The organism is Caballeronia sp. dw_276, assembly GCF_018449635.1.
In the GTDB taxonomy this organism is placed as follows: domain Bacteria; phylum Pseudomonadota; class Gammaproteobacteria; order Burkholderiales; family Burkholderiaceae; genus Caballeronia.
The window spans coordinates 403135-629864 of record NZ_JAAVUV010000001.1; the positions used below are offsets into that span (position 1 = coordinate 403135).

226 protein-coding genes and 3 pseudogenes (2 of these 229 only partly in view) are annotated in these 226730 nt (G+C 59.7%); 139 read left to right on the top strand and 90 right to left on the bottom strand.

What is annotated here, in order from left to right:
• Positions 1-198, bottom strand: the 5' end (the start) of a protein-coding gene (locus tag HB633_RS01745) for a hypothetical protein (RefSeq protein ID WP_213776334.1). It extends 816 nt beyond the left edge of the window; 198 of the gene's 1014 nt are visible here — the first part of the coding sequence; the start codon lies at positions 196-198; its stop codon lies off the left edge, out of view.
• A 55-nt stretch (positions 199-253) separates the two neighbouring features.
• A complete protein-coding gene (locus HB633_RS01750; protein WP_346730244.1) occupies positions 254-1618 on the bottom strand; it encodes an MFS transporter in 1365 nt (454 codons plus the stop codon).
• A gap of 125 nt (positions 1619-1743) precedes the next feature.
• Here HB633_RS01750 and HB633_RS01755 point away from each other — a divergent pair, with 125 nt between their 5' ends.
• Positions 1744-2454 carry a winged helix-turn-helix domain-containing protein gene (locus tag HB633_RS01755; RefSeq protein ID WP_213776336.1) on the top strand — a complete coding sequence of 237 codons (711 nt, stop codon included), beginning with the start codon at positions 1744-1746 and terminating at the stop codon, positions 2452-2454.
• A gap of 14 nt (positions 2455-2468) precedes the next feature.
• Here HB633_RS01755 and HB633_RS01760 read toward each other — a convergent pair whose 3' ends face one another.
• Entirely contained in the window at positions 2469-2732 is a 264-nt protein-coding gene (locus tag HB633_RS01760; protein ID WP_213776337.1) for a PepSY domain-containing protein, read from the bottom strand.
• A gap of 158 nt (positions 2733-2890) precedes the next feature.
• On the opposite strand from HB633_RS01760, the gene HB633_RS01765 reads away from it, so the two are divergent.
• A complete protein-coding gene (locus HB633_RS01765) occupies positions 2891-3388 on the top strand; it encodes a DUF6496 domain-containing protein (RefSeq protein WP_213776338.1) in 498 nt (165 codons plus the stop codon).
• A gap of 75 nt (positions 3389-3463) precedes the next feature.
• Here the strand turns inward: HB633_RS01765 and HB633_RS01770 are convergent, their stop codons facing one another.
• Positions 3464-4792 carry an aspartate aminotransferase family protein gene (locus tag HB633_RS01770; protein WP_213776339.1) on the bottom strand — a complete coding sequence of 443 codons (1329 nt, stop codon included), beginning with the start codon at positions 4790-4792 and terminating at the stop codon, positions 3464-3466.
• A 182-nt stretch (positions 4793-4974) separates the two neighbouring features.
• Here HB633_RS01770 and HB633_RS01775 point away from each other — a divergent pair, with 182 nt between their 5' ends.
• A complete protein-coding gene (locus tag HB633_RS01775; RefSeq protein ID WP_213776340.1) occupies positions 4975-6390 on the top strand; it encodes a PLP-dependent aminotransferase family protein in 1416 nt (471 codons plus the stop codon).
• Between the two features lie 90 nt (positions 6391-6480).
• On the opposite strand, the gene HB633_RS01780 is transcribed toward HB633_RS01775, so the two are convergent.
• The 3 genes from HB633_RS01780 to HB633_RS01790 form a co-directional block, all read right to left on the bottom strand.
• Positions 6481-6642: a DUF1328 family protein gene (locus tag HB633_RS01780; protein ID WP_031363615.1), complete on the bottom strand. Its 162-nt coding sequence runs from the start codon at positions 6640-6642 to the stop codon at positions 6481-6483.
• A gap of 245 nt (positions 6643-6887) precedes the next feature.
• A complete protein-coding gene (locus tag HB633_RS01785; protein ID WP_213776341.1) occupies positions 6888-7052 on the bottom strand; it encodes a hypothetical protein in 165 nt (54 codons plus the stop codon).
• A gap of 286 nt (positions 7053-7338) precedes the next feature.
• Complete coding sequence (locus tag HB633_RS01790; protein WP_213776342.1) at positions 7339-7959, bottom strand: LysE family translocator; 621 nt, start codon at positions 7957-7959, stop codon at positions 7339-7341.
• 168 nt (positions 7960-8127) lie between these two features.
• On the opposite strand from HB633_RS01790, the gene HB633_RS01795 reads away from it, so the two are divergent.
• The 6 genes from HB633_RS01795 to HB633_RS01820 all read left to right on the top strand — a co-directional run bounded on the left by HB633_RS01795 (position 8128) and on the right by HB633_RS01820 (position 16036).
• Positions 8128-10389 carry a VTT domain-containing protein gene (locus tag HB633_RS01795; protein WP_213776343.1) on the top strand — a complete coding sequence of 754 codons (2262 nt, stop codon included), beginning with the start codon at positions 8128-8130 and terminating at the stop codon, positions 10387-10389.
• Entirely contained in the window at positions 10386-11129 is a 744-nt protein-coding gene (locus HB633_RS01800; protein ID WP_213776344.1) for an endonuclease/exonuclease/phosphatase family protein, read from the top strand. Before HB633_RS01795 ends, HB633_RS01800 begins: the two co-directional genes overlap by 4 nt.
• Positions 11130-11349: 220 nt before the next feature.
• Positions 11350-12537 carry an HlyD family secretion protein gene (locus HB633_RS01805; protein ID WP_213776345.1) on the top strand — a complete coding sequence of 396 codons (1188 nt, stop codon included), beginning with the start codon at positions 11350-11352 and terminating at the stop codon, positions 12535-12537.
• Positions 12534-14102, top strand: coding sequence for a DHA2 family efflux MFS transporter permease subunit (locus HB633_RS01810; RefSeq protein WP_213776346.1), 1569 nt, complete (start codon positions 12534-12536; stop codon positions 14100-14102). The genes HB633_RS01805 and HB633_RS01810 overlap by 4 nt, the downstream gene beginning before the upstream one ends.
• Position 14103: 1 nt before the next feature.
• The gene (locus HB633_RS01815; protein WP_213776347.1) at positions 14104-15639 is read left to right on the top strand and encodes an efflux transporter outer membrane subunit; all 1536 of its coding nucleotides are present in this window, start codon (positions 14104-14106) and stop codon (positions 15637-15639) included.
• Between the two features lie 76 nt (positions 15640-15715).
• The gene (locus HB633_RS01820) at positions 15716-16036 is read left to right on the top strand and encodes a YnfA family protein (protein WP_213776348.1); all 321 of its coding nucleotides are present in this window, start codon (positions 15716-15718) and stop codon (positions 16034-16036) included.
• A gap of 4 nt (positions 16037-16040) precedes the next feature.
• Here the strand turns inward: HB633_RS01820 and HB633_RS01825 are convergent, their stop codons facing one another.
• Entirely contained in the window at positions 16041-17066 is a 1026-nt protein-coding gene (locus HB633_RS01825; RefSeq protein WP_213776349.1) for a DUF2891 domain-containing protein, read from the bottom strand.
• 440 nt (positions 17067-17506) lie between these two features.
• Here HB633_RS01825 and HB633_RS01830 point away from each other — a divergent pair, with 440 nt between their 5' ends.
• Positions 17507-18802, top strand: coding sequence for an MFS family transporter (locus HB633_RS01830; RefSeq protein WP_213776350.1), 1296 nt, complete (start codon positions 17507-17509; stop codon positions 18800-18802).
• A 38-nt stretch (positions 18803-18840) separates the two neighbouring features.
• Here the strand turns inward: HB633_RS01830 and HB633_RS01835 are convergent, their stop codons facing one another.
• On the bottom strand, positions 18841-20184 hold the full coding sequence (locus HB633_RS01835; protein ID WP_213776351.1) for a type II toxin-antitoxin system HipA family toxin: 1344 nt from the start codon (positions 20182-20184) through the stop codon (positions 18841-18843).
• Entirely contained in the window at positions 20184-20441 is a 258-nt protein-coding gene (locus HB633_RS01840) for a helix-turn-helix domain-containing protein (RefSeq protein WP_213776352.1), read from the bottom strand. Before HB633_RS01840 ends, HB633_RS01835 begins: the two co-directional genes overlap by 1 nt.
• Positions 20442-20836: 395 nt before the next feature.
• On the opposite strand from HB633_RS01840, the gene HB633_RS01845 reads away from it, so the two are divergent.
• Positions 20837-21493: a hypothetical protein gene (locus tag HB633_RS01845; RefSeq protein WP_213776353.1), complete on the top strand. Its 657-nt coding sequence runs from the start codon at positions 20837-20839 to the stop codon at positions 21491-21493.
• Here HB633_RS01845 and HB633_RS01850 read toward each other — a convergent pair.
• A complete protein-coding gene (locus HB633_RS01850; protein WP_213776354.1) occupies positions 21490-21660 on the bottom strand; it encodes a hypothetical protein in 171 nt (56 codons plus the stop codon). The genes HB633_RS01845 and HB633_RS01850 overlap by 4 nt on opposite strands.
• A 32-nt stretch (positions 21661-21692) precedes the next feature.
• Complete coding sequence (locus tag HB633_RS01855; RefSeq protein ID WP_346730245.1) at positions 21693-22775, bottom strand: AraC family transcriptional regulator; 1083 nt, start codon at positions 22773-22775, stop codon at positions 21693-21695.
• 148 nt (positions 22776-22923) lie between these two features.
• On the opposite strand from HB633_RS01855, the gene HB633_RS01860 reads away from it, so the two are divergent.
• Positions 22924-24057 (top strand): acyl-CoA dehydrogenase family protein, encoded by a 1134-nt coding sequence (locus tag HB633_RS01860; protein ID WP_213776572.1) that lies wholly within the window; start codon positions 22924-22926, stop codon positions 24055-24057.
• Positions 24058-24165: 108 nt separating this feature from the next.
• Here HB633_RS01860 and HB633_RS01865 read toward each other — a convergent pair whose 3' ends face one another.
• Positions 24166-24474, bottom strand: a complete 309-nt coding sequence (locus tag HB633_RS01865) for a DUF4148 domain-containing protein (RefSeq protein WP_213776573.1) — start codon at positions 24472-24474, stop codon at positions 24166-24168.
• A 316-nt stretch (positions 24475-24790) separates the two neighbouring features.
• Between HB633_RS01865 and HB633_RS01870 the strand changes: the two genes are divergently transcribed.
• The gene (locus HB633_RS01870) at positions 24791-25897 is read left to right on the top strand and encodes an alkene reductase (RefSeq protein ID WP_213776356.1); all 1107 of its coding nucleotides are present in this window, start codon (positions 24791-24793) and stop codon (positions 25895-25897) included.
• A gap of 8 nt (positions 25898-25905) precedes the next feature.
• Here the strand turns inward: HB633_RS01870 and HB633_RS01875 are convergent, their stop codons facing one another.
• Entirely contained in the window at positions 25906-26826 is a 921-nt protein-coding gene (locus HB633_RS01875) for a LysR family transcriptional regulator (RefSeq protein WP_255580698.1), read from the bottom strand.
• 168 nt (positions 26827-26994) lie between these two features.
• Here HB633_RS01875 and HB633_RS01880 point away from each other — a divergent pair, with 168 nt between their 5' ends.
• The 5 genes and pseudogenes from HB633_RS01880 to hfq form a co-directional block, all read left to right on the top strand.
• Entirely contained in the window at positions 26995-27372 is a 378-nt protein-coding gene (locus tag HB633_RS01880) for a DUF427 domain-containing protein (protein WP_213776357.1), read from the top strand.
• Positions 27373-27523: 151 nt separating this feature from the next.
• Positions 27524-28858: an LLM class flavin-dependent oxidoreductase gene (locus tag HB633_RS01885; RefSeq protein WP_213776358.1), complete on the top strand. Its 1335-nt coding sequence runs from the start codon at positions 27524-27526 to the stop codon at positions 28856-28858.
• A gap of 88 nt (positions 28859-28946) precedes the next feature.
• Entirely contained in the window at positions 28947-29516 is a 570-nt protein-coding gene (locus tag HB633_RS01890) for a TetR/AcrR family transcriptional regulator (protein ID WP_213776359.1), read from the top strand.
• Positions 29517-29671: 155 nt separating this feature from the next.
• Positions 29672-29911, top strand: coding sequence for a hypothetical protein (locus tag HB633_RS01895; RefSeq protein ID WP_213776360.1), 240 nt, complete (start codon positions 29672-29674; stop codon positions 29909-29911).
• 377 nt (positions 29912-30288) lie between these two features.
• Positions 30289-30498: pseudogene (gene hfq / locus HB633_RS30735) on the top strand (RNA chaperone Hfq); the annotation flags it as partial.
• 258 nt (positions 30499-30756) lie between these two features.
• Here hfq and HB633_RS01905 read toward each other — a convergent pair.
• Entirely contained in the window at positions 30757-31296 is a 540-nt protein-coding gene (locus tag HB633_RS01905) for a DUF6572 domain-containing protein (RefSeq protein ID WP_213776362.1), read from the bottom strand.
• Between the two features lie 323 nt (positions 31297-31619).
• On the opposite strand from HB633_RS01905, the gene HB633_RS01910 reads away from it, so the two are divergent.
• The 4 genes from HB633_RS01910 to HB633_RS01925 all read left to right on the top strand — a co-directional run bounded on the left by HB633_RS01910 (position 31620) and on the right by HB633_RS01925 (position 35318).
• Positions 31620-32135: a hypothetical protein gene (locus HB633_RS01910; RefSeq protein ID WP_213776363.1), complete on the top strand. Its 516-nt coding sequence runs from the start codon at positions 31620-31622 to the stop codon at positions 32133-32135.
• A gap of 637 nt (positions 32136-32772) precedes the next feature.
• A complete protein-coding gene (locus HB633_RS01915) occupies positions 32773-33057 on the top strand; it encodes a DUF4148 domain-containing protein (RefSeq protein ID WP_255580699.1) in 285 nt (94 codons plus the stop codon).
• Between the two features lie 226 nt (positions 33058-33283).
• Positions 33284-34450, top strand: a complete 1167-nt coding sequence (locus tag HB633_RS01920; protein ID WP_213776365.1) for a metallophosphoesterase — start codon at positions 33284-33286, stop codon at positions 34448-34450.
• Positions 34451-34730: 280 nt separating this feature from the next.
• Entirely contained in the window at positions 34731-35318 is a 588-nt protein-coding gene (locus tag HB633_RS01925; protein ID WP_213776366.1) for a hypothetical protein, read from the top strand.
• A 21-nt stretch (positions 35319-35339) separates the two neighbouring features.
• Here HB633_RS01925 and HB633_RS01930 read toward each other — a convergent pair whose 3' ends face one another.
• Positions 35340-36176, bottom strand: coding sequence for a DMT family transporter (locus tag HB633_RS01930; RefSeq protein WP_213776367.1), 837 nt, complete (start codon positions 36174-36176; stop codon positions 35340-35342).
• A 275-nt stretch (positions 36177-36451) separates the two neighbouring features.
• Between HB633_RS01930 and HB633_RS01935 the strand changes: the two genes are divergently transcribed.
• The 10 genes from HB633_RS01935 (at position 36452) to HB633_RS01980 (ending at position 47675) form a co-directional block, all read left to right on the top strand.
• The gene (locus HB633_RS01935) at positions 36452-37666 is read left to right on the top strand and encodes an ABC transporter substrate-binding protein (RefSeq protein ID WP_213776368.1); all 1215 of its coding nucleotides are present in this window, start codon (positions 36452-36454) and stop codon (positions 37664-37666) included.
• Positions 37667-37781: 115 nt separating this feature from the next.
• Positions 37782-38657, top strand: coding sequence for a branched-chain amino acid ABC transporter permease (locus tag HB633_RS01940; RefSeq protein WP_213776369.1), 876 nt, complete (start codon positions 37782-37784; stop codon positions 38655-38657).
• 8 nt (positions 38658-38665) lie between these two features.
• Positions 38666-40612 (top strand): branched-chain amino acid ABC transporter ATP-binding protein/permease, encoded by a 1947-nt coding sequence (locus tag HB633_RS01945; RefSeq protein ID WP_213776370.1) that lies wholly within the window; start codon positions 38666-38668, stop codon positions 40610-40612.
• Positions 40613-40622: 10 nt separating this feature from the next.
• On the top strand, positions 40623-41354 hold the full coding sequence (locus tag HB633_RS01950) for an ABC transporter ATP-binding protein (protein WP_213776575.1): 732 nt from the start codon (positions 40623-40625) through the stop codon (positions 41352-41354).
• Positions 41355-41703: 349 nt separating this feature from the next.
• Positions 41704-42798, top strand: a complete 1095-nt coding sequence (locus HB633_RS01955) for an ABC transporter ATP-binding protein (protein WP_213776371.1) — start codon at positions 41704-41706, stop codon at positions 42796-42798.
• Complete coding sequence (locus tag HB633_RS01960) at positions 42785-43873, top strand: ABC transporter ATP-binding protein (protein WP_213776372.1); 1089 nt, start codon at positions 42785-42787, stop codon at positions 43871-43873. The genes HB633_RS01955 and HB633_RS01960 overlap by 14 nt, the downstream gene beginning before the upstream one ends.
• Positions 43870-44763: a sugar ABC transporter permease gene (locus HB633_RS01965; protein WP_213776373.1), complete on the top strand. Its 894-nt coding sequence runs from the start codon at positions 43870-43872 to the stop codon at positions 44761-44763. Before HB633_RS01960 ends, HB633_RS01965 begins: the two co-directional genes overlap by 4 nt.
• On the top strand, positions 44756-45568 hold the full coding sequence (locus HB633_RS01970) for a carbohydrate ABC transporter permease (protein ID WP_213776374.1): 813 nt from the start codon (positions 44756-44758) through the stop codon (positions 45566-45568). The genes HB633_RS01965 and HB633_RS01970 overlap by 8 nt, the downstream gene beginning before the upstream one ends.
• Positions 45568-45849, top strand: coding sequence for a DUF2160 domain-containing protein (locus tag HB633_RS01975; RefSeq protein ID WP_213776375.1), 282 nt, complete (start codon positions 45568-45570; stop codon positions 45847-45849). The genes HB633_RS01970 and HB633_RS01975 overlap by 1 nt, the downstream gene beginning before the upstream one ends.
• Positions 45850-45944: 95 nt before the next feature.
• Entirely contained in the window at positions 45945-47675 is a 1731-nt protein-coding gene (locus HB633_RS01980) for an ABC transporter substrate-binding protein (RefSeq protein ID WP_213776376.1), read from the top strand.
• Positions 47676-47729: 54 nt separating this feature from the next.
• Here HB633_RS01980 and HB633_RS01985 read toward each other — a convergent pair whose 3' ends face one another.
• The 3 genes from HB633_RS01985 to HB633_RS01995 form a co-directional block, all read right to left on the bottom strand.
• Complete coding sequence (locus HB633_RS01985; RefSeq protein WP_213776377.1) at positions 47730-47915, bottom strand: hypothetical protein; 186 nt, start codon at positions 47913-47915, stop codon at positions 47730-47732.
• A gap of 119 nt (positions 47916-48034) precedes the next feature.
• Positions 48035-48502 carry a CBS domain-containing protein gene (locus tag HB633_RS01990; protein ID WP_213776378.1) on the bottom strand — a complete coding sequence of 156 codons (468 nt, stop codon included), beginning with the start codon at positions 48500-48502 and terminating at the stop codon, positions 48035-48037.
• A gap of 75 nt (positions 48503-48577) precedes the next feature.
• Positions 48578-48898 (bottom strand): zf-TFIIB domain-containing protein, encoded by a 321-nt coding sequence (locus tag HB633_RS01995; protein WP_213776379.1) that lies wholly within the window; start codon positions 48896-48898, stop codon positions 48578-48580.
• 131 nt (positions 48899-49029) lie between these two features.
• On the opposite strand from HB633_RS01995, the gene nhaR reads away from it, so the two are divergent.
• Positions 49030-49923 carry a transcriptional activator NhaR gene (gene nhaR, locus HB633_RS02000; protein ID WP_213776380.1) on the top strand — a complete coding sequence of 298 codons (894 nt, stop codon included), beginning with the start codon at positions 49030-49032 and terminating at the stop codon, positions 49921-49923.
• A gap of 382 nt (positions 49924-50305) precedes the next feature.
• A complete protein-coding gene (oxlT, locus tag HB633_RS02005) occupies positions 50306-51610 on the top strand; it encodes an oxalate/formate MFS antiporter (RefSeq protein WP_213776381.1) in 1305 nt (434 codons plus the stop codon).
• Between the two features lie 75 nt (positions 51611-51685).
• Here oxlT and HB633_RS02010 read toward each other — a convergent pair whose 3' ends face one another.
• A complete protein-coding gene (locus tag HB633_RS02010; RefSeq protein WP_213776382.1) occupies positions 51686-51952 on the bottom strand; it encodes a cupin domain-containing protein in 267 nt (88 codons plus the stop codon).
• 151 nt (positions 51953-52103) lie between these two features.
• Here HB633_RS02010 and HB633_RS02015 point away from each other — a divergent pair, with 151 nt between their 5' ends.
• Positions 52104-52685 (top strand): hydrolase, encoded by a 582-nt coding sequence (locus tag HB633_RS02015; protein ID WP_213776383.1) that lies wholly within the window; start codon positions 52104-52106, stop codon positions 52683-52685.
• A 51-nt stretch (positions 52686-52736) separates the two neighbouring features.
• On the opposite strand, the gene HB633_RS02020 is transcribed toward HB633_RS02015, so the two are convergent.
• Together HB633_RS02020 and HB633_RS02025 are read right to left on the bottom strand one after the other, a co-directional pair.
• On the bottom strand, positions 52737-53696 hold the full coding sequence (locus tag HB633_RS02020; protein WP_213776384.1) for a bile acid:sodium symporter family protein: 960 nt from the start codon (positions 53694-53696) through the stop codon (positions 52737-52739).
• Positions 53697-53882: 186 nt separating this feature from the next.
• Positions 53883-54314 (bottom strand): DUF1810 domain-containing protein, encoded by a 432-nt coding sequence (locus tag HB633_RS02025; protein ID WP_213776385.1) that lies wholly within the window; start codon positions 54312-54314, stop codon positions 53883-53885.
• Between the two features lie 126 nt (positions 54315-54440).
• On the opposite strand from HB633_RS02025, the gene HB633_RS02030 reads away from it, so the two are divergent.
• Genes HB633_RS02030 through HB633_RS02040 form a run of 3 tightly spaced genes read left to right on the top strand, consistent with a single transcriptional unit; the run spans position 54441 to position 56638 of the window.
• Positions 54441-55367: an ABC transporter ATP-binding protein gene (locus HB633_RS02030; RefSeq protein WP_213776386.1), complete on the top strand. Its 927-nt coding sequence runs from the start codon at positions 54441-54443 to the stop codon at positions 55365-55367.
• Positions 55364-56125, top strand: a complete 762-nt coding sequence (locus HB633_RS02035) for an ABC transporter permease (RefSeq protein WP_213776387.1) — start codon at positions 55364-55366, stop codon at positions 56123-56125. The genes HB633_RS02030 and HB633_RS02035 overlap by 4 nt, the downstream gene beginning before the upstream one ends.
• Before the next feature lie 3 nt (positions 56126-56128).
• Positions 56129-56638: a cupin domain-containing protein gene (locus tag HB633_RS02040; protein WP_213776388.1), complete on the top strand. Its 510-nt coding sequence runs from the start codon at positions 56129-56131 to the stop codon at positions 56636-56638.
• 66 nt (positions 56639-56704) lie between these two features.
• Here HB633_RS02040 and HB633_RS02045 read toward each other — a convergent pair whose 3' ends face one another.
• Positions 56705-56908, bottom strand: coding sequence for a hypothetical protein (locus HB633_RS02045; RefSeq protein ID WP_062002613.1), 204 nt, complete (start codon positions 56906-56908; stop codon positions 56705-56707).
• Here HB633_RS02045 and HB633_RS02050 point away from each other — a divergent pair.
• Positions 56894-57193 (top strand): hypothetical protein, encoded by a 300-nt coding sequence (locus tag HB633_RS02050; RefSeq protein ID WP_213776389.1) that lies wholly within the window; start codon positions 56894-56896, stop codon positions 57191-57193. The two genes, HB633_RS02045 and HB633_RS02050, sit on opposite strands and share 15 nt — an antisense overlap.
• A gap of 210 nt (positions 57194-57403) precedes the next feature.
• On the opposite strand, the gene HB633_RS02055 is transcribed toward HB633_RS02050, so the two are convergent.
• Complete coding sequence (locus HB633_RS02055; protein WP_213776390.1) at positions 57404-57880, bottom strand: DUF3331 domain-containing protein; 477 nt, start codon at positions 57878-57880, stop codon at positions 57404-57406.
• Positions 57881-58227: 347 nt separating this feature from the next.
• On the opposite strand from HB633_RS02055, the gene HB633_RS02060 reads away from it, so the two are divergent.
• Positions 58228-58719, top strand: a complete 492-nt coding sequence (locus tag HB633_RS02060) for an RcnB family protein (protein WP_346730246.1) — start codon at positions 58228-58230, stop codon at positions 58717-58719.
• A gap of 89 nt (positions 58720-58808) precedes the next feature.
• Here the strand turns inward: HB633_RS02060 and HB633_RS02065 are convergent, their stop codons facing one another.
• Positions 58809-59393: a TetR/AcrR family transcriptional regulator gene (locus HB633_RS02065; RefSeq protein WP_213776391.1), complete on the bottom strand. Its 585-nt coding sequence runs from the start codon at positions 59391-59393 to the stop codon at positions 58809-58811.
• Positions 59394-59498: 105 nt separating this feature from the next.
• Between HB633_RS02065 and HB633_RS02070 the strand changes: the two genes are divergently transcribed.
• Positions 59499-59966 carry a nuclear transport factor 2 family protein gene (locus HB633_RS02070; RefSeq protein ID WP_213776392.1) on the top strand — a complete coding sequence of 156 codons (468 nt, stop codon included), beginning with the start codon at positions 59499-59501 and terminating at the stop codon, positions 59964-59966.
• Positions 59967-59973: 7 nt separating this feature from the next.
• On the opposite strand, the gene HB633_RS02075 is transcribed toward HB633_RS02070, so the two are convergent.
• From HB633_RS02075 to HB633_RS02085, 3 genes are all read right to left on the bottom strand, one after another.
• Complete coding sequence (locus HB633_RS02075; RefSeq protein ID WP_213776577.1) at positions 59974-61416, bottom strand: UdgX family uracil-DNA binding protein; 1443 nt, start codon at positions 61414-61416, stop codon at positions 59974-59976.
• A gap of 18 nt (positions 61417-61434) precedes the next feature.
• Positions 61435-62646 (bottom strand): putative DNA modification/repair radical SAM protein, encoded by a 1212-nt coding sequence (locus tag HB633_RS02080; RefSeq protein WP_213776393.1) that lies wholly within the window; start codon positions 62644-62646, stop codon positions 61435-61437.
• 81 nt (positions 62647-62727) lie between these two features.
• The gene (locus HB633_RS02085; protein WP_213776394.1) at positions 62728-63747 is read right to left on the bottom strand and encodes a transporter; all 1020 of its coding nucleotides are present in this window, start codon (positions 63745-63747) and stop codon (positions 62728-62730) included.
• Positions 63748-63969: 222 nt separating this feature from the next.
• On the opposite strand from HB633_RS02085, the gene HB633_RS02090 reads away from it, so the two are divergent.
• From HB633_RS02090 to HB633_RS02100, 3 genes are all read left to right on the top strand, one after another.
• Entirely contained in the window at positions 63970-64302 is a 333-nt protein-coding gene (locus tag HB633_RS02090; RefSeq protein ID WP_213776395.1) for a hypothetical protein, read from the top strand.
• A gap of 179 nt (positions 64303-64481) precedes the next feature.
• The gene (locus HB633_RS02095; RefSeq protein ID WP_213776396.1) at positions 64482-64919 is read left to right on the top strand and encodes a response regulator; all 438 of its coding nucleotides are present in this window, start codon (positions 64482-64484) and stop codon (positions 64917-64919) included.
• A 270-nt stretch (positions 64920-65189) separates the two neighbouring features.
• On the top strand, positions 65190-65459 hold the full coding sequence (locus HB633_RS02100; protein WP_213776578.1) for a hypothetical protein: 270 nt from the start codon (positions 65190-65192) through the stop codon (positions 65457-65459).
• A gap of 157 nt (positions 65460-65616) precedes the next feature.
• Here the strand turns inward: HB633_RS02100 and HB633_RS02105 are convergent, their stop codons facing one another.
• The gene (locus HB633_RS02105) at positions 65617-66576 is read right to left on the bottom strand and encodes a chemotaxis protein (RefSeq protein WP_213776397.1); all 960 of its coding nucleotides are present in this window, start codon (positions 66574-66576) and stop codon (positions 65617-65619) included.
• Positions 66577-66884: 308 nt separating this feature from the next.
• Here HB633_RS02105 and HB633_RS02110 point away from each other — a divergent pair, with 308 nt between their 5' ends.
• The 4 genes from HB633_RS02110 (at position 66885) to HB633_RS02125 (ending at position 70196) form a co-directional block, all read left to right on the top strand.
• Positions 66885-67325 carry a CBS domain-containing protein gene (locus tag HB633_RS02110; RefSeq protein WP_213776398.1) on the top strand — a complete coding sequence of 147 codons (441 nt, stop codon included), beginning with the start codon at positions 66885-66887 and terminating at the stop codon, positions 67323-67325.
• A gap of 191 nt (positions 67326-67516) precedes the next feature.
• Complete coding sequence (locus HB633_RS02115) at positions 67517-68527, top strand: diacylglycerol kinase family protein (RefSeq protein WP_213776399.1); 1011 nt, start codon at positions 67517-67519, stop codon at positions 68525-68527.
• On the top strand, positions 68524-69372 hold the full coding sequence (locus HB633_RS02120) for a metallophosphoesterase (RefSeq protein WP_213776400.1): 849 nt from the start codon (positions 68524-68526) through the stop codon (positions 69370-69372). Before HB633_RS02115 ends, HB633_RS02120 begins: the two co-directional genes overlap by 4 nt.
• The gene (locus tag HB633_RS02125; protein ID WP_213776401.1) at positions 69369-70196 is read left to right on the top strand and encodes a phosphatase PAP2 family protein; all 828 of its coding nucleotides are present in this window, start codon (positions 69369-69371) and stop codon (positions 70194-70196) included. The genes HB633_RS02120 and HB633_RS02125 overlap by 4 nt, the downstream gene beginning before the upstream one ends.
• Here the strand turns inward: HB633_RS02125 and HB633_RS02130 are convergent.
• Positions 70187-70585 carry a PPC domain-containing DNA-binding protein gene (locus tag HB633_RS02130; protein WP_213776402.1) on the bottom strand — a complete coding sequence of 133 codons (399 nt, stop codon included), beginning with the start codon at positions 70583-70585 and terminating at the stop codon, positions 70187-70189. The genes HB633_RS02125 and HB633_RS02130 overlap by 10 nt on opposite strands.
• Before the next feature lie 83 nt (positions 70586-70668).
• On the opposite strand from HB633_RS02130, the gene HB633_RS02135 reads away from it, so the two are divergent.
• Entirely contained in the window at positions 70669-71058 is a 390-nt protein-coding gene (locus HB633_RS02135; protein WP_213776403.1) for an MAPEG family protein, read from the top strand.
• Between the two features lie 25 nt (positions 71059-71083).
• Entirely contained in the window at positions 71084-71758 is a 675-nt protein-coding gene (locus HB633_RS02140) for an alpha/beta hydrolase (RefSeq protein ID WP_213776404.1), read from the top strand.
• On the opposite strand, the gene HB633_RS02145 is transcribed toward HB633_RS02140, so the two are convergent.
• The 4 genes from HB633_RS02145 to HB633_RS02160 form a co-directional block, all read right to left on the bottom strand.
• Positions 71755-72717: a nucleoside hydrolase gene (locus HB633_RS02145; protein ID WP_213776405.1), complete on the bottom strand. Its 963-nt coding sequence runs from the start codon at positions 72715-72717 to the stop codon at positions 71755-71757. The two genes, HB633_RS02140 and HB633_RS02145, sit on opposite strands and share 4 nt — an antisense overlap.
• Positions 72714-73103 (bottom strand): cytidine deaminase, encoded by a 390-nt coding sequence (locus HB633_RS02150; RefSeq protein WP_213776406.1) that lies wholly within the window; start codon positions 73101-73103, stop codon positions 72714-72716. The genes HB633_RS02145 and HB633_RS02150 overlap by 4 nt, the downstream gene beginning before the upstream one ends.
• 10 nt (positions 73104-73113) lie before the next feature.
• Positions 73114-74391, bottom strand: a complete 1278-nt coding sequence (locus HB633_RS02155) for a NupC/NupG family nucleoside CNT transporter (protein ID WP_213776407.1) — start codon at positions 74389-74391, stop codon at positions 73114-73116.
• A gap of 67 nt (positions 74392-74458) precedes the next feature.
• Positions 74459-75142 carry an HAD family hydrolase gene (locus HB633_RS02160; protein WP_213776408.1) on the bottom strand — a complete coding sequence of 228 codons (684 nt, stop codon included), beginning with the start codon at positions 75140-75142 and terminating at the stop codon, positions 74459-74461.
• Positions 75143-75350: 208 nt separating this feature from the next.
• On the opposite strand from HB633_RS02160, the gene HB633_RS02165 reads away from it, so the two are divergent.
• Positions 75351-77024, top strand: a complete 1674-nt coding sequence (locus tag HB633_RS02165; RefSeq protein ID WP_213776409.1) for a Na/Pi cotransporter family protein — start codon at positions 75351-75353, stop codon at positions 77022-77024.
• Here HB633_RS02165 and HB633_RS02170 read toward each other — a convergent pair.
• A complete protein-coding gene (locus tag HB633_RS02170) occupies positions 77021-77791 on the bottom strand; it encodes a DeoR/GlpR family DNA-binding transcription regulator (protein WP_213776410.1) in 771 nt (256 codons plus the stop codon). The genes HB633_RS02165 and HB633_RS02170 overlap by 4 nt on opposite strands.
• Before the next feature lie 432 nt (positions 77792-78223).
• On the opposite strand from HB633_RS02170, the gene HB633_RS02175 reads away from it, so the two are divergent.
• The 7 genes from HB633_RS02175 (at position 78224) to HB633_RS02205 (ending at position 83798) form a co-directional block, all read left to right on the top strand.
• On the top strand, positions 78224-79378 hold the full coding sequence (locus HB633_RS02175) for an ABC transporter substrate-binding protein (protein WP_213776411.1): 1155 nt from the start codon (positions 78224-78226) through the stop codon (positions 79376-79378).
• Between the two features lie 177 nt (positions 79379-79555).
• A complete protein-coding gene (locus HB633_RS02180; RefSeq protein ID WP_119024685.1) occupies positions 79556-80419 on the top strand; it encodes an ABC transporter permease subunit in 864 nt (287 codons plus the stop codon).
• Positions 80416-81249 carry an ABC transporter permease gene (locus tag HB633_RS02185; RefSeq protein ID WP_213776412.1) on the top strand — a complete coding sequence of 278 codons (834 nt, stop codon included), beginning with the start codon at positions 80416-80418 and terminating at the stop codon, positions 81247-81249. Before HB633_RS02180 ends, HB633_RS02185 begins: the two co-directional genes overlap by 4 nt.
• A gap of 14 nt (positions 81250-81263) precedes the next feature.
• Positions 81264-82331, top strand: a complete 1068-nt coding sequence (locus HB633_RS02190) for an ABC transporter ATP-binding protein (protein ID WP_213776413.1) — start codon at positions 81264-81266, stop codon at positions 82329-82331.
• A gap of 141 nt (positions 82332-82472) precedes the next feature.
• Complete coding sequence (locus HB633_RS02195) at positions 82473-82745, top strand: BrnT family toxin (RefSeq protein WP_213776414.1); 273 nt, start codon at positions 82473-82475, stop codon at positions 82743-82745.
• On the top strand, positions 82732-83037 hold the full coding sequence (locus HB633_RS02200; protein WP_213776415.1) for a BrnA antitoxin family protein: 306 nt from the start codon (positions 82732-82734) through the stop codon (positions 83035-83037). The genes HB633_RS02195 and HB633_RS02200 overlap by 14 nt, the downstream gene beginning before the upstream one ends.
• Positions 83038-83231: 194 nt before the next feature.
• Positions 83232-83798, top strand: coding sequence for a hypothetical protein (locus HB633_RS02205; RefSeq protein ID WP_213776416.1), 567 nt, complete (start codon positions 83232-83234; stop codon positions 83796-83798).
• A gap of 13 nt (positions 83799-83811) precedes the next feature.
• Here HB633_RS02205 and HB633_RS02210 read toward each other — a convergent pair whose 3' ends face one another.
• Positions 83812-84180 (bottom strand): hypothetical protein, encoded by a 369-nt coding sequence (locus tag HB633_RS02210; RefSeq protein ID WP_213776417.1) that lies wholly within the window; start codon positions 84178-84180, stop codon positions 83812-83814.
• Between the two features lie 358 nt (positions 84181-84538).
• On the opposite strand from HB633_RS02210, the gene mprF reads away from it, so the two are divergent.
• Together mprF and HB633_RS02220 are read left to right on the top strand one after the other, a co-directional pair.
• Positions 84539-87133 carry a bifunctional lysylphosphatidylglycerol flippase/synthetase MprF gene (gene mprF, locus HB633_RS02215; protein WP_213776418.1) on the top strand — a complete coding sequence of 865 codons (2595 nt, stop codon included), beginning with the start codon at positions 84539-84541 and terminating at the stop codon, positions 87131-87133.
• Positions 87130-88383, top strand: coding sequence for an AcvB/VirJ family lysyl-phosphatidylglycerol hydrolase (locus HB633_RS02220; protein WP_213776419.1), 1254 nt, complete (start codon positions 87130-87132; stop codon positions 88381-88383). The genes mprF and HB633_RS02220 overlap by 4 nt, the downstream gene beginning before the upstream one ends.
• A 14-nt stretch (positions 88384-88397) precedes the next feature.
• Here the strand turns inward: HB633_RS02220 and HB633_RS02225 are convergent, their stop codons facing one another.
• Entirely contained in the window at positions 88398-88913 is a 516-nt protein-coding gene (locus HB633_RS02225) for a DUF1993 domain-containing protein (RefSeq protein ID WP_213776420.1), read from the bottom strand.
• 248 nt (positions 88914-89161) lie between these two features.
• Between HB633_RS02225 and HB633_RS02230 the strand changes: the two genes are divergently transcribed.
• Positions 89162-90625 carry a M20 family metallopeptidase gene (locus tag HB633_RS02230; protein ID WP_213776421.1) on the top strand — a complete coding sequence of 488 codons (1464 nt, stop codon included), beginning with the start codon at positions 89162-89164 and terminating at the stop codon, positions 90623-90625.
• Positions 90626-90742: 117 nt separating this feature from the next.
• Positions 90743-91837, top strand: a complete 1095-nt coding sequence (locus HB633_RS02235; RefSeq protein ID WP_213776422.1) for a malate/lactate/ureidoglycolate dehydrogenase — start codon at positions 90743-90745, stop codon at positions 91835-91837.
• 61 nt (positions 91838-91898) lie between these two features.
• On the opposite strand, the gene HB633_RS02240 is transcribed toward HB633_RS02235, so the two are convergent.
• A complete protein-coding gene (locus tag HB633_RS02240; protein WP_213776423.1) occupies positions 91899-92795 on the bottom strand; it encodes an NAD-dependent epimerase/dehydratase family protein in 897 nt (298 codons plus the stop codon).
• A gap of 115 nt (positions 92796-92910) precedes the next feature.
• Between HB633_RS02240 and HB633_RS02245 the strand changes: the two genes are divergently transcribed.
• The 3 genes from HB633_RS02245 (at position 92911) to HB633_RS02255 (ending at position 95767) form a co-directional block, all read left to right on the top strand.
• Positions 92911-93795, top strand: a complete 885-nt coding sequence (locus HB633_RS02245; RefSeq protein WP_213776424.1) for a LysR family transcriptional regulator — start codon at positions 92911-92913, stop codon at positions 93793-93795.
• A gap of 51 nt (positions 93796-93846) precedes the next feature.
• Entirely contained in the window at positions 93847-94233 is a 387-nt protein-coding gene (locus HB633_RS02250) for a RidA family protein (RefSeq protein ID WP_213776425.1), read from the top strand.
• Between the two features lie 79 nt (positions 94234-94312).
• A complete protein-coding gene (locus tag HB633_RS02255) occupies positions 94313-95767 on the top strand; it encodes a DUF308 domain-containing protein (protein WP_213776426.1) in 1455 nt (484 codons plus the stop codon).
• 23 nt (positions 95768-95790) lie between these two features.
• Here HB633_RS02255 and HB633_RS02260 read toward each other — a convergent pair whose 3' ends face one another.
• Positions 95791-97479 carry an acid phosphatase gene (locus tag HB633_RS02260; RefSeq protein ID WP_213776427.1) on the bottom strand — a complete coding sequence of 563 codons (1689 nt, stop codon included), beginning with the start codon at positions 97477-97479 and terminating at the stop codon, positions 95791-95793.
• A gap of 294 nt (positions 97480-97773) precedes the next feature.
• Positions 97774-98592, bottom strand: coding sequence for a sulfite exporter TauE/SafE family protein (locus HB633_RS02265; protein WP_213776428.1), 819 nt, complete (start codon positions 98590-98592; stop codon positions 97774-97776).
• A gap of 183 nt (positions 98593-98775) precedes the next feature.
• Here HB633_RS02265 and HB633_RS02270 point away from each other — a divergent pair, with 183 nt between their 5' ends.
• Positions 98776-101112 carry an amylo-alpha-1,6-glucosidase gene (locus HB633_RS02270; RefSeq protein ID WP_213776429.1) on the top strand — a complete coding sequence of 779 codons (2337 nt, stop codon included), beginning with the start codon at positions 98776-98778 and terminating at the stop codon, positions 101110-101112.
• A gap of 19 nt (positions 101113-101131) precedes the next feature.
• On the opposite strand, the gene HB633_RS02275 is transcribed toward HB633_RS02270, so the two are convergent.
• The gene (locus HB633_RS02275) at positions 101132-102313 is read right to left on the bottom strand and encodes a 4-hydroxybenzoate 3-monooxygenase (RefSeq protein ID WP_213776430.1); all 1182 of its coding nucleotides are present in this window, start codon (positions 102311-102313) and stop codon (positions 101132-101134) included.
• Between the two features lie 175 nt (positions 102314-102488).
• On the opposite strand from HB633_RS02275, the gene HB633_RS02280 reads away from it, so the two are divergent.
• Both HB633_RS02280 and HB633_RS02285 read left to right on the top strand, forming a co-directional pair.
• Positions 102489-103355: a glucose 1-dehydrogenase gene (locus HB633_RS02280; RefSeq protein WP_213776431.1), complete on the top strand. Its 867-nt coding sequence runs from the start codon at positions 102489-102491 to the stop codon at positions 103353-103355.
• A gap of 48 nt (positions 103356-103403) precedes the next feature.
• Positions 103404-103925, top strand: a complete 522-nt coding sequence (locus tag HB633_RS02285; protein ID WP_213776432.1) for a GNAT family protein — start codon at positions 103404-103406, stop codon at positions 103923-103925.
• A gap of 1 nt (position 103926) precedes the next feature.
• Here HB633_RS02285 and HB633_RS02290 read toward each other — a convergent pair whose 3' ends face one another.
• On the bottom strand, positions 103927-104970 hold the full coding sequence (locus tag HB633_RS02290) for an aldo/keto reductase (protein WP_213776433.1): 1044 nt from the start codon (positions 104968-104970) through the stop codon (positions 103927-103929).
• Between the two features lie 499 nt (positions 104971-105469).
• Between HB633_RS02290 and HB633_RS02295 the strand changes: the two genes are divergently transcribed.
• Complete coding sequence (locus tag HB633_RS02295) at positions 105470-106429, top strand: AraC family transcriptional regulator (RefSeq protein ID WP_213776579.1); 960 nt, start codon at positions 105470-105472, stop codon at positions 106427-106429.
• 59 nt (positions 106430-106488) lie between these two features.
• Here the strand turns inward: HB633_RS02295 and HB633_RS02300 are convergent, their stop codons facing one another.
• The 4 genes from HB633_RS02300 to HB633_RS02310 form a co-directional block, all read right to left on the bottom strand.
• Positions 106489-106725, bottom strand: coding sequence for a hypothetical protein (locus HB633_RS02300; RefSeq protein WP_213776434.1), 237 nt, complete (start codon positions 106723-106725; stop codon positions 106489-106491).
• 60 nt (positions 106726-106785) lie between these two features.
• Positions 106786-106911, bottom strand: a complete 126-nt coding sequence (locus HB633_RS30740; protein WP_156393308.1) for a hypothetical protein — start codon at positions 106909-106911, stop codon at positions 106786-106788.
• A 131-nt stretch (positions 106912-107042) separates the two neighbouring features.
• Entirely contained in the window at positions 107043-107474 is a 432-nt protein-coding gene (locus tag HB633_RS02305) for a hypothetical protein (RefSeq protein WP_213776435.1), read from the bottom strand.
• 147 nt (positions 107475-107621) lie between these two features.
• Positions 107622-109139: an NAD(P)/FAD-dependent oxidoreductase gene (locus tag HB633_RS02310; protein WP_346730247.1), complete on the bottom strand. Its 1518-nt coding sequence runs from the start codon at positions 109137-109139 to the stop codon at positions 107622-107624.
• A gap of 172 nt (positions 109140-109311) precedes the next feature.
• Here HB633_RS02310 and HB633_RS02315 point away from each other — a divergent pair, with 172 nt between their 5' ends.
• Positions 109312-110727, top strand: coding sequence for an MFS transporter (locus tag HB633_RS02315; RefSeq protein ID WP_213776436.1), 1416 nt, complete (start codon positions 109312-109314; stop codon positions 110725-110727).
• 136 nt (positions 110728-110863) lie between these two features.
• Positions 110864-111757 (top strand): ferritin-like domain-containing protein, encoded by an 894-nt coding sequence (locus tag HB633_RS02320; RefSeq protein ID WP_213776437.1) that lies wholly within the window; start codon positions 110864-110866, stop codon positions 111755-111757.
• Between the two features lie 59 nt (positions 111758-111816).
• On the opposite strand, the gene HB633_RS02325 is transcribed toward HB633_RS02320, so the two are convergent.
• A complete protein-coding gene (locus HB633_RS02325) occupies positions 111817-112539 on the bottom strand; it encodes a TetR/AcrR family transcriptional regulator (RefSeq protein WP_213776438.1) in 723 nt (240 codons plus the stop codon).
• Between the two features lie 161 nt (positions 112540-112700).
• Here HB633_RS02325 and HB633_RS02330 point away from each other — a divergent pair, with 161 nt between their 5' ends.
• Genes HB633_RS02330 through HB633_RS02340 form a run of 3 tightly spaced genes read left to right on the top strand, consistent with a single transcriptional unit; the run spans position 112701 to position 117578 of the window.
• Entirely contained in the window at positions 112701-113882 is a 1182-nt protein-coding gene (locus tag HB633_RS02330; RefSeq protein ID WP_213776439.1) for an isovaleryl-CoA dehydrogenase, read from the top strand.
• A 14-nt stretch (positions 113883-113896) separates the two neighbouring features.
• The gene (locus tag HB633_RS02335) at positions 113897-115504 is read left to right on the top strand and encodes a carboxyl transferase domain-containing protein (RefSeq protein ID WP_213776440.1); all 1608 of its coding nucleotides are present in this window, start codon (positions 113897-113899) and stop codon (positions 115502-115504) included.
• A 55-nt stretch (positions 115505-115559) separates the two neighbouring features.
• Positions 115560-117578: an acetyl/propionyl/methylcrotonyl-CoA carboxylase subunit alpha gene (locus HB633_RS02340; protein ID WP_213776441.1), complete on the top strand. Its 2019-nt coding sequence runs from the start codon at positions 115560-115562 to the stop codon at positions 117576-117578.
• A gap of 12 nt (positions 117579-117590) precedes the next feature.
• On the opposite strand, the gene HB633_RS02345 is transcribed toward HB633_RS02340, so the two are convergent.
• The gene (locus HB633_RS02345; RefSeq protein WP_346730248.1) at positions 117591-118106 is read right to left on the bottom strand and encodes an OmpA family protein; all 516 of its coding nucleotides are present in this window, start codon (positions 118104-118106) and stop codon (positions 117591-117593) included.
• A 247-nt stretch (positions 118107-118353) separates the two neighbouring features.
• Here HB633_RS02345 and HB633_RS02350 point away from each other — a divergent pair, with 247 nt between their 5' ends.
• Positions 118354-119427 carry an AI-2E family transporter gene (locus tag HB633_RS02350; RefSeq protein WP_213776442.1) on the top strand — a complete coding sequence of 358 codons (1074 nt, stop codon included), beginning with the start codon at positions 118354-118356 and terminating at the stop codon, positions 119425-119427.
• Between the two features lie 75 nt (positions 119428-119502).
• On the opposite strand, the gene HB633_RS02355 is transcribed toward HB633_RS02350, so the two are convergent.
• Genes HB633_RS02355 through prpB form a run of 3 tightly spaced genes read right to left on the bottom strand, consistent with a single transcriptional unit; the run spans position 119503 to position 123080 of the window.
• Entirely contained in the window at positions 119503-120951 is a 1449-nt protein-coding gene (locus tag HB633_RS02355) for a bifunctional 2-methylcitrate dehydratase/aconitate hydratase (RefSeq protein ID WP_213776443.1), read from the bottom strand.
• A gap of 21 nt (positions 120952-120972) precedes the next feature.
• Positions 120973-122145, bottom strand: a complete 1173-nt coding sequence (gene prpC / locus HB633_RS02360; RefSeq protein WP_213776444.1) for a 2-methylcitrate synthase — start codon at positions 122143-122145, stop codon at positions 120973-120975.
• Positions 122146-122186: 41 nt separating this feature from the next.
• On the bottom strand, positions 122187-123080 hold the full coding sequence (gene prpB / locus HB633_RS02365) for a methylisocitrate lyase (protein WP_213776445.1): 894 nt from the start codon (positions 123078-123080) through the stop codon (positions 122187-122189).
• A gap of 166 nt (positions 123081-123246) precedes the next feature.
• Between prpB and prpR the strand changes: the two genes are divergently transcribed.
• Positions 123247-125136 (top strand): propionate catabolism operon regulatory protein PrpR, encoded by a 1890-nt coding sequence (gene prpR, locus HB633_RS02370; protein WP_213776446.1) that lies wholly within the window; start codon positions 123247-123249, stop codon positions 125134-125136.
• Positions 125137-125146: 10 nt separating this feature from the next.
• On the opposite strand, the gene HB633_RS02375 is transcribed toward prpR, so the two are convergent.
• The 3 genes from HB633_RS02375 to pcaH form a co-directional block, all read right to left on the bottom strand.
• Entirely contained in the window at positions 125147-125452 is a 306-nt protein-coding gene (locus tag HB633_RS02375) for a DUF2288 domain-containing protein (protein ID WP_056366185.1), read from the bottom strand.
• Positions 125453-125520: 68 nt separating this feature from the next.
• Positions 125521-126111, bottom strand: coding sequence for a protocatechuate 3,4-dioxygenase subunit alpha (gene pcaG, locus HB633_RS02380; protein ID WP_213776447.1), 591 nt, complete (start codon positions 126109-126111; stop codon positions 125521-125523).
• Between the two features lie 2 nt (positions 126112-126113).
• On the bottom strand, positions 126114-126824 hold the full coding sequence (gene pcaH / locus HB633_RS02385; protein ID WP_213776448.1) for a protocatechuate 3,4-dioxygenase subunit beta: 711 nt from the start codon (positions 126822-126824) through the stop codon (positions 126114-126116).
• A 98-nt stretch (positions 126825-126922) separates the two neighbouring features.
• On the opposite strand from pcaH, the gene pcaQ reads away from it, so the two are divergent.
• Both pcaQ and HB633_RS02395 read left to right on the top strand, forming a co-directional pair.
• Positions 126923-127924 (top strand): pca operon transcription factor PcaQ, encoded by a 1002-nt coding sequence (gene pcaQ, locus HB633_RS02390; protein ID WP_213776449.1) that lies wholly within the window; start codon positions 126923-126925, stop codon positions 127922-127924.
• A 254-nt stretch (positions 127925-128178) separates the two neighbouring features.
• Positions 128179-128547 (top strand): response regulator, encoded by a 369-nt coding sequence (locus tag HB633_RS02395; protein ID WP_255580701.1) that lies wholly within the window; start codon positions 128179-128181, stop codon positions 128545-128547.
• Between the two features lie 12 nt (positions 128548-128559).
• On the opposite strand, the gene HB633_RS02400 is transcribed toward HB633_RS02395, so the two are convergent.
• Positions 128560-129273: a lysophospholipid acyltransferase family protein gene (locus HB633_RS02400; RefSeq protein ID WP_056365948.1), complete on the bottom strand. Its 714-nt coding sequence runs from the start codon at positions 129271-129273 to the stop codon at positions 128560-128562.
• 223 nt (positions 129274-129496) lie between these two features.
• Between HB633_RS02400 and HB633_RS02405 the strand changes: the two genes are divergently transcribed.
• The 4 genes from HB633_RS02405 (at position 129497) to HB633_RS02420 (ending at position 135502) form a co-directional block, all read left to right on the top strand.
• Positions 129497-130561 (top strand): alpha/beta fold hydrolase, encoded by a 1065-nt coding sequence (locus tag HB633_RS02405; RefSeq protein ID WP_213776451.1) that lies wholly within the window; start codon positions 129497-129499, stop codon positions 130559-130561.
• Between the two features lie 142 nt (positions 130562-130703).
• Positions 130704-131126, top strand: a complete 423-nt coding sequence (locus HB633_RS02410) for a hypothetical protein (protein ID WP_056365941.1) — start codon at positions 130704-130706, stop codon at positions 131124-131126.
• Positions 131127-131607: 481 nt separating this feature from the next.
• Positions 131608-132396, top strand: a complete 789-nt coding sequence (locus tag HB633_RS02415) for a hypothetical protein (RefSeq protein WP_255580702.1) — start codon at positions 131608-131610, stop codon at positions 132394-132396.
• 139 nt (positions 132397-132535) lie between these two features.
• Positions 132536-135502: an EAL domain-containing protein gene (locus tag HB633_RS02420; RefSeq protein WP_213776452.1), complete on the top strand. Its 2967-nt coding sequence runs from the start codon at positions 132536-132538 to the stop codon at positions 135500-135502.
• Positions 135503-135521: 19 nt separating this feature from the next.
• Here HB633_RS02420 and HB633_RS02425 read toward each other — a convergent pair whose 3' ends face one another.
• On the bottom strand, positions 135522-135731 hold the full coding sequence (locus tag HB633_RS02425; RefSeq protein WP_213776453.1) for a hypothetical protein: 210 nt from the start codon (positions 135729-135731) through the stop codon (positions 135522-135524).
• 328 nt (positions 135732-136059) lie between these two features.
• On the opposite strand from HB633_RS02425, the gene HB633_RS02430 reads away from it, so the two are divergent.
• The 4 genes from HB633_RS02430 to HB633_RS02445 all read left to right on the top strand — a co-directional run bounded on the left by HB633_RS02430 (position 136060) and on the right by HB633_RS02445 (position 140120).
• Positions 136060-137055 (top strand): sugar ABC transporter substrate-binding protein, encoded by a 996-nt coding sequence (locus HB633_RS02430; protein ID WP_213776454.1) that lies wholly within the window; start codon positions 136060-136062, stop codon positions 137053-137055.
• Between the two features lie 81 nt (positions 137056-137136).
• On the top strand, positions 137137-138123 hold the full coding sequence (locus HB633_RS02435; RefSeq protein ID WP_213776455.1) for an ABC transporter permease: 987 nt from the start codon (positions 137137-137139) through the stop codon (positions 138121-138123).
• Between the two features lie 11 nt (positions 138124-138134).
• On the top strand, positions 138135-138917 hold the full coding sequence (locus HB633_RS02440) for an ATP-binding cassette domain-containing protein (protein ID WP_172812020.1): 783 nt from the start codon (positions 138135-138137) through the stop codon (positions 138915-138917).
• A 3-nt stretch (positions 138918-138920) separates the two neighbouring features.
• The gene (locus tag HB633_RS02445) at positions 138921-140120 is read left to right on the top strand and encodes an ROK family transcriptional regulator (RefSeq protein WP_213776456.1); all 1200 of its coding nucleotides are present in this window, start codon (positions 138921-138923) and stop codon (positions 140118-140120) included.
• 60 nt (positions 140121-140180) lie between these two features.
• Here the strand turns inward: HB633_RS02445 and HB633_RS02450 are convergent, their stop codons facing one another.
• Positions 140181-140435: a GlsB/YeaQ/YmgE family stress response membrane protein gene (locus HB633_RS02450; RefSeq protein ID WP_213776457.1), complete on the bottom strand. Its 255-nt coding sequence runs from the start codon at positions 140433-140435 to the stop codon at positions 140181-140183.
• A gap of 203 nt (positions 140436-140638) precedes the next feature.
• On the opposite strand from HB633_RS02450, the gene HB633_RS02455 reads away from it, so the two are divergent.
• Positions 140639-141148 (top strand): hypothetical protein, encoded by a 510-nt coding sequence (locus HB633_RS02455; RefSeq protein ID WP_213776458.1) that lies wholly within the window; start codon positions 140639-140641, stop codon positions 141146-141148.
• Positions 141149-141158: 10 nt separating this feature from the next.
• Here HB633_RS02455 and HB633_RS02460 read toward each other — a convergent pair whose 3' ends face one another.
• Positions 141159-142034 (bottom strand): lipid A biosynthesis lauroyl acyltransferase, encoded by an 876-nt coding sequence (locus tag HB633_RS02460; protein WP_255580703.1) that lies wholly within the window; start codon positions 142032-142034, stop codon positions 141159-141161.
• Between the two features lie 317 nt (positions 142035-142351).
• On the opposite strand from HB633_RS02460, the gene HB633_RS02465 reads away from it, so the two are divergent.
• Positions 142352-142654, top strand: coding sequence for a YciI-like protein (locus HB633_RS02465; protein ID WP_213776460.1), 303 nt, complete (start codon positions 142352-142354; stop codon positions 142652-142654).
• Between the two features lie 14 nt (positions 142655-142668).
• On the opposite strand, the gene HB633_RS02470 is transcribed toward HB633_RS02465, so the two are convergent.
• Both HB633_RS02470 and HB633_RS02475 read right to left on the bottom strand, forming a co-directional pair.
• Positions 142669-143721 carry a LysR substrate-binding domain-containing protein gene (locus tag HB633_RS02470; RefSeq protein WP_213776461.1) on the bottom strand — a complete coding sequence of 351 codons (1053 nt, stop codon included), beginning with the start codon at positions 143719-143721 and terminating at the stop codon, positions 142669-142671.
• Positions 143722-143887: 166 nt separating this feature from the next.
• Entirely contained in the window at positions 143888-145234 is a 1347-nt protein-coding gene (locus tag HB633_RS02475; RefSeq protein WP_213776462.1) for a mechanosensitive ion channel family protein, read from the bottom strand.
• A gap of 114 nt (positions 145235-145348) precedes the next feature.
• On the opposite strand from HB633_RS02475, the gene crcB reads away from it, so the two are divergent.
• From crcB to HB633_RS02490, 3 genes are all read left to right on the top strand, one after another.
• Positions 145349-145729 carry a fluoride efflux transporter CrcB gene (gene crcB, locus HB633_RS02480; protein WP_213776463.1) on the top strand — a complete coding sequence of 127 codons (381 nt, stop codon included), beginning with the start codon at positions 145349-145351 and terminating at the stop codon, positions 145727-145729.
• A gap of 250 nt (positions 145730-145979) precedes the next feature.
• On the top strand, positions 145980-146675 hold the full coding sequence (hutC, locus tag HB633_RS02485) for a histidine utilization repressor (protein WP_213776464.1): 696 nt from the start codon (positions 145980-145982) through the stop codon (positions 146673-146675).
• A 321-nt stretch (positions 146676-146996) separates the two neighbouring features.
• Entirely contained in the window at positions 146997-147323 is a 327-nt protein-coding gene (locus HB633_RS02490) for a DUF4148 domain-containing protein (protein ID WP_213776465.1), read from the top strand.
• Between the two features lie 141 nt (positions 147324-147464).
• On the opposite strand, the gene HB633_RS02495 is transcribed toward HB633_RS02490, so the two are convergent.
• Complete coding sequence (locus HB633_RS02495) at positions 147465-148148, bottom strand: TetR/AcrR family transcriptional regulator (RefSeq protein ID WP_213776466.1); 684 nt, start codon at positions 148146-148148, stop codon at positions 147465-147467.
• 354 nt (positions 148149-148502) lie between these two features.
• Between HB633_RS02495 and HB633_RS02500 the strand changes: the two genes are divergently transcribed.
• The 6 genes from HB633_RS02500 (at position 148503) to HB633_RS02525 (ending at position 157297) form a co-directional block, all read left to right on the top strand.
• The gene (locus tag HB633_RS02500; RefSeq protein ID WP_213776467.1) at positions 148503-149762 is read left to right on the top strand and encodes a Zn-dependent hydrolase; all 1260 of its coding nucleotides are present in this window, start codon (positions 148503-148505) and stop codon (positions 149760-149762) included.
• A gap of 43 nt (positions 149763-149805) precedes the next feature.
• Positions 149806-151143 (top strand): NAD(P)-dependent oxidoreductase, encoded by a 1338-nt coding sequence (locus HB633_RS02505; protein ID WP_213776468.1) that lies wholly within the window; start codon positions 149806-149808, stop codon positions 151141-151143.
• Between the two features lie 30 nt (positions 151144-151173).
• Positions 151174-152466 (top strand): NAD-dependent dihydropyrimidine dehydrogenase subunit PreA, encoded by a 1293-nt coding sequence (gene preA, locus HB633_RS02510; RefSeq protein WP_213776469.1) that lies wholly within the window; start codon positions 151174-151176, stop codon positions 152464-152466.
• A 122-nt stretch (positions 152467-152588) separates the two neighbouring features.
• Positions 152589-154097 carry an NCS1 family nucleobase:cation symporter-1 gene (locus HB633_RS02515; protein ID WP_213776470.1) on the top strand — a complete coding sequence of 503 codons (1509 nt, stop codon included), beginning with the start codon at positions 152589-152591 and terminating at the stop codon, positions 154095-154097.
• 31 nt (positions 154098-154128) lie between these two features.
• Positions 154129-155607 (top strand): dihydropyrimidinase, encoded by a 1479-nt coding sequence (gene hydA / locus HB633_RS02520; protein WP_213776471.1) that lies wholly within the window; start codon positions 154129-154131, stop codon positions 155605-155607.
• 223 nt (positions 155608-155830) lie between these two features.
• Positions 155831-157297, top strand: a complete 1467-nt coding sequence (locus HB633_RS02525) for a catalase (RefSeq protein ID WP_213776472.1) — start codon at positions 155831-155833, stop codon at positions 157295-157297.
• Positions 157298-157356: 59 nt separating this feature from the next.
• Here the strand turns inward: HB633_RS02525 and HB633_RS02530 are convergent, their stop codons facing one another.
• The 8 genes and pseudogenes from HB633_RS02530 to HB633_RS02565 form a co-directional block, all read right to left on the bottom strand.
• A complete protein-coding gene (locus HB633_RS02530) occupies positions 157357-158631 on the bottom strand; it encodes an MSMEG_0569 family flavin-dependent oxidoreductase (RefSeq protein WP_213776473.1) in 1275 nt (424 codons plus the stop codon).
• Between the two features lie 29 nt (positions 158632-158660).
• Complete coding sequence (locus HB633_RS02535) at positions 158661-158945, bottom strand: MSMEG_0570 family nitrogen starvation response protein (protein ID WP_213776582.1); 285 nt, start codon at positions 158943-158945, stop codon at positions 158661-158663.
• Positions 158946-158987: 42 nt separating this feature from the next.
• Positions 158988-160094 (bottom strand): annotated as a pseudogene (locus tag HB633_RS02540) (MSMEG_0565 family glycosyltransferase); the annotation flags it as partial.
• On the bottom strand, positions 160094-161062 hold the full coding sequence (locus tag HB633_RS02545) for a sll0787 family AIR synthase-like protein (RefSeq protein WP_213776474.1): 969 nt from the start codon (positions 161060-161062) through the stop codon (positions 160094-160096). The pseudogene HB633_RS02540 and the gene HB633_RS02545, both read right to left, overlap by 1 nt.
• Entirely contained in the window at positions 161059-161619 is a 561-nt protein-coding gene (locus tag HB633_RS02550) for an MSMEG_0567/Sll0786 family nitrogen starvation N-acetyltransferase (RefSeq protein WP_213776475.1), read from the bottom strand. The genes HB633_RS02545 and HB633_RS02550 overlap by 4 nt, the downstream gene beginning before the upstream one ends.
• Before the next feature lie 3 nt (positions 161620-161622).
• The gene (locus HB633_RS02555) at positions 161623-162699 is read right to left on the bottom strand and encodes an MSMEG_0568 family radical SAM protein (RefSeq protein ID WP_213776476.1); all 1077 of its coding nucleotides are present in this window, start codon (positions 162697-162699) and stop codon (positions 161623-161625) included.
• Complete coding sequence (locus HB633_RS02560; RefSeq protein WP_213776477.1) at positions 162692-163711, bottom strand: Nit6803 family nitrilase; 1020 nt, start codon at positions 163709-163711, stop codon at positions 162692-162694. Before HB633_RS02560 ends, HB633_RS02555 begins: the two co-directional genes overlap by 8 nt.
• Before the next feature lie 31 nt (positions 163712-163742).
• Positions 163743-164225, bottom strand: coding sequence for an MSMEG_0572/Sll0783 family nitrogen starvation response protein (locus tag HB633_RS02565; RefSeq protein ID WP_056365868.1), 483 nt, complete (start codon positions 164223-164225; stop codon positions 163743-163745).
• 423 nt (positions 164226-164648) lie between these two features.
• Between HB633_RS02565 and HB633_RS02570 the strand changes: the two genes are divergently transcribed.
• The 3 genes from HB633_RS02570 (at position 164649) to HB633_RS02580 (ending at position 167646) form a co-directional block, all read left to right on the top strand.
• A complete protein-coding gene (locus HB633_RS02570) occupies positions 164649-166040 on the top strand; it encodes a PLP-dependent aminotransferase family protein (RefSeq protein WP_213776478.1) in 1392 nt (463 codons plus the stop codon).
• Between the two features lie 45 nt (positions 166041-166085).
• Positions 166086-166877, top strand: a complete 792-nt coding sequence (locus HB633_RS02575; RefSeq protein WP_255580704.1) for a CDP-diacylglycerol diphosphatase — start codon at positions 166086-166088, stop codon at positions 166875-166877.
• A 61-nt stretch (positions 166878-166938) separates the two neighbouring features.
• Positions 166939-167646, top strand: coding sequence for an aspartate/glutamate racemase family protein (locus tag HB633_RS02580; protein ID WP_346730249.1), 708 nt, complete (start codon positions 166939-166941; stop codon positions 167644-167646).
• A 2-nt stretch (positions 167647-167648) separates the two neighbouring features.
• Here the strand turns inward: HB633_RS02580 and HB633_RS02585 are convergent, their stop codons facing one another.
• The 5 genes from HB633_RS02585 to HB633_RS02605 form a co-directional block, all read right to left on the bottom strand.
• A complete protein-coding gene (locus HB633_RS02585) occupies positions 167649-167987 on the bottom strand; it encodes a hypothetical protein (protein ID WP_213776479.1) in 339 nt (112 codons plus the stop codon).
• Positions 167988-168094: 107 nt separating this feature from the next.
• On the bottom strand, positions 168095-169375 hold the full coding sequence (locus HB633_RS02590) for an aspartate carbamoyltransferase (RefSeq protein WP_213776480.1): 1281 nt from the start codon (positions 169373-169375) through the stop codon (positions 168095-168097).
• A 42-nt stretch (positions 169376-169417) separates the two neighbouring features.
• The gene (locus HB633_RS02595; RefSeq protein ID WP_213776481.1) at positions 169418-169837 is read right to left on the bottom strand and encodes a secondary thiamine-phosphate synthase enzyme YjbQ; all 420 of its coding nucleotides are present in this window, start codon (positions 169835-169837) and stop codon (positions 169418-169420) included.
• 102 nt (positions 169838-169939) lie between these two features.
• Positions 169940-170260 carry a DUF4148 domain-containing protein gene (locus HB633_RS02600; protein ID WP_213776482.1) on the bottom strand — a complete coding sequence of 107 codons (321 nt, stop codon included), beginning with the start codon at positions 170258-170260 and terminating at the stop codon, positions 169940-169942.
• 97 nt (positions 170261-170357) lie between these two features.
• On the bottom strand, positions 170358-170627 hold the full coding sequence (locus HB633_RS02605) for a DUF4148 domain-containing protein (RefSeq protein ID WP_213776483.1): 270 nt from the start codon (positions 170625-170627) through the stop codon (positions 170358-170360).
• 276 nt (positions 170628-170903) lie between these two features.
• Between HB633_RS02605 and HB633_RS02610 the strand changes: the two genes are divergently transcribed.
• The 5 genes from HB633_RS02610 (at position 170904) to HB633_RS02630 (ending at position 174844) form a co-directional block, all read left to right on the top strand.
• Entirely contained in the window at positions 170904-171620 is a 717-nt protein-coding gene (locus HB633_RS02610; protein WP_213776484.1) for a transcriptional regulator, read from the top strand.
• 127 nt (positions 171621-171747) lie between these two features.
• A complete protein-coding gene (locus tag HB633_RS02615) occupies positions 171748-172266 on the top strand; it encodes an RNA polymerase sigma factor (protein WP_213776485.1) in 519 nt (172 codons plus the stop codon).
• A complete protein-coding gene (locus HB633_RS02620) occupies positions 172263-173117 on the top strand; it encodes an anti-sigma factor (protein WP_213776486.1) in 855 nt (284 codons plus the stop codon). The genes HB633_RS02615 and HB633_RS02620 overlap by 4 nt, the downstream gene beginning before the upstream one ends.
• 93 nt (positions 173118-173210) lie before the next feature.
• On the top strand, positions 173211-174308 hold the full coding sequence (locus tag HB633_RS02625; RefSeq protein WP_213776487.1) for a catalase family peroxidase: 1098 nt from the start codon (positions 173211-173213) through the stop codon (positions 174306-174308).
• Positions 174305-174844 carry a cytochrome b gene (locus tag HB633_RS02630; RefSeq protein ID WP_213776488.1) on the top strand — a complete coding sequence of 180 codons (540 nt, stop codon included), beginning with the start codon at positions 174305-174307 and terminating at the stop codon, positions 174842-174844. The genes HB633_RS02625 and HB633_RS02630 overlap by 4 nt, the downstream gene beginning before the upstream one ends.
• Before the next feature lie 20 nt (positions 174845-174864).
• Here the strand turns inward: HB633_RS02630 and HB633_RS02635 are convergent, their stop codons facing one another.
• Positions 174865-175920, bottom strand: a complete 1056-nt coding sequence (locus HB633_RS02635; protein WP_213776489.1) for a trypsin-like peptidase domain-containing protein — start codon at positions 175918-175920, stop codon at positions 174865-174867.
• Between the two features lie 193 nt (positions 175921-176113).
• Here HB633_RS02635 and HB633_RS02640 point away from each other — a divergent pair, with 193 nt between their 5' ends.
• The 6 genes from HB633_RS02640 to HB633_RS02665 all read left to right on the top strand — a co-directional run bounded on the left by HB633_RS02640 (position 176114) and on the right by HB633_RS02665 (position 181463).
• Entirely contained in the window at positions 176114-177154 is a 1041-nt protein-coding gene (locus HB633_RS02640) for an aliphatic sulfonate ABC transporter substrate-binding protein (RefSeq protein ID WP_213776490.1), read from the top strand.
• Positions 177155-177261: 107 nt separating this feature from the next.
• Positions 177262-178266, top strand: a complete 1005-nt coding sequence (locus HB633_RS02645) for a sulfonate ABC transporter substrate-binding protein (RefSeq protein WP_213776491.1) — start codon at positions 177262-177264, stop codon at positions 178264-178266.
• Positions 178267-178395: 129 nt separating this feature from the next.
• A complete protein-coding gene (gene ssuD / locus HB633_RS02650; protein WP_213776492.1) occupies positions 178396-179544 on the top strand; it encodes an FMNH2-dependent alkanesulfonate monooxygenase in 1149 nt (382 codons plus the stop codon).
• A 14-nt stretch (positions 179545-179558) separates the two neighbouring features.
• Positions 179559-180350 carry an aliphatic sulfonate ABC transporter permease SsuC gene (ssuC, locus tag HB633_RS02655; protein WP_213776493.1) on the top strand — a complete coding sequence of 264 codons (792 nt, stop codon included), beginning with the start codon at positions 179559-179561 and terminating at the stop codon, positions 180348-180350.
• Positions 180351-180403: 53 nt separating this feature from the next.
• Positions 180404-181177 carry an ATP-binding cassette domain-containing protein gene (locus tag HB633_RS02660; RefSeq protein ID WP_346730254.1) on the top strand — a complete coding sequence of 258 codons (774 nt, stop codon included), beginning with the start codon at positions 180404-180406 and terminating at the stop codon, positions 181175-181177.
• 70 nt (positions 181178-181247) lie between these two features.
• A complete protein-coding gene (locus HB633_RS02665) occupies positions 181248-181463 on the top strand; it encodes a molybdopterin-binding protein (protein ID WP_056365821.1) in 216 nt (71 codons plus the stop codon).
• 69 nt (positions 181464-181532) lie between these two features.
• Here the strand turns inward: HB633_RS02665 and HB633_RS02670 are convergent, their stop codons facing one another.
• Together HB633_RS02670 and HB633_RS02675 are read right to left on the bottom strand one after the other, a co-directional pair.
• Positions 181533-182336 (bottom strand): MetQ/NlpA family ABC transporter substrate-binding protein, encoded by an 804-nt coding sequence (locus HB633_RS02670; RefSeq protein ID WP_213776494.1) that lies wholly within the window; start codon positions 182334-182336, stop codon positions 181533-181535.
• Positions 182337-182482: 146 nt separating this feature from the next.
• A complete protein-coding gene (locus HB633_RS02675) occupies positions 182483-182698 on the bottom strand; it encodes a hypothetical protein (protein ID WP_213776495.1) in 216 nt (71 codons plus the stop codon).
• A 287-nt stretch (positions 182699-182985) separates the two neighbouring features.
• On the opposite strand from HB633_RS02675, the gene HB633_RS02680 reads away from it, so the two are divergent.
• Positions 182986-183201 (top strand): hypothetical protein, encoded by a 216-nt coding sequence (locus HB633_RS02680; RefSeq protein WP_213776496.1) that lies wholly within the window; start codon positions 182986-182988, stop codon positions 183199-183201.
• Positions 183202-183265: 64 nt separating this feature from the next.
• Positions 183266-184186 (top strand): LysR family transcriptional regulator, encoded by a 921-nt coding sequence (locus tag HB633_RS02685; RefSeq protein ID WP_213776497.1) that lies wholly within the window; start codon positions 183266-183268, stop codon positions 184184-184186.
• A gap of 71 nt (positions 184187-184257) precedes the next feature.
• On the opposite strand, the gene HB633_RS02690 is transcribed toward HB633_RS02685, so the two are convergent.
• Positions 184258-184872 carry an NAD(P)H-dependent oxidoreductase gene (locus HB633_RS02690; protein ID WP_213776498.1) on the bottom strand — a complete coding sequence of 205 codons (615 nt, stop codon included), beginning with the start codon at positions 184870-184872 and terminating at the stop codon, positions 184258-184260.
• A gap of 329 nt (positions 184873-185201) precedes the next feature.
• Between HB633_RS02690 and HB633_RS02695 the strand changes: the two genes are divergently transcribed.
• The 5 genes and pseudogenes from HB633_RS02695 to HB633_RS02715 form a co-directional block, all read left to right on the top strand.
• The gene (locus tag HB633_RS02695) at positions 185202-186233 is read left to right on the top strand and encodes a methionine ABC transporter ATP-binding protein (RefSeq protein WP_213776499.1); all 1032 of its coding nucleotides are present in this window, start codon (positions 185202-185204) and stop codon (positions 186231-186233) included.
• Positions 186223-186876, top strand: a complete 654-nt coding sequence (locus tag HB633_RS02700; RefSeq protein WP_213776500.1) for a methionine ABC transporter permease — start codon at positions 186223-186225, stop codon at positions 186874-186876. The genes HB633_RS02695 and HB633_RS02700 overlap by 11 nt, the downstream gene beginning before the upstream one ends.
• A gap of 27 nt (positions 186877-186903) precedes the next feature.
• Positions 186904-187698 carry a MetQ/NlpA family ABC transporter substrate-binding protein gene (locus HB633_RS02705; RefSeq protein WP_213776501.1) on the top strand — a complete coding sequence of 265 codons (795 nt, stop codon included), beginning with the start codon at positions 186904-186906 and terminating at the stop codon, positions 187696-187698.
• A gap of 209 nt (positions 187699-187907) precedes the next feature.
• The gene (locus HB633_RS02710) at positions 187908-188183 is read left to right on the top strand and encodes an ABC transporter substrate-binding protein (RefSeq protein ID WP_213776502.1); all 276 of its coding nucleotides are present in this window, start codon (positions 187908-187910) and stop codon (positions 188181-188183) included.
• Positions 188184-188214: 31 nt separating this feature from the next.
• Positions 188215-188690, top strand: a pseudogene (locus tag HB633_RS02715) (alcohol dehydrogenase catalytic domain-containing protein); the annotation flags it as partial.
• A 159-nt stretch (positions 188691-188849) separates the two neighbouring features.
• Here the strand turns inward: HB633_RS02715 and zwf are convergent.
• The 4 genes from zwf to HB633_RS02735 form a co-directional block, all read right to left on the bottom strand.
• The gene (gene zwf / locus HB633_RS02720; protein WP_213776503.1) at positions 188850-190325 is read right to left on the bottom strand and encodes a glucose-6-phosphate dehydrogenase; all 1476 of its coding nucleotides are present in this window, start codon (positions 190323-190325) and stop codon (positions 188850-188852) included.
• A gap of 350 nt (positions 190326-190675) precedes the next feature.
• Positions 190676-191383, bottom strand: a complete 708-nt coding sequence (locus tag HB633_RS02725; RefSeq protein ID WP_213776504.1) for a haloacid dehalogenase type II — start codon at positions 191381-191383, stop codon at positions 190676-190678.
• Between the two features lie 15 nt (positions 191384-191398).
• Complete coding sequence (locus HB633_RS02730; RefSeq protein ID WP_255580706.1) at positions 191399-192754, bottom strand: aspartate aminotransferase family protein; 1356 nt, start codon at positions 192752-192754, stop codon at positions 191399-191401.
• A gap of 16 nt (positions 192755-192770) precedes the next feature.
• Positions 192771-193850 carry a phosphotransferase gene (locus HB633_RS02735; RefSeq protein ID WP_213776505.1) on the bottom strand — a complete coding sequence of 360 codons (1080 nt, stop codon included), beginning with the start codon at positions 193848-193850 and terminating at the stop codon, positions 192771-192773.
• A 136-nt stretch (positions 193851-193986) separates the two neighbouring features.
• Between HB633_RS02735 and HB633_RS02740 the strand changes: the two genes are divergently transcribed.
• On the top strand, positions 193987-195417 hold the full coding sequence (locus HB633_RS02740) for a PLP-dependent aminotransferase family protein (RefSeq protein WP_255580707.1): 1431 nt from the start codon (positions 193987-193989) through the stop codon (positions 195415-195417).
• Between the two features lie 58 nt (positions 195418-195475).
• Here the strand turns inward: HB633_RS02740 and HB633_RS02745 are convergent, their stop codons facing one another.
• Positions 195476-196513, bottom strand: coding sequence for an alpha/beta hydrolase (locus HB633_RS02745; RefSeq protein ID WP_213776506.1), 1038 nt, complete (start codon positions 196511-196513; stop codon positions 195476-195478).
• A gap of 79 nt (positions 196514-196592) precedes the next feature.
• The gene (locus HB633_RS02750; protein WP_213776507.1) at positions 196593-196880 is read right to left on the bottom strand and encodes a DUF4148 domain-containing protein; all 288 of its coding nucleotides are present in this window, start codon (positions 196878-196880) and stop codon (positions 196593-196595) included.
• A gap of 261 nt (positions 196881-197141) precedes the next feature.
• Between HB633_RS02750 and HB633_RS02755 the strand changes: the two genes are divergently transcribed.
• Together HB633_RS02755 and HB633_RS02760 are read left to right on the top strand one after the other, a co-directional pair.
• Complete coding sequence (locus HB633_RS02755; RefSeq protein WP_213776508.1) at positions 197142-197843, top strand: response regulator transcription factor; 702 nt, start codon at positions 197142-197144, stop codon at positions 197841-197843.
• Position 197844: 1 nt separating this feature from the next.
• A complete protein-coding gene (locus tag HB633_RS02760; protein ID WP_213776509.1) occupies positions 197845-199206 on the top strand; it encodes a HAMP domain-containing sensor histidine kinase in 1362 nt (453 codons plus the stop codon).
• Position 199207: 1 nt separating this feature from the next.
• On the opposite strand, the gene HB633_RS02765 is transcribed toward HB633_RS02760, so the two are convergent.
• Positions 199208-199993, bottom strand: coding sequence for a glycine betaine ABC transporter substrate-binding protein (locus HB633_RS02765; protein ID WP_213776510.1), 786 nt, complete (start codon positions 199991-199993; stop codon positions 199208-199210).
• Between the two features lie 167 nt (positions 199994-200160).
• On the opposite strand from HB633_RS02765, the gene HB633_RS02770 reads away from it, so the two are divergent.
• The gene (locus tag HB633_RS02770) at positions 200161-201108 is read left to right on the top strand and encodes a LysR family transcriptional regulator (RefSeq protein WP_213776511.1); all 948 of its coding nucleotides are present in this window, start codon (positions 200161-200163) and stop codon (positions 201106-201108) included.
• Here HB633_RS02770 and HB633_RS02775 read toward each other — a convergent pair.
• From HB633_RS02775 to HB633_RS02785, 3 genes are all read right to left on the bottom strand, one after another.
• Entirely contained in the window at positions 201080-202450 is a 1371-nt protein-coding gene (locus HB633_RS02775; RefSeq protein ID WP_213776512.1) for a gluconate:H+ symporter, read from the bottom strand. The two genes, HB633_RS02770 and HB633_RS02775, sit on opposite strands and share 29 nt — an antisense overlap.
• A gap of 66 nt (positions 202451-202516) precedes the next feature.
• A complete protein-coding gene (locus HB633_RS02780) occupies positions 202517-203632 on the bottom strand; it encodes a porin (RefSeq protein WP_213776513.1) in 1116 nt (371 codons plus the stop codon).
• Positions 203633-203800: 168 nt separating this feature from the next.
• Positions 203801-205000, bottom strand: a complete 1200-nt coding sequence (locus HB633_RS02785) for an aminotransferase class V-fold PLP-dependent enzyme (protein ID WP_213776514.1) — start codon at positions 204998-205000, stop codon at positions 203801-203803.
• 113 nt (positions 205001-205113) lie between these two features.
• On the opposite strand from HB633_RS02785, the gene HB633_RS02790 reads away from it, so the two are divergent.
• Positions 205114-205938, top strand: coding sequence for an IclR family transcriptional regulator (locus tag HB633_RS02790; protein WP_213776515.1), 825 nt, complete (start codon positions 205114-205116; stop codon positions 205936-205938).
• Between the two features lie 60 nt (positions 205939-205998).
• Positions 205999-206478 carry a RidA family protein gene (locus HB633_RS02795; protein ID WP_213776516.1) on the top strand — a complete coding sequence of 160 codons (480 nt, stop codon included), beginning with the start codon at positions 205999-206001 and terminating at the stop codon, positions 206476-206478.
• 57 nt (positions 206479-206535) lie between these two features.
• On the opposite strand, the gene HB633_RS02800 is transcribed toward HB633_RS02795, so the two are convergent.
• The gene (locus tag HB633_RS02800; RefSeq protein WP_213776517.1) at positions 206536-206736 is read right to left on the bottom strand and encodes a hypothetical protein; all 201 of its coding nucleotides are present in this window, start codon (positions 206734-206736) and stop codon (positions 206536-206538) included.
• Here HB633_RS02800 and HB633_RS02805 point away from each other — a divergent pair.
• The 10 genes from HB633_RS02805 to uvrA all read left to right on the top strand — a co-directional run bounded on the left by HB633_RS02805 (position 206707) and on the right by uvrA (position 221578).
• A complete protein-coding gene (locus HB633_RS02805; protein WP_213776518.1) occupies positions 206707-207882 on the top strand; it encodes an amidase family protein in 1176 nt (391 codons plus the stop codon). The two genes, HB633_RS02800 and HB633_RS02805, sit on opposite strands and share 30 nt — an antisense overlap.
• A 36-nt stretch (positions 207883-207918) precedes the next feature.
• Positions 207919-209016 (top strand): BMP family ABC transporter substrate-binding protein, encoded by a 1098-nt coding sequence (locus tag HB633_RS02810; protein ID WP_213776519.1) that lies wholly within the window; start codon positions 207919-207921, stop codon positions 209014-209016.
• Positions 209017-209043: 27 nt separating this feature from the next.
• Entirely contained in the window at positions 209044-210159 is a 1116-nt protein-coding gene (locus HB633_RS02815; RefSeq protein ID WP_213776520.1) for an ABC transporter permease, read from the top strand.
• Positions 210152-211078 (top strand): ABC transporter permease, encoded by a 927-nt coding sequence (locus HB633_RS02820; protein WP_213776521.1) that lies wholly within the window; start codon positions 210152-210154, stop codon positions 211076-211078. The genes HB633_RS02815 and HB633_RS02820 overlap by 8 nt, the downstream gene beginning before the upstream one ends.
• A gap of 25 nt (positions 211079-211103) precedes the next feature.
• Positions 211104-211796 (top strand): isochorismatase family cysteine hydrolase, encoded by a 693-nt coding sequence (locus HB633_RS02825; protein ID WP_213776522.1) that lies wholly within the window; start codon positions 211104-211106, stop codon positions 211794-211796.
• 2 nt (positions 211797-211798) lie between these two features.
• Positions 211799-213409, top strand: coding sequence for an ABC transporter ATP-binding protein (locus tag HB633_RS02830; RefSeq protein WP_213776523.1), 1611 nt, complete (start codon positions 211799-211801; stop codon positions 213407-213409).
• Positions 213406-214410, top strand: coding sequence for a formamidase (locus HB633_RS02835; protein ID WP_213776524.1), 1005 nt, complete (start codon positions 213406-213408; stop codon positions 214408-214410). Before HB633_RS02830 ends, HB633_RS02835 begins: the two co-directional genes overlap by 4 nt.
• The gene (hpxZ, locus tag HB633_RS02840; protein ID WP_213776525.1) at positions 214407-214799 is read left to right on the top strand and encodes an oxalurate catabolism protein HpxZ; all 393 of its coding nucleotides are present in this window, start codon (positions 214407-214409) and stop codon (positions 214797-214799) included. Before HB633_RS02835 ends, hpxZ begins: the two co-directional genes overlap by 4 nt.
• 33 nt (positions 214800-214832) lie before the next feature.
• Positions 214833-215564, top strand: coding sequence for a GntR family transcriptional regulator (locus tag HB633_RS02845; protein ID WP_213776526.1), 732 nt, complete (start codon positions 214833-214835; stop codon positions 215562-215564).
• Between the two features lie 173 nt (positions 215565-215737).
• A complete protein-coding gene (gene uvrA, locus HB633_RS02850) occupies positions 215738-221578 on the top strand; it encodes an excinuclease ABC subunit UvrA (RefSeq protein ID WP_213776527.1) in 5841 nt (1946 codons plus the stop codon).
• Here the strand turns inward: uvrA and cynS are convergent.
• Positions 221572-222021 (bottom strand): cyanase, encoded by a 450-nt coding sequence (cynS, locus tag HB633_RS02855; protein WP_213776528.1) that lies wholly within the window; start codon positions 222019-222021, stop codon positions 221572-221574. The genes uvrA and cynS overlap by 7 nt on opposite strands.
• Positions 222022-222112: 91 nt before the next feature.
• On the opposite strand from cynS, the gene HB633_RS02860 reads away from it, so the two are divergent.
• From HB633_RS02860 to HB633_RS02880, 5 genes are all read left to right on the top strand, one after another.
• Positions 222113-222526, top strand: a complete 414-nt coding sequence (locus HB633_RS02860) for an ACT domain-containing protein (protein WP_213776529.1) — start codon at positions 222113-222115, stop codon at positions 222524-222526.
• A gap of 58 nt (positions 222527-222584) precedes the next feature.
• A complete protein-coding gene (locus HB633_RS02865; protein ID WP_213776530.1) occupies positions 222585-223865 on the top strand; it encodes a DUF445 domain-containing protein in 1281 nt (426 codons plus the stop codon).
• 46 nt (positions 223866-223911) lie between these two features.
• Positions 223912-224388 carry a nuclear transport factor 2 family protein gene (locus HB633_RS02870; RefSeq protein WP_213776531.1) on the top strand — a complete coding sequence of 159 codons (477 nt, stop codon included), beginning with the start codon at positions 223912-223914 and terminating at the stop codon, positions 224386-224388.
• Positions 224385-226301, top strand: coding sequence for an amylo-alpha-1,6-glucosidase (locus HB633_RS02875; protein WP_213776532.1), 1917 nt, complete (start codon positions 224385-224387; stop codon positions 226299-226301). The genes HB633_RS02870 and HB633_RS02875 overlap by 4 nt, the downstream gene beginning before the upstream one ends.
• Positions 226302-226372: 71 nt before the next feature.
• Positions 226373-226730, top strand: partial view of a glucosidase gene (locus HB633_RS02880; protein WP_213776533.1) — the start only. The gene runs 2378 nt beyond the window's last position; only the first 358 of its 2736 coding nucleotides appear in the window; the start codon lies at positions 226373-226375; its stop codon lies off the right edge, out of view.

A 226730-nucleotide genomic window follows, 5' to 3' on the forward strand; every position in this document is an offset into this window, starting at 1 on the left:
CTGAAAAGCTTTGGCCGCCTGGGTGATCTGCGCACGCGTAGTGATGTCGATGGAACCGTTCCGGCTTTGTTGAAGCGTTTGAACAAGCTGGCGGTACGCGCTTTCAATGTCGCCTAAGGCCGCCTGCGCGATGCCCGCAGTACAAAAGCTCAGCGCAGAAGCCAGGATCGAGACTCGTAACAGTGCGGCTCGGGTCATTGTTTCCTCTCAAGGACATGGGTTCTTGAGGAGGACAACAGCCCGCGCCCGGTCTTTATTCCTTCTCACCGGAAGTCCTCGACGCATGCCACCACACCAGCGCGGCGAATGCGGATGCAAGCGCTGCCACGTATAAGCCCATGCGCATACCATTTTCAAACTGATGACATGCAGCAAGCATGGCGCCGAACAGCGCAACGCCGAGCGCCGCACCTGTTTGCCTTGCCGAATTCAGGACGCCGGCCGCGATGCCTGCGCGGGTTTTATCGACGGTATTCATCAGCGCGGTCGTGGCCAGCGGCGTGATCAGGCCGGCGCAGAATCCGATTGCTGGCATGGGAAGCGCAATGATCCAATACGCCGAATTACCCATCGATCCCAACATGCACAAAAACCCCAATGCATAAATTCCGAGCGCGATGCAGACCGGCCAGCGCACACCGAATCTGCGGACAACGCGCGCGGCCGACATGCTTCCAATGGTCACGAGGGCGGTCAGCGGAAGGAAGGCGAGGCCGGTAAAAAGCGGCGAATATGCGCGAATATGCTGGAAATGAAGGCTCAACGTGAAGAGAAGGCCGTAGAAGGTCATGGCTGAAACCATCGAAATGAAGGCCGTACCGGAAAATGTCGGATTACTGAATAATGATAAAGGAAGCATTGGCTGGGCGCGGCTTGCTTCTATCGCGATGAAGCTTCCGGCCGCCAGCAGGCCGGCCACGATGCCACCGATGATCCACGGCGAGCGCCATCCAAAAGACGCACTTTCTATCAGCACCGCGATCAGCAAACCCAGCGCAACAATGGCGCTTGCCTGACCCGCAAGATCGAGATGGCGGGTGACCGGTTTGTGTTCATCGCGCGCGATCCGCGACGTCAGCCACAACCCGACCAGACCGACAGGAATATTCGCAAGGAAGATGCTTCGCCAGCCGAACGCATGGATAAGAATGCCGCCGACAAGCGGCCCACTCGCCATTGCCGCGCCGCCGAAGCCTGCCCATAAACCGATTGCCCGCCCGCGTTCAGCGGCATCGGGATAAGCGCGATTGATCAGCATCAGCGAGCAGGGCACGAGCATGGACGCGCCAACGCCTTGCGCGACCCGGGCAAGCGTCAACGCAGCGAGGCTGGGCGCGGCGCCGCAAAATGCGGATGACAGCGTGAACAACGCCAGCCCCACGAAATAGACGTTGCGCGCGCCAAGACGATCGCCTAGCGCGCCGCCCGTGAGAAGCAGGCTCGCGAACGTGAGCGTGTACGCGTTGACGACCCACTGAAGGCCCTCCGTATCAGTGGAAAGCGCGCTCGCGATGCTTTCCAGCGCGACGTTGACAATCGACGTATCCAAAATCACGACGATATAGCTGATGCTCGTCGCGGCAAGCACGCGGCGCTGAAGCGCCTGAAGATCGGACACGGCGACATTCCAGAGAAGACGGGAACACCAGTGTAGGTTCGCGATCACCATGAATGCTTCGATGCGTATCGAAGTATCCGGACGCGTGGCGGGACTATCATGGCGAGGTCATTTGGAGGGTTTTCATGTCTCGTTTTCCTGCGGTGTCATCGGCGGCGTTTCTCATTTCGGACCCGACTCGCGCCACCATGCTGATGTCTCTCGCCGATGGCCGTGCGCTCCCCGCCGGCGAACTTGCGCATGCGGCTGGCGTGACCGCGCAAACAGCCAGCTCGCATCTTGCGAAGCTGCTGGAGGGCGGTTTGTTGATGGTGGAAACGCAGGGGCGACATCGCTATTACCGGCTCGCCGGGTCACACGTTGCGCTGGCGCTCGAGAGTCTTGCTTCGATTTCGCCCGCGGGTGCGATACGCCGGATGTCACGAGACGACCATGCCAAACAAATGCAATTCGCCCGCTGCTGTTATGACCACCTTGCCGGCAGCCTCGGTGTGGCCGTGACACGCGCATTGCAGGAGCGCGCGCTGATCGTCGCGGCTGAAGACAAACAGTTTGAAGTGACGCCGGATGGCATCGAATGGTTCAGCGCCGTTGGGCTGGACGTGCTCGCGCTCAAGGCGACGCGGCGCGGTCTCGCGCGGCAATGTCTTGACTGGACGGAGCGCCGGCATCATCTCGCGGGGCCGCTTGGTGTTGCCTTGATGAGCCGGTTTTGTTCGATGGGATGGATGCGGCGCGTGAAGGCATCGCGCACCGTTCAGGTCACGCCCAAGGGCTGGGAAGGTCTCAAGGAGCGCTTGGGCGTGGACGAGCGATCAGTGCACACGGCCCTGTAATTACTACAACAGACTTAGTGCTTGAGTTGGTTCTTCGTCAGTGCGCCGGAATGCGGATCGACGTGGATGTCGTAGAACTGGCCTTGCTTGGTGGCTTCGCCTTCCCAGTGGCCATCGTCGGCTTCGAGGCGAACCGCGTCATAACCTAGCGCCTTGACCTTCGCGATGGCAGCATCTTTTGATATCCAGTCCGCGCCCGGCTGGTCGCGCGCAAGGGCTGCGCTGCTTGCTGCAAGCGCGAGGACGGTTGCGATCGCAATACCTGTTTTCTTCAACATTGGCTCTCCTTAACGAATCAAAGTGGTGACTTGTTAATCTAACATATCGCTTACGTGCAGACGTGTGGCCATTCTCGCGGCGTTCAGTCAACGCGTTGGCATAGGCATTGCAAGACTCGGTCTGTCGGACCAACGAGGTGCTTTCAAAGGAGTTCATCATGCCGGAGAAGAAAACCATCGAACGGGCGCACGCGGCGAAACGCGCTGGCAAGTCGTCGAGCACACAGGCTGGAGCGTTCGTGAAGGAGCAGATCGATCACGTGCGCGAGGGCAAGCATGGCGCGAAGTCAGCGAAGCAGGCCGTTGCGATTGGTTTGTCGGAGGCTCGCAGATCGGGCGTGAAGGCGAAAGCGCCAAAGAAGGGTACGGCGTCGGAAGCCACGCGCAAAAAAGCCGCGAAGGATACGCAAGCGGGTCAGCACAAGACCGAGCGAAACACGAGCACGAAGTCGAAGGCGAAACGCTCGGCCACGTCCACGCGCGTGCTCAAGCGCGAAGGTACGAAGGCCGCTTCCCACACTGCGCTGTCCCGGCAGACGCATGCAAGCGCGAGCCGGCGCTCGGCGGCTGATCGGTCGGCATCGGCGAAAAAGGGCTGGGCTACGCGGCGCAAAGCAGCTTCATCGAAGGCGGGCGCGACAAGGCACGCGCGTTGAGGAGCATGCTTTAGATGCGGAAAAGGCCGTTCTGGCCAACACCGGAACGGCCTTCGTGCTGTTGCGCCAGCCGCGTTACTTCACCGTTTCGAGCACCTTGCGAACCGTGCTGAAGATCTGGTCGATCTGATTGTCCTCAATAATCAGCGGCGGCGAGAACGCGAGAATATCGCCGGTGTAACGCACCAGGACCCCCGCTTCGAAGCACTTCACGAATGCTTCATACGCACGCGCGCCCGGTGCGCCATCGCGTGGTTCCAACTCGATACCGGCGACCAGGCCGAGATTGCGGACGTCCTTCACATGCGGTGCATCGCGTAACCCATGGGCCGCGGCTTCGAACTTCCCGGCCTTCGATGCCGCGCGCTCGAACAACTGATCGCGTGCATACAGGTCGAGCGTGGCGATGGCAGCGGCGGCCGCCATCGGGTGCGCGGAATATGTGTAACCGTGGAACAACTCGATGCCGTTCACTGCGCCCGCATTGACGACGGTGTCGTGGACATTGCGATGTGCAGCGACCGCGCCCATCGGGATGCTGGCGTTATTGATGGCTTTGGCGAGCGTCATCAAGTCTGGCGTCACGCCGAAAAATTCAGCGGCCGTTGCCTTGCCAAGACGGCCGAAGCCCGTGATGACTTCATCGAATATCAGCAGGATGCCGTGCTTCGTGCAGATCTCGCGCAGCTTCTGCAGGTAGCCTTGCGGCGGCACGAGCACGCCGGTCGATCCCGCGAGCGGTTCCACGATTACTGCTGCGATCGTCGATGCATCGTGCAGTGCAACGATACGTTCGAGTTCATCGGCGAGATGCGCGCCCCACGCCGGCTGGCCCTTCGAAAACGCGTTGTGATCGGGTGCGTGCGTGTGCGGCAGATGATCGACGCCCGGCAGCAACGCGCCAGAAAACGTCTTGCGATTCGGCCCGATCCCGCCTACGGAAATTCCGCCGAAACCCACGCCGTGATAACCGCGCTCGCGGCCAATCAGCTTCGTACGCTGGCCTTCACCGCGCGCACGATGATAGGCGAGGGCGATTTTCAGCGCGGTATCGACGGATTCGGAACCCGAGTTCGTGAAGAAAATGCGGTCGAGGCCTTCGGGCATGATCGCCGCGACTTTCGTAGCCGCTTCGAACGCGAGCGGATGGCCCATCTGGAACGTCGGCGCGAAGTCGAGCGTGGCAGCCTGATGCTGGATCGCGGCGACGATTTCGTCGCGGCAATGGCCCGCGTTCACGCACCAGAGGCCGGCGCACCCGTCGAGGATTTCGCGACCATCGGTTGCTTTGTAGTACATGCCCTTCGCGCCTTCGATCAGGCGCGGCGCGGCTTTGAATTGCCGGTTGGCGGTAAAAGGCATCCAGAACGACGAAAGGTCGTCGATGACGGGGCGCGAAGTCATGTGAAATCTCCTGTTAGAACACGCAATGTATTCCTCGATAAAAACCCGCGGCATAGACAGTTGTCCTGTCGCGTGAAGAACTGTGCTGGCAGAATGACAAAAACTGTATCGGTCGAGCGTCGGCGCATGCGGCAGACTGCTCTGGACGCGCACTTATCTGATCATCCTCTTTTCCGCGACTCATGATCGAACTTCAACTGGACCGTGGCCGGACGCAGGCGACGCTCGTCGAGCAGCTTGTGACTGCGTTTTCAGGCGCGATCGAGCAGCAGACGCTGCGCGCCGGCGCGCTGCTGCCATCGGTGCGGCAACTTGCACAGACCGAACGCCTCAGCACGTTCACGGTAACCGAGGCATATGGACGGCTTGTGTCGATGGGGCTCGTGGTCGCGCGGCGCGGCTCGGGTTATAGGGTGGCGGCGCGCACGGCGGCCGCGCCCCGGCGCAGCGTGGCGTGGCAACCGCCGAGTCTCACCGCGACGTGGTTGTTATCGGACGTATTCGCGGACCATTCCGTGCCGATCAAGGCCGGCTGCGGCTGGCTTCCGAACGAGTGGGTCAACGAAAGCGGCCTGCATCACGCGCTGCGATCGGTGAGCCGCGTGCCCGCCGCGCGCATGGCGGACTACGGGCATCCGTATGGTTTTGCGCCGTTGCGCGAACGCATCGCCGAGCAGCTTGATCGGCATGGCTTGCCCGCGGACCCCGCCGCGAATGTGCTGCTGACCGCGGGCGCCACGCAGGCGCTCGATCTGATCGTACGCACGCTTTTGCGCCCCGGAGATAAGGTCGTGGTGGAGGATCCGGGGTACTGCAATCTGTTGCAGATCCTGCGGCTCTCCGGACTGACTGTGCTGGGCGTGCCGCGCACGCCGGCGGGGATCGATACCGACGTGCTCGAGCAGCTCGTGCTCGAACACAAGCCCAAGGCGATTTTCGTCAACACGACGCTGCAGAATCCGACCGGCGCAACCTTCGGCATGGCGGCGGCTTTTCGTCTGCTGCAGATTGCCGAGCGTCACGGCCTGTGGGTCGTGGAAGACGATGTTAGCCGCGAACTCGCGCCCGCAGGCGCACCGCTTCTGGCCGCGATGGAAGGGCTGAACCGCGTGCTTTATGTTGGCGGCTTTTCGAAGACGATCACACCGGGCTTGCGCTGCGGTTACGTGGTCGCCGAGCGTGATGTGCTGCGCGAACTGGCACGCACGAAGATGGCGGTCGGGCTGACTTCGTCGGCGGCGACGGAGCGGATCGTCGAAAAGGTGCTGACGGAAGGGCGTTACACGCGGCACGTGGAAGCGGTGACCGAGAAGTTGAAGGACGCGCATTTATGCGTGGAGGAGCGCATGGATGCGCTCGGGCTGGAGGTGTTTTGCAAGCCACGCGCTGGGCTTTTCCTGTGGGCGCGCCTGCCGGTCGAACCGGCGCTGGCGAACGATCTGGCGACGAAGGCGCTGGAAGACGGCATCTGGCTGGCTCCTGGCTCTTACTTCCGTCCCGGCGATGCCGCGAGCAACTGGTTTCGATTCAATGTGCCATATTCGACGGACGACTTATTGTGGGGGTTCATAGAAAAGTGGCTGGAGAAGTCGCTTTGACGTCCCTGCTTCGCCAGACGTAAAAAAGCGCGGGCATGCCCGCGCTTTTTTGTTCCCGAAGGTGCCGCTGCATTCAGCAGCACCGGGGTTTCATCGCCTGAAGACGCCGAGCAGCAACGTTGCCAGGAAGATCACGATAAAGATGAAGAACAGGATCTTCGCGATCTCGGTTGCGCCACTCGCGATACCGCCGAAGCCGAAAAACGCCGCGATGATCGCGATGATGAAAAAGATGACAGCGTATCGAAGCATGAAGCCCTCCAAAGGGTCGATTTATCGGATTGATTTGCGTGCTGGCTTGACGCCCGGCCGCTTTGATTGCTTGAAATGCCGCTGTGTCCTGCAGCGCCGATGGTAGAGCAACCCTCGTGCCCAAAAAGAGCTCCAAACCAGAAAAAGGGCGCGATAGATTAAAAACTACAAAAAAGCCGCACTGCATTGCGCAAGTGCGGCGGATGCTGTGCGCCGGTCAAGGCGCGAAAAGTGGGAGAGAGAAGTTATCGGCGGGGCGTGCCGGTGTCGGGTTCGTCGTCGAGATCGTCTTCGTCGGCGTTGTTTAGCGCGTCCGGCAGGTTGTTCTCGAGTTCATCGCGTTCAATCTGATCGGCGAGGTCGAGGGACTTGCGTGTTGCGGGACCGGACGGGCGGTTAGCTCCAGACATGGCGACTCCTTGGGAGATTTCAAAGCCGCGCCAACAGGGCGCGAGTTGATCGGGAAGCAAGCTTCGTACATGCCTGTCGATCCCCCAGTACGGCGGAATGTGCGCAGTTCTTGCCGCTCTGAACGGCTAAAGTTGCAATGAGGCTGCATATTTTGCGCGGCGGCAGGCAGGTTCAGTATGCGCCGCCTGAGACAAAATAGGCTGGATTCGAATGATCGAAAGCTTAAATACGAACCCGCAGTTGCAACGTATGGATCACTGATTACACGTCCCACGCGAACGTGCGCTACGCAAACGCGCGTTCAACAATGGGATAAAGCGACAGCACGAGCAGGGCGGCCATTGTCCAATTGAAGACGCGCAACCAGCGTGGGTTCGTGAGCAGAGTGCGCATTGACGTGCCGAAGGCCGCCCACAAGATGATGCAAGGCATCCCGACCACAATAAACACAATCGCCATGAGCACGGCGTTCATCGAAATGCTGGAATGCAGATGGATGGTGGTGGCGGCAGTCAGGACCATCATCCACGCCTTGGGATTGATCCACTGGAACGCGGCGGCTTCGATAAAGCGCATTGGGCGGCGCTCGCCGTCGCGCACCTGCACGGCGGATGACGTCGCGATCTTCCACGCCAGATACAACAAATACGCCACGCTGAGCGCTTCCAGCAACGTGTAAGCCCATGTGAAATGCGCAAATGCCTGCGCCACACCGAGTCCCGCCAGAATCATCAGGATGGCTACGCCCACGCTGATGCCGAGCACGTGGGGCATGGTCCGGCGCAGCCCGAAGTTGACGCCTGACGCAAGCAGCATGGTGTTGTTCGGCCCAGGCGTGATGGACGTCACGAGCGCAAACAGCAGGGCGGCGGGCAGCGCGGTCATCAAAGCGGCGTCGAGTTGCATGGTCTTTCCTGGTCGGGCAAATTCGAGATCGATCGAACCAGTTTATGAGAAAGGATCGGTACAGTACCGGTACACATTCGCGGATCGTTTCCTATACGGTGTTTCAATGCGCCGCGCATGTTTTTGCCGCACTGCAGTGCCGGGCACGCTGCTTGCAAAAATCTTTCGATGAGCCTCGACCCTGTTTCCAGCGTTTCACCCGCGTTTTTTCAGCCCGGCCGCAATTGCGACAGCGTCCGCCACGCCGATCGATTCAGCTTGCTGGTCGATGGCTCGGACTATTTCCGCGTGCTGCGCGAGGCGATTACGCGCGCGCAGCGGACCGTTTTTATCCTGGGCTGGGATATCGACAGCCGCATGAAACTGACGCCCGAAGGCAACGACGACGGTTACGCCGATGCCCTCGGTGATTTCCTGCACGACGTCGCGGCGACGCACAAACGGCTGCGCATTTACATCCTCGCGTGGGATTTCGCCATGCTCTACGCGTTCGAGCGCGAGTGGCTGCCGGTCTACAAAATGGGCTGGCGCTCGCATCGGCGAGTCGCGTTTCAGATGGACGGCAAGCATCCGATGGGCGGATCGCATCATCAGAAAGTCGTGGTGATCGACGACAAACTGGCGTTTGTTGGCGGCCTGGATCTCACGCGTTCGCGATGGGACACGCCCCGTCATGACGCCGATGATCCGTTGCGCCGCGACGCGAACGGCGAGCCGTATCAACCGTTTCACGACGTTCACACGATGTTCGACGGGGACGCCGCGCGCGCGATGGGACTTCTCGCGCGCGAGCGCTGGCAGCGCGCCTGCGGCCGGCGTTTTGCAATCCGCTCGCATCGGGCGGTATCGGATAACGATCCGTGGCCGCCGTCGCGCGCGGTGGATCTGGAGAACGTCGATCTCGCGATTTCGCTGACCGAGCCCGCGTTCGCCGGCCGGCCCGCCGTGCAGCAGATCCGCCAGCAATATCTCGATGCCATCGGCCGCGCGCATCGCAGCATCTATATAGAAAACCAGTATTTCACGGCGGGTTCCATCGGCGGAGCGCTCAAGGAAATGCTCGAAAAGCCCGACGGTCCCGATATCACCATCGTCGCGCCGCGCATGCAGAGCGGCTGGCTGCAGGAAATGACGATGGGCGTGTTGCGCGCGCGGCTGCACCGGATGCTGAAGGATGCGGATGCACACGACCGGTATCGCTTGATGTCGCCGAGCGTGCCGGGGCTGGATACGGGCTGCGTAAACGTGCACAGCAAGCTGATGATCGTCGACGACGACTTGCTGCTGGTTGGATCGGCGAATCTCAACAACCGCTCGATGGTGCTCGACACCGAATGCAACATCGCTATCGACGCCAAAGGGGACCCGCGCATACAGGCTGCGCTCGCCCGCATGCGCGATTCGCTGCTTGCCGAACATCTCGGTTGCGAAACCGATGAATTCGCAGGCGAACTCGACGCGCGCCACAGCATGAACGACGCAATCGCGGCGTTGATGAGAGACGCCGCCGAAAACAGAACATTGGAGCGTTTGAATCCGACGGTCACGCCGGATGTCGACCGGCTGGTGCCGCCCGAAGCGTTGATCGATCCGGAAAAACCAGTTGAGGCCGAGCAGCTCGTCGGACAATTCGTGCCCGTGGAAAAGCCGCATCGGCTGATTGGAAGGTTTGCGTTGCTCGGTGTTCTGGCGTTGCTGATCGTGGGGTTCGCTGCGGCCTGGCACTGGACGCCGCTCGGCGACTATCTCAACCTCGCGGCGCTCGCGCGTCAGACACGCCGTATCGATACGTTGCCGCTTGCGCCGTTGTGGATTCTGCTTGCGTATGTGCTTGCCGCGGTTGTGTCGATACCGGTCACGCTTTTGATCGCAACCACGGGCCTCGTTTTTGGCGCGGCGTGGGGCAGCTTTTATGCGCTGGTGGGCACGCTTGCCGCGGCCGCCGTCACGTATCTGCTCGGCGAATGGCTTGGCCGCGACGTGGTGCGTCGGGTGGCCGGCGCGCGCGTGAACAAGCTCAGCGAACGTGTCGCGAAGCGCGGGCTGGTCGCGGTCGTCATCCTGCGCATCTTGCCCGTTGCGCCTTTTACCATCGTGAATCTGGTTGCAGGCGCATCCATGATCGGCTTGCGCGACTTCATGCTGGGCACCTTGATTGGCATGGGGCCGGGCATCTTGTTGACGGTCGCCTTCGCGCATCAGTTGGTGGCGTCGCTGCGGCATCCGACGGCGGCGTCCTTTGGCGTGCTGATCGGTATTGGCGTCACCTTGGTGGCGATATCGGTGGTACTGCAGCGGTTTCTCGGCCGCAAGGAACGCGCGGAGGAAGGCGAGCGGCAGCGCAAACGCGAGGTGCAACCGCCGCATGAACGTATTGTCGATGTTGAAGTTAAAGCGCCAAAAGAAGCGCAACGCGAGGTCAGTCAATGACGTCGATGCATGAGGTTCGGATCGAGCCGCCTTCGCTGACATCGCTCTCTTCGCGCGGTCTGCGCATCGCCACTTATAACGTACATGGCGCGGTCGGCGTGGACGGCAAGCTCGCGCCGGAACGGATCGCGGCCGTCCTCGCCGAAATCGATGCCGATATCTTCGCGCTCCAGGAGGTGCCCTTGGGCGGCAGCGGCGCACCCGATGTGCTCGCGCTTCTGCAGCGTCTGACCGGCCTTTACGCAGTAGAAGGTCCCACACTCGATACCCCCGCGCGGCGCTACGGCAACGCCGTGCTAACACGCTTTCCGGTACGCGCCGTGCGCACGCTCGACCTTTCGTTCAAGAGCCGCGAACCACGCGGCGCGCTGGATGCAGATATTGATTGCGGCGGGGAGACGTGGCGCGTCGTGGCGACGCATCTCGGGCTGGCATCGAGTGAAAGACGCGCGCAAGTGGAGCAGGTTCTACAACGTTTCGATACGCCCGAGTTGCCCGTCATTCTTCTAGGCGATCTCAACGAGTGGTTTATTTATGGGCGCACGCTGCGTCGTCTGGTTTCACATTTTTATCGCGCGAGTTCGCCGAAGACTTTCCCCACACGGTATCCGCTGTTCGCGCTGGATCGAATCTGGGTTCATCCGGGCGAGCGTCTCGTGAAGGTCGAAGTCCATAAAAGCGCGCTGGCTCGCATCGCGTCGGATCACTATCCGCTGATCGCGCATTTGTCGGCACTTTGATGCATCGGGCAGGTCTGCTTACTATCTGTAATGTCAACGCATGCGGCATCGAGTGCCGTAGGTGCACTGTCGAGGCATGCGGTTTGCTGAAGCACTCCGCTTGCGCTGAATCGCCTGACTGAGGACTCGTTCAGCGCCCAGAACCCATTCCGTCGACCTCTTGCCTGGCGTCAGGAACTCCTCCTGCGCGTTCCGGGTTTGAACGAGTGAGAGAAGCCTGATGCCTGATCAAGACGAAAAACCCGATCACGACGCCGAACAGTCCGGCGATAAAAAAGAAGATTCGAAGAACGACGCCGGCGACGACAAAGACAAATCCGGCGGCGACGAAAAGCAGGGCGACGACAAAGACAAAAAAGACGGGAAGAAAAAGGGCCCCGGAAAAAAGCCCCTCATCATTCTCGCGGTCATTGTTATTCTCATCATCATCGCGGGCCTGATCTGGTGGTTCGCGACCCGCAACCAAGTCAGCACGGACGACGCTTATACAGACGGCGATGCGGTCACCATTGCGCCGAAGGTATCGGGTTATGTCGTGGTCATGAACTTGGGTGACAACAAGTTCGTCCATAAGAACGACCTTCTGATCAAGATCGATCCTCGCGACTATCAGGCGCAACTCGATCAGGCCAATGCGCAGCTCGGCCTCGCGAAGGCTCAGCTCAACGCGGCGCAAGTGCAACTGGCAATAGCGCGAGTGCAGTATCCGGCGCAATTGACACAGGCCAAAGCGCAGGAGCAGTCAGCGCAGGCCAACTTGACGCAAAGCCGCGCGGCATACGAGCGCCAGCGTTCAGTGGATGTGCGCGCAACCTCGCAGCAAAACATCGATACCGCCACCGCGCAGCAACAAAGTGCAGCCGCCAACGTGGCGCAAGCCCGCGCGCAGGTCAAGACCGCGAGCCTCGTGCCGCAGCAGATCAGCCAGGCGCAGGCGGCGGTCGATGAACGCCGCGAACAGGTCCATCAAGCGGAAGCGCAGGTTGAAGCTGCCGCGCTCAATCTCTCGTACACGGAGTTGCGCGCGCCGGCCGATGGCTGGGTCACAAAGCGCAATGTGCAATACGGGACCTTCCTGCAGGCGGGCACGTCGATCTTTTCGCTCGTGACCACGACTGTCTGGATCACCGCGAACTTCAAGGAATCGCAACTCGAGCGTATGCGTCCCGGCGACGCCGTTGACGTTGCCGTCGATGCCTATCCCGACCTGAAACTGCACGGTCATGTGGACAGCATCCAGCTTGGCAGCGGCTCGCGTTTCTCGGCATTTCCCGCCGAAAATGCGACGGGTAATTTCGTGAAGATCGTGCAGCGCGTGCCAGTGAAAATCGTGATCGATAACGGCATGCAACCCGACTTGCCGCTGCCGCTCGGTCTTTCCGTCGTGCCGAAGGTGATGCTGAAATGAGCGAGCGCTCCGACTGGAAGCCGAAGTCCAACCCGTGGCTGATTGCGGTTGTCGTCACGCTCGCGGCGTTCATGGAAGTGCTTGATACCACCATTGTCAACGTCGCGCTGCCGCACATTTCAGGCGCCATGTCCGCTAGCTACGACGAAGCAACGTGGACGCTGACCGCGTATCTGGTGGCAAACGGGATCGTGTTGCCGATCTCCGCGTTCTTCTCGAAACTGCTGGGACGCAAGCGCTATTTCCTGATTTGCATAGGAGCGTTCACGGTGTGCTCGCTGCTGTGTGGCCTCGCCACCGACCTGTGGCAACTGATCGTTTTCCGGATACTCCAGGGTTTCTTCGGCGGCGGATTGCAGCCTAACCAGCAGTCCATCATCCTGGACACGTTTCCACCGGAACAACGCGGCCGCGCGTTTTCCATATCCGCCGTGGCGATCGTCGTCGCGCCTGTGGTCGGGCCGACGCTCGGCGGCTGGATCACCGACAACCTCACGTGGCGCTGGGTATTTCTGATCAACGTGCCCATCGGCGTGATCACGACCATTGCAGTGATGCAGTTCGTGGAAGACCCGCCGTGGGAGAAGAAAAAAGACCGCAAGGAACTCGGGCTGGATTACATCGGCATTGGCCTGATTGCGCTGGGCCTGGGGTGCCTGCAAGTGTTCCTCGATCGCGGCGAAGACGACGACTGGTTCAAGTCCGGCTTCATCACCACGTTTGCGATTCTTTCGTTGATCGGCATTGTGGGCGCGATCTTCTGGCTGCTATACGCGAAGAAACCGGTCGTCGATTTGCGCGTGCTGAAAGACAAGAATTTCGCGTTGAGTTCCATTTGCATGGTCGGCTTCGCCAGCATTCTCTATGGCAGCGCAGTGCTCGTTCCACAGCTCGCGCAGCAGCAACTCGGGTACACCGCGACGCTCGCGGGTCTCGTGTTGTCGCCTGGAGCGATGATGATCGTCGCCATCATTCCGATCGTGAGCAAGCTGATGCCGATCATTCAAACGCGCTTCCTGGTTGCGTTCGGCTTCTTCCTGATGGCGTGCGCGTTGTTCTTCACGCATCACCTCGTGCCGAACATCGACTTCAAGACGCTGACCATCATGCGAAGTTCGCAGTCCATCGCCATTGCGTTCCTGTTCGTGCCAATAACCACGCTCGCTTACCTGACGCTCAAGCCATCGGAGAATGCGGACGCGTCCGCGCTCTTCACGATGTTCCGCAACGTCGCGGGGTCCATCGGCATTTCGCTTTCCACCGCGATGATCGTCGAGCGCACGCAGGCGAACATGGCCCACATGTCCGTGCATATGACGACGCTCAATCCCAACTACAACGATTCGATCCAACGCCTGACGCGCACATTGATGGACACGGGGCAGACCATGCAGCAGGCCATGACGACAGCGACGGGACTCATGTACAAGCAGTTCATATCGCAGTCCACGATTCTGGCTTACCTCGATGTATTCGGCGCCGTCGCCATCTTCGCGTTGTGCTTCGTCCCGGTGACATTTCTTTTTTCACCAGTTAAAGCGTCGGGCGGCGGAGGAGGACACTGAGATGAGCAAACGCCGGACTTCCTTGTCGCTTGCAGTTCTTGCGTTGCTCGCGAGCGCATGCTCGGTCGGCCCGAACTTTACGCAGCCCGACGCGAAAGCCCCTGAAACCTGGCGCGATCTACAGCGCGTGCAGAACCCGCCCGACGACATGCGCATCCCTCATGCGGGCGTGCCGACGATCATCGATACAAACGCGAATCCCGATCCGCGCTGGTGGCGCGCGTTCAACGACGCCACGCTCGACTCGCTGATCGATCGCGCGGCGGCGGGGAACCTTGATTTGCAGAGTGCGGTGCTGCGGATCGCGGGGGCGCGTGAGCAAGCGGTGGCGGCCGGCGCGCAGGGCCTGCCGCAGGTCAGTGCAAACGCAAGCTACATGCGCGAGCAACTTGGGCTCAAGGGAATACTCGAATCGCAGGGGGCGCTCGACCAGGTCAACGCGCTCGGGGCGAATGCGCCGCGCGTGCGCAGCGCGATAGATTCGGCGACCGGGCCGGTCAATCTCTTCCAGGATGGCTTCGATGCATCGTGGGAACTCGATCTGTTCGGCCGCGTGCGCCGCTCTGTGGAATCGGCGAACGCGCAGACGCAATCGGCTATTGAAAATCGTAACGATGCCCTTGTCTCGCTCGAAGCCGAAGTCGCGCAGACGTATTCGCAATTGCGCGGGGCGCAGTTGCTCAAGCAGATCACGCTTGCCGAAATCGATTCGGAGCAACAGATTCTCGATCTGACGCGGGAGCAGGCACGTGTCGGCCTGACGAGTCAAAGCGACGTGCAGAGCGCGACGGCGCAGGTCGGATCGCTCCAGGCGCAGCTTCCTCAATTCGATGCACAGATTGCGCAGGCCATGAACGGCCTTGCCGTGCTGACGGGCAACGCGCCGGGCACGCTCGACGCCGAACTCGAAACGCCCGGCGCCGTACCGCCGGCGCCGCCGAGCGTGCCGATCGGTTTGCCGTCCACTTTGGCGCGGCGGCGTCCGGACATTCGCCGCGCGGAAAGCGACCTGCACTTGGCCACGGCCGAAGTTGGCGTGGCGGTCGCGCAGATGTACCCGGATATATCGTTGACGGGAAGCGTCGGGACGCGTGCCACGCGGGCCCGGTATCTCGCGCATTGGTCGAGCCTTTTCTATTCGGTAGGCCCAAGCATTTCATTGCCGATCTTCGAAGGCGGCGCATTGCGGGCCAATGTGCGAATTGCGAAATCGCAGGCGGCGGAGTCGGCGTTGCAGTACCGCTCGACGGTGCTGAAGGCGCTGCAGGACGTGGACAACGCGCTGGTGTCGTACCGGACGGATCAGGACCGGCGCGAGGCCCTGACGCGAACCGTGGAGGCAAACCGCATCAACCTGCAGCTCGCCACCGATAGCTACAGGAAAGGGCTCGTGACGTTCATCACGGTTCTCGATGCCGAACGGCAACTCGCTTCCACGCGTCAACAGCTCGCGCAATCGACGGTCAGCGTGACGACCGATCTGATCGCGGTGTATAAGGCGCTCGGCGGGGGATGGGAGCAGGACGGAACGAGTTGACGCAAAATTTACTTGCGTCAGGCGGCGCGCTGGGTTCTGCTCTTGATCCTCTGCGTGCCCGCCCAAGTTTCCATCCATGAAGACCTTTCTGCTTTATATAGTCACCGCCATCGCCGAGATCGTGGGCTGTTATCTTCCATATCGATGGTTGAAGGAGGACGGCTCGCCGTGGCTTCTCGTGCCGGGCGCGTTGTCGCTGGCGCTGTTCGCATGGCTGCTTACGCTGCATGCAAGCGCCGCCGGACGCGTCTATGCGGCGTATGGCGGCGTGTATATCGCGGTTGCGATCATGTGGTTGTGGGCCGTCGAGCGGATTCGCCCGTCGAGCTGGGATTGGGCTGGAATGGCGATCGCGCTGGTCGGCATGAGCGTGATCGCGTTCCAGCCGCGTGGTTGAAGTCTTATGCTTCCAGTGCCAGCAGCGCGAACGTGGCAAGCCAGTGTTCGCCCATGTAGTCCCCCGCCACGTGTGCCAGTCCGGCCGCGAGGTGATCGTGAGCCGTGGCTTCGAGCACGCTGATGCGGGCATCGCCGGGTTTCAGTGAACGTGCGAGCGAACGCTGGCACCATGCGCGGCTCAGGTTCAAGCCGTCGAGGTGCGCGAGCTTGCCATCGGTCCTGTCCGTGACTGTTGCGGGGGTGAAGAGCGTCGCCGGTTCGCGCGTTGCAAGCTGCGGCAGGAATCGGTCGAACCATCCTTCAAACTCGGCTGCGGGTAGCACGCGCCGCATCAACTCGGCTTCCATCAATGATGAAGACAGAAACTCGTCGCCAGCCGGTTCCCATGCCTGACATGCGGCATCGTTGAGATACCAGCGGCGGGCGGTATCGATGATCAATGTTTCAAACGCCGCATTGCCAACTTCGCGCGCGTAACCCGCCGACAGCGTCAGCGCGAACGCTGTGTTGAAGTGCGTGCCGACGCGCAGCGGATACGTGGACTTCGGCAGGAACTCCGTGAAGCGATCCACGAAGGCCGAAGCGAGCGGCCTGAGCGTGCCGGCCCAGCGCTGGCCGTCCGGAGTTTTCATCGATTCAAGCTGACCGGCGAGCGCAAGCAGCCAAGCCCAGCCATAGGGCCGCTCAAATCCCCGCGCTTCTGGACGCTCCAGATATGCAACTTCGGCTGCGACGTTGGCCGCCGTGAAATGTTCATCGATCAATGCGCGGATTTGCGGTGCTTCCGGCAAATCAGGAAACCGGGCAAGCAGCCGCGCGATCAGCCAGTATCCGTGAACGCAGGAGTGCCAGTCGAAGCTGCCATAAAAGATGGGATGAAGCGCACGCGGACCTTTTACATCGGCGGCGCTGCCCATCACATGTTCGAGCTTGTTCGGATATTCGCGCGTCAGGTGGCCAAGGGCCAGCGTAGCGAATTTCGATGCCAGGGCGGCGTCGAGCGTCAGGTTCGATGACTGCGGGTTCATTGCGGTTTCTCCAGGAAAATCGGGCGTCCGCAATTATGGCAATAGTTGGGCTTGCCGTTGGTCCCGTTTCCGTCCCGCCTGTTTCACTCGATCAGGGTAATCACCAAGCGCTTGCATGGCGCTCGTTTGTAAGGATTATTCGGTCGCAGCGCGTGCTCGGTCAAGTAGCCGCGAACCGTTGATACGCGTGAAATGCCTGCTGGCAAAGGACGGTGGCTTAACCTCTCCTGACGCCAATCTTTCTTCCGGAATCGCATCGTAAGCATATATGCGGGTGACTGTCATCATGCGCCAAGCCATGCCGCGTCGTATAAACTTGCGCCCGAACGCTTCTTTGTTACGCAAAGCGTCATTTTCTGCGCCGGCATCCGACCGGTTCTAGAGCGGCCACGAGCCGCCGTTTTCCGCTGTTTTCATTACGCGACAGGAGTCCAACCAGCATGGCCGAACTAGCCCTCTCCAAATCAGCAGATACCCGGCGTCGCGTTCTTGCGATCGTGGGTGCGTCGTCGGGGAACCTTGTCGAGTGGTTCGACTTTTATATCTACTCGTTCCTCGCGCTGTATTTTGCGCCGGCGTTCTTCCCGAGCGGCAATCCGACCACGCAGTTGCTCAACACCGCGGGCGTCTTTGCGGCGGGCTTTTTGATGCGGCCTATCGGCGGCTGGATGTTCGGCCGTATCGCCGATAAACACGGCCGCCGCACCTCCATGATGATCTCCGTGCTGATGATGTGCGCGGGATCGCTTGTCATCTGTTTCCTGCCGACGTATTCGAGCATTGGTGCATGGGCGCCGTTTTTCCTGCTGATTGCGCGGCTGTTCCAGGGTTTGTCGGTGGGTGGCGAATACGGCACGAGCGCCACATATATGAGCGAAGTGGCGCTGCAAGGGCGGCGCGGGTTTTTTGCATCGTTCCAGTACGTGACGCTGATCGGCGGCCAGCTTGCCGCGCTGCTGGTGCTGGTCGTGCTGCAACAAGTGTTGAGCACGGAAGAGCTCAAGGCGTGGGGATGGCGCATTCCGTTTGGCATCGGCGCGATGGCGGCGCTGGTTTCGCTTTATCTGCGCAAATCACTCGATGAAACCACGACCGCCGAAACCCGCAAGCTGAAGGAAGCCGGCACACTGCGCGGCCTCATGCAGCACAAGACCGCGTTCCTGACGGTGCTGGGTTTCACGGCCGGCGGCTCGCTGATTTTCTACACGTTCACGACCTACATGCAGAAGTATCTGGTGAACACGGCCGGCATGCACGCGAAAACGGCGAGCAACATCATGACCGCGGCGCTCTTCGTGTACATGATCATGCAACCGGCGTTCGGCGCATTGTCAGACCGGATCGGACGGCGTACGTCGATGATCTGGTTCGGCGCGCTCGCGACCATCTGCACGGTGCCTATCCTCCATGCGCTGAAGGACGTCACGAGCCCCATCGTGGCCTTTGTGCTGGTCGTGATCGCGCTGGCTATCGTGAGTCTATATACGTCGATCAGCGGGTTGATCAAGGCCGAAATGTTCCCCGCCGAAGTGCGCGCGCTGGGCGTGGGTTTGTCGTATGCGGTGGCGAACGCCGTGTTTGGCGGCTCGGCCGAGTACGTGGCGCTGTTCCTCAAATCGATTGGCAGCGAGTCGACGTTCTATTGGTACGTGACGGCGCTCTGCGCGATTGCGGGCATTGTCTCGTACCGGATGCGCGATTCGTCGAAGGAAGGTTATTTGCGCGACGTACCGTGATGAACGTGTAAAGCAAACAGGACCTTCGGGTCCTGTTTTTATTTGCCCGGCATTGCTTCGAGCGCCGCGACGGTCGTGCGAAGTCCATCGAATATGCGGTCCGAGACTTTCGCCGGAAAGCCGTCGGGCAACTGCGCCGCGACTTGCTCGATCACCCCGGGTGTCTCTTCAATTAAACGCTGGATGATCGGTTCGGCAGTGTTGCCGTACGAGCACCTCGGCGCCATGGCGTTGAAGTGGCGGCGCTGGATATCGCGAAACGCATAATGACGATGCTTGCCGCTAATGGCCATCGCCAGCTTTGCCTTGAACCACGACCACTGGCTCGCGCCTTTGCCTTCCACGGGCCATATCGACATGACGTCGTAGAGCGGCGTCATCTTGAACGCCCCGCGCGGCAGGATGCGGATGCTGAAATTTTTCGCGTGACCGTCGGGCGCGGCAAGCAGCCAGAAAAGAATCTGCGCGGTCAGCAAGGTTTCGACGTCGTCGCGTGCCTCATTGGATTGCTGCAGCACGCGGGCCAGATCGATCACGCCGGGTCCGCCTTCGTTTTCGTATTTCTTGTGCGATGGCAGCCCCATCACCTGGCAGAAATCTTCTTGAGGCAAACGCAGCAGCCACTTGCCGCTCGAGTGCAACTGGCGATCAAAGCGCTTCACACTCAGCACGCGTTGCTTGCCAAACGTCTCGATACTCGTCTCGGCAACCGGCAAACCGTAGGCCCGCAACAGATGCATGCACAGCCATTCGTTCTCCACCGATGCAGTCAGGTCAGCCCGCCGGTTGCCGACGAGGCCGAGCGGAAGCTTCAGGATGTGCGTGGTCGGCGTCGCGCCGTGAGGTTTCATCCACTGGCCGTCGTGCCAGAGCAGCGCGGTTTTTTCCTGCGCGCCGGCGAGCGAGATCCGGAAATCGTCTTCGTCGTCCTGAGCGCCGAAGGCAAAACTCCCGGCCGTCTGGGTCAGCAGCGCTTCGATGTCCCGCTCGCTCAGCGGCGTACCATCGATTTGATGCACACCCGCCGGCTCTTCGTCGATACCCAGAAGCTGGACCGCACCCACGCAGTCGCGCCCGATTGCCTGCAGCAGGTCGAAGGTGTCGAGTGTCTCCGTCCTGAACCGCCGGCCTATGCGCTGGCGAATCGCTTCGCTGTCCGGCAGGAGGTTGTCGAAATAGTTCAGCACGCGCTCGCCTTTGAGCGGGGCGTTATCGAGCGGAATGGGCAGTGAAAGCGACAACGGCCGCCCGATGTCGGAGGCTGCCCACGCCGCGTCATACTCGAATTCCATTGGCCCGCGGTTGGGAATTCGCCAGACGCCCATGCGCACGCCGTTGGCCCATACGGACAACGCACGGGAATGTGACTTGCGCCCGGTCATTACCATTCCGGTGCGGATGCAGGAGGGGTTTCAGTAGAGGCGTCCCGGTTCCCGGCTTGCAGTTGCAGACCGTACGCGCCGAAAAGCGCCAGCAACTGGTTGAGCGTCAGGGTGCCGGAGTCGGCTTCGAGCGTCGAGATGCGGCTCTGGCTTACACCAATACGGATGGCGGCTTCGGCCTGCGTGAGGCCTGCACGCCGCCGCCCGGCTGCGAGGATTTCGCCCATCTGATGGGGTGTGGCGATAGTCTGCTGCATGGCGATTTATCTGTGATGCGAATAAATGTACATTATTCGTGTAGCAGATATTTGTCAAATATGCGTGTGGCGAATAAATGAATTTATCTGCCACACAGATAATTGCCATTTATGCGTGTGGCAGATATCGGCTGAACAGGCGTGTACCGAGCGGGTTGTTGAAAGCAAAACTCGTCAGACTGACCGAATTAGGCCAAACCTGCGGGTTTTCACGCTTCTTCAGACAAAACGCACATTATCGAGATGACGGTAAGATGCGGTCAGATGCCCACAGGCGACGCCATTGATCATGTTTCGGCGCGTCGCCGCAACGACGGGCTCGCCAGGACCCGAGCGTCGAGCGCATGTGCCCCGCTGCGCAACGCTTGCGAGTCCGTCTGCTTGGAGACTAGCCCATGGAAGATTTCGATGAAACGTTGTACGTCGTGTGGCGAGCCAACTTGAATGTGCTCGCGGGATCGCCGGCGGGTGGCGCGAGGATCGCGCGCATGATGAGTTTTTCGCCGTCGCACATGAAACTGATCCTGGCGGGTCGGCGCGATTTCAGCGAGGAATTCATCCGCGGTGTGGAGACAGTGACTGGCCTGCCCCCGCGCTGGATGGACGATCGCCACGACGGGCGCGACATTCCGCCTGAAACGCAGCGCGCGCTGGATGAGGAAACGCCGGCCGCGGTCTTTCGCGGCAATGCGCATCCCACGCCCAAGCGACCCGTATTACGCGGTCCTGAACCGTTGTTGTCGCAAACCGAAGCGACGCGGCGCATTGCCGATCAGGCGCTGCAACAGGGCGAAACACTGCGTCGCGACCAAATGTTCCGGCGCAACCGCGATTTGCTGCTGACCGATCTGCGTCGCGTCGAGCGGCAGTTGTCGATGGTGCAACTCGACAGCATCAATGCGCGCGCCGAAGACCTCGCCGCGTCGGGCAAGCTGGACGCGCCCGTGCGCGCCGATCTGGCCGGTCGCATCGAACAGATCGACAAACACCGTGCCGTGCTGATGCAGCACGTCGAAAAACTGGCGATCTTGCTGACCGGCCTGGAGGATTAGCCTGGCGGCTTTTTGTGCGACCCGGATTCGGGATCGAATGAAATGGCAATCGGGTCGCTCGCCGGGAAGCTTTCGTCCAGCGCTTCGTCCAGGGCCGACTCGACGTGTTCAGCCTCTCCGGACGCGTGCTCCGGCTCCCGATGCGGTGTTGCTTTCGATTGCGGCATGGCGGCTCCTTGAGTGAACCAGCAGGTTTTCACTATAGCGGTTCTGCCGCGCCGCGCGCGCGGCGCACCACACGATAAGCCGCTGGCCGCACGCCCGTCCATTTCCTGAATGCACGATGAAACGCGCTCGGCTCCGCGAACCCCAGCGCGTGCGCGATTTCCGCGATGGTCTCGGAGGTATCGGCGAGACGGGCGATGGCGAGGTCGCGCCGCAGTGCATCGCGGATTGACTGATAGGTCGCGCCTTCCTGCCTGAGGCGCCGGCGCAGCGTGGCTTCGGCCATATTTAGCGCGGCGGCGAGCCGCTCGCTGTCAGGCCATTCGCCGGGCGGCGCCTGCCGCAGCTTGCGGCGAATCCGTGCCGCCAGCGAATCCGGATTGCGATACTTCACGATGAAATTCGCCGGCGCCTCGCGCAGGAAAACCTTGAGCGAGGCGCTCGTCTGGACCACGGGCAAACCCACGCAATCCGGCGCGAGATCCACATACGACGCAGGCTGTCCAAAGCGCATGTCGTCGCAGAACATCAGCCGGTATTCGCTGGCGGCGCGTGGTTCGGGACAGCGCAAATGTGCCGTCATTACCGGTATGCGCCTGCCCACGAGCCAGCACAGCAATCCGTAGATCATGATGAACGCGGTCGCGTAGGCGAACATTGGACGTGGGGCACCGGCATGGGTATCGACAAGGCGAATCCTCAACTGCGTGGCGCTGACTTCGAATTCGCATCGCAGGTCGTCCAGCACGAGCCGCAAGAAGCCGGATATGCGTGCCAGGGCCTGAGCGCCATCACGGGAACCGAGCGCGGCATGGCAGAGCAACGCGAAGCTGCCCCGGCGCATCGGGTGACTGTCCTGGGCGAAAAATTCGTCGTCGAGCGCGTCGGCAATCGCGCTCCACAAGCGCCCGTATTGCGCCGCCGACACCCGCGCGAGCGGCGCCGCAAGCGATGCGGCCTGAATGCCCGCCTGCTCGAGCAACACATTGCGCCCGATGCCTCGACGCTCGGCGCAGCGCAGCGCTTCTTCGACGAAATCAACGGCGATGGTCCCGCGTTCGCCGCTTTTATCGTGGGCTGTTTTAAGCCGTGGTTTGTCCGCAGTTCGGGTAGTCACTAGGTGGCGAAATCGCTCAGGAAGCTTGATCGTTCGAGGCATCGCCGAAGCGGATTGCAGCGCCTACACTCCGGTTCGACGGCGCAGGCATTTTAAACCTGCGTCGATCGCGCCTCTTCAAGTATTCCACACGAGCCAGACCGCCATGATCGACAGTTTCCTGACCGATGACCAACGCATGATCCGCGACGCCGCGCGCGACTTCGCTACCGAAGTGCTCGCGCCCCACGCAGGTGAATGGGACCGCGCCGCCCAGCTGCCCGATGAAGTCGTGCGGCAACTCGGCGAGCTCGGCCTGCTCGGCATGATCGTGCCGGCGGAGTGGGGTGGCACGTTCAGCGACTACGTGGCGTATGCGCTGGCAATCGAGGAAATCGCGGCCGGATGTGCTTCATGTTCGACGCTGATGGCCGTTCACAACTCGGTGGGCTGCGGTCCGATACTCGCGTTTGGCACCGAGGCGCAAAAGGCCGCATATCTGCCGAAACTCGCGACCGGCGAGATCATCGGCGCGTTTTGCCTGACCGAGCCGCAAGCCGGTTCCGAGGCGAACAACCTTAAGACGCGCGCTGTGGAACGCGACGGGCAATGGGTATTGTCGGGCGCGAAGCAATTCACGACCAACGGCGCGCGCGCCGGCATGGCGATCGTCTTCGCGGTAACGGATCCGGAACTTGGCAAGAAGGGCATATCAGCGTTTATCGTGCCGGCCAATACGCCCGGTTTCAATGTCGGCCGGCCCGAACACAAGATGGGAATCCGCGCTTCCGATACCTGCCCGATAACTCTCGACGACTGCACGATTCCCGCAGCCAATCTGCTGGGCGCACGCGGCGAGGGGCTGAAGATCGCATTGGCCAATCTGGAGGGCGGACGCATTGGCATTGCTGCGCAAGCGGTGGGCATTGCGCGCGCCGCGTTCGACGCCGCGTGCGCCTACTCGCGCGACCGTGTGCAATTCGGCAAGCCGATCAGGGAACATCAATCGGTCGCCAATCTTCTCGCCGATATGCAGACCAATCTCAACGCCGCGCGTTTGCTGGTGTTGCACGCGGCGCGCATGCGTACCGAGGGTTTGCCGTGTCTGAGCGAGGCGTCGCAGGCGAAGCTGTTTGCGTCCGAGATGGCGGAGCGCGTCTGCTCGCAAGCCATCCAGATTCATGGCGGTTATGGGTATCTGGAGGACTATCCGGTGGAACGTCATTATCGCGATGCACGTATCACACAGATCTACGAAGGCACGAGCGAAGTGCAGCGCATGGTGATTGCGCGCCAGCTATAGCCAGCCAAGTCTTTCAGGATTGCGCCTCCCGCAAGCCCTCACCTTTCGACCAAAAGAAAACCCCGCGCCGAGATCCGGCGCGGAGTTCCAATGCTTGACTACTAACGCTTACGGACGGTTGTAATCGGCTGAACCGCCAACCGATGCAACCGGTGCGCCCGAGGCCGACGTACCGCTCACCGACGATCCATAGCTGCGCTGCGCGACGCCATCCTGTGCGGAAACACGTTGCTCCGCTGCCTGGATATTTGCCGGATATTGCGTGCGATCCGATGCCGGGTTATAGCCGGCTTTCTCGAGCTGCACCAGCTCGGCGCGAACCTGCGCGCGGGTCACGGGGCTGTTGCTCTGCGCGAACGCGAAGCTCGGCGCGGCCAATGCTGAAGCGATCACAACTGCGGGAATGATTGTCTTGATCATGATGAACCTCCAATGGTTATCGATTACGAAGCTTGCGGTGTCGGCGTTCGAGAAGGGCTGAGCGCTGATCGGCATCGCTTGTTTCGATCCGTGAAAAGATCTTATTCCTCGGCGATCTAGGTAAAAACCCTTAAATAGTAAAAACACTGTTGTGATCCGACGAATAAAGCAATCGGGCCTTCGGGTTTTGGCAAACGACGTGCGGGCGCGGCGCGCTTAAGGGGAACCCCATTCCCCTCAAGCCGCTATACGCTTCATTCCGTCGCGGGAAGCCTGGCTTCCTGCATCCAGTGTTCAAGATCCGGAGGTCGCCATGTCCAAGCTTTTTTCGCCGTTCAAACTCGGCCGCTATGAACTCAAGCATCGCGTGGTGCTTGCCCCTATGACGCGTTTGCGTTCAGACCCGGACGACAGTCCGAGCGAGATGATGGTCGAGTACTACAGTCAGCGTGCGTCGGAAGGGGCGCTGATGATTACTGAGTCGTCGCATGTGATGAAGAGTGGGCGCGGCTACGCAGGCGGTCCGGGAATCTACGATGACGACCACATTCAAGGCTGGAAAAGAATCGCCGATGCCGTACACGCAAAAGGCGCCCGCATCTTCATGCAGCTCGTCCACGACGGCCGCCAGTCGCACGTCGACCTGACCGGCGGCACGCCGCCGATCGCGCCGTCCGAAGTGCCTTTCGAAGGACTTGCCATGACGAAGGACGGTTGGGTGCCGGTATCGATGCACCGGGCAGTGGGTATCGATGAAATTCCCGGACTCGTCGAAGCTTTTCGCCAGGGCGCGCAACGTGCGCTTGCAGCCGGATTCGACGGTGTGGAGATTCACAGCGCGAACGGTTATCTCGTCGATACGTTCCTGCAGGACGGCACCAACAAACGTACCGATGCCTACGGCGGTTCAGTCGAAAATCGCGCGCGTTTCCTGCTTGAGCTGACCGAAGCAGTGAGTTCGGTATGGGGCGCGGATCGCGTGGGCGTGCGTGTTTCGCCGAGCGGCCAGTGGGGCGAAATCTCCGATAGCAATCCGGAGGCAACCTTCGGCTACGTCGCCGCGCAATTGAACCGGTTCGGCCTGGCGTATCTGCATATCATCGAACCGCGCGTGAAGGGCGTCGAGACGCTGCATGAAGGTCAGGCGCCGGTGGCGTCCGTGTTCCTGCGCACGATTTTCAAAGGGCCGATCATCGCGGCGGGCGGGTTTGATCGTGCTGGCGCAGAAGCCATTCTGCAAAAGGGCGATGCCGATCTTGTCGCGTTCGGGCGCTGGTTTGCATCGAATCCTGATTTGCCGAAACGCCTCAAGGACAATTTGCCGCTGAATGATTACGACCGCTCGGCGTTCTGGGGCGGCACGGAAAAAGGCTACATCGACTATCCGTTCTATAGCGAAGAAACCATGGCTTGTGCGTGATCATCGGATCACGAGGCGAGATCGCGATCCCACGGCGCGATTTCGCCCCACGTTTGCGTCAGCAAATCGATAAAGATCCGCACCTTCGGCGAAAGATGCCGGCGTGTTGGATACATCGCGCGGATGGGTTTCGTCGCCGGCTGGAATTCGCTCAGCATGGGCACGAGCTTGCCCGCGCGCACGTTGTCTTCAAGCAGGTAAGTAGGCATGTTGATGATGCCGAAACCGTGCACGGCAGCGGCGACCAGGGCCTCGGCGCTGTCCATTTGCAGACGCGTTGCGTGACTTACCTCGCTTGTGACGGGATCGCTGAAAGTCCATGGTTGCGGTCGTCCCGCGCTCATGAAGAACAGGCACTCGTGGCTACGAAGATCGCCGGGCACTTGCGGCGTGCCGTGCGCTTCCAGATAACCGGGCGATGCACACGTCAGCAAGCGCTGCTGCGCGACGGGGCGCGCGATCAGGCGTGAGTCGGGACGCGGATCGCCAATGCGCAAGGCAATGTCGATCCCTTCATCGATCAGATCCACGAACCGGTCCGTGAAGCTCACTTCAGCGCGTACGTCAGGCCATGTCTGCAGGAACGATTCGATAACCGGCATCACGTGCCGATGCCCCAGGCCCGACGGCACACTGAGCTTCAGCACGCCGGTAGGCTTGGCGCTGCGCACGGCCATTGCGAGTTCGGTTTCCTCGAGGTCATCGAGTATTTGTGTGCATCGGGAAAAGAACACGTCGCCGTCATCGGTGAGGCTCAGGCTGCGCGGCGTCCGGTTGAGAAGACGCACGCCCAGGCGCTGCTCGAGACGCACGATGCTTTTGCCCACCGCGGATCGAGTAAGCCCGAGCTGCTTTGCGGCGATCGTGAAGCTTCCCGCCTTCACGACGGCGACGAACATGGCGATATCGTTGATATTTCCAAGTGCCATGGGGCGAAGTTCCTGAAGGTGATTGGCGCGAAGCTGGATGGCGTGAAAGACGCGCCATTGTATTTCCATTACCGCAGGAAGCCGCACGCCGTGCGCGGCAGGAAAATCAACTTTCCGATACGCTGAAAGACGCGGCATCACCTAACCCGCAGTCCAGGAGCAGAAGCCATGACGAAGACAGTGAAGATTCCAGGGCCCGACCATCCAATCACAATCGAGCCGAACCCCTCGCGCATCACGGTGTCCATTGGCGGCCGCGTACTCGCCGATACACGCGAAGCGCTGACCGTGCGCGAAGCATCGTATCTGCCGGTCCATTACATTCCGCGCAAGGACGTCGACATGTCGCTGCTCGAACGCACGGATCACGCGACGTATTGCCCGTACAAGGGCGAGTGTTCGTACTACAGCATTCCGCTAGGCGGCGAGCGTTCGGCGAATGCCGTCTGGACTTACGAGGACACGTATCCGGCGGTCGCTGAAATCAAGGGTCATCTCGCGTTTTATCAGGATCGTGTCGATGCATTCGAAGTGCACGCTGCCTGATCAATAAGCACGGCTTTCGCGTTGAACGCCGTTTGTGCACGTTTTCGCCAGCCGACGTATTTTACGGATGGCGATCGTCCAATAACGGCGCACACGACTCTTTGCGAAGACGGACGCAAAGGCATTCTTATCAACGCTTGAGCGGAGTTTTATGACCACGCAACGTCGCTTGCGGTTGGGCGCTTTCATGCGGCCGGCCACCATTCACACTGGGGCGTGGCGTTACCCCGGCGCATTCCCCGATGCCAACTTCAACTTCGCCCATCTCAAGCGGTTCGCGCAGACGCTCGAACGCGGCCGTTTTGATGCGTTTTTCATGGCCGATCATCTCGCCGTGCTCAACATGCCGACGCAAGCGCTGAGGCGAAGCCACACGGCGACCTCGTTCGAGCCGCTCACCTTGCTCTCGGCGCTTGCTGCGGTGACGGAGCACATCGGACTGATTGCGACGGCGTCCACCACGTTCGAAGAGCCTTATCACGTGGCGCGCCGGTTTGCGTCGCTCGATCATTTGAGCGGCGGCCGCGCGGGCTGGAACCTGGTGACCACAGCCAACCCCGATGCCGCGCTCAACTTCGGCCTGGATGAACACGTGGAACACAGCGAGCGCTACAAGCGCGGCCGCGAGTTCTTCGATGTCGTGACGGGCCTCTGGGACAGCTGGGCCGACGATGCTTTCGTTCGCGACGTGGAAACCGGCACGTTCTTCGATCCCGCGAAAATGCACGTGCTCAACCACAAGGGCGAGAGCTTGTCGGTGCGCGGCCCGTTGAATATCGCGCGGCCGGTGCAGGGCTGGCCGGTCGTCGTGCAGGCGGGATCGTCGGAGGCGGGGCGGCAGATCGCGGCCGAAACGGCCGAGGCCGTCTTCGCCGCGCCGAAAACGCTTGCTGAAGCTCAGCGCTTTTACGCCGATGTAAAAGGCCGCATGGCGAAGCTCGGGCGAAATCCTGACCACCTGAAGATCTTGCCGGCGGCGTTCGTCGTAATCGGCGATTCGCTCGATGAAGCGCAGGAAAAGCGCGCGCTCCTCGATACCCTCGTGCACTACGACAGCGGCATCGCGTCGCTTTCCATCTTGCTCGGTCATGACGTTTCCCGCTTCGATCCCTACGGTCCCCTGCCCGAAATCCCGGAGACGAACGCGAGCAAGAGCAGTCGTGAGCGCGTGATCGAGTGGGCGGCCCGCGACAAGTTGACGATCCGCCAACTCGCGCAACGTGTGGGCGGCTATTCGGGGCTTGAAATGATCGGCACCCCTTCGACGATCGCCGACCAGATGGAACAGTGGCTCGTCGAAGCGGGCTCGGATGGCTTCAACGTAATGTTTCCGTACCTGCCAGGCGGCCTGGACGATTTCGTCGATAAAGTCGTGCCCGAACTGCAGGCCCGCGGCATTTTCCGGCGCGAATATGAGGGCCGTACGTTGCGGGAAAATCTCGGCCTGCCGCGGCCGGAGAATCGCTTCTTCCAGACCGGCGGGTGACGCGGCGCGAAACTCCAGACAAGACAGCATATAAAATCATCGCCTTAGGGCGTGTTTTCAGGCGCCCGCCAAAGGACAAACGCAACTCATGGGACATTCACAGGCAGAGAAGGCGGCAACGCATCAACGCATTGTCGAGGTGGCGGCGCGTCGTTTTCGCGAACTCGGACTCGACGGTATCGGCGTCGCCGATGTAATGAAAGAAGCCGGCATGACGGTCGGCGGTTTTTACAAGCACTTTGCATCGCGCGACGAACTGGTGACCGAAGCGCTCGACGTCGCGTTCGAAAGCCTCGACGCATGGGAGGCACGCGTCAAGACCCTGGAGGCGGGCGTGCGCGACTACCTGAGCGAGGCGCACCGGGATTCACCGGGCAGAGGTTGCGCACTCGGCGCGCTTCTGGGTGATGTCGCGCGCAGCAGTGAAGCCACGCGCGACGTGTACACCGAACGGGTCAGACACAACATCGGTTTCTCGGAGAGTCTGCTCGATATCGCCGATCCCGCCGAACGCCGTGCTCGCGCCATCCTGCAGTTCACCGCGTGTCTTGGCGCGATCGGGCTGGCGCGGGCGGTATCGGACCCGGTTTTATCGAAGGAAATACTCGACAGTGTCGCCGGACAGTTGATTCCGCTGCTTCCCGGACCGCCGTCGTGATTCCTTCGAGCGAAAGAAGGGTTGTTGGTAGAAACTAGTGTTGAAGCGGTGCGGGCAATCCATTACATTCGACGCGTTGTCCAGATGTCGATCATCCGGCACTAAATCGGGTGATCCGCAAACCACTACAAAATGACGTTCCTTGGAGAATTACAATGAAAGCGATCGCACTGGTTTCCCTCTCCGCGCTCTTGCTCGCGGCTTCCGGTCTGGCCATGGCCCAGAGCGGCGGCGGTAATGGCAACGGCGGCGGCGGCGGTGGTAACGCGCACGGCGCGGCAACGGCTGCACCTACAACCGGTGGCGATAATTCTTCGACCCCGGGCAGCTCGCGCGGCAAGCCGCATCTGTTCAAGCACAAGCAAAAGAAGGCGGCTCCGGCGCCTGCCCAGTAATTCCGGGCTGGCAGCGCGGCAAGTTTGCCGCGCGCCATTCTCTGTAAGCGTCAACAAAAAAGCTGTCATGGCCGACACAACCGGTCATGACAGCTTTGTTTTTCTGAATGCACGCTGCTTCGACGATTTCTCCGAAAGGCGCTGAACAGAGAGACTTTGTCCGTTTTTATATTGCCAATGTCGAGCGGATCTGCGCGCCGCGAATTCCAGCGGGGTAGTATGGAATGGTGATTCAAGCGTAATTTGAACTCCGCGCAGCAATAACGCTCGAATGTGGGCAAACGGTGCGACGGGCAATGATCTGGCATCATTGACCCAATGTTCCGGCGGACGTCTGCCGGAATCAGCCCGAAATACTAACGTCAGGTCGAATAAGAATGGCTACAGAATCCCAGCAGCAAAGTCAGAGTGATGTCTTGAACGCTGCCCGCAAAGAGCGCAAGCGCGTCGCAATCTTCCTCGTGAACGGGGTGCGGCTGGTTGGTCACATCGAATCCTTCGATCAGTATCTGGTCATGCTGAGCTCGGCCGCCGGCATCCAGGCGGTCTACAAGCATTCCATCTCGACCATCCAGGAAGACACCGGCAAGGCGTTCAGTGCAGGCGCGCCGCGCACCAGTTCTGGCGCCTCGCGCGACGGAGATTCCAAGCGTCCGGTCGCGATCTCGCACAAACGCCGTTTGCCGACGAACGTCGGCGGCGAGTAACGAGAAAGGGCATCGCATTTGCATCGTGCAAGTGCGTGCTGAGCCAGAATACGAAAAAAGGCGAAGCCTGTCAGGGCTTCGCCTTTTTTCGCTTCTATTCACGATTTCGTCACAATCCGAAAACGTAGATCAGGAAGCTCATCGTCCAGATGACGTTTTCTTGCGCATCACCAGAACCGGATGATGATCGACTCGCACAATCTCGTTCGAGTGCTTTGTTTCAGCAACCGCTGGCGGAGCAAGGTCGAGTACATCGGCAACGGACTCCAGCCGGGTATCAGCGAGAACGCCGCTTGTATTAGCCGTTGCGCCTGTAACGTCCGCGACCGATTCATCAGATGCCGTTGCATGGCGCACATCCACGGTGCGACAGCGGACGTCGAATCCCACTGAGCGGATGATCGTCTCGCGCGTCTTCCAGAACACCTCGGCGGCGCGGGTCATGGGCCGCATGGCGACATACTCGATGATCACCGGATAACCGCGCACGCCCGGGTAAGCCGCCAGCAACTGGCCGGAGCGAACGTACTGCGTGTAACGATCTATCTTTTTTGTCAGCAGCGAAAAATGCGTGGCTTCGTCGTCCCAGTCGAGGTCGTCGAAGATGCCGACGTACACGCGCTTGAACAGGATATTGACGCCGACGTAATCGATAGTGTCCACGTCGAGAAGAGACATGGTATTTCCCCAGCGCCCGATGCCGGGCAAAGATTGCAGGCGCGTATTGTAATGGACTGCGTCATCCTAAATAAGTACGCGGGGCGTGATTGCAACAGTGTACGACGCTCAAGCTTGATGTCATCCATCGCGCTGTGAAATTGACTGTTTTAAAGCACATCCTATTCGATAACCGTGAATAGGAGGATACCTAAAAATACCTCGATTCAATTGACATCGTTCATCTCGAAAAACAAACTGGGTTCACGTTATTTGAACAGTTTGTGCGATTGAACACCGGACGGCGCACGAGCAAACCCTCAATGTCCGGCAGGAGCAGCAAAATGAAATTGAAGTCCAGCAAAACCATCAAGGCCGCCATGATCGCGGCGGCGTCCTCGATCCTGATGACCAGCGCATTCGCGGCGTCTATCGACGGTACAACAATGGTACGCATTGGCGGCAAGGTCCAATCGGTGGATTTGTCCACGCATAGTGTTACTGTAACGAATGCACAGGGCGCAACGGAATCGTTCCAGGTCGGCGCCAATGTCCCCAACCTCGACAAGCTCAAGGCAGGCACTAACGTGGTCGGCACGACAGCTCGACCGGTTCGTCTGACTGTGCTCGAGTCGAACAGACTGGCTGCGCTGCCAACGCAAGACGGCAACGAGACGATCGCCCAGGTAACGAGCGTGGACAGCCAGCGCGGCTCCATGACGCTCAAGGACACGCAAGGCGCCGAGTTGACGGTGCAGGCGAACTCACCGGGAGCCGTTGCCGCGGTTGTGCCGGGCACGCGCGTTCTCGTGAATGCAATGAATCCCGCACCGTTGGCTCGCGGCCAGGTCCTGCGCTGATCAGTCGGATTCGTCCGATAGCTCGCCGCTCGTCAATTCTTCATCATGCATGCATCGTTAGTGATCTAGATCCCCGCTGGATGACGAACGGTGAATCGCCCGGTTTTCCGGCCGATTTCAGCTTCCCCCGGAAGCGCGGCGGCGCAGCAGTCAAGGTACCTCTGAGATTCAAGCGTAGTCGCAAAAAAATCCACCCGGCGCAAACCGGGTGGATTTTTTTTTGTCTCCAGAGATTGAAGGGAATTTGATCAGGATAACAAAATAAAAGACGGTTGCGAGTATCTTGATCTGGGTGTGGAACGGCAAGCGCGTCGGGACAAAGAATTCGCGGATTTGCCGTTCAGGTGTTCAGGTGGAATCGATGCAAAGACGTATTCCGTTCGTTTGTAAGATCACGATTGCTGATTTGCATCTTACGTTTGTGCTACACGGTTTTACAAAGAGTTGGTTAATATACGTTCGCGTATCAGTTGACCTGCGTACAAGGCTTACGAGGCTTACGAAGTCAGACCCGCGGAATTGACTGGCACGCATCGAAGCATGCAGTTCGAGCACGACAAACGCGGTGGACGCCGCCGGTGCCGCCGCACCAAAAAAACCGCTTTCCGTGGAGAATCTCGATATGTACCGAATCCGCATGGCTGCATTGGCTCTCGTCGTATCAGTGGCAACCGCTGGACTGACCGCTCCGGTCGCCATGGCGCAAACCGCCGATACCGCCGCTTCCACCCCGAAGCAGGAGCAGAAGGCGCAACGCAAGGCCGATCGCAAAGCAGCCCGCGCCAAGAAGAATGCGGAACTGAAGGATCTGGAGAAGAACGGTTATAACCCGAGCGGCGACCAGACCAACTATCCGCAGAACATTCAGAACGCGGAGAAAAAGTCGGCTGCGGCGAAGGCCAAGGCGGCATCGGCTCCTTGAGCGGCGCTTGGAACTTCGTTTGAATGAAATAACCCGCTCACGGCGGGTTATTTTTTGGGCCGTGTGAGATGGTTCGCGGCCCACCGGCAGGCTTTTTGGTGAACCGGTAGAATCGGATGCCGTTTTGCATTGGATTATTCTCAGGCGATACGCACCCTGGACATCGCGGCACTTGCAACGCGTCCCGCGCCGGCTAAAGCCGGCCTCACCTTCTACCAGGCGGTCTATGCGACGTTCCGCATTTTTCATCCGCGTAATCGGCATCGGTATTTTGTTTCACGTGTATATCGGCGTGCGCCTGATTCCTGTGGCGCCCGTAAGCCCCGCGCTCAAGATACTCGCGGTGCTCGCGCTGGTGGCTTCCATCGTGCTGATTCCACTTGGCATGATCGCACGCAATATCGGGCAACAGCCGCTGTCTGATCGTCTCGCGTGGATCGGACTGCTGGTAATGGGCTTTTTTTCCTCGTTGCTCGTGCTGACGTTTCTTCGCGACATCGTGTTGCTTGTGTTGCATCTGGCGAGCAGCGGCGAGAACGCCGTCAATCCGTGGCCCGGATTCAGGGCGTGGAGCGCTCTCGGCGTGCCCTTGCTCGCCGTGCTGGTGACGCTGTTCGGCATCTATAGCGCGCGTCGCCGTGCGGCGGTCAAGAACGTGGATGTCCCCATCGATAACCTGCCGGCCGCGCTGCACGGTTTCACGATCGTGCAAATCAGCGATATTCACGTTGGGCCGACCATCAAGCGCCAATACGTGGAAAAGATCGTGGCGGCGGTCAATGCGTTGAAGCCGGACCTGATTGCCGTGACTGGCGATGTAGTCGACGGCTCCGTGCCTCAACTCGCCGCGCACACGCGCCCGCTATCAGATTTGAAAGCACGCCATGGCGCGTTCCTGGTGACCGGCAATCACGAGTATTACGCGGGTGCCGACAAATGGGTCGCGGAATTTCGCCGCCTTGGACTGACCGTTCTCTTGAACGAACATGTGGTGGTCGATCACGATGGCGCGCGCGCGGTCATTGCGGGCGTGACCGACTACGGCGCGGGGAGTTTCGATCCCGCGCACAAAAGCGACCCGGCCAAGGCGATCCTTGGTGCGCCCGCCGACATCGCGTTCCGGTTGCTCCTAGCCCATCAGCCGCGCAGTGCGCCGGCGGCATCGAAGGCGGGCTTTACGCTGCAATTGTCCGGCCATACGCACGGCGGGCAGTTCCTGCCGTGGAATTTCTTCGTGCGACTGCAACAGCCGTTCGTGGCCGGCCTCGAAAAGCTCAACGATTTGTGGGTCTATACAAGTCGTGGAACAGGTTACTGGGGGCCGCCGATCCGGATCGCTGCGCCGTCCGAAATCACGCGCCTGCGCCTTTTGGGCGGCAATCGTCCGGCCTGAATTCACTCCAGAGTATCAACTCGACCGGGAAAGGATTATCGACTTCACGTCTATATCCTTTCTTATAATTCCGTTAATCGAATCAATTCGATTATTTAAATATAATATCCGATCGGATGATAATCGGTAATTAAGCAAAATCGATTCAGGGCCTGCATGGACAACGCTCCAGTGCGCACGGTATAAATATCGTCAGCGCTTGAATGCGTTTGCGTATCTGATTCAAATAGCTGAATTGATTCAGAGCGCGATTTTTGATTTCCATCGCCCGGAGAATTACATGAACGCAAAATGGATTTTGGCTGCATCGCTGGCGTGTTTGCTGGCTAGCGCACAGGTGAACGCGCAAACTGATGATCAGCTTACCAGTGACGCCATCAAAACCGCGCTGGCGTCGGAACCACGCCATCTTCAAGCTCAAATTGTCGGGATTGATTCCGGCTCCCGGACTCTTTCGCTCAAAGGCGCCAAGGGCCATGTCATTCCCGTGGCAGTCGGACCCCAGGTTACGAATTTCGATACGCTTAAAATCGGTGACCGCGTTGATGTATTGATCAAGGAAGCGTTATTGCTCAGGGCGGTAAAATCAACTGCGAAGGATGCGGGACTAAGAAAGCGTGTCGATACCTCAGCATTTGCGCCTGCTTCCGGCACAGCGGGATTTGGCGCGGCGAAGGAGGTCGAGATAATTGCAACCGTGCAAAGTATTGATCAGAAAAAGAAAACGATCACCCTGCGAGGACCATGGCATACCGATACATTTGGTTTGCCGCCTGAATTGGCCACCAAAAAGCTCAAAGCCGGTGACACCGTTCACGTAGTGTTCATTTCGGCGACGGCAGTCGAAGTGACGCCGGTCGCCAAATAAGCCGAGAGAAAGCCCAGAGCACTAAATTCTGATCAGGACCGCGCCGGCCGTGACGAGCGCGCACGCCACAACGCGCCGCGCGGTCAGCTTCTCGTTCAGGAACATCCAGCCGATCAGCACCGCAAATATGGAACTGAGCTCGCGCAACGCCGAGACCATTGCAATAGGCAGATAGCGAAACGCGAAGACCACAATGCCATAAGCGACCATCGCGATCGCGCCACCCGCCATGCCTTGAATCGAACGGCGCGTATCACTCAAGAATAGTTCGCGTGGGCCGCCGTACCGATACAGCGCAAACACCGCGAACGGCACGTTGAACAGCAAATACACCCACGCAATATAGGCAAAGCCGCTTCCGGCGGCACGCACGCCGATGCCATCCACGATCGTGTAAGCCGAGATGAACGCGCCTGTCACAAGCGCGGCCGGCACGCTCGCGGTCGCGAACCGGCGCTTGCGGAATGCGAGCGAAACAATGCCGGCCGACACCAGCGTCACGCCAGCCAGCGCCAATGGCCGAAGGTGTTCACCTGCGAAAACGAATGCGCCCGCGAACACAAGCAGCGGAGAAAGCCCGCGTGCAATCGGGTAGATCTGTCCAAAGTCGCCGGCCTTGTAGGCTTTCGCGAGCGCCACGCAATAACCAAACTGCAATACCGCCGACCCGGCTATGTACGGCCAGCTCTCGCGCGCCGGTGCGGGCACGAGCAGCAGCGTAATCGCGGAACACACGATGTACGGAAACGACATCATCCCGAACTGCCAGACACGGTCTTCGCTGGTATGGAGGAACGCGTTCCAGGTTGCATGCAGCAGCGCGGAAAACAGTACAAGCGAAACGATAAAAGGCTGCATCAGGGGGGTGCGGGAAATTGAAGATGCGGATTCGCACAGTGGCGACGTAAGGCGTTGATTGGCAAAAAGTGGCAATCGTAAGCGGCTCATTATGACAGAGAACGAACCGTGTCGACACCGTGCTGCGCGGGCTGAATCCGGACGCGGCAAGCCCGGGAATGCGCCAAAACCCGCCCCGGGAAACTCCGCATATTGAATAAATCTTACATTTCCTACACTCGGAAAGCTTCCATACAAAAGCACAACGAAAGACCGAGACCACTGTGGAGACCACCATGTTCGCCCGATTGACCTGCATCGCTTTTGCAACGTTCGCGTTTGCATCGATTTCTTATGCCGCGGATCCCATCAAGATCGGCGTCGACGGACCTTTTACCGGCGGGTCGTCATCCATGGGCGTCAGCATGCGCGACGGCGTGCGCCTCGCCACCGCCCAAATCAACAAGTCAGGCGGCGTGCTGGGGCGCCAGTTGGTGCTCGTCGAACGTGACGATGAAGCCAAGAACGAGCGCGGCGTCCAGATCGCGCAGGAGCTGATCAACAAGGAAAAGGTCGTGGCGGTGGTGGGGTACATCAACACGGGCGTGGCGCTCGCGTCGCAACGCTTCTTCCAGGAAGGCAAGATCCCGGTCTTCAACAACGTGGCGACGGGTTCCGTCATTACGAAGCAGTTCGCCGACCAACCGGAGAACTACGTCTTCCGCAACGCGGCGTCCGACAGGATCCAGGCGCCGATGATCGTCGAGGAAGCCGTCACCAAACGCGGCTTCAAGAAGGTCGCGATCCTCGCCGACTCGACCAACTACGGCCAGCTCGGCCGCGAGGATCTGGAGAAGGCGCTCGCGGCGAAAGGCGTGAAGCCGGTCGCGACCGAGAAGTTCAACATCAAGGACGTCGACATGACGGCCCAGTTGCTGAAGGCGAAGGAAGCCGGCGCGGAAGCGGTGCTGACGTATGGCATCGGGCCTGAACTTGCGCAGATCGCCAATGGCATGGCCAAGCTCGGCTGGAAGGTGCCGCTGATCGGAAGCTGGACTCTTTCGATGGCCAATTACATCGACAACGCGGGCGCGAACGGCGAAGGCGCGCGCATGCCGCAGACCTTTATCCAGGAAGCGAACACGGCGAAGCGCAAGGCGTTCATCGATGCATATCTGGCCGAGTTCAAGCCGAAGAACAACCGGATCGACTCGCCGGTCTCCGCGGCTCAGGGCTATGACTCCATCTATCTGCTCGCGGCCGCGATCACGCAGGCTGGATCGACCGATGGTCCGAAGGTAAAGGCCGCGCTCGAAGGGCTGAACAAGAAGGTCGAGGGCGTCGTGATGGTCTACGACAAACCCTTCACGAAAGACGATCACGAAGCGATCAGCGCCAACGTGCCGGTGGTGGGCGAGGTGAAGGGCGGACGCGTGGTGTTCGCTTACGACGCCGACAAGAAAGGCGGCGGCGAGTTGCGCACCAAGCAGACCACGACCGCCGCAAACTGAGGTCACGGTGCAATCGCGAGCCGCGCCCGCCTGACGGCGGGCGCGGCTTTGCTTGTGCGCAACGTTTGAGCAACAGCCACTTTCGTCAGCCACCTTCGATATCAAGGCGCAACACATGGCCATCCTTTTGCAGCTCATCTATAGCGGCATCGCGCTCGGCATGATCTACGCGGTGATCGCGTTCGGTTACCAGCTGACTTTCGCTACATCGGGCACGCTCAATTTTGGGCAAGGCGATGCGCTGATGCTCGGCGCGCTCGTGGGCCTGACGCTGGTTTCTGTCGGCGTGAATTACTGGCTGATGATTCCTATTGTGTGCATCTTCGGCTTGGCGCAAGGCGCGCTGGTCGAACGCATCGGCGTGCGGCCGGCAATCAAGATCAAGTCTGAATTCGGCTGGATCATGTCGACCATCGCGCTCGGGATCATCTTCAAGAATGTCGCGGAAAACGTCTGGGGACGAGATGACCTGCGCTTCCCGTCGCCGTTGCCCGAAGCGCCGATGAAAGTATTTGGCGCCAACATCCTGCCGATGGAACTCCTGGTTGTCGGCGGCGCGCTTTTGATGATGCTCGCGGTCGAGTTTTTCAACCGCAAGACGATCTTCGGCAAGGCCGTGGTCGCAACGGCGAATGACCGCGATGCCGCCGCGCTGATGGGCATCAACACGGGGCTTGTGATCACGTTCTCCTACGCGTTGTCGTCCCTGACAGCTGCGTTCGCCGGCGTGCTGATCGCGCCGCTCACGCTGACGGGCGCGACCATGGGCGCCGTGCTCGGGCTGAAGGCGTTCGCGGTGGCGATCATCGGCGGATTGTCGAGCGGCATGGGGATCATCGTGGGCGGGATGATTCTTGGCATTGCCGAAACCATGACGGGTTTCTATCTTTCCACCGGCTACAAGGACGTGCCGGGCCTCGTGCTGCTGCTGATCGTGCTGGCGCTGAAGCCGGCCGGCCTGTTCGGCAAAACCGCGATCAAGAAGGTGTGAGGACCGTGATGAAATCCGCCAAGCCAGTCAAACTCGCGGCCGCCGTGCTCGGCCTCGCCGCACTCGCGATCTTCCCCATAGCGTCAGGCAATCCTTACTATATTCACCTCGTCGAAACCATCATGATCTACGCGATCCTGTTGTTCGGGCTCGATATCGTGGTGGGCTACACGGGTCAGGTATCTCTCGGCCACGCGGGATTGTTCGGCGTGGGCGCGTACACGGCGGGGGTATTGTTCATCAAGCTCGGGATGCCGTTCTATGTGACCGCGCCGCTTTCGATTCTGGTAACTGCGGGGTTCGGCGCGATCCTCGCGTTGCCTGCGCTGCGTGTCTCGGGGCCTTACCTCGCGATGGTCACGCTCGCGTTCGGTACGATCATCCAGATCCTGATCAACGAAATGGATTTCCTCACCAACGGCCCGATGGGACTCAAGATTCCGAAGCCCATCTTCGCCGGCCATAGCATGAGCGAAGACGGTTTCTACTGGCTCGTCGCGGTGTTGCTGGTGATATCGATGATCGTGGTGCATCGCATCCTCAAGTCGCATCTCGGCCGTGCGTTCGAAGCGCTTCGGGATTCTCCGATTGCATCGGATTGCATGGGTGTATCGGTGTACCGGTATAAGGTTTATGCGTTCGTGATCAGCGCCGGTTTTGCGGGACTCGCGGGTTGTCTTTATTCGTATTCCGAACAATATATTTCACCAAATACATACAACTTCGAACTCACCATCCTGTTCCTGCTTGCCATCATCATGGGCGGCCGGAAAACACGCACGGGCGCGATACTCGGTTCCACGATCATCGTGTTGCTGCCCAAGCTGCTCGATGACATCGCGATGTTTCGCAGCGTCGCGACTGTGCTGGCCGTGGTGGTTGCCGTGGGCGCGGTCGTTGCGCTGGTGCGCAAGGTGACTACCTTGCAGAAGGTGTTGATTCCGGTCGCAGGCACGGCGGGTCTCGCGATCTTTTCGTTCTGGATCAATGCGCTCACCGACTGGCGGCTGACCATCTTCGGGCTGATGATCCTGCTGGTGGTGTACTACCTGCAGGACGGCGTGGTCGGCTTCGTGCGCAAGATTGTGCTGCACGGCAGGCACCGTCCTGTCACGATCAAGACCGACGAACTTTCAGGCGAAGGTCATGACGCGGTGATCGCGATCCATTCGCAGGGCACGGAAAACATCATCGATTTACGCGGCATCCTGATGCAATTCAGCGGCCTGAAAGCGCTGAACAACGTGAACCTGAGCGTGCGTCGCGGCTCGATTCACGGCTTGATCGGACCGAACGGTTCGGGCAAGAGCACGATGATGAATGTGCTGACCGGCATCTATGTTCCTACGGCCGGGTCTATCGACTATGACGGTGAATCCATTGCGGGAAAGACGTCGTCGAAGATCGCGTTGTCGGGTATCGCTCGCACCTTCCAGAACGTGCAACTATTCGGCGAAATGACCGCGCTGGAAAACGTGCTGGTCGGATTGCACCACACGTTCAAGGCGAATCTCGCCGATGTCGGGCTGATGACGCCGCGGTATCGGCGCGAAGAACATGCCGCGCGCGAGCGTGCGTTCAGCATGTTGCGTTTCGTCGGATTGGAGGCGGTTGCTTCCGAGGAAGCGCGCAATCTCCCTTACGGCAAGCAGCGGCTGCTTGAAATTGCCCGGGCTTTGGCGCTCGATCCCCAGCTTCTATTACTCGATGAACCCGCCGCCGGCCTGACCGCGCCCGACATCAAAGAGCTCGTCGCGATCATCCGCAAGGTGCGCGCGCATGGCATCACGCTGATCCTGATCGAGCATCACATGGATGTGGTCATGAGCGTATGCGACACGGTTTCGGTGCTGGATTTCGGGCAGAAGATCGCTGAGGGCCGGCCGGCCGACATACAGGCCGACGAGCGCGTGATCGAAGCGTATCTCGGTGGTCAAGCCGCCACGCACGCATAGGGAAGACATGATGTTATCGATAAAAAACCTGCATGCGGGCTATGGCAAGGTCAAGGTTCTGCACGGCATTTCCATGGATGTGCCCAAGGCGTCGGTGGTCACGCTGATCGGTTCAAACGGCGCCGGCAAAACCACGACCATGCGCGCTATTTCCGGGATGATCCGCCCCACGTCGGGCGAAATCACGATGGGCGAGGGTGCGCAATCGAAGCGTATCGACGCAATGGATTCGCACAAGATCGCGCGCCTTGGTCTCGCGCATTCGCCTGAAGGCCGCCGGGTGTTCGCGACCATGTCGGTGACCGACAACCTGATCCTCGGCGCGTTTCCGCGACTGACGTGGGCGCGTCCTCGAGGCGACGTCAACGCGGACCTGGAGCGTGCGATCGATTTGTTTCCGCGCTTGAAGGAGCGGCGTCATCAACTTGCCGGAACGCTTTCGGGCGGCGAACAGCAGATGCTCGCCATGGCGCGCGCCATCATGCTGAACCCGGATCTTGTCTTGCTCGACGAACCGTCGATGGGCCTCGCGCCGATCCTCGTGGAAGAAGTTTTTCGCATCATTGCAAGGCTGAAGGACGAAGGCGTGACCATGTTGCTGGTCGAGCAGTTTGCCGCCGCCGCGCTGAACGTGGCCGATTACGGTTATGTGCTCGAAAACGGACACGTTGCGGCGCACGGACCGGCCGGGCAGCTCAAGAACGATCCTTCTGTTAAAGCGGCATATCTGGGCGCGAGCTAAAGAGATCGCGCCGGCTCATCTCCAGACGGCGATTCCGCGTGTTTCGCCGTCCATCCATCTCGCGTCAAGCCCCGCCTTCGGAAGCCTTCAGTTGCCGAAATTTCCTTCAGAACTGAGCGTTCGCCTTCAATAATCCTCTCTATCCTTTCCATATTGATGTTTTGGTTATGTCGTAGTCGGCAAGATGGTAATAATTTGTATGGTTAACCCCGATTTCAACGTAAACGAACAAAAAGGAACATGCGTGTTGTTGCTTTAGTTTCCTTTTTGAAAAAACCAGCGACGCAAAACATTCGGCGTTCCTGACAAGCATCCGACAAGAAAAAGCATCGACGAAGAGGAGAGCAACTTGGTTTTGGAACTGGAGAAGGTCACCGTGTTATCGGGTGGCCAGACACATCTGTACGGCGTGGATCTGCACCTCGTGCCCGGCGCCATCAACGTGCTGCTGGGTCCCACGCAGGCGGGCAAAACCACGCTCATGCGCGTGATGGCGGGACTGGATCGACCGGCGACCGGACGCGTGCTCGTCGACGGGCGTGACGTGACCGGCATCGGCGTACGTCAGCGCAATCTTGCGATGGTCTATCAGCAATTCATCAACTATCCCGCGATGACCGTCTACGACAACATCGCGTCGCCGCTCAAGCTGCAGAAAATCGATACCGCGCAAATCACGCAGCGGGTGAACGAAGTCGCGGCGAAGCTGCATATCGAGCATTTGTTGCAGCGCCGGCCCGGCGAATTGTCGGGCGGCCAGCAGCAGCGTTGTGCGCTGGCACGTGCGTTAGTGAAGCGGTCATCACTTGTGTTGCTCGACGAACCCCTCGTGAATCTCGACTACAAGCTACGCGAAGAACTGCGAGCCGAACTCACCACGCTTTTCGCCGATGGCAAGACCACCGTGGTGTATGCAACCACCGATCCGCTGGAAGCGCTGCTGCTGGGCGGCTATACCACGGTCGTAGATAAAGGCCGCGTGCTTCAGACCGGCCGCACGCTCGACGTGTACAACGCGCCCGCCACGGTCGACGTCGCCGCCGTCTTCAACGACCCGCCCATGAACATGCTCGCGAGCGACGTGAGCGCGGACGGGATTGCGCGTTTGCCGATTGGTATCGATGTAAAACTGCGGCGCGCGGACAACCAGACGGGCCAGTGCCGCATCGGCATTCGTCCGGGACATTTGCGGCTCGCGCCGCGCACGCCTGAGTCGATCGCCGTGCCATGCCGCCTCGAACTTGCTGAACTCAGCGGCTCCGAGACCTACCTCCACGTGCGTACGCAGCAAGGCGGCGTCGATCTCGTCGCACAGTTGCAGGGTGTGCATCAGATTGGCCTGGGTACGTCGCTGGATGTGTTCGTCGACCCGGACGAGCTGTTCGTATTCGGCGCCGACGCCAAACGCCTATCGGGCCCGGAGGCGAGTCATGGCTCGTATTGAGTTCCAGAATCTCGCGCATGCGTACCGGCCGAACCCGGCGAGCCTGGACGACTACGCGCTGCAACCCATGTCGATGGTCTGGGAAGACGGCGGCGCGTATGCGCTGCTTGGGCCGTCGGGTTGTGGCAAGTCCACCCTGCTCAATATTGTCTCAGGGCTCGTGACACCGTCGGAGGGGAAGGTCTTGTTCGACGGCCGTGATGTCACCGCGCTCGGCGCACGCGAGCGCAACATCGCGCAGGTGTTCCAGTTCCCGGTCATCTACGACACCATGACCGTCTTCGACAATCTCGCGTTCCCATTGCGCAACCGCAAGATCGCGGCGCCCGAAGTGAAGGCGCGTGTGCACGAGGTCGCGGAGATACTGGACATGACGCGCGAACTCGGGCGCAAGGCGAGCAATCTCTCGGCGGACGCGAAGCAGAAGATATCGCTGGGACGCGGCCTGGTGCGCAAGGACGTCGCGGCGATTCTCTTCGATGAACCGCTCACCGTCATCGACCCGCACATGAAGTGGATGCTGCGGCGGCAGTTGAAGAAGATTCATCAGCAATTGAAGCTCACGCTGATTTACGTCACGCACGACCAGGTTGAAGCGCTCACCTTCGCGGATGAAGTGGTCGTGATGACCAACGGCCGTGTGGTGCAAAAGGGTGGTCCGGAAGCGCTGTTCCTGCATCCGGATCATGCGTTCGTGGGGTATTTCATCGGCAGTCCGGGGATGAACCTGTGCCCGATATCGCTCGATCCCGAGGGCGTGAAGATCGGCAAACAGCACCTTCAAGTCGATGCAAATACGCTCGCCACGCTGAAGGCCGCCAACGGCACGCTTACGCTCGGCATCCGTCCGGAATTCGTGCGGCTTTCCGAAAATCAGGAATCTGGCGCCGTCAGGGCGCAGTTGTTGCGCGCCCAGAGCCTCGGCAATTACCAGCTCGTCACGGCGGACTGCGACGGCCAGGTCATCAAGGCAAAGGCCGACCCGCATATATCGCTCAACGAAGGACCTGTCTGGCTGAAACTTGCCGCGCCGGAAACGGTGTTCTTCAGCAACGACGAGAGGATTGGACGATGAACAAGCCCGTCAACCAGAAGGCCTGGCTGCTGGTCGTGCCTGTCTTTATCTGCGTCGCGTTCTCGGCGATATTGCCGCTGATGACCGTGGTTAACTATTCAGTACAGGACATCATCAGTCCAACGCAGCATGTGTTCGTAGGCACGGAATGGTTCCGCAGCATCATGAACGACGAAGACCTGCGCGGCGCCCTCGGCCGGCAAATGATCTTCTCGCTCTGTGTGCTGCTGTTCGAGATTCCGCTTGGTGTGGGCTTGGCTCTCGCCATGCCTGCATCGGGCTGGCGTGCGTCAGCGGCGCTGGTGGTGCTCGCCATGCCGCTGCTCATTCCATGGAACGTCGTCGGGACGATCTGGCAGATTTTTGCGCGGCCGGATATCGGTTTGCTCGGGTACTGGCTCAACTATTTCGGCATCGACTACAACTACACGGCGAGTCCGTCGGCGGCTTGGGTGACAGTTCTCGTGATGGACATCTGGCACTGGACGCCCCTCGTTGCGTTGCTTTGCTACGCGGGTTTGCGCGCGATTCCGGACGCCTTTTACCAGGCGGCTGAAATTGACGGCGCCAGCCGCTTCGCGGTATTTCGCTACATTGAATTGCCGAAGATGCGCGGCGTGCTGATGATCGCGGTGCTGCTGCGTTTCATGGACAGCTTCATGATCTACACCGAACCGTTCGTGCTCACCGGAGGCGGTCCCGGCGATTCGACGACTTTCCTCAGTCAGTACCTCACGCAAAAGGCGGTCGGTCAGTTCGACCTTGGACCGGCGGCGGCGTTCTCGCTGATCTACTTCCTGATCATCCTGCTTCTTTGTTTCATCCTCTACAACTGGATGGAGCGGGTAGGCAAGGGCGGTCCCGCCACGACGGGAGACGACAATGCGTAAAGACCGTCGCTGGATGCGCAACGTCACGCTGGTCGTCTACATCCTGTTCGCGTTGATCCCGCTCTATTGGATGTTGTCGATATCGCTGCGCACGAACGAGGAAACGCTCGCGTCGTTCTCCACGTTCCCACAGCACCTGACGCTGGAAAACTACAAGGTGATCTTCACGGATCCGTCGTGGTATTGGGGGTATATCAACTCGATCGTTTATGTATTGATGAACACGGTGATGTCCGTGCTCGTCGCGCTGCCGGCCGCATACGCCTTCTCGCGGTACCGCTTCCTCGGCGACAAGCACATGTTCTTCTGGTTGCTCACCAACCGCATGACGCCGCCCGCCGTGTTCCTGCTGCCGTTCTTCCAGCTCTACTCCAGCGTGGGATTGATGGACACGTACATAGCCGTCGCGCTCGCGCACATGCTCTTCAACGTGCCGCTCGCGGTCTGGATACTTGAAGGTTTCATGTCGGGCGTATCGCGTGAAATCGATGAAACCGCGTATATCGACGGCTATACGTTTCCATCGTTCTTCGTGAAGATTTTTCTGCCACTGATCAAGTCGGGTGTGGGCGTCACGGCGTTTTTCTGCTTCATGTTCAGCTGGGTCGAGTTGTTGCTCGCACGCACGCTGACCTCGGTGAACGCCAAGCCGATCGCGGCCGTGATGACACGTACCGTGTCCGCCGCTGGCATGGATTGGGGCGTGCTTTCGGCTGCCGGCGTGCTGACCATCGTGCCGGGCGCGCTCGTCATCTACTTCGTGCGCAACTACATCGCGAAGGGCTTTGCGATGGGGAGAGTCTGATGATCACGTGGATGTACTGGACGCCCGAAGTGGCGATCTTCTTCGGCTGCATCGTGCTGATGCTGGCGGGCATGACCGTGTGGGAAATCCGTTCGCCCACGTCTGAACACAAAGGATTTCTGCCCATTTCGACTACGCGCGGGGACCGCTTGTTCATCGGCTTGCTGACGGCTGCTTATATCAATCTGGCATGGATCGGAATCAGCGCCGAGAACGCGAATGCATGGCCGGGCTTTGCGGCATCCATGCTCGTGCTCGTGCTGATCATGTGGAAGGGATAACAAGGAATCCATAAGAATATGGAAGCACCGGTTCCGCGATTACCCCGAGCGAGGACCGGTAGATGATCCAGGGGGCGGAGACAGAGGAGAACATCATGCATCACAGGAGACGGATCGTCGCGCTCGCGCTTGGCGGCATCTTCGCCAGCCAGTTGGCATTGGCGGGGGCGCCCGAAGCGCAAAAATGGATCGACAGTGAGTTCCAGCCGAGCACGCTTTCGAAGCAGCAGCAGGCGGACGAGATGAAGTGGTTCATCGACACAGCCGCGAAGCTCAAGTCGCAAGGCGTGAAGGAAGTGCACGTGGTGTCCGAGACGCTCGACACGCACATGTACGAATCCAAGACGCTCGCGAAAGCGTTCACCGAGATCACGGGTATATCGGTGAAACACGACATCATTCAGGAAGGCGATGTCGTTGAAAAGTTGCAGACGTCGATGCAATCCGGCCAGAGCATCTATGACGGCTGGATCTCGGACTCCGATTTGATCGGCACGCATTATCGCTATGGTGTGATCGTGCCGCTGTCCGACTACATGGAAGGCGAAGGCAAGGCATACACGAATCCCGGGCTGGATTTGAAAGACTTTATTGGTACGAGTTTCACGACTGCGCCAGACAAAAAGCTGTATCAATTGCCCGACCAGCAGTTCGCGAATCTTTATTGGTTCCGTGCCGACTGGTTTGCGCGCAAGGACCTGCAGGACAAGTTCAAGGCCAAGTACGGTTATGACCTTGGCGTGCCGGTGAACTGGACCGCGTATGAGGACATCGCAGAGTTCTTCACGAACGACGTGAAGACAATCGACGGCGCGAAAGTCTACGGCCACATGGATTACGGCAAGAAGGACCCGTCGCTTGGTTGGCGCTTCACTGACGCGTGGTTATCGATGGCAGGCGAAGCCGACAAGGGCATTCCAAATGGCCTTCCTGTCGATGAGTGGGGCATTCGCGTGACGCCCGACGGTTGCCATGCGGTGGGCGCGTCGGTATCCCGCGGCGGCGGCACGAATAGTCCGGCCGCCGTTTATGCGACCACGAAGTACATTGAATGGCTGAAGAAATATGCGCCGCCGGAAGCATCGGGCATGACGTTCAACGAAGCGGGACCGGTGCCCGCGCAAGGCAAGATCGCGCAGCAGGTCTTCTGGTACAGCGCATTCACGGCATCCATGCTCAAGCCAGGCAACGTGACGAATGCGGACGGCACGCCCAAGTGGCGCATGGCGCCGTCGCCGCACGGCCCGTACTGGAAGGACGGCATGCAGAACGGTTATCAGGACGTGGGATCGTGGACGTTCTTCAAGTCGACGCCGCCGAACCAGCGTGCCGCCGCCTGGTTGTACGCGCAATTCGTGACATCGAAAACGGTGTCGCTCAAGAAGTCGATCACGGGGCTCACGTTCATTCGCGATTCGGACATCCACAGCGACTACTTCACGAAAAACGCGGACAAGTACGGTGGTTTGATCGAGTTCTATCGCAGCCCGGCGCGCGTCGCGTGGACGCCGACAGGCAACAACGTGCCGGATTATCCGAAGATGGCGCAACTGTGGTGGAAGAACGTCGCGACGGCCGTGGCCGGAGAAAAGACGCCGCAGGCTGCAATGGACAACCTCGCGAAAGAGATGGATCAGGTGCTCGGGCGACTCCAGCGTGCCGGCATGAAGGTCTGCGCGCCGCAGCTGAATCCTGAAAGCGATCCGGCGAAATGGCTGTCCGATCAGCACGCGCCATGGAAGAAGCTGGCAAACGAGCGGCCGAAGGGCGAGACCGTGAAGTACGACCAACTGCTTTCCGCATGGAAGGAGGGCAAGGTCCGCTAAGCCTTGATTGAGTGTCAAAACAGAAAGGGGCGATACGGTGTATCGCCCCTTTCTTCATGCAATGGCTCCAGGCGTGCCGCACAACCACGCCACATCCACCCTTAAGAGCCTGGAAAGACGCCGGCATTGTCCACTGCCCGGCAGCGTGATCCCAGCCCGCCAGAAGTTGACCTCATGCTCCTTCACGCCCATATACGATGCAACCAGCCGGGTCGTGATCCGTGCCCGCTTGATCGTCATGTCCAGTTTCGTTGAAAATAGTTTCCGGAAGCGGTCCGAATGCGTGTTCCTTTCCAGATGGACTTCCAGCTCGTTCGCGCGCCTCATGTTGCTTGACCTCGCTAAAAGGTTCGACGTGGCTATCGTATTTCGACTTCTGGCACATTCGCATGGCTATTGCCGCGAATGTAGTGCTCCAGTTGATGAATCGTGAACTGCTGTTCGGCGATCAGGTTCTTGACCAGATCGCCAATGGACACCATCCCGATCAGCAATCCACCATCGATCACCGGAAGATGGCGTATGCGGTTATCGGTCATGAGCGTCATGCAGTGCTCGGTTGTCTGGTTCAGGCGCACGTAACGCACTGCGCGGGACATCACGTCGCCGACCGGCGTATCCCGCGACGACCGGTCGAGCAAGACGATCTTGCGTGCGTAGTCGCGCTCGGTGAAGATGCCCGTGATCCGGTCGCCCGACGTCACGACCAAGGCGCCAATCTGTTTATGCGCCATCAGTTTGATGGCTTCGAACACGCTGGCCGTGGCCTCGATGGTATGGAACGATTGGTCCGGCTTGGAACTCAATAACTGCGCAACGGTTGTCATTCGAGACCTCGTTGATGTTCGGCCGTTCACTGAACGGCCAATGTTGATTGATCGAAAAATTCGAAGCTTTAACGCTCAACCGAAGTCGAAAAGCTCGCCGAGCATCGACTTCTTTCTCTTGTATGGATGACGACGTTCGCGATACTCGTCGTCGCGACGGTCGTGGTCGTCATAGCGCGTGCGCTCGTCCCGCCGACGCTCGACGCCCGCATTGCTCAGTATCGCGGCTGGCTGCGAGACAGCGCTTTGCGCGCTTTCCTCAGTGGCCCGGTCAATCAGTTTGTCGAGTTCGCCACGGTCGAGCCACACGCCACGACATGTCGGGCAATAGTCGATTTCAATGCCTTGCCGGTCCGTCATCAACAGTTCCGGGGTCTTGCACATGGGACATTTCATTCTCTTGGCTCCTTCGTCTTGAACGGTAACGAAGCCTTAATGTATAGCAAGTAAGCTTAATGTAAAATTCGTATTTTCGACTTCAATAGTTCGAAAAAAACGATGCATCAACCATCGCTTCCGGGGCTAGGATGAACTTCAAGCACTTGTATTATTTTTGGGTGGCCGCACGCGCAGGTGGCATCGCACGCGCGGGCGCGCAGTTGCATATCACGCCGCAAACGCTCAGCGGCCAGATCAAATTGCTCGAAGAGACGCTCGACAAAAAACTCTTCAAGAAGAGCGGTCGCAATCTCGAACTTACCGATGCCGGCCGCCTTGCACTCGATTACGCCGATGAGATCTTTTCCCTCGGCGCCGAGCTTGAGAGCGCGGTCAGGCAGGAGAGGGAAGCGGCACGCACGCAACTGCGCGTGGGTGTGGCGGACTCGGTGCCGAAGACGGTCGCGTACCGGTTGCTCGAACCGGCGTTGAATCTCTCTGACTCTTTGAAGCTGATCTGCCACGAGGGCAAGCTTCACGCGCTGCTGTCGCAACTCGCCGTTCATAAACTCGATCTGATCATTGCCGATGCGCCGATCCCTCCGGACGTGAACGTAAAGGCGTTCAACCATTCGCTTGGCCGTTCCACATTGAGCTGCTTTGCGCCCAAGGCGCTCGCGGCGCGCGGCGCGAAGTCTTACCCTGCATCGCTCGGCGACATGCCAATGCTTCTGCCCGGTAACGACTCGGCCGTGCGCAGGAAGCTGGATCATTGGCTCAAGTCCCACGGAATAGCGCCGCGCATTGTCGGGGAATTCGATGACAGCGCGCTCACCCTCGCTTTTGGCCGCGAAGGCCGTGGCGTTCTGTTCGCGCCAACGGTTCTGGCGGCGCAACTCAAACGCGAACACGGGCTGCGGGCGATTGGTCATATCGAGACAATCGTTGAGGAGTTCTTCGCGATTTCGATTGAAAAGCGCATTAGTCATCCCGCCATCTCATCAATCATGAATGCTGCGCGAAGCACCCTGTTCAATGTCTGAACTTTCGTTTGCCAGCTCCGTATTTGTCCGCGACCTGTCCTTACAAAATAATAACAGAAATAACTTACATTACGTTTCGCTTTCGTCTATAACGATCTTACGTGTTGCGGACTGCCATGTCGCGTACCACGCCTCAGCCCGCCAGGCATGCCTGCGGGCTTTTTTTTGCCCTTCGCACAAAGGTCGCAATAATCTGCAGTTCTCTTTCATATTTCTTTCGGTAGTAACCCGATGTGGTGAAAACCCTGAACTTTCTTTCACTTGACTTACTTGATATATCACATATTGTGTATCCCATTGCCACCCCTAATTTGGGATGGCGATGAGGCAGACGTCAATTCGGCGTCCCGAATACAAGGCAGCAAATGCCAAGGAGACAGTGATGGAAACGAATCGCCCGGTAGGAGAGTCGCGCCTGGCATCGCCGTGGGTGCAGCTGGTGTTCGGCGTGATCTGCATGGCCATGATCGCGAACATGCAATACGGCTGGACGCTGTTTGTCAATCCGATCGATGAAAAGCATCACTGGGGCCGCGCGGCCATCCAGGTGGCGTTCACGATTTTCGTTGTGACTGAAACGTGGCTTGTCCCAATCGAAGGTTATCTCGTCGATAAATACGGCCCACGTCCCGTGGTCGTAGTCGGCGGCTTGCTGTGCGCGGCTGCGTGGGTGCTCAATTCGATCTCGGCCTCCCTGCCAATGCTGTACTTCGCGGCGGCGGTCGGTGGCGTCGGCGCGGGCGCGGTGTATGGCACGTGCGTGGGCAATGCGCTCAAGTGGTTCCCGGATCGGCGAGGGTTGGCGGCGGGCATCACCGCTGCGGGTTTCGGTGCGGGTTCGGCGGCGACGGTCGTGCCTATTGCGCACATGATCAAGAACAGCGGCTACGAAGCGACTTTCCTTTGGTTCGGCCTCGGCCAGGGCCTGATCGTTTTCTTCCTTGGCATGGCGCTGTTCGCACCGCCGGCCAGCTTGCTCGCAAACGCGAAGAGCGCATTGAAGGCCGCGGTCTATAACGCTACGCCCAAGCAAGTGATGAGCTCGCCGATCTTCTGGGTCATGTACCTGATGTTCGTGATGATGGCAGCCGGCGGTTTGATGGCGACCGCGCAACTGGGTCCGATCGCCAAGGACTTCGGCCTGCATGATTCGCCGGTTTCCATCCTGGGGTTGACGTTGCCGGCGCTCACGTTCGCGCTGACCATCGACCGGGTGCTCAATGGTTTGACGCGGCCGTTCTTCGGATGGATATCGGACAGGATCGGGCGAGAGAACACCATGTTCATGGCGTTCGCGATCGAAGCAGTCGGTATTCTGTTGCTCTCGAAGTACGGGCAAAGTCCGGTTGCGTTCGTGGTGCTGACCGGGATCGTGTTCTTCGCCTGGGGCGAGATCTATAGTCTCTTTCCGGCGACATGCGGCGACACCTTTGGTCCGAAGTTCGCTGCAACCAACGCCGGCCTGCTTTATACAGCGAAGGGAACGGCTGCGTTGCTGGTGCCGTTCAGCAGCGTGATCACGGCCGCCACGGGTAGCTGGCACGCGGTGTTCATGCTGGCATCGGGAATGGCTGCGGCGTCCGCGCTCCTTGCGCTGTTCGTGCTCAAGCCGATGCGGCAAGCCCACAAGCAGAAGCACGCATCCTCGCCGGTGGACATGCCGTTTGCGTCGGTGGTGAAGGATTGACGTGACGCGGAGAAGTTGATTTGTCATGACCGATGGCCGGCCACACAGCCGGCCATCGGTCGTTTCGGAGAAAGCTTATTTTCGCCCGACGAGATAACAAACGCCTTCGGGTCCGTAGCGTTCGCTATGTGCTTCATTCGTCTTGAGGTGAAACACGTCGCCGGCTTGATAGCGCGTTTCCTTGCCAACGACCTCGAGCGTCAGCTCGCCCTCCAGGATCAACGCCTTCGCTTCGAACGGGTGGACATGATCGTCCATGGAAGCACCGGCTTCGCGCTCGACCAGCACGGTCGTCTGAAAACCTTCGCGCGCAAGCATTTCGATGAAGTCGTCGCGTTCCATGTTCGTTCCCCTTTGTACTCGAACCTTCGCCAATCGCTAATATAAGGTGAAACCACGCGTTCTGCGGCCGATCCGAAAAACGCGTAAAATGTGAGACTATCCTCATATTTCAAAGCGCGTTGTTTTGCGCACGTTTCCAATTGGAGCCGTCATGTCTAGTCTCGATCTGAATTCTGAACACACCGCGTTGGTGGCCATCGACTTGCAGCATGGCATTCTGGCGCGGCCACTTGGTCCGCACTCCGCCGCCGATGTCCTCGCAAACAGCGTACAACTCGCCAACGCAGTGCGAGCGAAAGGGGGTTTGGTAGTTTGGGTTCGCGTCGATCTCGCTGGGATCTTGCACCTTCCCGCCGATGCATCCACCGCGCCGCCCAAGGGTTCTCCGCCCCCGCCGGCCAACGCGTCCGAGTTATCGACGGAGCTTGGTGTGCAGGATGGGGACGTGGTCGTGACGAAGCGTCAGTGGGGTGCTTTTTACGGCACGGATCTGGAGCAGCACCTGCGCCGCAAGGGCATCCGGACCGTCATCATGAGCGGCATCGCGACGAATTTCGGTGTGGAATCCACCGCGCGCGGCGCGTTCGATCGCGGTTATGAAATCGTGTTCGCGGAAGACGCAATGACGTCGCTGAGCGCCGAAGCTCATGCGTTCGTGATTGCTAACATTTTCCCGCGAATGGGGCGCGTAAGGTCGACGGAGGAGGTGGTGAAGGCGTTGCGGGAAAGTTGAGCAAGACCCAACGGACCGATACAACAATTCGTTGTATCGGTGGTTCCGGATTCAAACCTCCAACCTCGACCCCTTCGCCGCTTCCAACTCCTGCGTCGATCCCTTCGCCGGGCGCCCAGCCCAATACCCCGCGAGCAACGAACCCGACAAGTTGTGCCACACCGAAAACAGTGCACCCGGCAGCGCTGCTATCGGCGTGAAATAAAGCTTGCCGAGCGTCGCCGCAAGCCCCGAGTTCTGCATGCCAACTTCAATTGCCAATGTCCGGCAGACGGCTTCGTCGAAGCCAAGCAAACGGCCGCCCCAATATCCGCCAAGCAGGCCAATGCCGTTATGCAGCACCACGCCGAACATCACCAGCAGGCCGACCGACGCGATGCTCTTCTGCGTCCCCGCGACTACGGCGGAAATGATGAGCAGGATCGCGATCATCGAAATGATCGGCAGTGCCGGTTCGACCGCGCGCACGAGCTTGTTGAAAAACTGGTTGATGAACAAGCCGGCGACAATCGGCAACGCCACGATCTGGACGATGCTCATCAGCATGCCGTGGACATCGACGGCAATCGATGCATCCACGTAAAGCCGCGTGAGCAGGGGCGTCGCCAACACGCCGACGAGCGTCGATAACGCGCTGATGGTGACGGACAGCGCAACGTCGCCTCGGGCCAAGTAGATCATTACGTTCGACGCCGTGCCGCTTGCGACGCTGCCGACCAGCACCATGCCGGCCGTCAGGTCGGGTGGCATGCGCAACGCCCGGGCGATCACCCATGCGGCGAGCGGCATCACGAGATAATGCAGCCCAATACCCGCGATCACCGGCGCCGGCCGCGTGAACACGCGCCGGAAGTCGGCGAAGGAAAGCGTGACGCCCATCGCGAACATGATGATGGTGAGCAGCGTAGTGACGTGTGGCGCAATGCCGGTGAACGAGGCTGGCGAGAAGTAGGCGGCGACCGAGATGAGCACGGCCCAAAGGGGAAAGAGGCGGGTGACGCGCGAAAGCATGCTGATACGATCCTGGCAGATTTAGAAGAGGCGGGAAAACCGGAAAGTGCTGACCATGCCATCGATAGATGCGGCCAGAGGCGTGCCGGCCCGTGAATCCTTTTGAGATCCGCCGGTTACGGATTAAAACGCCGAGGCGAATTGCCAAGCAGAATTGTAACGTTTTGGCTTACAACCTTTAAGAATCTACTTCAGCCGCGCAACCGTTCCCGCGTCCGGCTCACCGCCAAAATACGTGTTCAGTGCGAGTTCGAACGGCGTCTTGTCGGTGGCGGCGTGGGCGAACAGGGTCATCGATGAATGGAATTTCAGGTCGTCCGGGTAACCGAAAATCTGCTCCACCGAACGCCCTTCGAGCGCATTGACGATCTGCGTCAACACGCGCAGTCGCTCTCCGAGCACAGGATGATCGAGATACGCACGGGCCTCGTCCACTGAAGATATGGCGTAGCGGCGCGCCATTTCACTGTGTCCAAGTCCCTGGATCTGCGGAAACACGAACCACATCCAGTGCGTGCGTTTCTTGCCGGTTTCGAGCTCCGAGGTCACCGTTTCGAACAGCGGATTCTGGGCATCGACAAAACGTTGCAGATCGAATCGGTTGAGTGGGTCGGTCATGGCCGCCTCCAGATCGTTGCCGGGAAATGCTGCAAGCGACGTTCCCGCCGAATTGGCGTGGATCGAACCAATCAGTAATCCCGCCCGCTTGCGAACGATATGCCGCTTTCTGCTATCTTGGCGGCCATGCAAAACATCATCGAAATTTCGAATCTGTCGAAGAGCTATGCGTCCGGCTTCACGGCGCTGAAAAATGTCTCGCTCGACATCCGCCGCGGCGAGATTTTCGCGCTCCTCGGACCAAACGGCGCAGGCAAAACCACGCTGATCAGCATTGTGTGCGGGATCGTGAATCCCACGGAAGGCACCGTGCGCGTCAACGGTCACGGCATTATCTCCGACTACCGCGCCGCCCGCGCGATGATCGGCCTCGTGCCGCAGGAACTGACCACCGACGCCTTCGAATCCGTCTGGGCGACCGTTTCATTCAGCCGCGGCCTGTTCGGCAAGCCGCCGAATCCGGCGCATATCGAAAAGGTGCTGCGCTCGTTGTCCCTGTGGGACAAGAAGGACAACAAGCTCGTCACGCTTTCCGGCGGCATGAAACGGCGTGTGCTGATAGCGAAGGCCTTGTCGCACGAACCGGAAATCCTGTTCCTCGATGAACCCACTGCCGGCGTCGACGTCGAGTTGCGGCGCGACATGTGGAATCTGGTTCGCGGCCTGAAGGCGAACGGCGTGACGATCATCCTGACGACGCATTACATCGATGAAGCCGAGGAAATGGCGGATCGTATCGGCGTGATCAATCGAGGCGAGATCATCCTGATCGAGGAAAAAGCCGAACTGATGCGCAAGCTTGGCCAGAAAAAACTCGCGCTGCAACTGGAAGATGCAATCACGCAGATTCCTGCCGGATTAAGCGGGTATCGGCTGGATCTGTCGGCGGACGGTTGCGAGCTGACCTATACCTACGACGCACAGGACGAACCTGGCCGCATCATCACATTACTGAAGGATCTCGCCGATAACGGCATCCAGTTCAAGGACCTGCAAACGACGCAGAGCTCGCTGGAAGACATTTTCGTGAGCCTGGTCGGAGAGAAGAAATGAATATTCATGCAGTCCGGGCTATCTACAAGTTCGAAATGGCGCGCACGTGGCGCACGATCATGGGCAGCATCATCTCGCCCGTGATTTCCACGTCGCTGTATTTCGTGGTGTTCGGCGCGGCCATCGGGTCGCGCATTCCCGAGGTGAACGGCGTGAGTTATGGCGCGTTTATCGTGCCGGGTCTCGTGATGCTGTCGCTATTGACGCAAAGCGTTTCCAACGCGTCGTTCGGCATCTATTTTCCGAAGTTCACCGGGACGATCTACGAGCTATTGTCCGCGCCGGTGTCGTATCTGGAGATCGTGCTGAGTTACGTCGGCGCGGCCGCGACCAAGTCGATCATCCTCGGCCTGATCATTCTTGCGACCGCGCGCTTGTTCGTGCCGCTGCACGTGGATCACCCGTTCATGATGATCGTGTTCCTGCTGCTGACGGCCGTTACGTTCAGCTTGCTGGGTTTTATCATCGGCATCTGGGCGGATGGGTTCGAGAAGTTGCAGGTGATTCCGCTCCTGATCATCACGCCGCTCACGTTCCTGGGCGGAAGTTTTTATTCCATCGATATCCTGCCGCCGTTCTGGAAAGCTGTCGCGCTGTTCAATCCGGTGGTGTACCTGATCAGCGGCTTTCGCTGGAGCTTCTACGGTATCGCCGATGTCAGCGTCGAAATCAGCCTGATCATGACGCTCGTGTTTCTTGCGGTGTTTATCGGCGTGGTCGCGTGGATTTTCAAGACCGGCTACAAGTTGAAATCGTAAAGGATGCGGGATATGCGCGATGTGTTGATCGAAAAATTCGGGCTTCAGCCACATCCTGAAGGCGGCTTTTTCCGCGAGACGTTTCGTGGTGCCGACAAGGTTTCGCGTGAGGTATCGCCGGAAGAGCAACGCTCGGCGTCGACCGCGATCTATTACATGCTTTGCGACGGCGCGCATTCGGCCTGGCACCGGATTCGATCGGACGAGGTCTGGCATTTCTATGCGGGCGAACCGATCAACATTCACGTGATCGATACCGCAGGCCACCTGCACACGCATCGGCTCGGCAACGCACTGACGCACGCCGATGCCGTGTTCCAGGCGGTTGTCCCTGCAGGGCATTGGTTCGCGGCGGAATTGTCCGATCCGTCCACCTTTGCGCTGGTCGGCTGTACGGTCGCACCGGGTTTTGAATTCAGCGAATTTGAAATCGCGGATATTGCGGCGTTGGTCAAAGCGCATCCGCAGCACACGGATGTGATTCGCCGCTTAGGACCTGCACTGAAGCCTTGAACGCCTTGAAGGCGAAAAAAAGCGGCGCTCTCCTAACAGAGGCGCCGCCTTTTCGTTGCTATTACCTTATAGATTCGCTCGTACCGCGTCGCGAACGGCATCCATCATGCCGCCGTGGTTGAGCGGGATGTCGAGTGAATCGGCGTAGACGTCCTGATCCGTTTGGGCACGTGCCTCTTTCGGCTCCCGAAGCACTTGCGATTCATACGCTGTGTCGGCTGACCGGATGGTGTCACGAGCTACGGCGCGCTGCGCTTGAAAACTCTTCACGATGAACTCCTTGCAGTGATGGAGCGGCGGGAGACTGCGATCCTACTTAATTCCGATGACAAATTTACGACGCCATGTCCCGCCGATGCGCGCCTGTCAGCCTGTCACGCCGCTCGCCTGATCCGCGTTGCGCATTCGGCAATCATGGTGCGGCTCTACAGTTTAATAGCTGTCACATGGCCGCAATCGTACTTCTGGCTTATGAAACGAAGAGGTGAATATCAGCGGATAGCGCAGAATTTGGCGTGGAAATTGCCGCAGGAAATGGAGAAATCGGACAAATGAATGGCAACGTCGGGAAGGCCCGCTCGCCAATCCGCGCAATGCCGGGATTACGCACGAGCTGACGCCCAAGCGAGTAATTGCTAACCCGCGAGAAGTTAAAGCGGCGTCTCATCAAGGAAACGATGAGACGCCGGGTTTCATATCGCGGAAAGCACCTTCGCATCGTGCGGCAGCATTAGATACCGCAGTATTGGTGGCTTTCCAGGTTGCTCAGGCGTGCTGATCCTGCAAATCGGCATCGCAGGTCTCGTTTTGCGGCATGGAAGCCGCAAGGATCATCGCCGAAGCATTTTGCGGTTTCGGATCCCGTTGCGAGGGCCGATACACCGCATCGCCCCGGTGAATGACTTCGCCGGTCAGCGCGCACGCGCCATCGGTTGTCGCGGTGGTCACGCGCCAACCCTGGTAACCGTAATGGCAAGTTGCCGCGTCCGACCAATAAACAATGGCCGTAGCACTGCTCGGCCGCTCGATCACACGCACGACGGCTTCGGGAAACGGCCTGCGCGATTGCGCAGGCGGTGGCGCGACATACGGATGATCACGTTCCCACGCTCGGGTGAGCCGCTCTAAAAACGGATGGACGGCCCTTTGCCGCGGGGCAGTTTCTGCCGCGCTTGCGTGGGTCGCTGTCAACGAGCGGACCGTCTGTTGCCACGGGTCCGCGCTTCTGGCTAACGCTGTCATGGTTCGTTCCTGGCATGGTTCACGCTCGAACTTACGCAATCGGCGTGTTCTGATAAATACCGTTCAGGTGAATACACTGTCTTGTTAGCGCGAATAATCGCAACGGAGCTTTACGCAATAAGGCTTTGCCCGATGTTGCGCTGCCGCGCCACAGGTGATTGAAGACGATTGAAACTTTTAATTATTGCGATAGGGCGAAGATTTCGTGCTTTGCATCGGGCTCGACGACTATTACTCCGATCGATTCGTGGGGCATTCGTAAGGTGTCAAACTTTGGGAGAAAGCTGTGGAATAGCTCTTGCGGGCAGCATACTGGCTATCTATTTACAACACTGAACGAGGTACTCGTGAAGAGAAGTCATATCGCTGCAGCAGTTCTGTTTTCAAGTCTGGGTCTGGCATCGGCGGCATTTGCGCAGGGCAACCCCGGTGGTCACGACGATCATGGCGGCCCGCAGCAACGTCCTGGCGGCCAGCCGCAACAAGGCATGCAAGGTCACGGCAACGGTTATCAGAATCAGAATCAAGCGCAGAACCGTGGTCCGCAGGGCAACCCCGGAGGCCAGCATCACGACAACAACCGTCCGCCTCCGCGCGCCGATAACGGCCCGGGTCGTGGCGGTCCAGGCATGCACGGCGACAGCCCGCGCGAATGGCGTCGTGGTGACAGGCTGCCCAACGATTATCGCGATCGCCAATATGTGGTGGATGACTATCGTGGCTACGGATTGCAACAGCCACCGCGCGGATACCACTGGGTTGGCGTAGGTGGCGACTACGTTCTCGCAGCAGTTGCAACGGGTGTAATCGCTCAGATCGTGCTCAGCGGCGGACACTAAGACCAGGCGTCGCGCGAGCGACGATGCGCTGCAAAGAGGCTGTTCCAGTGAGCTGGAACAGCCTCTTTCTTTTGGTGATCAATTTGCGCTTACGCTTTAGGAGTATCCGTAATTGCCTTCACCACGCGAGCCAGCGACTTCAACGCGACTTCGGGCGAATCCTCAAACTGCGCACCAATGATCGCCCCGTCCACGGCCATTGCCAACGCGCGCGCATCGGCCTTTGCGGTTCTCGACCCGGCAGGCAACAGCGTCCTGATAACCACCGCCATATCCAGCTTGTGACGGCGCGAGATATCGACGGCTTCGGGCAACGTGCCGCCCACTTCCACCACGGCATTGATGAATGCGCAACCGCGATAGATTTCACTCCCAAACCATTCCGCGAGCGCCGGCACGAGCGCGTCTGCATTGCCGCCGTGACGTTTGACGGCATTCTCGAACCAGTCCATCCAGTTGCGATGCCGGTACTCCAGAAACGCCACGATCAGATCGTTTTTTGCCGGATAGTATCGATAAAACGTCTTCTTCGCGACGCCCGATTCGGCAATCACGCGATCGATTCCCGTTGCGCGAATTCCATCGCGATAAAAGAGATCGTGCGCGGTGACGAGGATCCGTTCGGCGGGAGAAAGATCGGCCGCAAGGTCCGTGGCGGAAGCGAGTAGGTTCATGATTCGATCATTGTAGACAGGTCTGTCTCCCTGCGCTAGAGTACGCCGGTAGACAGATCTGTCTACACATACAAAAACGCTCGATAAACTCGCAAAGGACTTGTCATGGAAAGCAAACCGCCGTTTCCCCCGTTCGATGCCGAAACCGCCCGGCAGAAAGTCCGCCTTGCCGAGGACGGCTGGAATTCGCGTGATCCGAAGCGCGTTGCGTTGGCGTATAGCGAGGACACCCGCTGGCGAAACCGCGCGGAATTCGTGTCTGGACGCGCTGAAGCCGAGGCGTTTCTTGCGCGCAAATGGGCGCGTGAGCTCGACTATCGGTTGATCAAGGAATTGTGGGCGTTCACAGGTTCGCGTATTGCGGTGCGTTTCGCTTACGAATGGCACGATGATTCGAAGAACTGGTTCCGCAGCTTTGGCAACGAGAACTGGGAATTCAACGAAGCAGGGCTGATGACGCATCGGCATGCGAGCATCAACGACCTGCCGATCAAGGAATCGGAACGTAAATATCACTGGCCGCTGGGTCGTCGCCCGGACGATCATCCCGGCCTGAGCGAACTGGGATTTTGAAGCAGGGTCAGGCCGGCCCGTCGCCTGAAGCCAGCTTTAGCGCGCGTTCAAGCGCCGAGACGATTACGTCGATGGCGTGATCACGCGCGGCGTCGTCCTGTTGGCGAAGTGCGTATGACGGGTGATAAGTCGTGACCAGCCAGCCGCCGTTGAAAGGCAATGTCTTATCAAGATGACTTCCGAGCGTGGCCTGTTTCCCGATCAGGCTGTGCAGCGCCGTGGCGCCCAGCGCGACGATCACCCGCGGCCTGACCGTTGCGAGTTCCTGCTCAAGCCAGACAGAACACGCATCGACTTCACGCTGAGCCGGCGTTTTGTGCAGCCTCCGTTTGCCGCGGGGTTCCCACTTGAAATGCTTGACCGCGTTGGTCATGTACACACCTGAACGATCCAGCCCCGCGCGTTGCATGGCCGAATCGAGAAGTTGCCCGGCCGGCCCGACGAACGGCCGCCCCTTCAAGTCCTCCTGATCGCCCGGTTGCTCGCCGACAAGCATGATCGCGGCATCTGCCGGACCCTCGCCTTGCACGGCCTGGGTTGCGTCGCGCCATAGCTCGCAGCGGCGGCATGCGTCGAGCGAGGTGGTGGCATCGCGGGCGGGTTGCGCCTTTTCGGCTTCCATGACGATTGCCTTGCCACTCGTCAGGCTCAATGCACCGACTGCGCTCGCTTGCGCCACTTTTCTCGCGCCGCTGCGCGCTTCGCTGATCATTTGCGGGATCAGCGACCCCTCGGGCAGGCCCTTCCAGAATCGCACGGGCATGTGCTGCTGCAGCGCGGTCTCGTTGAGGCGCGCCGGGTTGAATGTGCTTTTGTAATACGTCAGCCAGAGATTCTCGGCATCGTCTTCGTTTTCCGGAAGATGATCGGCCGCGAGCGCTGGGCGCCGCTCAATGCGCAGTTCCGTCCCGCTCCACATGGCCGCACCGTGCGGCGTTGTAATCATCCACGACGAACGGCCCATGCGCTGTGCAAAGTGATCGGCGCTCCAGGGCAGGACATTGTGATCGGGCTCGTACCATGCGACGTATTCCGGCGCGCCGAGCGCGGGGTCACGTTTGCGGAAACGCACGTACGCGATCATGTCGTGCTTCGCGCGCCGAACTGCCTTGGCCATTTTGTGCAGACGGACGCCATCTTCGTCGGCGGCGGATTCCACCGCGCGGTCGCCTTGCGCCCAGCGCCAGATGAGTTTGTAGAGAAAGGCCCAGCGTTCCGGATCGCGGAACAGTGCAGCGTCCTTCAGCAAGGTCGCGAAAGTTTTCGAAATGGACAAGGGCGACGCGCCGGCGGCGGGGCCGAGTGTGTTGTCTTCATCGAAAAGAGATGAAGCTTTCTGGTCGCTGGTCTCCCGCCATTCGATGGTTTCAGGCGGCAACCTTTGCGCAAGCGCCGACAGCGCGGCCGCGCGCCACGACGCATATTCTCCATCGATAACAATCGTCCGCATCAGCATGAAAGCACCGCCTCACAAAAGCGAAAGCTGAACCGGCGCGGCCGTGAGCGCACGGCGCAGATGCTCGGAGGACACGTCGCGGATTGGCGGCTTGTAGTCTTCCGTTGTGATGAACGGCCGGACCTTGTCCATGCTGCACCGAAGGCGTACAAGGTCGTCGTAGCGAATTTTTCTCGACCGGCGCAGATCGACAATGCGCTTCGCGTTTCTCATGCCGATGCCTGGCACGCGGGCGATCAGCCGCAGCGCCGCTTTGTTCAGATCGACGGGAAAGCGTTCGCGATGCCCAAGCGCCCACGCCAGCTTCGGGTCGATATCGAGCGAAAGATTGCCGGGGCCATCGAGCAATTCGGACGCACTGAAACCGTATCCGCGCATCAAAAAATCCGCCTGATACAGCCGATGCTCACGCAACAGCGGCGGCGCCTGCAAAGGCACGGCCGACGGACTATCCGGGATCGGGCTGAAGGCTGAATAGTAGACGCGCTTCAGCTTGTAGGATCCGTAGAGCGTCTCGGCGGTGGCGAGGATGGTCTGGTCGTCGGTGGTATCGGCGCCCACGATCATTTGCGTGCTTTGTCCTGCCGGCGCGAAACGCGGCGCCTTCGGTTCGGCCTCCGATTCTTCCTGCGCGACGCGGATGGAACTCATCGCAATCTTGATGGTGCGTCCGCTTTTTTCAGGCGCGAGCCGTTGCAGGCTGCCGTCGGTCGGCAATTCAATGTTCACGCTCAGCCGGTCCGCGAACAATCCAGCCTGCGCGATCAACCCGGGATCGGCATCGGGGATGGTTTTCAGATGTATGTATCCGCGAAACTGATGATCCTCGCGCAAGGACTGCGCGACGCGAACCAGCTGCTCCATGGTGTAGTTCGACGATCGAATGATCCCCGAACTCAGAAACAACCCGTCGATGTAATTTCGCCGATAAAAATCCAGCGTCAAATCGACCACTTCCTGCGGCGTAAAGCGTGCGCGCGCCACGTTGCTCGATCGCCGGTTCACGCAGTATTGACAGTCGTACTGACAAAAGTTGGTCAATAAAATCTTGAGCAGGGATACGCAGCGCCCGTCGGGCGTGAAGCTATGACAAATTCCTGCGCCCGTGCTGGCGCCGAGCCCTTCAAGACCACGCGATGTCCGCTTCGGCGCGCCGCTGCTTGCGCAGGAGGCGTCGTACTTGGCGGCATCGGCGAGGATTTCCAGCTTCTCAGACAACTCCATGCTGTTCGCCAGTACTGTATATGTGTACAGTATCCGCGCGCGGCATAGGCGAATGCAAGTTCAAAATTGGGCGACAGATCGCTATCTTCCACGCCTTCGATAAAACGCCCACCATCCCGCCAGCACCGTGAACGTCGCGACGATCGCAACCATCAGCCAGAAGCCGTGCTTGTTCTCCGCGAGCGGAATGCCGCCCACGTTCATGCCCATGATCCCGGCCACAATGTTGATAGGCAGCGCCAGCACCGTGACCAGCGTCAGCGTAAATAGCGTCCGGTTGCTTTGCTCGTCCAGTCGTGCGGCGATCTCTTCCTGCAGGAGCTTGATGCGTTCAACAAGCCCGGCCAGATCGCCAAGGACGAGAGAAAACTCTTCGGTGGCATCGCGCAGATCCTGCAAGTCGAGCGTCTGCAACCAGCGCGGTGGACGCGCCAACAGCCGGAAGATCGATCCCGGCTCGGGCGCCAGAAGCCGCTGCAAACGCACCAGCACCCGGCGCGACGCACCCAGTTCGGAGCGCGTGGCGGGCGCGCGCATCGAGAGGAAACGGTCCTCCACCTTGTCGATGTCGATGCTCGTGCGCCGTACGATCTGAACCAGCAGTTCAGCCTGATCCCGCAACAGGTGGATCAGCAGCTCGACCGTCGAGCGGAAGACTTCGCCGCCGCGCACGGCTTCGCGGAGGGTATCGATGGAACGCAGCGGTTTCAGGCGCGCCGTGACCAGCAATTTTTCGCGGGTATAGACCCAAAGCGTGGCGATTTCGGACGGCGTTACATCGAAGTTGAACATCACGTCGTTGATCACGGCGAGAAGCGCGCCTTCCTGATGCTCGATGCGCGTGGAGTGCGAACCGTCGCGAAGTGTTTCGAAGAAGGCATCGGGCAATTCGAGTTGCGTGCGCATCCAGCGTTCGCTGGCGCCGTTCGCCAAGTCGAAATGCAGCCAGACAAAGTCGCCGGCATCCTGGCCGACGTTGCATTGCGCGAGCCAGTCGAGGGCGCCGTCCGAATCGATGGGAATGCCGGCGGCATCCCCGGCAAAGCGGAACCCGCACACGAGGCCGGAAAAATCGGAGGCATAGGGCAGGGCGGTGGTCATGGGTGGCTGAGATTAAAAACGGTTCAGCCGACGATTGTCTGCGCCAAATGCGGCATTGCGAGCATCGTTTGCAGCGGATTTGCGTTACTGTTGGGCGATTGCCGCGTGACACGTAACGGACTTACGGCTGTCACGCCACATGGTTAGACTCGCGCGGTGCAAGAAGGCCGTCGCGCGCAGCCCGACCCTTCTCGCTTCATTGCGCATCACGGGGAAATACACATGGAAGATCGCGTCGAGCAGGACGAACCCACGCAGACCACGGCCGACGGATTGACGCGGCTGGCGGCAAGCATCGTCGAATTGCTGGGCGAGCAGGCCATCGACAGCCGTCTCGGTACGAAATTGCTGAAGCGGCTGGAAAAGGAAGCGAAGCTGGTGGCGGAACACGGACCGCAACCTTTGAACAAAACGCAGAAACGCACGTTGCGCGAAGCGTTGGACAAGCTAGATGAGGCGTTGCGTCAATCCGATGCAAACCTGTTGGTTCTCGCAAATGCAAAATTGCGATCAACAGACGAATCGTCCGGCAAAAAAATCAAAGCCAAGTCCTAAAACCTGTTGCGTCCACGAATCCCGGCCCACTGTGAGCGCCGCTTTTAAGCGGCCAACGCACTGTCAGATCAGACATTTCCAGCTTCGATCAACACACCGGTGTGAATCGCTCGTGACAACGGTACGGGCTGGCGCGAAAAATGCTGTGTTTGCTGCACTTGCAAAACAAAGAGCGGTCAATGCTTTCAGTTTCCTTCTCCCCGAACTGCGCGTTGTGGACGAATCGGAACGTCGACGCGGACCACGAACGATGGCGAATCCTCGTCGTAGACGATAACGCCGCGAGCGCCGAAGGCCTCGCAGCAGCGCTCAATGCCGACGGCTGCGACGCGCGCTACGCGTTGAGCGGCGTCGATGCACTTCAGGCGATCGATAACTGGGTTCCTCATGTAGTGGTGCTCGACATCAGCATGCCAGAGCACGACGGCTTCGCGACCGCCCGGGTTCTTCGCCGCATTTCACCGACGCGTAATGCGGGAATTATTGCGTTCACTGCGCTCGGCGAAGATTACGTCCGCTCGAAGGGCGTACATGCAGGATTCGACGGTTACTGCCAGAAGGGCAATGCGCCCGGCGTGCTGGTGAAGTTGATTAGTCAGATCGTTCAAGTCCACTGATTTCTCACGCCGGACGTAGTTTTTCGGAACATCTTTGTCCCCAATTCCACGCGTCGCAAGTCTTTTACTGGCTTGCCTTTGGCGTTTCCGGACTGCTTTCCATCCGTCTCATTATTCTTCTATCTTGAATTGTGTATTGAAGTTTATGGGGATAAAAAACCGATAGTAGGGGTATACACTGCTTTCATCGACGAAGCAGCAACGACTCAAAGCAAGACCGCTGCAACGCCTTGTGAATGGTCGTACGTCCACCCTATATCGGAGTTCATCATGAAAAAGAATCTTCTCGCGTCGTTGCTTATCGCCGCCACTGCTTCCATCGCTGTTCCGGCATTTGCCAGCGGCTACGGCCCGGCACCGTCGTATCGTCCGTCGGTTGGCGCTCCGGCTTCGCAACAAGGCCAAAATACGCAAACCCTGGCTGCTGAAAGCCGCAACGCCGATGTAAATGCCTACGGCGGCGCAAAATCGCTGACGCAATCGGGTTCGACGAGCCGTGACGGCAGCAACAAGTCGCAAGCTGTTTTCTTCGGTCAGTAATTTTCGGGCGTAAGAACGCTTCTACGCGCACAACCGGCAAACGCAAATGCCGTCCTGATCGCGTAAAGCATGGCTGAATGACCGTGTGGTACGACAAAGCCCGCTGGATTCGCGTCCAGCGGGCTTTGTCGTTTTTGTCTCTTCCCAGCGACTTGTGTCAGGTTCCGGTTTTCAGCGCGTTGCGCATCACGGTCGCAAGTTCGGCCGGCGCGAATTTCGATACATACGCGTTTGCGCCTACCTTTCGCACGTGCTCCTCGTTCGCGGATCCGGACAGGGACGAGTGAATGACCACCGGAATGGCTTGCATGCCGGCGTTCGCCTTGATGCGGCGCGTGAGCGTGAAGCCGTCCATTTCAGGCATTTCCAGATCGGTCAGCACGAGCGCGATTTCATCGGAAGCGAGGCGGCCTTCCGATTCGGCCTTGCGCTGCAGGTCTTCAAGCACATTCCACGCTTCCTGGCCGCTTTTGGTCATGATGAACGACACACCCATTGCGTTCAGGCTTTGCTCGATCAGGCTGCGCGCGACGCCGGAGTCGTCGGCGGCGAGCACCTTCGTACCGGGTTTCAGGATCAGACGGCCCGTGCTGGACTCGTTGATCTCGGCTGCGGTCGACGGCAGCACGTCGCGCAGGATCTGCTCCACGTCGAGCACTTGCGCGAGCCTCGATCCGTCCACATTGCCGTCGAGCCGCGCGAAACTGGTTACCGTCCGTCCGCTCGAATGCGATTCCGCCGATAAAACCTGATTCCATTCCAGCCGCACGATATCGTCGACTTCTTCCACGGCAAAACCTTGCGTGGTGCGCGCAAATTCCGTCACGAGCAGTATCTTCGGACCGTTTTTCGGCCGGCAACCCGTGACCTGAGCGAGGTCGATCACCGGAATGATCTGGCCGCGAATATCCGCGACGCCAAGGATTTCGGCATTCGCGCCGGCGACCACGGTGATTTCAGGCATCGCGAGGATCTCACGCACCTTGAACACGTTGATGCCATAAAGCTCGCGCTGCTCCGAGCCGGGCGCTTCGCCCAGGCGAAACAAAAGCAACTCGAACATGTTGTTACCCGCGAGCCGAACCCGCTGTTCGATATCGTGTTGTGAGCTGCTCAAAATGTTCTCCTGATCGATTTATGCCGGGCTTTGACCAGCCGGTTCCTGATTAGCGGCGCGCTGCAGGGAAACTGAAGCCCATTTCGAGTGTTTATGACTCTGGCATTTCAGCGCCACATGACTTCCGGACGCCTGTATCGGGATTGACCCTCGGACGGGCCAAAACCAGTGTTTTCGAGCGTCCGCGCGGCGGGCAGGTGGCCTATACTTTTTGAATGGGCTGGGTAATATGGACGTAAGGCGAGGCATGGCCCCATGTCAAACGCCGGCCAGCCGGCAGGCGTTGCGCGGTTCAACGGAGGCGTTCGATGGCAACAGTCGCACAAGTTCTTAATTCGAAACCCGATCACACCATCTTCACGATTACCGATACGGCTTCGGTCTACGACGCCATCGTCATGATGGCGGAAAAGCACATTGGCGCGCTGGTCGTCACGCACGGCGAAGCCATTGTCGGGATCATGACCGAACGTGATTACGCGCGCAAAGTCGTGCTGATGGACCGGGTTTCGCGGCAGACGCCCGTGCACGAAATCATGACGTCGCAAGTGCGTTTCGTGCGCCCTGACCAGACCACGGATGACTGCATGGCGCTCATGACAGAGAAACGCATGCGGCATTTGCCCGTGATCGACGGTGAAAAGCTCGTGGGAATGATCTCGATCGGCGATCTGGTGAAAAACATCATCTCCGAGCAGCAGCTCACCATTCACCAGCTCGAAGGCTACATTCGCGGCGAGCATATGTAGACGGGGCATCTTCACAAAGAAGCTGCGCGGCACGATGTGTCACGCGGTTTCTTTGCTTAATCAGAATGTAAGCTAATTGTTATAATTAACGGGTACCGCTCGGCTGCCCGGTATCCGGCTGACACCTGCCGCGCGGCGCGCCCGTTCAATCATCGAGTGATGCTCGATCCGACCTGACAGGAGCGCCTTTCATGACGCCCGCCGATCTTTCCCCGTTGCTCTCGAAAGCCGCCTCCCAGGCACATGGGCCTCGCGTGATCGCCGCCGACGCGCCGTTTTTTATCGTGATGAACGCGGGTTCGGGGCGCAAGCAAAGCGATGAAACGCGCGCGGCGCTCGAACAGACCTTGGGCCGCGCGGGGCGCCAGTTCGAGGTCAGGCTGGTCGAGGATCCGTCGAAACTCGTCGAGACCGCCGCGAAAGCGGTACGCGACGCCAAGGTGCAGAAAGGCGTGGTAGTCGGCGCGGGCGGCGATGGGACACTTTGCGCCGTTGCGAGCGCCGTACTCGGCAGCGGATGTCCGTTCGCCGTCTTGCCGCGTGGCACGTTCAACTACTTCAGCCGCGACCACGGTATTCCGTCCGATCCCGAAGAATCCATTCCGCTATTGCTGAGTGCCCGGGCGCATCCTGTACAAGTTGGATTCGTCAACGACCGCATGTTCCTGGTCAACGCTAGCCTCGGCCTGTATCCGAAGTTGCTCGAAGACCGCGAACTGTATAAACAGCAATTCGGCCGCAGCCGGTTGATCGCCCTGTGGTCGGCGGCTATCACGCTGTTGCGGCCTCATCGGCATTTGCGCTTGCATATAGAGCACGATGGCACAATGCAGGAAATCCGGACTTCGACATTGTTTGTCGGCAACAATCGACTTCAGCTCGAACAGATCGGCATGGCCGAAGCGCCACAGCTGGAACAAGGGTTGCTCGCTGCCATCGCACCACGCGCAATTGGGCGACTTGCTCAGATCGCGCTTACGCTGCGCGGCGCAACCGGCAGGATGAGCGATGCAGACGATGTCATCAGCTTCGCGTTCGATCACATTACGGTGACGCACCCGTCAAAGCGGCCTCGCCCCGTCAAGATTGCGACCGATGGCGAAGTGACCTGGATGAACATGCCGCTCGAATTCCGCGTCGCCTCCGAGCCGCTGTTCCTGCTCAAACCCGAGGCCGAAGTCGCCAACGCCAACCGCTCATGACCCTGCTGCTGCAAATTTCCGACCCTCACTTTGGCACCGAACAACCGCCGGTTGTGGAAGCGTTGCTGCGCCTCGCCGACATCCATCGTCCGGATCTCGTGGTCATGTCCGGCGACATCACGCAGCGAGCGCGGCGTGCGCAATTCAGCGCGGCACGCGTTTTCGTCGATAAATTCGGCGCAACGCCGTTCGTGATCGTGCCCGGCAATCACGATATCCCGCTCTACAACGTGTTTGCGCGCGCGATGCATCCGTATGCGAATCATCGGCGGGTGTTCGGACATGACCTGGAACCGGTGTTCGAGTCCGATGCGCTGCTGGTGATCGGCGTCAACACGACCCGGCCGTATCGTCATAAGGATGGCGAAGTATCGGCGCAGCAGGCCGAGCGCGTGGCGCGGCGGCTGGAGCGTGCGGCGCCCGGGCAATTGCGCGCAATCGTCACGCACCAGCCGGTGCTGGCCGCACGCGCAAACGACGTGCACAACCTTTTGCATGGCCGCGAACACGCGGTCCGGCGCTGGGCGCAAGCGGGCGCTGATCTGATCATGGGCGGACATATCCACTTGCCTTATGTATTGCCCTTGCACGCGGCGTACAAGGATCTGCCGCGGCGCATGTGGGCGGTGCAGGCGGGCACCTCGTTGTCCTCCAGGGTACGCGGCGCGGTGCCGAATTCGGTGAACCTGATTGAATACGATGACGCATCGGTTGCGGGCGACCGGCGTGCGGTCATCGCGCGATGGGACTTCAATCACGCGCTTTTATCGTTTGAACCGGTTACGCGGCACGCGCTGGATTTCGATACCGAAACGCTCGACACACCCGTCGCCGCGCTTTCATGAGCCAGCCAGACCCAAGGTACGCCAGCGTAATTCACGCGGCGCATGTCGCGGGAGAGCATGCACTCGCGGTGTACGGGGCGACGCTCGTGATAGCGATTCTTGCGGTGCTCGGTGCTTGGCGGCTTGTGCAACGCTACGGATTGCCACGCGAAAAGGGCGGATTACCACCGCGTATCTTGCTCGTGATTCATCTGGCGGTAAGCTTTGCGATCATCGTTGGCGCGGCTGCGTTGTTCGCCGCTATCGCCGATGAAATTGGTGACGGCGAGACGCTCGGGTTTATGGATCAAGCCTTCGCCGACGGTATCGCGCGAAGCGTTCCCATCGATGTAATCAGGGTCTTTGCGCGCGTTACGCATCTCGGCGATCCATGGCTGCTCGCAACGTGGTGTGTGCTAGGCGCTGTGCTGCTGGTGCTTAGTGGCAGGCGCGCTATTGCTATTGGTTTTGTGATCGCGATCGTCGGCAACGGCGTTTTGAACACTACGCTCAAGCGTATCTTCGAGCGCGTGCGGCCGGTGCACGACCGCGAGATCGCCACCGCCGATGGCTGGAGTTTTCCGAGCGGCCATGCATCTGGTTCACTGGTGACTTACGGCATGATTGCGTATGTGCTTGTGAGCGTCATGCCATCGCGCTGGCGTCTGCCCGCGGCAATATTGGCAACGATCATCGCAGTCACGACCGCAAGCAGCCGCGTATTCCTGCGCGTGCATTTCGCAAGCGACGTGCTGGCCGGTTTCGCGTCGGGCACGGCGTGGCTGGCGGCGTGCATTGTGAGTATCGAACTCATGCGCCGATATTGGCGCACGCGTCAGGGTTGACGGTGTACCGATAGTTCCGGGAACCCCGTGGCGGAATCGACTTCGCGTGAAAAGCGGAAGCCGTCGAGGCTCGCGAGCAGGATCTCCGCCGTGGTTCTGACAATGCATCCCGGCGATACATGGCCGCCGTACACGCGGCCGGCGGAATCGGAGACGGACATGTGCAGGTGTGCGCCGTCGGGACCGAGAGAGCCGGCCAGGGTCAGGATTTCGAGGTCGCGATCAAGGAGGGTGGCTTGATCGATACCGGCATAACGCAGGTTCGCCACGCTCAGGCTGCCAATACCCTGAAGCACGAACGCTGCACCGAGGGCTTCGTTTCGCGAGAGCGCCTCAAGCGTATTGCGCAGGTCATCTCCGGGAACCAGCCGCACGGGAAGGGTTTGCATGAATGATTGTCCACGATCTGCACGATGCATCAATGATGGCATGATGAGTCCGGTTTCGCCCGCAATCAACCTAAAGAGCAACCATGACGACAGAACTTCATATTCTTGCCTGGGCGCTGGTGCTCGCGCTGATCCAGGTGCTGCTGCCATCGGTGCTGCGCAGCCGCGAGACCGGTCTTGGTTACAACGCCAGCGCTCGCGACAAACCGGCAACGCCGCCCGGCAAGCTGACGGGCAGACTTATGCGCGCGCAAGCGAACCTTTTTGAAACGCTGCCTGTTTTCGCCATCGCCATTTTGATCACACACATAGTGGGCCGCGAAGGCCCGTTGACGCTCACGGGCGCGTGGCTTTACATCATCGCGCGGGTCGCTTATGTGCCGGTGTACGCAGCGGGAATTCCTTTCCTGCGCTCGCTCATCTGGGTCGTTTCCCTGTTCGGCATCATCCTTATTCTCGTCCCTATCATTTGAAACTTGTCAAACCGGAGTCCAGTTCATGACCGCCTTGTTGTCCACCATCGACGTGGAAACCGCGCCGAATCCCGAGTTCGCCGTGATCCTGATGCACGGCCTGGGCGCCGATGCCAACGACTTTATTCCGCTCGTGCCGGAATTGCGTCTGGGCGATCTGCCGGCGGTGCGTTTCGTGTTTCCGAACGCCTTGGAAATGCCCGTGACCGGCAACAACGGCTATGTAATGCGCGCGTGGTACGACATCCTGTCGTTCGAGGGCGTGAACCGGCGTGTCGATGAAGCCGGCCTCGCGGCCTCGTGTGACCGCATTCGCGATCTGATCGCACGTGAAAACGAACGCGGGATTCCGACATCGAAGATCTTTCTTGCCGGCTTCTCGCAAGGCGGCGCGATGACCTATACGGCGGGCCTGACGCATCCGGAGAAGCTGGCTGGCCTGATTGTGTTGTCGGGGTATGTGCCGTCGCCGGGTTTGATCGATGCAGCGTTCAGCGAAGCAAATCGCGACACGCCGATCTTCGCCGCGCACGGCACGCAGGACCCGGTTCTTCCGCTGGAACTGGCCGAGCAGGGGCGCGACTTCGCGCTGTCCCATGGATGCAAGATCGAGTGGCATCAATATCCTATGCCACACTCGGTTTGCGCTGAAGAAGTCGAAGCGCTGCGCGCGTGGCTCGGCGCGCAACTGAGCAGTTAAAGTGCTTTAAAAAAGGTGTTTTTGTACAGGTCGAGCATACCGGCGGCATCCACGCCGACGCACACCGCCTGCGCCGGACGATCATCCCAGTCCGGCGCAGGCGCCTTCATGGTCACCGGTTTCTGAATCGTCTCGCCCGTCGCAATGCCGCTCGTCACCACTCGCACCGGACCCTTGCGCACGGTGTAAAGATGCGGCGCAAGCACATACGCCACCGCCGATGAATCGTGGACATAGATCCCTTCAAGTCCCGCGCTGTCCTTGTGGAACCGCGCGTAATGACGTGATACGTCCCACACGAAACGGCCGGCGTCGCCATGGCCGCCGAAGTCCTTGAGCCATTCGTTCGGCATGATCGTTTCTTGCGTGACGTCCAGGCCGACCATGGTCACGGGCCACGCCGCGCCAAGCACAATATCGGCGGCATCGGGATCGCACATGATGTTGGCTTCGGCTGCCGGCGATACATTGCCGAGCACGCCCGCAGTCCCAAACGCGCCGCCCATGATCACGACCTGCTTCACGAGTGTTGCGATCTCCGGATCGGCTTCGAGCGCGAGGGCAAGATTCGTCAGCGGACCGACCGCGATCAGCGTTACTTCGCCGGGTTGGGCGCGGATGGTATCGACAATGAATTGATGTGCTGGGCGCGCGTCCAATGACGTGTCGCCCGGTTCGCCCAGCTCGATATTCCCCAGCCCGTTGTCGCCATGAATCCAGCCGAGCGGTGCAGGCGGCGCGCGATGCAGCGGCGCCGCTGCACCACGCGCGACCGGCACGCCGGGACAAAAACGCGAACGCAGATAAAGCGCGTTGGACGTGGTGGTATCGATCGTCGCGTTGCCGTAGACGCTCGTGATCCCGAGCAATTCGATATCCGGATGCAGCGCCTGGAATACGAGCGCCATGGCGTCGTCGACACCCGGGTCCGTGTCGTAGATTACCTTGTGCTGTGTCATAGGTAGAAGGCGTCTGGAAGCTGCTCACGCGCGGTTGTGTCGCGGATCACGCCCGTGAGATTGCCAAGGCGGATGAACAACTCGGGACCGCCCAGTTCGATGATCACCTGACGACACGCGCCGCATGGCGCAATGGGGCCGTCGGTGTCGCCGATCACGGCGAGAGCCGCGAATTCATCACGCTTGCAGCCCGCCGCAATGGCGCTGAAAAACGCGGTGCGCTCCGCACAATTGCACAATCCATACGATGCATTTTCCACGTTGCAGCCATCGAAAACGCGGCCGTCTTTTGTCAGCAACGCAGCGCCGACCTTGAACTTCGAATAGGGTGCATAGGCCCGTTCGCGCGCGGTTTTCGCACGTTCGAGCAATTGTTCCATCGTCATGATTTTTCCCTCAGTTAAGCGTCAGGAACATGCCCGCGATCGTCGCGCTCATCAGGTTCGAGAGCGTGGCGGCAAGCACGACGCGCAGGCCATAGCGCGCCACTTCGGCGCGGCGTTCCGGCGCCACCGCGCTGAAGCCGCCGGTCAGCACGGCAATGGACGCAAAGTTTGCGAAACCGCACAGCGCGAATGACAAGATCGCTATGGTACGCGGATCGAGCACCTGCAGACCAGCCGCAGCGACGCTTGCGGAGTCCTTCAGATACGGCGAAAGCGACGCATACGCCACGAACTCGTTCAAGATGATTTTCTGGCCGAGGAAGTTGCCGGCGAGTGCGGCTTGATCCCACGGTACGCCGATCAGGTACGCAAGCGGCGAGAAGATGGCGCCGAGTACCGATTGCATCGACAGATGTGGCGCGCCGAACCATCCGCCAATCCCGCCAACGATCCCGTTCAACAAAGCGATCAAGCCGACGAACGCAATCAGCATCGCGCCGACCATCACCGCGATTTTCAGGCCCACCGTCGCGCCGGAACTTGCCGCTTCTATGACGTTGGCAGGACGTTTTTCATCGAAGTTGAGATGCTCGAGTGTGACGCGGCTTGCTTCGGTCGATGGGTGAAGAATCTTTGCAAACAGCAATCCGCCCGGCACCGCCATGAACGACGCAGCGAGCAGATATTCCACTTTCACGCCGAGCCCGGCGTAGCCCGCGAGCACGGAACCGGCGACCGCCGCCATGCCGCTCGACATCACGGCGAACAATTCCGCGCCGGTCATGTCACGAACGAACGGTTTCACGACCGCGGGCATTTCGCTTTGCCCGAGGAAGATGGTGGTGACGGCCGAAAAAGATTCGAGCTTCGATACCCCCAGCAGCTTCTGGAAGATCGTGCCGAGAATGATCACGATCCAGCGCATGACGCCGAGATAGTAGAGCACCGCGATCAAAGCGGTCACGAAGATGATGGCCGGCAAGACACGCACGGCGAACACAAATCCGCCGTCGCCGAAGAGCTGGAACATCTTCGATTGCACCAGCCCGCCGAACAGGAATTCGATGCCGGCGTTGCCATACCCCAGCACGTGATTCACGCCTGCCGCGGCGGCGGCCAACACGCTTTTACCGAATGGCACGAACAAGATGAACGCGCCAATGCCGATCTGCGCGAGCAACGCGGGTATGACCGTACGCAGCCGGATGCCGCGCCGGTTATTGGAAAAAATAAATGCGATGAACAGCAGGACAGCAATGCCGAGCAGGTTGCGGGCGATCAGGGCCATGTCTCTTTACGTCTGTTGTAAGAATGGCCGAGATGCTACGCCATATGGCGTATGAATAAAACCGGGCTTACGCGAAGAGTTCGATGACCGGCCAGTTGCGTTCGGCTGCAATCATTCGAAGTCTGGGATCGGGATTGGTCGCGACCGGATGGGTGACACGTTCCATGAGCGGAACGTCGTTGACTGAATCGCTGTAGAAATAGCTTTCCTTGAAATCGTCCAGTTTCAATCCCTGCGATGCAAGCCATTGCTCGGTCCTGACGATCTTGCCTTCGCGAAATGTCGCGACGCCCACGGAGCGGCCGGTATACCGCCCGAGCGGATTGTCGTGTTCGGTGTCGAGATCGATAGCCAGCAGATGCTCGACGCCCAGCGCCTTTGCTATAGGCGCGGTGACGAACGCGTTTGTCGCGGTCACGATGCAGCACAGGTCGCCCGCATCCAGATGACGGCGCAGGAGTGCGAGCGCCTCCGGGCGAATGGCTGGTTCGATGACCGTCTTCATGAACGCGGCATGCCACGCATCCAGATCCGCGCGCGAATGCCGGGCGAGCGGCGCAAGCGTCAGCTTCAGATAACCGTCCATGTCGAGCTTGCCGGCCGCGTACTGCTGATAGTAGGCGTCGATCTCTCTGACGTGGTCGGCGCTGCCTTCGAAGCCGAGGGTAGCGTAGAAGCGCGCCCACGACTGGTCGCTGTCCAGCGGCAGCAGCGTGTGGTCCAGATCGAACAGCGCGAGAGTCCGGCTCATGCCTCGGTTCATGCTTGCGGCCCTTGAATTGCAGACGAAAAAACGCGACAGAACGCAAGGGCTTACGATGGCCCGCACGAGGTCGATGGGTGCGATTGATCGTATCGTTAAATACCCAAAACTACAACATTGCAAAATTGTACAACCCGTTTGCATGGCATCATGTGTCAACGGCATGACAGTTGGAACGAATAACGGAAGTGGCCATATGTTGACTCTTTTGAATATCCTGTCGGGCGTCGCTGTGCTGGTATGGGGCACGCACATTGTCCGTACCGGCATCCTGCGGGTGCTCGGCGCCGAACTTCGGCGCGTGCTCGCGCGCAGCACGAACAGCCGCTTTCGCGCTTTCGGCGCGGGCCTTTGTGTGACCAGTCTGGTACAGAGCAGCAATGCGACGGCCGTGCTGGCGTCGTCGTTTGCCGCGCAAGGCTTGCTGCCGCTCGCGCCGGGGCTGGCCATCATGCTCGGCGCCGACGTCGGCACGGCGCTGATGTCGCGCGTGCTGACGCTGGATCTCTCGTGGCTGTCGCCTATTCTGTTGCTCGGCGGAGTCATTGCGTTCCTGTCGTTCAAGCAGACGCGCGTGGGACAGGTAGGCCGGACGATCATCGGGCTGGGCCTGATTCTACTGGCGCTGCATCTGATTGTTGAAGCGGCGCAGCCTGTCATGCAGGGTGAAGGCGTCAAGGTCATGTTCGGCGCCCTTACGGGCGACTCCATGCTCGACACGCTGGTTGGCGCGGCGTTCGCCATGATCTCGTATTCGAGTCTTGCGGCAGTGCTGCTGACGGCGACGCTGGCGTCTTCGGGCGTGATTTCGCTGAAAGTGGCCGTGTGTCTCGTGGTCGGCGCGAATCTGGGAAGCGGCCTGCTCGCGGTAATCGGCACGATGGGTCAGAACCAGGCCGGCCGCCGGCTTGCGCTTGGCAACCTGCTTTTCAAGCTGGTCGGTGCACTGATCGTGCTGCCTTTCGCGCCATGGATTGCGCAAGGGCTTGGCGCGCTGATCGCTTATCCGCGCGAGTCGGTGATCACATTCCATCTCGTCTACAACCTGATTCGCTGTCTTGCCTGCATGCCGCTGATCGAACCGGTTGCACGTCTCTGCTACCGCTTGCTGCCGGACCGCCCGGACGTCAATCCCGAGTTGCGGCCGTTGTATCTGGACCCTGTCGCGCTTTCCACGCCTACGCTCGCGCTTGCCAATTCCGCGCGCGAGGCGCTGCGCATTGGCGACATCATCCGCACGATGCTCGACAACCTTCTCGACCTGATGCGCGCAAACGATCCCGTAAAGGCGCGCGCCACTATCCGCATGGACGACGACGTGGACCAGCTATACGCGGCGGTGAAGACGTATCTGGCGCGCATTTCCCGCGAACAACTCGACGAAGCCGACAGCCGCCGGTGGACCGACATCATCACTCTGACCATCAACCTGGAGCATGCGGGCGATATCATCGAGCGGGTGGTGATGAATATCCAGGAGAAGAAGATCATGCACCGGCTGGCGTTTTCGCCCGAGGGTCTGAGCGAACTCGAGGACCTGCATGCGCGCGTGATTCTCAATTTACAGCTTGGGCTGAGCGTCTTTCTGAACAGCGATTTGCGTAGCGCCGAGCGCTTGCTGGCGGAGAAGGAACGCTTTCGCGACCTGGAGCGGAGCTATTCCTATGCGCATCTGGACCGTCTGGCGGGACAGAGCGCGCGCAGTATAGAAACCAGCGCTTTGCACCTGGACATCATCAGCGATCTGAAGCGGCTCAACTCGTTGTTCTGCTCAACGGCGTACCCAGTGCTCGATGCCGCCGGCGCCCTGCGTGAGACTCGGCTGCGACGTCGTGTACTCGACGCAACGTATGGCAACGACAGCGTCTAAGCAAGAATCACTTGCGAAAGCTTCTTGCGTAGAGAAAGCAATGCCGGCCCTTCGGCGCCTTTCTTGTTGGTAATCAGGGTATCCACCCGGTTGATGGGGCAGAACGCGATCCGGCTGCATTGCCCGATCTTGCTGTAGTCCGCCAGTATCACCACGCGATCGGCGTGCGCGACCATTGCGCGCGCGACTTCCGTCTCGGCATGATCGAAGTTGGTCGCGCCATGCCGGTGGTCGATGGCAACCGGTGAAAGCAGCGCGATGTCGGCGCGGTATCGGAGGATCTCGGCGACTGTCGTGCCGCCAACGGTCGCGAATGCGCGGTCGCTGATCGAACCGCCTAGCAGGATGATCTCGTTGCTCGTATCGGTCTTCTCGCTGGTCGAACGCATTTTCTGCGCGACATCGATGGAGTTCGTGATGATGGTCAGATTGGCGAGCTTCGCAAGTTCTTCCGCGAGAATCGCGGTGGTCGTGCCGGCATCGATAAACAAGGTCTGGCCGCTGCTGACCAATGCCGTTGCCGCACGTGCAATCGCATTCTTCGACTTGACATGCGTGTGGCTGCGCTCGGCGATGGGCGCTTCGTCAGCGGGACGCGTCACGCCTCCATGCACGCGCCTCAGTTCGCCAAGCGCTTCCAGGTCCACCAGGTCACGCCTGACCGTCTCGCGCGACACGCCGAGCTCGGCCATGATGCGCTCGGTCGAGACGCGTTCGAGCGTTGCAAGCAGCGCTCGAATTCTCTGATGACGATCTTCCTGCCACATGCGGTGTCCCTTGATCGTTGATGTCCGGCCGATTTGTTGATGCCTTGCATGCGGCCACAACTATGTGTCATCCGCATGTCGCCAATATTCATGAGCGGATTTTTTCGAGCATTCCGCCCAGACCTGCAACTGAAAGATTAACAAGAACCAGCGCCTTTCAGGTTGCATTTTTTTGGATACTTGCGAATTTGGGTATTTGAACTTAGTCTCTCCGTCACACTCGCGGATCGTTCCAATCGAATTCCTGCGGTGCATGGAATCAGTCCTGCATCACTGTCTTTTTAGCCGTCGTCATAGTTATTAAATATTTGGCCGCCAGAGTCGCGTGCGCGCCAGATATGTGCGCATTACAACAAGTTTCGGACCAGGCAGCATCTACGCTGCAGCAACATTCCAAAAACGTAAGCACGTCAGGCAGAGGATGGAAACACCATGAATCAAGACGGGTTGCGAGTGACTTCGAGTTTCCGCCGCAGTGCTGGCGGCCGGCATTTGGGCAAGGCATCCATTACGGCGGCCATCGCCACGCTCACAGCGCTCGCGGGCCATGCCGTGGCGGCGCCGTCGTCGTCGTTGATCGAGGCAGCAAAGAAAGAAGGGCAGTTGACGACGATTGCGTTGCCGCACGACTGGTGCGGTTACGGCGCGGTGATCGCGGGGTTCAAGGCGAAGTACGGCATCCAGATCAACGAGCTGAATCCGGATGCGGGTTCGGGCGATGAAGTCGAAGCCATCAAGGCGAACAAGGGCAACACGGGGCCGCAAGCGCCGGACGTGATCGACGTGGGTTTATCGTTTGGACCGACAGCACAAGCTGCCGGCTTGCTGCAGCCTTACAAGGTGTCGACCTGGAGCTCGATTCCTGATTCAGCGAAGGAGAAAGACGGCTATTGGTACGGCGACTACTACGGCGTGCTCTCGTTCGAAGTGAACACCGACATGATCGACAAGGTCCCGGCCGACTGGCCCGATCTGCTCAAATCGGATTACAAGAATGCAGTTGCGCTCGCGGGCGATCCGCGTTCGGCGAACCAGGCGATCCAGGCGGTCTACGCAGCGGGATTGTCGCAAGCGAAAGGTGATGCATCGAAAGCCGGCGCCGCGGGCTTGAGCTATTTCGGCACCATGAACAAGAACGGCAACTTCGTGCCGGTGATCGGCAAGGCGGCGTCGTTGGCACAGGGCACTACGCCCGTCATCGTGCGCTGGGACTACAACGCCTTGTCGGATCGGGATACCCTGAAGGGCAATCCGAAGGTCGCGGTCGTCGTGCCGAAAACTGGTGTGGTTGCGGGCGTCTATGTGCAAGGCATCAGCGCTTACGCACCGCATCCGAACGCGGCGAAGCTGTGGATGGAATACCTTTACTCCGATGAAGGCCAGCTTGGCTGGCTCGCCGGATATTGCCATCCGATCCGCTTCAAGGATCTCGAGGCAAGCAAGAAGATTCCCGCTGCGCTGCTTGCCAAGCTGCCGCCACCGTCGGCTTACAAGAACGTCGTGTTCCCGACGCTCGACGAGCAGAATGCTTCGAAAGCGCTCATCACGAAGCAATGGGACCAGGTGGTCGGCGCCAACGTCAAGTAACGCAACACACGGGCGCGGCCGGACCTCAGGTTTCACCTGGGGTCCGGCCGTCCTTTCGGCTCGCGCTTCAAGTGGTTTCCCCGGCGCGGCCTGTCAGTCTAGAGCGACATCATGAGCACTTCATCGAAGATCGCCGCGCCCATGTCCGCGCATGAGGATCCGTCGCTGGGTCCCGGCATGAAGGCGGCGCGACGTGTGTCGCCAGCGTGGAATTACCTTGGCGTCCTGCCGTTTTTCGCATTCGCGGTCTTGTTCCTGCTGCTGCCCACCGCGTGGCTGATGGTCGGCGCGTTCCAGGACGCACAAGGCCATTTCACGCTCGCCAATTTCCGCGAGTTGCTGCAACCAAGCGTACTCGATGCCTACTGGATCAGCTTCAAGGTCAGCGCAGCATCGGCGTTAGGCGGTGGTTTTCTCGGGCTTTTGCTTGCGTGGGCTGCCGTGCAGGGCAAGTTGCCCGTATGGATTCGACCGACCTTGATGACATTCTCCGGCGTGGCGTCGAACTTCGCGGGCGTGCCGCTCGCGTTCGCGTTCATCTGCACATTAGGCCGGGTCGGTCTGGTTACCGTTCTGCTGAAAAAGTACGTGGGGATCAACCTGTATTCCACGGGCTTCAGCATCTTGAGCTTTACCGGGCTGACGCTCACGTATCTGTATTTCCAGATTCCCCTGATGGTTCTGATCATCACGCCCGCACTCGATGGACTCAAGCGCGAGTGGCGCGAAGCCTGCGATTGTCTTGGCGGCAGTGCTTACCATTACTGGATGTATGTGGCGTTACCGGTGCTTTGGCCAAGCGTGCTCGGCGCCACGTTGCTGTTGTTCGCCAATGCATTTGGCGCTGTTGCGACGGCTTATGCGCTGACCGGAAGCTCGCTGAATATCGTGCCGATCGTGCTGTATGCGCAAATTCGCGGCGATGTGCTGCACAACGAGAATCTTGGTTACGCACTTGCACTCGGCATGGTGCTGGTCACCGGCTTGTCGAACGGCGGTTATATCTGGCTGCGTTCGCGCGCCGAAAGGGGACGTCGATGAGCACCGCCGCTACCGTTGCAGTCACTCCAGACAACAAGGTCCGCGCGCAAACCCGTGCGGGCGCATGGATCGCGATGGTTATTGGCGCGGTGTATTTTCTGCTGCCGCTGCTCGCGACCATCGAGTTCAGCCTGAAGATGCGGCGCAGCGAATATAGCCTCGATGCTTACCGGGTCGTGCTCACCGATCCTCATTTCCAGGCGTCGTTTGGCTACTCCATTCTGATGGGCGTGTTCGCGATCGTGCTCGGCGTGTTGCTCGTCGTTCCGACCGCTTATTGGGTCCAGCTGCGCCTGCCGAAGCTGCGTCCGCTGATCGAATTCATCACGCTGTTGCCGCTGGTGATTCCGGCCATCGTGATCGTGTTTGGTTATCTGCATATCTACAACAGCAGTTCTTTCCTGCCGCTTACCGGCAATGAACGCGCAACCGACTTCCTGCTGATCTGCGGCTACGTCACGCTGTGTTTGCCCTACATGTACCGGTCCGTCGATGCAGGCCTGCGCGCCGTCGATGTCCGCTCGCTGACGGAAGCCGCCGAATGCCTCGGCGCGACCTGGCCAACCATCCTCTTCAAGATCATTTTCCCGAATGTGCGCTCGGGAATCCTGTCGGGCGCGTTCCTCACGTTCGCGGTGGTGATCGGTGAGTTCACGCTTGCGAGCCTGCTGAACCGTCCGGCGTTCGGGCCTTATCTGCAATTGATCGGCGCGAACCGGGCGTATGAACCATCGGCGCTCGCGATCATTGCGTTCGCCATTACGTGGGCCTCGATGGGGCTTATCCAGGTCTTCGGCTCGGCGCGGTCCATCGCCGGACAAAAAACTTAAAAGGTCGGTTTGTCATGGCACTTCTCGAGATCGAAAACCTCAGCAAGACGTTCGGCACCAACACCGTGCTGCATCAGTTCGACATGCAGATCGAACGTGGCGAGTTCATCACGTTTCTCGGACCGTCGGGCTGCGGCAAGACAACCGTTCTGCGCATGATCGCCGGCTTCGAAACACCGACGCGCGGATCGATCAAACTCGGCGGCCGCGACGTGACCTATGTGCGCACGCGGCAACGCAAGGTCGGCATGGTGTTCCAGTCGTACGCGCTGTTTCCGAACATGACGGTGGCGGACAACATTGGCTTCGGGCTGAAGGTGTTGCGCCGGCCGCAAGCCGAGATCAAGGCGCGCGTGGAAGAGATGCTTGCGCTGATCAAGCTGCCCAAGTTGGCCGACCGGTATCCGTGGCAGTTGTCGGGCGGTCAGCAACAACGCGTGGCGCTCGCGCGGGCGCTTGCCAGCAAACCGCAAGTGCTGTTGCTCGACGAACCGTTGTCCGCCCTCGACGCCAAGATCCGCGTTTCCTTGCGCGAAGATATTCGCAGCCTGCAGCGCGAACTCGGCATTACATCGATATTCGTCACGCATGACCAGGAAGAAGCGTTGTCGATATCGGACCGTATCGTCGTCATGAACGAGGGACGCGTGGAGCAGATCGGGACGCCATCGGAGATCTATAATTTTCCGCGTACGCGTTTCGTGGCGTCGTTTGTCGGAACACTCAACTTGCTATCGGGGCAGGTGGTCGATCCGGCGAGCGGCCGCATTGTGGTTGGCGGACAGGAATTGCGGACATCGCACGCACTGAATTCCAGCGATACCGGCAAGCAACGCACGCTTGCCGTTCGCCCGGAAGCGATCGTGCTCGAAGCGCCGGCGAATGGGCGCAATACGCTCGCGGCAACCGTGGAAGAGGTCAACTTCCTCGGCGCGGTGGTTCGCATCAGGACGCGCGTTGAACAGTCGGTGATTTCGCTCGATGTCTTCAACGATCCCAATCGACGTTTGCCCGAACGAGGGCAGCCCGTGGCGCTGGGTTTCTCGCACGAAAATTTGCTGGTACTCGAAGAAGGCGCTTGACAGGCAAAAGCATCGACCGGGTACAGTTGGCCTGCAAGTTTAAAGAACCGTTCCGCACATCGCGGAACGGTTTTTTTTGCCATCGCGCGGCGCACGCAGCGGCAACAACCTTGTCTTTCAGACTTTTTGCATCTACAATAAATGAAACAGTACGTGATGTTCGATTTGGGAAAGGACGTGTCGAACCAGCGCAAGCATGGATTGTCGCTGGCCGATGCAGGGCGTCTCGACTGGGACGCCCTGCGGATTCAAGCGGATGCGCGGCGGGACTATCGCGAAGAAAGGCTCGTCGGGTATGGCCTGCTTCACGGCCGTCTTCACTGCGTGGTTTTCACTCCGCGGGACGGCGCTATTCGGGTCATCAGTTTTCGCCGGGCGAACAACAGGGAGATTAAGGAATATGAGCAAGACTAAATTGATCCGGAATACCCCGGAAGAAGAAGCTGCAATCAACCGCGGTATCGCCGAAGATCCCGACACGTACGAGTTGTCGTCCGAGGAGTTCAAGGCGCTGCGGCCGTTTCCCGAGTTCATGGCGGAACGCCGTATGGGGCGGCCGCCAAAAGAACATCCTAAGGAGCAGGTCAGCGTGCGTTACGACGCAGATGTGATTGCCGCGTTTCGCGCGACCGGAGACGGCTGGCAAACGCGGATGAACAATGCGCTGCGGGTTTATTTGAGCGAGCATCCGCTGAAGACTGCTTGAGCAAAGCCGCCGCGATCACGTGGGTCAAACCTTCAGGGCCGTTCCGGGTTACATACCGGGGCGGCCCTTGGTTTTTCGGCGGGGCATTCGCCGAGAGCGCGGCCTGAAGATCACATCAAAATCCGGCACAATCTCCGCCGCCGTCTCAAAATGTTAAGGTAGGGTCCGGTTTATTTTGAGACGGACAGCAAAGCGTGATTTTCAACACCGAATTCAAGTTTCGCCAGGCTGCGCCCCGCGCCTTTGTCGCTGCATCGATATTTCTCCTGAGCGCTTGCGCGCCCATCCCGCCCGCCGATAACGCCGCAACCACGCTCCCCAGCGCGGCCTCGGCGCCAGTCGCCGCGGCCCAGCCTAAGCCGCAGTCGCGCAACCGCTCGGCCGAAGCGATCGCGGCGGGCGCCTCGGGCGTGCCCGGCATGCAAAAGATCGATGTAGGCGGCCCGAGCGGTTACAAAACTGAAGTTTCGATCACGCCGCCCAAGCAGGTCTGCGATCTCGACGCGTTCGCTGACGGCGTCGAGTATGGCTACGCGTACACGTGGAACCGGCTGGTCATGGAGCAAATCCGCGATTCAGGCAAAGCAGCCGCGCCGCCGAAGGCGCAGTTCGATCCCTCCGGGATCCACCTGCAGGACGAGCAATACAAGATTGTGTGGAACGGCGACCAGCGGGTGAATGCGTGCGCGTCCGATGGCTATCTGATCGGACGGATCGTGGGCACGCACCAGGCCTTGGTCGATATGAAAGGCGTGAGCTGACGACGGGTGTCTGTCAGTCGCACGTGTGGGCATCGGCGACATACACCGCCGCGCCCACGATATCGCCGTAAATGGTGTAGCCCGTGCCGTTTGCCGACGGTTCTGCATCGATCAGCAGGAGGGTTTCGCCTTTCGGCCCGTGCACGGTGATCACGTCGCCGTCGGCGTTGGGCGTATATTCGCCGGTCTTCAGCGGCCGCGCGGCCCATTTTGCCTTCACGCAGGCGGCAAATGGCAGCACGCCGAGATGCGACGTCCCGGAACCCACCGGCACAGTCTTCACCAGCGAATCGTATTGCGTCACGCAGCCGCCCAGGGCGAACGCCGTCGCAGCGACGGTAGCGGTCAAAGTAAGAGCGGCAGCAAAGCGTGGCGTTTTCATTCGGTAGAACCTTTTTTATCGATGATAAATGCGTCGCGCGGGGCGTGCACTAGAGCCAAGATGCTAACCGCTCGGCCGATTCCGCGTAAAGAAAGCGCTCGGAAAGCTTCGGCAACCGCGCAATAACAGAACCCCCGCCGATAAAAAGCATAGAATCGCCGACTTTTCTTAAGTCCCGTCAACCGTCGCCGATATACAGGCGTTGCTAACCGTAACGTTCCGTTCAGGTTTATGAAATCTGGGGACGCGAGGTAAGGGCGATAAACGGTCCGGCGTGCAGCCGATCAGAACCAAGAACCAACAAGAACGCTACATGGCCGCGAGGCTGGAAAGCGTTGGAGCAAGTCCGGTAATTCGCATGTCTCGCAGAAATGTCGTTCGTTCAGTTTTCCAGCCGGAATCGCTGCTCCGCATAACGCGGTCTTGGCGATTGCAGCGTTTCACCGCTCCGGTCCTCGCCTTGGTCGTGTGTGCGTTGCTGCTCGTGGTTTTCCAGCATCTGTCGCACGCGGTCAACTACAAGACGGTCGTTCACCAACTGCTCGCGCTCTCGTTCGAGGCGTGGGCTGGAGCGCTGCTTGCCACCGCGCTGAGTTATGCGGCGCTGGTCGGCCGCGACGCCGTGGGCCTGCGATACCTCGACGCCAAAGTGCCGCATTCCGTGCTGTGGGTTGGCGCGACGGTTGCATCGGCGCTGGGTAACGCGACCGGTTTCGGCGCGTTGACCGGCGGCGCCGTGCGCTGCCGCGTGTACGGCGTGTCGGGCATCACCCCGGCGCTGGTCGGCCGTCTCACCGTATTTACCAGCGTGACGCTGGCGCTGGCGCTCGCGTTGATGACGGCGATCGGCATGGTCTGCGCCGCGAACACGCTTGCAGCCATGCTGCATGCATCGCCGGAACTGCTGCGCTTCAGCGGCGCCGCGATTCTCGTCGCTTTCGCGGTGATGATCGGGATGTGCGGCAAATCGTCCAGGACGCTGCAATCGCGCTGGAAGTGGCTGGCCGTCACCGTGCCGTCGCGCCGCGATCTGGTCGCGCAGCTCGTTCTCGCCGCCGTCGATGTCTGCGCCGCCGCGCTTGCGCTCTGGGCCGTGCTGCCGCACGCACAGGTCGGTTTTGGCGAATTCCTGACGGTGTTTTCCGCCGCGATGCTGCTCGGCATGATCGGCCATACGCCCGGCGGCGTTGGCGTCTTCGAGGCTGCGATGGTCTTCGCGCTCGGCAACAGCGTCAACACGCCGGCCATGCTGGCCGCACTGCTGGCGTACCGGGCGATCTATTTCGGCTTGCCGCTGATTGTCGCGACCGCCGTGCTGGCGGGTTTCGAAGGCCGAGCGCTGAAGGGCCGGTTCACGTTTTTGAATCCATCGAATGTGTCGCAGCTCGCGCCTTTGTTCCTGAGCATCGTGACCTTCGTGGTCGGCGGCATGCTGGTGATTTCGGGCGCAACGCCCGCGTTCGGCAAGCGCATCGCCGTGCTGCAGGCGGTGTTGCCGTTATGGGTGCTGGAAAGCTCGCAATTGCTGGGGAGCGTGCTGGGAGTGGTCTTGTTGTTTGTCGCGCGCGGCTTGCTGCGCCGGCTCGATGCCGCCTGGTGGCTCGCGATCACGCTCGCGGTGGCCAACCTGGCGTTGTCGCTCGCGAAGGGTTTGGCGTTTGTCGAAACCGGCGTGCTCGCGTTGCTGATCGTGCTGCTGCTGTCCACGCGCGACCGCTTCAACCGCCGTTCGTCGCTGCTGGCTGAACGCTTCACGGCGAGCTGGCTGGTTTCGGTGGGAATCGTGATCGTGCTGGCCGTCTGGATCATGTTGTTCGCTTTCCGCGATATCAACTACAGCCGCGATCTCTGGTGGCAATTCGCTTTCGATGAACGCGCCCCCCGCGCCTTGCGCGCCACATTGGCGGCGGGATTGTTCGCCGCGCTGTTCGCCGTGTGGCAGTTGCTGCGCCCGGCCGCCGGTCGTTTTGAAAAGCCCGCGCCGCAGGATCTTCTCGATGCCGCCCGCATTTTCCGCGCGCAGGAACGCAGCGACGCCGGCCTCGCCATGATGGGCGACAAGAGTTTCCTCTTCTCCACCTCGCGCGAAGCCTTCCTCATGTACGCCAAGCACGGGCGCACATGGGCCGCGCTGCATGACCCGGTCGGTCCGCGCCGCGAATGGGCGGAACTGATCCGCCGTTTCGTGGAAATGGCGCACGCACACGGCGGCCGCGCCGCGTTCTATCAGGTTCGCGCCGACGCCTTGCCGCTTTACCTCGATGCCGGCCTCACGCTGATGAAACTCGGCGAGGAAGCGCACGTCGTGCTGGACGATTTCGACCTGAAGGGCTCGCATCGCGCGCATTTGCGTTATGCGTTAAAACGCGGCGAACGCGATGGCTTCGACGTGGAAGTCATCGATGCCGCGCAGGTCCCTTACGCCATGCCCATGCTGCGCGAAGTGTCCGATGCCTGGCTGAACGGCCGCGAGGCGCGCGAAAAAAGTTTCTCGGTGGCGGCGTTCAATGACGAATATCTCGCGGCGCAATCCGTATTGCTGGTTCGCCAGCAAGGCAAGCCGGTGGCGTTCGTCACGTTCATGACCACGGACATGAATACGGAAGCCACGGTTGGCGTGATGCGCCACGTGCCCGACGCGTCGCCGTACGCAATGGAATATCTCTTCACCAAGCTCGCGCTGCATTTGAAGCAGGCCGGCTACCAGACGCTGAGTCTCGGCATTGCGCCGCTTTCAGGCATGCAGCCCACGCCGCTTGCGTCGCCGTGGCATCGGCTGGCGGGGCTTGTCTGGCGCTTTGGCGGCCATTTCTACAATTTCCGGGGCTTGCGCGGTTTCAAGAGCAAGTTCCAGCCGCGCTGGGAGCCGCGTTATCTCGCGGCATCCGGTTCGGTGGGCGTGTTTTTCACGCTCGCAGATCTCTCGTTGCTGGCGGGAGGCTGGCGTTCATGAGTTTTTTTAGCAAGTTGGTTTTTGTTTCATTGTTTGCAGTTTCAGCAGCGCATGCAGCCACGATTCCCGGCGGCCGATACGGCGACGTCCAGTTCACCAAACCCACCGGCCCGATGCGCGGTTTCGTCGTGCTCTTCTCCGATAAAACCTGGACCCCCGCCGACACCCAGGCGGCCGATGCGCTCGCCAAAAACGGCGCAATGGTCGTCGGCGTCGATACCGCGCGCTACGCCGCGAAGCTGCCGTCGGAGAAGGAAAGCTGCCACAACCTCGTGGGCGACGCCGAAGCGCTCAGTCACCAGCTCGAACGCGAAGTGCAGTCGAACCGTTATTTCGCGCCGATCCTGATGGGCACGGGCCAAGGCGGTGTGCTCGCCACCAAGATCTTGTCCCAGGCGCCGGACAACACCGTGGCGGGCGCGCTCGCGCTGAACCCGGACGCGCAACTCGACGCGCGTTTCAACTTGTGCCCGCCCGATCCGACCATCACGCACGCGAAGGGATTGCCCGGTTTTTTCGATAAAACCACGCAACCCGCCGCCGCATCGCGCCCCGATGCGCTGCTGGCACTTGCCGCGCCGCATCTGAAGATCGAGCCGATGCACGATGAAGACGTCTCGGATCTCCCGCTGGTCGAACTTCCGGCCGCGCATCCGACGAACCTGCTCGCCATCGTGATTTCCGGCGACGGCGGCTGGCGCGACCTCGATAAAACGGTCGCGGAATCGTTGCAGAAAGACGGGGTATCGGTAATCGGTATCGACAGCTTGCGGTACTTCTGGAGCGCCAAGACGCCCGAGCAGACCGCGCACGATCTGTCGCGCGTGATCCAGGCGTACAGCGCGCGCTGGCATTCGGAGCACGTCGCGCTGATCGGCTATTCGTTCGGCGCGGACGTGATGCCGTTCGCCTACAACCGTTTGCCCGACGCGGTGCGCGCGAAGGTGTCGATGGTCTCGCTGATGGGCTTCGCGCCTGACGCCGATTTTCAGATTCGCGTGACCGGCTGGCTCGGCATGCCTGCGAGCAAGGATGCGTTCAAGGTGCGTCCGGAACTCGCGAAGGTGCCACCGGGAATCGTGCAGTGCATCTACGGCGCGGCCGAAGAAGACACGTTATGCCCGGCATTGACCAAGTCGGGCATCGAGGTGATCAAGACGAGCGGCGACCACCATTTTGGCGGTGATTACGCCGTGCTCGCGCGACGCATTCTGACGAGCTGGCAGAAGCAGATCGCCGCGCGCACCTGAACCCGGTCACCCGATCAGGCCTTTTGCAACGCTCCGAGGAAATCGAGTTTGCCGACCGGCACGCCGAGATGGCGCAGGATGTCGTACGCGGTGACCACGTGGAAATAGAAGTTTGGCAGCGCGAATAAGAACAGGTAATCGCTGCCGCTGAACGTCACTTCGCCGGCGCGTTGCTTCAGCGTGACCTCGCGCGTTTCGCTGCCTTCGAGCGTCGTTTCATCGATGCTTTTCAGATACGACAACGTTTTCGTCAACCGTTCTCGCAATTCGGCGAAGGTCGTTTCGGTATCGTCGAAACGGGGTGCTTCGACGCCTGACAGACGAACTGCGGAGAGCTTCGATGTATCGCTTGCGCGCTGGATTTGACCCGTGAACGGCAACATGTCGTCGAAGAGACGCGCCGCCGTGACGTCGGTCTCGCCGAGTCCTTTCTCCTTCGCGTGCGCTTCGGCCTTGTTGATCAGGGACACGAGCACGTCGAGCCCGCGGATGAAAACGGGAATGCTCGCGCGATACATTGATACGGACATGGTGATTTCCTTTGGCTTGGGTCCTGACTGGACGGGACATCAGCATACCGGGACGTCGGACGGCGCGCATTTTCGGCTGGAAGCGGTCCCATAGCGGTTCCGGAAAATTCAAACGCACGAAACGCTGCGCCTGCTTGTTAGTGAACCCTGAAAACAAACGTTCCCATATCCGGTCCACGGGAAATTCCGCGCCCGAAGCGCTGCGAATCCCGGCTATCATTCATTTTTAAACGGCCGGGACGCCCGTCATGATCTCAGACGACCTTACACAAGAAACACAGCGCATCGACCGTGACGCCTTGCGTGATTTTATCGACCGGAAGTGGGACGACGAGATTCTCCCCGCGCTTACTGATTACATCGCCGTGCCTGCAAAAAGCCCGATGTTCGATCTCGACTGGGCGAAGAACGGTTTTATCGAGCGTGTCATTACGGATGCGGCGCAGTGGGCCGAACGTCAGCCTGTACGCGGCCTGAAAGTCGAAATCATTCGCCTCGCCGGCCGCACGCCGGTGATCTTTTTCGAAGCGCCCGCGACGCGCTCGAATAGCCGCGACACCATCGTGCTCTATGGCCACCTGGACAAACAACCGGAGTTCGACGGCTGGCGTCGCGATCTCGGCCCGTGGTCGCCGAAGTTCGAAGACGGCAAGCTTTACGGCCGTGGCGGTGCTGACGATGGCTACGCCACGTATTCGTCCATCAGCGCGATCGCCGCGCTCGACGCGCAAGGTATCGAACGGCCGCGTTGCGTTGGCATTATCGAAACATGTGAAGAATCGGGCAGCTACGATTTGTTGCCTTACGTGGATGCGCTGCGTGATCGTCTCGGCGATGTCAGCCTCGTGATCTGTCTCGATTCGGGCGCGGGGAATTACGATCAGCTGTGGCTGACCACGTCGCTGCGTGGACTGGTCGCCGGCGATCTGGAAGTGCAGGTGCTCGACGAAGGCATCCATTCGGGCACGAACGGCGGCATTGCGCCATCGACTTTCCGGATCATGCGCCGGTTGCTGGAACGGCTCGAAGACTCGAGCACGGGCAATTTGTTGCCGAAGGGTTTCCATTGCGATATCCCGTCGCGGCGTCTTTCCGAAGCCGAAGCAACGGCCAAGATCCTCGGCGACGACGTCTGGAAGAAGCTTCCCTGGAGCTGCGGCCAGAACGGCGGCACGGTGTTGCCCGTCACGACCGATCCGCGTCAGGCGCTGCTCGATTCGACATGGCGGCCTTCGCTGGCGGTAACTGGCGCGGCGGGTTTGCCATCGTTGATCGATGCCGGCAATGTCCTGCGCCCGCGCACCGCGTTCAAGCTCTCGCTGCGTTTGCCGCCGCTCGTTGAGGCGACCACGGCGCTCGCCGAACTCAAGTCCTTGCTCGAAGCCGATCCCCCCTACAACGCGAAGGTCACGTTCAAGGCTGAGCGTGGCGAGGCGACGGGCTGGAGCGCGCCGGAACTCGCGCCTTGGCTCGACGAAGCGTTGAACGATGCATCGCGCAGGCATTTTGGCGCGGACGTCGCTTTCCTCGGACAAGGCGGCACGATTCCGCTGATGAGCACGTTGCAGGAAGGTTTCCCGCGTTCGCAATTCATGGTTTGCGGCGTACTGGGACCGAGATCGAACGCACACGGCCCGAATGAATTTCTGCATGTGCCGTTCGCGAAGAAATTGACGGCGACGGTTGCCGAGGTGATTGCCGCAACGCCTTGAACTGTTGTCATCGATAATGAAAGGGCGCGCAGCTTCTAGCGCGCCTTTTTATTTTGTACGGCCCAGCGCGCCATCGAACTTGTTGTGCCGCACTTTCATGTCAGGAGACGCAGTCGCATGAACACTGAAAATACGTCCGAAGCACGCATTCCCCGCGATACCTTGCACGCTTATGTCAGCGCGATCTGGACCCATGCCGGCAGTACGCCGCGCGAAGCGCAACTGGTCGCCGACCATCTCGTGATGGCGAACATGTCGGGCCATGATTCGCATGGCGTCGGCATGATTCCGCGTTATATGGCGTCGCTCGGCGATGGCCAGCTGAAACTCAACACGCACGCTGAAATTGTCCGCGATGCCGGTGCGGTGCTGACCATCGACGGGAAGAAGGGCTTTGGCCAGGTTGTCGCATTCGAGGCGATGGAACACGGTATCGAGCGCGCTTTGAAGCTCGGCGTGTGCGCGGTCGGGTTGCGTAATGCGCATCACATCGGGCGCATCGGGCATTGGGCCGAGCAATGTGCGGCGGCCGGGCTCGTGTCGTTTCACTTCGTCAACGTGGCGGGCGATCCGCTGGTTGCGCCGTTTGGCGGTATCGATCGCAGATTCGGCACGAACCCGTTTTGCGCCGCGTTTCCGCGTGAAGGGCGCGAACCGCTCGTGCTGGATTTCGCGACGTCGGGCATTGCGTACGGCAAGACGCGCGTGGCCTACAACAAGGGCGTGAAAGTCGATCCGGGATATCTGATCGATCATTCGGGCGTGCCGACCGTCGAGGCGAAAGTCATGCACGAAGCACCGTTCGGATCGTTGACGGCGATGGGCGCGCACAAGGGTTATGGCCTCGCCGCCATGTGCGAGATTTTTGGCGGCGCGTTGTCCGGCGGTTACACAACGCACGAAAGCACGCTCGATACAACCAACGCCATCATCAATTGCATGACCTCGGTGATCGTCAATCCGAAAGCCTTCGATGCACCCAACGCCGAAACCGAAGCGGATGCATTCGTGGAATGGGTGAAGGCTTCGCCGCTTGCCGCCAATACGGACAGAATCCTCGTGCCGGGCGAGCCGGAACGCGCGCGGCGCGCGGAACTGGAAACGAAGGGCGTGCCCGTCGATCCAACCACGTGGCAGCAAATTCACGACGCGGCGGTGACGGCGGGAATGCCGGCTGCGGAGATCGATGGATATCTGAAGGCGCTGCGATAGGCGCTAGAGATGGAGAAATGCGGCCGGTTTTACTGACCGGCCGCGCGCGTCTTCAGTTCAGTTACTTGATCATCTCGTCGCGAATCCAGTCGGTCACCGACGTGCGCCTCGGCGTCCATCCCAGCAATTCACGCGCGTGCTTGCCGCGAACCCGGCTGTTCGATCCCAGCCCGTACGACGCCATTTCATAGCCCCATTCTTTCTTGGCTTCTTCGAGCGGCCAGTCTTGGGGTTCGCCGAGTCCCATTGCTTTGGCCATTGCCGTGGTCATTTCGCGGAACGCCGCTTCGCCGCTTTCGACGAAATAGAACGTTCCGGCCGGGCTTTCTTCGAGCGCACGGGCATAGAGATCGGCGACATCGTCGATGTGTACATTCGACCAGATGTTGCGCCCCGGGCCGACATGCCGGACGATGCCGCTTTTTTGCGCCTGGGAAAACAGACGCGGCAGCTGGACGCTTTTGGCGGTTTTCATCGCGCCGTGGCCGTAAATCAGCGTGTTGCACAGCACGGAGGCGCGCACACCGCGCGTGGCGGCATCGAGCACGAGGTTATCGATGGCTACGCGCGCCGCCTTGTCCGCGGTCGGTTCGGGCAGCGTGTCTTCGTAGTAGATCGCGTCCGATCCCTCGCCGCCGGATGCATCGCCGACAATGCTCGATCCGCTCGTATGCAGCAACGGCTTGTCGGAACCCGCCAATCCTTCGATCAACGCTTCCACCGCGCCGCGATGATCGCTGTTTGCGGCGTTGATGACGCCGTCGGCGGCCTTGGCTTCGGCGATCAGCAGATCCCGGTCATCGAGTGTTCCAATCACCGGCTCCACGCCCAGTTGCTTGAGCTCGGCCGCCTGGTCGGCGCGGCGGATCAAGCCACGCACCTGATGCCCATTGCGTGCAAGGTGCGCCGCAATCGAGCCGCCGATAAACCCGCTCGCGCCCGTCACAAATACCTTCATGTCCGCTCTCCTTTGATAAGTATTGAATCGATGCATGCAGTATCGCGCGGTTCTACTTTCGCAAAAATGGTGTTAGTCTCAAATCAATCTTGACTGCGCATCAACAATCGCTCCGATGAAAACCACCACCGAGGAATTGCTGGCTTTCGTGACCGTGATCGACAGCGGTTCGATCACCGCCGCTGCGGAAGCCTTGCAACAAACGGTTTCGGGCGTAAGCCGGGCGCTGACCCGGCTCGAAACCAAGCTCGATTCCACGCTGATTCGCCGCACCACGCGTCGCCTCCAGCTCACCGACGAAGGCGAGCTTTTCCTCGTGCGCGCCCGTGCCATCCTGGCCGCGATGGAGGACGCCGAGGAGTCCATCGCCCGGCAGCGGCAACGCCCGGCGGGGCGCTTGCGGGTCGACGCGGCGTCGCCTTTCATGCTTCATTGCATCGTCCCGCATGTGCAGGCGTTCGCGGCGGCGTACCCGGAAATCGTGCTGGAATTGAGTAGCAATGAGCGGTTTGTCGACTTGATGGAACAGCGCGTGGATATCGCGATCCGGATTGGCGCGCTGCAGGATTCCACGCTGCACGCGCGTTCGCTGGGCAGCAGCCGGCTGCGGATTCTCGCGAGTCCCGGGTATCTGGCGGAGCATGGCGAGCCGCGTACGGTGGCGGAATTACGGGGGCATCGGCTGATTGGATTTACCGCGCCCGAGAGTCTCAACGACTGGCCCTTGCTCGATGACGACGCTCGTTTGCGGATCGTGCCGGACATTGCGGCGTCGAGTGGGGAGACCATGCGTCAGCTCGCTCTTGCCGACGGGGGTATCGTGTGTCTCGCGTCCTATATGACTCACGCGGACGTGACGAGCGGACGCCTTCGGACCGTCATGGACGGCGAGTGGCTCGACATCAGGCAACCGATCAGCGCGGTGTTCTACCAGAGTGCATCGATGGCCGGACGCGCCAAGGCCTTCCTGGATTTTCTGGCCGGATGGTTGGTGCTTTGAGTGGGTGGACGTATCCTCCCGTTTGACCTTTCTTGATAATTGAATCTCGCCATGCCAATTGAACGAATCAACGCCCCCGGCCTTCCGGTTCCCGCCGGCCATTACAGCCATGCCACGCGCGCCGGCAATTTGATCTGCGTCTCGGGCCAGTTGCCGATGCGCCCCGACGGCACGCATACCGGTGAACTGCCGTTCGAAGAACAGGCCCGGCAAACGCTGGAAAACGTCAGCACGGTCCTGGCAGCGGCAGGAGCAGGTTTGCAGGACGTGATCGAGGTGACCGTCTATCTGGTCGGCGTGGATCACTGGAAGGCGTTCAACGATATCTACGCAAGCCACTTCGGCGAGTGGAAACCCGCGCGGGCAGTGGTGCCGGTTGGCGCGCTCCACTACGGATATCTGATCGAGATCGCAGCGCGCGCCTGGGTTGAGAAGTAGATCCTGAGTTGGCGTAAGGCGGCATCGCTTTTATGATGGCCGGGTTGCATCGATCACGCGGGTCCACAAAGGTGACGTCATGATCCAACTCGTGTTGCTGCTGCTGGGCGTCGACTACCTACGCCGCCGATGGATAACGCTGGCACTCGCCGGCGCTATCTGGCTCGTGATCGGGGTGCTTGTTTTCATCGACGCCCTCGATGGCGTGCTCTACTTCCCGATCCGGTTTTTTGCGTGGCTGCTGCTGTTCGAAGGCCTGGCGACACTGATCGCAGCGGGCACGGGCGTTGGCGGCCAGCGCACGCTGCGTTATGTGAAAGGCGCGGCTTTCACGCTGGCGGCGTTGCTGATCATGGCGGGCCATCATCACGGCAACTTCGTGTTGTCGATGATCTTCGGCACACTTTTTCTTGCCGATGGCCTGCTGCAATCCGTCTCGGCGATCGTCGTTCGCTATAGCCGGTGGAGGATCGTGCTGGCACTGGCGATTGTCGAAATCCTGCTTGCGGTGTTCTTCTTCCAGCCGTATCCAACGCATTACGTGGGTACGGCGCCCTATGCCATTGGACTCGGACTCGCGTTCGGCGGCTGGAACCTGCTGCTGATCGCGCTTCGCGTGCGACGGATGGAAAGTTTGCCGCCCGAAAGCAAAAAGACACTGGCTCTTTCCGATGACGTCATTACCGACCCCGCCATTGCCGAGAAATCTGCAACCGCGAAGGCCGTGGCGAGCGCCGGCGCGACCGAAACCGATGCCCCGTTCGAATGGGACGGTCCGCCCGCCGCCGACGAAAAAGCCCTCACCGTGCACGTATGGACACCGGTGGGATCAGCCCGAGCGCAAGCGAACCGGCGGCTGATCGTGGACCGGTACATTGCAGCCGTCGATGCCAACGGTGTCATTTCAACTGGTCACGCGGCGCTTGAATCGCCGGAGGGTATCTACATCAGCCTGTATCCGGGCGTTGAAATCGATCGTTCGCCGGACGAGTTCGGCCGCATCCTGCGTGCGACGCGCGAGAACAACGTTCCCGGCGTGTTCCAGCCGGACTACCCGACGGAATCGAAGGCATGGTGCGAATCGACAACGCGCGTGCGCATCCGGAACTATCGTCCGGAGAGGCTCGACGCGTTCTGGGAGAAGTATCGGCAGGACCCGACTTACAACCTGACTTATCGCAACTGTTCCAGCACTGTCTCCAATGCGCTCGAAGCGGCTCTGGAAGGTACGGTGGGAACCTTCCACGGCCGCGATACCGGCTGGCGCGCGTTCCTTCGTTTGCTGGTCACGCCGGAGCTCTGGGTCGCGGCGCAGATCCGCAAACGCGCCGCGACGATGGCGTGGACGCCCGGCCTCACGCTCGACTATGCGCGGGCGCTGAGCATGCTCGCCGATCCCCGCCCGTTCAGCTACCTCAAGATGTCGCGCCTTGCGGTGCGCAAGATGCTGCGCTCGCGGCGCGAATGGAGACAGGAAGCGTCCGATGCCGCCGATGCCCGCGCGGGGCGCATGGACGGGTCGCGTGCTTCCTAGCGCCCGGCGATCCGCTCTTCGCTTCAGGCCAGGTCCAGTGCCGCCGTCAGATCGCCCAGCGGCGCTTCGCCATTTGCCGCGAACGCCCGGTCCCGCGCGACGACCCCGTCGAGCGGAACGAGATCGTGCACGCGCGTGATGAATCGCAGGATCGAGTTTGTGTCGTAGACCGTATGGTCGACCAGACCTTTCTTCGCAAACGGCGCAATCACGAGCGCCGGGATGCGCGATCCCGGTCCCCACCGGTCGCCCTTGGGCGGCGATACGTGATCCCACCAGCCGCCGTTTTCATCGTGCGTGATGATCACGACCGTGTTGTCCCATTGCGGTCCGCGCTGAATCCGCTCCACCACGTTCGCCAGATGCCGGTCGCCCGATTCGACGTCGGCGTAACCCGCGTGCATGTTCAGGTTCCCCTGCGGCTTGTAGAACGTCACGGGCGGCAGCCGGCCTGCGTCGATATCCGCGATGAACTTGTTCGTCGACGCATCCTCGCCCACGCCCGCGTCCCGCAAGTGCTGCGTGCGCGCAAGCGTCCCGGGCGCGAAGCTGCGGAAATAGTTAAAAGGCTGATGGTGATACTGGAAGTCGGGAATCATGCCGGTATCGGGGTGCGTAAGCGCGAACTCCCACGCGCCGCCGTACCACGCCCAATCCACCCCTTTGTCCGATAACCGGTCGCCGATGGTCGCGTAAGTCTGCGGCGGCAACACCTTGTGATTCGACGGATCGGCCAACGCCGGATCGCCGCCTTCGGCGGGCTTGACGTTGCTCGGCTGATAGGGCGGCGCCATGGTGTTGACGGCGTACCCGTCTGCGGTAAGCGCGCCGTCGTTCACATACGAGGGCGGCCCGTCCAGTGCCGACGCCGGCGAGTCAGGCGCGAGCTTGAGGCGCGTACCGAGCGGATCGTCGCCGTCGAGCGCGGACAGCAATTTCTTCGCTGGGCCGTTGTGCGCATCCGGATACAGCGGCGCCTGACCTGAGATAAGGAAGATGTGATTGAGCCAGGAGCCGCCAAACGCCGCCATGAAAAAGTTGTCGCACAGCACGTTTTGCTGCGCGATATTCCACAGCTTCAGCGACTCAGCCGAGTTGCGGTAGTGCCCCATCACCAGGCCGCCGGAGTCGCCCCACGCGGCAAACTGGTTATTGCGGCCCGCGTTGATCTGCATCTGGTTCTGATAAAAGCGATGCACGAGATCGCGCGTGATGACGCCGTTCGGCAGCGGTTTGCCTTCGGTATCGACAAGATGAAAGGGGCCGTTGGCAATGCCGTCGATCTGCTTCTCCGAGATCATGTAGCGCTTGCCGTCCACTTCCTGCGCTTGCGGCACGAGGCCGCCCCAGATTTTCGGCAGCACTGGCATTGGCGTGCGGCCGTCGCGATCAAGCTGCACATAACGCGACGCAGGCACGGCTTCGAGCGGATATTGAACGCCTGGGTAGTTGCCCCATAAATTGCTGAAGCTGCGATTCTCAGCGTAGATCACGACGATGTGCCGGACCTTCGCCTGCAACGCGCGGTCGAGCGCAAGGTCGGCGGCGGTTTTCGGCGCGTCAGGGCGTGAATCGAACAAGTGGCAGGCGCTCAGCGACAGGCCGCTCAGGCCGGCCAGACCCATGCCGGCGACCAGCAGCCGGCGGCGAAATGGATCCTGAGGCAAGTCGGATGCGGATTGCTCGTCACGCGGATCGTCGGTCTGGCTCATGCACAGGCTCCTTTTCGGTTCTCGACAAGGGCGCCTCTGCGGCTGCCCCGCGGGTCGATCGTGCGGAAATAGTGGCGAATTTTGGAAATCAGTGCAACGCAATCACACTGCTTTTCACTTGTCGTTCACCTGAATCGTGCACGTTTCGGCCATTTTTCGATAGCTGACCGATCGGCCTATGACGTGAAAAACAGATCACGGCCCGGGAAATGATCTCTTTGACACCTCATATGCCATTCGGCCGACTGGAAAGCGTCACGTCTGGCGACTACTATCGATCGAACTGCCCGGCAATCAGTTGAGCACGAGCTTTATGCCGACCAGGACGAGCGTCGCGGCCAGGAGGTTGCGCAGCAGGACTTCGGGCGCTCGTGCGGACAACAGGCTGCCAAGTACGATTCCCGGGAGCGAGCCCACCAATAGCGAGAGCAGGAGCGACCAGTCGACCGAACCAAGCAGCCAGTGACCGGTGCCGGCAATCAGTGTGAGCGGCACAGCGTGCGCAATGTCCGATCCCACGATGCGCGCTGTCGCGAGGCGCGGATAAAGCAGCAGGAGAACGGTAACGCCGATTGCACCCGCGCCAACCGAGGTAATCGACACCAGCACGCCGAGAATGGCCCCGGTCAGTACCGTCCAGGCCACAGTACGCATTTCGCGCCCGGCCGCGTCCGGTTCGCCGCGAGCCTCCCGGGCCATGCCGGTCTTGTAGGCGAGCCGTGCAAGCTGGGGGCGGAACACGAGGGACAGGGCGGTGCAGAGCAGCGCCCAACCCAGTACGAGCTGGATTACGCGTGCGGCCGCGGGCGTGTTCAGGCCGTAGCGGTGCAGAAGGAACAGGGTGATCGCGGCGGCGGGAATGCTTCCTGCCGCAAGCCGACCGGTAATGCGCCAGTCGACGGAACCCTTCAGGCCGTGGACGAGCGTGCCGGCAGACTTGGTCGCGGCCGCGTAAAGCAAGTCGGTGCCGACCGCCGTAGCAGGGTGAATGCCGAACAGCAGTACGAGCAGCGGGGTCATCAGCGAGCCGCCGCCAACGCCGGTCAGTCCGACCAGAAAGCCGACGGCGAGGCCCGAAGCCGAATAAAGTAGGTCGATATGTGGGAATGACATGCAGCCTGGAGAACCGGTTAGGTAAGCGTCTGTCGAAAAGCGGTCGATGATAGCGGGTCCGTAGCGCGCATGTCTGCGGTCTCGGCAAATTGATTCGCAGGCTCCGGCCGTACAATTCGCGGATAGTGGCTGATATGGCCGGGCAGGCCGAGTGTCCAGGCAACTCTTTTTCAGGAAGGTGTAATGGAAACGAAGGAACAACAGCAGGCAAATCAGGCGCTCGACGATCGAAAGGCCGCTGATGCTGGCCGTAGCCCCGCGCGTGACGATCTTCCCGACCCCGTGCGCAGCACGGTCGGGGTGCGCGAAGTTGCTCCAACCACGCCCGTCGCGGTCACTGACGGCGCGTTTATCGCAACGGAACACTCGAATTACGCGAACGAGCGCCAGTTCGTGCTCAAGGCGGGCAACACGTTCGTTGTCAACGACGCAAACGGCGATATCCGCGGCAATGACGACGGTCTTTTCGTCAACGATACCCGCGTGCTGTCGCAACTTCGCCTGACCTTCGGCGGCCGCGCGCCGTCCTTGCTCTCCGGTAGCGTGTCCAGTGACAACGCCGTTTTCACCGCGCACATGACCAACCGGCCGCTGCCGCCCATCGGTGGCGCGACCACGCCGGAAGGGGTACTTCACGTCGAGCGCCGGCGCGTGTTGTCGAGGCATGTGCTGCACGAAGCCATCGTGCTGACCAACTACGGCACGGAGCCCGCGACGGTGCCGCTTTCCATCGACTTTGCGGCCGATTTCCACGACATGTTCGAAGTCCGGGGTTCGACGCGTCCCAAACGCGGGGAAATGCGCGAGCCGTGCATCGAAAACGGCGAAGTGGTGCTGCGCTACACGGGGCTCGATGAAGTCGAGCGGACCGCACGCATCCAGTTTTCACCCGCGCCACATTCGCTCACGGTCAATCGCGCCGACTACGCGCTGCGAATCCAGCCGGAAACGGCGATGTCGATTTACCTGTCGGTCACGGCGCTTACGCATGCCTTGAGCGACGCAAGCGCAGAAAGCAAGAAGATCGCTGAGGAGGGCGCGGAATGCGCACCTGAATCGGGCCGCCCGGCGATTCGCGAGGCCTTGGTCGATGCCCACAGGCGCATGCGTGACAGGCGCCGTTCGGTCGCGCGAGTGCGTTCTAGTAATCCGCTCTTCAGCGAATGGATCGATCGATCGCTTGCCGATCTGGGCTTGCTGACCACCGACCTCGAAACCGGACCGTATCCGTACGCCGGCATTCCGTGGTTCTCCACGGCATTTGGCCGCGACGCGATCATCACGTCGCTGCAGATGTTGTGGCTCGATCCGTCTCTTGCGCGCGGCGTGCTGCGCTTTCTCGCTGCGAACCAGGCGCGCGAGGACTCGGCGTTTCGCGATGCCGAAGTCGGCAAGATCATGCATGAGACGCGCAACAGCGAGATGGCTGCGACCGGCGAAGTGCCGTTTGCGATGTACTACGGCGGCGTGGACAGCACGCCGCTGTTTGTCGCGCTCGCCGGGGCTTATGCCGAGCGCACGGGCGACACGGCGCTTATCGACGAATTGTGGCCTTCGCTGCAATTGGCTGCGAAGTGGATCGCGGGGCACTGCGACAAGAATGAATATGGCTTGCTGAGCTATCAGCGCGCAACCGAGCACGGGCTCGCCAACCAGGGCTGGAAGGATAGCCACGACTCGGTGTTTCACGCCGACGGCAGTTTCCCGGTCGGGCCGATCTCGCTGATCGAAGTGCAGGGTTATGCATCGACGGCATTCGCGACCATGGCCCGTTTTGCGCGGCAGCGCGGCATGCCGGAAGACGCGGCCTCTTTCGATAAACGCGCACAGCATATCCGCGAGCGCGTGGAGAGCATGTTCTGGATGCCGGAGTCGGAGTTCTACGGCATTGCTTTGGACGGCAAGGGCCAGTTGTGCAAGGTGTTGTCATCGAACGCAGGACACTTGCTGGCTTTCGATCTGGTTGAACGCAGCCGTGGCGAGGCCGTTGCGCGGCAACTGGAATCGACCCTGTTCCACACGGGCTGGGGCGTTCGGACGCTCGCGGCCGGCCAGCCGCGTTTCAATCCCATGTCGTATCACAACGGCTCGGTCTGGCCGCACGACACCGCCATGTGCGCAAGGGGTCTCGCACGATACGGCGATCGCGGCGGCGCGGTACGGTTGCTGCAGGCGCTGTTTGAATCCGCCGTCACCTTCGATATGCGCTTGCCCGAGTTGTTCTGCGGCTTCACGCGGCAGCGCGGTGAGCGTCCGATTGGCTATCCGGTCGCGTGTTTGCCGCAAGCGTGGGCGGCCGGTTCGCCGTTCATGATTCTTGAGGCGTGTCTTGGAATTGCAATCGACGCCGAGCGAGAGGAAGTGCGTATCGACCGGCCGCAACTGCCGGATGGTATCGATTGGCTCGAAATCGGCGAGTTGCGGGTCGGAGAAAAGACCGTATCGATAACCTTCCGGCGCGTAGGCGGACAGGTCGTGCCATCGGTGGAAGGCGACGTTCGTGTAGTGGCGGTTCTTTAACTTCTCTGCTGTTTAGCGCCTAAACCGCGACGCTGCCGACGTAGTTTTCGGCCAGCGCCGTGGCTGCGGCATGCGACGTTGTCACATGTTCGAGCTCGGCCACTTGCAGGCGTTGTTCGAACGGCGACGTGTCGTCTAGCTTGTGCAGCATTCTTGTCATCCACCACGAGAAATGCTCCGCGCGCCAGACACGTTTCAGCGCGGTTTCCGTGTATCGATCCAGCTGGTCGTTCGTGCCTTCTTCGTAGAACGCACGCAGGGCGGCGGTCAGCACGCGGACATCGGAGACGGCGAGATTCATGCCCTTTGCGCCGGTCGGGGGAACGATGTGCGCGGCGTCTCCTGCCAGGAAGAGCTTGCCGGATTGCATTGGCGTGGAAACGAAGCTGCGCATGCCGACAATGTTTTTCTGGAAGATCCGGCCTTCGGTGATCTGCCAGCCATCGTGCGTATCGACGCGGGCGTGCAGTTCGGCCCAGATGCGGTCATCGGACCAGGCATCGGCTGAATCTTTCGGGTCGCACTGGAAATACATGCGCTGCACGGTAGGCGAGCGGGTGCTGATCAGCGCGAAGCCGCGGTCGTGGCGCGCGTAGATCAATTCGTTCGATGAAGGCGGCGCTTCGACCAGAATCCCGAACCAGCCGAACGGATAGATGCGCTGGTAATCGTGCCGCTGTGCTTGCGGCATCGATCCTCGCGCAACACCCTGAGATCCGTCGCATCCGACTATGAAGTCGCATTCCAGCTCATGCCGGTCGCCTTCATGCGCGTACCTGATGCGCGGACGGCTTGTGCCGCCGGATTCGAAATCGTGCAACGACACATCGGACACGCCGAATTTCAACGCAGCGTCCGCCGCCACGCGCGCGGCGACAAGATCCTTGATGACTTCGTGCTGCGCGTAGACGGTGATCGAGTGACCGGTGAGTTCGGTCAGCGCGATGCGTCGGCGTTGCCCTTCGAATGCAAGTTCGAATCCGTGATGCACCGCACCTTCGGCTTGCATCCGTGCGCCGAGTCCGGCTTCGTTGAGCAGGTCCATTGTGCCTTGTTCGAGAACGCCGGCGCGGATAGTGGATTCAATGTCGCTGCGGTTTCTCGCTTCGAGTACGACCGACTCGATGCCGCGCAGATGCAGCAGATGAGAGAGCAGCAGGCCGGCAGGGCCCGCGCCGACAATTCCGACTTGTGTGCGCATGATTGTCTCCTGTGTTTTCATTTTGTCGGGACAGTCTGCGTTTGCCTTGTGTATCGCGCAACGCGATAGTGCGGATAAGCGATATTCCGATTGCAGATAAAGGTCACTGTCCGTCGCTGGGTCCGGTGCTTGCTGAGATTGAGTTCCCAGCCAATCACCACACGGAGCAACGCACATGGCCCAGATCTCCTACCCTAAACCGCCTTTCCCTGAGCAACCGCAAAACCAGCAACCAGGCCAGACTCGCCCGATGGATCCGCAGCCCGATCACGGCGAAATGACCTACAAGGGCTCGGGCAAACTCGCCGGCAAGATCGCGTTGATCACGGGTGCCGACAGCGGCATCGGCCGGGCCGTTGCGATCGCTTTTGCCCGCGAAGGTGCGGACGTCGCAATCTGCTACCTCAGCGAAGACGAAGACGCGAAAGAAACCGCGCGATGGGTCGAGCAAGCAGGGCGCAAGTCGCTCCTCCTGCCCGGCGATATCACCGATCACGCGCATTGCCGCGCGCTCGTGGCGAAGACCGTGGAGACCTTCGGACGCGTGGATGTGCTCGTGAACAACGCCGCGTACCAGATGACCTACGACAGTCTGGAAGACATCAGCGACGAAGAATGGGACAAGACCTTTTCGACGAACATCGGCGCAATGTTCCGGATCACCAAGGCCGCCGTGCCGCACATGCAGCCGGGCAGCGCGATCGTGAACACGACATCGGTGAACGCGGACAGCCCGAATCCCGGCTTGATTGCATACGCCACGACCAAAGGCGCAATCCAGAACTTCACGGGTGGCCTCGCCCAACTGCTGGCCGAGAAAGGCATTCGCGCGAACGGCGTGGCGCCGGGGCCGATCTGGACGCCGCTGATTCCATCGACCATGGACCCAGAGAAGGTCAAGAATTTCGGCTTGCAAGTGCCAATGAAACGGCCTGGTCAACCGGCGGAACTGGCGGCGGCGTATGTGTTGCTGGCATCGGACGAAGGGAGCTACATTTCGGGCGCGACGATCGCCGTGACGGGCGGCAAGCCGATTATCTAGGCGCGCGTGCGACACTACGAGCTCGCACTTTCCTCGAGCCGAACGTCCATGTCATTCACTGTCCGCCGTCTAACTGCCGCCGACGCCGCTGCGTATCGAGAACTGAGGCTGGAGGGCCTTCAGCAGCATCCCGATGGTTTTGGTTCAGCGTATGAAGACGAGGTCGACCAACCGCTTTCGTGGTTCGGCCAGCGCCTCACGGATGCCGCAGTATTTGGCGGTTTTTTACAGCAGAACGACGCGAGTGCAGCAAGTCTCGACGGCACCGCTGGCCTGGTCGTGCCGCATGGCGCGAAAGTAAAGCACAAGGGCGCGCTGTTCGGCATGTACGTGCGCCCGGTGGCGCGCGGAACGGGACTCTCAGCAGCAGTCGTGCAGGCCGTGCTGAATCATGCTCGCGGCGTGGTCGAGGAAATCCAGCTGACCGTATCGCCGGATAACGAGGCAGCGCTGCGGCTTTATCGGAAGGTGGGATTCCTTGAATATGCGCGCGAACCCCGGGCGTTGAAAGTCGACGGCAAGTATCACGATTCAGTGCTCATGACCTTGCCGCTCGACCTGAAAGGCTGAATCAGCCGTTCGATTCCTTCAACTGATTCAACCGGTACTCGCCCGTACGCGCCAGCATCCAGCCCGGATATTCGCTCGCGAGCTGACTGACTTCGTCGAGCGCGGCGAGTTCGTCGTCATTCAGCTTGACTTGCGTTGCGGCGATGTTGTCATCGAGTTGCTCGATCCGCTTCGCGCCCACGATCACCGTGGTCACCGCTTTCTGATGCAGGAGCCACGCGAGCGCGATCTGCGCGACCGTCACGCCCTTGGCTTCGGCCATTTTTGCCATGGCGTCGATGCAATCGTGAGCGCGCTCCATATTGACCGGCGGAAACTGGAAGTTTGTGCGGCGCCCTTGTTCGCTGGAACTGCCGTCGCGCTTGTATTTGCCGCTCAAGAGGCCGCCCGCAAGCGGACTCCAGACCATCAGGCCGACGTTTTCGCTCTTCAGCATTGGCACGATTTCGCGTTCGAGGTCCCGCCCGGCGATGGTGTAATAAGCCTGTAGCGACTCGAATCGCGCAAGGCCCAATCGCTCCGAAATTCCCAGCGCTTTCGCGATCTGCCAGGCCGCCCAGTTCGACACGCCGATATACCGGACATGGCCATGCTGCACGAGCGTGTCGAGCGCGCGCAGTGCTTCTTCCATCGGCGTGGCGGGATCGAAGCCATGCAACTGATACAAGTCGATGTGATCGAGCTGCAGGCGTTTCAGGCTCGCCTTCACACCATCGATAATATGAAAGCGCGACGCACCGCGTGAATTGACGCCCTTCGTGCCCGTTTCGCCGTGAATCTTGGTCGCCACGACGACATTTTCGCGTGGTACTTTCAGGTTTTTCAGCGCCTGGCCCGTCATGATTTCCGAAGTGCCGTCGGCGTAGACGTCGGCGGTATCGAGGAAATTGATGCCGGCGTCCAGCGCACGGCCGATGAGCTTGTCCGCGTCCGCCTGCTGCAGCCCGCCGATGTTCGTCCAGATGCCGCCTTCGCCAAAGGTCATCGTGCCGAGGCAGAGTTCGGAGACGAACAAGCCGGTATTGCCGAATTTTTTGTTGCGCATGCTGGGTTCCTTAGAATTCGTACTGGATCGAGCGGCCGGCGTGCGTTGCTGTTGTAAACGCCTTTAGCCTCGGCCGCGCGCGGGGCTTGCGTACCGAAGACCGAACGCCGTTCGGCGCGGTTTTAGCTGGCCGCGAGGATTCAGTATCTGCTTCTGATGTACCGGACGGCTAGCCTGATCCTGTCGGATCATTGCCCGATTCTGCAAACGCCGCGCACGGCTCTGGGCGAAAACGCCCGCGCGCGAGTAAGCTAAGTGGAATTCACCGGCAGCACTTCAAACGCCTTACGTGTCAGCAAACCCAAGCAAAACACGAGCAGACGAGCGATTGGATGCATATTCCATGCATCATTGAAGTCCGGCTGACGGTTATCCTTCTTTATCCCCGGCGCCGTTGTTGCCCGTTTTTCCCGTGCAGACGCCAACTCACTAATTGCGAATCATGGCCCTGAATGAGACGGCGGATTCCGCCATCGATCCATCGAATCACGCTGAACACATGAATCAGGCCGCGTACCGTGAACCCGTAAACGGTCATGACAATGCGCCGCTCGATCCAGGCCTGGATCACGCGCGCCTCGACCTGGTCGCCTTGCTCGAACGTCTCACGGCCGACCACGAAGGTTCGCACGAGACCGCGGTGAAAGGTTTGCACGTACACAGGATCGTGCATTGCGGTGGTCCGAGCCACGGCATGCAAACGCCGGCGCTCGGCTTGATCGCGCAGGGGTCCAAGCGGATCATGGTCGGCGACGAGTTGTACGTGTACGACCCAATGCACTACCTGGTTTCATCGGTGGATTTGCCGGTGATGGGGCAGGTGACCGGCGCGACCGAAGACAAGCCTTATCTTGGGCTCCGTCTTGACATGGACGTGGAGGAAATCACCGCACTGATCCGCGATGAAAGCCTGCCGCCGCCCACGCACGCCGACGCATCGCGCGGTCTTTACGTGAACCGGCTCGGCACGCCTATGCTCGACGCCGTCTTGCGGCTCTTGCGCCTGATGGACACGCCTGAGGACATCCCTATCCTCGCGCCCATGATCAAGCGCGAAATCCTCTACCGGCTCTTGATGAACGGCTCAGGCGCGCGCCTGCGCCAGATTGCGCTGCAGGACAGCCAGACGCAGCGCATTGCGAAGGCGATCATGATGCTGCGCCAGAACTTCGCCCAGCCGTTGCGCGTGGAATCGATCGCGCGCGACGTACATATGAGCGTGTCGTCGCTGCATCATCACTTCAAGGCGGTGACGGCCATGAGCCCGCTGCAATACCAGAAGCAGTTGCGGCTTCAGGAGGCCCGCCGGCTGATGCTGATCGACATGACCGATGCAGCCACGGCCGCGCATCGCGTGGGATATGAAAGCGCGTCGCAATTCAGCCGCGAGTACAGCCGGCTATTCGGCGCGCCGCCTTTGCGCGATACCCGCAGATGGCGCGATTCGGCCGGAGCGTAGGCCACGCCTGCAACAAAAAAGCCACCCGAAGGTGGCTCTTTTGACGCTACCCAGCGCGATCAATAGTACCGATGCGGCGGCGCATAGTGGCGGGGCGCGTGCCGGCGTTCCCACTCGCGGCGTTCCCAGTACCTGTGGCCATCGTAATAACGGTCGCCGTGCCAGCCGCGGCTGTCGACATGCACGTAGCCGGGGCGGAAGTGTTCATCGGCGGATGCCGCGTTCGATACACCAAGACTCGTCACGGCAGCAGCCGCAATCGATGCAAGCAACAGGCCTTTCTTGAGGTTCAACATGATGGTTTCCTTCGCGTTTTGTCAGTTATGAATCGCCGTTGATGCGTGGACAGGTCAGCTTCAGTAGCGGCCGCCGTAGTAGTCGCGGTGATGGTGATACCCGCCACCATCCGGCACGACGATGCAACCACCCAGTGAGCTGCCGACAAGGACTGCAAGTGCGGCAATAAGTGCTAATCGTTTCATCGGTTTCTCCAAGTGAATCCCGTGAAATCAATTTAGCAATTAGATAAATGACAAGCCGTATGCCTTTGTAAGGAAACGTATGCTGGGAAATATTTGGGAAAGGGTGTGAAAGGGCGCGTGCGCCCACACGGTTACCGAACGATCTGCGGCTTTACATTTGGCGTCAGCGATACACCCACCACGCGCCCGTCCTTCACACCGCAACGGCTGTCGAGGCGGGTCCATTGCGAATGGCCCCGCGTTTTCGCAAAGGCGCGCATGACGATCACTTCATCGACGGGAACCGGGTTGCCGGCGCTGAAGATGGTCGTCTCGTCGTCGATCTTCGCGTTCAGAACACGCCGGTCCGGCACGATGAAAGTGTCGTATTTCGGCGTGAGCGCGACCCATTTGTCGAAGGCGGCGACGCAACTGACTACCGGTTGCGGGACGTGCATGCGCGCGAGGTACGCGTAGTCTTCCCTGGAAGGATCCGGCGTTTCCTGTGCATGCACGGCAGGAAACAAAGAGGCGGTGGCTAACAATGCGATGACAACGGCGGGGGACGAACGGAGCTTTCTCATGCTGGCGATTTCTCGGTTTCCTCGTTACGCGCATCCACGTCGGACACGGTTATGTTGACCAGATCCTCGCGCCCATAGCGAACGCAAGGGGTAATAAAGAGATAGCGCCGAAGTATACGCGCGGCTTCGGCGCTCTACAAAGCGTGGCTATGCGCCTGGGCGTGCAACCGCGGGCTGCGTGACGTAATCATCCGGGTTGAACACGCTCAGTGCTTGACGAAACTTCCAGCTGAAGCCCGGCCACAACGCGGTATTCCTGCCCGAGACCGGATCGATATACCAGCTCTTGCAGCCGCCTTTTGCCCAGATCGCGCGGCTCAATTTCTGCTGGATACGCACGTTGTAACCAGCTTCCACTTCTTGTTTTACGTCGATGGTCGCAACGCCGTGATCGCGCATATAGCCGAGCGCTTTCATGACGTAGGCGACTTGCGACTCGATCATGTAGACCATCGAGTTATGCGCGAGTCCGGAATTTGGACCCACGAGCATGAAAAAGTTCGGATAGTCCGGCAGCGTCGTGCCGAGATACGCATGGGCTCCGTCGCGCCAGGTATCGGTGATGCGCACGCCGCCGCGACCGATTACAACCCCGCGCGTGAAGGGCTTGGCGACCTGGAAGCCCGTGCCGAAGATGATGCAGTCCACCGGGTGCCGGACATTGTCGGCGGTGACGACGGCGTCATTTTCCACACGCACGATGGCTTGCGTCACCACGGACACATTGCTGCGCGATACCGCCGGGTAATAGTCGTTGGAAATCAGAATCCGCTTGCAGCCGATGGTGTAATCCGGCGTGAGCGCGAGTCTCAGTTCAGGATCTGCGACTTGCTTATGCAGGTGCCTGAGGGCGACTTTCTGGATCACTTTCATGAGCGACGGATGCATGACAAAAGCCAGCACGCGCGCTTCGAGCATCCAGTAAACCGTCATGCGCAGAAGCCGTTGCGTGAACGGTAAGTGTTTCAGGAACCATCGTTCGCGCTTGCTCAGCTCGCGATCGTTTTTCGGCATGATCCAGGGCGGCGTGCGTTGAAACACGTCTAGATGCGCCACGCGCGCCGCGATCTGCGGCACGAACTGGATCGCGCTCGCGCCCGTGCCGATCACCGCGACGCGCTTGCCCTCTAGCGGCAAGTCGTGATCCCACTCCTGGGAGTGAAAACACGTCCCCTCGAATGTATCGATGCCCGGAATCACCGGCACCGCCGCCCGCGACAAGCCGCCCATCCCCGCGATCAGCACGCGCGCCGAGACTTTCCTGCCCGTGGAAAAACGCAGGATCCAGCGTTGCGTGGGTTCATCGAAGGTCGCGCGTTGGAGTGTTTCGTTGAACCGCAAATGCGGGCCGATGCCGAATCGTGCAGCGCAATCCTCTAGATACGCGCGAATCTCCGCTTGCGGCGCGTAAAGCCGCGTCCAGCCAGGATGCGGCGCGAACGAGAACGAATAGACGTGAGCCTGCACGTCGCAGGCGCAGCCGGGGTAATCGTTGTCGCGCCACGTGCCGCCAAGGGTGGCGGCTTGCTCGGCCACGAAGAAATCGTTCATGCCGGCCTGTTTCAGCCGGATCGCCATGCAAATACCGGCAAAGCCCGAGCCGATGACCGCAATATCGATACGTTCGGGTTCTTGCGCGACGGTAGGGAAAGGATCGTGTTGCACGGTTTCGATGGCGGGCTTGGCGGAGCGGGGCAGACTATCTCAAATTTTGGCACAAAGACATAAGACGCCAAAACGCCGAAGGTCTTCAACATTCGCAACAAATGAGCACATTGGCCGTTAAAATGCGCGCCGGCGCCAAAACAAAGCGGCCACGCCAAGGAGACATGAATCAATGACCACCCAGGAATATGAAGCCCCCCAGACCTTAGCCGGCGTTTTATCGGCGGGGACGATTTCCGCGCGGCTCGATCGCCTGCCCGCCACTCGTTCGATGTGGACGCTCGTCGTATTGCTGAGCCTCGGCTTTTTCTTCGAACTCTACGACCTGCTGTATTCGGGCTACGTCGCGCCGGGGCTGGTGAAAAGCGGCATCCTGACATCGACGACCGTCGGGTTGTTCGGCTTCACGGGCGTGGCGAGTTTCATCGCGTCGCTGTTTCTCGGGCTTTTTATCGGCACGATTGCGTGCGGGTTCCTGGCCGATCGTTTCGGGCGACGCGCGATCTTCACTTATTCGCTGCTCTGGTACACGGCAGCGAACGTCATCATGGCGTTCCAGGACACCGCAGGCGGGCTGAATTTCTGGCGCTTCATGGCCGGACTGGGTATCGGCGTGGAGCTCGTGACGATCGGTACGTACATTTCGGAACTCGTGCCCAAGCACATTCGCGGACGGGCCTTTGCGTGTGAACAGGCGATCGGTTTCATGGCCGTGCCGGTGGTCGCGTTTCTCTCCTACGCGCTGGTCCCGAACAAACCCTTCGGCTTCGATGGCTGGCGTTGGGTCGTGCTGATCGGCGCACATGGCGCGCTGTTCGTGTGGTTCATCCGCCGCGCGTTGCCCGAAAGTCCGCGCTGGCTCGCACAAAAAGGACGCTTGGCGGAAGCCGATGCAATCATGACCGCACTCGAAGCGAAGGTCGAAAAGGAATACGGCCGGCCGTTGCCAACGCCCGCCGCGCCAGAGCCTGTCAGCACGCGCGGCGCGTTCAGCGACATGTGGGTCGCGCCCTACGGCAAGCGCGCGACCATGATGATCATTTTCAACGTATTCCAGACGGTCGGTTTCTATGGCTTCGCCAACTGGGTCCCGACGCTTCTGATCCGCCAGGGCATCACCATCACAACCAGTCTGATGTACTCGACGATCATTGCGATCGCCGCGCCGGTCGGGCCGATCATCGGCTTGTTCATCGCCGATAAATTCGAACGCAAGAGCGTGATCGTGGCAATGGCCGGGATGATCGTGGTGTGCGGACTGGTCTTCAGCCAGGTTTCGGGCGCGGCTCTTCTGGTCGCGATGGGCGTGGGTCTTACGCTTGCCAGCAACATCATGTCCTATAGTTTCCATGCTTATCAGAGCGAGCTTTTCCCGACGAGTATCCGAGCCCGCGCGGTTGGATTCGTCTACTCGTGGAGCCGTTTTTCAGCGATTTTCACGTCGTTTTTCATCGCCGGCGTCTTGAAGGCGGCTGGAACGACGGGCGTGTTTGTTTTTATAGCCGGAGCAATGGTCGTCGTGATGCTGGCGATCGGTTTCATGGGCCCGAAGACGCGGGATCTGGCGCTGGAACAGATCTCAAGGTGATGATTTTTAAGGCGATGTCGTCGCTATAGGATGCTATACGGGTAGCGTGTAAGACGCATAACGCAGCCGTTCGTGACGGCAAGATGACGCGCGTTATGCCAAAATCTGCATAACGCGATTAACTCTCCGTTATGCCATGTCCGACACGCTCACGCCTGCCGAAGCCGACCATGCAATGCGCCATTGGTCGTATGGGTCCACCGGCAAGATTCAGATTGGTTCTCCGCAGCACAAACGCATGTTTTGCGAAATGCTGCTCACGACTCACAACCCCTATAAACCTGCAGTCATCGACTGGCCGATGCTTGGCGCCGCCGCGCTCAAGCGCATCACCTCGTTGCCCATATGGGACATCGCGGTCCAGACGGAAGGGCGCGCGTCGATCCGTGTATCGACGTATGCCAGCACCATCAAAGACCCGTTGCTGCGCGAAGCGGTCACCATGAACGGTGGCGAGGAGGCGCGGCACAAGATCGTCCTGTCGAGGCTCGTGCAGGCATACGGCATCGAGCTTGCGCCCGAGCCGCCATATCCCGCTCCCGATGACGCGCTGCGCGCCTGGATGCTGACCGGTTACAGCGAATGTATCGATAGTTTCTTTGCTTTCGGATTGTTCGAAGCCGCGAAACAGACGGGCTATTTCCCCGAAGAACTGGTCGAAACATTCGAGCCGGTGATTCAGGAAGAAGCCCGGCATATCCTGTTCTTCGCAAACTGGGTTGCTTGGTATCGGCGCAATCTGCCTTGGTACAAAAGGCCGTGGTTCCTGATGAAGACCGCGAGCGTGTGGGTTTCGCTGATACGCGACCGGATATCGCTGGCAAAAGGATTCGATACCAGTGGCGCCGCCCAGGACATGAACTTCCCGGCCAACGTCGGGGATTCGGTGGGCGGGGGGATATCGGCGAAGGCGTTGATCGAGCTTTGTCTGACTGAGAATGAACGCCGCATGGGCGGTTACGATGCGCGTCTTCTCAGGCCTACGACGGTGCCGTGGCTTGCCGGAATCGCACGGCGGTTCATCAAGTAACACCTAAATAGCAACTAACGGTCCGCCGCGCCGGCATCTGCCAACCCGGTCGGCGCTCTTCACTTTGCCGGCCGCGTTGCCTCGAACCGGCGCGACGCCTCCTCCACGTCCTGTCTGAACTGCGCGAGCGCAGTCAGGCTTGCAGCGGGCGGCTGCAACGCGGTCCAAAGTACATCGATGAGCTCATCCGCCGTCGTATCGATCTGAGCCTGGCTCAAATGCCGCCTGGCGAGCGTTGCGTCCCACAGCACATGCTCCATCGGCCCGAAAACCAGTGATCGCATCAAGCGTAACGGCAGGTCTGCACGTACCTGCCCAACGCTCTGCCCATGCGCCAGCACGTTCATCAACGGCGCGGTGTAGCGGCGCTGCAGGTCGGTTAGCGCATCGCTCAGATCGTGATGCTTCGTGCGTCCCTCCGATAAAACCAGCGCGCACAATCCCGTCCCGTTGACCAGCATCAGCCGTAAATGCGTCCGCACGATAAACGCAAACTGCTGGCGTATGCTGCCGTCACGGGGAAGGCCGGACTCGAAGGCATCGATGATCTCGTCGTACCAATCCGCGATCACGCGTGCGCACAGCTCCCGCTTGCCGCTGAAATAGCTGAACACAGTGGCTTCCGAAATCCCCGCGCGCTGGGCGATCTCGGCGCTCGTCGCAGCGTCGTAGCCTTTCTCGGCGAACACATCGCGCCCGGCCTGAAGAATGTCCTTCACGCGCTGCTGCGACTTGAGACCTGCAGGCGTGCGGCGGTTTCCGGTTGAAGGCGTTGAGGACATGGTGTCGAGCGTGAGTTCAATAAATGTGAGCGTAGCTCAAATCCCTATTGACTGGAAGCGCCTTTCCGCATGAAACTTCCGATAATCAAGCAAAGCTACGCGTGTGAGTACGACTCACCACGCAACTCAAGCCCTACCGATACCCGAAGGAGGAGACCCGCATGAACGACGTACCCGGTCTGAATTTCGCCCTGGGCGAAGACATCGACATGTTGCGCGATTCGCTCGCCAACTTCGCCGCGAAGGAAATTGCGCCGCGCGCCGCGGAAATCGATAAAACCGATCAGTTCCCCATGGACCTTTGGAAGAAATTCGGCGATCTGGGGGTGCTCGGCATGACGGTCTCCGAGGAATACGGTGGCGCGAATATGGGCTACACCGCGCACATGGTCGCCATGGAGGAGATCTCGCGGGCGTCGGCGTCGGTGGGGTTGTCGTATGGCGCGCACTCCAACTTGTGCGTGAACCAGATTCATCGAAATGGCACGGAAGCGCAGAAACGCAAATATCTGCCGGGGCTGATTTCGGGCGAACAGATCGGCGCACTGGCGATGAGCGAGCCGAACGCCGGATCGGACGTGGTCAGCATGAAACTTCGCGCCGACGAAAAAGGCGATCACTACGTGCTCAATGGCACGAAGATGTGGATCACTAACGGTCCAGATTGCGACACGCTGGTGGTGTATGCCAAAACCGACATTGAAGCGGGCGCGAAGGGGATCACCGCGTTTATCGTCGAGAAGGGCATGAAGGGATTTTCCGTCGCGCAGAAACTCGACAAGCTTGGTATGCGCGGCTCGCATACCGGCGAACTCGTGTTTGAGAACGTCGAAGTGCCGAAGGAAAACGTGCTCGGCCAGTTGAACGGCGGCGTCAAAGTGTTGATGAGCGGGCTCGACTACGAGCGAGCGGTGTTGGCCGGCGGACCTACGGGCATCATGGTCGCGTGCATGGATGCGGTCGTGCCGTACATCCATGACCGCAAGCAGTTTGGTCAGGCGATCGGCGAGTTCCAGTTGATTCAAGGCAAGGTCGCGGATCTTTACACCACGTTGCAGGCATGCCGCGCATATCTGTACGCGGTGGGGCGCCAACTCGATACGCTCGGCGCTGGCCATGGCCGTCAAGTGCGCAAGGATTGCGCGGGTGTGATCCTCTACACCGCGGAAAAAGCGACGTGGATGGCTGGCGAGGCGATCCAGATTCTCGGCGGCAATGGGTATATCAACGAGTATCCGGTCGGCCGTCTGTGGCGCGATGCCAAGCTGTATGAAATCGGCGCGGGTACGAGCGAAATTCGCCGCATGTTGATCGGGCGTGAACTGTTCGCCGAAACGGCCTGAGAGCGCAGACACTTATGCCGATCATCGAATCGAAACTGAATCCTCGCAGCGACGAATTCCGCGCGAACGCGGCGGCGCTTGAAGTGCTGGTCGCGGATCTGAAAGAGAAGGTCGCGAAGATAGCGTTGGGCGGCGGCCAGGCCGCGCGCGATAAACACCTGTCACGCGGCAAACTCCTGCCGCGCGATCGCATCGCGCAATTGCTCGATCCAGGCACGCCGTTTCTGGAGTTCTCGCAACTCGCGGCGTACGGTATGTACAACGACGACGCGCCCGGCGCGGGCGTAATCACAGGCATAGGCAGAATCGCTGGGCAGGAATGCGTGATCGTCTGCAACGACGCCACCGTGAAGGGCGGCACGTATTATCCGGTGACGGTCAAGAAGCATCTTCGCGCGCAGGAAATCGCGGAAGAGAATCATCTGCCGTGCGTGTATCTGGTGGATTCGGGCGGCGCAAACCTGCCGAACCAGGACGATGTGTTCCCCGATCGCGATCACTTCGGGCGCATCTTCTACAACCAGGCGAACATGTCGGCGAAGGGCATTTCGCAGATCGCCGTGGTGATGGGTTCGTGCACGGCCGGCGGCGCTTACGTTCCGGCAATGAGCGATGAATCGATCATCGTCAAGAACCAGGGCACGATTTTTCTGGGCGGTCCGCCGCTCGTGAAAGCCGCGACGGGCGAAGAAGTCAGCGCCGAAGATTTAGGCGGCGGCGATGTGCATACGCGGCTCTCGGGCGTGGTCGATCATCTTGCACAGAACGATGCACATGCGTTGGGGATCGCGCGCAGCATTGTCGGGAATTTGAATCGCGTCAAGCCAGCGCCTTTGGCGCTCAGGGAACCGCTGCCGCCGCGTCATGATCCGCACAGCCTCTACGGTGTTATTCCGGCTGACACCCGCAAGCCTTTCGATATCCGCGAAGTGATCGCGCGCATTGTCGACGACTCCGCATTCGACGAATTCAAGGCGCGTTACGGCACGACGCTCGTTTGCGGCTTCGCGCATATCTGGGGGCAGCCGGTTGGCATCATTGCGAACAACGGCATCCTGTTTTCAGAGTCGGCGTTAAAGGGCGCGCATTTTATCGAGCTGTGTTGCCAGCGAAAAATTCCCCTGGTTTTCCTGCAGAACATTACGGGTTTCATGGTCGGGCGCAAGTACGAAAACGAGGGCATTGCCCGTAACGGCGCGAAGATGGTGACGGCTGTGGCGACGGCGAAGGTGCCGAAGTTCACGGTGATCATCGGCGGGTCGTTTGGTGCGGGAAACTATGGCATGTGCGGCCGCGCGTATTCGCCGCGCTTCCTGTGGATGTGGCCGAATGCGCGCATTTCGGTGATGGGCGGCGAGCAGGCCGCTTCGGTACTGGCGACAGTACGTCGCGATGGTATCGAAGGGAAAGGCGGTTCCTGGTCGAAGGAAGAAGAGGAGGCGTTCAAATCGCCGATCCGCGAGCAGTACGAGGTGCAGGGGCATCCTTATTACGCAAGTGCGCGTCTGTGGGACGACGGCGTGATCGATCCTGCGCAGACCCGCGATGTGCTCGGGCTCGGCCTGGCGGCATCGATGAACGCGCCGATTGAAGACACGCGTTTTGGCGTGTTCCGGATGTGACGGCGGCACTTATTGCTGCCCAATGCAACGCGAATATTTTCTCCCAGGCTTCGTCATGTTCAACAAAATACTGATTGCGAATCGCGGCGAGATTGCGTGTCGCGTTGCTGCAACCTGCAAGCGATTAGGCGTAGGCAGCGTAGCCGTCTATTCCGATGCCGATGCACAATCCAAACACGTTGCCGTCTGCGATGAAGCCGTCCACGTGGGCGGCGCGGCGGCGTCCGAAAGTTATCTGCAGATCGACAAGATCATCAGTGCTGCGCTGAAAACCGGCGCCCAGGCCGTGCATCCGGGGTATGGGTTTTTATCGGAAAACGAAGCGTTTGCGCAGGCTTGCGAGAAGGCGGGGCTCGTGTTCATCGGACCGCCGGTAGAAGCGATTTCCGCGATGGGATCGAAGGCCGCGGCCAAGGCGCTGATGCAATCGGCGTCCGTACCACTGGTGCCGGGTTATCACGGCGACAGCCAGGACGCTGCGCTATTGCAGAAGGAAGCCGATGGCATCGGCTATCCCGTGTTGCTCAAGGCAAGCGCGGGCGGTGGCGGCAAGGGCATGCGCGTGGTCGAGAAAAGCGCGGACTTTGCGTCGGCACTTTTGTCCTGCAAGCGCGAGGCATCGAGCAGTTTCGGCAATGATCGTGTGTTGATCGAAAAGTACTTGCAACGGCCACGGCACGTAGAAGTGCAGGTTTTTGCGGACCAACACGGCAACGCCGTATATCTCTTCGATCGCGATTGCTCCGTGCAGCGTCGTCATCAGAAGGTGTTGGAAGAAGCGCCCGCGCCCGGCCTTTCGGATGAAGTACGCAAGGCGATGGGCGAAGCCGCCGTCGCCGCCGCGCGAGCGGTGAATTACGTCGGCGCGGGCACGGTCGAGTTCATCATGACCGGCGACGGCCAGTTCTACTTCATGGAGATGAACACGCGGCTTCAGGTCGAACATCCGGTGACCGAAATGGTGACTGGTCTAGATCTCGTCGAGTGGCAATTGCGTGTGGCGAGCGGCGAAACGTTGCCGCTGATGCAGGATCAACTGAAGGTGAACGGCCATGCAATCGAAGCGCGTATCTATGCCGAGAATCCATCGCGTGGATTTTTGCCATCGACGGGAACGCTGAAGCATTTGCGCCTGCCCGAAGCGGTGGAATTTCAATTGAACGGCAACGTACGCATCGACAGCGGCGTGCGCGAAGGCGACACCATCACCCCGTTCTATGATCCGATGATCGCCAAGCTGATCGTGCACGGCCGCGATCGTGACGATGCGTTATTGCGCATGGCGCTGGCGTTGAAACAATGCGAGGTCGTGGGTCCTTCGACGAATATCGAATTCCTGCATCGGATTGTCGTCAGCGTACCGTTTGCTTCCGCTGACCTGGATACTGGCCTGATCGAACGTCATCACGACGCGCTGTTTGCGCCATCGACCGTATCGCGGGCGCACGCGCTCGCGCTGGCTTGCGCCGCGTTGCTTGCGCGTGAAGGTGGGGAAGCGCATGGCGCGTCGCCGTGGGACGCGCTATCGCACTGGCGCATGAGCGGTGGCTACACGCAGGCGCTGAACTGGCGTCTCGCGGGAAGTGACGACGAGATCCTTGCCGTCTTCACACGCGACTCGACGTCGGGCCGCGCGGACAACAAGCAGCTTGAACTGCTTGGCGAAACGCTCAAGTTCGACTGGTCTCATGGCGATGAACCACATTCATTCGTGGTGCTGATCGACGATACGCGCATCAAAGGGCGCGTCTTCATAGACGGCGATATGTTTCATGTGTTCTACGCGGGTGTATCGCTGGCGTTCGAATGGCAGAACTTGCTTGCTCATGCCGCCGATGCCGAGCATGGCGAAGGCCGCCTGACTGCGCCGATGCCGGGCAAAGTGATTGCCGTACTGGTGGAAGCCGGCGCCGTGGTCGAGAAGGGCGCGCCGTTGCTGGTGATGGAAGCCATGAAGATGGAGCACACGATCGTCGCGCCCGCGAGCGGCACGGTGGGCGAGATCCTTTTTAGCGTCGGCGATCAGGTCACCGACGGCGCTCAGCTTCTGATAATGGAAGTGCAAGCATTGTAATAACGCCCTGCCTCATTTCTTTTTGACGCGTCCCAGCAGCGTTTCCTCGGTCTCGGTCTTGACCAGAATCTCGACCCGCCGATTCAACGCACGCCCTTCGGGCGTGGCGTTGGACGCGATCGGCTCAGCAAATGCAATGCCGCGAGTCTTGATGCGCGCAGCGGGAACGCCACGTGCGACAAGGGCATCGGCCACGGCGTTCGCGCGTGCTGTAGACAACGTCTGGTTGTAGTCGAGCGGTCCTACATTGTCGGTGTGTCCTTCGACCATGATCGGTCGCGTGCTTCGCTTGAGCAGCACCGCGGCACGGTCGAGTGCGGCGATGCTTTCGGGCCGCATGGACGCTTCATCGAAATCGAACAATGCCGATTCCTGAAGCCGCAACTCAACGCCGCCATGTGCCGGATGAACGACGATGCCAACTTTCTCGTTGATCGCTTCTTCCTTCGCCCGGTTCAGGCCCGACGCGCAACCGGCGAGCAATGCCGTTGTTGCACATGCGTTGACAATGGTTCGAATAGCTTTCACTGCAAGTCTCGTGAACAGATGCCGGGGCAAGGGAACCGATTATAGGGAAACGGAAATTCGTGAGTGTGAAATTAGAACAAAAGATGCCGTGTCGGGTATGAGCCACGGCGGCTTGAAAGAACACTTGATTCTGGTCAATCGGTTCACGATTTACAATGCTTCATTGGCATCGCGTTTCACACACATTACAAGCAGCTTCGCGAGAGCAGTTTTGTGCTACCACTAAAGAGTAACTAGAGGACGTTTCATGATTCCACGCGATCACACTTCTGACGACGAAAAGGATCGCACACAGCGGTTGCAACGGACCGCCTCGGGGTTGCTGTATGCGGTACTGGTGGCCGTCGCCATCTGGATGATCCGCGACTTCATTCCGGCCGTGGTATGGGCGTCGGTGATTGCCATTGCGTTGTGGCCGTTGTTGACATGGCTCGAGGAACGGCCATTGTTCAGGCATCGGAGCACGTGGCTGGCTATCGGCATGACGGTGGTTATCGGGTTGGTGTTCGTGGTGCCGTTCATCATTGTCGCGGCGCAGGCGGGCAGCGAAGCCAACGACCTCATCCGATGGTTTCAGGAATCGTTACGTAGCGGCATTCCCATGCCCGATCTCGTCAACCATTTGCCAATGGGATCGAAGCAGATCGCGGCATGGTGGCAGGAGAATCTTGCGACGCCGCTGGGTTCATCGCCGGCGGTCAAGCATTTTCATAGCGCAACGGTAGTCGCGATGACGCGGCATTTCGGCGGGCGCCTGGCGCATGGGTTGATCGTGTTCGGCTTCATGCTGGTCACGTTGTTCTTTCTTTTTAAAGCAGGGTCGCGGTTGGGCGAGCAACTGCTCGAGGCATCGCGGCGTGCGTTTGGTTCTGAAGGTGCATCGCTCGCTCGGCGTATGGCCGATTCGGTTCGCAGCACGGTGACGGGTCTGGTCGTGGTGGGGCTTGGAGAAGGCGCGTTGCTGGGCGTGGCTTATGGTGTGACCGGCGTGCCGCATGCGACCCTGCTGGGGATGCTGACCGCCGTGGCAGCCATGCTGCCGTTCTGCGCGCCGATCGTGTTTCTGGGCGCGGCCTTGTGGTTGCTGGCTCAAGGCGCAACGGTCGCCGCGATCTGCGTTGCGGTGTTCGGATTTGTGGTCGTGTTTGTTGCCGAGCATGCGGTGCGGCCGGTGCTGATTGGCGGGGCGGCAAGGTTGCCGTTTCTGTTGGTGCTATTCGGAATTTTGGGCGGGGCCGAGACGTTTGGGCTGGTGGGATTGTTTATTGGTCCGGCGTTGATGACGATTCTGGTGGTGCTTTGGAATGATTGGGTGCATTGAATCAGGAATAAGGTGTCACTAAAAAAAGGCGGTTCCAACGTTGGTCGGAACCGCCTTTTCGTTCAAGCTTCCGAATCAAATCACGTACAAATCAACATATTCATTGACCGGCATTGCTTCGAGCGTTGCCTGATCCAGCGATGCCGCAATGATCGCCTCTTGCTGTTTCGCCGGGAAACGCCGTGCGAGATTGGTCCTGAACTTCTCGACCAACAGAGGGATGCCGTCTTCGCGGCGGCGCTTGTGTCCGATCGGGTATTCGACGACCAGCTCGTCGAACGTGCTGCCGTCGTTGAATTCGACGCTCAGCGCATTGGCGATCGAACGCTTTTCCGGATCGAAGTAATCCTTCGTGAATTGCGGGTCCTCCACGCATTCGATCTTCGCGCGCAACGTATCGATGCGCGGATCTTTCGCGATCGAATCTTCATAATCCGATGCCGTCAATCGACCGTAAATCAGCGGCACGGCGACCATGTACTGGATGCAGTGATCGCGATCGGCGGGGTTATCGAGCGGACCTTTTTTATCGATGATCCGAATCGCCGCTTCGTGCGTGCGGATCGTGATCTTCTTGATGTCTTCGACGCGTCGGCCGGTTTCAGCGAGCTTTGCGTTCAAGGTCATCGCCGCTTCCACCGCCGTTTGCGAGTGGAATTCAGCCGGGAACGAGATCTTGAAGAGCACGTTTTCCATTACATACGAGCCGTACGGACGCTGGAACTTGAACGCGTTGCCCTTGAAGAGGACATCGTAGAAGCCCCATGTTTTAGCGGTCAGAACCGACGGATAACCCATCTCGCCCGTCTTCGCGATCAAGGCGAGACGCACGGCGCGCGAGGTCGCATCGCCGGCGGCCCACGATTTGCGCGAACCCGTATTCGGCGCATGGCGATACGTGCGCAGCGAATGACCATCGACGAAAGCCAATGAAACAGCGTTGATCAGTTCATCGCGCGTGAGGCCGATCAATTGCCCGACGACCGCCGTCGATGCCAGCTTCACCAGCAACACGTGATCGAGCCCGACCTTGTTGAACGAGTTTTCCAGCGCGATACAGCCTTGAATTTCGTGCGCCTTGATCATGCCGATCAGGACGTCTTTCATCGTCAGCGGTTTTTTGCCGGTGGCGACGGCGTTGCGCGACAACCAGTCGGCGGTTGCCAGAATCCCGCCGAGATTGTCCGACGGATGACCCCATTCAGCGGCGAGCCACGTGTCGTTGAAGTCGAGCCAACGGATCATCGCGCCGATGTTGAACGCGGCCTGAACCGGGTCGAGCTGGAACGACGTACCGGGAACCTTGGCGCCGTTGGGGACGATCGTGCCCGGCACGATGGGTCCCATCAGCTTGGTGCAAGCGGGATAGGTAAGGGCTTCGAGTCCGCAACCGAGGGTATCGATCAGGCAATTGCGCGCGGTATCGAGCGCGAGTTCGCTGTCGATCTGATAGTTGAGAACGTAGTCGACTATGTCGACCAGTACGCGATCCGGCTCGGGCCGGACGTTTGAAATGTGGCTCATATACTTAGGATGTCTCCGTAATTACTTGCGTTTGTTCAATGACTCAAACTTCAGATTTTCGGGTCCGGTGTAATTTGCGCTCGGCCGAATGATCTTGTTATCGATGCGTTGTTCGATGATGTGCGCGCTCCAGCCCGACGTGCGCGAGATCACGAACAGCGGCGTGAACATGGCGGTTGGCACGCCCATCGCGTGATACGAAACGGCGCTGAACCAGTCCAGGTTCGGGAACATCTTCTTCGCGTCCCACATGGTTGTTTCGAGGCGCTCTGCGATGTCGAACATTTTCGTGTCGCCTGCTTCCTTCGACAGCTTCTTCGCGATGTCCTTGATCACCTTGTTGCGCGGATCGGAGATCGTGTACACCGGATGACCGAAGCCGATCACGACTTCCTTCGCTTCCACGCGACGGCGGATATCGGCTTCCGCTTCGTCGGGCGTTTGATAGCGGCTTTGGATCTCGAACGCGACTTCATTCGCGCCGCCATGCTTCGGACCACGCAACGCGCCGATGCCACCGGTGATCGCCGAATACATGTCCGATCCCGTGCCGGCAATCACGCGACACGTGAACGTCGATGCGTTGAACTCATGCTCGGCGTAAAGAATCAACGATGCATGCATCGCATCGACCCACGACTTCGACGGCTCCACACCATGCAGCAAATGCAGGAAATGCCCACCGATGGAATCATCGTCGGTTTCGGTTTCGATGCGCCGGCCGTTATGCGAATAGTGGTACCAGTACAGCAGAATCGATCCAAGCGATGCCATCAAACGGTCGGCGATGTCCTTCGCGCCCGCGATGTTGTGATCGTCCTTCTCGGGCAACAAGGTGCCGAGCACGGAGACGCCGGTACGCATGACGTCCATTGGATGGGCGGATGCGGGAATCCATTCGAGCGCCGCTTTCAGGTTGGCGGGCAAGCCGCGCAGAGCCTTGAGCTTCGTTTTATACGATTTCAATTCAGCCGCATTGGGCAGCTTGCCGTGCACGAGCAGGTACGCAATCTCCTCGAACTCGGACGTCCCGGCAATATCGAGAATGTCATAGCCACGATAATGCAGATCGTTGCCCGTCTTGCCGACGGTACACAGCGCAGTGTTACCCGCCGTCACGCCGGACAGCGCGACAGATTTCTTGGGTTTGAACCCGCCCGCAGCGGGTGCTTCTTTCGTCAAGGTATCGCTCATTTGTCTCAGTCTCCTTGTTGGACCAACGCGAGGGTAACGCGTTACTTTGTCTGCTTGAAAAGCGCATCGAGCTTCTGCTCGAAGTCGTGGTAACCAATGCTCTTGTACAGCTCCTCGCGCGTCTGCATGCTGTCGAGAACGTTGGCTTGAGTGCCATCGGTGCGAATCGCGCGATACACATTTTCCGCGGCCTTGTTCATCGCGCGAAATGCGGAGAGCGGGTACAGCACGATCGAAACATCCACGCTGCGCAGCTCTTCGACCGTGAACAGCGGCGTCGATCCGAACTCGGTGATGTTCGCAAGGACAGGGACCTTCACGGCATCGACGAATTGTTTGTACATCTTGAGATCGGTCATCGCTTCCGGGAAAATCATGTCCGCGCCAGCCTCCACGCACGCACGCGCCCGGTCGATCGCCGCGTCCAGACCTTCCACGGCCAATGCGTCGGTGCGAGCCATGATGACGAAGTTCGCGTCGGTGCGGGCATCGACCGCAGCCCTCACGCGATCCGCCATTTCCTGCTGCGAGACGATCGCCTTGCCCGGCCGATGACCGCAGCGTTTCGCGCCCACCTGATCCTCGATATGCATCGCGCCGGCGCCAGCCTTGATCAACGACTTGACCGTGCGCGCAATATTGAACGCGCTTGGGCCGAAGCCGGTATCGACATCGACCATTAGCGGCAAGTCGCAGACATCGGTGATGCGGCGCACATCGGTGAGGACGTCGTCGAGTGTCGAGATGCCGAGATCGGGCAAGCCCAACGATCCCGCCGATACACCGCCGCCGGACAAGTAGATCGCCTTGAAACCGGCGTGCTGGGCGAGCAGCGCGTGATTGGCGTTGATTGCGCCGACGAGTTGCAGGGGCCGTTCGGCCGCGACCGCCGCGCGGAACTTCGCGCCGGCGCTGAGTGTTGCTGATGAGCTCATTCGGGTCTCCGTTGTTTGATGCTTATAGGGCAAGTTGTTTGCCAGTGATGCAAGTTCTTGATTGAGAACAGATTAGTCTTTTTTATCGATGCTCGAAAATTTCATAAATGAAATACCAAGTTTCAAAATTGAATTAGACTTGGGTATCTCATTCGAATCCCTCACCATGAATCTTCCTCCACGCATCTGGGCTGTCGGGATAAGCAAATTGCGGGATCTGTATCGCGACATGGCCGCGGAGTACGACGGAATCGCTGATCTGCGCATCGTGACGCTCGGCTACGAGGACGCCGTGCAGGAGATTGAGAACGCCGGCGATGCCCGGCCGGACGTGGTCGTCGCTGCCGGATCGAACGGGGCGTATCTGAAGGCGCGGATCGGCGTGCCGGTCGTGCTCGTGAATCCGACCGGCTTTGACGTCATGCACGCGTTGGCGCGTGCGCGTCGTGAGGGCGAACAGGTCGGTCTCGTGATGCACGGCGAGACGCCGGCGGAAGTTACGCGCTTTTTCCGGGCGTTTGGCGCGGCTATCGAAACCGCTTCGTATCTGTCGGTGGAGGACGCGGAATCGTGCGTATTGGATCTGCGCGATCGCGGCGTGCGCGCCGTTGTCGGGCCGGGACTTGTGACGGAACTTGCGGAAAAGGCCGGCATGAAGTCGGTGTTCCTGTACTCGAGTGCGTCCGTTCACGGCGCATTCGAAACTGCGCTCGAAGTGGCGCGCGCAACGCTTGGGGAGACGCAGCGCCGTCGCCGGCTCGATCAGGTTCTGCAACATCTGCGCGACGGCGTGATCGCGCTTACCGCCGATGGCCGTATCGAAGCGCTCAGCGGCAAGATGGCCGAAATGCTGCGCCTCGCGCCGTCGCAAGTGGTGGGCAAGCGCTTGCGCGATCTTGCGCCCGAGGTTGCGAGTGCAGTGCCGACCGAGCCGGGCGAGTCGCTCGAGACGGTGCGCGGGGCGAGTTACCTGGTGCATCGAAGTGCCTGGGGCGATGCATCGGCGGCTTCGGGTTCTATCGTCACGTTTCAGGAGTCGGTGGCTTTGCAACGCATGGACCGCTCGGTTCGGGCGCGGCAACGCTCGCCACTCGTGGCGCGATACAAGATCGAGGACCTCACCGGCAGCAGCCAGGCAATCGAGCAGGTCCGTCAGCGAGCGCGCCGTTTTGCACGCTCGGACGCCACCGTGCTGATTCGTGGCGAAAGCGGCACGGGCAAGGAACTGGTCGCGCAAGGCATTCACGGCGAAAGCGCGCGGCGAGAGTTTGCGTTCGTTGCGTTGAATTGCGGCGCGTTTCCGGAGACGCTGCTGGAGAGTGAATTGTTCGGCTACGAGGAGGGCGCGTTCACGGGCGCGCGGCGTGGCGGCAAGGCGGGATTGATCGAGTCGGCGCATCGCGGCACGCTTTTTCTAGATGAAATCGGCGAGATGCCCTTGCCATTGCAAAGCCGTTTGCTGCGCGTGCTTCAGGAGCGCGAAGTCGTACGGCTAGGCTCCACTGAACCCTTGCAAGTCGATGTGCGGATCGTTGCGGCAACGCATCGCGCGCTGAGTGAGCGCGTAAAGGCGGGGGAGTTTCGCGCGGATCTGTTTTATCGACTGAATATCTTGAATCTGATGCTGCCGCCATTGCGCGAGCGGACGGCTGACATGGCAACGCTCGCGGCGCAATTGTTGTGGCGCACGGGACGTGCAACTTCATTCGACGCCGCGCTCAAGGTTCTCGAGCCGGTCCTGCATATGCTCACGAGTTACTCATGGCCCGGCAACGTACGCGAGTTGCAGAACGTGATCGAACGGATTTCGGCGGAACTGGAAGATTCGGTTTCAAAGCCGCCGAAGCTGACGGCCAAGCTGATGCGCTCGATTGCGCCGGAACTTGAAGAGGAAACAACAACTTCGAATCAGACGTCGCTCAAGGCTCGCAGCCGCAAGGTCGAGGCGGACGAGATTCGCGCGATGCTCGATTCGTTCAACGGCGATCGCGATAAAACCGCGCAGGCCTTAGGGATCAGCAAGACCACCTTATGGCGAAAACTGACGCCGCGCTGAGCGTTACCGCTTAACCCCGTTCCTGCACGCAAACCCACGGCGACACCACGACCGCCCACAACTCGGGATTACGCTCGGCAAGATCGGCGGCGGTTTCGGCCGTCGTACGTTCCAGCAATCCTGATGACAACCACTCGGTGACCTGTTTCGTATCGTCGCTGGCGACGGCTTCCGCCACGCTAACCAGATCGATATCGCGCGCTACTTTCAGCAACACGCCGCGCGCAAAAAAACGCTGCAACTCGGACCATTCGATCTGGGCGGTTTCGGAGAAAAGCTTGAGGTATAGCGGGCTGGGAGATTGATCGTCTTTCATGGAGGAATGCAGGCGGGTTCGAGCGTCCGACATCATAAACCATCGATGCCGGACGCTTGAATAACTGCTCAAAGGTCGAAGAAGACGGTTTCCTTCGGACCTTGCAGATGAATATCAAACCGATAAATAGAATTCGAGGTCCCCGACTCGCGCTTCGCAATCAGCGTGGCGCGCCGTTCTGCGGGAACCAGCGCGAGCACGTCGTCGCGTGCGTTGGCTTCGGGTTCATCGTCGAAATAGAGACGCGTGTACGCGTGCAGCAGCATGCCGCGCATCAACACGATCACATCGATATGCGGTGCCGAATCGCCTCCTGTGCTGCCCGGCTTGACCGTATCGAGCACGTAGCGAAGCTCCGGGTCGGTGCCCGTGCCGACCCGTGCGAAGCCGCGAAACCCCGACTCGCGCGCCTCGGCCACGGAGGTCACGTAACGGCCGGTCGAGTCGGCCTGAACCATCTCGATCACCGCGTCGCCGATGACTTTTTCGTCGCCGTCGAAAACCTGCCCGACGATGCTGATGTGCTGTCCCATCGATTCCCGGTCCGCGATCGATGGCGTGAACAAGCTCTTCAGATCGAAGTTGTACTGCTCGGGACACAGGCCGTAAGCGAAGTACGGTCCGACCGTTTGCGAGGGCGTTTGCTTATGGATCGTCATGTTCAAGCCTCCGTCGGGGTCTGGTTCGGGCCGCGCAGCACGATGTCGAATTCATAACCGAGCGCATACGCTTCCTCGGTCGTATCGATAGAAAACCGCGAGATCAGCCGGTTGCGCGCCTGTTCCGGCGTGCCCTGGAAGATGGGATCGAGTTCGAGCAGCGGATCGCCCGGAAAGTACATTTGCGTGACGAGGCGTGAGCCGAAGTACTCGCCGAAGAGCGAAAAATGAATATGGTTCGGGCGCCAGGCGTTCGAATGGTTGCCCCACGGGTACGCGCCGGGTTTGATCGTCAGGAATCGATACCGCCCGTCGCTGTCCGTGATGCAGCGCCCGGCGCCAAGGAAATTCGGATCGAGCGGTGCATCGTGCTGATCCGCCTTGTGAACGTACCGTCCGGCTGCGTTTGCCTGCCAGATTTCGACCAGCGTGTTGCGCACGGGCCGCCCGCTTTCGTCCGTAACCCGTCCCGTCACGATGATGCGTTCGCCCAGCGGCGCGCCATTTTTCACGGCGTTGCGGGTCAGGTTGTTATCGAGCTTGCCGAGGTCTTCCGTGCCATAGACAGGTACGCGGCGGTCCTTCAGCTTCTCTTTGAGGGGAATCAGGGGCAGTGAAGGGCTGCGTAATACCGACGACTTGTAGCCCGGATAAGAGTAAGGCGGGTGCGAATCCCAGTCGCGCGGCGTCAGGATCGAGGAGGGGGAATCCATTTTCTTGTCTCCGACTTTTAAAATGTGAATCAACACTTTATCGAAGCGATGAAGTTATGGAAAATGACGTTTTATGCATTCAGACATAACCTATCGTCATGGATAACGAATCCTCTCCCGTCGCTGCGCCGGCGGCGCAACCCGGCGGCTTGACGAGCGGGCTGACCAGCGGCCGGATCAAGTTCCGGCACCTGCAGTGCTTTCTCGCCGTGACGCAATTCGGCAGCGTTCAGCGCGCGGCGGACAGCCTGTCGATCACGCAGCCGGCGGTATCGAAGACGATTGCGGAGCTCGAGTCCATCCTCGGCGTGCGTTTGTTCGAGCGCGGCCGGCGCGGCGCCGAACCCACGCGCGAAGGGCGGCTGTTCGCGCCGCATGCAGCGGCTTGCGTGGGCGCGTTGCGTGAGGGCGTGGATGAACTATCGCGGCACGGCGTCGAATATCCGGGGACGGTTTCGCTGGGCGTTCTGCCCACGGTTGCGCCCGCTTTGTTGCCGCCCGTATTGGAGGCGTTTCGGGCGCAATGGCCTGGCGTATCTGTGAAAGTTTGGACGGGGTCGAACTCGCAGCTGCTCGAACGCCTCAAATCGGCCGATGCCGATCTTGTTGTCGGAAGGCTTTCGGAACCCGAAGGCATGCTCGGGATGACCTTCGAGCAGTTGTATCGCGAACCGCTGAGTGTGGTGGTTCGCCACGATCATCCGCTTGTGCACGAGAACAATGTCACCGCGACGTTGCTTGCACGTTTTCCTGTGGTCGTCCCGCCCTTTGGCACACTGATCCGCCAGTCGGCCGAGAGCGTGCTGACGGCCTTCGGCGCGCAGTCACTAAGCTCCCTGATTGAGACGTTGTCGGTGTCGCTTGGGCGCGCTCTTGCATTGCACAACGACGCGGTGTGGTTCGTGCCGGCAAGCGTGGTCGAGCATGACATCGGGTTGAAGTTGCTCGCGCGTTTGCCCATGCCGTTTGCCAGTGCGGATGAACCCATCGGTTTGATCCTGCGGCATGACCGGACCAGGTCGCCTGCGACCGATGGTCTTATCGATGCAATTCGTGAAGCTGGACGCGATCGGGAGGTGGTGCGTATCGGTATGAAATAGCTTGTCCAAAGCCTCGCCGCAGGCACTTGTTACCGCGCAAGCGGCGTCGGCAAAACCCCATTAGCATACGTGCGATAAAAGCTATATAAGTGGCTCGGAGGATGAACGGTAGACGCCGGAAAACGAAGTGACGCAGCCCGCAACAGCCGTACTGTAATCATGGGCAAGATATGCGCGTGCAACCAAATTCCGCTTCGTGCTGTCTCATCCCGCAAGCCTTATTAACCAAGACGCCCACCAAAGCCGCCAGCACGATGAAAACCGTATTGCTCGTCGACGACGATCCCGAGACCATCGAAGCGTGGACCCTGTGCATGCAGTCAGAGGAGTGCAAGGTGCTGTCCGCGTTCGACGGCAACAGCGCGCTTGCGTTGCTCGGCGAGAACCTCGTTGACATTGTGGTATCGGACTGGAAGATGCCTGGGCTCGGCGGTGCGTTGCTTTGCCAGACCATGAAGACGAACTCGGCAATGGCGCATATCCCGTTTCTGATGATCTCGGGTCATCCGCATCCGCCGGCTTTCGTTCATTACGACGGGTATCTGCAAAAGCCTGTCGAGATGGAAGCGCTGTTGTCGGCGGTGGACCGGCTTTGTGCTGCGAAGCGCCGCCAGCCGTTCTAAAGTAAGCAGGACTCACGCAAGCCGCGTCATCTCCTTCTCCATGCGCTCCTGTGCGAGCCGGTTCAACTCTTGCGGCACGACACAGTCAGCAGGGAGCGCCGGCATCACGATCACGCGAATATGCCCGGGCTGATCCGGCCAGCCTTTGGCGGGCCAGTATTTCCCTGCGTTATGCACGACCGGGACGGCGGGCACTTGCGTGGAACAGGCAAGACGCACCCCGCCCGATGCCAGCTTCAACGGCGCATCATGAGCGACCCGCGTGCCTTCCGGAAAGATCACCACGACATCGCCCAGCGCAAGTTTCTCCGCGCATTCGCGCGTGACCGCCTGATGCGCCTGACGCGGCGAACCGCGATCGAGGCTCACCATGTCGAGGCCCTTCAACACCCAGCCGAAGAACGGGATACGCTTGAGATCGCTCTTGAACACAAAGCTGATGCGCCGCGGAAACAGCGCCATGAACGCGAGCGTTTCCCACGTCGATTCGTGCCGGCACAGCATGATGAACGGCTCGTCCGGCAGGTTTTCGAGTCCTTCCACCGAACACGACACGCCGGTGATCACGCGCATCATCTTGACCATTGCGCGGCACCATTGCTTGGCAAGCCAGTAACGGCCCTTGCGGCCGACGAACGGAAACAAAGGCAGAATCAGTATGGACCACACCGTGCCGCTGCCAAGCAGGTAGGTCGCGAATAGCCACTTGACGTAGGTTCGATGCATTAAGTATCAGGCGATGGTAAAAACGTGGCTCAAGCGCCGCAAATGGCGATAAGGCGAATGGACGTCACGGGGGCCGCGACCTTGGTTGTATCGGCGAAGGTGAATCAACCCGCGTACGAAACCCGAAGGATAGCTTGTGCGGCGGTTCGTGTCCCGAATCCAAAATCCCGCCGGGCGCTTAATCAGATACAGAGAGACGCGTGATCTCTTCAACGGAGTTCCAATGACGGACGATGCAGGCAACGAAGTTACGACCCGGGTTCCGGAAGATTCATCGGCCGGGCAGGTTCCGGTTTTCGACGAAGGCATGCTCGATGTCGGCGATGGCCACTCGATCTACTGGCGCGCGCAAGGCCCGAAGGACGCGCCCGTCATGCTGATCGTGCATGGCGGCCCGGGCGGGGCGATGAACCTCAAATGGGGCGATGTGCTGGATGCATCGAAGTGGCGGATGGTCTTCTTCGATCAGCGCGGCTGCGGCAAATCCACGCCCTTCGGCAAGCTGGAACATAACGGCACGAAGGAACTCGTCGGTGATATGGAAAAGCTGCGCGAGTTGCTTGGCATCGAAAAATGGGCGCTTTTTGGCGGCTCGTGGGGCACGACGCTCGCGCTGAGTTACGGCGTGACGCATCCCGAGCGCTGCCTGGGCTTTTTGCTGCGCGGGATTTTTTTGGCGCGCAAGCAGGACATCGACTGGTTCCTGTGGGACGTGCAGCGTGTGTTTCCCGATGCACATCGCAAGTTCCTTGATGCAATCGAAACCGCGAGCGGCGAGCGTCCATTGAACGCGGCGGAAATCTTGTCGCTTACCGGAACGCCGCTCGCCCGTTTCGATGATGCCGGCATCAAGCTCGCGCGTGCCTGGGCGGGGTTTGAAGCGACGTTGTCAGTGGTGAACAAGCCAACGCAGAACAAGGGCGACGCGAAAGCCGAAGCCAAGGAAACCGATTCCGCGAAGCCCGCCGCAACGCCCGAGGAGACCCGCGAATCCAATGCCGCGGCCATCTCCATGTCGCTGCTCGAGCATCACTACATGGCGCACGAGTTACCCCCCGAGCCGCTTTTGCCTCGCATCGGCAGGGTCGCGCATTTGCCTTGCGTGCTTGTGCATGGCCGCTTCGACATGGTTTGCCCGGCTGATCAGGCGCTCGCACTCGCGGATGCATGGCCGGGCGCACAGCTTTCCATCGTCGATGCAGCCGGCCATTGGACCTTCGAGCCCGGCAACGTGACTGCGCTCAAGGCGGGCGGCGAGTTTCTTGCGCGCGCTCTCGCTGCGGGTTGACAGGCAAGGCGTTGCAGCAGGAAAGAATTGTCCTGCGAGGCCCGCCAGGCGGTAAATTTGGGACGGGAATGGTACGATCGCGCCTTGCAACTCTCGGCGGGCCGTACCCGTCGAACGGTAATCAAGTTACGGAGGCAACCCAATGGCCCAACAGAAAACCAATCCGAAGCTGGAGCAGGCGCTGACCCGTGGCGATCTCGCGATTCGTCAGGCCAACTCCGGCCGCGCAACCGCGGTGCTGCGCGCGCTCGGCAAGATGATCGTGGAAGCATCGGCGACCATTGGCGTGGAAGCGTTTGTCGTGATCCACGACGGCGACAAGATCTACGACCCGGTCGATGGCATGTGGCCGCAGCAACTTCTTGTATCGCTCGATGGTCCGGTGGAAGATGCGGACCCTGACGAACTGCGTACGGTCACGCTGATGGCCGACACCCCCGCAACCGTATTCCGGTGCGAATGGCAACGCGCCGACGGCAAGATCGGCCGTCAGGAAGGTCGTCCGCTCGCGATGGTCGCGTTCATCACCGATGTAGATATTCCCTGGCTCGACGACGAAGACTGAGCACGCAACATGGTTCACCGCTGACGGGCGCATGGCCGTCCGTCAGATCTTTTCCCAAGCCCGATAAAGCAATCGCAATAACTACACGCGAAGGGTATCCAACCAATTCAAAATCGGTAATTTAGTAACTGGAAGCGCAAATTGCTGGTTGATATATAAATCCGTCGGCTCGTTATAACTATAAAAGAGGCACGTTACCGGTGCATATTCGTTGCTCTCGGGCCTTGGTGAATCAATAATAATTCGGCGCGTCGCCTGTTCTCCATACGGTTTTTCATGATACGAAATCGGGCGAGTCGAATCTCCGGGTAAATTCGGAAAAGCGTTAGAACCGTCGTTTTTTTAAGTATCTTTCAAGTTTTATTCTCCATCGAACACCCCATCAATTGCCTTTAGGCGAGACTTAAATTGCCGCGCGTGTCGTTTGCATCAAGTCGAACGCATCGCGGCATCTCCTTCTCGCCAAAAATGGGGTAACAAAATGGAACAGCTCGATGCAGGCCAAAGCAGTGTTTTAAGCGGTGATCGGATTGACGAGGGTAAAAGCGTGGAAACGCTGGAACGCGCAGTGCATACCCTCAGGAAACGTGAATCCATGCCGTTCACCATACGTATAGTTCGCGAAACCGCCGATCTCGATAAAGTCATCGATATCCGGCGCCTCGCGTACGCACGGCATTTGCCGTCTTTCGCGGAGAAACTCGGTATTGAGGATTGTGATCGTGAAGCCGGCGTGGCAGTCCTTCTGGCGGAGTCGAAACTCGACGGCGCGCCTATTGGCACAATGCGTATTCAAACTAATGAATATGCGCCGCTGGCGCTGGAACAGTCGGTGCGTCTGCCTGATTGGCTGAGCAATAGCCGGCTTGCCGAAGCGACACGCTTGGGCGTAGCGGGTGGTGGCATTGGCCGGGTCGTAAAAGTAATGCTTTGCAAGGCACTTTGGCTTTATTGCGAGCAGCAGCTTGTCGACTACATGGTTATTACCGCACGCTCGCCGCTCGACCGCGAATATGAAGCAATGTTGTTTGAAGACGTGTTTGGTGAAAGGCAATTCCTGCCGATGGCGCATGTCGGCGGATTGCCGCACCGGGTACTTGCCAAGGACGTCATGGCGGCGCGGCGCCGCTGGGAGGAAGCAAAGCATCCGTTATTCCAGTTCATGGTTCACACGGATCATCCGGACCTCGATTTAGAGTTGCCGGATTTATCTTTCCGGCCGGAACCGGTACGATGCCCGGAAGCGTCGCAACTTGCTTATGGCAGGTAAAAAAAGATAGCCCGGCTGTTTGATGGCCGAGGCCGCAAGAGAGGGTGGTGGCGATTCAACTTTTGCGTCGAGCGACGTTTCTCGTTGTTTCGCCACTGCTGGCGCGGCTTGCGTCATGCATCACGGGGGAAATTCAGGTATGGCGCTGGTTGCCTTATTTTCGCGGGCCAAGTCCGGATATACCGGGTCGAATATCGACCGGTTTCTGTACGCGTTCGCTGTATATATCGTCCCCACGCTCATTGCACTCGGCACTATCGCTACCCTGGTCTGGGGTACGCAGCAATTCGATTCGAAGGGCGGTGTAACGCTGCCTTTACACGTGTTGAAAGATCCCACGGGCACACTCGATCCGGCCACGGCATTACAGCGTATGCCCGGCGCGGTCACAACAAACCGCTTCAATACGCAACTCTCGGAAAAACCTTTCTGGTTTGAATTCGCCGTTCCCAACATGGGTTCGGAGCAATCCACCTATGCGGAGCTTCCTTCTCGCCACGCGCAAACGCTGTCGTGTTGGGTTGCATCGACTTTGCAGCCGCTTGGATCCGCGGATCGCCTGAATACGACCAACGAATTCTCAACCGTGAAAGCGGGGTTCGCACTGCATCTGGGGCATATGGCACAACCCTTGAACGTCCTGTGCCGTGCGACATTCTCCGGTCCGGCGCAGATCACGGCGCTCGGTTGGAGCGGTCCCGAATTGCGGCGCGCAGCGCTCGATTTCCAGGAAAGTTCAGGACTGATCGCAGGCGGCCTGCTGACGCTTGCCGTGTTTGTTTTTGTTACGGCGATGATCAACCGCGAATGGACCTACGTGATCTTCGCGGTCTGGCTCGTCGGCAACTTGCGGCTTTGCGCCAATGCAATGGGCTGGGACATGCAATGGCTCGGGCGCGTGATCCCGCCGGACTATATGCAAAGCCTGCGGCAACTCACATTCGCCGCGTATTACCTTCTGACTGCGGCGCTATTCGCCTCGCTGTTCCGGCGCGAACTGAAAGTGATCGGCTACAAATGGCTCTTGAGGATCATCCAGTATGTCGGGCTCGTGCTGCTGGGCGCGGCCATCGTGCTGCCTTATTCGAAGTTCATCCCGACACTGTGGGTGATTACCGGCTTTGGCGTGTTCGTGCTGATTTTCCTGCTGGCGCGACTGGTCTGGCTGACCCGATCGCGCACCGTGCTGTGGTATGTGGGATCGCTTGCGATCGTGCTGTTCGCGACCTTCTCCGAAGTAATGGGCGCGGCGTTCGGTATCAAGCTGCTGGTCGGGGGCGTGAACACCGTGATGGCGGCGTTGTCGTCGAGCATGATGGCCGCGTTCGCGATCGCCGAGCAGATGCGGGCCGAGCGCGAGCATCGCCGGCAGGCGCAGACGGAATTGCGCAACACGTATGACGTGACACCCATCGGCCTTTTCACACTCGATACCGCCGGCCACTTCGTGCGCGCCAATCCCGCGCTGCGCGCCATGCTCGGGTTGCAAAAAGCCGAGTACAAGGTTCGGCACTGGAACGACTATTTCGAATCGGGCGCGTGGGGGGCGCTGCAGGCGCTGGCATCGAAGGGCAGCGAAGGCGAACTCGAAATGGGCGGCGCAGAAGCGCGCGGCAGCGGCGAGCGGCGCTTCCTGCTCAAGGCCACGCGCTCGAATGGCTGGATCGAGGGATCACTTCAGGATGTGACGGAAAGATCGAAGGCCATCGAACGGCTGCGATTTCTCGCCGAGCACGATCCGCTTACGGGTTCGCTCAACCGGCGCGGCGTGGAGAAAGCCATTGCGGCGCAAAGCGAGGACGCGTCGTCGTGGGCGCTTGCTTATGTCGATCTCGACCGCTTCAAGCTCGTGAATGATCTGTTCGGGCATCGCGCCGGCGATGAAGTCCTGAAGCAGGTCGCCACGCGCACCCGCGCATTGTTCGCGACGGGCTTTCCGTTCGGCCGGATCGGCGGCGACGAATTCGTCTGCGTGATGGGCGGCATGTCGATAGATGAAGCCGTCGACTGTTGCCAGCAACTGATGAGCGCGTTGAGCGACACGCCGTATCAGGTCGGCAACCGCGCCTTCCAGGTCAAGGCGTCCGTTGGCCTCGTCGAATGTTCACATGGCGTGCGTGTGCAGGATGCGCTTTCGCACGCGGATCGGGCGTGCCGCGAGGCCAAGAAAAGCTCGAACGTGCGCATGGTGACGTACCGTAAAGGTGCAACCGCGTTCGAGGAACGTGCGGAAGAATTGAAGCTCGTGGAAACGCTTGGGCGCAATCGATTGCCGCCTGGGCTGTTCCTAGTGATGCAGCCGATCATGTCGCTGGCCGCCCCAACAGAGTCGCTGAATTTCGAAGTGCTGTTGCGCATGCGCGCGCCCGATGGCGCGACCTTGCCCGCAGGCAAGGTGATCGTCGCAGCGGAAGAGTCGGGGAATATCGCGGCTATCGATAAATGGGTGCTCACCACACTACTTGAATGGATCGAGAAGCATCAGGCGTCCCTTCAAAGCACGCGGTTTATCTGCGTGAATCTGAGTGGCGGATCGCTCAACGACGAGCAGTTCATGGAAGACGCCTTTGCGCTATTCGCGCGTTACCGGCATGTCGTGCCGTATCTCTGTCTTGAGATAACCGAAAGCGTGGCATTGCATGATCTCGGCAATACGCAACGGTTTATTGCGCGCGTCCATGAGATGGGCGGCAAGATCGCGCTCGATGATTTCGGCGCGGGATATACATCGTTCAAGTATTTAAAGGATCTTTCCGCCGATGCCCTCAAGATAGACGGTGAGTTTATCCGCACGATGTGTGCGCATCCGGCGGACATTGCCATTGTCGAGGCTATCGTGGCGCTGGCCCGGAATCTTGGAATGCGCAGCGTGGCGGAATGGGTCGAGGATATCGACACGCTTCGCGCGCTGAAAGAAATCGGCGTGGATTATGTGCAGGGCTTTTTGATTGCGAAGCCGCAGGAGAGCGGGGCTATTTTAAGCGCCGCGTCTGCCGCCAGTTTCGTCAAGGACCCAGATGTGGTCGAGTTTATCGACCAGATTGGCGGGAGCGACAAGTCTCTCGCATTTTCGTTTGATCTCGTTGATAAGGCCGGTCTGCATTAAGCCACCGGCATTCCTTTGTTCAACCTGGTTTCATCTCTTTCAAGATCTTGCTTGCCGCAATCGGGATGCGTGTGTCATCCCATTGCGCCAGCCATTGCACTTCCTTTGTCGTAAAGAAGCCCGGCTTGTTTCGCAGCGCAAATTGCAGTGCATCCACGATGTGATCGCGGATGATCTGGGGCGAGTCTTCGCTGGTGACAACGGCGTGCAGGGCTTCTAGTGCGCTCATGATGCGGGACACCCATATGGTTGGCAAAAATGCTGGTAAACCATACCCCGAAGAAAAAGCCGAAAACAATTAATTTTTGGTCTTTATGTGACGCTTAGTGTTTGTACGTAGACGCAATGCAACATCCTGCGTTCTCAAGCCATGGCAATACGTGCAGTCTCTTAGCGTGCTTCTATTGCTGCACCGCCTCCTCACGTTCGAGCCGGCTTTTCTTGACTTGTCCCGCCCGCACTGCTGTACTAAATAAAGTCAATTGATTTAGTCGACGAACGGGCTCGATGCACTTCTTTCCCGAAGCGCCGAGTCCATAAAAACATTGGAGCGAGACATGAAAAACCTTCGGCGTGCCGCCGCACGTGCGTCTTTGATTGGCTTGGCCGTTGCATCTATCTTTAGCGCAAGCGCAACGTATGCCGCGGATCAGATTGCCATCGGGCTGATCACCAAGACCGAGACCAACCCGTTCTTCGTCAAGATGAAGCAGGGCGCCGAAGAGGCCGCCACCAAGGGCGGCGTGAAACTGATCACGGCCAGCGGCAAGTTCGATGGCGACAACGCCAGCCAGGTCACCGCGGTGGAAAACATGATCACGGCCGGCGTCAAGGCCATCCTGATCACGCCGAGCGATACGAAGGCCATCGTCCCGACGCTCAAGAAAGCGCGGGCGGCCGGCATCCTCGTTATCGCGCTCGATACCCCCACGGAACCGCAAGACGCAACTGATGCGCTCTTCGCCACGGACAACTTCAAGGCGGGCGTGTTGATCGGCGAATACGCCAAAGCATCGCTTGGCGGCAAGCCTGCGAAAATCGCGACGCTCGATCTCGCACCGGGCGTATCGGTCGGCGTGCTGCGCCATAACGGCTTCCTACAGGGCTTCGGCGTGAAGGAAGGCGACCCGTCGATCGTCTGTAGCCAGGACACGCGCGGAGATCAATCGAAGGGTCAGACGGCGATGGAAAACTGCCTTCAGAAGGTACCCGACATCAACCTCGTCTATACGATCAACGAACCGGCCGCAGCGGGCGCGTATCGCGCGCTCAAGGCGGCGGGCAAGGACAAGAGCGTGATGATCGTGTCCATCGACGGCGGTTGTGAAGGCGTGCGCAACGTGAAGTCGGGCAACTTCGCGGCGACCTCGCAGCAATATCCGCTCGTCATGGCGGCGCAAGGCGTGCAGGCCGGTATCGAGTACGCGAAGACGGGCAAGAAGGCGACGGGCTATCACGATACCGGCGTGACGCTGATCACCGACAAACCCGTGTCGGGTTCCACTGCCAAGGACACGAAGTTCGGGTTGGATAACTGCTGGGGCAACAAGTAAGTTGCCACGCCGCATGCAGCGCTCGATGCCGGAGCGCTGCATGGAGGCGCCTTTCGATGTCGCTGCCGAGGTCCCGAATCCATGACTCAATCCACCTCTCCCACGGCCGGGCGTGCAACGTTCTCCGACCGTCTGCCATCTCTCACGGACATTGGTCCGCTCGCCGCGCTCGTGATCGCGTGCGCGTTTTTCATCTGGCAGAGCAACCGCTTCTTATCGATACAAAACCTCTCGCTGATCCTACAGCAGACGATGGTCGTGGCCGTTATCGCCATCGGCCAGACGCTGATCGTGCTGACCGGCGGGATCGATTTGTCGTGCGGCATGGTGATGGCGTTCGGCTCCATCATCATGACCAAGTTCGCCGTGACGCTGGGCATACCGCCCGTGCTTGCGATCATCTGCGGCGTCGGCGCGAGCGCATTGTTCGGATTACTGAATGGTGCATTGATTACGAAGATCAAGTTGCCGGCGTTTATCGTGACGCTCGGCACGCTGAACATTGCGTTCGCGCTCACGCAGGTTTACTCGAACGCCGAGAGCGTCACGAATCTGCCTGACGCCATGATGTTCTTCGGCACGACGTTCCATCTCGGCGGCGCGGAAGTCACGTATGGCACCGTGCTGACCCTGCTGATGTATCTCGTCGTGTGGTTCGTCTTGCGCGATACCGTGCCCGGGCGGCATCTCTATGCACTCGGGAACAACGCCGAAGCGGCGCGGCTGATGGGGCTTTCGTCGCAGAAAATCCTGATCACCGTTTATACGCTCGCGGGATTTTTCTATGGCATTGCCGCGTTGCTGTCGGTGGCGCGAACCGGTGTGGGCGACCCGCAAGCCGGGCAGACCGAGAACCTCGATTCCATTACGGCCGTCGTTCTAGGTGGCACGAGTCTGTTCGGTGGGCGCGGGACGATCATTGGCACCCTGCTGGGCGCGCTGATTGTCGGCGTGTTTCGCAACGGCCTGACGCTGATTGGCGTGTCGTCGGTTTATCAGATCCTGATCACCGGCATTCTGGTGATTCTCGCGGTTGCCGCGGACAAGCTCGCGCGTCCCCGCGCTTAAGGAGAATGGCCATGAACGACACACGCAAGCTTGTGCTGGAAGCGCGCGGCGTCATCAAGCGCTATGGTTCCGTCACCGCGCTCGACGGCGTCGATTTCGAACTGCTGCCGGGCGAGATCATGGCGGTCATCGGCGATAACGGCGCGGGAAAATCGTCGCTGATCAAGGCGCTTTCGGGCGCCCTCGTGCCGGATGAAGGCCAGATCCTGCTCGATGGCAAGCCGGTCCATTTCCGCAGTCCGCTCGATGCCCGCGCGCAAGGCATCGAGACTGTCTATCAGGATCTCGCAGTGGCGCCGGCCATGAGTATCGCGGAAAATCTCTTTCTCGGACGCGAATTGCGACGCCCGGGTGTGCTCGGTTCGGTGTTCAAGATGATCGACAAACGCCGCATGTTGCAGGAAGCGATCGCGCACATGGAAGGCTTGCAGATCGGCATCCGTTCCATGAAACAAGCGGTCGAAACGCTTTCCGGCGGTCAGCGGCAGGGCGTTGCGGTGGCGCGCAGCGCGGCGTTCGCGCGGCATGTCGTGATCCTCGATGAACCCACGGCTGCGCTCGGCGTGAAGGAATCGAACATGGTGCTGGAACTGATCCGGCGGGTGCGCGATCGCGGCCTGCCGGTAATCCTGATCAGCCACAACATGCCGCACGTGTTCGAGATCGCGGACCGCATCCATATTCAACGGCTCGGGCGCCGCGCGGCGCTGGTCAATACGCGTGACATTCACATGTCTGAAGCGGTGGCGATCATGACGGGCGCCAAGCAGGCCGATGTCCAGGCGATTGCCTGAGCGATGAGCGCCGCAAGCACGGCCACGGCCGCGTCCAAACCAGCCGGCATGCGGCAGATGAACGAGCGCATCGTGCTGCAGGCGGTGCGCGTGCATGGTCCGCTGCCCAAGTCGGATATCGCACGGCTCACGCGTTTGAGTTCGCAGACGGCGTCGCTGATCGTGGATCGTCTGATCGACGACGGCCTGCTCGCCCGTGAACCCAGAACGCGCGTGCAGGGGCGCATGGGGCAGCCGTCGGTGCCGATCTCGCTGCGAGCGGACGGGGCGTTTTCCATCGGCGTGAAAGTGGGGCGGCGCAGTCTCGATGTGCTGACCATGGATTTCGCCGGTCAGGTGCATGCGCGCGAAACCATCGGCTACGCGTATCCCGATCCACGCACCGTTTTTTCGCTGCTCGCCGAAAAACTCGACGCCATGATGACCACGCTCGCCGCCAATGCCGGCAAAGTGGTCGGCATTGGCGTGGCGGCGCCCTTGTGGCTGGGCGGCTGGCGCACGTTCTTCGATACCCCGCCGGACGTCTTTGCCGCCTGGAACGAGATCGATATCCGTGCGCGCGTCCAGGCGCTCACGCCGCTGCCCGTGGAGTTCGCGAAGGACACGACCGCCGCGTGCGCCGCCGAATTGCTGATGGGACAAGGACGCGGATTACGTGACTTTTTGTATGTTTTTATCGGCACGTTCATAGGCGGCGGCCTCGTGATCGATGGCCGCCTGCACGCCGGGCCCAATGGCAATGCGGGTGCTGTTGGATCGTTTCCGGTCAGGTCCGGGGACGCGCCACAACTGCTGAACGTGGCATCAATCTACGTGCTGGAGAAGCGCTTCACGGATGCCGGATTTCCCGCCGACGCCGCCCACGACCAGCGCGCACTGTCCGCCGATTTATGGCCGCTGTGCGAAGCGTGGCTTGACGATGCATGTCCGGCACTGGCTGCGGCGATTGCTTCGGCGGCGGCGCTGGTCGATCTCGATGCAATCGTGATCGATGGCGAACTGGACCGCGAGTTGTTGCGAGAAGTCTTGAGCCGTACCAACACCGCGCTCGATGCCTTCGACTGGCAAGGCATGCTGCGTCCGCGGCTCGTGGAGGGCGAGATTGGTGCCGACGCCCGCGCCATGGGTGGCGCTATCCTGCCGCTTTACACGCATTTCGCCCCGCGTCACGTCCTGTTCCTGAAGTCCGGAACGAGCGCTTGACCAAAAAAAGGGCCGTTCCAGCTTCCGCCGGAACAGCCCTTTTGCGGCGTGAAAACCGTATCAGGCGCGCCGTTTCGTCACCAGTCCCCAAATCACCAGCAGAATGATCGCGCCGATCACAGACGCAATCCAGCCCGCCGGTTGTCCTTCCTGATACCACCCCATCGCGCGGCCCGCATAGCCCGCTATCAGCGATCCGGCAATACCGAGGACGATTGTCATGATCCAGCCCATGCTGTCGTTGCCGGGTTTGATCGCACGGGCAATCAATCCGATGATGCCGCCGACGATAATGGTGCCGATGAGTGAAAGCATAGAGATTCCTCCGTAGTGTTGGCGATTGTCCCCGGAAGATCCGGGCACGCCGGCACACAGGTGCCGTAGACCGATCGGCCAGCGTTCAGGCATTTTCGACGATGCCGCCGCTTCTTGCAGTTAAAATTCGTCATATCGACGCCGCGTAGCGACGCATCCCAGCAATGCCCGCGCCTAAAGCCAATCAAACCAAACACTGCTCCATGACTGTTTCCGATTCAGACCAAGATCAAGACCTTCACGCCGACGAAGACAACACCATCCATGAGCCGCGCCTGTGGCGCGACGACGGCTGGACGGCCCGTGTGATCAAGAACGAAGACGACGACGGCTGGGCCGTCGAGATGATCAAGGATGGAGAAGCCGAACCCGCGCTGACTGGCCCGTGGACCATGGGCCGGGACAAAAAGAATCCCAAGCCGCTGGATCCGAACGCATTTCGGACGCTGATCAAGACGGCGTCCGAAGTATTGCGCCGCCACGAGCAACAGCGCCACGCCATGCTTCACAAAGATGTGATGGTTCGCGCGAACGGTGAAGATGTAACGGTGACGCTGGATATCGTGCCTGACGAGGACGATCCCTACGCGGACTTGAAGGCGCTCGACATGTTCGGCGCCGTGCTGGCGCAAGTACGCGTTTCGGCCGGATTCAAGTTCAGCAAGACCAGCGCGCAGGCCTGGGTGGACAACGACTTCCGCAAGCCCGACTGACGCGCGAGGTTTAATAAACCGCCGGCGCGCCCTCAGGCCGATGCTTGAATCGCCGGTGCACCCAGTAATATTGTTCCGGAAACCGCACCACTTGCGATTCGAGGAACTCGTTCATGCGGCGGGCATCCGTTTCATCGCTTTCCGACGGGTAGTCGGCGAGCGGCTCGAAGATCGTCATCTTGTAGCCCTCGTAGTTCGGCAGCACTTCAGTCACGAACGGCACAACGCGCGCGCGGCCAAGGCGTGCAAGCCGCGATACCGAGGTCAGCGTGCACGCCGGTACGCCGAAAAACGGCACAAACACTGAATTTTCGATGCCGTGATCCATATCCGCCGCCAGCATGACCGATCCACCGCCGCGCAGCAGCTTGAGAATGCGCCGGGCGCTGTCCGCACGCTTGACCATGTCGGCGCCGAAGCGCCCGCGTTGTTCGACGGCGAGCGTGTTCAGCTTCTTGCTGGACATGGGGGTGTAGAGCGCGGTTATCGGCAGTTTCATTGAATAGAGCATGCAGCCCACTTCAATGGCCACGAAATGGAAACCCATGAAGATGGTCGGCGGGGCGTTTTCATCGTCCAGATCGATACGGCTTTCGAGTTTCACCAGTTTTTTAATGGCATTGGCCGTTCCAAACCACTGCACGCCGCGCTCGACGTAACTACGCACAACGTGACGAAAATGTGAACGTCCGAGAAGTTCGTATTCAGCCGCCGTCTTACCGGGGAAACATAATTGCAGATTGACCTGCACGATGTGTTTTCGGCGACTGGGAATGCAATAAAGCAGGGCGCCGAGTCCGCTGCCGAAGCGCGCGACCAGGCCATAAGGTAGCCGCGCGAGCGCGCGCAGCAGCGCTACGACGAGCGCAAAACCAAAGTTGTTCAAGTGGGCCCTTGGAAGCGGGCGGCGAGCCAGATGTAACGAGCGCCGAGTGGGTTGGACTCCGACGATCGGCATATGGCCGGATGTCGAAGGGGAGTTACGGCGAAACACGCGCGGCAATGGTCCGCGAGGAAACTGAAAAGGGCGACTGGGCGATCGAGTAAGGCACCTGTCCGGAGTGCTTATGGCACCCTCGATGTCCGTTTCTAGGCCGTGAGTGAACGGCCGGTTCAAAACGCTGCCATGATCGCACACCCGGCGTACGTGACGCAGTTTCGTGCGGCGCGCGCCGGCGCAGCTACTCAAGAGGAGACGAGAACATGCATCTGCTTTTGATTTACGAAGTGAGCAACGACTACATGGAACGCCGGGCGGCATTCCGTGAGCGGCATCTGGCGTATGCGTGGAAGGCGGTCGAGCGTGGGGAGTTGTTGCTGGGTGGCGCGCTCGAGGCGCCTGTGGACCGGGCGATGCTGCTCTTCAATGCAGATTCAGCCGCTGTGCCCGAGGCATTCGCCCGGGCAGATCCCTATGTGACTGAGGGACTGGTCGTGCGCTGGGAAGTGCGCACGTGGAATACGGTGGTGGGAGAGCAGGCCGCTCAGCCGGTGCGACCGGCGTGAGCGCCTGCGGAGGATCATGATTCGCTGGTGGTTTCCTCGTCCTCGTGCGTGTCTTCTTCGCGCGAATCGCGCGTCGCGGGTACGGGCTGAACCGGCCTCGCCGACGCCGAGGACGCAGCCGCCGGACGCCGCGCCGTACGAAACAGCCGCGTGAGCGTATCGTCCATTTCCTGCGTGCGCTCGAACAGTTCCGCGAGCCAGTCCACGAACGCGCTCACCCGCGGCGCGGCCTGCCGCGTCTTGACGAATGCCACCGATACATTCATGGGCATCGATTTCCATTGCGGCAGTACTTCGCGCAATTCGCCTGAACGAAGATACGGCAATGCGGCAATTCGCGGTGGCTGGATCAGGCCAAGCCCTTGCAAACCGCACGCGAGATACGCGTGTTCGTCGGTGACTTGTACGAAGCCGGCCATTTTCACGGCCACCGCTTCGCCATCGACTTCAAAATCGAAATCGCAGGGGCGCCCCGTTCGTATCGATACACAATTGACCGCCACATGATGCGCGAGGTCGTCGAGCGTCTTCGGCGTGCCGTGCGCTTCCAGATAGGCGGGCGTGGCGCACGTCACGTGCTCGAAGCTGCCGAGCCGCCGCGCGATCAAGCCCGAGTCCGGCAGTTCGCCGAGCTGCACGCTGCAATCCACGCCTTCGCCGACCAGATCGACGGCGCGGTTGCTCACGCCGATCGATAACTCGATATGCGGATAACGCGCATGAAAATCCGGCAGCGCGGGCACGACCAGCGAGGTCGCGACGGTATCGGGCATCTCGATGCGCAGGCGCCCGCGCAATCTGTCCTCGCGGCCATGAAAGCCCGATTCGAGATCATCGATATCCGCGAGAATGCGCACACAGCGCTCGTAGCACGCGGCGCCTTCGGCGGTGAGATTGAGACGCCGTGTGGTGCGTGCAAGCAATTGCACGCCGAGCAGCGCCTCGAGTTGCTGAATGGTCGTGGAGACAGTTGCGCGCGGCATGCCGAGGGACTCGGCGGCGCGGGAGAAACTGTTGGTATCGACGACACGGATGAAAACACGCATGGCATGAACGCGATCGGTCACGGGAGTTTTCCTGTAGAAGCGATGAATGCGTTGACCGGCGTGATTCCTTCGATACTTCAAAACGTCAAAAGGAATGCCGGCAAGGTTCACACTTTAAGGATCCGGACGGTTCGCGTGAATACATAATAATCGCGGATTCTTGCCTGCTTCTCCAGCCGGTTTTTCTTTATACCGTCGGCAGTTCACCGCGCAGACGGCCGTTGTCCGCGTTGCCCATCAGGCTTTGACTCGCGCTGTGACTCACGATGGCGTTGCCCGTCTGAGTGCCGATGCGCGCGCCCACCAGTCCGCTCATGTCCGCGCCGGACGGCGCCTGATACAAGCGCAAGCCCATCTCCGGAAGGATCGCGAGCAGGTGGTCGAACACGTCGCCCTGAATGCGTTCGTATTGTGTCCATGCGGTGACCGCGGTGAAGCAATACACCTCGACAGGAATGCCTTCCGATTGCGGCTCCATCATGCGAACCATCATCGACATGTCTTGCCGGATCTCCGGATGACGCTGCAAATACGCCAGCCCGTACGCGCGAAACGTGCCGATGTTCGTCAGCCGCCGGCGGTTTGCGGGCTCACTCGCGAGTTCGCCGAGGTTCTTGTTGGCCAGCTCGACTTCGATCTGCTTTTCTTCCAGATAATCGTGCAGCAGCCGGAATTGCTTCAGGTGCGCGGTTTCTTCGTCGGTGAGAAAACGCACGCAGGTGGCATCGATCCGCAGCGTCCGCTTGATGCGCCGCCCGCCCGATTCAAACATTTGCCGGTAATTGCGATAGCTTTCCGAAAAGAGCTTGTACGTGGGTACGGTCGTCACCGTGTTGTCCCAGTTCTGCACCTTCACCGTGTGCAGCGCGATGTCCTTCACGAAACCGTCGGCGTTCGATTGCGGCATCTCGATCCAGTCGCCAATGCGCAGCATGTCGTTCGATGTCAGTTGCGTGCTCGCCACCAGCGACAGCAACGTGTCCTTGAACACGAGCAGCAGGACAGCGGAAAGCGCACCGAGACCGGACAACATCCAGAGCGGCGATCGATCGATCACAATCGACAGCACCAGCACACCGCAGATCAATGCAAGCGCGAGCTTGCCGATCTGGATATAGCCTTTGATCGAGCGCGTTTGCGCCTGCATGCTCGCCGCGTACACGTCCTGCCAGGCGCTGAGCGCGCCGCCCATTGCGAAGAACACGCAGATCCAGGCGCCCGCGTGCGCGAGCCGCTCGATCAGCTCCGCGATATGACCGATGTACGGCACTTCGCCGATACCGATCGCGACCGCCGCAAACGGCACTGCGTACCAAAGCTGGTGATACGCGCGATGACGGACGAGCGCTTTATCCCAGGCATCGTGTTCGGTCAGCACGAGCAACCGATGCGCGAAATACAGCACGATCCGCGCGACGACCCATTGTGCAAAGAGCGCGGCCAGCACGAGCAGCAACATGCCGAGCGCGAACTGCGCCCAGTGGTGCGTGGGGTAGTGCTGTTGCAAGGTGTCGAGGATGGTGTCGAGATTCATGCGGCAAAAACGGTTGGGTTGGCGACCCGTATTGTGCATTAAGGTGCGCGTGATGAATTGCTTCATCTATTATTACGCCCTTGTGTAACCCCGCGTCCTCTAAATCATTTCCTCATGTATCTGTCGATTCTGGCTGTAGGCATTGGCGGCGCGCTTGGTTCCCTGTTTCGATGGTTCCTCGGCCTGCGCCTGAACGCGGTGTATCCCAATCTCCCGCTCGGGACGCTCGCGGCGAACGTGATCGCCGGGTATGTGATCGGCATTGCGGTGGCGTGGTTCGCGCGCTTTCCGGGGATATCGATGGAGTGGCGCCTTTTTGTTATTACCGGCCTGATGGGCGGGCTGTCCACCTTCTCGACGTTCTCCGCTGAAATCGTCGCGCATTTGCAGCAAGGGCGTTATGGATGGGCCGCGGGCGAGGCCGTGATCCACGTGGCGGCATCGGTTGTGATGACCATCCTGGGCATTGCGACGGTGGTGTCGCTTACGCGCTGAAACACATGGCGATCTTCGAAGCGCGCGGTTTTGAAGTTGTCCGGACCTAGGTCGTTGACATGCGGGGCGCGCGGCTGACCAATTTTAAAATGCAGAAACGCCTCGATCCGGTATAGACAACCGAGCCGAGCAATGCAAAAAACTTTGAAGTTAGGGTGATTCCCGCCCTTGTTGTGGCGCTTTTGTTTGTTTAGACTGGGCCGCTACTTGTATAGACAGGAAATGCCCACATGGACGCTGCAACTACAGCATGAGTACGCCCGCGTATCAGGAAATCAAGGATCACATTCTCAAGCGCATTCATGCGGGCGAGTGGAAGGAGGGCGATCAGGTGCCGTCCGAAAACGAGCTCGCGCGTGACTTCAAGGTCGCCCGAATGACCGTCAATCGCGCGCTGCGCGAGCTGACCGCCGAGCAGATCCTGACGCGCGTGCAAGGCGCCGGCACCTTCGTCGCGCAGCCTAAATATGCATCGACGCTGGTCGAAATTCGCAGCATCTCCGACGAGATCATCGGGCGCGGCCATGCGCATCGGGCAGAGGTAATGCACCTCGGGGCATCTGTACTCGACGAACGCCTCGCGCTGGAAATGCAGCTCACCGAAGGCAGTCCCGTCTTCCATTCGCGCGTACTGCATTTCGAAAACGACTTGCCTATTCAACTGGAAGAACGCTGGGTCAATCCCGCACTGGCGCCGGAATATGCCCGGCAGGATTTCACGCGGATCACGCCGAATCAATACCTGATGGTCGCGGCGCCCTTGCAGCGGGTGGAATATCGGATCGAGGCGGCGCTTCCAGACGATGAAACTGGCCTGGCGTTATCGATGAAAAGCGGCGCGCCTTGTCTCATGCTGCATCGGCGGACCTGGTCGCGGGACGCGGTGGCATCGGTCGCGAATCTTTGGCATCCCGGTGACCGCTACCAGTTCACCGGACACTTCTAGAATTTTGGCGGCTTTGCTGCGGAGTCGATGGGATTGTTGTCGAATATGACATTACTGCCATTTTCAGCGCGCCGTGTACCTGCCCGTGCACGCGTAATTAGTGTTTAAAGGTAATAAGTACCTTAAATCAGGCCTTCACGGCGCCCAGTTCTGAAACTTGCTCTCTATTATTGCGAAACGAACAATGATGTTTCGCGTAAATAAGGGTTTTCCCTCCAGTGTCGGAAGCATAGACTTCTTACATCCGAAACGAATTCAGAAAACGCTGATTGATCTCTGAAACCGTTTCGAGACGACAAACAAAATACTGGAGGTTTCACCATGTTCAAGTCACTTATTCCCGCAGTTGTTATCGTGTCGGCACTTGCTGCTCCGACGTTCGCTTTCGCTCAATCGAGCGACAGCAATGGTCCGGTTACGCGCGCCGAAGTGAAAGCGCAGTTGGTTCAACTGGAAAAGGCCGGCTACAACCCGGCGGGCGACCAGACCACCTACCCGGCTAACATCCAGGCCGCAGAAGCGCGCGTGGATGCGCAGAACCAGGCTACGACGTCGTATGGTCCGTCAACGAGCGGCACTTCGGCAGTCGGCGTTCGCGGTTCGGCTCCGGCGCAAAACACCCCGGGTTCGGTGTTCTTCGGTCACTAAGCTAGTCGCTTGGTTCGACCAGCAGGGAAGCGGCGCTGCACCTGGTAACGGGCGCCACGCGCCACACAAAAAAACTCGCCCTCCGCACGAACGCGGCCGGCGAGTTTTTTGCATTTGGCCCGTTTAGCTTGGTCTGCTGAATCAACTCGGCGATTTCGCGCCGCATGCGCGGATCACGAGCTTGACGACTTCTTCGGTGGCGGTATCGAAGGCCTTCTGCGATAACGCCCGCTTGCCCTTCAGCGCGCGAATCTGCGCATCGAAATCCGCGTAGTGTTGGGTCGTGGCCCAGATCATGAACAGCAACGTTTGTGCGTCGATTGGGGCGAGCAACCCGCGCGCGACCCATTGGTCGATCACCACGACCCGCGTTTCGAGCCATGGTTTGACGCGCTCGGTCAGGATGTCCTGCATATGGACAGCGCCGTGAATGATCTCGCTTGCCCAGACTTTCGAGCCGAGCGGCCGGCGGCGCGATAACTCCATTTTCGTGCGGACGTAACCGCTGATGGCTTCGACCGGATCATCGCTGGTCTCGAACGTATCGGCTGCCCGATGCCAGTCATCGAACAGATCTTCGAGCACTCTTCTGTACAGCGCGAGCTTGGTCGGGAAGTAGTAATGCAAGTTGGCTTTCGGCAAGCCGGCGCGCTCCGCGATCATCGCCGTGCTTGCGCCTTCGAGTCCGCGTTCGGCGAATACCGCCTCGGCGCACGCGAGAAGATGCGCTTCGTTGGTCTCGCGAATGTGCGCCTTGCGCCGCCGCAATGGAGCGGGCGCCACGTCGTCCTTCACTGCCTCGGTTGTCGCTTCGTCGACTCTCATCGTTATCCTCGAATGGCGCTGCGCGACTCATTCTATTCGGTTTGATGCTCGTGCTGCTGAGCGCATTTCGCCGCTACAACGTGGCTCTGCTGCATTGCAATGGCACGCTTCTCGCTCTGTCTTTCGAACTATCGGAAACCCCGAAAGACGTTGATTTGCAAATATTAATCGGCTACAACCTGTCCAGTTGGACAGGATTTGCGAAGCGGCGGCAAACAGGATATTGGACTCGGCTTAAAGAGACGCGCAAGCTGCACTTGATACGTGCAGGAGCGCCCCAAGGCCGACGTCGATGCACCAGATTCGTATCGGTGATAACCCCACATTCGAAGCAATACCCAAGGAGAACGCGACATGAACGCGGTAACCGATTCAGCACTGGATACGTCGATCCGGATCAATGGCAAACGCCTTTGGGAAAGCCTCATGACGATGGCGAAGATCGGCGCAACGCCGAAGGGGGGCGTGTGCCGTCTTGCCCTCACGGATCTCGACCGGGAAGGCCGCGACTTGATCGTGGGCTGGGCGAAAGAAGCCGGCTGCACGGTGACCATCGATCAGATGGGCAATGTCTTCATGCGGCGCGCGGGCCGCAACCCGGACGCGGCGCCGGTCGTCACGGGATCGCACGCGGACTCGCAGCCGACGGGTGGACGCTTTGATGGCATCTATGGCGTGCTCGGTGGTATCGAAGTGATCAGGACATTGAACGATCGCGGGATCGAAACCGAGCATCCGGTCGAAGTCGTGATCTGGACGAATGAAGAAGGCTCGCGTTTCGCGCCGGCCATGGTGGCGTCCGGCGTGTTCGCGGGCGAGTTCACGCTGGAGTACGGCCTGTCGCGCAAGGACGTGGATGGCAAGACGATCGGCGAGGAACTGAAACGGATTGGTTATGCCGGCGACGAACCTTGCGGAGGCCGCAAGCTGCATGCGGCGTTTGAATTGCATATCGAACAGGGGCCGATTCTCGAAGCGGAAAACATGACGATCGGCGTGGTTACCGACGCACAAGGCCAGCGCTGGTACGAGATCACGCTGACGGGGCAGGAAGCGCACGCGGGTCCTACGCCAATGCCGCGCCGTCGCGATGCGTTGCTCGGCGCTTCACGCGTGGTCGAGCTTGTGAACCGTATTGGACTCGACAACGCGCCGCTCGCATGCGCCACTGTCGGCATGATGCAAGTGCATCCGAACTCGCGCAACGTGATTCCCGGGCGCGTGTTCTTCACAGTCGATTTCCGTCATCCCGACGACGCCGTGCTCGCAAAGATGGACGCCGCGTTGCGTGAAGGCGTGGAAAAGATCGCGAGCGGGATCGGCCTTGAAACGCAACTCGAGCAGATTTTCTACTACGCGCCCATCGCGTTCGATACCGCTTGCGTCGCATCGGTACGCGCGGCCGCCGAGCGCTTTGGCTACGCACATCGCAACATGGTGTCGGGCGCGGGACACGACGCGTGCTATCTGTCGAAGGTCGCGCCGACATCGATGGTCTTCGTGCCTTGCGTCGATGGCATCAGCCACAACGAGATCGAGGATGCATCGGAGGAATGGATCGAGGCGGGGGCCAACGTGCTGCTTCACGCCATGCTGGAACGCGCCGGTCAATAAGAACCGCGCTTTAAAAACATTCCCACATCGAAGAAGGACACGTATGACCATGAAGCCGACCGGCGACATAGCTTCGAACAGGCTGTCGCAAGCGCAACTGGCGTGTGAGTTCTCGGACGTGGCGCCGCTACTCGATGCAACCGCGGCAGCGGCTGCATCGAGCCGTTGCCACTATTGCTACGACGCGCCGTGCATCAATGCGTGTCCCACGAAAATCGATATTCCCAGCTTTATCCGCAAGATCGGCAACGGCAATTTGAAAGGCGCGGCCGTGGATATCCTGTCGGCGAATCCCCTTGGCGGCATGTGCGCGCGAGTGTGTCCAACAGAAATCCTTTGCGAAGGTGCGTGCGTTCGCAATCATCAGGATGACAAACCAGTTGCGATTGGTGCATTGCAACGCCATGCGACCGATTGGGCGATGAGCCGGGGCGAGCCGCTCTTCAAGCGTGAAGCCGACACCGGGCGTCATATCGCTGTCGTAGGCGCGGGTCCGGCCGGGCTTGCGTGTGCTCACAAGCTTGCGCTTGGCGGGCATCGCGTCACCGTTTTCGATGCGCTACCTAAGCCCGGTGGTCTGAACGAATATGGAATCGCCGCTTACAAGGTGGTCGAGGACTTCGCGCAACGCGAAGTGGAATGGCTTTATTCGATCGGTGGTATTGAAGTGAAGAACGGCGTCATGCTTGGTCGTGACGTGACGCTCGACGCGCTGCGCAAGCAACACGACGCGGTGTTTCTCGCGATCGGACTGGCCGGCGTGCGGGCGCTCGAACTGGAAGGCGAGACGTTGCAGGGCGTGTATAACGCGGTGGATTTCATCGAACAGGTGCGTCAGTCCGATGACCTTGCAAGCGTGCCGGTGGGGCGTCGCGTGGTGGTGATAGGCGGCGGCAATACGGCTATCGATGCCGCCGTGCAAAGCCGCAAACTCGGCGCGCAAGCCGTGACCATGGTCTATCGGCGCGGCGTGGAAACCATGGGCGCGACATGGGCGGAGCGCGAGTTCGCGCAGCGCAATGGCGTGTCGATCATCACGCACGCTAGGCCCGTGCGTTTGCTGAACGCTGGCGATCAGGTGACGGGAGTCGAGTTCGAGAATCCGCAAGGCGAACGCTTTGTGATCGATGCCGACATGGTGCTGAAGGCCATCGGGCAAACCCTTGTTGTCGATGCCATCGAAGCCGAGCTTCTTACGCTCGACGGCAGCCGCATCGCGGTAGATTCGAGCGGCAGAACGTCGCTTGCCAACGTCTGGGCCGGCGGCGATTGTGCGGCGCACGGCGGTATCGATCTGACGGTGCAGGCCGTGCAGGACGGCAAGCTCGCGGCAGAAGCCATCAGTGCTTCGTTCGCGGCAACGGCCATCAAGGCCGCATAAAAACACTTCCCAAGATAATGGAGCCATCTCATGGCCGATCTTCGCAGCACGTTTGTTGGCATCACTTCGCCGAATCCTTTCTGGCTCGCATCCGCACCGCCCACCGATAAAGCCTACAACGTCAATCGCGCATTCGAGGCGGGCTGGGGCGGCGTGGTCTGGAAAACGCTTGGCCTCGATCCGCATGTGGTGAACGTCAGTTCGCGCTATGGCGCGGTGCAGTGGAACGGCCAGCGGATAGCAGGGCTGAACAACATCGAATTGATTACCGACCGCCCGCTTGATATCAATCTGAAAGAAATCAGGGAAGTGAAACGCGACTGGCCGGACCGCGCGTTGATCGTTTCACTGATGGTGCCGTGCAACGAACGCGACTGGAAATGGATCCTGCCGCTGGTCGAAGATACGGGAGCGGATGGCGTCGAGCTGAATTTCGGCTGCCCGCATGGCATGAGCGAACGCGGCATGGGCGCGGCCGTCGGGCAGGTTCCTGAATACGTGGAGATGGTCACGCGCTGGGTGAAGGAAGGCACGCGGATGCCGTGCATCGTCAAACTGACGCCGAATATCAGCGATATCCGCACGAGCGCACGTGCGGCTTATAAGGGCGGGGCGGACGCCGTATCGTTGATCAACACCATCAATTCGATCGTTGCCGTTGATCTCGATGTCATGGCGCCCATGCCGACAGTCGACGGCAAGGGCACACATGGTGGATACTGCGGCCCGGCTGTAAAACCGATTGCATTGAACATGGTTGCTGAGATCGCGCGCGACCCGGAAACCCCGGATTTACCCATCTCGGGAATCGGCGGCATTTCGACTTGGCGCGACGCCGCCGAGTTCATGGTGCTGGGCGCGGGCAACGTGCAGGTCTGTACGGCCGCGATGCACTACGGGTTCCGGATTGTCTCCGATCTCGCCGATGGCCTGTCCAACTGGATGGACGAAAAAGGCTACGCGACGCTCGACGACATTCGCGGCCGCGCGGTCCAGAATGTGACTGACTGGAAATATTTGAATCTGAAGTACGACATCAAGGCGCGTATCGATCAGGACAAGTGCATTCAGTGCGGACTTTGTCACATTGCTTGCGAAGACACCGCGCATCAGGCGATCATGCGCGAGAAAGACGGCAAGCGGCATTTCGAGGTGATGGATTCTGAATGCGTCGGGTGCAACTTGTGCATGCATGTGTGCCCGGTCGAGCAATGCATCACCATGGAACGCGTGGATGCCGGCGAATATGCGAACTGGACGACGCATCCGAACAACCCGGCGCGGGTGGTTGCCGACGTTGAAGAAAGCGTCAAGGCCGCATAGAGTTCAAAGGTTTTCCAACACGTAGCGCTTGTCACCAAAACGTCCCCAGACGGCCGACGCCTGAACTGACTCATAAACCGATCCCGGGCGCGGACCGCAACGATCTTGAGGAGATCAACTCGATGAAGCAGACAGCGCATTCCGTCGACCCGCAGTTCGCGGCCGGCGCCAGCAGCAGTTTATACAACGACGATCTGGCGCCGACCACGCCCGCGCAACGCACCTGGAAGTGGTATCACTTCGCAGCGCTCTGGGTCGGCATGGTGATGAACATTGCGTCGTACATGCTTGCGGCCGGCCTGACCGAAGAGGGCATGTCGCCATGGCAGGCGGTGATAACCGTGTTGCTCGGCAACATGATCGTGCTCGTGCCCATGTTGCTGGTCGGGCACGCGGGCGCGAAGCATGGCATTCCGTATGCGGTGCTGGTGCGCTCATCGTTTGGAACGAAGGGCGCGAGACTTCCTGCGTTGCTGCGAGCAATCGTTGCGTGCGGATGGTATGGCATTCAGACGTGGCTGGGCGGCAGCGCGATTTATACGTTGCTCAACATCCTCGCCGGCAATACGACGCACGGCGCACCGCTGCCTTTCCTCGATATCTCGCTCGGGCAACTCGCGTGTTTCCTGTTCTTCTGGCTGATCCAGTTGTACTTCATCTTGCGCGGCACGGATTCCATCCGCTTCCTTGAAAGCTGGTCCGCGCCAATCAAGATCATCATGTGTCTCGCGCTCGTATGGTGGGCGACATCGAAGGCGGGCGGCGTTGGCGCAATGCTTGCGCAGCCGTCGCAGTTCGTGGCAGGCGGCAAGAAAGAAGGTTTGTTCTGGGCCACGTTCTGGCCGGGCCTCACCGCCATGGTCGGCTTCTGGGCCACGCTTGCGCTGAACATTCCCGACTTCACGCGTTTCGCGCGTTCGCAGAAGGACCAGATCATCGGGCAATCGATCGGTCTGCCGGCGCCCATGGCGTTGCTGTCCGTGATCTCGGTGGTGGTGACGTCCGCGACGGTCGTGATCTACGGCAAGGCGATCTGGGATCCGATCGATCTCACCAGCCGCATGACCGGCATTGGCGTGGGCGTGGCGCTGATCATCCTTACGCTCGACACCATGAGCTGCAACCTCGCCGCGAATCTCGTCGGCCCCGCTTACGACTTTTCGAGCCTTTGGCCCAAGCGCATTTCGTATCGCGTGGGCGGGATGATCACGGCTTTGATCGCCATTGTGATGATGCCGTGGAAGATTCTGGCGACCACGCAGGGCTATATCTTTACGTGGCTCGTGGGTTATTCGGCGTTGCTCGGTCCCGTGGCCGGCATTCTGATGGTCGACTACTTCCTGATCCGCGGCACACGCCTCGATACGCGCGAGCTCTTCAATGAGAACGGCGAGTACAGCTATACGGGTGGATGGAACATGGCAGCGGTGGTGGCGTTGGTTGTCGGCGTCTTGCCGAACTTGCCGGGTTTCCTGCATACCGCATTTCCCGCTTCGTTTCCGAATGTGCCCGCGTTCTTCAATACGCTTTATACGTATGCATGGTTCGTAGGCCTCGCGCTTGCGTCGATCGTGTATGGCGCATGGATGAAGATGGGCAAGAGCCCGACAGCGCGAGTTGTGCGCGCCTGACATTTCACGAGATTCAACAGGAGATAGTTAGATGACGATCCTGATTCGCGGTGGCACGATTATCGATGCAGAGCGCACGTATCGTGCGGACGTACTGTGCGCAGATCCCAAGAACGGCGGCACCATTGTGCAGATCGGGCTCGACCTGGATGTGCCGGCGGGGACTGAAACTGTCGATGCATCCGGGCAATATGTGATGCCCGGTGGCATCGATCCGCATACGCACATGGAGCTGCCGTTCATGGGGACGACAGCCAGCGACGACTTTTATACCGGCACGGCGGCGGGGTTATCGGGCGGCACGACGAGCATTATCGACTTCGTCATTCCGAGTCCGAAGCAGCCACTCATGGAAGCGTTTAACGAATGGCGCGGCTGGGCGGCAAAGGCGTCGGCGGATTATGGTTTTCATGTGGCCGTGACGTGGTGGGACGAGTCGGTGCATCGGGATATGGGAACGCTCGTGCACGAACACGGCGTGTCCAGTTTCAAGCACTTCATGGCCTATAAAAACGCGATCATGGCCGACGACGAAGTGCTCGTGAACAGCTTCGCACGCTCGCTGGAACTGGGTGCGTTGCCGACCGTGCATGCGGAGAATGGCGAGCTTGTCTTTCAGTTGCAGAAGCAGTTGCTTGCGAAGGGCTTCACCGGGCCGGAAGCGCACCCTTTGTCGCGACCGCCTGAAGTCGAAGGCGAAGCGGCCAATCGTGCGATCCGCATCGCGCAGGTGCTGGGCGTGCCGATCTACATCGTGCATGTATCGTCGAAAGATGCGGTCGATGTCATCACGCGTGCGCGCAGCGAAGGCCAGCGCGTGTTCGCGGAAGTGCTGCCGGGACATCTGGTTATCGATGAATCCGTGTACAGCGATCCCGACTGGAACCGCGCCGCGGCGCATGTGATGAGCCCGCCGTTTCGTACGAGTGAACATCGCGAGGCGTTGTGGCGCGGTTTGCAATCGGGGCAACTGCATACCACGGCAACCGATCATTGCGTGTTTTGTGCCTCGCAGAAAGCGATGGGCCGCGAGGACTTCACGCGTATTCCGAACGGATGCGGCGGCGTGGAAGACCGCATGGCGATTCTCTGGCATTACGGTGTGAATCAGGGACGTCTCACGCCTAACGAGTTCGTGCGCGTGACTTCAACCAACGCGGCGCAGATCTTCAATCTGTTCCCGCGCAAGGGCGCGGTGCAGGTGGGTGCCGATGCCGATCTGGTTGTGTGGGACCCGGCCGCGAGCAAGACGATTTCGGTGAAGACGCATCACCAGAAGGTGGACTTCAATGTGTTCGAAGGCTTGACCGTGCAAGGCCTCGCGACGCATACGCTCACGCGTGGCGCACATGCCTGGGACGATGGCGATCTTCGCGCTGTCAAAGGCGCGGGGCAGTACCTGAAGCGGCCGCCGAACGGCGCGTACTTCGATGCAACCCGTATCGCTAATCACTTGAAGGAGCCGCATCCGATCCATCGTGTGGGTGACAAGGTCGTGAAGGCGGCTTGAGGTTCACGAAAGTTTCATGACAGCCGGCGCTTTATGCGCCGGCTTTTTTTCGCCTTGCGCGTTAGCACGAATGTAAATAAACCCGAGGCAGAACGTCACTTTGCGACCAACCGCCGCTGTTGCTAAACTCATAGATGGTAATTACCGAATTGCAAGGATGTTGCCGGTCACGACTGCAAAGCGCAACGTCCTGTAAGTCCCCACAAAACCAGAAGGAGCACTGATGGCGAACAATACCTTGACGACCGCGTCCGGCGCGCCCGTTGGCGACAACCAGAACTCGCAGACTGTGGGTCCGCGTGGACCCATTACGCTGCAGGACTTCTGGCTGATCGAGAAGCTGGCGCACTTCGACCGCGAAGTGATTCCTGAACGCCGCGTGCACGCGAAGGGATCGGGCGCATTCGGCACGCTGAAAATCACGCACGACGTCAAGAAGTACAGCAAGGCGAAAGTCTTCGACACCATCGGCAAAGAGACGAAGGCGTTCCTGCGCTTCTCGACCGTGGCAGGCGAACGCGGCGCGGCTGATGCCGAGCGCGACGTTCGTGGCTTCTCGCTGAGGTTCTATACCGAAGAGGGAAACTGGGACATCGTTGGCAACAATACCCCGGTGTTTTTCATCCGCGATCCGCTGAAATTCCCCGACTTCATCCATACGCAGAAACGCGATCCGCGCACCAATATGCGCAGCGCCGCAAACATTTGGGACTTCTGGTCGCAGACGCCCGAGTCGCTGCATCAGGTCACCATTCTCATGAGCGACCGCGGCATTCCGAAGAACTACCGGCAGATGCACGGCTTTGGTTCGCACACGTTCTCGTTCATCAACGACCAGAACCAACGTCATTACGTGAAGTTCCACTTCAAGTCTCTGCAAGGCATCGAGAACATCACGAATGCCGAAGCGAAGAAAATCATTGGTGAAGACCGCGAGAGCGCGCAGCGCGATCTCTACGATGAAATCGAAAAAGGCAACTTCCCGAAGTGGCGCTTTTGCATTCAGGTCATGACAGAAGACCAGGCACGCAATCATCACGAGAATCCGTTCGACATTACGAAAACGTGGTCGCAGAAGGAGTTCCCGCTGATCGACGTTGGCGTGCTCGAGCTGAACAAGAATCCGGAAAATTATTTCGCCGATGTGGAGCAGGCCGCATTCACGCCGGCTAATGTTGTTCCGGGTATCGGCTTCTCGCCCGACCGTTTGCTGCAGGGCCGCTTGTTCTCTTACGGCGATACACATCGCTACCGTCTTGGCATCAATCACCATCAGATTCCGGTGAACGCGCCGCTCAATCCAAAGCACGCGCCGTATCATCGCGATGGCGCAACGCGTACGGATGGCAATCTGGGCGGCACGGCGAATTACGAGCCGAATCGTTTTGGCGTGTTCCCGCAGGACCCGTCCGTGAACGAACCGCCGCTGGCCGTGGAAGGCGATATCGAGCGCTACAACCATCGTGAAGACGATGATTACTACAGCCATGCGCGCGCGTTGTTCAACCTGTTCAATGCGGATGAAAAGCAGCGTCTGTTTAATAACATCGGCGAGGCTATTGCCGGGGTTCCGCAGCAGATCGTCGAGCGCCAGCTGGCGTTGTTCGACAAGGTCGATCCGGCGTACGGTGCAGGTGTTCGCCATGCACTCGGAAAGTCGGCGCCAGTGTCGGAAACGGCGTTGCCTTGATTTGATTGGCAAGACATGAGAGAAACGAAGGCCCCGCTAACGCGGGGCCTTCGTCTTTTTCAAACCGTGATTTCGTCGCGTGCTTTGGCTTCTTGATACGCGCTGACTTTATTCACAACATGCTCGGCGTCGCGCGCAACGCCGGAAAAGCGTCCTGAGCCCCAGGTATGCAACCATGGCAGGCCGACAAAATAGATGCCATCGACGGGCGTCACGCCGCGCGTGTGCGCAGGGTAGCCACGGCCGTTGAAGATAGGTGCGTCGAGCCAGCTGAAGTCGGGCGTAAAGCCGATACACCACACAATCGAACCTATGCCGCTCGCCTCCAGATCCAGCGAAGTGCGTTCCCCGGCGGGCGCCCACACAGGTTCGTAGCGCGATCCCGGCGGCGCATCAATGCCGTTCTTCTCGATGAACGCATCGATGCCCGCGTTGATGCCGTTGAACGTCTTGTCGGCGCTATCCAGATTTTCGATGAGGTTCGGCGCGAAATGCAGCATGCCATCGCGCAGGTCCTGAAGCCGTCCATACAACTCCATGCCTTCGGCGGCGAACTTGCGCAGATCGATATCGCGTCCGCCATCGCGCCCGGTCACATAGTGATTGGTGTTGTCGCGCACGCCTTCACGCAACGGATGCTGCTCGACGGGCATGTCGTAATACTTCATGTCGGCAAGCCAGTCGACCACGTCGCGGCCTCGGTAGAAACGCGCGCAACGCGGCGCTTCGCCCACCGCGAGAATGACCTTTCGTCCTGCAAGATGCAGGTCCTCGGCGATTTGCGCGCCCGATTGCCCCGACCCGACCACGAGCACCGCGCCTTCGGGCAACGCTTCCGGATTCCGATATTCCGACGACTGTATTTGGGCGATGGAACGCGGCAGGCGCTCGGCCATGCGCGGCACGATCGGCGTGTGATAGCCGCCCGATGCAATCACGATCTGGTCCGCTGTGAACGCTCCCTGAGTGGTCGAGACGCTGAACCCGCTTTCGACGTTCCGCACGACGCGCTGGACCTCCGCATGTTCGATTACAGGCGCATCGACGGTCTTGATGAAGCCGTCCAGGTACGCAATGATTTCGTCCTTTCTCATGAATCCGTGAGGATCGTCACCCGCGTATGGATAGCCCGGCAGCGCGCATTGCCAGTTCGGCGTCACGAGGCAGAACGCATCCCATCGCTGGGATCGCCATGTATGCGTGACTGTGTTCTTCTCCAGCACGAGATGATCGATACCTGCTTGCTTGAGGTAGTAGCTCGCGGACAAACCTGCCTGTCCTCCGCCCACTACGATCACGCTGTAATGCGTCGTGTCCGCTGAAACGTGCGACATGATGCGTCCTCACTGAAAGATGGCAACGCTCAGACGAGCGCGATGACCCTGACCCGGGCGTCGGGCTCGTCCATGAAACGTTCGGCATCGACTTCGATTTTCGCGAGCTGATCCATCGCGGCCGAGCACGCAAAGCCGTATTTCTCGCGCACGCGTTCGGATGCGATGTTCAATGCTTCGCGGGCGCGCGAAACGAAGTCGTCGACGGGATAGGTCTCGCCCGGCGTGAAAAAATCGCTGACGACTTGCGATGGTGAATAGCAATTGTCTTCGCGGTTATCGGGCCACTGGATTCGGAAGTGCATGACCGGCATGGCGGGTTCCTGGAATGTTTTGAGCGTGCGGCTTGAGAGTAAGCTGCTGTAAATGTCGAGGTGTCTTTTCGCCGATGCCCGCCAGCTCATTTGTGCGAGCAACGCGGGCACGGCGTTGTTGAAATCGGTTATGTGACGGCCGCTGATGACTTGTTCTAGCGCATCGGCAATCGATTCGCTGTCGGTTGGCGTCGCCCAGCAACATGTAGCGTCATCGAGATACTCGGTGAACGGCGCAATGTTCGACGCCACCACCGGCGTACCGCTCGCAAGCGCTTCGAGTACGACAAGTCCGAAGCCTTCACGCAGCGATACCATGGCGAGGACATCGGCACGGCGAAAAAGTGCGGGCATGCTGGCGTCATCGATTGGTCCGGTGACGGTTACTGCATCCGTCAGGTTCAGGGCGGCAACGCGTTGCATGAAGGCATGCGCGTACGCGTTGTGATCGAGCAGGCTTGCACCTCCCGCAATCACGAGGCGTGCCTGTGGGTGGCGTTGGAACAATTGGGCGAATGCTTCAAGCAAAGCGACGGTGTTCTTGCGCGCTTCAATGCCGCCGACCGCCAGCACAACCGGTGATCCGTCAATGCATAGAGCTCCATCTTGAAGCGTTCGATGTGTCGAATAGCGCATCAGGTCGACACCGTTAGTCACCGTGATCGCATTTACTCCGTGTGTCTCGCGCATCGCGCGACTCCACATATCGCTAACGCATAGCACTCGATCCGCGTCACGCCACGCACGCATTTGCCAGGCGGCGAGACGGGGGTTGTCGAAGTGATCCAGATGGTGAACCGTGCGAACGAAGCGGGTTATTTCGCCTTCTTCCTTCAGTTCCGCCAGCGCGTTTCCGCTAATGCCGTCCTGTGCATGGAGCACGTCGAAACTGCCTGGATCGCAGGCTTTCAAACTTGCCTTCAAGGCGCGAATGCGTGCCTCCACCATCGCCACCGTGTGCTGTTGCGTGCCTTCGATGGTCGCAAGGATCACGCGGCACGGAGGCTCGCGAAAGAGCGATTCGCCGGGAGCAGCGGGCGCGAAGATCGTGACGTCGTGACCTTCGTCCACCAATGCAGCGGCAAGTTCGAGCGCATGCACCACGCCGCCGCGCGGATTGACCGAGTGCGTGGTGAGGGCGATGCGCATCAGGTTACGCTCCCTGATGTTATGAACGCGTCGATTCCGAAGTTCCAAAGTTCACCGTGGTTGTCGCCATCTTGAAGGCTGACCTTGCGCGAACCATCGACGGTGCCAATTACATCGCAAGCAAGACCGCGTTCAAGGAACAGTTGCCTGACCTGTTCCACGTTCTCTTCACGCACGGACATCACGAAGCCGAAGCTGGGAAACGCAGTGAGCCATCGCAAACGGTCAACGTCAGGCGGCGATGGCAAACGTGAAAGGTCGATATTTGCGCCCGCCCGCGAGCATTCGAGCAGCATCAACGCAGTACCCAGGGCGCCAGCCATGCTGATGTCTTTGGCTGCAGTGCAAAGACCGGTTTCGGCGAGCATCGGCAGGAGCTCGAGATCAGCGCGCAAGCGTTCAGCGGGCGCACCCACCGAAGCATTCCAGAACGGATAAGGATTTTCGAAGCGCCCACGCAGATCGACGGCCATCATCAAACGATCGCCCGGCCTTGCATCGAAGCTGGACAACAATTTTTTCGCGCGTCCAATAATCGATACCGCCAGTTGTGCCTGATCGCTGCGCGTGTTGCTGTGGCCGCCGACAATCGGTACGTCATACGCCGACGATGCTGCTGCCATGCCCGCCAACACCTCTTCAGCGCGCTGTAAGCCGTCGCTCCAGAGTGCATCGACTACGGCGACGGGGCGGCCGCCCATCGCATAGATGTCGCTGACGTTGACCATCACGCTGCTGTAGCCCGCAAACCACGGCATGTCGCGTACGAAGTCGCTGACCATGCCTTCGATGGCGAACAACAGGTAACCGTCGCCATCAGGGATGGCTGCGCAGTCATCGCCGTTGGCGACGTTTTCAGCCGAGGCGGGCGCATGTCGCGCGAGCGAAGACATCACGCCTGCAATGTCCGTCTTATGGCGGAAGCCGCGCGTTTCCTTCAACGCGGCGATGAGGTCGGCCACGTTCATGCCGCGCTCCGCGCCGACGAATATTGCGTCACGAAGCCGCTATGCGGCGTGGCGCATGGCGGATAAAAATCAAGGTCGGCCCGCATCAGATGATGCGGCCTTCCATGCATGAGTTCCTCCGACAACGTGGTCCAGTGCAGCGCATGAAACAAGGGGGCATTCTGGCTTTGCACATGTGCGAGAAATTCCTTGCAGCCAAGCGCGTGTGCACTGCTTACAGCAAGTCTGATCAGCGTTGCGCCAATTTTCCCGTGACGCCGGAACGCCGCATGAACTGCGAGCCTTGAACCCGTCCACACGCCCGGTTCGTCCTCGTGAATGCGCACGGTGCCGACCACCTGCTCGTGCATTCCACCAATGCAACTCACCGCCACCAGCAGTTGCGCGCGGTCATCGATTTCATCGCGGTCATCGCCGACGAAGATTCCCTGTTCGATGCAGAACACCGCGCGCCGCAGCTTGTACGCTTCGTCCGCTTCCCACGGCAGCGTGGTCCACTTGATCGTGTAGCTTGCAGGCGTATAGAGGCGGGCGAGGTCTTCGGTATCGGCGAGCATGGTTCAGACCTCGTAGGAAGACAGTGACGAACACGCGCCGCATTTGCCGCATCCCGCCTTGATATCGCCGGAACGCATCCCACCTGCGGAGACCATTGCACCGAGCGGTTGCAGCACGGACTTCATGAATTCGGGCGAGGGCGCCGGATGATCTTCAAGCGGCGTGCCGCTGATCGGCACGAACGGGACCACGAACGGATAGACGCCGATGTCCACGAGTTCACGCGAGATCGAAAGAATCGCTTCAGCCGTATCTCCCAGTCCCGCGAGAATGTAGGTGCTGACCTGTCCGCGTCCGAACACGGCGACGGCCGCCTTGAACGACTCCATGTATCGCGAGATCGGCACGCTCGCCTTGCCGGGCATGATCTGTTCGCGCAGCGCGGGCGTCACCACTTCGAGATGCATCCCCAACGTATCGATACCGCTTGCACGCATGCGCTCGAACCACTTGTCGTCGTCGGGTGGTTCGCATTGCGCTTGTATGGGCAGGTCGACGGCTGCCTTGATTGCGAATGCACTCTCGCACAAGATCTGCGCGCCGCGGTCTTTTGTCGGCGGCGTACCTGTGGTGAGGACCATGTGCTTGACGCCATCGAGCAGGACCGCCGCGCGCGCGACTTCCGCTAGTTGCTCGGGCGTCTTGCGCGCGATCGTCCGGCCTGCCGCAAGCGACTGACCGATCGCGCAGAACTTGCAGGTCTTCTTGCGGCTCTCGTATCGAATGCAGGTTTGCAGCACTGTCGTCGCGAGCACGTCGGACCCGTGTAACGTCGCAATGTGCGAGTACGGTACGCCGTCGAAGGTTTGCATCGCGTAAAAGCGTGGCGCCTTCGGGAAGCTGATATTTGCTATCGGGATCGAGCCACGCAGCAACGCGCTGCTGCCGCTCGCATCGGGAGCGGACGCCACGAACGGCGAATTCCACGCCGTGTTCGTGTGCACCGGAACCATGATGGTCACGCCGTCGATGGTCACCGCTTTATGATCCGACGGTCCTGCGCCGCCACGGCGGCTCGCCACGCTCACGCCCGCGCCGGGATCCGCGAGACGCAAGCCCGTCGATTGCAGTTCAGTCATCAATTGCCGGCTCGTGGCCGACATTGTCTCGCTCGCGTTCGCGTTCAAGATGCTTTTCCCCGGTTGAAGGTGAGAAGGGGTTCATGGGCGCCGACGTGACTGCGGGGCGGTCGTTGATCGCAAGGCTCAACAGTTCCGGCCGTGCGTAGTGGCCAACTGAATCCATCATGCGTTTGCGTTTGGTGATCAAGGACATGTCGAGGTCCGCGATCACCAGACCTTCTCCTTCGCGCAACGGCGGCGCGAGGTGCTGGCCTTCCGGCGAGATGATCGCGGTGTTGCAGCCGCCACGAAGCGCCTTCTGCAAGCCGGGCTCCTTCGTGATGGATTCGATCTGTGATTCGGTCAGCCATCCCGTGGAATTGACCACGAAACAGCCGGATTCCAGCGCGTGATGCCGGATCGTCACCTCGATCTGTTCGCCGAAGATGGGACCCACGAGCGAGCCGGGAAACTGGCTGCAATGGATCTCTTCGTGTTGCGTCATCAGCGCGTATCGGGCGAGCGGGTTGTAATGCTCCCAGCAAGCCAGCGCGCCCACTTTTCCGATGCTCGTTTGCGCCACTTTCAACCCCGACGCATCGCCCATGCCCCAGATCATTCGCTCATGAAACGTCGGCGTGATCTTGCGGCGCTTGAGAAGCAGCTCACCGGTGGTATCGAAGATGAGTTGTGCGTTGTACAAACTGCCGTGATCACGTTCGTTCACGCCGAGGACGACGACCATGCCGTGACGGCGCGCCCGTTCCGAAACCGCATCCGTCACCGGGCCGGGCACGACGACGGCTTCATCGTAGAGGCGCATGTGTTCTGCACCCGATGCAACCGGCGCCCGTACAAACGAAAAGTACGGGTAGTAGGGCAGGAAGGTCTCGGGAAACACGATTAGCTGCACGCCTTGGCGCGCGGCGTCGTCGATTGTCGCGAGGACCTTGTCGAGCGTTCCACCGGGCCGTTCGAGGTCCGGCGAAATCTGGACCGCGGCGGCACGGACGATTCTCTTGTCGGGCATGGTCATTCCGTGGTCGATGGAGTCGGCGTGCTCAGACGGTCCACGTGTTGATGATCAACGCGCCGTCTTTCCGATGCAGCAACTGGATATCAAGCACGTCGAGCGGGCTGATCGGCTTGATGCCCTCGATCAGCGACGCTTCGCCCTGTCCATAAAGCGCCTGCAATGCAAAGCGGCATGCGTAGACCTTGCCGCCTTCTTCCATGAACTTCTGGATCTGCTTGTTGAAGTTCAGGTGACCAGGGAATGCTTCGTCGCCGAGCGTGGGGAAACCGCGTTGCAGTCCGAGCGTCACGCCGGGACCGTAGAGCAGCACCGACGTCTCGAAGCCTTTGCGCAACAGCCGCGTGGCCTGCAGCAGGTTCACGAAGCCGATCGAGCCTTCGAACGCGACCGTATGAAACGTCACCAGCGCCTTCTCGCCCGGGGCGGCCTTGACGTCCTCAAAGACCTTCTCTTCATAGTCGACAAGATAATCGCCTTTCTTGTGCATCGGGATATTGACGGCAGGCATTCTAATCTCCATTAAATAGACGATTTAATACATCGATAATCCTGGGCATCCGGTTTTTTAATGGGATGCCGACATGCTGCTTGCAAACTCAATAATGCAACCGTCGTGCCATTGAATCGCTGCGTCAATGCGATCAACACCCGATCATTCAAACGATCAGCACTTGAGACGCTCGTAAATTTTTTTCGAACAGACCGTCAAAGCCTTGTCCAGTCTGAATTTGGCGTTGAGCCGGCATCGGGGACGCACCAACTGTGCGTGGTTTTGTTGGTGCAACGGCTCGTTGCTGGTGCAATAAACACTCAATACGTGCATTAATAGACGGCTGAAGCAATCTCCATACGATCATTCGATGCGATCAATTTGTTTTATTCGAAGATATCGTGCTATCGTTTTTTAACGCGTTTTAATCAGAGATCGTTCATGACCAGTCTTACTCATCACTGGATCAGAAAACTTACGGAAAGCCGCAAGCCGGCATATTTGCTGATTCCGGAGTTAATCGAAGAAGATCTGGCGAGCGGACGCTTGCGTCCGCGAGACCGGCTGCCCGGTTTGCGCGATCTCGCCGATGAACTCCAGCTCAACTACACGACCGTTGCGCGCGCCTATGCCGAAGCGCGCAAACGAGGTCTGCTCGACTCGCGCGCGGGCAGCGGAACGTTCGTGCGCGGCCGGACCGCGACGTTGCCGTTATCGGGCGGCAGCAGTGTCGAGATGACCATGAACATGCCGCCCGAACCTGCCGAGCTGGCCGCACGATTGCGCGACTCAGCGGCGCGGCTGTTCGCGGCAACCGATCCTTATCGCTTGTTGCGGTATCAGGATTTTGGCGGGACGCCCGACGATCGCGCAGCCGGAACAAAGTGGCTCAAGCGCCGTTTCCACGATTGCGACGAAGACAAGGTGCTCGTATGTCCGGGCATTCATAGCGCGCTCGTGGCGCTGGTGTCGCAGCTCGCGCGGCCGGGTGGCACCATCTGCCTCGATACGTTGGCGTATCCCGGCATCAAGGCGATCGCTGCACAACTCGGCGTGCGGTTGCAGGCGCTCGCACGCGACGACGATGGTCCGCTCGCGCATGCGTTCGAAGCGCTCTGCAAAAGCGACAAACCGAGCGCGTTCTATTGCAACCCGACCATTCAGAATCCGAGCACGGTCACGCTTTCGTCGAAGCGCCGCGAGGCGCTGGCGGACGTTGCATTGAGATACAGCGTGCCGATCATCGAAGACGATGCATACGGCATGCTGCCCGTGAACGCGCCCGACGCGATGGTTTCGTTCGCGCCGGATCTGACCTACTACGTGACGGGTTTTTCGAAGAGCTTCGGCGCAGGGCTTCGGGTTGCATACATTCGCGCGCCTTCCGCACGGCGGGCACAACACCTTGCCGGTGCATTGCGCGCTACAACGGTAATGGCAAGTCCATTCACCATGTTGCTCGCGACCCAATGGGTCGAGGACGGCACCGCCGCTCTGATGCTCGATGCCATTCGGACCGAGTCCGCTGCACGGCAGGCAATTGCAGCGCGTGTGTTATCGAAGTGGACGTTCGATGCCGATCCCGCCGGCTTTCATTTCTGGATGCCGATCGATCCCGTATGCGGATGGCAAGCGTCCGAGCTTGCCTTGCAGTTGCGTTCGCAGGGTATAGGAGCGGTATCGGCGACGGCGTTCGCGACCGATGGCAATCCGCCCGAAGCCATCCGCGTTTGTCTTGGCGGACCGAAAAATCTGGAAGAATGCGAAGACGCGCTGAGGTTGATCGCGGATACGGTCGAACATCCACATCACCTGCATTTGCCCGTCATGTGATGTTGCGCGAAGCGTGTCAAGCAGACGTAACGCCCGCTTGTTACGATGCAGCCTTTCGTCCCGACAGTTCGCCCCATGTGGAACCTCTCGTTCTTTCGCTTGACGATGGCCGCGCTTGCGGCTGTGTTCCTGACAACGGCGTGCGCCGGCAATCCCAATGCGTTATGGCAGATCGTTCACAACTCGTGCGAACCGGCCGCGCGTGGAGCGGACGTGCCGCAAAAATGTATCGATGTCGATGCCGCTCAAGGCTATGCGGTGCTCAAGGATCTCAACGGTATCGCCCAGTATTTGCTGATCCCGACAAAACGCATTGGCGGGATCGAAAGTCCTGAGCTGCTAGCGGCGGATTCACCGAACTACTGGCGTGCCGCGTGGGAAGCCCGGCGTTTCGTGAACGCGAAACTCGGCGAGGAATTGCCTCGTGACGAAGTTTCGCTCGCGATCAATTCGACCAGGGGGCGTTCGCAGAATCAGTTGCATATCCATATCGATTGCCTCGCGCCCGATGTCGTGAACGCATTGCGCGAACAAGCGCCGAAGATCGGCACGCAATGGACTGCGTTCCCGACGCGGCTGCGCGGACATGTGTACAGGATCATGCGTATCGATGACCCAACGCTCGATTCCGTCGATCCGTTCAAGTTGCTCGCGGTGGATGTAGAAAAGGAGGGCGAAAGCATGGCGGACCAGACGCTGCTGCTGACCGGCACGACCACGCCCGATGGCAGGCCCGCGTTTTTCCTGCTCAACGATCATGTGCGTTTCACGCAAGGCGACTTTGCATCGTCCGAAGAGTTGCAGGACCACAGTTGCGCGATTGCACGCAAACGCTAGCCGCGCGCTGCGCTTCGTTGCACTATGTCGGTTCGACTAACCAGAACGGCAGGGCAGCAGCATGACCACGATGAGAACCATCGGCATGATTGGCGGTATGAGTTGGGAATCGACGGCCGAGTATTATCGATTGATCAATCAGGATGTCCGCACGCGGCTTGGCGGACTGAACTCGGCGCAAGTGTTATTGCATAGCGTGAATTTCGCGCCCATCGAGCGCCTGCAACGCGACGGGCAATGGAACATCGCCGGCATCCGGCTCAGCGAGGCCGCGCGTCATCTGGAAGCGGGCGGTGCACATTGCATCGTGCTTTGCACGAACACCATGCACCTCGTCGCGCCGCAGATCGCCGCTTCGGTGTCGGTGCCGTTTTTGCATATCGTGGACCCAACGGGCATCGAGGCGAAGAGGGGCGGGATCCGAAAAGTCGGGTTCATCGGCACGGCGTTTTCAATGCGCGAAAGTTTCTTCCGCGACCGGCTGGAAGAACGGCACGGGATTTCCACCATTGTTCCTGAAGCTGCCGAGCAGGCGGTCATTCACGACATCATCTATCGCGAGTTATGCCTGGGCGTTGTGAAGGAGGAATCTCGCAATTTGTATCGCGATGTCATTCACGGATTGGCTGCGCGCGGCGCTGAAGCAATCGTACTGGGATGCACGGAAATCATGCTGCTGGTGAAAGCAGAAGACAGCCCCGTGCCTCTGCTCGATACCACTACGCTGCACGCTCGCGCTGCCGTGGACTTTTCGCTGGCGCAATCCTGAATTCAGTGCTCGCGCCTGTGCGTGAACATTCGCGGGCGCACGGCCTCGATCACGGCTTCGGGCAAGACCTGATGCAATGTACGCACGGTGAAATCGAGGTCTTCCATCGCTACGTCGAATACGAGCCGGAGGTCGTCGTGATCGCGCGATGCCTGGCTGACGTACACGCCCAGCGGTGAATGAAACAGGCGGCGAATGCGTTCTCGCGCTGCTTCATCCTGCTTGCTGCGAAGCACGGCCGACAGATGAACGCGTGAAACACACGGCGACGCAACGCTTTCCCGCTCCGCCGATTTTCCGCTGGTTGCCGAGCCGACGATTCTTTCGAGTACAAGGTTCATGATGCTGCAAGCTCCTCTGTTCGGGATGACTTGCAGCGTATCTTTTTGCACGTAAACGGCGCGTTAAAATTTTCGACGCCGCCATATAAATCGCTTAGGTTGTTTGTTCAGTCGATGCCGTGAAAGACGGCATCGTCCGGACCAATGTAGGCAGGCGCCTTCCACGCGGCGTCGCGCATGGAATGCTGGACTTGCCGCTCCACGCCCAGCAGCACCGCGAAAATCGCCATGCGCACGGGGATGCCGTTATCTGTTTGCCGGAAAATGGCGAGCCTGGGATCGTGGTTGAGGTCGGTGCTCAGGTCGTTGGCGCCGGGGCGGCCGTCACGTGGCAGCGGATGCATGATCAACGTGTCGGGACCACACACGCTCTCGACCAGCGCCTGGTTGATCTGAAAGTCCGGCGTATAACCTTCGATGGACTCATCGGCGAAACGCTCTTTTTGAATGCGGGTTGCGTACACCACGTCCGCGCCTTTCAAGCCGGCGTGCAGGTCGCTGGTCTGCTCGACGACATGGTCGCCGCGCGTGATCTGATCGAGGATGGACGCAGGCATTTCAAGCGATGCCGGCGAGATCAACGTGAATTTCAGCCCGCGATACAGCGCCAGCAACTTCGCCAGCGAATGGACCGTGCGACCGTACTTGAGGTCGCCGACCATTGCGATATGCGAGCCATCGACAATCTTGCCCACCCGTGAAAATTCGCGCTGGACGGTATAGAGGTCGAGCAGCGCCTGACTCGGATGCTCGCCGGGGCCGTCGCCCGCGTTGATCACCGGAACGTTGGTGGCGCGAGCGAATTCTGCAACCGATCCTTTCTCGGGATGGCGTACGACGAGCGCGTCCGCATAACCGCTGATCACGCGGCTGGTGTCGTAGATGGACTCGCCTTTTGCCATGGAAGAAAACGTGAAGCCGGTCGTGTCGCAAACCGAACCGCCCAGCCGGCAGAACGCCGCGCCGAAACTCACGCGCGTTCGGGTGCTGGCTTCGAAGAAAAGGTTGGCAAGTACCGCACCTTCCAGGACGCGCGTGATTTTTTGGCGGCGCGAGATGGGTTGCATGGTGTCCGCTACCTGGAATAACGCTTCAACCGAGTCACGCGAAAACTGATCGACTGAAAGCAGGTGCGGGCGGCCTTCATGCAATATGGAAGGCGACTGTACGCGTTGCGTATATTCGTCGCCGGCGGGCGTCCGTTCCAGGATCTCCATCACATAGCGGCTCGCAATCTCGGGCATTGCACGGGATTCCGCGGATTCATCGGGAAGGAGCCAGGTGTCGAGCGCGCGTCGCGCTACGCCAATCCTGTTCGCGAACGCATCACGCGTCATGTTCAGCCGTCGCATGGCATCGCGAAGAAGGGTTTGCTGTTGGAGATGCATGTCGGACGCTCCAGAGATAATGTACGCGCTGCGTATATTAAATCACTCGCCGAAAAGGTGCAATACGACCTCGCGTCTATGCGAAATGCTGCGGTGTTCGAATATGTAGATGCCTTGCCAGGTGCCGAGGACCATGCGGCCGCCGCTGACGGGAATTGAAAGCTGGACTTGGGTCAGCGCGGTGCGCAGATGTGCGGGCATGTCGTCGGGACCTTCCGCGTCGTGGACATAGCGACCCGGCGCTTCCGGCGCAATCGTCTCGAAGAATTGTTCGAGATCAGTGCGAACGTCGGGATCGGCATTTTCCTGTATCAGCAATGACGCCGACGTATGCCGGAGAAACACGGTAAGCAGCCCGGTTTGGATGCCTTGCTGGTCGATCCAGCCGCGGATGTCGCGGGTGATTTCGTGCAGACCGCGCGTGCGCGTGGTCACGCTCAAATGATGGAGCGCCTGTTTCATGCCGATGTCTCCAGAGGAAAGTGGGCGACGGGAGAAAGTCGTCGCGCTAGCCTCCGGAGTTTAGCGGCTCGTGCAAAGTAGCACAGGCGGGGCTGCTCATGCTTAATGACCGAAGTAGATCGATTGCGTTACTTGACTCGGTGCAAAGTCTGCGCGCGAGCCCGATGCCGCCATGCTGCCAGTATTCGATCCATACGACGTTGCCGCGACGCCTTGTTGAGCCCAAACCTTTTGTTCGGCGGCCTGGATGTCCTGCGGGTAATTGACGTCTTCACCGCCCGGGCTATAGCCGGCCTTTTCAAGCTGGACGAGTTCCGCTTTGACCTGAGCGCGTGTCACGGGACCGTTGCTTTGAGCAAACGCGAAAGCCGGTGCTGCCAATGCCGACGAAAGAACCAATGCAGAGATAAGGAATTTTTTCATGATGACCTCAATAAAGTTAGTGATCCGATGTATTTAGCCAGTTGCTACGGTTGTTGCTCGTACTGCGTTCAAGGATTCAGTAGCGAAATGCGCTTCTTTAGTTTGCTTCGCTGGTGCTCGCCGGCGTCGTGGTGTTCGCTACTGCATTGTTCGCCTGCTCTTCTGCAAGACGCGTTTGTTGTTCTTCAAGTTGATGCGCGAAGATCGGATTGACGTCGGGGTAAGAGGTATCCGTCACGAAATCGCGGCCATCTTTCTGCGCTTGAACCAGTTCCTGATAGACCTCTGCGCGAGTCTTTGTTTGTGCAAATGCATTCGCTGAAGCGATCGTCGCAATGGCGACGACGGCAATGGCTAGAACTTTCATTTTGCTTCTCCTGAAAAGTTGTGTTTTGTTGCTGTGTGCAATGGAGAGAACCCGGGAAAGGGCAGGGATATTCCCCGGAAAGCCGATTATTTTTTCAGCGAAGAAAATTTGGATCTGAATGGAATAAGCCGTTATGGATTGTGTTTACGCGCTCAGGGACGCTTTCATTTTCCGCCCGGCGGGTATTTCGGTGCGACGCTTTAAACAATGTGCAGACGGAATAAACTGCCCATAACCGTGTTTGCCCCTATACCGACGGCAATTTTTCAATCGATCATGTCCATAGCAAAACCACCTTCGGAATTCCGGCTCTCCGAGTCTGATGTCCAGGCTTACGCCGACGGCATGCTCGATCCGAAACGCACCGCCAGCGTCCAAAGCTATTTGAAAGACCGGCCGGATGAGGCGCAGCGCGTGGCGTTCTACGGGCGCATCAACCAGCAGATGCAAAACGCTTTTCATGACCCCGCCGACGAAGCGCCCTCACCCAGATTGGCTCCGCGTGTGCCGAAACGGCGAATCATGAATGGTTTGATCGCCACCGCAGCCGCGCTGGCGCTCGTCGCAGGCGGGCTTTTCGCATTCGACATCTCCGATTCCACGCTCGATAATGCGTCGATGATGGCGCTCGAACAGGCGGTCGCGGCGCAGGACAGGGCGACCGGTGCGAGTGCTTATGTAAGCTCGACGAAGGCTTTGGCGGATGCGCCGAACCTGTACGTCGTGGGATTTCATCCGGTGGCGCGCCGTGAAATGTCGTTGGGGCCGTTTACATCGGCGACTGAATATGTGTATCGGAACGCGATGGGTGAGGCGGCGGTGCTGCTCGTCGCTCCGGGGATCATGACGAAGCCGCAGCCGCAATGGAAAGCAAATCGGGTAGGCGAAACGCGTTTGCTGGCGTGGACTTCGGGCGGTAAGCGCTATGTGCTTGCGGGTCGAGCGAACACTCGCGGACTGATGCGCGCCGCGGACCTGATGACGGGCAATTGAACCTTGTGTTTGAAATAAAAACCGCCGGGTGTCGGGAATAACCTGCGAACCACGGTGTTAGCCCATCATTCGCAGCGGCGTTTTCAGGTTCAGCGCCTGCACAAGCTTACAAAATGAGGGAAGGCCGATGGGCGTCCGTGACGAGTTGATGGAACATGTGCCGCGATTACGCCGCTATGCGCGAGCGCTGATCAACAATCGCGATCTCGCGGACGATCTGGTCCAGGACACGCTTGAACGCGCGCTCCGGCATACGGAAAAATTCCAGACCGGCACGGATATGCGCGCGTGGCTTTTCACGATCATGCACAACGTCTTCGCCAATCAGGCACGTCGGGCAGGCGTAAAAGCGGTACACATTTCCGTCGATGACGAGAACATCTCCGAACGTGAATTCTCGGTCGCCGGTACGCAAACACAGTCGCTCGAAGTGCGCGATCTCGACTTTGCGTTGCAGCGCTTACCGCTCGACCAGCGTCAGGTCGTGCTGCTCGTCGGACTCGAAGAAATGAGCTATGCGGATGTCGCGCAAGCGCTGGAAATTCCGATCGGGACCGTCATGTCGCGGTTATCGCGCGGACGTGAGAGGTTGCGCGCGCTGATGGCAGGCGCCCAACCCGGCGCTAAATTACAGGTGGTGCGATGAGCGAACAACAAACACCCATTACCGAAGACGAGATCCACGCGTATGTGGACGGGTCGCTGGCGGAACATCGTCGCGAAGAGATCGATCGGTTGCTGGAACACGACGAAGGTCTCGCGACCAAGATCAGCGATTATTTCTCGCTGAACAGCATGTTCCACGATCGCTACGACCGCGTGTTGAGCGAGCCCGTGCCGCAACGTCTGTTGCCGCCTGAGCGCCGTCGCTGGCGCGATGCCGCCAACTGGCCGCAGTTCGCCGGCATGGCCGCGGCGCTTGTCATAGGCGTGGGCATTGGCGTAGGCGGGATGATGAGCAACGTCGGCGGCCACGCGCTGATGCCCGGCAGCGGCGGCGACGGACACGTGCAACGTGCGAGCTTTACGCCTGGCGAATCATTCGCTCGCCAGTCCGCCGTGGCGCATGTCATGTACGCGCCCGAAGTGATGCGGCCGGTTGAAGTAGGCGCGGATCGCGAGCAGGAACTGGTGACGTGGGTATCGAAGCGGCTTGGTACGGACGTTCGTCCGCCAATTCTTACGCGCGTCGGCTTCGAGCTGATGGGCGGCCGTCTGCTGCCCGGCGACGATGGTCCGGTCGCGCAGTTCATGTATCACGACGCAAAGGGCGAACGCATCACGTTGTGCATCTCGCATAGAAAGATCAGCTCGGATACCACCGCGTTCAAGCTGTATCAGGATGGTTCGGTGAACGTGTTCTACTGGATCGACGGTGATTTCGGTTACGCGGTTTCTGGAGCAATTGATCGCAAGGTATTGCTCGAACTGTCCCACGACGTGTACTCGCAATTGACGCAAATGGGCGACGTCAAACCGCAGACATCCACGCAATAAAAAATCTGCCATATGGCGCCGACGTAATAAGCCGGCGCCATAGTCGAACGCAAGAGCAACCCTGATTAATCAGGATATCGAATTAAAAAGACCATGAATAAAAATCCTCTATCTCCGGATCGGTATCGCTCGCGGCAACCGGTTCCGTTATTCCGGCTTGCGGTCATAGGGGCAGTCGTAGCTGCAATGGGTGGCGCTTTTGTCTATGCGTCCGGCTTTGCCGCGCCTCAACGCCTGACGCCGCAACGCATAGTCAATACGTTCGAAGCGAACGCGGGCGTTCATCCGGGATTTCGCCGCAATCATGCAAAGGGCGTATGCGTGCAGGGGTATTTCGAGGGTAACGGACAGGCCTCCGATATTTCTAGCGCGAGCGTCTTCAAGACAGTCCGTACCCCGGTTGTCGGCCGCTTTGCGATTCCCGGCAGCACTCCGTCAGCGGCTGATGCGAGCGTGCCGGTGCGCAGTCTCGCGCTGGATTTCAGGTTGCCAGACGGTCAGCAATGGCGCACCGGCATGAACAACACGCCGGTGTTTGTCGTCAATACGCCGCAGGCTTTTTTTGCACAACTGGTCGCGTCGCAACCAGACCCCGCGACCGGCAAGCCCGATCCCGCAAAGCTCAAGACCTTCTTCGCCGCGCATCCGGAGACCCAGCCGTTTCTTGCGTGGATTAAGGATCATCCCGCGTCATCGAGCTTCGGAAACGCCGCGTACTACGGTATCAACGCGTTTCGCGCTGTCGATGCAAACGGCAAGACACATTTCATCCGTTGGTCCGTGGTGCCCGAGACGCCATACGCACCCGTGACCGCCGAGCAAAAGGGCACGCATGATTTCCTCGATACCGAGTTGCGCGATCGCCTCGCAAATGGTCCGCTGCGCTGGCATCTCGTACTGACCGTCGCCAAGCCGGGTGACGTGACCAACGACGCGACCCAGGCGTGGCCCGACGACCGGCCGCATATAGATGCGGGCACGCTGGTTATCGAGCGCGAAACGCCACAGGCCGATGGCGATTGCCGCGATATCAACTACGATCCGACCATTCTTCCTGCCGGCCTCAAGCCGTCCGACGATCCGCTGCTGGCCGCCCGCTCTTCGGCTTATGCCGTCTCTTATAATCGCCGCACGCATGAAGAAGCGCATGGGTCGGCATCCGCTCAGGCATCGACACGGAATATTCAATGAGCGTCGCACATAAACATTTCAGCCCCGCCGCCCGGTTTCTTCACTGGCTGATGGCGCCGCTCGTCATAGCGATGTTGTTCATCGGCGTGGGGATGGTGGCCACATTGTCGTCATGGCACCAGACGTTGCTTGCGATTCACAAGCCGCTTGGCATCGTAATTCTCGTACTGGTGATCGTGCGGTTGATCGTTCGATTAACGCGTCGCACGCCGCCTTTGCCCGATGACATGCCGCACTGGCAGCAATACATCGCCCATCTTTCGCACTGGGTTTTCTACGCGTTGCTCTTCGCGATGCCTCTGGTCGGCTGGTCGATGCTTTCGGCCGGAGGGTTTCCTATCCACCTGTTCGGATCGGTTTATCTGCCGCCGATCGCACCGCAAGGCGTGCGCCTCTACGCATTCTTGCGTTCAGCGCATACGGTCCTTGCCTTGCTGCTGTTCGCGACTTTTCTCGCGCATCTCGGCGCGGCCATGTTCCATGGCCTGATCAAACGCGACGGCGTGTTTTCGAGCATGGCGAGAGGCCGCGACTGAACGCGGCATCGTAGAAAAGGTTAAGCCGCTTGCTCAATCGGCGTGACTTCGAGCTCGAGTTTCTGCGCGCCGCGCAGCACGGTGACGTTCACGACCCGGTCGATCCGCGTTACATCCAGCGTCCGCTGCAAGCTGTCGACGCTGTCCACAGGCAATGCGTCGATAGCAACGATCCGGTCGCCGGTGCGTAGTCCGCCGATTGCTGCGGGACTCGTTTTCACCACTTCCATAACATGCACGCCGCTCGCCGATGGCAAGCCAAAGTAGCGCTGCACGCGCCGCGAGATGGGCGACGACGTACCCGCCACGCCTATATACGCGCGCCGCACGCGCCCATGCGCGAAAAGCTGCATGATGACCCACTTGGCGGTATCAATAGCCGTGGCGAACGAGATCGCCTGCGCGCCCGCGATGATCGCCGTGTTCACGCCGATCACCTGCCCAGCCGAGTTGATCAGCGGACCGCCTGAGTTGCCGGGGTTCAGCGCTGCATCGGTCTGAATCACGTCGTAGATCATGCGCCCCGAATTGGATCGCAACGAACGCCCGAGCGCAGAGACAACGCCGGTCGTAACCGTCTGCACGAGGCCAAGCGGATTGCCTACCGCGATTGCAATTTGTCCCACGCGAAGCTTTCCCGACTCACCGAGTTCCACGTGCGGCAAAGCTTCGGCCGAGCCGATACGCAGTACGGCGAGGTCGCTGTCGGGATCGTCGCCGACGAGATCGGCGTCGAATGTGCCACCGTCCGCGAGCGTCACGCGGATATGCGTGGCGCCGTGCACGACGTGGCTATTAGTCAGCAGATAACCATCGGGCGTAAAGATAAATCCAGATCCGGTTCCACCTTGCCCGCCGCGCGGATGCGCGCCACGCGGATTACGCCCGTTGGCGCCGCCCGGCACGCGCCGTTCGACTGAAATAAAGGCAACCGCTTGCTGCACTCGCTCGAGCGCGCCGACGACCGTGCGCGAATAGGCGTCGAGCAGTGCTTCGTCACCGAGAGGAGTCGAGAGGGTGGCGGCCTCGGCAGCGCCGCGCGAAAGATCTTCGATGAATTTGGGACGGCTTCCCATGATCGTGCTCCGGATAAATGGAATATGAGATGCGGGATAACGCCGCTGATTTCAAGCGGCGTCCAGACACCCTCGCTTAAGCAATCCGTCAGCATTTTCAATGCAATCGATATCAGGAATGATCGTTTAGTCGCGCGCGCGTGCGTTGCTAACATGATCGACTGGTTTCTTTTCCTGCTCCATTCCCATTTCCATGAAAATCCTTAACCGCCTTGTCGCTGGCTTTGCGATGGCGCTGCTGGCTTCCACTGCCATCAACGCGGTTGCACAGACGCCATCGGGAACCCCGATCAAATTGCGCGTTGGATTTCAGAAATCCTCCACGCTGATTGCGATTCTCAAGGCGCGAGGAACCCTGGAAAAGGCGGTCGAGCCGCTGAACGTGCGCATAGAGTGGAGCGAGTTTGCGAGCGGTTTGCCGCTTACGGAAGCGCTTAATGCGGACGCCGTGGATATTAGTGCCGATGTTGCAGATACGGTTCCGGTCTTTGCTCAAGCCGCAAATGCGAACTTCGTTTATGTCGCGCAGGAAACTCCGTCGCCTTCGGCGCAGGCAGTGATTGTTCATCGCGATGCACCCATTCATTCCCTCGCCGATCTGAAAGGCAAGCGCATCGCTGTTACCAAGGCCGCTGGCGTCCACTATCTCTTGCTGGCCGCGCTCGCCCGCGCGAAATTGACGCCCGCCGACGTCAAGATCAGCTATCTCGCACCCGCCGATGCGCGCGCAGCTTTCGAGCGCAATGACGTGGACGCATGGTTTGCGTGGGACCCTTACGTGGCATCGGTGGAGCTTGATCCGGGCGCACGCGTCCTGATTCGTGGCGACGGCCTCGCGTCCTATCAGCGTTATTACCTGGCATCGGCGCCGTTCGCGCAGAAGTATCCGCAGATCGTCGATATCGTCTTCAAGCAACTGGTTGAAGCAGGTGTCTGGACCAAGGCGCATCCTCAAGACGCGGCGAAGATCCTCGCGCCGGTGTGGGGACTCGACCAGGCGACCGTCGAGCGCGCGAATTCGCGCCGGACGTACGCGGTCCGCGCGGTCGTGGCGAAGAATTTCGGTGAGCAGCAAGCCATATCGGACAGCTTCTATCAGGCGAAGCTCTTGCCCAAGCCCATCGATACCGCCAGCGCTCTAGTATGGGACTTTGCATCGCGTAAAGCTGTCACGGCAAGCACCGCAAGCTCCGCGAATACCGTCGCCGCTGAGGGTGTCGCCAAACAACCTTAGCCAATTACCGATCATCAAACCTGATTTGCCGAACCGCCCGCTGTCGCCGGCGGTTTTGCTTCACATGAACGTGCTTTATTCATCGAACCAGTCCGGGACGCATCCACATGCCTGACCACGAATCGCCTGCTATTCCATCGCGCCGTAGCGCATTGCTCAAACTCGCGGCGATTGGCGCGGGCGCAACCAGCGCCCTGACCGGCGGCGCGGCCTTGCTAAGCAGCCAGCCGGCGCGCGCCGAGGGCTCGGAGAAGGTGTTTCGTATCGGCTATCAGAAGTACGGCAATTTCGTCGTTCTGAAAGCCCGCGGCACGCTCGACAAGCGTCTCGCCGCGCAAGGCGTGACAGTGCAATGGCTTGAATTTCCGGCCGGCCCGCAATTGCTGGAAGGCCTCAATGCAGGCGCTGTGGATGCGGGTACCGTTGGCGAAACGCCGCCGATCTTTGCGCAGGCGGCGGGCGTTGATTTCGTCTACGTAGGCAACGAGCCGCCCGCGCCGCAAGGCGAGGCTATTGTCGTGCAGCAGGCATCGCCAATTCGCTCCGTAGCGGACCTGCGCGGCAAGAAAGTGGCTTTGAACAAGGGTTCGAACGTCCATTACCTTCTTGTTGAAGCGTTGAAGAACGCCAAGCTTTCTTACGGGGATATCCAGCCGGTCTACCTCGCTCCGGCCGACACCCGTGCAGCGTTCGTGCAAGGCAGCGTTGATGCCTGGGTGATCTGGGATCCGTATCTCGCCGCAGTGGAACGTCAGGCAAACGCGTGCGTGATTGCCGATGGTACGAACCTCGTGCGCAATACGCAGTATTACCTCGCAACGCGCAAGTTCGCGACAGCCCAGCCGCTTCTAGTGCGTGCGCTGCTGGAGGAACTGGATCACGTCGATCAATGGGGGCGCGACAACGTACCCGATGTCGCAAAGCTCTTGTCCCCCTTGGTCGGACTCGATGCACCCACGCTCGAACGCGCGCTGAAACGCGCGGCATATGGCGTGCAGCCGATCACGCCGGAGACGATCGCGTATCAACAGCAAATAGCGGACGTTTTTACCGACCTCAAGCTGATTCCCAAGAAGTTGACGGTCGCCGATGCGCGCTGGAACGTCGGCTGAGACGCATAAGCAGAATTGGCGAGAACCTTAGCTCAAATAAATCGTTCATGGGAAAAGTGCGCGTCGATAAGATGATTTATCGGAACGGGCGCTAAAGCTCGACTCAACTTGCAAGGCAGGAGCACGACAATGAATGTTTTCTGGTTCATTCCAACCCACGGCGACAGCCGTTACCTCGGCACCACGCAAGGAGCTCGCGCAGCGGATTACGACTACTTCCGCCAGATCGCGGTCGCTGCCGACACGCTCGGCTATGAAGGCGTCCTGCTGCCGACGGGCCGTTCCTGCGAAGACGCATGGGTTGTCGCTTCGAGCCTGATTCCCGCGACCAAGCGCCTCAAGTTTCTGGTGGCGATCCGCCCGGGCTTGAGTTCTCCGGGGTTGTCGGCACGCATGGCTTCGACGTTCGACCGCTTGTCGAATGGACGTCTGCTGATCAATGTCGTGACGGGTGGCGACCCGGTCGAACTGGCCGGCGATGGTGTGTTCAACGACCACGACACGCGCTATGAAGTCACCGACGAATTCCTGAGCATCTGGCGCGGTCTGCTCGAGTCGTCGCATGAAGGCGGTTCCATCGACTACGAAGGCAAGCATCTCACGTCGAAAGGCGGCAAGGTGCTTTATCCGCCGGTGCAAAAGGCGCATCCGCCGCTGTGGTTCGGCGGTTCATCGCCCGCTGCGCACGAGATCGCAGCTGATCATATCGATACCTATCTGACCTGGGGTGAGCCGCCCGCCGAAGTCGAAAAGAAGATCAGCGACATCCGTCGCCGTGCCGCCGATAAAGGCCGCAAGATCAAGTTCGGCATTCGCTTGCACGTGATCGTGCGCGAGACGGAAGAGGAAGCGTGGGCGGACGCGGACAAGCTCATCAGCAAGCTCGACGACGAAACCATCCAGCGTGCACAGGCATCGTTCGCAAAGATGGATTCGGAAGGCCAGCGGCGCATGGCTGCATTGCATGGCGGCCAGCGCGACAAGCTCGAAGTCTATCCGCATCTATGGGCCGGTGTCGGCCTGGTGCGTGGTGGCGCGGGTACGGCGCTTGTCGGCAACCCGGAGCAGGTCGCGGGCTTGATGAAGGAATATGCGGCGCTCGGTATCGACACGTTCATCTTGTCGGGCTATCCGCATCTGGAAGAGTCGTATCGATTTGCGGAACTCGTGTTCCCGCTGCTGCCGCGCAATCAGAAAGAGCGCGCATCAGGTCCGTTGTCGGGACCGTTTGGCGAGATCGTGGGTACGTCTTATTTGCCGCGTGCATCGCAAAGCTGAAACGGGGAAGCAGAATGAACGGATCATTTCTTCGACGCGTGGGCGTGCAGGCAGCACCCTGGCTCGTGCCCATCCTGATCCTGCTTGCATGGGAGCTTGCGGCGCGAACGGGCGGCCTGTCGTCGCGTGTCCTGCCTGAGCCGCTCGCAGTCGTAAAGGCCGCGTGGGAGCTGATCCAGTCCGGCGACATGTGGGCGAACGTGAAGGTCAGCGCATGGCGTGCGTTGACCGGCTTTGCTATCGGCGGCGGGATCGGTTTTGTGCTCGGGCTGGGTACAGGCCTCTTCAAACCGGCCGAAGTCGCGCTCGATTCGACCGTGCAGATGATCCGCAACATCCCGGCGCTGGCCATGATTCCGCTGGTGATCCTGTGGTTCGGCATCGGCGAGGAAGCAAAGTTGTTCCTCGTTGCGCTCGGCGTGTTTTTCCCGGTTTATACGAATACGTATCACGGTATTCGTTCTGTCGATGCCGACCTGATCGAAATGGCCCGCAGTTACGGCCTTTCCGGCTTTGCGTTGTATCGCGACGTGATATTGCCGGGCGCACTGCCGTCCATTCTCGTGGGCGTGCGGTTTGCCTTCGGCCTCATGTGGGTGATGCTGATCGTGGCGGAAACGATTTCGGCGCAATCGGGTATTGGCTATATGACAATGAACGCCCGCGAATTCCTGCAGACCGATGTGGTCGTGGTCGGCATCCTGCTCTACGCGCTGCTCGGCAAGCTTGCCGACATGCTCGCCAAGTCCATCGAACGCGCCACGCTGCGCTGGCATCCTGCGTATCAGAAGGGAGCAAAATCGTGACATCAGTTCTTTCATCGGGCAACGTTGCGTTTGCCAACGACGAACCGCGTGTCATCACGCGTGAACGTACGCCGACACCTCCCTCGCCGCGCTCGAATCCAACCGATATGGCTGTCGCGCTTCAGGGCGTCGACAAACACTTCGGCGCTCGCAAGGTCCTTTCCAATTTTGATTTCGCTATCGAGCGCGGCAGTTTTGTATCGATAGTCGGACGCAGCGGTTGCGGCAAGTCCACGCTATTGCGCCTGATCGCGGGGCTTGAAAAAGCGACGGGCGGTGTCGTGCGTCGTAACGCTGCTGAAGGTTCAAGCGAATTGCAGACACGCATCATGTTCCAGGACGCGCGTCTGTTGCCGTGGAAAAGCGTGCTGCAAAACGTGATGCTCGGCTTGCCGAAATCGTCGCGTGAGGATGCCCGCGCAACGCTTGCCGAAGTGGGCTTGAGCGCGCGCGAAGGCGATTGGCCTGCGCAACTATCGGGCGGTCAGCGTCAGCGGGTGGCGCTGGCGCGCGCGCTCGTGCATCGGCCGGATTTGTTGTTGCTGGACGAACCGCTGGGCGCACTCGACGCGCTGACGCGCATCGAAATGCATGCGTTGATCGAGCGCCTGTGGCGCGAGCATGGCTTCACGGCTCTTCTGGTCACGCACGACGTTCAGGAAGCGGTGGCGCTGGGCGAGCGCATCGTTCTGATCGAGGACGGCAAGATTTCCTTCGATGCCGCCATCTCGCTCGCACGTCCGCGTTCGCGCACGGCGGAAGGTTTCGCCGAACTGGAGGAGCAGGTTCTGTCACGCGTGCTGAAGCATGGCGCGCAGGTCAGCTAGACCCCTTGCTCATCAAAATTTGCCGATGTCGACCGGCCCCGGCATGACTCATTCAAACAGGGAGCATCACATGGGCATTACAGCAATCAACGTACGTAACCAGTTCAAAGGCCACATCAAGGAAATCATCCGCGGCTCGGTGGTGTCCGAGGTCGATGTGGAAACCCCGCACGGCATTGTGACCTCGGTGATCACAACGCGTTCGGTCGATGAGCTCGAACTGAAGGTTGGCAGCGAAGTCATCGCGTTCGTCAAGTCGACTGAAGTTTCGATTGCGCGGCTTTAAAATCGAGCGGCTCGAATGCAAAAGGGGCGAACCGAGGTTCGCCCCTTTTGCGTTTAACGCTTATTCAGTTCAGAAAGCCGGAATGATCGAGCCTTTGAACTGCGTATCGATGTAGTTCTTCACATCCTTCGACTCATAAGCCGAGACCAGCTTTTTGACCCAGGGTGCATTGCGATCTTTCTCGCGCACGGCAATCAGATTCGCATACGGACCTTTGAGGTCTTCAATCGCGATTGCGTCCTTGGTCGGCGACAAGCCGGCTTTCACCGCGTAGTCCGTGTTGATGGATGCAGCGGTGAGGTCGTCCAGCGAACGCGGCAACTGAGCCGAGTCGAGTTCGACCAGCTTGATGCCCTTCGGATTTTCAACCACGTCCAGCGGCGTTGCGTTCACGCCATCCTTTCCAACGCCGGCCTTCAGCTTGATCACGCCGTTCTTCTGCAGCAGCAACAGCGCGCGATTCCCGTTCGACGGGTCGTTCTGAATGCCGACCTTGGCGCCTTGCGGCAGATCCTTCAGCGACTTGATTTTCTTCGAGTAGAAGCCCATTGGCGCGACGTACGTCAGGCCAACATTGACGATCTTGTAGCCGCGCTGCTTGATCTGGCTGTCGAGGAACGGCTGGTGCTGGAAGCCGTTCGCATCCAGGTCGCCTGCGTCGAGTGCAGCATTGGGCTGGATGTAATCGTTGAATTCGATCACCTTGATCTTGAGGCCTTCGCGTGCTGCGACCTTCGATACTTCGGTCCAGATCTGCGCGTCAGGACCACTCATGGTGCCAATGCGCAACGGCGCGTCTTCAGCGTGTGCGGTTCCGAAGACGGCGCCAAGCGCGGCAAAGGCGACGCTTGCAATGATAGTTCTACGATGCATGTTGAAACTCTTTCTGGTTAGCAGGGCCGCATCGTCTCACGACTTGCGCATTGATGGAACGAATCTGTTTTCATGTGGTTATGCAAATTCGAAAGGTTGCGTAAAGGCTCGCCCTAGGCTCGCCCCAGGCTTGCCATGGGCTCGCTTCACGCACGCGGCAGGCGCCGGTTATCGATCCACATGCGCGCCCAGCGCGCCGCATAGGCCACGGCGAGATCGGATTCGAAGAAGTAGTCAAGCGCGTCGAATACATACGCGCGTTTTTGCAGCGACACTTCGTCCTGAATGACCAGGTTTGCTGCGAACAGACCGCTGGGAAGCGGCTGCGCGGCGGGAGCGACTTCATAGCCCTTGTAATGCATGCTTGTTTGACCTCCGGTCTTCAATGCAATGGAACGCATGAGGCCAGATTAACCAGCGCCGCTTGCCAAGGGAAACAAGCAATTCGCAGAAGCAATGCCGCACGTGGAGGGAATAGGAAAGAAGCAAATGTTGTGAAGGTCTTGCGCGCGATTCCGACCTTAGCTACCGAATGATCGGCAGATATAGAAATGAATAAAAGATGGTATCCGCCTGATTAACTTTCGCCTACCTTATAACGGCGGTGGTTGTAATGCGACGCACCGGCCAGCGTTCAAGGAGAACAGCGATGTCCGAACAGAAAGCCATTTTCAGGAGTTGGGGCAGTGAAGTGCTGCGTCAATGGCGCGCCCGGCGATTTGCTGCTGCGAGCCAGGCGAGAGAAACAGCGCGCGAGCCGTACCATCTCGAACGGATCGCCTCATGTGCGTGCAGTGGTTATTTTCATATGGGGTATGTGGTGGACTCTTTCGTATTCACCCCGGAGCTGCCGTTCAAGGAATGACGCAATCGGCCCGCATTTTGAATGATGATCAGACATTTCAGTGTCTTGACTGGAACGCGTTTCAATGAAGTTAGATGACATCGAGGCATTCGTCGCAGTCGTGCGCTGCCAGTCGCTCACGCTTGCCTCCGAGTGGCTTGAAACAACCCAGCCCGCGGTTACACGCCGCATCCAGAGTCTGGAGGAAGCGCTCGGCGTCGAATTGCTGGACCGCAAGACCAAACCGCTGAAACCGACACCCACGGGGCGCGCGCTCTATGAGCAGTGCCGCGTGATCGTCCGAGAGTTCGGCGTGCTGCGCGGACTGGTTGCGAGCAACGCCCCGCTTGCCGGGCTACTCCGTATTGGCGTGGTTCAGACAGTCGCGGAGCTGGCGCTGGTCGACGCGTTGCGCGAACTCAAACGCGCGCATCCCGATCTGAAGCCGCGTGTCTCGACCGGCTGGGGCGGCCAGTTACTGCAACAAGCAGAAGAGGGCGCATTCGATGCCGCCATCATGCTGCTTCCTTCGAACCAGCATTTCGCGGCGCCGCTTTCGGCGCGGTCGCTGGGTCGTATCGATGTGGTGATCGTCGCCGGAAAAGGCGTGTTGAAGCCGCGCGTGCACCGGCTGAAGGATTTGCATCAGCATGGCTGGGTGCTCAATCCGGATGGCTGCGGATTCCGCGCCGGCCTGCAAAGGACACTTGCCGCGCAGGGTTTGCCGCTGAAGATCAACCTGGAAACGCTCGGCTCCGAACTGCAGCTCGGACTTGTTGCGGATGGTATTGGCCTTGGACTCGTCCCGTTGCCGTTGCTGGATGCGAGCGATCATGCGCCTCGACTCGAGGTCGTGAAGGTCGGCGATTTCGATCCGGCCGTGGATGCATGGCTCGTTCAGCCGCATGCGCCAGGTAAGCTGCAGGTCGCCATCGACGCACTCGCTTCAAGCATCCAGCAGAGTTTCGATGCGACCCGCATCACGCGCACACGGTTTGTCGCCTGATTCTCTAAACGCAAAACGCCTGGCAGATAAACTGACCAGGCGTTTTGCTTCATTCCAGATGCGCTGCAAACTCAACGCGCGGTATCGAGCTCCGCGATCGCTTCGCGTGCATTGAACGCCAGCGCAAATTGCGCGGCCTGGCGGCCAACCGTCGCGAGTTGCTCGGCGACTTTCGGGTCGGAGCAGGTATCGATGGATTCAAAGCGCGTTTCCAGCGAGTTCACGGCAGCGCCATACGGCGTCGGCCAGCCGCGCAGCGCGTGCACTATGGAACGCAGGGACGTCAGCACCGCGCCGCCGCCTTGCCATCCATAAGCCGTTACCACGCAGCCAACGGCACGGCCGTCGAGGTAGGGACGCTTGTCGTCGCGCAGTTCTTCCAGCGTGTCCAGCGCGTTCTTGACGAGCCCCGATACGCCGCCGTGGTACCCGGGCGTCCCGATGATCACCGCGTCCGCTTCGCGAACCGCTTCGATCAGTTCGATCTGCGCCTCGCTGCGTTCCTTGTGCTCGGGCGCGTAATGCGGGAGGCTGTGCAGGAACGTGCCGCCGAAAAGACGCGTGCGTGCGCCCTCGGCTTCGGCACCGAGCAAAGCAATACGAAGGGCGCGTTCAGTCGATGAAGCCGCGCGGGTCGTGCCGCCAATGCCAACCACGAGCGGGCGGCGAAATTCGAAGCTCTTCAACGAAATACTCCCAGGAGTGCGGTGGGACTGCGTCGACTGGAAGCAAACGCAGCGGATTATTAAAACATCTTAACTACGGATTTTCCCTGATGGAACCGAGCTTTGCTTGAATCGATATGCGTTTTACGTATTTCGGCGCACATATCCACCCCGGAAAGCCCCGCCACAAGGCGTTCAGATGCTTAAGTAATTAGGGCTTCGCAATAGATTATTAAGGCGATCGCGCCGGTTACGTTAAACTTTCGCCTCTCTAGAACCAGGGATAAACGGCGGCCGGCTTGCCCGAGCGATGTTGCTCAACGGGGAGTTCGTCGCTTTTTTTTGTTTACATGATCGAAATTCGCAATCTGTCGCAGCGTTTCGCGGGCCCACGAGGCTGGATCGAAGCGTTGCACAACGTCAATCTGACGATACCGCCGGGTGAAGTGTTCGGCATCATCGGGCGCAGCGGCGCCGGCAAGAGCACGCTGGTGCGCACCATCAACCTGCTGACGCGGCCGAGTGAAGGCAGCGTGATCGTGGACGGCCACGATCTCACCACGCTCTCCGCCGCGCAGTTGCGCACCGCGCGGCGTGACATCGGCATGATCTTCCAGCACTTCAACTTGCTGTCGTCGCGCACGGTGTTCGATAACGTCGCGCTGCCGCTTGAACTTGCCGGCATGAAGCGCGGCGAGATCGAGGCGACCGTGTTGCCCTTGCTGGACCTCGTCGGCCTGACGACACAGAAGGACCGTTATCCGGCGCAGATCAGCGGCGGCCAGAAGCAACGCGTGGGCATTGCCCGGGCGCTTGCCAGCAAACCCAAAGTGCTGCTCTCGGATGAAGCCACCTCCGCGCTCGACCCGGAAACAACACGCTCGATCCTCGATCTGCTGCGCAAGATCAACAAGGAACTCGGCCTCACTATCGTCCTGATCACGCACCAGATGGACGTGATCAAGCAAGTCTGTGATCGCGTCGCCGTGCTCGATGCCGGCCGCGTGGTGGAAGAAGGCAACGTGGTCGATGTCTTCATGCAGCCGCATCACGAAGTCACGCGCGCGTTGATTGGCGATGTCATCGCGCACGAGTTGCCGCCCGCGTTGAAAGCGCGCGTGGCCGAGCGTCTGAAAACCGGCGGTCATTTGCTTCGGCTCGCGTTCACGGGTTCAGGCGTCGATCAACCGATCCTCTCCGAGACCATCCGCCGCTTCGAGCTCGATTTCAATATCCTGCACGGACAGATCGATGAGATCCAGGGGCAAGCCTTCGGCTCGCTGGCCGTGCTCGCGGCCGGGAAGCCGGCGAACGTCGCCGAGGCGATTGCGTACTTGCGTGAACAAGGTGTCGTGGTTGAGGAGATGTCCCATGTTGAGTGAAATGTTCGATATGTTCGTCCAGTCGTTCTGGGAAACGCTTGTGATGGTGGGCATTTCCGGATTGGTGGGCGCAGCGTTGGGCTTGCCGCTTGGCGTGCTGCTTTATCTCACCGACCGTGACGGTGTGCTGCGCAATCTCGGCGTGAATCGCGTGATGGGCGGCATTGTGAATGCAGTGCGCTCGACACCGTTTATCATTCTGCTGGTCGCCGTGATTCCGTTCACGCGGCTGGTGGTCGGATCGTCCATCGGCACCATGGCGGCCGTTGTTCCGCTGACCATCGCGGCTGCGCCGTTCGTTGCACGCTTGGTTGAAACCGCACTGCGCGAAGTCGATCGCGGCCTGATCGAAGCGGCGCAAGCCATGGGCGCAACCACGAGCCAGATCGTGTTCAAGGTGCTGCTGCCGGAATCGTTGCCGGGCGTGGTCGCGGGTTTGACCATCACGTTCGTGTCACTGGTTGGTTATTCGGCAATGGCCGGCGCGATTGGCGGTGGCGGTCTCGGGGATCTGGGGATTCGCTATGGTTATCAGCGCTTCTTGCCGGAAGTGATGCTGACGGTGGTCGTGATCCTGATCGTATTCGTGCAGATGGTTCAGTCGTTCGGCGACTGGCTGGTACGTCGTCTCAGTCATAAATAAATTTCCATAAAAAGCTCAGGGGTAGTCATGCAACGTCGATTTGTTTTCAAACTGGCCGCCGTGATCGGCGCAGCGGCACTGTTCGCCAACGTCGCTCTGGCGGACGAAACCATCAAGGTCGGCGTAACCGGCGGCCCGCACGCGCAGGTCATGGAAGTGGTCAAGCAAGTGGCGGCAAAGAATGGCTTGAACATCAAGGTCGTGGAGTTCGCGGACTACGTTCAGCCGAATGCGGCACTGGCCTCTGGCGATCTCGATGCCAACAGCTATCAGCACGCACCGTATCTCGATGCACAGGTCAAGGACCGCGGCTACAAGATCATCAAGGTCGCTGACACGGTCACGTTCCCGATGGGCATCTATTCGAAGAAGTTCAAGTCGCTGGCGGCGTTGCCCGTGGGCGCGCGCATCGCGGTGCCGAACGATCCGACCAACGGCGGCCGCGCGTTGTTGCTGCTGCAAAAGAACGGCTTGCTGAAATTGCGCGCGGACGCGGGCCTGAAGGCAACGCCGCTCGATATTGTCGAAAATCCGAAGAAGCTGAAAATCGTCGAGCTCGATGCCGCGCAGATCCCGCGTTCGCTCGCCGACGTGGACGCCGCCGCGATCAACACGAACTTCGCGATGGAAGCGGGCCTTAAGCCGAAGCAGGATGCAATCGCGATTGAAGATCCGAACGGCCCGTATTCGAACATCATCGCCATTCGCGCCGCCGATAAGGACAAACCTTGGGTGGCGAAGCTCGTCGCCGCGTATCACTCGGCGGAGGTCAAGCAGTTTATCGAAGGGAAATATGCTGGTGCGGTGATCGCCGCCTGGTAACGTAACTTCGTAGCGGAAATGAGCGCGCTCTTCCCGAAAGGGACAGGGCGCGTTTTTCTTGGGCTTCAGACAACTGATTTCATGCTTCGAGGGTAAACGCCAAGGATTTTCCAGACCATCAGAAAGCAGGCAGAAGGCTTCTGTTTCATATACTGGCCGCACATTAAAAGAAGATATCGGTTCAGTATTGAAGAAGGAGACGATTCAAGATGAAGTTGTTACGCCGCTTGTTCACGCCAGCTTGCATGCTCGCCGCGCTGCTGTGCGTCGCGACACCCGCGCACGCGGAAAAGCTGACGCTGATGGCCGGTGGCACTTCGAAGATCGTCTATCTGCCGTTGGTGCTTGCATCGCAACTCGGCTATTTCAGGGACGAAGGTCTCGAATTCGAAATCCTGTCGCAAGCGGCTGGCGTCGATACCGCCACGGAGTTGCTGGCGGGCGCGATCCAGGGACTTACACAAACGAGTTCGTGGATCGTTTAAAGCTTGGTGCGAAGTAATTCCGGAGACAAGAATGAAAGCGATAGGTATAGAACAGTATGGCGGTCCCGAAGTCCTGATTCATAAGGATATCGAAGTACCTGAGCCGAAAGAAGGCGAGGTACTCTTCAAGGTCAGATGCGCCGGCATCAACTTCATGGATATCCATACACGACAGGGCAAGTACAAGGCATCGCGGACCTATCCGGTGCGGCTTCCCTGCACGCTTGGCATGGAAGGTTCCGGCGATGTGGCGAAACTGGGCGCCGGGGTTACGTCGTTTGAATTGGGGACCGCGTGGCGTGGTGCATTTCCTGGGGTGCATATGCCGAGTACGCGGTCGTTCCTGCCGCCCGTCTTGCACGCGTTCCAGATTCAATTGGCTATGACCTGGCTGCTGCGGCGGTCTTTCAGGGTTCGACCGCGTATTACTTGATTGACGACGTCGGGCAGATCAAAGCGGGCAGCACATGCCTTGTTCACGCGGCATCGGGTGGTATCGGCCAGGTGCGAAATTGCAAGGGCGTATCGGGCGCATATTCGTCTGGACGATGGTCCCGATGGCAAGGGGCTGTTGGTGTTTATCGAGTTTTCAGTCTGAAGGCAGGGCAAAAAAAACGCGCGGACCTTCCGGCCCGCGCGTTTGTTCTTTAGCTAACAAACAGCCCTTTAGCTTTCTTCAGCCCAAGCCATGTTTTCCCGCGCCATCAATGCCGACGATGCAGCCGGACCAAAGGTGCCCGCCGTGTAAGTACGCGGACGGTCGTTCAGTTCTTTCCAGCCATCGAGAATTGGTTCGACCCAAGCCCATGCAGCTTCGAGTTCGTCACGGCGCATGAAGTGCGTAAGGCGGCCACGCATCACATCGATCAGCAAACGTTCGTACGCTTCCGCGCGACGTTCAGTGAACGCCTGTTGCAAGTCGAGGTTCAGGTTGACCGGCAACATGTGCATGCCGCTGCCTGGCTCCTTCGCAAGCATTTGCAACTGGATCGATTCTTCGGGCTGCAACTGGATGATCAGACGGTTGCCATAGTTACGCGGGCCGCTTGGAATGATCGAGAACGGCAGGTCTGCGAATTCGATCACGATCTCCGATTGCTTCTTCTGCAGCCGCTTACCCGTGCGCAGGAAGAAGGGCACGTTCGCCCAGCGCCAGTTGTTGATGTGCGCGCGAATGGCCACGAAAGTTTCCGCGCGGCTGTCTGCCGGCACATTGTCTTCTTCCATGTAACCCTTGACCGGCTCGCCACCAATCGCGCCCGGGCTGTACTGGCCGCGCACGGTATCGCGGGCGATATCGGCGACCGTCATCTTGCGCAGTGAGCGCAGCACTTTGAGTTTTTCATCGCGCACGGCGTCGGGATCGAGTGACACAGGCGGCTCCATTGCCACGATGCACAACAGTTGCAGCAAATGGTTCTGCACCATGTCGCGCAACGCGCCGGTCTGGTCGTAGAAGCCGGCGCGGCTGCCCACGCCTACCGTTTCGGCTACCGTAATCTGCACGCTCTTGATGTACGGCGCTTGCCACAATGGTCCGAAGATCGCATTGCCAAAGCGCAGCACCATCAGGTTCTGCACCGTTTCCTTGCCGAGATAATGGTCGATACGATAAATCTGCCCTTCGGCGAAATGGCGTCCCACTGACGAATTGATCGCCTGTGCCGACGCGAGATCATGTCCCAAGGGTTTTTCGAGCACAACGCGCGAATTTGCATCGACGAGATCGGACGCCGCAAGGTTGTCGCAGATGGTCGTGAAGAGCTCCGGTGACGTTGCCAGGTAAAACACGCGGCACACGTCCTTGCGCGCTACTTCAGCAAGGTTCAGATAGTCGCCCGGCTGATCGATGTTGATACGCACATATTCGAAGAGGCTGAGGAATGAATCCCACGATTGCGCGTCGAGCGCTTTTGCATCGACGAACGGTTTCGATTGTTCCTGCACGAACTGTACGTACTGCTCGCGCGACCAGTCGCGGCGGCCAATGGCGATGATGCGCGTTTGCGGGGGCAGGTTGTCGTGCAGGTGCGCCATATACAGCGCGGGCAGAAGCTTGCGTGCGGAGAGATCGCCAGCGCCGCCGAAGATGATCATGTCGACTGGAAGGTCGGGCGCAGCAGAAGGAGTCTGAGTGGTCATGGTGCGTAAGGAATCGCAGGTTGATGCAGTCAAATTTGCGCTCCGTAAGAGCGGCCTTTTACGACGCTAAGTATGTCGTTATACCAGTTACTCCCGGATCAGGCTTGTCCGGGAGTTCCGAGGGCGCTGAACAGCCTGGTAGTGGCATTGACTTGATTGTTCTAAGCGCCCCGCGCCTGCAAGTCGATGCGTTCACCGTATCTTGCTGGATGAATATTGCATGAATACGAGCGATAAAGCGTCCAGGCGGTCGGGATAAGCACTTCGGATTTGTTGGCGCAGACAAGTGTAAGTAGACGGCCGGCGCTTGGCAACCTGCGCCGGATCTGCGCGGACCCGTTGGGGAGCGTCTACATCCAGCCGTTGTGTTTGAAAACATCCAGCACTTTGTCTAGCGTAGGAACGGTTGCATCGGGAACGTAGTCCGGCAACATCGTGCGGCCGGTTCCCCGATCGATCCATATGCAACGGAAACCGATTTCACGCGCGGCCGCATGGTCCAGATGCGGGCTCGCGCAGATATGAACGACGTCGTCCTTGCTGACCCCCAGCGCGCGATAGGCATGATTGAAGATCACAGGCGACGGCTTGTAGGCGCCGGCCTGTTGCGCCGTAATGACGCGGTCGATGCACCCATCCAGCTGCGCCACATTGCCGGCAATGATGTCGTCGTCCGTATTGGAGACGATGCACAAGTTAAAGCCCGCATTCTTCAACGCCCGGAGTGTGGGGACCACTTCCGGAAAAGGCGGCATGGCCGAGATGCTGCCCGTCAGCACTTCGATATCCGACTCCTGTGCCGGCAATCCCAGCTCGTTCATGGCCAGTTGCAATCCATCGCTCGCTACTTCACGAAACGAACGATGCGGCGCAACTTGCTCGAGCCGATGCTCATGCCGGTCATACACTTCAATCAGTTCATCCACGTCTGTTCCGGTTTCGCCATGTTTTGCGAGGATCGTTGAAACTGCGGCGCGCAGGCCTTCGTCCCATTGAATCAAGGTGCCGTAACAATCGAAAGTCAGCCATGTCGGCCGCGAAGTTTGCTTGAGGTTCATGGTTAGGTCCGTGGTTCAGGAAATCGACTTGAACACTGCTTCGAGTTCGGTAAGCAAGCGCGTTGCGTCAGATTCGGAAAATACCAGAGGCGGACGGATCTTGAGGATGTTGGCATTGAAACCAGTCGCTGAAATAAGCACGCGCCGTTTGCGCAAGCCGTTCACCAGCGCTGCGGCTGTACTCGCATCGGTTTCTTTGGTGCCGCGATCCCTGACCATTTCCACACCAATGTACAAACCTGCACCGCGCACGTCGCCGATTTGTTCATATTTGCCTGCGAGTTCGTTCAGGCCCGCACGGAGAAAACGTCCGACACGTTCCGCATTTTCGAGCAGGTTTTCATCGCGGATAACATTCAATGTTGCTTGCGCCGCCGCGATGGCCACCGAGTTGCCGCCAAAGGTATTGAAGTAACGCATGTCCGATCCAAAGCGTTCCACGAGTTCCGGTGCGACCGCAATGCCCGCGACAGGGAAACCGTTTCCCATCGGCTTGCCCATGGAAACAATATCGGGCTGCACGCCGTGGCGCTGATAACCCCAAAGCGCGTCGCCCGTGCGGCCGAAGCCCGACTGAACTTCGTCCGCAATTAACACGCCGCCCGCGCGATGCACGACGTCGGCGACGGGCTTGAGCAGATCCGTTGGACGCGAATAAATGCCATCGGACGAGAAAATGGAATCTGCGATAAACGCCGCCAGTCCTTCGCCTCTGCGTTTGAGGTCATCTATTTGCGCCTGTACCTGGTCGGCAAACCAGCGGCCCATGTTTTCTTGCGTAATGCGATAGGAGTCCGGTGCGGGAACGCGCCTGACCCAGGTCCCTAGCGGCGATGCATCGCCTAGCGAAGGGGAAAAGCCTGCAGTCAGATCCGAATTCCCATGATAAGCCTCGGACGTGATGATGATGCCTTGCTTGCCCGTGTAATGCTTGGCGATCCGCAGCGACAGATCATTTGCTTCCGAGCCAGTACACGTGAACATGGCATGTCCGTTTTCTGCCAGCCGGCCGCCAAAAGTACCCAGCAATTGCTCTGCGTAGTCGAGAATGCCATCCTGGATATAGCGCGTATGCGTGCAGAGCGTTTGCATCTGCCGGTGGACCGCATCTATCACGCGAGGATGCGCATGTCCGACCGATACCACGTTGTTATAGGCATCGAGGTATTCGTGACCGTCTTTGTCATAGAGCAATACGCCTTTTCCGCGGCTTACCTGAACCGGGTTGTCATAAAAGAGCCGATAAGCGGGGCCGAGCAGACGTGTGCGGCGTTCTACGGCGTTCCGGGTTGAATTGTCGAGATGATCGAGTTGTTCCGGGTTGAACGCGTTGACCATTTTGCCGCGGCGGATTTTGGTGGGCGTAGTCATGGATATGTCCTTCAAGTTATCGGGCACGAGAGAGCAGGGTCGATGAAACCGTATCGACGGAACGCTGCAGGAACCAGTCGAGCTGGGCCCAACCCTGCTCGGTATTTCGCAAGATGTAGGTCTTGTTCTGCGGGAAAAGGCGTGCGCGCCAAAGCGTGATCAATGCGCGCGCGATCACACGGCCCATGGTGAGATGCGGAATAAGCGCAAGCTCTTCTTCAGAGAGATCGGCTACGCCAAGGTATCCGTTCAATACATCGCGGCCACGCGCGAAGATATCTTCATCGCGCTGCGCGCAAATGTGGCGCGGCAATTGATTGAGCAGCGCGGTAGACACGTCGATTGCAATCGCGGTCCGCACCGCATCGCCGAAGTCGATGACGCCAGTCACGAATTCAGGCCGGGCGTGTTCCACCACAATGTTCGACTTGCTGAAGTCGTTATGCAGCACCTGACGTCTTAGCAATTTAATCCGTGATTCAAGCGAGACAAACCGCTTTAAAGCAGCGTTGAGCTTGATTCTTTGTGCGTTGTCTTCAACATGTGAGAGCAGGGGTCCGAGCGTCGCGAGATGCGTCACGTCCCAAGCCAGGACGCGCGAGTCCGCCGGATGAGAGAAGTTTTCTGTCGCATGACGCAAACGTCCGAGGATCGCTCCAATACGCTCGCGTTCCAGCGCAGACGAATCGGTGCTGTCTAACGGAACGCCATCCAGATACGACATAAGGCGCGTTTGACGCAGCTGGCCCGCTGCATCGCGAATTTGAAATTGCACTTGTCCATCACGATTAGGAATCAGCCGTGGAACCGGCAAGTCGGGATCAGCCGCTTCTATGTGCTGAAGCAACTTCACTTGAAGTGAAATCTCGGCACCATCCTCCGATGGATTGGCAATCTTCAGGATGTACTTGTTGCCATCGGTGCATTCCACGCGAAACGTATCGTCTTTTTCGGTCGCGAGTCTTGTCAACCGGCCATCGATAGAGAACTGGCCGCGAAGATGTTCGAGTGCTTCCGGATGCTGCATACCGATATAGGTTGCCGCGAGTCCTCCTTCGTGCGAGGTGCGCCGGACTTCAGGTGTCAAGGGAGTCATAGGTTGGCTGACGAGGTGTATCGCCTAGGGCGTGCTTGGAAGCTTGTCAATGTACGTGCAACGACCTATACACATACATGTACACTTTGATTGGCGAATCACTAACTGTGCAGGCCTGCAGGGCACTACACTTTCAATGACAGACTTGATCATGAAACCCGTGCTGACCCTCGATCCAAACGCGGACGAATCGCTTGTGCAGCAGATCGTTGCCGCATTAGGCGAGCAAGTGGAAACCAGGCAATGGCGTGCAGGCGGCCGTGTGCCCAGCATTCGGGTGTTTGCCGAGACGCATGGTGTATCGACATTTACCGTGGTCGAGGCGTATGACAGGCTGGTCGCGCAAGGCGTATTTTTGGCCAGGCGTGGATCGGGTTTTTATGTGGCCGAACAAGCCGCCAAGGCTGAAGGTAAAGCGCCGGTTTATCAGCTCGATGAAGCGTTTACCAACGGCTGGTCACTAAGGAATGTGTTTGAGCAAACCGAAGGAACCATTCATGCAGGGTCTGGATGGCTCCCGGAAACATGGTTCGATACGGAAGGTCTGGCGCGTGCTTTGCGGCAGGCAGCGGTCAATCCGGGCAAGTTGCTTGCCTACGGTCATGCTAAGGGATACACGCCGTTAAGGGAACAGATTGCAAGGCAACTCGCGGAGCGCGAGATCGATGTAACCGCCGACGGCGTTCTGACTACGCTTGGTGCGAATCAGGCGCTGGATCTCGTGATCAGAAGGCTGACGCAACCCGGCGATACCGTGCTTGTCGATGAACCTTGCTATAGCGATCTGCTTGTTGCCCTGCGTCTTCGCGGCGTCAAGGTCGCCGGTATTCCCGTGACGCCCACCGGACCTGATGTCGCTTTGCTTGCGCAGGCGTTCGAAAATCACCGGCCGAAGGTGTTTTTCACCAATACGCGCTTGCACAATCCCACGGGTGCAAGCTATAGCGCGGCGACGGCGTTCAAGGTGCTCAAGCTTGCCGAGACGCATGCCTGCATCGTGGTAGAAGACGATGTATGCGCTGATCTGGTTGTGGGAAATCCGCTGACGCTCGCTTCCATGGATCAGCTGAAACGGGTTATTTATATCGGCAGTTTTTCGAAGACTATTGGCGCCGGGCTGCGAGTGGGATTCGTTGCCGCTGAGCCGTCAATTCTCGAGGGCCTGCTGTATCACAAGCTCGTTTCCGGCATGTCGACACCTACCGTTACCGAGCATTTGACGCACACCGTTCTGTTGGAAGGACACTTCAGAAAACAGGTCGAACAATTGCGTGATCGGCTTGCGAATGCGCAGGACAAGACCTGCCGTCGCCTGGAAACAGCAGGTTTTGAGATTTTTTGCGAGCCGCGTTCAGGCATGTTCGCCTGGGCGCGCGTCAAGCAAGGACAAGTCGATACCGCGAAGCTTTCCGAGCTAGCAGCCAGAGACAATATTCTTCTCGCGCCCGGGCAGATTTTCTATTCTTCTGGCACGCCGAATTCGTGGTTGCGTTTCAACGTTGCGCACTGCAATTACGACCGGCTGTTCGCTTTCCTTGAGACATCGGTTCCGGCATGTCTGGTTTAGCGACTCTGGAAATTTGCCAAGCCCGTACTCTGTCCGTGTCAGGGCTTGGCATTTTTTTCTAAGCGACCAGATAACCGTCAAGCGCATCAAGAAGAGGGCCCGGCACTTCTTCGGGAATCAGGTGACCACTGGGAAGCGCGAAGCCTGTAACGTTTTCGGCTTCGTTGCGCCATAACGCAAGCACGTCGAACGTCTGCCCCACGGTGCCCTTGCCGCCCCAGAGCGCCAGCAGCGGCGGAGTAGCCTTGCCCTTGAAAGCGGCCGCGTTTTCCCGGTCGATAGTAACGGTTGCCCGATAGTCTTCACACACTGCATGAATGCAATCCGGATGCGCATAACACCGGAAGTACTCGGCGAACGCTTCCGGTGTGACAGCGCCGGGCGTCTTGCTCTGAACATCGAGGTGCGCCCGCAAATATAGCTCCGGTTCTGCACCGACCATACGCTCGGGAAGCGGGGCTGCCTGGATGTGGAAGAACCACCAGAAATATTTGGTCGCGAATGATTCGTTGGTGTGCGAATACATTTCGTCGGCGGGAGCAATGTCGAGCGTCACCGCGCGTTGGATAGTCTCGGGGTAATACATCATCATTGCGTGGAGGACGCGACCGCCGCGATCGTGGCCGACTGCCTGGAACTTGTCATGTCCCAACGTCTTCATGACCTCGATGAGATCCAGGCCCATCATTTTCTTTGAATAATTGACGTGGTTCACGCCGCCTTCGGGTTTGCTCGAGTCGCCGTAGCCGCGCAGATCGACCAGTACCACCGTGTACTTCTGCGCAAGTTGCGTTGCGACCTTGTGCCATTCCATGTGCGTTGCCGGATGGCCGTGGATCAGCAGCAAAGGCGGCCCTTCACCGCCTACAAGTGTATTGATGGTTGCACCTGACGTTTTGATAAAGCGTTGTTTGAATCCCGGGAAAAACCGGTTGTTTGCTGCTCGTGCCGCGACCGACAAAGCCACGCCGGAGGGCGGCGCGGTCGCGGAGCCGGACGCTGCGAATGTATTGCCGGCCAGTCCAATGCCAAACGCGCCTACAGTCGCAAGGCCGGCTGTCAAGATGTTGCGCCTTTGCTTATTTTCGATTTTCATTTTAATGCTGCTCAAAGCGAAAGTTATTTAAGTTCCAAGATGCGAGTTCATTTGCGCTTGCGGATCCAGGAATCGTGATTCAGTTCGCAGCAGAAACGTCCGCTGAAACCACGTGCTGCGAGGCGCTCTTTTCAGCGAGGCGTTTTTCAGCTGCTTGAAGATCGCTTGGATAATGGTCGTCGTCAGCTGTAGCGTCGTATCCAACCGATTCGAGGTCGGCCAGTTCTTTCTGGACTTGGGCCCGTGTAACGCCGGCACCTGATGCTGGCCGGGATTGCTGGGCTTGAACCGACGTGGCAGCTACCCCGCTAAAAGCCATTGCAAGCGCAAAGGTTCGACACGCCTTGGCAAGCGTTTTAATAGACATGATTCCCATCCTTTATAAACCGATCGTACCGTCGTGGAAATAGTGAATCCGCGCCAGGTAGTCGAGTGGATTAAACAATTTCTTGCTCCGGGAATAATGCTACTGCTGAAGTCGTTTACAAGGATCCGTCAAATATTAAAACTTGTTAATCTACGGATTTTGTTTGTAAGGTCAACGCTGCAGTTTGTTTATTTAATCGTCAGTATAGTCATTGTTCGTTAAGATGCGGAATGCTTACTGAGTCGATATCGAGTAAATAAATTGGCTGATAAAACAGATGCGCAGCGTCGAATTCTGGTTGTCGAGGACGATCACGGCACGGCAGCGGATATTGCCCGGACACTGCGTGGACATGCGTTTGAAGTGGATCTCGCGACGACCGGCGGCGAGGCGTTACGCAAGGCCTTGGGCGGAGCTTACGACGCCATGACGCTCGACCGCATGCTGCCTGACGCCGATGGAATCATGGTCGTGCGCATCCTGCGAGAAAACGCCATGGACCTCCCTGTGCTGATGATCAGCGCACTCTCTGATATTGATGAGAAGGTGCGGGGTCTGCGCGCGGGAGGCGACGACTATCTCACCAAGCCCTATCATCCGGACGAGTTGGTGGTGCGTCTGGAAGTGATGATTCGCCGCAAGGATTCGACACAGGCCGCCAATAACGCGACGTTGAAAGTCGGCACGCTTGAAGTCGATCGAATGCGTCAGTCGGTCAGGCGATCGGGCACACTGATTGAACTCAGTCAGGCGGAATACCGGCTGCTGGTCTACATGATGGAACAGAGCCATTCGGTACTAAGCCGGCCGATGATTTTCGAGGCGGTGTGGGGATACCGCTTCGATCCCGGCACGAATCTGATCGAGGTGCATATCGCCCGCTTGCGAAAAAAGATTGATACCGAAGGCGAGGAGCCGTTGTTTCATACCATTCGCAACAGAGGTTATCGCCTTGGAGCATGACATGTGGCCGCTCGGTTCGTCCTGGTTTCGGTCTTCGGTGGTCAGGCTGCTCGTCTCGTACCTGTTGCTGTTTGTCATTTCCACATCCTTGCTCTTCGGGCTGGTCTACTTGCGTTCGTCTCAGGCGATGTTCGTTCAGGCCGATTCCATTCTGCTTTGGGAGGCGCGCTATTTTGATTCGTTCAAGGACGCTGAGCTTGCAAGGCAGATCGATTATCGAATTACGCATCAGCGGTTGGGGAATTTTTATGGGCTGTTTAACGCAAGTGGCTTTCGACTTGCGGGCAACATTGCAGTGCTTCCTCGGAAAGCCGAGGACGAACACCAGACGCGCAGTTTCAACGAAGTACTTTCAGTGGACGGCCGCCTTGACCGGCCGCTTTCGCGCATGCTGGTTGAGCGGTATGCCGATGGTGGTCGCCTTGTCATCGCGCGCGATTTGAGTGACGTCATGCAATTGCGGCGCACGATAATGAATACGCTTCTGTGGGGCGATCTATTTGCGCTCGTGCTTTGTATCGGTGGAGGGATGGCCCTTTCCATTCGGCAGGTGAGGCGGGTTCGGCGCGTGGTCGAGGTTGCCGGGCAGATTTCGAACGGCGATCTTGGCAAGCGTTTTCCTGATCGGAATCGCGATGAAATCGACGTGTTATCGCGCGTGATAAACCAGATGCTGGGCCGCATCGAAAGCCTGATGGGCGAGGTCAAGAGTGCATGCGACAACATCGCTCACGATCTACGTTCGCCGCTTAGCCGTGCGCGTCTTGCAATGGCACGAGCCGCCGATGCAGCGCCGGGCGAAACACAGGAATTTGTCGATCAGGCTATCGCCGAAACCGATATCACGCTCGCACGTTTCAGCGCGCTCTTGCGGATATCCGAGATCGAAGCGCGCGGGCGGCGGGATGGCTTCAAAATGATCGACCTGAAAGTGGTGATCGATCAAGTGCTCGAAGTGCTTGAGCCATTGCTGGAAGAGCAGCAGATCGCGATTGAGCGCGAACTTGCCGATACCGCCATCGTGAACGGCGACGGTGAACTGCTGTTCGAAGCGGTTTATAACCTGCTCGACAATGCCATCAAGTTTTCGCGGCCCGGAGACGTCATCGAGTTAAGCTTAAGTACCACGCCGCAAGCTTACACACTGTCGGTGCGCGATCACGGTGTCGGAATTCCGGAAAGCGAACTGGGCATGATTGGCCAGCGGTTTTATCGTGGCGCTTCGGTCGCTGCCATTCCAGGTTCCGGACTTGGCATGAGTCTGGTGATCGCCGTCTCGCGTCTTCACGGCTTCACAATACATGTCTCGCGTGAAGCGCCGGGAACATGTGTGCGTATGGAATGCTGGCCGCACGGCGCGTGAATCAGTACTGTGCGGTTCGTCGCGGAAGTGTTAACGCGGCGTCAGTGGGCGTCATACCTTCCCGCGAAATCAGATAGTCGACGCGGGAAACTTCCTCGTTACCAATGCGCGTCCGACGCAACTCCTCAACGGCCTCATGCGGCAACATTGAAAGCAGGTTTTTGCTCACAATAAGCGTCGCGTCATCGGTTTGACCAAGCAGTTTCAGCGGATCTTCAAGTTCTCGTATGGCATGCTTTTCGTGGAGAAACTGCGGTCGCCACAACGGCGTCACAATCCATCGCCGGTTCCGGACCGCTGCTTCGAATGCGCCCACGCAGTCATCGAGTGTTCCGTTGCGGAACTCGTATCCGTGTTCGCCAAGTCTGTATTGCTGGATGATCTCCTTTGAGAACCGGCTGATACCCGCGCCCGGCCCTATGCCTTGAATCAGTTTGGTCATCTGCGATGCAACCTCAGGCTTGCGCAGGTCGTGGATGCTGCGCACTGCATCTGCAGGAATGTAATCGGGCGCGCCCCACAATGCATATGGCCTATATAACACGCTGAGCTTTTCAAACCGATCCGCAATAGCTTCAAAGTAGACGCCATGACTGCTGGGCAACCACGCGCTGCATAACATGTCGGCTGCGCCACTCTCGAGCAACTCGAATGCCTGCTCATGCGGCGCAAACGTCTCGTGGACCGTGATGTCGTGGCGCATCAGGACAGCTTGAGCGATAGCCGACGCTGCCCGATGAAACGACAGGTCGATTGTGACGAGCTTGATTTTGGTAGACGATTTCACGGGCGATGTTCTCAAGGTGATTCACTTGATGTCTGGAATTCGCATTCTCGGCAGCTATGGCTTGGGAAAACAGCCGCGCGAGCCGATAACATTTTCGTCATAATCACGAAAATTGCCTTGAAGGTCTTGAGCGGCATAACCGCGTCCCTCTTAATCTCTTAGAGCCCATGATCAAACTCGAAGACCTGCTTATCTTCGTGACCGCCGCGGATAGCGGCAGCTTGTCGGCCGCGGCGCGCCAACTGAACCTGACGCCATCGGTCGCAAGCGTCGGCCTCAAGCGGCTGGAAACGGAGCTGGGCGTGCGGCTGCTCGCCCGCTCTACACGAAGCCTGCGGTTGACCCCGGACGGCGAGCGATATCTTCAATACGCGCGCAATGTCATGGGCGAGGTGGAAGCAGGGCGGCACGCTGTGGCTCGCGGGCGCAAGGCTATTGGCGGGACGGTATCGATGTCGATTCCGTCGGATCTGGGCCGCCACGTACTCGCACCGTGGCTCGATGAATTTCAGGTCAAGCATCCTGACGTCACGCTGCAGGTTCGCATCGGCGATCGCGTGACCAATATGTTCAGCAACCCGGTTGACCTTGCAGTCCGTTATGGAACGCCCGAAGATTCGACGCTGATTGCTTTGCCGTTAGCGCCCGAAAACCGGCGTGTATTGTGTGCGTCGCCGGAATATTTGCTGAGGCACGATTACCCGCTCGTCCCTGACGATCTGCTCAAACATAATTGTCTGCGCTTTTCTTTAAGCGATACCGTTCACGACCATTGGACTTTTTATACCAATGGCGAACCCGTCGCGGTAAATGTTCGAGGTAATCGCAGCAGTGACGACGGAGAAATGGTTCGCCGATGGGCAGTCGCAGGACACGGTCTTGCGTATAAATCCAGAATCGATGTGCTTGCGGATCTGCGCAGCGGCGCGCTTCAGGCCTTGTTGACGGAGCTGGAAGGAGAGAGCGCGCCGCTCAGTCTTGTCTGCGCGCATCGGCTGATGCTTTCTCCCACGATCAACGCGTTGCGTGACTTCTTGCAGCAGCGGATCACGCTTTACCTGGCAGGACCCGCCGGAAGCAACGTCGTTAAATCACTGCCGCAAGTCCCAGTGTAAAGGCCAGCGCGGTCACCGAAATGATCGTTTCGCAAACGGTCCATGTCTTGAACGTCTGCGTCACCGTCATGCCGAAGTATTCCTTGACCAGCCAGAAGCCGCCGTCGTTGACATGCGAAAGGATCAGCGAACCCGCGCCCGTGGCAAGCACCAGCAATTCTGGGCGTACGCCGGTCGCCGTCGATGCAGCCGCTGCCGCAATGGGCGCAATGATGCCCGCCGCGGTTGCCATGGCCACGGTTGCAGAACCGGTTGCAACGCGAATTAACGCGGCCACGAGCCATGCAAGGATCAGCAGCGGGACGTGAGCGCCGGTGGCGACATCCACAATCGCCTTGGAGGCGCCGCTGTCAATCAGGATACGGCCGAAACCCGCACCCGCTCCCACCACGAGCGTGATGCTCGCCGTAGGCGCCAGACACTCGTTCGTGAACTTGAGAATGGAGTCGCGATCGAAGCCGCGCGCGGAGCCGAATGTATAAAAGCTCAACAGCACTGCAAGCAATAATGCCATGTCGGGGTGGCCGATCAGACGCAAGACGTTGTTCATCGTCGACTTGGGCGGCGTGATCAGATCGGCCCAACTACCGATCAGCATCAGCAATACCGGCAACAGCACAGTCAAAAGGGTGATGCCGAAGCCTGGCAGCTTTTGCGTTGCGCGTGCCGCGTCCTGTTCGATGAACTGTTTCGCCATCGGATTCACGCCCTCCAGCACCACGAACCTGGCAATCAATTTGGAAAACAAGGGCCCGGCGATGATAGCCGTGGGAATGCCGACTATCAGCGCATAAAAAATCGTGTGCCCGATGTCCGCGTTGTACGCAGTGACCGCAAGCAGCGCGGCCGGGTGTGGTGGAATCAGGCCGTGGACGACCGAGAGGCCCGCGACCATTGGAATGCCGACGCGGATCATCGACGTGCCCGTGCGTTGTGCGACGTTGAACGCGATCGGAATCAATAACACGAAGCCGACTTCAAAGAACACCGGCAAGCCGACCAGAAACGCAATGCACATCATTGCCCAATGGACGTTCTTTGGACCGAACAAATCTATCAGCGTGCGTGCAATGCGCTCAGCCCCACCGGACTCGGCCATCATCTTGCCGAGCATCGTGCCCAGGCCGACGACGATTGCAATGTGCCCGAGCGTGCCGCCCACCCCGGTCTCGAACGACTTGAGGATGGATGTCATCGGCATGCCGACAGCGAGCGCAAGCGCGACCGAAACCACCATCAGCGTAATAAACGGATTGAGCTTGAAACGCGCAATCAGCACGACAAGCGCGATGATCGCGATCAACGCGTAGACGAGTAACAGACTTCCCTGGACAGTCGCCATGGAGGCTCCAAGATATCGATCGGAGAAAAGCCGGACCGTGCAGAGCGCATGGCCCGGCGTGATGGATTAGAACTTGTGGCGGATGCCCGCAACTGCAACGATCTGCCCGTTGTTGCTCGACGGATTCGTGACGCCTTCAACCCACGCCTTGGCGCCCGACGAACGCTGGTAGATGCCGTTCACATACAGGTCGGTGGTCTTCGACAGAAAATATTCGCCGCCCAGAGCCAGCTGGTTGTAGTGGGCGTTGGCTGCCGTAGCCGAGCTGCTGTTTTGACTCGTATAGATATATCCGAGCGAGAGCAACGTAGCCGGCGTGAATTGATAGCGCACGCTTGCTTCATAGTTTGCGAAGCGCAGGCTGCCGCCGGTCAGAAGATCGAAGTGTGAATTCGTATAAAGCAACGCGAGCGTCGCGGGTCCGAACGCATATGCACCGCCCGCGCCCCACACCTGGTTGCGCGCGACGTTGCTGATGATCGATGAGCTCGTGCTGTAGTAGTTGTCCGACGGTGCCGCGCCCGCCGTGTTCGATGCAGGGCGGTTGACCAGCGAGTAGGCAGCATCGAGACGCACAGGACCCGCGGCGTAATCGGCGCCTACGCTCCAGGCCCGGTTGTTTGCAAAGTCGCCGGCGGTATTCGAGAACGCGTACATGGCGTTGGCCGTCAAACCGGCAATTGTCGGTGTGGTGTACTTGACTGCGTTGCTCGTGCGATACGTGTTGTTCAGGTCATCGTTGTCGTAGATGGCATTGCCATACTGGCTCAGTGCGCCCACGCCGTTGATCTGCAGGTTCGACAGATAATCCTGTGCGCTGTTGTACTGACGGCCGAGCGTGATCGTGCCTGCCTTGTCGTTGCTCAACGCCACCCATGCGCTGCGGCCGAACATGCGTCCACCCTGGCCCGACGCGCCCGACTCGAGGCTGAAACCGTTTTCGAGCTTGAACGACGCCTTGTTGCCGCCGCCGAGGTCTTCAGTGCCGAGCAGGCCCCAGCGTGACCCTTGCACGTTTCCTTGCGTCGCCTGGTAGGCGCTGCTGCCCTTTTGATTATTGGTGTAGGTGAAGCCTGCATCCACGATACCGTAGAGCGTCACACCACTTTGCGCGAAAGCGGCATGCGCGAAGCTTCCGGTCACGGCGACGGCAATCGCCGTGCGAAGAATCTGCTTGTGCATCTGGGTTTCCTCTGGTCGAAAGAAAGGCGCCCGCCGATGAATTTTTGTTGTCTTCGGAAGGCGTAAGGATTACTAAGCGTGCAAGGCGAAGCGTCGCCGGAAATCAATCCGGCGAAGCGGTCATACAAAGAAATTCAAGCAAACTGGTTCGTGCGGAGAAAGCGAAGTTCAGTCCGGCCAGTTGCGCCGTCCCGAGAGACGCCGTGCGTCGCGTTGATAGAACGGCGTGATCAACGGTTCCGGTGCGCGTTGTGCGCGCTCTAGCTCTGCAAGCAGGCGTTCAAGAACGGTAAGTTCCTGTCCCGGATGCAGATTGCACGGATCGATGAAAAAGAAATTCAGTTCGGCTTCGTGATCGCGGACGATCACGGGGATGCTGCCCGCCGGAGGGCGCGAAAGTGCATCGGCGAGATCCCATGCGCTGATGCGCGCTTCACGTGAGTCGATGGAAAGCTTCAGCCGGTCCAGCGGATTGCCGGTGGGATCGGCATCGATCTCAGCGCGTATGCCGGGACGACCAGCGAGACCAGCAATCCACAGGTCGAGATAACCGCGTTCGCGCGCACGCACGGCGGCATGATCGCGCTGCTGCCATTGTTCGAGTGCGGCGATCGCGCCCGCGATGCCTTCCTTGCCGACTTTCATGCCCCGCCCGATGCCGCCATTCTGGAAATACGCGGCACTTACCAGGGTTTTCTTGCCGGCCACGATCCCGGCCGTCAAACCGCCGAGAAACTTGTGCGCTGAATAAAGCACGAGATCGGCGCCGGCCGCAATGAAACGCGTGAGGTTGTATTCAGACGCGGCGTCGACGATAACCGGTACGCCCTTCGCATGTGCTTCGGCGATAAACTCTTCGAGCCGGATCAACCCGAACTGCACTGTGTGATGCGATACGACGTATAACGCTGCCGTCGTGCGTTCGGTGATGGCCGACGCAAGTTGATAACCATGCGCCTCGGTGGCGGCGCCCACGGGCACCACACGTGCGCCTGCGAGGCGAATCGCCTGGTCGATGGGTGCGCCATAATTGACGAGATGACCCGTCTGAATCACGACTTCATTTCGCAGGCCACTGGTATCCGGCAGACGCTCGATCAGGCCGACGTCGTCGCCGGTCATGGTCGCCGCAATGCCAAGCGTGATCGCCGCCGAACAGGACGCGGTAACGTAGCCGCTCTCGCTGCCGCATGCCTTTGCGATTGCCGCCGATGCCTTGCGCTGCAAATCGTCGATCTCAACGAATTGCGGCAAGATCGAAGCGACCGCGTCAATCACGGGCTGCGCCACGATGGACGCGCCGAGACTCGTCATCGTGCCGTTCACGTTGATGACGGGGCGCAGACCCAAGCGAGAATAAAAGTCCATCGTCTGACTCCTGATGTTCCTTTATTGTGGAACATATGTTGTAATTGTGTATTAGATTAGCATACGATTCACCTGCGTCAACTAGACAAAAACAATCAGCCCTGAGGAGCGCAATGACCCGCAAGCCCCGTGAACCCTCGCAGGAACCTGACGCTGCGGCGCCGCGCACGCGCACCAGCGCGATCGACCGGGCCGTGCAGATTCTCGACGCGTTGCAGGAAGCCAACCGGCCGACCACCGCATACGAAATCGCGCGCAGTGTCGGCGCGCCGCTGTCCACGGTGTACTCGATCATCAACGACCTCGTGGAAAAGAACCTGCTCGCGCGTACGCCTGAGGGCGCGATCTGGCTAGGGTCGCGCTTGTATGGTTACGGCTTGAGCTATGCAAGCTCGCTCGATTACCTCGCAGTCGCGCATGAGGAGATGAACCGGCTTTCGGCGCAGGTCGGCGAGACGGTCCAGGTCTGCGGGCTCGAAGAGGGCATGATGGTCGTATTGCAAATGGCAGAGGGACCCGGCCATTTTCGCGTGACGTCGCGCGTGGGAAGTCGCGTGCCGCTTAACTGGACTGCATCGGGTCGATTGCTTGTGGGACATCTGCCTGACGCGGAACGTGTTGCCTATTTTGCGCGGCATGCGAAGTCGTCGCCGACAGCGCGCGCCGAAACACGGCCAGATGTGCTCGCGCGCATGGCCCGTGAGGCGCTCGACGCACGCTTGTCCATCCAGATCGGCGAGTCCGATGCATCGGTTGCATGCCTTGCTGCGCCGGTACTCGATCAAGCCGGCGACTGTGTTTTCACCATATCGATCGTGATGCCCGAAGCGAAGGCCGTTCAGAGTACTGAGCAATTTGGCGATGAATTGAAAGTTGTTGCCGCTCGTATCGAAACGCGCCTCGGCTGGCATCGGCGCACGCCTGAATTTCAGGTTTAAGCACCGGTCCTACGGTCTTCCGCCCCTTGGCTTCTTAACCTGAAAGAGAACTGACGCAACATGGTATTTTCGACTGAGACGAACTGCTACGACCGACTGCGGACTCGCGGATTGAAACTTCAGGACGTGCCCGCGCCGATAGGCAACTTCACTCATTGCACGCGCGAAGGCAATCTGCTTTTCTTGTCGGGACAGGGACCGCTCGACGACACCGGCCGCTTGATGAAAGGCAAGGTCGGCGACGATGTCACGACCGACGAAGCGTACAAGCACGCCCAACTGGTGGGTCTCAATCTGCTGTCCGTGCTTCACGCCGAGCTTGGCGATCTGAACCGCGTGACGCGCATTGTGAAGTTGCTCGGCATGGTCAACGCAACGCCGGATTTCGCCGATCATCCGCGCGTGATCAACGGTTGCTCGGATCTTTTTATCGACGTATTCGGCGACGTTGGCCGGCATTCACGTTCAGCAGTCGGAGTCGGATCGTTGCCCGGCAATATTACGGTTGAAATTGAAGCGATCGTCGCGATTCGGGATTAGTTTGTGGCTTCCCTAAATGGGAAGCCATTCGATGCTTACTTTGCGGCTGAATGGCGGTTACTCAGCCATGGTCACACCCGAACCGCCCATTTCCTCAGGAAGGTCCTTCATCTTGGGCAGACCGTCGTGCATTGGCAGCCTTGTTTCCTGATAGTGAACGTGCAGGCCCGCTTCGTACGGGAAGTCCGGAATGGTTGCGGCGTAAACGTCGGTCACACCCATGCCCGGATGTTCGATACGCTGTCGATCTTCGCGCATGACGTTGCCGATGCGTGGCACGTCCTGGCGCAAATGGCGAAATTCGACGCAAGCGACGCGTACTCGCGCAAGGTGCCCCCATTAGCCGCGGCATCCTGTGCGTTGCGTATTGGTGTACCCGAAGAGCTGGAGTTCTTCAACGATACAACCGCGCAGCAAGCCTTTGGCGCCGCGCTCGAGGCGTTATCGGCGGATCTCGCAACGAGCCCTGACGGCATCGATTTCGCACCGTTCAAACGCGTCTCGGCGTTGCTCTACGACGGCCCGTGGGTCGCGGAGCGGCGCGCCGCGCTCGGCGCATTCTTCGACACCAACTTCGCTGACATCGATACAACTGTGGCCGCCGTGATCGGCAAGGCCGATCGCTTCAGCGCGGTCGATGCCTTCAACGGGCAGTACGCGCTTGCGGAACTCAAGCGTGAATCCGAGCGATGTTTCGGGTCCATCGATGTATTGATCGTGCCCACCACGCCCACTCATCCGCTTATCGCAGATGTGCAGGCAAGTCCGATCGAGCGCAACAGCGAACTGGGTTACTACACCAACTTCGTGAATCTGCTGGACCTGTGCGCGTTGTCCGTGCCGTGCGTGCGCAGAAACGATGGATTGCCCGCCGGCGTGACGCTGATCGCGCCGAGCGGGTCGGATCATCGGCTGGCGGTTCTGGGTGCACGCATTCAAACGCTTTTCAATGGCACGGCCAACCCCGAGCTTCAGCCGTTGCCATTCCAGGAACCGACTGTCGCGCTCGCGGTGGTTGGCGCGCATCTGCGCGGGCAACCGCTCAACAAACAGTTGCTGGAAGCGGGCGCACGGTTCGTTGAGGCGACCAGGACTTCGTCCGCGTACCAGTTATTCGCGCTCGCGAATACGTCACCGCCGAAGCCTGGTCTTGTACGCAACGCGGAACGTAGTGGCGCAGCTATCGCCGTCGAAGTCTGGGACGTGCCGGTGCGCACGTTCGGCAAGTTCGTGATGGACGTTCCTCCGCCGATGGGTATCGGCACGGTGGAGCTGGCCGACGGACGCTTCGTCAAAGGCTTCATATGCGAGCCCTGGGCGGTATTGGAGTTAAGCGGAGCGCAGGACATTACCTCTTTCGGCGGCTGGATTGCCTACCTCGACAGTCTTCAAACTAGAACCTAGTAACCCACGACCCAACTTGAACAGGAATCGAACGACATGACCAGCCGCCGCACATTCATCAAAGACGCGAGCCTCCTGGCGCTTGCGACCATGGCGCCGTTCCAGTCGGTTTTCGCCGCCGGAAAAACAACCGTTGGCGTGATCTATGTCGGCGCGCGCGGAGACTATGGGTATAACCAGGCGCAGGCTGCGGCGGCCGCGATCATCAAAAAGCTGCCTAACGTGAAGGTCGTGGAAGAAGAGAACGTGCCGGAAACCATCGCGGTCCAGAAGACCATGGAAGCGATGATCGAACAGGACGGCGCAACGCTCATCTTCGCAACGTCGTTTGGTTACTTCGATCCGCATGTGCTGAAGATGGCGGCCAAATATCCGAACGTGCGCTTCGCGCATTGCGGCGGTTTATGGAAGGAGGGCAACCCGCCGAACATCGCGAGTTACTTTGGTTATATCGATGAATGCCAGTACTTGAATGGTGTTGTCGCCGGTCACATGAGCAAGAGCAAGAAGCTTGGCTTCGTCGCGGCCAAGCCTATCCCGCAAGTGCTGCGCAACATCAACGCGTTCACGCTCGGCGCACAGTCCGTCGATCCATCGATCACGACGCAAGTGATTTTCACCGGCGACTGGTCGATGCCCGTGAAGGAGGCGGAAGCGACGAACAGCCTGGTCGATCAGGGTTGCGACGTGATCACGTGTCACGTCGATGGTCCGAAGGTCGTTGTGGAAACTGCCGAAAAACGTGGCGCGATGAGTTGCGGTTACCACGCGAGCCAGGCTGCACTTGCACCGAAGGGTTATCTCACGGGCGCGGAGTGGGACTGGGCGACGCCATACAAGCAACTCGTCGCCGATGCACAGGCTGGCAAGCCGCAGCCGAACGTGCTGCGTGGCGGCCTGAAGGACGGCTTCGTCAAGATGTCGCCGTACGGCACGAAGGTCACGCCTGATGCTAAGAAGGCTGCCGACACCATCAAGGCCAGCATGATGGCCGGCACATTCGTGATCTTCAAAGGTCCGATAAAAGACAACAAGGGTGGCACCGCGATCGCTGCCGGCACGAGCCACCCGCAGACCGACTACACGCTGGAAAGCATGAATTATCTGGTGTCCGGCGTCACGGGCCAGATCTGATGGCGTTGTCATTCTGAAGGAGCCGTGATGCGTCCCAATGCTTCGACTGCCCGCGTTTTGCTCGCTGCGTTGCCGGCGATTCCGACAGTGCTCGCGCTCGCCGGAACCCTGGTGCTGTTTTCGTTGTTTCTGCTGGTGCAGGGGCAGCCGGTCCTGGATGCAATCGGCCTGATCGTGCAAGGCGCGTTCGGTTCGTCGTTCGCGTGGCAGAGCACCCTGCTGCGTGCGTCGCCTCTCATGCTGACCGCGCTATGCGTGGCATTGCCCGCGCAAGTGGGGCTGATCGTGATTGGCGGGGAAGGCGCGCTGGCGCTAGGCGGAATGTGCGCGGCCATGGTCCCGCAGATGCTGCCGGCGAATACGCCGTGGCTGATCGCGACGCCATTGTTGGCGCTTGCCGGCATGCTTGCAGGCGCGGCTTGGATCGGCGCAGTGGGCGCGTTGCGGCAATGGCGCGGCGTGAATGAGACCATCAGCAGTTTGCTGATGGCGTATATCGCGATTGCGCTGTTCAAGTTTTTTGTCGAAGGGCCGTTGCGCGATCCTGCAAGCCTCAACAAGCCCTCCACGCTTCCCGTTCCCCAGTCGATGTCGATAGGGTCTTTGCCGGGCCTCGAAGTCCACTGGGGCCTCATGTGGGGCATTCTTGCGTGCATCGCGGCGTGGGTCTTCGTCAAGTACAGCACCAAAGGCTTTGCGATGCGCATTGTCGGCGGCAGTAATCGCGCGGCGCGGCTGGTCGGCTTGCCGGTGAACGTACTTGCGTTTGTTGCGTGCGCGCTTGGCGGCGCAGCGGCGGGACTCGCCGGTATGTTCGAGGTTGCGGCGGTGCAGGGCAGCGCGAATGCATCGCTGCTCGCGGGTTACGGCTACGCCGGAATACTCGTAGCCTTCGCAGCACGCCAGAATCCGCTGGCGATCATTGTGTGCGCCGTGATGATTGGCGGCATCGAAGCGAGCGGCAGTCTGTTGCAGCGCCGCCTCGACCTGCCCGATGCCACCACGCTCGTCCTTCAAGGTCTTCTGTTCGCAAACCTGCTCGCATGGGAAGCGCTGGGCGGCCGGATCGCAGCGTGGCGCGTGCAGTTGCAGGCCGCTGCGCTCGCCGACGTCAACCTGCCGATGGAGCACACCCATGCCTGATGTCCATTCGCCCATCGTCATCTTGTTGCTGTCGCTCGTGGCCGGCGCGATCCGCGTGAGCACGCCGTATCTTTTCGTGAGCCTGGGCGAATGCCTGACCGAGAAGGGCGGTCGCGTAAATCTCGGCCTCGAGGGCATCCTGGTTTCCGGCGCGATGAGCGGTTACGCCGCGTCCTACATGACGGGCTCGCCGTGGGCCGGCGTGCTTGCGGCGGGTTGCGTCGGCTTGTTGCTTGGATGTCTGCACGGTCTCGTATGTTCGCTGCCCCGCGTCTCCGATATCGCGTTCGGCATCGCGTTGATGCTGCTTGGCACGGGACTCGCGTTTTATCTGGGCAAGCCGTTTATCGAACCGCAAGCGCCCGGTCTTCAGTCGTTCGATTTTGGCGCGTGGGCTAGCTCGCCTCAGTTGCACAACGCGCTGCATGTGAATCCGCTTTTTGTGATCGGCGTGGTGCTGGCGTTCGTGTTGCAATGGGGACTGCGCAGCACGCGCTGGGGCATGACCTTGCGTCTCGTTGGCGATCACGCCGAGACCGCACGGGCGATGGGTTATCCGCTGACGCGGATTCGAATCATCGCGACTTCCGTGGGTGGTTTTTTTGCGGGCGTTGGTGGAGCGTATCTGTCGCTCGTTTATCCGGGAAGCTGGAACGAAGGATTGTCGAGCGGGCAAGGATTGATGGCGGTCGCGCTTGTCATCTTCGCGCGCTGGCAGCCTTTGCGATGCCTGTGGGCCGCCTTGCTTTTTGGCGCGGCCGGCGCGCTCGGGCCAGCACTGCAAGCCATCGGCGTGACGAGCGGATATTACCTCTACAACGCCGCACCCTACGTGCTCACGCTCGCGATCATGATCATCAATTGCCGTCCCGATCGCACGCTTGCCGGCGCGCCGGGCGAGCTGAGCCTCACACGCTGACTCATTTTTAAAGGCGCTTCCGACCATGAACCGATTCATTGATGCCAGACCTTACCCATGGCCCTTCGATGGCAACCTGCGCCCCGACAATACGGCGCTGATCGTGATCGACATGCAGACGGACTTCTGCGGACACGGCGGTTATGTCGACAAGATGGGTTACGACTTGTCGCTCACGCGCGCGCCTATTGAACCTATAAAACGCGTGATGAACGTGATGCGCGAACAGGGGTTCACGATCATTCATACGCGTGAAGGGCATCGGCCGGATTTGTCGGACTTGCCTGCGAACAAGCGCTGGCGCAGCCGTCGCGCGGGAACGGATGGCGTTGGTATCGGCGACGATGGCCCTAGTGGCCGCATCCTGGTACGGGGTGAGCCGGGGTGGGAAATCATCGATGAACTTGCGCCTTTGGCGGGGGAAATTGTCATCGACAAACCCGGCAAGGGCTCGTTCTGCGCAACCGACCTCGAACTGATCTTGCGCACGCGCGGCATCGTGAACCTGGTGCTGACCGGTATCACGACCGACGTCTGCGTCCACACGACCATGCGTGAGGCGAACGACCGCGGTTTCGAATGCACGGTGCTTGCCGACTGTTGCGGTGCGACCGACCGTAGCAACCACGATGCGGCGCTGCACATGATCACGATGCAAGGCGGCGTGTTCGGCACAGTCTCCGATTCACAAGCGCTCCTGACCACGCTCGGCGGCTGACCATGCCCACCTCATCGCATGCGCTGGGTGTGGAGATACACAACGCCGGCAAATCGTTTGGCGCATTTCGCGCGCTGGACAACGTATCGATCAAGGTCCGCGCGGGCACGGTCCACGCGTTGCTTGGCGAGAACGGTGCGGGCAAGAGCACGCTTGTGAAGGGACTCGTGGGGTACGGCGTGCTCGATGAAGGACAAATTTCAGCCGGCAATCGCGAGGTTCACATTACCTCGCCGCGCGATGCTCAAGGCCTGGGTATCGGCATGGTGTATCAGCATTTCACGCTGGCATCGGGCTTGTCGGTGGAAGAAAACTTGTTGCTCGCGCGTGGCCGTCTTCCATGGAAGATCGACTGGAAAACGGAACGTGCGGCGCTCGACATGTTCATGCGGGGCATGCCGTTTCGCCTTCCGCTCGACGCACCTGTGTCTGGCCTCGCGGCCGGCGAAAAGCAGAAGCTTGAAATTCTCAAGCAGCTGTATTTGAAGCAGCGTTTTCTTATTCTCGATGAACCCACTTCCGTTCTCACGCCACAGGAAGCCGATGAAGTGCTCGGCCTGATGCGCGATTTGACAACACGTGGCGAGCTGACCGTGCTGATGATCACGCACAAGTTCCGCGAAGTAATGGCCTACGCGGACGATGTGACCGTACTGCGCAAGGGTCGTCAGGTCGGTACGAGCGCTGTTTCTGAAACCAGCCGCGATGCGCTGGCCGCACTGATGATGGGCGCCGACGAAACGCGCGACACCGCTGTTATGGAAGCAGTCAATGCCGAACGCGTCGCCCGCAAACCGGTGAATGCTGCAGGGCAGATTCGCCTTGCGATCAGTATGCTTTCCGTCGACGATGATCGCGGCCATGCCGCAGTCAGGCATGCATCGCTTCAAGTACGCGCGGGAGAGATACTTGGCATCGCGGGGGTGTCGGGGAATGGGCAGAAGGAACTGGTCGAAGCGCTTGTCGGGCAACGTCGCACCAAGGCCGGCAAGATGGAAATCGCCGGCAGCGCATATCGCGCGACCCGTGAAGAGATGCCGCAACGGCGTGTCTTTGCCATCCCTGAAGAGCCGCTCAAGAACGCGTGCGTGGCGAGCATGAGTGTCGCGCAAAACCTTGCGCTGCGAGACTTCGATCGCCCTCCGTTGCGTCGCGGCGGTTGGCGTCTCGACCGCCACGCGATGCGTAATCGCGCCACGCAACTCATCGGCGAATTCAACGTACGGCCGCCGCTTCCAGAACGTGCTATCGGCACGCTTTCAGGCGGCAACGTGCAGCGTGCAGTGCTTGCTCGAGAACTTGGTCAACCGGTGGATGTGCTGATCGTCGCGAACCCGGTTTTTGGTCTCGACTTTGCATCGGTGGCGGATATTCACGCACGCATCATGGCTGCGCGCGATGCCGGTGCGGCCGTCTTGCTGGTGAGCGAGGACCTTGACGAATTGCTGGAACTAGCGGACCGCATCACGGTGATTGCGGAGGGTGAACTCGTGTACGAGACATCCGCCGCGAATGCCGATCGCGCGACGCTCGGCCGCTACATGGCGGGACATGGTGATACCGTCACGCATAACGCGCCCGCAACCGAACCTTTGAAGGAGGTCATTGAATGAGCTCGAGTGGATTGGGCGGATTGAACAAGTCGCCGAACGGCATTGTGATTGGTCTCGTGCAATTGCAAAATCCAGACGTCTCCACGTCGGAAGAACTTGCAGCGCAGACGCAGAAAATCGTGACGATGGTCGGCAAGGCGCGACGCAATAATCCTTCCATGGACCTGGTCGTATTCCCCGAATATGCGCTACATGGTCTTTCCATGCGTACGGATGACGCCATCATGTGCACGCTCGATGGTCCCGAAGTGGCGGCGTTCAAGGCAGCATGTGTCGAGCACAAGATCTGGGGCTGCTTCTCGATCATGGAGCTCAACCCGGGCGGCAATCCTTACAACAGTGGATTGATCATCGACGATACCGGCGCGGTGAAACTCTACTATCGGAAGCTGCATCCGTGGGTGCCGGTCGAGCCGTGGGAGCCTGGAAACATAGGCGTTCCGGTGTGCATCGGGCCGAAGGGCGCGGTGCTTTCGCTGATCATCTGTCACGACGGCATGTTTCCCGAAATGGCGCGCGAGGCCGCGTATAAGGGCGCGGAAATCATCTTGCGCACAGCGGGCTACACCGCGCCGATACGTCACGCATGGCGAATCACGAATCAATCCAACGCGTTTCAGAATCTCGCGCAAACGGCGAGCGTTTGTCTTTGCGGAACAGATGGCAGTTTCGATTCGATGGGCGAGGGCATGTTCTGCGATTTCGATGGCACGGTGATGGTGGATGGCAGTCATCGGCCGGACGAAATCATCACGTGTGAAATGCGGCCCGACCTCGTTCGTGAAGCGCGCTTGAACTGGGGCGTCGAAAACAACATCTATCAGTTCGGGCATCGCGGGTATGTGGCCGTGAAAGGCGGAGCGCAGGATTGCCCGTACACGTTCATGCACGACATGGTGCGTGGTGAATATCGCTTGCCCTGGGAAGACGAGGTCAAGGTCACAGACGGCACATCTTGCGGTTTTGCGCCGCCCGGACGGACTTATAAAGGCAAGTCATGACCGTCGAGATCAACCTGCCCGAAGTCACTGCCGAGGTGTGTGCGGCGTTTGTTAAATACGAACGCGCGCTGGTTGCAAATGACATTGAAACCATGAATGCGCTGTTCTGGAATGCTCCAGAGACGGTGCGTTACGGCATTGCGGAAATCCAGCATGGCGGCGATGCCATCCGCCAGTGGCGCGAAACGTGCGCGCCGGTCCCGGCTTCGCGCATTTTGCACCGGACCATCGTCACGACGTTCGGCACGGACTTTGCAACCGTCAGTACCGAGTTCACAAGCGATGCGACGCCGTTGATCGGACGGCAGATGCAAAGCTGGGCGCGCATTGGCAATGATGGCAACTGGAAAATCGTCGCCGCGCACGTCAGTCTGATTCCCGAACCCTGAAACGCCGATAATAAGAAATAAATGGGAGCGCGAATGCAGGAAGACATGATTGAAGCGGTTGTTGAAACCGTCGAGCCAAATGCGGCGAATCCGCTTGCCGAACAGGTCTATCAGCGGTTGAAGAGCGATATCTTCAACTTCCGCTTGTTTCCCGGCGACCGTTTTTCGGAGAATGGTATCGCCCAGTATTACGGCGTCTCGCGCACGCCCATGCGCGACGGCCTGTTCCGCCTGCAACGCGAGGGATACCTCGAAGTCGGTTTCCGGCGCGGCTGGAAGGTTGCCACGATCGACTTCAATCAGATGGATCAGCTTTACGATCTGCGCATCGTGCTCGAGCTTGCCGCGCTCGAACGAATGACCGCCGGTGGCGACGCGGCGCGCGCAGCCATCGATTCGTTGAAGGCGACCTGGTGCGTGGAGCCGCAAGCGCGCGAATCCGACGCCGTGAAGATGTTCGGCATGGACGAAGATTTTCATCGGCGAGTGGTGGCCGCTACCGGCAATGCTGAAATGGTCCGCGTGCATAACGACGTGACCGAGCGCATTCGCATTGTGCGCCGCCTCGATTTCCTCAAGCCGCACAGGACCAGCGCGACTTACGATGAACATTCAACCATGCTGCATCTGATCGAACGCAAACGCCTGACCGAGGCATCCATCTTGCTGCGAGCGCATATCACGCAGAGCAAGCTGGAAGTTCGGAAGATCACCGTCTCGATGCTCGATGCAGCCCGCGATGTAAAGCTGCCATTTGTGTCGTAGGTCAATCCGGCCGCCGGTTCCTGTCTGCCAAAAACACTGTACGGGTGTACAGTATCGGATACATCCGCAGCTATCGCACCACAGCGCCCCGGATCGCGGCGGCTCCCGCAGGAGTCCAGCGCCGCCCGGAGGACCTGATGGACGATCTAACTCATTGAACCGGTTAGGAAAAATTGGCATCCAACAACGCAATCCGCATTCGCGGCGCTCGCCAGCATAATCTCAAGAACATCGACCTGGACCTGTACACCGGCCAGATGACCGTGGTGACCGGTCCCTCCGGCTCGGGTAAATCGAGCCTCGTTTTCGACACGCTTTACGCCGAAGGCCAGCGGCGCTATGTCGAGACGTTCAGCGCCTACGCGCGGCAATTCCTCGACCGGATGGATCGTCCGCAGGTGGATCGCGTGGATGGCGTTCCGCCGGCCATTGCTATCGACCAGACGAATCCGGTGCGCAGTTCGCGCTCGACCGTCGGCACGATGACCGAGCTGAACGATCACCTGAAACTGTTCTACGCGCGCGCCGCCGAGCTCTTCGATAAAAAGACCTCGCATCAGGTCCGGCACGACACGCCGGAGACCATCTACGTCGAACTGCTCGAACGCACGAAGGCGAATGATCCGCGTATTGCGATCACGTTCCCGGTCGAGCTGCCCGAATCCGCGAGCGATGAAGAAGTCGCGCAATGGCTTTCCGCAAGCGGTTATACCCGCGTGCAGGCCAAGCGGCATCAGGACGGCCGTCAGATGCTCGATGTCGTCGCGGACCGGTTTCGTTTGCAGAACACGGAACGGTCGCGGGCGCTCGAGGCTATTGAAGGCGCGTTGTTGCGTGGTACGGGGCGCGTGAATGTCTATGTGTTGCCTGAGCCGGGCGCTGAAGATGGCGACAAACCAAACGATGTCCCCACATGGCGCTTCTCAACGGGCCTTCATAGCCCGGAAAGCGATATCCGCTACGCCGATCCGCAACCCGCGTTGTTCTCGTTCAACTCGGCGTACGGCGCGTGCGAAACATGCCGTGGTTTTGGCCGCGTGATTGGCGTGGATCTAGGCCTCGTGATCCCAGATGAACGCAAGACCCTGCGCGGCGGTGCGATCAAGACGATGCAGACGCCAGCATGGCAAGAGAATCAGGACGATCTGCTGCGCTACGGCGCGAAGGCCGGCATTCGGCTTGGCGTGCCATGGAGCGACCTGACGCAGAAGGAACGCGACTGGGTCATCAATGGTTCGCCCGACTGGACCGGCAAGTGGCAGAACCAGTGGTACGGCGTGCAGCGCTTCTTCGATTATCTGGAATCGAAGGCGTACAAGATGCATATTCGCGTGCTGCTGTCGAAATATCGCAGCTATACGAAGTGTCCGGTGTGCGAGGGCGCGCGGCTCAAGACCGAAGCGCTGCTGTGGCGTCTCGGCACGAAGGAACAAGCGGACGCGGTGTTGAACCCCGCCAATCGTTTCTTGCCTGCTGGCGTCGACTGGACGCGTGCTCAGCTCGAAGCGCTGCCCGGCCTTACGCTGCACGATCTGATGCTGATGCCGATTGAGCGGATTCGCCGGTTCTTTGATTCATTGACGTTGCCAAGCACGTTGCTCGACGACGCGCTCAAGCTCTTGCACAACGAAGTCCGCACTCGCCTCAAATATCTCTGCGATGTCGGCCTCGGCTATCTCACGCTGGATCGCCAGAGCCGCACGCTTTCGGGCGGCGAAGTGCAGCGGATCAACCTGACGACCGCACTCGGCACGTCGCTCGTGAACACGCTATTCGTACTCGATGAACCGAGCATCGGCTTGCATCCGCGTGACCTGAACCGCATTGTCGAGGCCATGCACAGGCTGCGCGATGCGGGCAATACGCTCGTTGTCGTCGAGCACGATCCGTCGGTCATGCTCGCGGCGGATCGTCTTATCGACATGGGTCCGGGTCCCGGCGAACGCGGCGGCTCGATTGTGTATGACGGATCGCCGAACGATATCGAACACAGCGATACGCTCACTGGCGCGTACCTCGGCGGCCGCAAGCACGTGGCGCACGCGTCGAACTGGCAGCGTCGCGCCGTCGATGCAAAGACGCCGCGACTCGTGCTCGAGGGCGCGACCCAGCACAATCTGCGCGATGTAACGGTCGAGATTCCGTTGCAGCGCCTGGTGTGCGTGACGGGGGTATCGGGCTCGGGTAAATCGACGCTGATTCAGGACGTGCTCGCGCCGGCCTTGCTGCGCCATTTCGGCAAGGCGACGGAAACGCCCGGCGCATTCCGCGCGCTGAAAGGCGCGGACGAACTGAGCGAAGTGATCTTCGTGGATCAATCGCCCATTGGACGCACGGCGCGTTCGAATCCGGCGAGTTACGTCGGCGCATTCGATGAAATCCGCAAGCTGTTTGCGAAGGCGCCGCTGGCGGCGCAACGCGGCTACAGCGCGGGCATGTTCAGCTTCAATTCCGGCGATGGCCGTTGCCCGACGTGCGGTGGTTCGGGCTTCGAACACGTGGAAATGCAGTTCCTGAGCGATGTCTATCTGCGTTGCCCGGATTGCGATGGCCGGCGGTATCGCGCGGAAATTCTCGATGTGCAGATCGAACGCGATGGCCGGTCGCTGAGCGTCGCCGATGTACTCGACCTCACCGTGAGCGAAGCCGTTGCATGTTTTGCGAAGGACAAGGAAGTGCTGCGCGTATTGCAGCCGATCGTGGATGTCGGTCTGGAATACGTGAAGCTCGGACAACCTGTTCCGACCTTGTCCGGGGGCGAAGCGCAGCGCCTCAAGTTGGCGGGTTTCCTCGCGGAAACGGCGCAGGCAAGCGGCAACAAGCCGGGTCGTCTGTTCATGTTCGACGAACCCACAACGGGTCTTCATTTCGACGATATCGCCAAGCTCATGCAAGCGCTTCGACGCTTGCTGGAACGCGGCCATTCGCTGATCGTGATCGAGCACAATCTCGATGTGATTCGCGCCGCCGACTGGATCATCGATCTGGGTCCCGAAGGCGGAGATGCAGGCGGCCTGGTCGTTTGTGTCGGTACGCCCGAAGATGTTTCGGCATGCGAACAATCGCATACGGGCAAGGCTTTGCTCGACTACGAAGAAGCCATGGCGCCGGGCGCCGCACAGAAGCGTGCATCGGGCGTGCCATTGCAACTCGCGGCGGAAGTCGCGGCGGCGCGTCGCGCGTTGCAGGGCGAGGACGTGGTGCGTATCGTTAATGCGCGCGAGCACAACTTGAAGTCGCTTGACGTCGATATTCCGCACGGCAAGTTCAACGTGATCACGGGTGTTTCGGGTTCGGGCAAATCGACGCTCGCGTTCGATATTCTTTTCCACGAAGGCCAGCGCCGGTACCTTGAATCGTTGAATGCGTACGCACGTTCCATTGTTCAACCGGCGGGGCGTCCTGAAGTCGATGCCGTCTATGGCATTCCGCCTACGGTTGCAATCGAACAGCGTCTGTCGCGCGGCGGACGCAAGAGTACGGTCGCGACTACTTCTGAAGTCTGGCATTTCCTGCGGCTTTTGTACGTGAAGCTCGGCATTCAGCATTGCGTTCACGACGGCGCGCCCGTGACGGCGCAAAGTGCTGAATCAATCGTTGCGCAGATTTTGCGCGACTTCAAAGGCCAACATATTGGTCTGCTTGCGCCGCTCGTCGTGAACCGCAAGGGGATTTATACCGATCTCGCGAAGTGGGCGAAAACGCGTGGCCATACGCATCTGCGCGTGGACGGAGAGTTCCTGTCCGTCGATCCGTGGCCGAAGATCGACCGCTTCAAGGAACACACCATCGAGTTGCCGGTTGGCGATCTGATTGTCAGCGTGAACGACGAAGCATCGCTTCGGAAGATGCTTGAAGACACGCTCGAGCTTGGCAAGGGCGTGATGCATCTGCTCGCGCCGCTCGATGATCTGCACGGTGCCCTGAATGGCGGCAAGAACGGCACGAAGCACATTGGCGAGATTCGCGTGTTTTCGACCAAACGCGCGTGTCCTGTTTGCGGCACGAGTTACCCCGAACTCGACCCGCGCATGTTCTCGTATAACAGCAAGCATGGCTGGTGCCACACCTGCGTGGGAACGGGCGTCAAGCTCACGCGCGAGCAGCGCGAAGCCTACGATGACACCTTGCTCTCCGAGGACGTTCGCGGCCGCGAACAAACGATTCCATCGGCGGAACAGGAACCTGACGATGTCGGAGATCAACCATGCCCGGATTGCGAAGGCACGCGTCTGAACGAAGTGGCGCGCGCGGTGACGTTCGGCAACCAGCCGATCACCGAGGTGGGCCGATGGACCGTCACTGCCACACGCGGCTGGATCAACAGGCTGAAACTCAAGGGTCGCGATGCAGATATCGCGCGCGACGTTGTGAGCGAAATCGAAGGGCGTCTGCAATTTCTTGAAGAAGTTGGCCTCGGATATCTTAGTCTTGATCGCGCCGCGCCTACGTTGTCAGGCGGCGAAGCGCAGCGCATCCGCCTTGCGGCGCAACTCGGCAGCAACCTGCAGGGCGTGTGTTACGTGCTCGATGAACCGACTATCGGGCTGCATCCGCGCGACAACAAGATCCTGCTCGACGCACTCAAGAAGCTCGGCGACAAAGGCAACACGCTGGTCGTCGTGGAGCATGACGAAGATACGATTCGCCGTGCCGATCACATCATCGATATTGGTCCGGGAGCGGGTAAACGCGGCGGTACGGTCGTGGCGCAGGGCGGTGTTGCTGATCTGGCTGCGCAATCTGATTCGCTCACTGGACAGTTCCTGGCGAACCCGATCCAGCATCCGCTGCAACCGCGCCGCGACGTAAAAACGGCCACTGCCAAGCGCACTGCAACGCCTGAGAACTGGCTTACGGTTCACGGCGCGACGTTGCACAACTTGCGCAACGTCACCGCAAGCATGCCGCTCGGACGCCTGATCGCCATCACGGGTGTAAGTGGTTCCGGCAAGTCGACCCTCGCGCGCGATGTGCTGATGACCAACTTGCTCGATGCCGTTGGCCGTTCGGTGTTGTCGTCGCCGGCAACACGCCGTGCACGCAAGAGCGCGCAAGCCGATATGCCCGCGCGCAATCGTTCGAGCGTGTTGTCGCGCGAAGCGCCGCGGCCAAAGTTCGACGTCACGCATCGTTGGCAGGGTTGTACGGAAGTGACCGGCTTCGAGACCATCGACCGCGTGCTCGAAGTCGATCAGACGCCGATCGGCAAGACGCCGCGTTCGTGTCCGGCAACGTATATCGGCATGTGGGACACCATCCGCAAGCTGTTCGCCGATACGCTCGAATCACGCGCACGCGGCTACACGCCATCGCGTTTTTCGTTCAACACCGGCGACGGTCGGTGCCCGGCTTGCGAAGGCCAGGGCGTGCGCACCATTGCAATGAGCTTCCTGCCCGACGTCAAGGTCCCGTGCGACGTTTGCCACGGCCAGCGCTTCAATCCTGAAACGCTGGCGGTGACGTGGCGCGGCAAGAACATCGGCGAAGTCCTGACGATGGAAATCGACGAGGCCGTCGAGTTCTTCTCGGCGATGCAAAGCATCGCGCATCCGCTGCAACTGATGAAGGATGTCGGGCTCGGTTATCTGACGTTGGGCCAGCCGTCGCCCACGCTGTCAGGCGGCGAGGCGCAGCGGATCAAGCTCGTGACGGAGTTGTCGAAGGTGCGTGACGACATCGGCCGGCGCGGACAAAAAGCGCCGCACACGTTGTATGTGCTCGATGAACCGACCGTTGGCCTGCACATGGCCGACGTCGCGAAGCTGATCCGTGTGCTTCACAGGCTGGTGGACGGCGGCCATTCGGTGGTTGTGATCGAGCACGATCTGGACGTGATCGCCGAGGCCGACTGGGTGATCGATCTCGGGCCGGAAGGCGGCACGGAAGGTGGATCGATCGTGGCATCGACCGACCCGGAGACGCTCTCGAGGAATCCGCGCAGCCATACCGGCGCGGCATTGCGGCCGGTGCTGGAACGCGGCACGGCGATTCCCGCCGAAGAAGTTCAGTAACTTTTATAGGGCAGGAATTTGCCCGATAAAACCACGTTGACCCGATCCCCTTTGGGATCGGGTTCGCGCTGGATGTCCATCGAAAAGTCGATGGCGCTCATGATTCCATCGCCGAATTCCTCGTGGATCAATTCCTTGATCGTGGTCCCGTAAACGCTCACTATTTCGTACCATCTATAGATCAGCGGGTCGGTTGGCACGGCGGTTGGCAGCGAGCCTTTATAGGGCACAATCTGCAACCAGGCGACGGCTTCATCGGAAAGACCAAAGAGGCCGCCAACGACTTCGGCTTGCGTTTTGGAGAACGTCATTTGCCCGAGGCAACCGGCCGTCACCCATTCCTTGCTCAAGCCGACTTTCTCCGCCACATCGGCCCATTTCAGCCCTCGGCTCACCTTGGCGGCGAGAATCATGCGAGTCACTTCGCTGCGATCGGAAATCATTCGTGTCACTCCTCGGGGTTTGCATGAGGCGAGTGTATCGGCCAATCGAGCGGCTGGCTGGCGGACAAAAATACCGCAGGAGATTCAACTCATGTCGAAACCGATCAACGATCTCAACACCTTGCTTGCCTCGATGTCGCCGGAATTACAGCCGGGCGTTTTCATCTATGCGAGCGTACCTTTCGATACCGACCTTTCCGGCGTCACGCCCATCGCGACCTTTCGCGAGCGCGAGGGCCTGACCATCATTGCGGAAGAATCCGAGGCGCTGACGGCCGGTATTGAACCGATGTTCCGCGCCGCCTGGATCACATTGACGGTGCACTCGGACCTGCAGGCGGTCGGCCTGACCGCGGCTTTTGCCGCGGCGCTCGGAAAGGCAAATGTCAGTTGCAATGTCGTTGCCGCGGCGTATCACGATCACGTGTTCGTGCCGATCGAATCCGCCGATACAGCGATGGCCGCATTGCAGCAACTTCAATGTGAAGGCTTGCAGCAAAGCTGAACCGTTCCCGCTGGTATGCTGACGCCCTCGTCCACCAAACAAAAACGCACAAACCGCAATGGCAACGCAGGACAAATCCCTCGCACTGAAGAAGATGAAATGGTTCGCCGCAGGCCTTCTGCTGGCGGCTGCCGCGCTGTTCGTACTCGCAAAAACCCAGCACGAGGTTGGCGCCTGGGCCTGGGTCGCGGCCTTCGCTGAAGCCGCCATGGTCGGCGCGCTTGCCGACTGGTTCGCGGTCGTCGCGCTGTTCCGTCACCCGCTGGGCGTGCCGATCCCGCATACAGCCATACTCCCGGCCAACAAGGCACGCGTCGCCGATAACCTCGCCGAATTTGTCCGCGACAAATTCCTCGGCACCGACGCCCTGGTCGCCCGCGTGAACGCCTTCGATCCCGCCGGCCGTCTCGCCATATGGCTTGCCGAACCGGCCAACGCGGCGCTGCTTGGCAAGAAGGCGGTCACGGCGGCAAGCCAGATGCTGGAGTTCATCGACGATGAACGTGTCAAGACGATGCTCCACGAAGCGCTGCGCCGTCGCGCCGAACAATTCGATCTGGCGGGCGCGGTCGGCGGATTGCTCTCGACCATGACGGCGGATCGCCGCCATCAGATGCTCCTCGACGAAGGTCTTCGCGAACTCGCGCAATGGCTCGACCGGGAAGAAGTGCAGGGCATTCTGGCGGGCAAGATTATCGAAGTGGCCGGCGAGGAGTATCCGAAGCTCATCGGTATGCTGGGATTCGTGGGATTAAGCGCGGAAGACCTCGGCAACAAGTTCGCCGGGGGCCTCGTGCGCGGCGCGAACAAATGGCTGCACGACATCAGCGACGACCCGGAACATGAGCGCCGCAGGGCGTTTGATCGCTCGGTGGAAGGATTCATCGAACGGCTGAAGAGCGATCCGGCGTTCCGCGCGCGTATCGACCAGCACAAACGCGAATGGCTCGAACGCCCCGAGTTGCGGACCTACGTAAACGGCTTGTGGGACGAATTCAAGGAGTGGCTGCGCCGCGATCTCTCGCAACCTGATTCCACGCTGAACAAGAAGGTGACGGGCGCGGCGGCGTCGTTTGCAACGGCACTGGGCAACGATCCCGCACTGCGCGAATCGATCAACGAGCACATGCGAGACGCGCTGCGCTCGCTCGCGCCGGAACTGCGCGATGGCATCGCAAAGCATATCGCCGCGACCGTGCGCAACTGGGATGACGCCACGCTCGTGCGCGACGTTGAACTGAGCGTAGGCCGGGACCTGCAGTTCATCCGCGTGAACGGCACCCTTGTGGGCGGACTGGTTGGCCTGATCATTCACGCTGTATCGATGTTCATGGTTTAAGCTTCTCGTAGCCGCGGTCAGCCTATCCTCCTTGAAGAGACCGAACATGACGGACGCGAACGCCGCATTGATCCAGCGTTTCTACGAAGCCTTCCAGCGCTCTGATGCCGAGGCGATGGCCGCGTGTTATGCGTCCGACGTCGAGTTCAGCGATCCGGTGTTCGGCGTGTTGCGCGGCCGTGAAGCGAGCGACATGTGGCGCATGCTGCTTGCGCGGGCAGCGGAATTCTCACTGACTTTTAGCGACATCAAGTCCGTTGGACAAACGGCAACTGCAAACTGGGTCGCGACGTATCGCTTTTCACAGACGGGACGTCTGGTCGTGAATCGCATCAATGCGCGTTTCGTGATTCGCGACGGTTTGATTATCGAACATCACGATTCGTTCGATCTCTGGACCTGGAGCCGTCAGGCGCTTGGATTCAAGGGCCTGCTGCTGGGCTGGACATCGTTCGTGCAGAACAGGATCCGGGCGCAGGCTGCGAACGGACTCAGGGCTTACAGGCAACAACCGAAGACATGACACGCATCGATTCCCCTTCTCGCGAAGGACGTCTCAACGACGAATGGCTCGAAGCCGACGCATTTGGCGGCTTCGCTTCCGGAACGGCAGGCACAGAGCGTACGCGTCGATATCACGCGCTGTTGCTCACGGCCACGCAGCCGCCCGCGGGACGCATGGTGCTGGTGAACGGCGTGGAAGCATGGCTTGGAGATGCAGCGGGAAACACGCGCATTCCACTTACCATGCAACGCTACGGTGAAGGATCGGTCTGGCCGGACATATCGGCGAATCTGCTTTCATTCAGTACCGAGCCGTGGCCGACATGGCGCTTCCAAATCGGCGATACGCAGGTTCTTACCGCTGAAGTATTTGTCGCGAAGGAAAGTGCGCACACCGTGCTTCGATGGCGGCTGGACAACAGCGCTTTGACGCTGAAAGTGCGGCCGTTGATGTCCGGTCGCGACTATCACGCATTGCATCACGAGAACCCCGCATTCAATTTCGACTACACCGCGAACGGCAATCAGATCCGCTGGCAAGCGTATGAAGATGTACCCGCGGTGATAGCGGAGTCGAATGGATCGTATGGTCACGCGCCCGACTGGTATCGCAATTTCTGCTACACGGTCGAACGCGAACGCGGCATGGATTTCAACGAGGACCTTGCAACGCCCGGCGTTTTCTCCTTCGATTTATCGCGCGGGGAAGCGGTGCTCGTGCTGAGCGCGAACCAGGGTGCGCAACAGACCGCCGCGCAACTCGCCGAGGTGGAACAAGCGCGCCGCGCCGCTTTTCCCACCGCGCTGCAACGCTCCGCCGACAGCTACATCGTCGCGCGCAATGAGGGCAGCACGATCCTCGCCGGCTTCCCGTGGTTCACCGACTGGGGCCGCGATACGTTCATCGCAATGCGTGGTTTGATGATCGCATCGGGCCGTCTTGCGGACGCCGAATCGATCCTGCTCGAATGGTCCGGCACGATCTCGGAAGGCATGTTGCCAAATCGTTTCCCGGATAGCGGCGCGCCGGAATACAACTCGGTGGACGCGTCGCTGTGGTTCGTGATTGCCGTGCATGAGTATCTGGCAACCGGCCACGCCGGGGAAAAAACGCAGGATCGCTTGCAGCAGGCGGTCGATGCAATCCTCGAAGGCTACACCAATGGCACGCGCTTTGAGATCGCCGCCGATCCGAAAGACGGCCTGCTGCGCGCGGGCGTTCCCGGCGTGCAACTTACATGGATGGACGCCAAGGTCGGCAACTGGGTGGTGACGCCGCGCATCGGCAAGCCGGTTGAAATTCAGGCGCTTTGGATCAATGCATTGCGTATTGCCGCAGCGTGGAATTCACGCTGGACCGAACCCGCAACGCGCGCAACGGACGCCTTTCAACAACGTTTCATTAACCCCGCCAGCGGCGCGCTCTACGACGTCGTGGATGCCGATCACGAGTCCGGCGACATCGATCATTCGATCCGGCCGAACCAGCTTTTTGCGGTCGGCGGCTTGCCGTTTTCGCTGATCGACGACAATGAAACCGCGCGCGCCATCGTCGATCAATGCGAGCAGCTTTTGCTCACGCCAATGGGCATGCGGACCTTGTCACCGAATGACCCGGCTTACAAGGGGCGGTACACCGGCACGCCGCTACAACGCGATGGCGCCTATCATCAGGGCACCGTGTGGCCGTGGTTGCTTGGCGCGTTCGTGCAAGCGTGGTTGCGGGTGCATCGCGACGATCCGGCATCCAAAGTGCAAGCCCGTGAGCGCTTCCTGAAACCGCTGCACGATCATCTGCATCGGGCGGGACTCGATCATGTTTCCGAAGTCGCTGACGGCGATGCCCCGCATACACCTGGCGGCACGCCATTCCAGGCGTGGTCGCTCGGCGAACTCATGCGCCTCGAACGCCTGCTTGCCGCCGATTCCTGACGATTAATGCCGATGTCGCGCAAAAGCGCTAGATTATCGGTCTTATCGTACGCTTAGCTTAAGGACGCACCATGCCGCCACTGCGCGCTACCAAATCGCTCGACACCATTGAAGGGTCACGCCTTCATTCCACCGATTGTTCGCGCTGGCAGCGTTGGGGCCCGTATCTCAGCGAGCGTCAATGGGGCACGGTGCGCGAGGATTACAGCGAGAACGGCACGGCGTGGGACTATTTTCCGCACGATCATGCGCGCAGCCGTGCTTACCGCTGGGGCGAAGACGGCATCGCCGGATTCAGCGACGACAAGCTCAACTGGTGCGTCTCGCTCGCAATGTGGAACGGTCATGACGCCATCCTCAAGGAGCGTTTGTTCGGCCTCACGAATGCGCAAGGCAATCATGGCGAGGACGTGAAGGAGCTTTATTTCT

Bases quoted from the DNA above. Each gene is read 5' to 3' on its own strand.
- HB633_RS01850 (WP_213776354.1), bottom strand. From the start codon at position 21,660: ATGCCGCAATCGAAAGCAACACCGCATCGGGAGCCGGAGCACGCGTCC.
- HB633_RS02845 (WP_213776526.1), top strand. From the start codon at position 214,833: ATGCAGGAAGACATGATTGAAGCGGTTGTTGAAACCGTCGAGCCAAAT.
- HB633_RS02315 (WP_213776436.1), top strand. From the start codon at position 109,312: ATGACCACCCAGGAATATGAAGCCCCCCAGACCTTAGCCGGCGTTTTA.
- HB633_RS02585 (WP_213776479.1), bottom strand. From the start codon at position 167,987: ATGAACCTTGTACTCGAAAGAATCGTCGGCTCGGCAACCAGCGGAAAA.
- HB633_RS01890 (WP_213776359.1), top strand. From the start codon at position 28,947: ATGGGACATTCACAGGCAGAGAAGGCGGCAACGCATCAACGCATTGTC.
- HB633_RS02450 (WP_213776457.1), bottom strand. From the start codon at position 140,435: ATGCTTTCACTCATCGGCACCATTATCGTCGGCGGCATCATCGGATTG.
- HB633_RS02180 (WP_119024685.1), top strand. From the start codon at position 79,556: ATGAAGGCGGCGCGACGTGTGTCGCCAGCGTGGAATTACCTTGGCGTC.
- HB633_RS02600 (WP_213776482.1), bottom strand. From the start codon at position 170,260: ATGAAAAAATTCCTTATCTCTGCATTGGTTCTTTCGTCGGCATTGGCA.
- HB633_RS02430 (WP_213776454.1), top strand. From the start codon at position 136,060: ATGAAAAACCTTCGGCGTGCCGCCGCACGTGCGTCTTTGATTGGCTTG.
- HB633_RS02150 (WP_213776406.1), bottom strand. From the start codon at position 73,103: ATGACGATGGAACAATTGCTCGAACGTGCGAAAACCGCGCGCGAACGG.
- HB633_RS02830 (WP_213776523.1), top strand. From the start codon at position 211,799: ATGCCCACCTCATCGCATGCGCTGGGTGTGGAGATACACAACGCCGGC.
- HB633_RS02685 (WP_213776497.1), top strand. From the start codon at position 183,266: ATGAAGTTAGATGACATCGAGGCATTCGTCGCAGTCGTGCGCTGCCAG.
- HB633_RS02445 (WP_213776456.1), top strand. From the start codon at position 138,921: ATGAGCGCCGCAAGCACGGCCACGGCCGCGTCCAAACCAGCCGGCATG.
- HB633_RS02145 (WP_213776405.1), bottom strand. From the start codon at position 72,717: ATGACACAGCACAAGGTAATCTACGACACGGACCCGGGTGTCGACGAC.
- HB633_RS02225 (WP_213776420.1), bottom strand. From the start codon at position 88,913: ATGTCCGTATCAATGTATCGCGCGAGCATTCCCGTTTTCATCCGCGGG.
- HB633_RS02490 (WP_213776465.1), top strand. From the start codon at position 146,997: ATGTTCAAGTCACTTATTCCCGCAGTTGTTATCGTGTCGGCACTTGCT.
- HB633_RS01915 (WP_255580699.1), top strand. From the start codon at position 32,773: ATGGCTGCATTGGCTCTCGTCGTATCAGTGGCAACCGCTGGACTGACC.
- HB633_RS02190 (WP_213776413.1), top strand. From the start codon at position 81,264: ATGGCACTTCTCGAGATCGAAAACCTCAGCAAGACGTTCGGCACCAAC.
- HB633_RS02330 (WP_213776439.1), top strand. From the start codon at position 112,701: ATGAACGACGTACCCGGTCTGAATTTCGCCCTGGGCGAAGACATCGAC.
- HB633_RS02195 (WP_213776414.1), top strand. From the start codon at position 82,473: ATGAAACAGTACGTGATGTTCGATTTGGGAAAGGACGTGTCGAACCAG.
- HB633_RS02160 (WP_213776408.1), bottom strand. From the start codon at position 75,142: ATGAGCCGGACTCTCGCGCTGTTCGATCTGGACCACACGCTGCTGCCG.
- HB633_RS02505 (WP_213776468.1), top strand. From the start codon at position 149,806: ATGACCATGAAGCCGACCGGCGACATAGCTTCGAACAGGCTGTCGCAA.
- HB633_RS02790 (WP_213776515.1), top strand. From the start codon at position 205,114: ATGACCCGCAAGCCCCGTGAACCCTCGCAGGAACCTGACGCTGCGGCG.
- HB633_RS02200 (WP_213776415.1), top strand. From the start codon at position 82,732: ATGAGCAAGACTAAATTGATCCGGAATACCCCGGAAGAAGAAGCTGCA.
- HB633_RS02020 (WP_213776384.1), bottom strand. From the start codon at position 53,696: ATGCTTTCGCGCGTCACCCGCCTCTTTCCCCTTTGGGCCGTGCTCATC.
- HB633_RS02165 (WP_213776409.1), top strand. From the start codon at position 75,351: ATGTTGACTCTTTTGAATATCCTGTCGGGCGTCGCTGTGCTGGTATGG.
- HB633_RS02620 (WP_213776486.1), top strand. From the start codon at position 172,263: ATGAGCGAACAACAAACACCCATTACCGAAGACGAGATCCACGCGTAT.
- HB633_RS01845 (WP_213776353.1), top strand. From the start codon at position 20,837: ATGGAAGATTTCGATGAAACGTTGTACGTCGTGTGGCGAGCCAACTTG.
- HB633_RS02795 (WP_213776516.1), top strand. From the start codon at position 205,999: ATGGTATTTTCGACTGAGACGAACTGCTACGACCGACTGCGGACTCGC.
- pcaH (WP_213776448.1), bottom strand. From the start codon at position 126,824: ATGGATTCCCCCTCCTCGATCCTGACGCCGCGCGACTGGGATTCGCAC.
- HB633_RS02730 (WP_255580706.1), bottom strand. From the start codon at position 192,754: ATGACTACGCCCACCAAAATCCGCCGCGGCAAAATGGTCAACGCGTTC.
- HB633_RS02300 (WP_213776434.1), bottom strand. From the start codon at position 106,725: ATGTTGAACCTCAAGAAAGGCCTGTTGCTTGCATCGATTGCGGCTGCT.
- pcaQ (WP_213776449.1), top strand. From the start codon at position 126,923: ATGGATAACGAATCCTCTCCCGTCGCTGCGCCGGCGGCGCAACCCGGC.
- HB633_RS02805 (WP_213776518.1), top strand. From the start codon at position 206,707: ATGTTCGATACGCTGTCGATCTTCGCGCATGACGTTGCCGATGCGTGG.
- HB633_RS02630 (WP_213776488.1), top strand. From the start codon at position 174,305: ATGAGCGTCGCACATAAACATTTCAGCCCCGCCGCCCGGTTTCTTCAC.
- HB633_RS01800 (WP_213776344.1), top strand. From the start codon at position 10,386: ATGACGTCGATGCATGAGGTTCGGATCGAGCCGCCTTCGCTGACATCG.
- HB633_RS01875 (WP_255580698.1), bottom strand. From the start codon at position 26,826: ATGGCACTTGGAAATATCAACGATATCGCCATGTTCGTCGCCGTCGTG.
- HB633_RS02455 (WP_213776458.1), top strand. From the start codon at position 140,639: ATGACTGTTTCCGATTCAGACCAAGATCAAGACCTTCACGCCGACGAA.
- hutC (WP_213776464.1), top strand. From the start codon at position 145,980: ATGAGTACGCCCGCGTATCAGGAAATCAAGGATCACATTCTCAAGCGC.
- HB633_RS02710 (WP_213776502.1), top strand. From the start codon at position 187,908: ATGAAGTTGTTACGCCGCTTGTTCACGCCAGCTTGCATGCTCGCCGCG.
- HB633_RS02120 (WP_213776400.1), top strand. From the start codon at position 68,524: ATGACCCTGCTGCTGCAAATTTCCGACCCTCACTTTGGCACCGAACAA.
- HB633_RS02175 (WP_213776411.1), top strand. From the start codon at position 78,224: ATGAATCAAGACGGGTTGCGAGTGACTTCGAGTTTCCGCCGCAGTGCT.
- HB633_RS02125 (WP_213776401.1), top strand. From the start codon at position 69,369: ATGAGCCAGCCAGACCCAAGGTACGCCAGCGTAATTCACGCGGCGCAT.
- HB633_RS02565 (WP_056365868.1), bottom strand. From the start codon at position 164,225: ATGCCTGCCGTCAATATCCCGATGCACAAGAAAGGCGATTATCTTGTC.
- HB633_RS02095 (WP_213776396.1), top strand. From the start codon at position 64,482: ATGCTTTCAGTTTCCTTCTCCCCGAACTGCGCGTTGTGGACGAATCGG.
- HB633_RS01795 (WP_213776343.1), top strand. From the start codon at position 8,128: ATGAGCCTCGACCCTGTTTCCAGCGTTTCACCCGCGTTTTTTCAGCCC.
- HB633_RS01960 (WP_213776372.1), top strand. From the start codon at position 42,785: ATGGCTCGTATTGAGTTCCAGAATCTCGCGCATGCGTACCGGCCGAAC.
- HB633_RS02325 (WP_213776438.1), bottom strand. From the start codon at position 112,539: ATGTCCTCAACGCCTTCAACCGGAAACCGCCGCACGCCTGCAGGTCTC.
- cynS (WP_213776528.1), bottom strand. From the start codon at position 222,021: ATGATTTCCGATCGCAGCGAAGTGACTCGCATGATTCTCGCCGCCAAG.
- HB633_RS01995 (WP_213776379.1), bottom strand. From the start codon at position 48,898: ATGAAATGTCCCATGTGCAAGACCCCGGAACTGTTGATGACGGACCGG.
- HB633_RS01990 (WP_213776378.1), bottom strand. From the start codon at position 48,502: ATGACAACCGTTGCGCAGTTATTGAGTTCCAAGCCGGACCAATCGTTC.
- HB633_RS02035 (WP_213776387.1), top strand. From the start codon at position 55,364: ATGAATATTCATGCAGTCCGGGCTATCTACAAGTTCGAAATGGCGCGC.
- HB633_RS02670 (WP_213776494.1), bottom strand. From the start codon at position 182,336: ATGCATCGTAGAACTATCATTGCAAGCGTCGCCTTTGCCGCGCTTGGC.
- HB633_RS02775 (WP_213776512.1), bottom strand. From the start codon at position 202,450: ATGGCGACTGTCCAGGGAAGTCTGTTACTCGTCTACGCGTTGATCGCG.
- HB633_RS02170 (WP_213776410.1), bottom strand. From the start codon at position 77,791: ATGTGGCAGGAAGATCGTCATCAGAGAATTCGAGCGCTGCTTGCAACG.
- HB633_RS02400 (WP_056365948.1), bottom strand. From the start codon at position 129,273: ATGCATCGAACCTACGTCAAGTGGCTATTCGCGACCTACCTGCTTGGC.
- HB633_RS02040 (WP_213776388.1), top strand. From the start codon at position 56,129: ATGCGGGATATGCGCGATGTGTTGATCGAAAAATTCGGGCTTCAGCCA.
- HB633_RS01870 (WP_213776356.1), top strand. From the start codon at position 24,791: ATGTCCAAGCTTTTTTCGCCGTTCAAACTCGGCCGCTATGAACTCAAG.
- HB633_RS02665 (WP_056365821.1), top strand. From the start codon at position 181,248: ATGGGCATTACAGCAATCAACGTACGTAACCAGTTCAAAGGCCACATC.
- HB633_RS02355 (WP_213776443.1), bottom strand. From the start codon at position 120,951: ATGAGCCACATTTCAAACGTCCGGCCCGAGCCGGATCGCGTACTGGTC.
- HB633_RS02740 (WP_255580707.1), top strand. From the start codon at position 193,987: ATGACAGACTTGATCATGAAACCCGTGCTGACCCTCGATCCAAACGCG.
- HB633_RS02275 (WP_213776430.1), bottom strand. From the start codon at position 102,313: ATGCGCACACAAGTCGGAATTGTCGGCGCGGGCCCTGCCGGCCTGCTG.
- mprF (WP_213776418.1), top strand. From the start codon at position 84,539: ATGTCTCGCAGAAATGTCGTTCGTTCAGTTTTCCAGCCGGAATCGCTG.
- HB633_RS02185 (WP_213776412.1), top strand. From the start codon at position 80,416: ATGAGCACCGCCGCTACCGTTGCAGTCACTCCAGACAACAAGGTCCGC.
- hpxZ (WP_213776525.1), top strand. From the start codon at position 214,407: ATGACCGTCGAGATCAACCTGCCCGAAGTCACTGCCGAGGTGTGTGCG.
- HB633_RS01975 (WP_213776375.1), top strand. From the start codon at position 45,568: ATGATCACGTGGATGTACTGGACGCCCGAAGTGGCGATCTTCTTCGGC.
- HB633_RS02860 (WP_213776529.1), top strand. From the start codon at position 222,113: ATGTCGAAACCGATCAACGATCTCAACACCTTGCTTGCCTCGATGTCG.
- HB633_RS02475 (WP_213776462.1), bottom strand. From the start codon at position 145,234: ATGAATCTCGACACCATCCTCGACACCTTGCAACAGCACTACCCCACG.
- HB633_RS01905 (WP_213776362.1), bottom strand. From the start codon at position 31,296: ATGTCTCTTCTCGACGTGGACACTATCGATTACGTCGGCGTCAATATC.
- HB633_RS01760 (WP_213776337.1), bottom strand. From the start codon at position 2,732: ATGTTGAAGAAAACAGGTATTGCGATCGCAACCGTCCTCGCGCTTGCA.
- nhaR (WP_213776380.1), top strand. From the start codon at position 49,030: ATGAACTTCAAGCACTTGTATTATTTTTGGGTGGCCGCACGCGCAGGT.
- HB633_RS02090 (WP_213776395.1), top strand. From the start codon at position 63,970: ATGGAAGATCGCGTCGAGCAGGACGAACCCACGCAGACCACGGCCGAC.
- HB633_RS01945 (WP_213776370.1), top strand. From the start codon at position 38,666: ATGAAATCCGCCAAGCCAGTCAAACTCGCGGCCGCCGTGCTCGGCCTC.
- HB633_RS02435 (WP_213776455.1), top strand. From the start codon at position 137,137: ATGACTCAATCCACCTCTCCCACGGCCGGGCGTGCAACGTTCTCCGAC.
- HB633_RS01935 (WP_213776368.1), top strand. From the start codon at position 36,452: ATGTTCGCCCGATTGACCTGCATCGCTTTTGCAACGTTCGCGTTTGCA.
- HB633_RS02530 (WP_213776473.1), bottom strand. From the start codon at position 158,631: ATGTCGCACGTTTCAGCGGACACGACGCATTACAGCGTGATCGTAGTG.
- HB633_RS01920 (WP_213776365.1), top strand. From the start codon at position 33,284: ATGCGACGTTCCGCATTTTTCATCCGCGTAATCGGCATCGGTATTTTG.
- HB633_RS02010 (WP_213776382.1), bottom strand. From the start codon at position 51,952: ATGGAACGCGACGACTTCATCGAAATGCTTGCGCGCGAAGGTTTTCAG.
- HB633_RS02465 (WP_213776460.1), top strand. From the start codon at position 142,352: ATGCATCTGCTTTTGATTTACGAAGTGAGCAACGACTACATGGAACGC.
- HB633_RS01885 (WP_213776358.1), top strand. From the start codon at position 27,524: ATGACCACGCAACGTCGCTTGCGGTTGGGCGCTTTCATGCGGCCGGCC.
- HB633_RS02110 (WP_213776398.1), top strand. From the start codon at position 66,885: ATGGCAACAGTCGCACAAGTTCTTAATTCGAAACCCGATCACACCATC.
- HB633_RS02835 (WP_213776524.1), top strand. From the start codon at position 213,406: ATGAGCTCGAGTGGATTGGGCGGATTGAACAAGTCGCCGAACGGCATT.
- HB633_RS01970 (WP_213776374.1), top strand. From the start codon at position 44,756: ATGCGTAAAGACCGTCGCTGGATGCGCAACGTCACGCTGGTCGTCTAC.
- HB633_RS01840 (WP_213776352.1), bottom strand. From the start codon at position 20,441: ATGCAGCAGACTATCGCCACACCCCATCAGATGGGCGAAATCCTCGCA.
- HB633_RS02335 (WP_213776440.1), top strand. From the start codon at position 113,897: ATGCCGATCATCGAATCGAAACTGAATCCTCGCAGCGACGAATTCCGC.
- HB633_RS01815 (WP_213776347.1), top strand. From the start codon at position 14,104: ATGAGCAAACGCCGGACTTCCTTGTCGCTTGCAGTTCTTGCGTTGCTC.
- HB633_RS02140 (WP_213776404.1), top strand. From the start codon at position 71,084: ATGACCGCCTTGTTGTCCACCATCGACGTGGAAACCGCGCCGAATCCC.
- HB633_RS02250 (WP_213776425.1), top strand. From the start codon at position 93,847: ATGCCAATTGAACGAATCAACGCCCCCGGCCTTCCGGTTCCCGCCGGC.
- HB633_RS02635 (WP_213776489.1), bottom strand. From the start codon at position 175,920: ATGGGAAGCCGTCCCAAATTCATCGAAGATCTTTCGCGCGGCGCTGCC.
- prpB (WP_213776445.1), bottom strand. From the start codon at position 123,080: ATGAGCTCATCAGCAACACTCAGCGCCGGCGCGAAGTTCCGCGCGGCG.
- HB633_RS02545 (WP_213776474.1), bottom strand. From the start codon at position 161,062: ATGAACGTGGCCGACCTCATCGCCGCGTTGAAGGAAACGCGCGGCTTC.
- HB633_RS02270 (WP_213776429.1), top strand. From the start codon at position 98,776: ATGGAAACGAAGGAACAACAGCAGGCAAATCAGGCGCTCGACGATCGA.
- HB633_RS02640 (WP_213776490.1), top strand. From the start codon at position 176,114: ATGAAAATCCTTAACCGCCTTGTCGCTGGCTTTGCGATGGCGCTGCTG.
- HB633_RS02405 (WP_213776451.1), top strand. From the start codon at position 129,497: ATGACGGACGATGCAGGCAACGAAGTTACGACCCGGGTTCCGGAAGAT.
- HB633_RS02395 (WP_255580701.1), top strand. From the start codon at position 128,179: ATGAAAACCGTATTGCTCGTCGACGACGATCCCGAGACCATCGAAGCG.
- HB633_RS02815 (WP_213776520.1), top strand. From the start codon at position 209,044: ATGCGTCCCAATGCTTCGACTGCCCGCGTTTTGCTCGCTGCGTTGCCG.
- HB633_RS02825 (WP_213776522.1), top strand. From the start codon at position 211,104: ATGAACCGATTCATTGATGCCAGACCTTACCCATGGCCCTTCGATGGC.
- HB633_RS02420 (WP_213776452.1), top strand. From the start codon at position 132,536: ATGGCGCTGGTTGCCTTATTTTCGCGGGCCAAGTCCGGATATACCGGG.
- HB633_RS02535 (WP_213776582.1), bottom strand. From the start codon at position 158,945: ATGCCGGTCATGCACTTCCGAATCCAGTGGCCCGATAACCGCGAAGAC.
- HB633_RS02440 (WP_172812020.1), top strand. From the start codon at position 138,135: ATGAACGACACACGCAAGCTTGTGCTGGAAGCGCGCGGCGTCATCAAG.
- HB633_RS02255 (WP_213776426.1), top strand. From the start codon at position 94,313: ATGATCCAACTCGTGTTGCTGCTGCTGGGCGTCGACTACCTACGCCGC.
- HB633_RS02705 (WP_213776501.1), top strand. From the start codon at position 186,904: ATGCAACGTCGATTTGTTTTCAAACTGGCCGCCGTGATCGGCGCAGCG.
- HB633_RS02870 (WP_213776531.1), top strand. From the start codon at position 223,912: ATGACGGACGCGAACGCCGCATTGATCCAGCGTTTCTACGAAGCCTTC.
- HB633_RS02245 (WP_213776424.1), top strand. From the start codon at position 92,911: ATGAAAACCACCACCGAGGAATTGCTGGCTTTCGTGACCGTGATCGAC.
- HB633_RS01950 (WP_213776575.1), top strand. From the start codon at position 40,623: ATGTTATCGATAAAAAACCTGCATGCGGGCTATGGCAAGGTCAAGGTT.
- HB633_RS01775 (WP_213776340.1), top strand. From the start codon at position 4,975: ATGATCGAACTTCAACTGGACCGTGGCCGGACGCAGGCGACGCTCGTC.
- HB633_RS01985 (WP_213776377.1), bottom strand. From the start codon at position 47,915: ATGACGATCAAGCGGGCACGGATCACGACCCGGCTGGTTGCATCGTAT.
- HB633_RS02735 (WP_213776505.1), bottom strand. From the start codon at position 193,850: ATGACTCCCTTGACACCTGAAGTCCGGCGCACCTCGCACGAAGGAGGA.
- HB633_RS02135 (WP_213776403.1), top strand. From the start codon at position 70,669: ATGACGACAGAACTTCATATTCTTGCCTGGGCGCTGGTGCTCGCGCTG.
- HB633_RS02675 (WP_213776495.1), bottom strand. From the start codon at position 182,698: ATGCATTACAAGGGCTATGAAGTCGCTCCCGCCGCGCAGCCGCTTCCC.
- HB633_RS02745 (WP_213776506.1), bottom strand. From the start codon at position 196,513: ATGAAAATCGAAAATAAGCAAAGGCGCAACATCTTGACAGCCGGCCTT.
- HB633_RS02575 (WP_255580704.1), top strand. From the start codon at position 166,086: ATGCAGCCTTTCGTCCCGACAGTTCGCCCCATGTGGAACCTCTCGTTC.
- HB633_RS01940 (WP_213776369.1), top strand. From the start codon at position 37,782: ATGGCCATCCTTTTGCAGCTCATCTATAGCGGCATCGCGCTCGGCATG.
- HB633_RS01910 (WP_213776363.1), top strand. From the start codon at position 31,620: ATGAAATTGAAGTCCAGCAAAACCATCAAGGCCGCCATGATCGCGGCG.
- preA (WP_213776469.1), top strand. From the start codon at position 151,174: ATGGCCGATCTTCGCAGCACGTTTGTTGGCATCACTTCGCCGAATCCT.
- HB633_RS02100 (WP_213776578.1), top strand. From the start codon at position 65,190: ATGAAAAAGAATCTTCTCGCGTCGTTGCTTATCGCCGCCACTGCTTCC.
- HB633_RS02070 (WP_213776392.1), top strand. From the start codon at position 59,499: ATGGAAAGCAAACCGCCGTTTCCCCCGTTCGATGCCGAAACCGCCCGG.
- HB633_RS02080 (WP_213776393.1), bottom strand. From the start codon at position 62,646: ATGGAGTTGTCTGAGAAGCTGGAAATCCTCGCCGATGCCGCCAAGTAC.
- HB633_RS02555 (WP_213776476.1), bottom strand. From the start codon at position 162,699: ATGACTGAACTGCAATCGACGGGCTTGCGTCTCGCGGATCCCGGCGCG.
- HB633_RS02025 (WP_213776385.1), bottom strand. From the start codon at position 54,314: ATGACCGACCCACTCAACCGATTCGATCTGCAACGTTTTGTCGATGCC.
- HB633_RS02155 (WP_213776407.1), bottom strand. From the start codon at position 74,391: ATGGCCCTGATCGCCCGCAACCTGCTCGGCATTGCTGTCCTGCTGTTC.
- HB633_RS02610 (WP_213776484.1), top strand. From the start codon at position 170,904: ATGTCCATAGCAAAACCACCTTCGGAATTCCGGCTCTCCGAGTCTGAT.
- HB633_RS02350 (WP_213776442.1), top strand. From the start codon at position 118,354: ATGATTCCACGCGATCACACTTCTGACGACGAAAAGGATCGCACACAG.
- HB633_RS02645 (WP_213776491.1), top strand. From the start codon at position 177,262: ATGCCTGACCACGAATCGCCTGCTATTCCATCGCGCCGTAGCGCATTG.
- HB633_RS01820 (WP_213776348.1), top strand. From the start codon at position 15,716: ATGAAGACCTTTCTGCTTTATATAGTCACCGCCATCGCCGAGATCGTG.
- HB633_RS01755 (WP_213776336.1), top strand. From the start codon at position 1,744: ATGTCTCGTTTTCCTGCGGTGTCATCGGCGGCGTTTCTCATTTCGGAC.
- ssuD (WP_213776492.1), top strand. From the start codon at position 178,396: ATGAATGTTTTCTGGTTCATTCCAACCCACGGCGACAGCCGTTACCTC.
- HB633_RS02800 (WP_213776517.1), bottom strand. From the start codon at position 206,736: ATGCGCGAAGATCGACAGCGTATCGAACATCCGGGCATGGGTGTGACC.
- HB633_RS02865 (WP_213776530.1), top strand. From the start codon at position 222,585: ATGGCAACGCAGGACAAATCCCTCGCACTGAAGAAGATGAAATGGTTC.
- HB633_RS01790 (WP_213776342.1), bottom strand. From the start codon at position 7,959: ATGCAACTCGACGCCGCTTTGATGACCGCGCTGCCCGCCGCCCTGCTG.
- HB633_RS02290 (WP_213776433.1), bottom strand. From the start codon at position 104,970: ATGCGCAACAAAAAATTCGGCAATACCGGCTTGTTCGTCTCCGAACTC.
- HB633_RS02680 (WP_213776496.1), top strand. From the start codon at position 182,986: ATGTCCGAACAGAAAGCCATTTTCAGGAGTTGGGGCAGTGAAGTGCTG.
- HB633_RS02260 (WP_213776427.1), bottom strand. From the start codon at position 97,479: ATGAGCCAGACCGACGATCCGCGTGACGAGCAATCCGCATCCGACTTG.
- HB633_RS02780 (WP_213776513.1), bottom strand. From the start codon at position 203,632: ATGCACAAGCAGATTCTTCGCACGGCGATTGCCGTCGCCGTGACCGGA.
- HB633_RS02495 (WP_213776466.1), bottom strand. From the start codon at position 148,148: ATGAGAGTCGACGAAGCGACAACCGAGGCAGTGAAGGACGACGTGGCG.
- HB633_RS02570 (WP_213776478.1), top strand. From the start codon at position 164,649: ATGACCAGTCTTACTCATCACTGGATCAGAAAACTTACGGAAAGCCGC.
- HB633_RS02525 (WP_213776472.1), top strand. From the start codon at position 155,831: ATGGCGAACAATACCTTGACGACCGCGTCCGGCGCGCCCGTTGGCGAC.
- HB633_RS02500 (WP_213776467.1), top strand. From the start codon at position 148,503: ATGAACGCGGTAACCGATTCAGCACTGGATACGTCGATCCGGATCAAT.
- HB633_RS01785 (WP_213776341.1), bottom strand. From the start codon at position 7,052: ATGTCTGGAGCTAACCGCCCGTCCGGTCCCGCAACACGCAAGTCCCTC.
- HB633_RS02375 (WP_056366185.1), bottom strand. From the start codon at position 125,452: ATGAAAGACGATCAATCTCCCAGCCCGCTATACCTCAAGCTTTTCTCC.
- HB633_RS01830 (WP_213776350.1), top strand. From the start codon at position 17,507: ATGGCCGAACTAGCCCTCTCCAAATCAGCAGATACCCGGCGTCGCGTT.
- HB633_RS02410 (WP_056365941.1), top strand. From the start codon at position 130,704: ATGGCCCAACAGAAAACCAATCCGAAGCTGGAGCAGGCGCTGACCCGT.
- HB633_RS02760 (WP_213776509.1), top strand. From the start codon at position 197,845: ATGTGGCCGCTCGGTTCGTCCTGGTTTCGGTCTTCGGTGGTCAGGCTG.
- HB633_RS02700 (WP_213776500.1), top strand. From the start codon at position 186,223: ATGTTGAGTGAAATGTTCGATATGTTCGTCCAGTCGTTCTGGGAAACG.
- HB633_RS02320 (WP_213776437.1), top strand. From the start codon at position 110,864: ATGTCCGACACGCTCACGCCTGCCGAAGCCGACCATGCAATGCGCCAT.
- HB633_RS02625 (WP_213776487.1), top strand. From the start codon at position 173,211: ATGAATAAAAATCCTCTATCTCCGGATCGGTATCGCTCGCGGCAACCG.
- HB633_RS01805 (WP_213776345.1), top strand. From the start codon at position 11,350: ATGCCTGATCAAGACGAAAAACCCGATCACGACGCCGAACAGTCCGGC.
- HB633_RS01895 (WP_213776360.1), top strand. From the start codon at position 29,672: ATGAAAGCGATCGCACTGGTTTCCCTCTCCGCGCTCTTGCTCGCGGCT.
- HB633_RS01930 (WP_213776367.1), bottom strand. From the start codon at position 36,176: ATGCAGCCTTTTATCGTTTCGCTTGTACTGTTTTCCGCGCTGCTGCAT.
- HB633_RS02615 (WP_213776485.1), top strand. From the start codon at position 171,748: ATGGGCGTCCGTGACGAGTTGATGGAACATGTGCCGCGATTACGCCGC.
- HB633_RS02065 (WP_213776391.1), bottom strand. From the start codon at position 59,393: ATGAACCTACTCGCTTCCGCCACGGACCTTGCGGCCGATCTTTCTCCC.
- HB633_RS01880 (WP_213776357.1), top strand. From the start codon at position 26,995: ATGACGAAGACAGTGAAGATTCCAGGGCCCGACCATCCAATCACAATC.
- HB633_RS02515 (WP_213776470.1), top strand. From the start codon at position 152,589: ATGAAGCAGACAGCGCATTCCGTCGACCCGCAGTTCGCGGCCGGCGCC.
- HB633_RS02055 (WP_213776390.1), bottom strand. From the start codon at position 57,880: ATGACAGCGTTAGCCAGAAGCGCGGACCCGTGGCAACAGACGGTCCGC.
- HB633_RS02810 (WP_213776519.1), top strand. From the start codon at position 207,919: ATGACCAGCCGCCGCACATTCATCAAAGACGCGAGCCTCCTGGCGCTT.
- HB633_RS02130 (WP_213776402.1), bottom strand. From the start codon at position 70,585: ATGCAAACCCTTCCCGTGCGGCTGGTTCCCGGAGATGACCTGCGCAAT.
- HB633_RS02560 (WP_213776477.1), bottom strand. From the start codon at position 163,711: ATGCCCGACAAGAGAATCGTCCGTGCCGCCGCGGTCCAGATTTCGCCG.
- HB633_RS02425 (WP_213776453.1), bottom strand. From the start codon at position 135,731: ATGAGCGCACTAGAAGCCCTGCACGCCGTTGTCACCAGCGAAGACTCG.
- HB633_RS02340 (WP_213776441.1), top strand. From the start codon at position 115,560: ATGTTCAACAAAATACTGATTGCGAATCGCGGCGAGATTGCGTGTCGC.
- HB633_RS01980 (WP_213776376.1), top strand. From the start codon at position 45,945: ATGCATCACAGGAGACGGATCGTCGCGCTCGCGCTTGGCGGCATCTTC.
- HB633_RS01835 (WP_213776351.1), bottom strand. From the start codon at position 20,184: ATGACCGGGCGCAAGTCACATTCCCGTGCGTTGTCCGTATGGGCCAAC.
- HB633_RS02305 (WP_213776435.1), bottom strand. From the start codon at position 107,474: ATGAGAAAGCTCCGTTCGTCCCCCGCCGTTGTCATCGCATTGTTAGCC.
- HB633_RS02085 (WP_213776394.1), bottom strand. From the start codon at position 63,747: ATGACCACCGCCCTGCCCTATGCCTCCGATTTTTCCGGCCTCGTGTGC.
- oxlT (WP_213776381.1), top strand. From the start codon at position 50,306: ATGGAAACGAATCGCCCGGTAGGAGAGTCGCGCCTGGCATCGCCGTGG.
- HB633_RS02295 (WP_213776579.1), top strand. From the start codon at position 105,470: ATGAATCAGGCCGCGTACCGTGAACCCGTAAACGGTCATGACAATGCG.
- HB633_RS01825 (WP_213776349.1), bottom strand. From the start codon at position 17,066: ATGAACCCGCAGTCATCGAACCTGACGCTCGACGCCGCCCTGGCATCG.
- HB633_RS02770 (WP_213776511.1), top strand. From the start codon at position 200,161: ATGATCAAACTCGAAGACCTGCTTATCTTCGTGACCGCCGCGGATAGC.
- HB633_RS02280 (WP_213776431.1), top strand. From the start codon at position 102,489: ATGGCCCAGATCTCCTACCCTAAACCGCCTTTCCCTGAGCAACCGCAA.
- pcaG (WP_213776447.1), bottom strand. From the start codon at position 126,111: ATGACGATCCATAAGCAAACGCCCTCGCAAACGGTCGGACCGTACTTC.
- HB633_RS01765 (WP_213776338.1), top strand. From the start codon at position 2,891: ATGCCGGAGAAGAAAACCATCGAACGGGCGCACGCGGCGAAACGCGCT.
- HB633_RS02725 (WP_213776504.1), bottom strand. From the start codon at position 191,383: ATGAACCTCAAGCAAACTTCGCGGCCGACATGGCTGACTTTCGATTGT.
- HB633_RS02695 (WP_213776499.1), top strand. From the start codon at position 185,202: ATGATCGAAATTCGCAATCTGTCGCAGCGTTTCGCGGGCCCACGAGGC.
- HB633_RS01770 (WP_213776339.1), bottom strand. From the start codon at position 4,792: ATGACTTCGCGCCCCGTCATCGACGACCTTTCGTCGTTCTGGATGCCT.
- hydA (WP_213776471.1), top strand. From the start codon at position 154,129: ATGACGATCCTGATTCGCGGTGGCACGATTATCGATGCAGAGCGCACG.
- HB633_RS02220 (WP_213776419.1), top strand. From the start codon at position 87,130: ATGAGTTTTTTTAGCAAGTTGGTTTTTGTTTCATTGTTTGCAGTTTCA.
- HB633_RS02285 (WP_213776432.1), top strand. From the start codon at position 103,404: ATGTCATTCACTGTCCGCCGTCTAACTGCCGCCGACGCCGCTGCGTAT.
- HB633_RS02210 (WP_213776417.1), bottom strand. From the start codon at position 84,180: ATGAAAACGCCACGCTTTGCTGCCGCTCTTACTTTGACCGCTACCGTC.
- HB633_RS02230 (WP_213776421.1), top strand. From the start codon at position 89,162: ATGATCTCAGACGACCTTACACAAGAAACACAGCGCATCGACCGTGAC.
- HB633_RS30740 (WP_156393308.1), bottom strand. From the start codon at position 106,911: ATGAAACGATTAGCACTTATTGCCGCACTTGCAGTCCTTGTCGGCAGC.
- HB633_RS02590 (WP_213776480.1), bottom strand. From the start codon at position 169,375: ATGCATCTCCAACAGCAAACCCTTCTTCGCGATGCCATGCGACGGCTG.
- HB633_RS02785 (WP_213776514.1), bottom strand. From the start codon at position 205,000: ATGGACTTTTATTCTCGCTTGGGTCTGCGCCCCGTCATCAACGTGAAC.
- HB633_RS02240 (WP_213776423.1), bottom strand. From the start codon at position 92,795: ATGAAGGTATTTGTGACGGGCGCGAGCGGGTTTATCGGCGGCTCGATT.
- HB633_RS01965 (WP_213776373.1), top strand. From the start codon at position 43,870: ATGAACAAGCCCGTCAACCAGAAGGCCTGGCTGCTGGTCGTGCCTGTC.
- HB633_RS01810 (WP_213776346.1), top strand. From the start codon at position 12,534: ATGAGCGAGCGCTCCGACTGGAAGCCGAAGTCCAACCCGTGGCTGATT.
- HB633_RS02580 (WP_346730249.1), top strand. From the start codon at position 166,939: ATGACCACGATGAGAACCATCGGCATGATTGGCGGTATGAGTTGGGAA.
- HB633_RS02750 (WP_213776507.1), bottom strand. From the start codon at position 196,880: ATGTCTATTAAAACGCTTGCCAAGGCGTGTCGAACCTTTGCGCTTGCA.
- HB633_RS02415 (WP_255580702.1), top strand. From the start codon at position 131,608: ATGGAACAGCTCGATGCAGGCCAAAGCAGTGTTTTAAGCGGTGATCGG.
- HB633_RS01925 (WP_213776366.1), top strand. From the start codon at position 34,731: ATGAACGCAAAATGGATTTTGGCTGCATCGCTGGCGTGTTTGCTGGCT.
- crcB (WP_213776463.1), top strand. From the start codon at position 145,349: ATGTATCTGTCGATTCTGGCTGTAGGCATTGGCGGCGCGCTTGGTTCC.
- HB633_RS02595 (WP_213776481.1), bottom strand. From the start codon at position 169,837: ATGAAACAGGCGCTCCATCATTTGAGCGTGACCACGCGCACGCGCGGT.
- HB633_RS02030 (WP_213776386.1), top strand. From the start codon at position 54,441: ATGCAAAACATCATCGAAATTTCGAATCTGTCGAAGAGCTATGCGTCC.
- prpC (WP_213776444.1), bottom strand. From the start codon at position 122,145: ATGAGCGATACCTTGACGAAAGAAGCACCCGCTGCGGGCGGGTTCAAA.
- HB633_RS02235 (WP_213776422.1), top strand. From the start codon at position 90,743: ATGAACACTGAAAATACGTCCGAAGCACGCATTCCCCGCGATACCTTG.
- prpR (WP_213776446.1), top strand. From the start codon at position 123,247: ATGAATCTTCCTCCACGCATCTGGGCTGTCGGGATAAGCAAATTGCGG.
- HB633_RS02115 (WP_213776399.1), top strand. From the start codon at position 67,517: ATGACGCCCGCCGATCTTTCCCCGTTGCTCTCGAAAGCCGCCTCCCAG.
- HB633_RS02875 (WP_213776532.1), top strand. From the start codon at position 224,385: ATGACACGCATCGATTCCCCTTCTCGCGAAGGACGTCTCAACGACGAA.
- HB633_RS02605 (WP_213776483.1), bottom strand. From the start codon at position 170,627: ATGAAAGTTCTAGCCATTGCCGTCGTCGCCATTGCGACGATCGCTTCA.
- HB633_RS02015 (WP_213776383.1), top strand. From the start codon at position 52,104: ATGTCTAGTCTCGATCTGAATTCTGAACACACCGCGTTGGTGGCCATC.
- HB633_RS02265 (WP_213776428.1), bottom strand. From the start codon at position 98,592: ATGTCATTCCCACATATCGACCTACTTTATTCGGCTTCGGGCCTCGCC.
- HB633_RS02075 (WP_213776577.1), bottom strand. From the start codon at position 61,416: ATGCGGACGATTGTTATCGATGGAGAATATGCGTCGTGGCGCGCGGCC.
- zwf (WP_213776503.1), bottom strand. From the start codon at position 190,325: ATGACCACTCAGACTCCTTCTGCTGCGCCCGACCTTCCAGTCGACATG.
- HB633_RS02550 (WP_213776475.1), bottom strand. From the start codon at position 161,619: ATGCTCGCCGATACCGAAGACCTCGCCCGCCTCTATACGCCTGCAAGC.
- HB633_RS02820 (WP_213776521.1), top strand. From the start codon at position 210,152: ATGCCTGATGTCCATTCGCCCATCGTCATCTTGTTGCTGTCGCTCGTG.
- HB633_RS01780 (WP_031363615.1), bottom strand. From the start codon at position 6,642: ATGCTTCGATACGCTGTCATCTTTTTCATCATCGCGATCATCGCGGCG.
- ssuC (WP_213776493.1), top strand. From the start codon at position 179,559: ATGAACGGATCATTTCTTCGACGCGTGGGCGTGCAGGCAGCACCCTGG.